Origin of the sequence: Mesorhizobium sp. M1409, assembly GCF_040317535.1 — a bacterium.
Taxonomy (GTDB): Bacteria; Pseudomonadota; Alphaproteobacteria; order Rhizobiales; family Rhizobiaceae; genus Mesorhizobium.
Genome location: NZ_JAMYKV010000004.1, coordinates 1 through 222,636 on the forward strand (window position 1 = coordinate 1; position 222,636 = coordinate 222,636).

A 222,636-nucleotide genomic window follows, 5' to 3' on the forward strand; every position below is an offset into this window, starting at 1 on the left:
CGGTCAATCCGAGCCGACCAAGAGACCGATCCTCCCTCAATCAGATGGCCTTCATATATGAATAGATTTCCCCGGACAGCCCTGCTGTTTTCGGGGAAGAATTTTCTCCCTTCATATCAGAACCGCGGCCACATCGCTGAAGACCATGCGTGCCGACAGTCCGTCGTTGAAAGCTGAACAGCAGCGCCTTGACCAGCACCCTTGCGATGAACGGTCGCCAACCAAGAGCCTGCCGTGGTCTCGGTCTGATGTGGTGAGAAAACGATGCTTTTCCTGCCGGAGGTTCCGGTCGGAACTATTGTCGTGTGCCCTGCCACCCTCCTGACAGACTGCTGTCAGGAGGGGTATGCGATAGTGTCTCCATACACAGAGAGGAGACTAGCCATGAACGGTTTTACCATTCTGCGCGGCATGCAGCACTATGTCGGCAAGATCCGCACGATGCGCAACGAGATCCGCACCCAGCGGTTCATGAACTCGCTGCCGGAGGACATTCGCAAGGATATCGGCTGGCCGGACATGTATGCCGACCGTCGCTTTCGCGGCAATTGAGACGAATTTCGACCCGGCGGCTGGACGTGGGCGCGTCAACGCCCAGATAAAAAGCCCAGCAGCAAGGTTTGGCGCGCGAGGAATGGAGCGAGCTTATGCCTGAACGAAAGACAATCGGCTTTCTTTTCATCGAAGGCTTTGCCGACTGGGAATACGGGCTGCTGGCGGCCTCGGCGGTCGAATGGTTCGGCGCCCGCGCCGTATCGCTGACGCCCGACGGCAAGCCGGTGACCGGGATCAGCGGATTCCGGCTGACGCCCGATCGCTCGGCAGAGGCGGATAAGAATACCGATCTCGACGCCGTCGCCGTCATCGGCTCCGATCAGTGGTTTGGCAAGGCACCGCCGGATGTTACCGACCTGCTCCACGCCGTTGCATCGCGCGACGGCGTGGTCGGCGGTATCTGCGCCGGCACGCTGGCGTTGGCCCGCGCCGGCCTGTTCGAGAAAGCCAGGCACACCAGCAATGGCCGCGACTGGATCTATGGACATGAGGCCGGCTATGCCGGCGACAGCAATTATCAGGATGTGCCGTATGCCGTGGCCGACGGCAAGATTGTTTCCGCGCCCGGTTCGGCGCCAGGCACCTTCGCACTCGCCTTTCTCAACACACTCTATCCGGAAAGAGGCAGCGATCTCGCCCAGATGCGAACGCTGTTCGCCAAGGAGTATGCTGAAGCCTCCTGACAGTATGCTGTCAGGAGGGACGTGCGATGGTGCGAGCCTCAGAGACTGCGCATCGGCGGTCGAAAGGACGATCGATGAAGAGTTGGAGCGACAGGCTGGACACATCAGGCAGCAACGGCGTGAAGCCGACGCCGCCGCGCACGATGGCCGATGTCGTCGAAGGTCAGTCGATGCTGGTGCCGACGCCGCGTCAGGTCGATGATTTCATCCGCTCGATTCCCGAAGGAGTCGAGTTGGACGTGCGTGCGTTGCGCACGGCGCTCGCCATCGAGCATGGTGCCGAAGTGACATGTCCTGTCACCATCGGCTATCATCTGCGCAGGGTTGCGGAGGCCGCCAATGAGGATCTCGAGCGCGGCATGACGCCGAGGGACGTAGCACCCTTCTGGCGCGTGCGTGATGCGAAGACGCCGACAACGAGTAAACTTCCTTCGGCGCGGCATTCGTCGCCACGCAGCGCAAATGCGAAGGGCTGACGCCGTAATGCATGTCGTCTGGAAGTGGACCCGGTCCGGGAGCCACGGCATGCATGGGAACAACACTGGGGAAGCAAACGATGCGCCGCGCCGACAGGCTCTTTCAGATTGTGCAGCATCTGCGTGGTGGCCGTCTGGTCACCGCTCAGAAGCTCGGCACGTGGCTCGAGGTTTCCGAGCGAACCATCTACCGCGATATTGCCGACCTGCAGTCGACCGGCGTGCCGATCGACGGCGAGGCCGGCGTTGGCTACATGATGAGAGAGGGTTTCGACCTTCCGCCGCTGATGTTCACACGTGACGAGATCGTCGCGCTGGTTGCCGGCGCCCGCATGGTGCGTGCCTTTGGCGGCGCCGCCATGGCGCGCGCCGCCGACGAGGCACTGGTCAAGATCGGCGCCGTACTGCCCGACGCCGAAAAGGACCGCATCGCCCGCACCGAGATCCATACGCCGATGTGGGTGGTCAGTGATGCCGCCCGTGAGGCGATCGACCTGATCGAGCGCGCGGTCGAAAAGCGCCAGGTGCTGACCATCGACTACTCGGACGAGGCCGGCCGCGGCACCGCCCGCGATATCCGTCCGCTTGGCTTGTGGTTCTGGGGCAAGGTGTGGACGCTGGTCGCCTGGTGCGAGATGCGCGATGACTTCCGCGCCTTCCGCATCGACCGCATCGCCTCGGTGGTGATCGCCGGCCGCATCTTCAAGCCGGAGCGCGGCAAGCAGCTCGCCGACTTCTACCGGGCCGTGGAGCGCAGCGAGGATTACGGCATGGCGCCGGATCGCGCCGCGCGGACCTGAGACCTGACGCACCCCACAAAAAAGCCCGCTCGAAGCGGGCTTTTTCTTGGAATGTCGGACAATCTTACTCGTCGTCGTCGTTGTCCGTGTTCTTCGACTTCAAGGCCGAGAGCTTGGCGAACACGGCGTTTGCGTCGAGTTCGGCATCCTCGTCCTTCGGCTTCTCGGGAGCCGGCACCAACCGCTCGGTCAGGGCCGCCGGCAGCAGCGTGTCACCGACCGGCTGCGCCTGTTCGCGACCGCGTGAGGCACGGTTGACTTCCATGTCGAGGTCGATCTGCGAGGCAAGGCCCAGCGTCACCGGATCCATCGGCTGCAGATTGGCCGAGTTCCAATGCTTGCGCTCGCGGATCTGCTCGATCGTCGACTTGGTGGTGCCGACGAGGCGCGAGATTTGCGCGTCCTTGAGCTCGGGATGGTTGCGCACCAGCCAGAGAATGGCATTCGGCCGGTCCTGCCGCTTCGACAGCGGCGTGTAGCGCGGACCCTTGCGCTTGGATTCGGGCACCCGCACCTTGGGCTCCGAAAGCTTCAGGCGCTGGTTCGGGTCTTTCTCGGCGCGCGCGATCTCGTCGCGGGTCAGCTGGCCGGTCATGATCGGATCCATGCCCTTGATGCCTTGCGCCGATTCGCCGTCGGCGATCGCCTTGACCTCGAGCGGATGCAGCCCGCAGAACTGCGCGATCTGCTCGAAGGAAAGCGCGGTGTTGTCGACCAGCCAGACGGCGGTCGCCTTGGGCATCAGCAGCGTATTGGCCATTTAAAAATCCTTCTCGTTCGCCCGCGTTCCCGCGCGGGCGGTGGTTTGGAGCCACCAAAATGGGAAATTCGCGGCCTGTATAACCGTTCCATTGTTGTTTCGCAATGTTTTTGGAAGCAATGACTGGATGGCGCTCGCGCCAATGCCGCGAGCGAAACTGCGCCCAAAACGACAAAACCCGCCGGACTGTGTCCAGCGGGCTCGGAACCGCGACGGGAATCCCGTCTGACGCGGCTCTGGCTTGCCAGGCGTGACCTTCGCGGGTCACGCTCGACGGTTAGATGGCCCTGCGGGCGATCTTTTCGATGTCGGCGCGGTTGATGCCGAGGTCGCTGAGCTGACGTGCGTTGAGGCGGTTCAGTTCGCGGACGGTCTCGTTGTACATACGCCAGTTACGGTAAGCGCGGATCGGGTTCATGATAGTCCTCCAAATCGGTGTTCGTTTTCGATGGTGCTCAAATAGGCGTCATCGATGAGGACTTGAATGGCTGATTTTGCATAGCAATGATGCAAATGCTGCATTGCAGCATTAAGCATCTGTTCATCTTGTAGGCAGTGAGGCGCACGCCAGGGACGTATTCGGCTTCAAGTGATGCCGGGTTAGCCGACGTCCAGCACGATCTTGCCGATATTCTCGCCGTCTTCCATGCGCTCATGCGCCCGCCAGGCTTCGCTGAGCGGGAAGATCATGTCCATCACCGGCGCCACCTTGCGCGTGCCGAGCAACGGCCACACCTGCGCTTCCAGCGCCGCCGCGATCGCCGCCTTGAATTCTACGGTGCGCGGCCTCAGCGTCGAACCCGTGTGGACGAGCCGCTTGACCATGATCTTGGAGAAATCGGCGCTCGCCACGGCACCGGCCTGCACGGCAATCTGGACGATACGGCCCTCGACCGCCGCGGCCTCGTAGTTGCGCGCCACATAGTCGCCGCCGACCATGTCGAGGATGACATTGGCGCCCTTGCCGCCCGTTGCCTCCTTCACCGCCGCGACAAAATCCTCCTCGCGATAGTTGATCGCGCGGTCGGCGCCGAGCTTCAGGCAGGCATCGCATTTCTCCTTGCTGCCGGCGGTGGTGATGACATAGGCGCCGAAGGCCGAGGCAAGCTGGATTGCCGTGGTGCCGATGCCGGACGAACCGCCATGGACGAGCAGCATCTCGCCGCGCTTCAGGCCGCCGCGCTCGAACACATTGTGCCAGACGGTGAAGTAGTTTTCCGGCACGGCCGCTGCTTCGGTGTGGGTGAAGCCGGCCGGCAGCGGCAGCACGCTGCCGGCATGAACCTTGACATATTCGGCATAGCCGCCACCGGGTGTGAGCGCGCAGACGCGGTCGCCAATGCGCCAGCGCGATATGTCGTCGCCAACGGCCGCCACTTCGCCCGACGCCTCGAGGCCCGGCAGGTCCGAGGCGCCGGGCGGCGGCGGATAGGCGCCCTTGCGCTGCTGGATATCGGGCCGGTTGACGCCGGCGGCATGCACCTTGATCAGTATCTCGCCGGGGCCGGGCTGCGGCACGTCGCGTGTTTCCGGCTTCAGCACCCTTGGGCCACCCGGCTCCGAGATCGCAATGGCCGTCATTCTTGCCGGAATTTTCTGTCCGCTCGCCATGAGATTTCCCGTCTTTCCTCGCCGTTATCCGATCGGCCGTTTGCATCGACGCCCCTGCCCTATGTATGCTGATTGCCAAATCAGGCAAATGGCCAAATCAGGGAGGAGCGACGATGGCGATCTTCGACGACGAACCCAAGAAGGCGCGCCCGCACGAGATCGGGCAGGACCTGTCGCTGCTTTCCGTCGGTGAATTGTCGGAACGCATCGGCATCCTGCGAGACGAGATCGCCAGGCTGGAGGCCGAGCTCAAGGCCAAGGACACCACCAAATCGGCTGCCGAGGCGCTGTTCCGCCGCGGATAGCAGCGCGGGCGCAAAGGCCCGCCGCCGAAAAGCCCGAATGCGACGGTCTTCAGACCCAGCGCCCCTGTCAAACACGAGCCGGATCAAACAATGTTCGCAACCTACCGCCCGATCCTCTCGCTGCTTCGTGGCACTGCCTTCCTGCTGGCGGCGTCCGGATTGCACGGGCTGCTGCTGCCGCTGCGCGGTCAGTTGGAAGGCTTCTCGACCGCATCGCTCGGCCTGATGGGCACGGCCTGGGCCGGCGGCTTCGTCACCGGCTGCTTCTTCGCGCCGCGCATCGTGCGCCGCGCGGGCCATGTGCGCGCCTTCGGCGCCTTTGCCGCGTCGGGCGCCATCGTGGCGCTGCTCACCGGGCTGATCATCGACGAATATGTCTGGATCCTGCTGCGCGCCTTCACCGGCTTCACCATGGCCGGCGCCTTCATGGTCATCGAAAGCTGGCTGAACGAGAAAGCCACCAACGAGAATCGCGGCACCGTCTTCGGCCTCTACATGATGGTCACCTATGCCTCGATCATGGGCGGGCAGATGATCGTCGCCGGTGGCGATGTGAAATCGGCGTCGCTGTTCATGATCACCGGCATCCTGTTTTGCCTGTCGCTCATTCCGACCGCGGTCTCGAGCGCTTCCCACCCCAAGCCGCTGCAGGATGTCTCGCTCGACGTCAAAGGCCTTTATGCCAATTCGCCGGTGTCGGCGGTCGCTTGCGTGTTGATCGGCATCGCCAACGGCGCCTGGGGCACGCTTGGCGCGGTCTATGGGGCCCGCATCGGCATTTCCACGGCCGAGATCGCCTTGATGATGAGCCTTGTGGTCGTTGCCGGTGCTGCCATGCAGCTTCCGGCCGGGCGTCTGTCCGACAAGACCGACCGGCGTTTCGTGCTGGCGGGGGCGGCTTTCGGCGCGGCCCTGTTCGCGCTCATGATCTTCCTGTTCGAGCCACGCTCCAGCGTCTTCGTCATCGTCTTCACCGCGGCCTATGGCGCCTTCGCCTACACGCTCTATTCGATCGCCGTGGCGCATGCCAACGACCACGCGCGCTCGGAGGATTTCGTCAAGGTGTCGGGCGGCCTGCTGCTGCTCTACGGCTTCGGCACGATGATCGGACCCTTGCTGGCCGCCGCCCTGATGGGCTGGATGCGCCCGGAAGGCCTGTTCCTGGCGACCGCCTTCGCGCATCTCTGCCTGGCCGGCTATACGCTGCTGCGCATCAGCCGCCGCGCGCCGGTGCCGATCGGCGATCGTGACGCCTTCAAGACGCAGCCGGCCGACCGTTCGGTGACGCCGGAAGCATTGCGGCTTGATCCCAGAAGAAAAGCAGAAGCAGACGGTTGAGATTCGAAAGGCTTTGCCCCACAAATAAGGCATGATGTTTTCCGACGCCTTCATGGCGATTGCCGATCCCAACCGGCGCCATCTTCTGGAAGAACTTCGCCGCGGCCCGAAAACCGTCAACGAACTCGCTTCGGGTTTGCCCGTATCGCGGCCAGCCGTTTCGCAGCATTTGAAAGTACTGCTCGATGCCGGGCTGGTCCACGCCAAAGCCGAAGGCACAAGACGCGTCTATACGGTGAGCAATACCGGCTTCCTCAAACTCAACATCTGGCTCGATCAGTTCTGGGAAGCCTGACCCGTTCGGCCGGCCGTGCCGTTGCCCTCGGCCAGCTGGCTGACCGAAGCGGGGCCGCGCGACAGCCGATCAACCATCTGCCGCCGCGCCGGGTCGGCGAGCGCCTGGAACATCCGATCAATCTGGGCAGGATCGTGCAGCATCGCGATCAGCCGTCATTGTAGGGGAAGAACTTGAAGTAGGGCTGCGCCTCCTCGATCACCCTGGCGAAGGGAGGCCGTTGCACCAGCCGGTCGTGATAGCGCTTCACGGCCGGGTGGTTGTCGCCGAACGGTTCGACCTTGTTGGCATAGAACAGCGCGGGGGACGCCGCGCAATCGGCCATGGTGAAGGTGTCGCCCATCGCCCAGGTCTTCGACTGCATATCCTGCTCGATGATGGCGTAGGAATTGCGCAGCTGGCCGCGGGCCTGCTCGACGCCGAACGGATCAGTCTTGTCCTGCGGCCGCAACCGGTCACCGACGATCTTCTGCATCGGCTCCTGCACGTGGAAATCATAGAAGCGATCGGCCTGGCGGACTGCCAGCGCCAGATCGATGTCGGCGGGAACGAGGTCGACCGGTCCTGGATAATGCGCGGCCAGATATTCGACGACGATGGTCGACTCCAGCACCGTGCGGTCGCGCGCATCGTCGCGCAGCGCCGGCATCTTGCCGCTCGGCGAAATCTTCAGGAAGGCCGCGCGCGATTGCTCGTCGCCGAGATCGACGATATCAGGCGTAAACGGCGTGGCGTTCTCATAGAGCGCGATCAACGGCTTCCAGCAGAAGGAGGCCAGCGGATGGAAATGAAGCGTCAGGGACATGTCTTGCTCGTCTGTCTCGTGGTTCGGCGATGGCCGGCGCTGTGCTGCCAAGCAGAGGCAAATACTGAAGCATTAACTTTGCGACAGGCGCTGTCCGTCAAGGCCCGCTTTTGTCGCCCTAAGCGGCTTGGGTGTGGGCGACGATAGCGGCGGATATCTCCGTCCAGTCGTCCGGATGCAGTTCATGGCCGCCGCCTTCGATGCGGATGATTTTCGCGCCGGCGACAGCCTTGGCCAGCGCCTCGCCATGCTCGACCGGGAAGATCGGATCCGCCGTGCCATGGATGACCAGCAACGGCGCCGTCATCTCGCGCAGCCGGCCCTTCCATGCGTCACCGCCCCGAAGCATGAAATGGTTGGTCGCGCTCAGGAAGCCGCCGGAACGATCGTAGTCCTGCTCGACGAACGCCCTCATCCGGGCCTCGTCGAATGGGTGTGCGGTGCTGGCGATCGCCCGCGCGTCCCTGACGATGAAATCGATAACCTGGTCACGGTCCGACCAATCGACCTTGGCTCCCTCGGCTGAATGCCCGGCATAGGCATCACTGGTTTGCGGCAGATGCGACGTGTCGATCCCTATCGGCGAGCTGCTGATCACGGTCAGCGATGCGACACGGGACGGGTGCTTGAGCGCCACAAGCTGCGCGATCATACCGCCCATCGACATGCCGGCGACATGCGCCTTGCCGATGCCGTGGTCGTCGAGGACACGCATCGCATCGTCGGCCATATCATCGAAAGTGTAAGGGGGCTCGCCCGGTCTATATTTGGTCGAACGGCCGGTATCGCGATTGTCATAGCGGATCACGAACAGGCCGGAATCGGCCAACTTCCGGCACAGCGCCTCCGGCCACCACAGCATGGAGGCCATCGCGCCCATGATCAGCAACAGTGGCGGGTTCGCCGGATCACCAAAGGCCTCGGACATGATTACGGGACGTTCGATCGTCGTCATGACGCGGTCTCCCCCGTTGTAATACTGATTGTATTTTGCAATCGGTTGCACGATAATAAAACCGATACGATAATGCAACCGGTTTTGGAGAAAAATCTTATGAGCATGGATCGCCGGTCCGGATGTCCGATCAACCTGTCGCTGGAAGTGTTCGGCGACCGCTGGAGCCTGATCATCCTTCGCGACATGATCTTCGGCGGCAGACGCCATTTTTGCGAGCTGCTCAACGGGTCGATGGAAGGCATCGCCTCCAACATCCTCGCCGACCGGCTGAAGCGCCTGATGGAGCTGGGCATGCTGACCAAGGCCGACGACCCCTCGCACAAGCAGAAGGCGATCTACAGCCTGACCGAGATGGCGATCACGCTGGTGCCGATCCTCGCCCATCTCGGCGCCTGGGGCCGCGTATGGCTGCCGGTCAGCGAAGAACTCTCGATCCGCGCCGAGCTCTTGGAAAAGGGCGGACAGCCGATGTGGGACAAGTTCATGGACGAGTTGCGCCACGAACATCTCGGCGTGCCGCTCGACACAGCTTCTGGTCCTTCTGTCCGCGCGACCCTGCAGGCCGCCTATCAGGCGGTGGTTGCCAGCAAGGCACCCGCCGCCAACCCGGCCGCTTGACCAACTTATTTTCCCGTTTTCGGACCGGCTCTGCTACAAGAGGCGGAAAATCAAGATTCACGGGATTGGATAAAGCTCTTGGTTGAGAACTCTAGGGATGCTGCCCGCGCGCGCGCCGAGCTGCGTTTCAAGAAGCAGGAAGAGGCGGCAACCGTCCGCCAGAAGGCGATGGCCGAATACGTCGCCGAGAGCGACGCCCGCCAGGCCAAGACCAACAAGCTGCGGGCGCTCCGTCTCGCCAAGGAAGCCGAAGATCTTGCCAATGCGCCGGCGGCGCCCGCCAAGAAGCCGGCCCGCGCCAAGAAAAAATAGCCATCCCCAGACACGCAAGCGGTAACGCCGTATCCGGATGGTGTCGGCGAAGGCCGCTCCCATCCCGCCTCTTCACGCGAAGCAATTTCAACCGAAACGGGGATGTTATCTCGCCCGTCGACGGTCAATGATCGACGCGTTTTCAAACAGGAGACCGCCATGACCGCACTGCCACTCGAAAAAGCCAGGCAAATCATCGATGCCGCCTTTGCCAAGGGCGCCGATCTCAAGCTCAAGCCGCTCGGCGTCTCGGTGCTCGATGCCGGCGGGCATCTGGTCGCCTTCCAGCGCCAGGACGGCGCCTCGTTCCTGCGCCCGCAAATGTCGGCCGGCAAGGCTTATGGCGCGCTGGCGATCGGCATGGGCTCGCGTAAGGTCGAGGCTTTCGCCAAAGAGCGTCCGCATCTCGTTGCCGGTATTTCGGACGTCTCCGGCGGACGCGTACTGCCGGTGGTGGGCGGCGTGCTGATCCGCGACAAGGCTGGCGCCATCATCGGCGCCGTCGGCATCTCCGGCGACACGTCGGACAATGACGAGGCCGCGGCCATCGCCGGCATCGAGGCAGCCGGTTTCTCCGCCGATCCGGGCTGAACGTCACTCGGCATCGGAACCAGAGTGTGTCGAGATTTAGGTCAGGCCGGCATCACTTGAATGTCAATGCGGCCTAATTCAAATTGATATCCCGGCTGGCCGATCGCATCGACACCGCGAATCCGGCCAGCACATCGAACAGCGCGATGACCATCAGCGTGAAGAAGACGGAATGGGCGGCGCCCTTCACCAGCAGGAACTCGACCAGGAACGCCACGAAGACCAGCGTCGACAGAAGGTGATCCATGATCGATGCATTGGTCGTGCGCACCGACTTCGCCATTTCGAGGAACAGGAAGATCAGCCCGGTCAGCACCATCAGGTCGCCGAGCGTCATCGAGAACACGCCACCCGACATCATGCTGAATGAAAAGACCTCGCTCGCCCACGGATCGTCACCGCTTCCGAATATTCCCAGCAATCCGAGATTGTAGAGCACGAAAGGCACGATCAGCAGCGGAATGGCACCGAACATCTGGCGTCTCCATGTGGGGCAATCCTTTGTAGAATGCGCCACAGGCACGCCGTCAAGATTTTTCGGTGGCAGCGCTGAACACGGTCGAAGACCGCACGCAACAACCATGTCAGCCGGTTGCCCGCCCAGGGAACTGCGCCGATGCCGCCCACGCTTCGAGACGAGCGCTACCTGGCCCCCAAACACAAAAAGACCGGCCACTGGCCGGTCATTTTGTAATTCAAGCTTTTGGAAAAGCTGGTCTCAGCTTTCCTTGGGCGTCAACACCTGACGACCGCGATACATGCCGGTCTTCAGGTCGATGTGGTGCGGACGGCGCATTTCGCCGGAATTCTTGTCCTCGACATAGGTCGGGGCCTTGAGAGCGTCGGCCGAGCGGCGCATGCCGCGCTTGGACGGAGAGGTTTTTCGTTTCGGAACGGCCATGGATATGCTCCACTACATGGTCAAAAGCCCCGCCCGCCCTCGTGAAAGGGCCATGTCGGGGCCTAAATCTGAGAAAGTCGGGTGCCTATACACGCCCTGTGCCGTTTTGGCCAGCACTGCCGCGAATTTTTTTGAGTTGGCTAGCGGAGGCAACCGACATAGGCGCCGGAGCGGCCGGCGCGCCGCTCGATCAAATTGGCCAGCCGTCTCAGGCCCGGTCCGGGTTTGGCCGGATTGCGGGCGATCGGATTTGGCAAGGAGACGGCAAGCAGGGCGGCCTGCCGTCGCGACAGCTGTTTTGCCGAAACGCCGAAATGATGCCGTGCCGCGGCCTCGATACCGTAGATTCCCGGCCCCCACTCGGCGATGTTGAGATAGATTTCCATGATGCGCCGTTTCGACGTCACCGCATCGAAATAGACGGCCAGCGGCAGTTCGACCACCTTGCGCACCGAACCCAGTGGCCGCGACCATAAGAAGAGGTTCTTCACCGTCTGCATGGTGATGGTCGAGGCGCCGCGCGTTGCTTCACCGGCCAGCGCGTCGTCGACGACGCCCCGCAATTCGCCGAGATCGACGCCACGATGGAAGCAGAACTGCCCGTCCTCCGACATGATGACGGAATTGGCCAGCACCGGCGACACCTCATCGATCGATACCCAGCGGCGGTCATAGCCGGAGAATGTCGCCAGGTCCTTCAGCATCAGCGTCGAGACCGGATGCACGAAGAATGGCAGGTAAAGGAGCGTCAGCACCGTCGGTATAAGCACCAGCACCGCGGCCACGACGATACCGCGCCGGACCCAGCGTTTGAGACCACGGCGGTTCACGCCTCGCGATCTCGTCGCCATGTCCAGCTTTTCGGTTTCATGATCGACGATCGGTTCCGCCAAGCCGCCCAATCCGTGCTCTCCCTGCCCCGGCATAATGGCGCTTGGCTTCTTGCGCAACGTCTGAGTGTCGGCTACCGGTCCCGACCATGACGAATGACGACGAAATGGCGTTCGAAATGGCGCTTATCAGACGGGCAGCCGCCGTCGAGGTGCTGCTGCGGCGGCTGCTCGACGACCGCGCGCTTTCGGGCGAGATCGCCCGGCCTGACCGGCTGATGGCGGCGATGCGCCACGGCGTGCTGAACGGTGGCAAGCGCCTGCGCCCCTTCCTGGTCATGGAAAGTGCGGCAATTTTTTCCGCTGACGGCGAGGCGGCGCTGCGCGTCGCGGCAGCCATTGAATGCGTGCATTGCTATTCGCTGATCCACGACGATCTGCCCGCCATGGACGACGATGATTTGCGTCGTGGCCAGCCGACGGTGCACATGGCCTTCGATGAGGCCACCGCCATCCTGGCCGGCGACGCCTTGCTGACGCTTGCCTTCGACATCATCGCGGGCGAGGCGACGGTGCTGCCGGCGGAGCGGCGGGCGGCATTGGTGCTGGCGCTTGCCCGCGCGGCCGGGGCCGGCGGCATGGTCGGCGGCCAGAAGCTCGACCTCGAAGCCGAACAGGCGCCGCCGGACGAGGCCGGCATCATCCGGCTGCAGGCGATGAAGACCGGCGCGCTGATCCGCTTTGCCTGCGAGGCCGGCGCCCTCATCGCCGGCGCTCCCGCCGAGGACCGTGAACGGCTGGCCGAATTCGGCTCCGCGATCGGCCTGGCCTTTCAGCTTGCCGACGACCTGCTTGACCTGACCGCCGATGCCAGCCAGATGGGCAAGGCGACCGGCAAGGATGCCGCCGCCGGCAAGGCGACGCTGGTGGCGCTGCACGGCGCCAATTGGGCGCGCAGCCAGCTTCACGGCCTCGTCGAACAGGCCCATGCGCTGCTTGAGCCCTATGGCGACGACGCCCAGCTGCTGAAGGAAGCGGCGGCATTCGTCGCGACCCGTACCAGTTGAGGTTGGGACAACCAAGACATCGTCCTGACTAAAGCACATGCGTCCTCCGCCGGCCGCTTCAGAGATTGAACTTGAACGGAAGCCTGCCGAAGCAGAGGATCGACATCGCTTTGCCATCCACACGGCAACCACGCGGTGCGGACAGAGTTGGAGGGATGCCATGTCGACCACCGACAACCTGTTCACCGGTTCCATTCCCGAGGTCTACGACCGGGCGATGGTGCCGCTGATCTTCGAGCCATATGCACGAGATCTGGCGGAGCGGGTGTCTAAGCTCGGGCCGCAATCAGTGCTCGAAGTGGCGGCGGGCACCGGTGTGGTGACACGTGCGCTCGCAGCGAGACTGCCGGCGCAAACACGCATCGTGGCCACCGACCTTAACCAGCCGATGCTCGACCACGCGCGCACGCGGATGGCGGACGATCCTCGTATCACCTGGCAGCAGGCCGACGCCCAGGCGCTGCCCTTCGAGGACGCCCGGTTTGATGCCGTGGTCTGCCAATTTGGCGCGATGTTCTTCCCCGATCGAGTGGCCGCCTACGGGCAAGTCCGGCGGGTGATGCGGCCGGGCGGGCATTTCCTGTTCAATGTCTGGAGTGCCATCGAAGAGAATGAGTTCGCCGAGGAAGTGACGCGGGCGCTCGGCACTCTCTTCCCCGCCGATCCACCTCGCTTCATGGCGAGGACGCCGCACGGCTATCACAATGCGGACACCATCCGCGCCGACCTGCATGCCGCTGGCTTTCGCGACGTCACCGTCGAGCCTCTGGGTGCTGTGAGCGCCGCTCCGTCGCCGTATGATGCGGCCGCGGCCTATTGCCAGGGCACGAACCTGCGTGGCGAAATCGAGGCGCGCGGCGGCTCGCTGGAGGAGGCGACGCGACACGTGGCGCATGCCATGGGGAAGCGGTTCGGGGAAGGGCCGGTAAGTGGCCGCATCCGCGCGCTCGTCGTGGTGGCGGCTTGATGCATGTCGCCCAAAAGCGACCTCGGTTTTGAGAGAACGATATGTATAAAAACAAAGACCTGAAGCGGGTCGCCTGAATCCGTTCGGACGCGACACGCTTAGCGACGAAAGGACGTTCAAAAAGCTGTCATCCATCCGGTGGTCCGCATGGTTCGCTATCCACACGAAATTTTAATGTAAATGAAGCGTAATCCCGACCAATAAAATGGTGCGTATGTGTTGGGGTTGCGCATGCCTGAATATTCGTCCTTCATCCGGTCAGTCCGGATTCGCTATATTTCAGGGTTGCTGATCTTCGCGCTGGCTTCCGTGGCAATCGTGGTTGCGCTCGATCGTGTCAATTCCTTTCGCCGTGACATCGATGCGCTGAGCAGCAACCTCGTCGTCTTCACCCGCGACCTGCGCAACGCGACCAGCTTTGCCGAGACGACCGGCACAGCCTGGCGGGCGGAGACACGCGATGCGCTGACCACATCGGCGCGCGGCCATTCGGAACGCCTGACCGGCGAGATCGAGACGCTGACCGCGCAACTCGCGGCGATCAAGCCGCGCCTGTCGGTCAAGACCGCCAACGAGCTCCAGTCCGCTTCCGTCAACGGCGATCTGTTCTGGTCGCCGCGCGACATGGTGCGCAACTTCAACCTGATGTCGGTGGCGCAGAAGGTCGATGAGTGGAGCTATCGCGAGATCCGCAACCAGAACGACCTCTTCGCCCAGCCGATGCTGGTCCGCGTCCGCACCGCCATGGATGATGAGCGCCATCTGGCGGACGCCTCCGGCGACAGGCTGCTGCTGTGGGCAAGCGGTATCCTGTTCGCCGCCCTTGCCATCGTCGCCTTCTGGATCTTCCGCCCGATGGAAGTGGCAATCCGCCGCGCCTTTGCCGAATCCGCGGAATCCCTGTTCAAGGCCGAGGCCGCCGACCGTGCCAAGTCGGAATTCCTGGCCAATATGAGCCATGAAATCCGCACGCCGATGAACGGTGTGCTCGGCATGGCTGAACTGCTGGCCAAGACCGATCTGACGGCGCGCCAAAAGACCTTCACCGAGGTCATCGTCAAATCCGGCAATGCACTGCTCACCATCATCAACGACATCCTCGATTTCTCGAAGATCAATGCCGGGCAACTCACCCTCGACCCCGCTCCCTTCCGTCTCTCCGAGGCGGTCGAGGACGTGGCGACGCTGGTATCGGCGCGCGTCGCCGAAAAGAACCTCGAACTGATCGTGCGTGTCGACCCGCGCCTGCCGGCCCATGTCGTCGGCGACGCCGGCCGGTTCCGGCAGATCGTCACCAACCTCCTCGGCAACGCGGTGAAGTTCACCGAAAAGGGTCATGTGCTGATCGATGTCGGCGGCGAGATCGTCAACGACGTGGTTCAGCTCAAGGTTCGCGTCGAGGACACCGGCATCGGCATACCGGCCGAGAAGCTGCAGAACGTGTTCGAGAAGTTCGCCCAGGTCGACGGTTCGTCGACCCGCCGCCACGAGGGCACCGGCCTTGGCCTCGCCATCGCCGCCCGCCTCGTCGACCTGATGGCGGGCAAGATCGGCGTCGAGAGCGAGATCGGCCGCGGCTCGGTGTTCTGGTTCGCGGTGCCGCTGCCGGCGCATCAGGCCGCGGCTCGCGACGAGATCGTGCCGGTCGACGTCACCGGCGCGCGTGTGCTGGTCATCGACGACAATCCGGTCAACCGCGAAATCCTGCTCGAACAGCTCAGAAGCTGGAGCTTCGATTGTGCCGCCGCCGAAAGCGGCGCCGTGGGCCTGGCCTTCCTCGATCGCGCCTTTCAGCTCGGCGCCGCCGTCGACTGCATCATCCTCGACTACCAGATGCCGGGCATGAACGGCGCCGACGTCGCCAGGGCCATTGCTTCCGACAGTAGGCTGTCCTCCATCCCGGTCGTGTTGCTGACCTCGGTCGACCAGGTCGATTTCGGTAAGATGATCATCGACTTCGGCATTGCCGCGCATCTGACCAAGCCGGCACGCTCCGCGATCCTGCTCGGCACCGTCATCTCGGTCGTGCAGAAGGCCCGCTCGCAGGTCGGCAAGGCGCAGTTCGTCCGCGAACCGATCGTGCGGGCTCCCCCGGCGGCGGCACCTGCCTTCACCGTCATCCGCGGCCCGGCGATGCCGGTCGCGGTGGTGCCGGAATCGGCCACGCCGAACGGACCGATCGACATTCTCATTGCCGAGGACAATGACGTGAACCAACTGGTGTTCGGCCAGATCCTCAATGGGCTGGGCCTCAGCTACCGCATCGCCGGCAACGGCCGCACGGCGGTCGAGATGTACCGGGCGCTGCGCCCCAAGCTGATCCTGATGGACGTTTCGATGCCGGAGATGAACGGCTACGAAGCAACCCGCGCCATCCGGGCGATGGAGGTCTCGGCGGGCACCCGCATACCGATCATCGGCGTCACCGCGCATGCGCTGAAGGGCGATCGCGACAAGTGCATCGAAGCCGGAATGGACGATTATCTGCCGAAGCCGGTTTCGCCCGATCGCCTCGGCACCAAGATCGGCACCTGGCTCAGCGAGACGGTGGTGGCGAAGACGGCATAGCCCGCATCCGCCCGATGCGTCGGACGGCTGCGTCCAGACGATAGCGGCGCATCCAGTCGAGGCTCGTGTCGTCGGAGAGCTTTGCAACGCCGGGGCTTACATCCTCGGCGTCGGGTGCTCGGACCCCCAGGGCTTCGCAGATGCCTGGCAATGTCGCAGCGGGGTTCGCGGCAAGACGCTCATAGCCGACCCGCAGCGGGGATATGCCTTGCTCCGCGAACCAAATGTTCCAGGCTGCATCATAGGTCTCGAGTTCCGTGACCTCACGTCTGATCCGCTCGAAATCATATTGGGGTTCCTTCGGTGGTGCGACCCTTTCGATCTCGGTTCCGTCAGGGAGCAATATGCCAAAGCCCGGTTTGCTCTGCTTTGATCAGGGAGACAGCCTGCGCGAGCTTGTCCTCCCGGGAGAGGTGTATGCAGAGAATGCGGCCAAAGGCCTTTTCAAGACGCGCTCTGTCGGATGGCAGCTGCGGGAAAATCTGGTCGAGGATAGCCGAGACCAGCTGCGGGAAAATCTGGTCGAGGATAGCCGAGAGTTCATCCAGATTTTCGCGCATCAAACGAAGGCCGAAGATGCCGGTCCCACCCTTGCCGGCAGCGATCGCCGCATTGAGATAGGCGGCATTGAATTCGAGCTCGCTCATCGTGTCGCGGTCAGGCAGCTTCCACTCTTCAGCCCACTCCGACACGTCCTGCCGCCGATAGAATGAGTGGGGCGTGCCGGCCGTCCTCGCGGACTCCAGAAGCTTGCCGAGCAAAGTGCTTCCGGTCCTCGGCGTGCCGCAGATAATGTATCCATTGAACATGTTGCGGCCCATGCTGGTCGTCAAAGGTACGGCTGCCGCCCCCTGGTGAAGATGGCCGCCGCTATAGCTGAAATCCTTGCTGGATGCGACGTCTTGGCGGCCACCTTCAAATGCCTCTCTCAGACAAGACACCTTGTCGGCGGTGGACAAAACTACCGGTTGCGCACCACCACGCACGCTCCGCCGACGCTTTGCAATTTCTGGCAGATGACATTGGCGGCGGCACGGTCGTCGACACCGATCCTGACCGCATAGATACCGCGCCGGCCGATCGGCGTGCGTACCCGGCTGACCACCGGATCGTGCCCGTCGAGCAGGGCCGGGAACCGGCTTCTTACCCGCAGCCATTGGTTGATCGCGGCACTGCAGCGGAAGTTGCCGGCCACCTGGATGCCCCATGGTTTTATGTTGATCGAGGCCATCGCCACGGTCCGCGACATGATCACCGGCAGCCTGCGGCAGGCGTCGGCAAAATCCGCCTTTGAGTCGAGCGGCTCGATCCTTCCGGCATAAGCCCGGTCGGTGAACTTGTCCGCCGGCTCGCCCATGATGTCGAAGACATAGCTTTCGGTCTCCATCGGCAGGAAGCCGCCGGAGCTGAGCCAGCGCGACACCCGGCTTTCGCCGGCATTGTAGGCGGCCGCCGCCAGACCGAGATTGCCGTAGCCGGTTTTCATTTCGGCGAGATACTTCGCCGACGCCGGGATCGCCTGGTTGATGTCGAAGGAATTGGCCAGCCCGCGCATCTTGGCGGTGCCGGGCATGAACTGGGCGATGCCTTCGGCGCCGACCGGGCTGACGGCGTCGGGATCGAAACGGCTTTCTTTCCAGATCAGCCGGGCGAAGTAATCCCTGGGCAGGCCGTTCTTGTCGGCATGCGCCTGGATCAGGTTGCAGACCTTGTCGATCAGCCTTTGCTTGGCGGATTGCGGCGGATCAGCCTGAACCAGCGTCGACCAACCCAGGGCGCAAAACAGAACCAGCGTAGCCCTGAGGAAACGCCGCATCGCGCGCTACTCTGCCGCGGCCTTGCCGCGACCAAACCGTTGCTCGATATAGTCGGCGACCATTTTCTCGAAATCCGCCGCGATCGACGGCCCGCGCAGCGTCGCCGCCTTCTTGCCGTCGACGAAGACAGGCGCCGTCGGCGTCTCGCCGGTGCCGGGCAGCGAAATGCCGATGTCGGCATGCTTGGACTCGCCCGGACCGTTGACGATGCAACCCATCACCGCGACCTTGAGGTTCTCGACGCCGGGATATTTTTCGCGCCACACCGGCATGTTCTTGCGCAGATCCGCCTGGATGTTCTGGGCGAGTTCCTGGAACACGGTGGAGGTCGTGCGGCCGCAGCCAGGACATGCGGCAACGATCGGCACGAACTGCCTGAACCCCATGGTCTGCAGCAATTCCTGCGATACCTGCACCTCACGTGTGCGGTCGCCATTCGGCTCCGGCGTCAGCGAAATGCGAATGGTGTCGCCAATGCCTTGCTGGAGCAGGATGCCCATGGCGGCCGACGAAGCCACGATGCCTTTCGAACCCATGCCGGCCTCGGTGAGACCGAGATGCAGCGCATGGTCGGAGCGGGTGGCGAGTTCGGTATAGACGGCGATCAGATCCTGCACGCCGCTGACCTTGGCCGATAGGATGATTTTCTCGCGACCGAGGCCGATCTCCTCCGCCATCTCGGCCGACAGGATCGCCGACTGCACGATCGCCTCGCGCGTCACTTCCTGCGCCGTCATTGGAAAGCCCTGGGCCTGGTTGTCGTCCATCAGCCGGGTCAGCAGTTCCTGATCGAGCGAGCCCCAGTTGACGCCGATGCGCACCGGCTTGTCGTATCTAATCGCCATCTCGACGATATCAGCGAACTGCCGGTCCTTCTTGTCCTTGAAGCCGACATTGCCCGGGTTGATGCGATATTTGGCCAGCGCCTCGGCGCAGGCCGGATGGTCGGCCAAAAGCTTGTGGCCGATATAGTGGAAATCGCCGACCAGCGGCACGTTGATGCCAAGCCGCTGAAGCCGCTCATGAATGCGCGGCACCGCGGCGGCGCTCTCGTCGCGATCGACGGTGATGCGCACGATCTCGGAGCCGGCCCGGTGGAGTGCCGCGACTTGCGCAACGGTCTGGTCGATATCGGCCGTGTCGGTGTTGGTCATCGACTGCACGACAACGGGCGCACCGCCGCCGACGACCACGCCGCCGACATCGACGCCGACCGAGGTGCGGCGAGGGAAAGGAGAGGAAAAATATCCGGTCATGCCGGCAGCCTTTTGTCTCTGGAGCGCCGAACGTCCCCTTGGACGCACAGAGCGCGCCCCGGGCCGATGCGCTAAAGTCCGGGCATGAGGTGGATGAGCAAAGATGGCTTGTCAATGGCGACAGGTCGCTACTGGCCAGAATCGGCCCGCCGCCAAGGACCAGAAACGATCGATGATCTGGCGAAATCTGGCGACGGCCGAAGCGGAAATTAAGCCGGGTGGAAGTCCAGCTCAGGCCGATGGCCCAGCTCTGGAAATCGAAAACTCCCAGGCCGGCGGCAGTGCCGCCGGGAAAAGAGGCCGCGGATGGTGAGCGGCGATGTCAGGAGGGCATCAATGCGTGGTCGGTTTCCCTCTCAGTTTTTCAATCTCGTCCTTGAGTGCCAGCTTGCGTCGCTTGAGATTCACGATTTCGAGGTCGTCGACCGATGGATGGTTCATCGCGTCATCGATTTCACGTTCGATGTCACCGTGTTTCCGCTGCAACTCATCAAGATGGGATGCAAGAGACATGATTGGTTCTCCCTTTCATGGTTTCCTCGATTGCAGCCGTCATGGCGCGTCCACCGCAGGTTCGCTTCTGTGACGGCATAATGACAGTGTGTCACCTTCCGGCAGCGATGTCGAATGATCCGTGGTAGCATTCCACGACAATGTGAAATGTGATATGGGCTGCGCGCCGGTTGCAAAATCCCACCGGCCCCGCCCAATCAGGCCCATTTTTGGGCGCCGCAGACGTGCAGACGGTAGATAATGTCCGATCAGGAACAGGCTGATATCCGGCTCGAATATTCCCGGCTGAAGCAGGAGCACGCCGATTTCGATGCGGCCATCAACGCGATGATCGCCATGGCCTGCGATCCGCTGCAGATCCAGCGCATGAAGAAGAAAAAACTGTTCCTCAAGGACCGGCTGATGGCGCTGGAAGACAAGATCATTCCCGACATCATTGCCTGAGAGAGCATCCGCTCGTTCGCGTCCTAGGCCGCGGTCGAAAGTCTCGCGGCACGATCACGCAGCAGGCCGATGAGCTCGCCGGTCCGCTCCTCGGACGTATCGATGGGGACCACCAGGCACATCGTAGCCTCGACCTTGCCCGGCGCCGAAAAGACCGGCGCGGCTAGGCATTTCGTATAGGCATCGACCAAGCCCGAGGTGACGCAATAGCCGGCAACTCGCGCCTTTGCGATATCGGTGACAAAATCGTCAAGCCGCAGTTTGCGACCATCGGGCAGCACGAGATCGTCGTCCGACACCATGGCTTCGATTTCAGCCCTCTCCAGCCCCGCCAGAAGCAGCCGTCCCGAGGCCGTCCAGGGCAGCGGTATCTGCAAGCCGGTGGCGGAGCTGATGCGGAAAGGCCTGGTGCCCGGGCTCGCGTGGACGATCGTGTAGCGACCGCTCTGCAGCATGCACAGTTCGGAGGTCTCCCCGGTCTCGCGCGACAGATTGTCGACCTCCTGACGCCCTCGTCTGAGGAGGTCGTTGCCCCGCACATAGTCCATTCCATAGAGATAGAGCTTCTTGCCGAAATAGACGCGATTGCCGTCGCCTCCCATTTCCAGCAGGCCTGCGTCGACCAGCGACCGCACCAGCGTGTAGGTCGTCGAACGGGGCGCATTCACCCCTTTGGCAAGGTCGCCAATGCCGATCGCCCGCTGGGTCGTGTGAAGAAAGTCCAGAATCTCGAGCACTCGGTTGAGCCCCTTTTCACGGGAGCTCGAAATTTTCTCGCCGGCTGAAATCGCGGAAACATTGCCATCTTGCATTGTCGATTCCCGGTGTTAATATCTGTCTTGTACAGGATACACTCGTCCCTTGTAAGAGACAAAATCACGGACGCGTGTCTTGCCTGTGCACAAGGGGAACACAACACGAAAGGAGGTCGCCGTGAACGACACATCCGGAAGACGTGATTTTCTGAAATTGGGAATGGCAGGGCTGGCCACGGCCGGCGTGCTGGCAACCGTCGATGCCCAGAAAGCCGCTGCCCAGGCAGCATCCGACAGCCTGCTGCGCACCGTGCTCGATCGCGGCAAGCTGATCGTCGGCACCGGCAGCACCAATGCACCCTGGCACTTCGAAAACGATGCCGGCGAATTGGTCGGCATGGACATCACCATGGGGCGCATTCTCGCCAAGGGCCTTTTCGACGATCCGACCAAGGTCGAATTCGTCATGCAGGATCCGGCTCAGCGCATTCCGAACGTGACCACCAATAAGGTCGACATCACCATCCAGTTCATGACCATGAGCGCCCAACGCTCGCAGCTGGTCAACTTTTCCCGGCCCTATTATGTCGAGGGCGTTGCCCTGCTGAGCCTGCCGACCGCCGAGAACAAGACTTTCGACAAGCTGCTTGCCGGCGGCGCTGCAACGCGCATCTCGATCCTGCAGAATGTCGATGCCGAGGCGCAGGTGCATTCGGTGCTGCCCGAGTGTCAGGTCATGCAGATCGATACCCAGGCCAACGTGCTGCAAGCGCTGGAATCGAAACGCGTCGACGCCGCCGCAGTCGACCTGTCCACGGTGCGCTGGCTCGCCTCGCGCAATCCGGACAAATACTTCGATGCGGGCAAGAGCTGGCTGAGCATGCTTTATGGCGCGGCTCTGCGGCAAGGCGACCTTGACTGGCTGACCTTCGTCAACTCAACCTTCACCATCGCCATGTTCGGCCACGAGAACGCCCTCTACGATGCCGCGTTCAAGGACTATTTCGGACAGGAGCCGCCGGCGCGCCATCCGGGCTTCCCAGCCATTTGACCTGCATCGGGCGGGAGGGTGTATCCAGCGCCCTTCCGCCTCCCTAGAGCAATTCCAGGAAAAGTGTGAAACGGTTTTCCGTCCGGAATTGCGTCAAAACAAAGAGTTAGAGCGGTTTGCCGTTTCCGTGAAACGGTGAACTGGTCTAAGGCCTGCGGCAACCGAGGCGGACGCATGGGCTATGCCCTCAATTTCAATCTGATCTGGCGGCATTTCGACAAGCTGTGGGGCGGCCTGCTGCTCAGTCTCGAACTCGCCGTCATCTCGATCGCCATCGGCATCGTCATCGGCCTTGTCCTGGCGGTCTGGTACGTGTCTGCCGGGCGTGTGGTGCGCACCATCATCGCCGCCTATGTCGAATTCATCCGCAACGTGCCGCTGATCCTGCTCGTCTATCTCGTCTTCTACGGCCTGCCGACGGTGGTCGATATCGCCTACAGCGCGCCGACCTCGTTTGTCGTCACGCTCTCGCTCTACAGCGGCGCCTATCTGGTCGAAGTGTTCCGCTCCGGGCTCGAGGCGGTTCCGCGCGGACAGCTGGACGCCGGCAAGGCGATCGGCCTAACGCCCTGGCAAAGGCTGCTCAACGTGCGCCTGCCGACGATGCTGCGCATCACGCTGCCGGCATTGTCCAATACCTTCATATCGCTGTTCAAGGACACGTCCGTCGCCTCGGTCATCTCGGTGCCGGAACTGACCTACGGCGCCCAGTGGATCAACTTCAACACGTTCCGGATCGTCGAGGTCTATCTCGTGGTCACGGCGATGTACCTGCTTACCGGCTACATACTGCTTTTCGCGCTTCGGCTTGTCGAACGCCGGTTCAGGGCGGCGCGCTGACATGCTCACCCAGATCGCCTATGCCTTGCCATTCCTTGCCCAGGGCTTTGCCCTGACATTGTGGGTATCCCTGCTGGTCGTGGTGTTCTCCCTGATCGCGGGCGTGATCATGGGCGTCGGTCTCGTCTATGGCCCCGTACCGTTGCGATGGGCGGTGCGCATCTTCAGCGATACCATTCGCGGCATACCGATCCTGGTGCTCATCTTCTTTGTCTATTATGGCCTGCCGGCCGTCGGGCTTCATCTGCCGTCCTTCTGGGCCGCCGTGCTGGCGCTGACCTTGTTCAAGACCGCGCAGGTCGTCGAATATCTCAGGGGTGCGGTCGGATCCATTCCGAAGGGGCAGTCCGAAGCGGCAATGGCGATCGGACTGACCTTTCGCCAGCGCCTGGCCTACGTCATCTTCCCGCAGGCGTTCAGGCGCTTCCTGCCGCCCTGGATCAATGGCGTCACCGACGCGGTCAAGGGCAGCGCGCTGGTGTCGCTGCTCGGCATCACCGATCTGATGCAGGCCATCAACCAGGTCATCGGCCGCACCTATGAGGCGATGCCGCTCTACCTCCTCGGCGCGCTCATCTACTTCGCGATCAACTATGCCCTCTCGCTGGCCAGCCGGCGGCTCGAGCGGCGTTTCTCCTTCATTCGGGATTAGCAATGTCCACAGGTTCGAACGACACCCCGGCGCTTCTCGACATCCGCGACGTCTCCAAAGCCTTTGGAACCGTCCAGGTTCTGCGTTCGGTCAGCCTGCGGGTGGCGCGCGGCGAGGTGGTGACGGTCATCGGCCCCTCCGGCAGCGGCAAGACCACGCTGCTGCGCTGCGTCAACTTCCTCGAAAGCTACGACAGCGGCTCGATCCGCATCGACGGCAAGGAGGTCGGCTTTCGCGAAGCCGGAGCCCGCCAGCGCCGCAGCGAACGCGATCTCGCCGCGATGCGGGCCGAGACCGGCATGGTGTTCCAGAGCTTCAACCTCTTTCCGCACCTGACGGCGGCGGGCAACATCATGCTTGGCCTCACCAAGGTGCGCGGCAAGAGCAGTGCGGAGGCCCGCACCATCGCCGAACACTGGCTCGGCCGGGTCGGCCTTGCCCACAAGGCCGACAGTCTGCCCGCCGAACTGTCCGGCGGCCAGCAGCAGCGTGTCGGCATTGCCCGCGCCGTGGCCATGGGGCCGAAGATCCTGCTTCTCGACGAGATAACCTCCGCGCTCGACCCGGAGTTGGTCGGCGAGGTGCTCGAGGTCGTGCGAAGCCTGGCCGAGGACGGCATGACGATGGTGATGGTCACGCACGAAATGGCCTTTGCACGCGATGCCTCGAGCCGCATCATCTTCATGGCCGATGGCGGCGTCAGCGCGGCGGGTCCACCCGCCGAAATCCTGGCGGCGGACACTGACAATGAGCGTCTGCGCACCTTCCTGGCACGTTTCCGCGCATCGCATTTCTAAACGGGACAGCGAGCGCTGTCGCAAGGAGCCTTCTTTCATGACGCCTTATATCCGGCTCGCCGCGTTGGGCCTGACGCTGCCCGAGCCGCCGACCCCGATCGCCAATTTCGTCACCCATGCCGAAAGCGGCCGGCTGATCTTCCTGTCCGGCCAGGGGCCGCTGCGGACCGACGGCACGCTGTTCACCGGCAAGGTGGGAGATGATGTCACCGTCGAAGAGGCTTATGGCCACGCCCGCCTCACCGGCCTCAACCTGCTCGCCGTGATGCACGCAGCCACTGGCGATCTTGGCCGGATCGTGCGCATCGTCAAGCTGCTCGGCTTCGTCAACGCGATACCGACCTTCAGCGACCACCCGAAAGTGGTCAATGGCTGTTCCGATCTGTTCGCCGATGTGTTCGACACCATTGGCGGCCATGCCCGCTCGGCGATCGGCGTCGGCTCCTTGCCTGGAAACATCACCGTCGAAATCGAGGCGGTCGTCGAGATCGCCGCCTGACCCGTAGAAATGGAATCCGAGAGATGAAAACCACTTCCACCGACGGCTCCAACACCACCATCCGCGAACGGCTCGGCCTTCGCCCGATCATCAACGTCTCCGGCACGATGACGGCGCTCGGCGCGTCTATCATCGTGCCTGAAGCGGTCAGCGCCATGGCGGAAATGGCCTCGCAATGGGTGGAGATGGATGATCTGCAGCGTGCCGCAAGCACGATCGTGGCGCGTCTTACCGGCGGCGAGGCCGGTTTCATCACCGCCTGCTGCGCCAGCGGCATCACCATGGCGATCGCCGGCGCGATGACGGGAACCAACCTGCTCGCCATCGAGCGGCTGCCGGACGACACCGAAGGGCTGAAGTCGGAGGTCATCGTCCAGCTCGGCCACATCGTCAACTACGGCGCGCCAATCGACCAGTCGGTCCGGCTGGCCGGCGCAAAGGTCGTGCCGGCTGGCACCGTCAGCGTTACGCAGGATTACCATGTGCGTGAGGCGATCAACGTTCGCACGGCGGCGGGTCTCTACGTCGTCGCCCATCATACCGTGCAATACGGCATGCTCTCATTGGAGGAATTCTGCGAGATCTGCCACGCCAGGGGCGTCCCGGTGATCGTCGACGCGGCCTCCGAATACGATCTGCGCGGCTTCCTCGCGCGCGGCGCCGACATCGTCATCTACAGCGGACATAAATTCCTGAGCGGGCCGACCAGCGGCATCGTCACCGGGCGCAAGGATCTGGTTCGAACCGCCTACTTGCAGAACCGCGGCGTCGCGCGCGCCATGAAGGTCGGCAAGGAAAGCATCGCCGGCACCATGGCCGCACTGGAAGCCTGGGAAAAGCGCGACCATGCCGGCATCCGCCGGCGCGAAGAAGCGGCACTGAACCTGTGGAAGGACACGTCGCAGGGGCTGCCGGGCATCGTCGCGCAGATCATCCCCGACCCCACCGCCAACCCTCTGGATCGGTTGCAGATCTTTGTGTTGCCTGAAAGCCGGTTCACGGCGGCCGGTCTCGCCTCGGCATTGGCGACAGGTTCGCCGCCGATCATCGTGCGCAACCATGAAGTGGAGCGCGGCCATTTCTTCCTCGACCCCTGCAATCTTCATCCCGGTGAGGCCGAGATCGTCGCCGAACGGCTGCGCGCCATACTGACCGCGGCCGACCGGCCCGCCAATGCCATGAAGCCTGCCCGCAAGGATTCGTCCGGTGTCTTGCGCTGGCCGGATTGAAACGCGAGACGGACCGCTGCTTGAAAATGTGCCGGTCGCGATTAGTGCACGCTATCACGCGACCATCGCCCTGACGGATTCCCAACCTACGGCGTCGGCTAGGAAACTGCCGGCGCGCCTCTACGCGACTTAGCCCAGCCGCAACGGCGGCCTTGCGGCTGTTCACCGTCCCGCAAAACAATAACTTTACAAATATTCGTGTTTATGTGAAGTTATGACTATTGAAGGGTCGATCATGATAGCCAATCGCTTCGCCACGCGCCTGAATTCCTTTGCCTCGCGGCCGCTGGCCGAATGGCCGGACCTTACCGGCAAGCCGTCGCTGCTGCAGATGGCGGCGCGCGCTGCCAAGGTAGCTGGATTGACCGACCTCGATCTGAATTACCCCGACCATGTCGGCGAAAAGCCTGCTGAAATCGCCCGCAGACTCGGCGACCTCGGCCTTTCCATCAATGGCTTTGCCATGCGTTACTACTCCAACCCGGCCTTCAAGCTCGGCGCCTTCACCAATCCGGACCCGGCGGTGCGCCGTGAAGCAATCGACCTGACCAAATCCGGCATCGACGCCGTGCGTGAAGCCGGCGCCAGCCTGATGACGCTTTGGCTCGGCCAGGATGGCTTCGACTACGTCTTCCAGGCCGACTATTCGACGCTCTGGCAACACGAAATCGATGGGATTCGTGAAGTTGCCGCGCATGATCCCGACTGCCAGATCAGCTTGGAATACAAGCCCAACGAGCCGCGCTCCTACAGCCTGATGCCGGACGCGGCGACGACCTTGCTGGCGATCCGCGATGTCGGCCTGCCCAATCTCGGCGTCACGCTTGATTTCGCCCATGTGCTCTATGCCGACGAACAGCCGGCCTTCGCCGCGGCCCTGGTGGCGCGCCACAGCAAGCTGCTCGGCGTGCATCTCAACGACGGCTACGCCAAGCGCGATGATGGCCTGATGGTCGGCGCGGTGCACACGCTGCAGACCATCGAGCTGCTCAGGCAGATCCGCCGCGACGGTTACGCCGGGGCCATCTATTTCGACACGTTCCCCGACATGACCGGGCTCGATCCGGTTCGCGAGTGCGAAGTCAACATCGCCACCGTCAAGCGCATGCTGCGCGTCGTTGACCGGCTGGAGCAGGACAATCGCCTGTCCGCCGCCATGGACAGCCAGGACGCGGTGACATCGCAGGCCATCATCCAGGAAATCATGCTCGGGCCGGATAGCTGAAGCCTCGGCCGGGCCATCACCGTTTTCAACAAGGGAGGAATACAATGAAACTTCTGCTTGCCACCGCTACCGCCGCACTGATGGCGCTGTCCATCGGCTCGGCCTTTTCAACAGATCTCGCGCCGCTGAATTCCGATACGGAAAAGGACCGCATCGATTGGTCGCAGGTCGAGGCCAAGTTCGGCGCTTTCCCCAAACTGCCCGAAGGCACCAAGGCGGGTGCCGTCTCCAAGACGCTAACCAACGAATACTGGCGCTCGCTGGGCGAGGGTTACAAAGCGTTCGGCGACAAAGTCGGCGTTCCCGTCGTCTACCAGGCGGCGCAGAGCGAGGGCGACCAGCTCGGCCAGCTGACCATCGCCGAAGGCCTTGTGACGCAGGGCTACAACGTGCTGCTCGTCTCGCCGCAGACCGACGCCAATCTGCAGCCGATCATGGAGCAGGCCAAGGCCGCCAATGTGCCGGTGGTCAACGTCAACGATGCGGTCATCCCGCAGTCCGAGCACTATGTCGGCAATGTCCAGCGCGACAATGGCGTGCGCGTCGCCAAATGGTTCATCAAGAACCGTCCGGATGGCGGCAAGGTCGCCATCGTCGAAGGCCAGGCCGGCGTCTATGCCGCCGTGCAGCGCACCGACGGCTTCAAGTCCACCATCTCAGAAGGGGGCAAGTTCGAGGTCGTCGCCAGTGTTCCCGGCAACTGGGACCGCCAGACCTCCTATGACGCGGCCACCAACATCCTGCAGCAGCACCCCGACCTGATCGGCTTCTATGCTAACAATGACGGCATGGCGCTGGGCATTGTCGAGGCGGTCAAGGCTGCCGGCCTGCAGGACAAGGTTGCCGTGTTCGGCACTGACGGCATTTCCGACGCCTATGCCTCGATCCGCGCCGGCGAATTGACCGGCACGGTCGATAGCTTCCCAGTGCTGACCGGCGAAGTGGCCCTGGAAACGGCGCTGCGACTGGTGGCCGGACAAAAGCTGCCGCGCGTCGTCGCCACGCCGCAGGCACTGATCACCAAGGACAATGCCGACCGCTATTCCGGCACCGGCGCGCGCAAGGCGCTGCTCGAGGATGCCGCCGCGGGCCAGTAAGGCCATCGACGAGTGCCGGCCAGGGCAATTCGCTCCCGGCCGGCACCATTGCCCGGAAAGAGAACCCAATGTCACCCCGGCTGCAATTCCAGGGAATTTCCAAGCTGTTTCCGGCGGTGCGGGCGCTCAACGACGTGTCGTTCTCGATCAGCGCCGGTGAAATCCACGGTCTGCTCGGCGAGAACGGCGCCGGCAAGTCGACGCTGCTGCGCATCCTGTCGGGCGTCTACAGACCGACGGCGGGAAGCGTCCTTATCGACGGCAAGCCGGTGACGCTTGCCAATCCGGTCGCGGCGCGCGCCGCGGGCATCGCCATGATCCATCAGGAATTGCAGCAGGTGCCGCGGCTCAGCGTCGCGCAGAACATGTTTCTCGGCCATCCGCTGACGCGCGGCGGTATCTTCGTCGCCCGGGGAGAGCAGGAACGCCGCGCTGCCGAGGCTCTTGCAGCCCTTGATCCGTCCATCGACCCAGCCGCTCCTCTCGGAACCCTGAAGGTGGCGCAGCGCCAGATCGTCGAGATCGCCCGCGCGCTGCTCGATCGCGCCCGCATCGTCGCCATGGACGAGCCGACATCGAGCCTGACGCCGAGCGAATTCGAACGGCTGGCGCAAGTCATCACCGGCCTCGCTCGAGACGGCGTCGCCATCGTCTACGTCTCGCACAAGCTGGACGAGGTGTTCGGCATCTGCCGGCGCGCCACCATCATGCGCGACGGCGTGGTCATCGATACCGTCGACCTGAAAGGCCTGTCGGAAAAGGCGGTCGTGGCGATGATGGTCGGCCGCGAACTGGCGCAGGAACAGCATAACTCCCATGCCTCCGACGAGGTCATGCTGAGCGCGCGTGGCCTCTCCTCGGCAACGAAGGTGCGCAACGTGTCGTTCGATCTGCATCGCGGCGAAGTGCTGGGCATCGCCGGCCTCGTCGGTTCCGGCCGCACTGAATTGCTGCGCCTTCTGGCAGGGGCGGATCGAGCCATCGCAGGTACGATCGCAATCGATGGCAAGGCGACCCGATTTTCAAGCCCGCGCGATGCGATTGCCGCCGGCATCGGCCTGGTGCCGGAAGAGCGCAAGCGTGAGGGCATCGTGCCGCTGCGCTCGATCACCAGCAACATGGCGCTGGCCTCGATGGGCGTATTCGCGCCGCGCGGCGTCATCGATCACGCCAGGTTGAAACAGGTGGCGGCCGACAAGATGGGCCGCGTCAACCTGCGCCCATTCCTGCTCGACCGGCCGATCCGCCTGTTCAGCGGCGGCAACCAGCAGAAGGCGATCATCGGCCGCTGGCTGGCAGCGGGAACGCGCATCCTTTTGTTCGACGAGCCGACGCGCGGCATCGATGTCGGCGCCAAGGCGGAGATCTATCATCTGATTGAGGAGCTCGCCGCCGAAGGCCATGCGGTGATCGTCGTCTCCTCCGAGCTGCCCGAGGTGATCCGGCTCGCCGACCGCGTGCTGGTGATGCGCGACGGCACCATCGCGGCCGAACTCCACAGGGACGATATCAGCGAACAGGCGATCGCGGCACACGCCATCCCCCAGACGCAAACGCCGGCCGCACAGCAGGCAAGACAGTAGGTGACGGATATGTCGGATACCATTCTGGTGCGGCCACGGGCCGAATTCCTGCGCGGTGTTTCCATGCGCGATGCCGGCACGCTGATCGGCCTTGTCGTGATTCTCGCTGTCTTCGGCGCGCTGGTGCCGGGCTTCTTTGCCGAGCGCAACCTGATCAACATCCTGCAGCAGTCGAGCATCAATGCCTGCCTGGCGCTGGGCATGACGCTGGTCATCATCTCCGGCGGCATCGACCTGTCTGTCGGACCGACGGCGGCACTCTCGGCCGTCATCTCGGCCTCGATGATGGTCGCCGGCGTGCCGTTTCCGCTCGCCATCGCCGCCGGCTTCGCCATTGGTCTCGCCTGCGGCCTCGTCAACGGCATCCTCGTCGCCTATGTCGGGCTGCAGCCCTTTATCGTCACATTGGGAACGCTCAGCACCTACCGGGCGCTGGCGCTGATCTACACCGGCGGCAATCCGGTGCTCGGCCTGCCGGCAAGCTTTCGCGCCGTCTTCAACGGCTCGCTGTTCGGGCTGCCGCTGGCGGTTATCATCGTGGCCTTCGTGGCTGTCGTCGCCTGGGTCGTCTTGAAGAAGACGCCGTTCGGCGAATATCTGCTCGCCGTCGGCGGCAATGAGGAGGCTGCCTACATTGCCGGCGTGCCGATCGCCCGCACAAAGATCGCCGCCTACATGATCTCCGGCCTGCTGGCAGCCCTTGCCGCGCAGATCCTGATCGGCCGGCTCGGTGCCGCCGAGCCCATCCTCGGCAATCTCTGGGAACTCGACGCTATCGCAGCTGCCGCCATCGGCGGCGCCTCGCTGATGGGCGGCAAGGGCAGTGTCGTCGGCACCATACTGGGCGCCGTCATCCTCGGCGCCATGCGCAACGGTTTGACGCTGATGAACGTGCAGTCCTTCTATCAGCTTCTGGCAACTGGTCTTATAATCCTCGCCGCGATGCTTATCGATCGCGTGACGAGGGGGCGTGGATGACCTTGAGCGGGCTGGACCTGAAGGCGGTAGGACCGCGCATCCGCATGATGATGCCGCATCTCACCCCGCTGGAGGCGAAGGTGGTGGAAACCGTCTTTGGCCGGCGCGGTTTTGACGAGAGCATCCCGCTGAAGCAGATTGCCGAGGAGGCCGGCGTATCCGAGGCGATGGTGGTCAAGATCGCCAAGAAGCTAGGCTTTTCCGGCTATCGCGATTTCCGCACCGCCGTCTATGAATACAGCCGCCTGCCGACCGCCGAGATGCATCAGGAACTATCATCCGACGACAGTTCGGCCGAGATCGTGCAAAAAGTGTTCCGCACTTCCATCCAGGCACTGGAGGAGACACTGGCGATCCTCGACATCGAGGATTTCGACCGCGCCGCCGATCTTCTCTACCGTGCGAAGAACCGGGATTTCTATGGCGTCGGCGGCTCGGCGCAGATCGCGCGCGACGTCTCCCACAAATTCCTGCGCATCGGCATCCGCGCATCCGTCTACGACGATTCGCATATGATGCTGATGTCGGCCTCGCTGCTCGGCGGCGATGATATCGCCGTCGGCTTCTCACATTCGGGCAACACCTCTGCCGTCATCGACGCCATTCAGCTGGCCCGCAAGAACGGTGCGCGCACGCTGGCCATCACCAATTACGACAACTCGCCGCTGGCCGCCGTTGCCGACATCGTGCTGTGCTCGACCGCGCAGGGCTCGCCGCTGATGGGCGAGAACGCGGCGGCGCGCATTGCCCAGCTCAACATCCTCGACGCGCTGTTCGTCGCCGTGGCGCAGCGCGACTACCAGGCGGCGGAGCGCAACCTCGGCCGCACCATGTCGGCGGTGGCATCGAAGCGAAAAGACCGGGGCTCATGACGACACCGCCGCTGGTCACCGTGTTCGGCAGCCTGCACTACGACATCATGGTCGACGCGCCCGACCGCCCGCGCAAGGGCGAGACGGTGACCGGCCATGCCTGGCACCCGAAATGCGGCGGCAAGGGCGGCAACCAGGCCGTCTCTGCGGCAAGGGCCGGTGTGCGCGCGGCGATGATCGGCGCGGTCGGTGACGATGATTTCGGGCGGGCGTTGCTGGCCAATCTCGATCGCGCCAGCGTCGATCGCCGCTTCGTGCGGGTGGCCGCTGGCGCCGGCTCCGGAATGAGCGTGGCGATCTTCGACCAGGGCGGCGACTATGGCGCGGTGATCGTCTCGGGCAGCAATCTCACTCTGGGCGATGCCGACATTGCCGCCGCTTCTGAAATGATGTCCCAAACGGCGGTGCTCCTGCTGCAGAACGAAGTGCCGGAAGCGGCCAACATCGCCGCCGCGCGCGTGGTGAAGGCGCAGGGCGGCCGCGTCGTGCTCAACGCGGCTCCGGCGCGCAAACTCTCCGGCGATTTGATCGCGATGGTCGACATATTGGTGGTCAACGCCATCGAGGCGGAGTTCCTGGCCAGTACGGCGGTGGTCGAGACGCTTGACGGGGCCTCGCAAGCCGCACGGCTGCTGGCCGATCTTTGCTCAGTCGCGATCGTGACGGCGGGCGGCGAAGGCGTCGCCTGTTGCGATCGGGCCGGCGAGGCCTTCGCGCTGCCTGCCATCCCGGTCAAGGTCGTCAGCACGCATGGCGCCGGCGACGAATTCGTCGGTGCGCTGGCTGCGGGGCTTGCCCGTGGACGGACCCCGCGAGCGGCCGTCACCGCCGCCAACGCGGCTTCGGCCTTGCTGGTCTCGACACCCGAGGCCGAGCGCGACGGCATCTGACTGGCTGGTTTCCACCTTGCCGAACCGCCGCGGCGGCCGCCTATCCTTGCGGCTTGGCGCGAATTCCGCTAAGGCGCGCCTTTGTCGCCGGGGAACACGGACTTGGACGATCAACGCGCCGATGTCGCCATCATCATGGGCAGCCAGTCCGACTGGGCGACGATGCGCCTTGCGGCCGAAACGCTGGAAGCCCTGGGCATTTCGCACAAGCGGCTGATCGTCTCCGCGCATCGCACACCCGACCGGCTCTATGATTTCGCCAAGGGCGCCAAGGCGGCCGGCTACAAGGTGATCATCGCCGGCGCCGGCGGTGCCGCGCACCTGCCCGGCATGACGGCGGCGATGACGCCGCTGCCGGTGTTCGGCGTACCGGTGGAATCGAAGGCGCTTTCCGGGCAGGATTCGCTGCTCTCCATCGTCCAGATGCCCGCCGGGATTCCGGTGGGGACGCTGGCCATAGGCAAGGCCGGTGCCACCAACGCAGCCCTTCTGGCCGCTGCCGTGCTGGCGCTGAACGATGACAAGCTCGCCGTCCGTCTGGATGTCTGGCGCGCCGCGCAGACCGCCAAGGTCGCGACCGAACCGACGGACACGCCGTGAGCCTGCCCGCCGGATCGACCATCGGCATCATTGGCGGCGGCCAGCTCGGCCGCATGCTGGCTGTTGCCGCCTCCCGCCTCGGCTACCGCACGGTGGTGCTGGAGACGCAAGCCGATAGCCCGGCGGCGCAGGTCGCCAACCGGCAGATAACAGGTGCCTATGACGACCAGGCTGCACTTGCGGAACTGGCCGCGTCGAGTTCCGTCGTCACCTACGAGTTCGAGAACGTGCCGGTCGCGGCGGCCAGCGCGCTGGCCGCCAAGGTTCCGGTCTATCCGCCGGCGCACGCGCTGGAAGTAGCGCAGGACCGGGTGGGCGAAAAAACATTCCTCAACGGCATCGGCATTGCCACTGCGGATTTTCACGCCGTCGACAATGATGACGAACTGACGGCAGCGCTGAAAGCGTTCGACGGCAGCGGCATCCTGAAGACCCGCCGCATGGGCTATGACGGCAAGGGCCAGCGCGTCTTCCGCAACATGGAAACGGGTGGTTTCGCCGGCACCTGCGAGGCAATGGGCAATGTGCCGCTGATCCTGGAGTCCTTCGTGCCGTTCGAGCGCGAGATTTCGGTGATCGCGGCGCGTGGGCTGGACGGCGAGGTCGTCGCCTACGATCCGGCCGAGAATATCCACCGCAACGGCATTCTCCACACATCGACCTTGCCGGCCGCCATTATGCCCGAAACCGCGGAAGCGGCACGAATGGCGGCATCGAAGATCCTGTCGGCGCTGAACTATGTCGGCGTCATCGGCGTCGAGTTCTTCGTGCTCGCCGACGGCTCGCTGCTGGCCAACGAAATCGCGCCGCGTGTGCACAATTCCGGCCATTGGACGGAAGCAGCCTGCATCGTTTCGCAGTTCGAACAGCACATCCGCGCCGTTGCCGGCCTGCCGCTGGGGAATCCCCACCGTCATTCCGATTGCGTGATGGAGAACCTGATCGGCGACGATGTGCTGCGTGTTCCGGCCCTGCTCGCCGAGCCGGACCTGATGCTGCACCTCTATGGCAAGGCCGAGGCACGCCCCGGCCGCAAGATGGGCCATTTCACCCGGATCAGCCGTCGCGCCTAACTCCCGAAACAGGCCTACTGCACGTCGTCGCTCTCGTCTTCGTCGGGGCTGGCGCAACTGGCATCGCCTTCCTCGCAATTGGCGGCGGCAGCGAACTGCTCGATGCGATCATTGGTCAGCCTGGCCAGGCATTGCGAAACTTCCATCGGATGGATCGAACCGCCCGCGCTGGCCGCGGTGGAATGCGCGCACTCTGCATCGCGAAAAGCGATCCAGGCGCGTTGCGCCACCTGCAGCAGTCTCTTGTCGTCGGCGTCATCCGCGCTGATGAGGTCTTGGTAGGCCTTGTTGAGCCTGGAGTCGGCTTCCTGGTAATCCTCCCCGGCGCAGATGTTCGTCATCTGCTGGCTGTCGTCACCGCGATCGCATTCCTGCGCGCGGGCAACCGAAGCTCCCGCCAGCACGAGAATGCAGGCAGACAGGAAAATTCGGCGCATATCCATCCCCAAATCACTTCATGATGGCCGCATCATCCCAGCCGGCTGGAGCCCGCGCAATGCCGCAAGGCGGACATGGCGGATATTTGATGATATGGAGAGACGGAGCACGCTTGCGGTTGACACGGACAAGGCTCCTCGTTTATGAGCCACCCACAGTTCAAAGGCGCGTCTTCTGGCGCGCCTTAAAATTTCGACCCAGACCGGGTCCACACCGACAGGCAAGACCATGAAGATCAAGAATTCGCTCAAGGCGCTGAAGGCGCGTCACCGCGACAACCAGCTGGTTCGCCGCAAGGGCCGCGTCTACATCATCAACAAGACCGCCCCGCGCTACAAGGCACGCCAGGGCTGAGTTTTCGGGCTGGAGGCATCGCCTCCGCCAGTTGATGCTTGTCGCCGGCCTGCCGGCCTTCTCACGCTAAAATCACTTTGACGTTCCGCCACCCGGGGCTAGAGTCCCGCGATGCGGATTCTTTTTGCATTTTTGACGTCTCTGCTTGTTTCCGGCGCCATTTATGGCCCGGCACGGGCGGATGATGCTGTCGCGCCGCCAGCCACCCAGGACGCGCCGCCGGTCGCAACGACGAAGCAGGCCCGTCTCGACCAGCTGTTCAACGACCTGAAGCGCGAGCGCAACGAAAAGGCGGCCGAGCGCATTGCCGGCGAAATCTGGAATGAGTGGTCGCAATCCGGCAGCGCCTCGATCGATCTGATGATGCAGTGGTCGCAGAAGGCTGTCGAAGGCCAGAAGTTCGACGTCGCGCTCGATTTCCTCGACCAGGTGGTGACCTTGCAGCCGACCTATGCCGAAGGCTGGAACCGGCGCGCCACCGTGCATTTCATGATGAAAAACTACGGCAAGTCGATGTCCGACATCGACCATACGCTGCAGCTCGAGCCGCGCCATTTCGGCGCGCTGTCCGGCTTGGCGCAGATCATGGCGCTGACCGGCCACAAGCAATCGGCACTCGAGGCCTGGCAGAAAGTGCTGGCCATCTATCCGATGATGCGCAGCGCCCAGGACCAGGTCGGCACGCTTTCGGAAGAGCTTGCCGGAGAAGGCATTTAAGGGAGTAGGCAGTAGGGATTAGGCAGTAGGTGAGATCGCGTTGCGTACATTCCTACTGCCTACTGCCTACTGCCTATTCCCTATTCCCTATTTGCTACTCCACAACTTATCCCCCTCCACCCCCGCATCTCCATGAACCTGATCTACGCCGCTCTTGCCTTCCTGATGACGCTTGCCTTCGGCTTTGTCGGCGTCACCCGCGCCGGTTCATGGCTGATCGAACGCGGCAATCCGTCGATTGGTGAATTCGCCGACATCGATGGCGCCCGCATCCACTATGTCCATATTCCAGGGTCCGTGAACGCCGAGTTGCCGCCGATCGTCTTCATCCACGGCGCTAGCGCCAATCTCAGGGATCAGATGCTGCCGCTGCGGCCATTGCTCGAAGGTCGCGCCGAAATGCTGTTCTTCGACCGACCAGGCCACGGCTGGTCGGGTCGTGGTCCCGGCAACAACGAGGACCCGTCGGCTCAGGCCAACACCATCGCCGCGTTGATGGACCGTCTGGGCATCAGGAAGGCTGTTATCGTCGGTCATTCCTTCGGTGGTGTGGTGACATCGACTTTCGGCCGCGAGCATTCCGACAGGACGCTTGGCCTGGTCTTTCTCGCGCCGGCAACTCATCCGTGGCCGGGCGGCGCAACCTCCTGGTACTACCATCTGACGACCATTCCGGTGATCGGCTGGCTGTTTTCCGAGACGCTGACCTATCCGACGGGAAGGCTGCGGATGGAAGACGCCACGACCTGCGTCTTCTCGCCCAACAAGGTGCCGGACAACTATCTCGCCGCGGCCTCTATCCCGTTGGTACTGCGACCATCGGCCTTTCGTGCCAACGCCGCCGATGTCGCCGGGCTCTATCGCTACGCCCTTGGCGCCGCACCGCACTACAACCAGATCAAGGCGCCAACCGTGGTCATTTCGGGCGATCGCGACAAAGTCGTCTATGCGGAGATTCACTCGATCGGCCTCGCCCGCGACATTGCCGGCGCCGAACTCATCTGGGTGCACAATCTCGGCCACAAGCCGGACTGGATCGCGCCCGACCTGGCCGTCGGCGCCATCGAGAAGGTCGCCGGCAAGAACATCGACCTGCAGGCGATTGCGAAGGCTGTGGAAGCGCGCGTCGCCGGCGACGCTTACGGCGCCGGCGGATGTGCTGATATCAAGGCGCCGCAGGCCGAACTCGCGCCGACCTGATCACGCCTAACGGTTCGGACGGTCGATCTAACGGCTCGTCTGCACGTCCGATCCGACATAGGCGATGCGCAGCATATTGGTCGAGCCCGGCGTCCTCAGCGGCACGCCGGCGGTGATGATGACGCGGTCGCCGGGCTTGCCGAAGCCTTCCTCGAAGGCGATGCGACAGGCGCGGTCGACCATGTCGTCAAGATCGATTGCGTCGGGTGAGACGACGCAATGCGTGCCCCATAGCAGCGACAGCCGCCGCGCCGTGTTGACGATCGGCGACAGCGCGATGATCGGCACTTGCGGACGTTCGCGGGCGGCGCGCAGGCCCGTGGTGCCGGACGCCGTGTAGGTGATGATCGCCGACAGTTTCAGCGTCTCGGCGATCTCGCGGGCGGCCAGCGAAATGGCGTCGGCGCCGGTCGCTTCCGGCTCGGAACGCTGGGCGTTGATGATGCCGGCATAGGTCGGATCGGTTTCAACCTTGGTGGCGATACGGTTCATCATCGCCACGGCTTCGACGGGATAGGCGCCCGCCGCCGATTCCGCCGACAGCATGATGGCATCGGCGCCTTCGAAGACGGCGATCGAAACATCCGACACCTCGGCACGGGTCGGCACCGGTGCTGTGATCATAGATTCCAGCATCTGCGTGGCTACCACCACCGGCTTGCCGGCGCGGCGAGCCGCGCGCGTGATCTGCTTCTGGATGCCGGGCACCGCCTCGAGCGGCATCTCGACGCCGAGATCACCGCGGGCGACCATCAGCGCGTCGGACAGCTCGATGATTTCGGCCAGCCGGGCGACGGCTTGCGGCTTTTCGATCTTGGCCATGATCAGCGCCCGGCCGCGCGCGATCTTGCGCGCCTCGGCAAGATCCTCCGGCCGCTGCACGAAGGACAGCGCGACCCAGTCTACGCCCGTGGCCAGCACGGCATCGAGATCCTTGCGGTCCTTCTCGGTGAGCGCGCCGACCGGCAGGTCGGTGTCGGGCAGGCTGACGCCCTTCTTGTCGGAGATCGTGGTGCCGGCGACGACGGTGCAGACGATCGACTTGCCGTCGCTTCTCACCGCCTTCAGCTCGAGCTTGCCGTCGTCGATCAGCAGGCGATGGCCGGCCTCGACCGAGGTCAGGATTTCGGGATGCGGCAGATAGACCCTGGTCGAGGTGCCGGGCTCGGGATTGTCGTCGAGCGTGAAGGTCTGGCCGACAGTCAGCACTTCCTTGCCATTGGCGAACTTGCCGACGCGCAGTTTTGGTCCTTGCAGATCGGCCAGGATGCCGATCGGCCGGCCGACCGCTTCCTCGACAGTGCGGATGCGTCCGACCAGCGTGCGCATCAGCTCGTGATCGGTGTGGCTCATATTGATGCGGAACACATCGGCGCCAGCTTCGAACAGTTTCTTCAGCATCTCCTCCGACGAGGAGGCCGGACCGATAGTGGCTAGGATCTTGACCTTGCGGCTACGTCTCATTGACTGTTTGTTCCCGGGGCGGCTGGAGCGCCTCCCGTTGTGGACTCATCGGTCAGCTGGACCATCCAGCTTGCCTGTTCGCCCGTGTCATATTCCTGGAATCCGGCGCGCTGGAAGCCCCGGGCGACGCAGTCGGTTACGCCGGCGATCTTGAACTCTTTTTCAGCCACGCACATGTTGATCGGGCCGTCCCAGCGTCCGCCGCGCTCGGCGTCTTCTGCATAAAGATAGTAAAACCTTGATGACAGCGGCCCTTCGATCAGCGTCTTGCAGCTCGATCCCTCGATGTGCCACCAGCCCTCGGTGATCCAGCCGGCCTTGGCGCGATAGCCGATACCGACACCGACCAGGTTCTGCGTGGCGTTGCAGACTCGGAAATCGGCACGCGCCGGCGAGGCCATGACCACCGCCGACAGGCCGACGGCAAGGATCAGGAGCGGCATGGCAAAGGCAGAGCGCATGCGCTGCCTGCCAGCGGAACTCATCCGAAAACCCCTCAAGAACCACATCAGCATCTCTCTGCGCCCCTTTTCGGAAAAGTCCGGGCGCATGTCAACGCACCGTTTTGTTCAATTCCAATCGATTTAGAAGGCTCCGGCGCACGATTCGCCGAGCTCCGCCAGATTTCCCGGGAAACCTTGGCCAAACAACGGCATTGCGCAAGCGTCGTCTTCGTGGAATGACGATAGCACCCTCCCCGGAAGCCAGCGAACAGACCATTTCCCGCCAATGACCCGATCCACAGTTTTCGCGCCTTTCGACGTTGTCGAAGGCGACCGCAAGCGAGGCATCGTGCTCTTGTGCGACCATGCCCGCCGCGACCTACCCGACGATTATGGCAGGCTCGGCCTGCCGGCGGCGGAGTTCGACCGCCACATCGCCTACGACATCGGGGTCGAAACGGTAACGCGCGAACTGGCCGCCTTGCTCGGCGTACCGGCGGTGCTCGCCAATTTTTCGCGGCTGCTGATCGATCCCAATCGCGGCGAGGACGATCCGACGCTTATTCGCCAGCTTTATGACGGCACCGTCGTGCCCGGGAATTACCCCATCGCTCCCGAGGAGCGTGAAAGGCGGCTCGATGGCTTCTACCGGCCCTATCACGACGCTGTCGGCGCCATGATAGCCTCGGTCGCACGGGCTTCCGCGTGGACGCCCTTCATCTTCTCCGTGCATTCCTTCACGCCTGTCATGCAAGGCATACAGCGTCCCTGGCATGTTGGTATCCTGTGGGACCGGGACGACCGGGTGGCACGGCCGCTGATCGACATGCTGGCCGAGGACAAGAGCCTGGCCGTCGGCGACAACGAACCTTACGACGGCGCGCTGCGCGGCGACACCATGTACAAGCACGCCATCGTCAACGGTTTTGCTCATGCGCTGATCGAGATCCGCCAGGATCTGATAGCAGACCAGAAAGGCGCTCTGGCATGGGCCGAACGGTTGGCGCCGATCGTTGACGCGATCAACCGTCGTCCCGATATACATGTCGTCAAGCAATTCGGCTCCCGCACCGGGCCGCTGTAAGGAGGTTTCGATGACCGAACTCAGCGACGAACAGCAACGCGATTTCGAGGCCGCCGCCTTTCGCCGGCTGGTCGGGCATCTGCGCGAGCGCAACGACGTGCAGAACATCGACCTGATGAACCTCGCCGGCTTCTGCCGCAACTGCCTGTCGAACTGGTACCGCGAGGCGGCCAATGCGGAGGGCGTCGACCTGAGCAAGGACCAGTCGCGCGAGATCGTCTACGGCATGCCTTACGCGCAATGGCAGGCACTCAACCAGACCGAGGCCTCCGACGCCAAGAAGGCCGAATTCGAGGCAAGGCGTCCCAAGGACCACTAAGCCCGCTTTGGCCCAAGCGCTTTCGAAATAGAGCGCTTGACTGAAAATTGAATCGATCTAATTTGCCGCGCGAAGCCATTTTCTGACCGGATTCGCCTTATGAACGCGTCAAACGCCATGCAGACTGCCATTCGCGGACGATGGGCCGTCGCGGCCATTTTCCTCGCCAACGGCTTTCTGACCGGCAGCTGGGCGCCGCAGATCCCGGTGTTCCTGACCCGGCTCGACATCTCGAAGTTCACGCTCGGCCTGCTGATCCTGCTGTTTGGCGCCGGCGCCGTCACCGCCATGACCTGGTGCGGCCATTTGATCTCCAGGCATGGTTCGCGCACCGTGCTGCGCTGGTTCGGCCTTTGCGGCAGCCTCGGCCTGCTGGTCGTGGCGCTGGCGCCTAATGTGCCGCTGGCGGCCATCGCCATGTTCATCTTCGGCGGCTCGATCGGCGGCATGGATGTCGCCATGAACGCCAATGCGGTGGTGGTCGAACGGCGGCTCTCCCGCGCCATCATGTCGTCCTCGCATGGCTTCTGGAGCCTCGGCGGTTTCGCCGGCGGCGGCCTCGGCGGCTTTGCCATTCAGACCTACGGCCATCTCGCCCACGCGGCGGTGGTCACCGCTCTCGCCCTCGCGGTGATCGCGGTGGCGGTTCGCCATCTGGTCGGCGAGGATAGGCCGCGGGCGGCCGAGCATCACAAATTCACGCTGCCGGCAAACCCGCTGGTTTATCTGGTCGGCCTGATGGCGCTGCTGACGATGATCTCCGAAGGCGCGGTGCTCGACTGGGCGGCGCTGTATCTCAGGCAGGAACTCGGCGCCGACCTTGCCATCGCCGGCCTCGCTTACGCTGCCTTTTCCGGTGTCATGGCGATCATGCGCTTCTTCGGCGACGGCGTCCGCAATCGCTTCGGCGCGGTCGCGACCCTACGCGGCTCGGCGGTTGTCGCGGCCGCCGGCATGCTGATCGCCGGGCTGTCGCCCTCGCCCTGGCTCGCAATCGCCGCCTTTGCCCTGTGCGGCTTCGGCATCGCCAACATGGTGCCGATCATCTTCTCGGCCGGCGGCAACCAGGAAGGCATGTCGTCGGGCATCGGAATGAGCGTCGTCACCACGATGGGCTATTCCGGCATATTGGTGGCGCCCTCGGCGATCGGCTTCGTTGCCGAGCATTCCAGCTTCGGCCCGATCTTCGTCGCCATGTCGGGGTTGCTGATCGTCGTTCTGCTGATGGCCGGCCTTGCTCACCGCGCGGAGTTCGCCGCCGCGCCGGCCGAATAGCGCTGCAGTTCCTCGTAGAGGAAATCCGCGACGCGGCGGATGCGCACGCTGGTGCGCACGTCGCGATGCATGGCCAGCCACACTGGTAAGACAGGCAGTGGCAGGCCAGGCAGCAGCTTCTCCACCGATGGATCACGGTCGACCAGCGGCTCCTGGCCGAGACCGACGCCGTTTCCCGCCCGCACCGCCTCCCACAAAACGATCTGGTTGTCGGCCCTGAAGCGGAAACTGCTCCGGGTGACAGGGATGCCATACTGGGTAAAGCCTCTAATGATGTCGTCGCTGCGGTCGAAGCCGACCAAATCGTGGTCGACAAGGTCGGCAGGCTCCAGCGGCCGGCCGCGCCGGTCGAGATAGGATTTGGCCGCGCAGGCGCAAAGCGGAATATCGCAGACCTTACGCGCCGTCAGCTCGTTCTGCGCCGGCTTGACCATACGGATGGCGATATCGGCATCGCGGCGCAACAGGTTTTCGACTTGATTCGAGGCAACGATCTCGACCTCGATACCCGGCTCCTCGAGCCCAAGCCGCGCCATCATGGCCGGCAGCACATAGGCAGCCACCACTTCGCTGGCGGCGATGCGCACCGTGCCTTCGATTGCCTCGACCGATCCCAGCGCCAGCAGTGAGAAGGCGCTTGCCTGCTCGCTGACCGCCTTGCCGCGTTCGAACAACGTGCTGCCGGCTTCCGTCAGTTCATAGCCGCGCCGCCCGCGCCGGAACAGCGTGACACCCAGCGCCTGTTCGAGCTCGCCGATGTGACGACCGAGCGTCGGCTGACTTGCCGAGAGTTTTCGCGCCGCGGCCGACAAGCTGCCGGTTTCCGCAACGGTGACGAAGCTCTTGATCAGGTTCCAGTCGATTTCAGTCATTCATTTATGAATAACAAAGCTCCAGCGATAGTCAATTTCCATTCGCATTCGAGGCGACCATATTCCGGCTGCAGACACCAACACGGACTGCAAACACCAACCTGGAGAACTCAAATGACCAAGATCGCTCTCACCGCCGCCGCCATCCTCATTTCCGCCAGCGCTGCTTTTGCCGGCAGCGACAAGTTTGGCTCGAACGACGCCAGCCAGCCGACCGTGGCCAGCATCGACAACACGACCACCACGTCGATCGGCAACCCGGACGCGGCCGTCCAGAAGCCGGCGACGCAAGGCAGCAACCGCGAGATCTTCGGCAACCGCTGATCCGATCGCGCTTGTCGCTGATCGCCCCTCCCCAACGACCACGCAAATTCCAAATCAGGAGTATTTCCAATGACCAAGATCGCAATTCTCGGTGCCAATGGCCGGCTCGGCCGCGTGGTCGCCAAGGCCTTCATCGATGCCGGCTACGATGTCCGCGCAATCACCCGCAGCGGCAAGGTGCCGGCCGAGCTCAACGGCGCCACGGCGGTCGCCGGCGACGCGCTCGACCGTGAAGGCTTGATCCGCGCCACGCAAGGCGTCGACATCATCTTCAACGGCCTCAACCCGATCTACACCGACTGGGGCAAGTGCCTGCCGATGGCCGAGAACGTCATGGCCGCCTGCCATGCGAATGGCACGCTGCACCTCTTCCCCGGCACCGTCTACAATTACGGCTCGCCGATGCCGGCGGTGATCACCGAGAACACGCCCTTTCACCCGACGACCGAGAAGGGCCGCATTCGCACCGCGATGGAAGACCTGTTTCGCCGCGAGGCCGACGCCGGCCGGGTGCGTACCATTCTCTTGCGCGCCGGCGACTTCTTCGGCGGCACCGGCAGCGGTTCATGGTTCGACCTGGTCGTCGCCGCCAAGATGGCCAAGGGCATCTACACCGCACCTGGTCCAGTCGATCTGGTGCATGAATGGGCCTACCTGCCGGACTTCGCCAAGGCCTTCGTCGGCCTGGCGGAAAACCTCGATAAGCTCGGCACCTATGAAGCTCTGAACCTTCCCGGCCATGCAATCACCGACCGGCAACTCAAGGCCGCGGCAGAGAAGGCACTCGGTCGCCCGCTCAAACTGACCTCCATGCCGTGGTGGGTGCTGCGCGCCGGCAGCCCGTTCGTGGCGATGTGGCGCGAGATCGTGTCGATGTCCTATCTGCGCTTCGAGCCGCATCAACTGGTTTCGACGCGGCTGGAAGGCATCATCGGTGCGATCCCCCACATGCCGCTGGATCAGGCGGTCACTGAAGCTCTTGAGGACATCGGCATCGCCACCGTGAATGGCGTTGCGAAAGCTGCCTGACAGGCCCGGCGGGCAGCCATGGCGGCCTGCCGATCTCTTTACATCGATAGGTCTCCTGGAAGGGCGGCTAGACCCGCCCCATCAACACCAGCACCAGGAGCACTACCAGCACCACCCCGACAATGCCCGACGGCCCATAGCCCCAGGAGCGCGAATGCGGCCAGGCTGGCACGGCGCCAATGAGGACGAGGACCAGAACGATGATGATAATGGTGGTGATCGGCATGGGAAACTCCCTGCACGGCATTGCTCTTGGAGAGAACAATGCGAAAGGCCGCCCGGTTGTTCCGGGCGGCCTTTGCCGGTCAAATCGGCATTGGGTCTATTCGGCGGCTTTTGGAAAGGCGATCTCCGGCTCCGCTCCGACATCCTGTCCCGGCGCATCGGTCGAAGAAATCTCGCCCTTGCCGCGCCGGAACAGCCGGCTGAACCAGCCGCGCCGCGTGCCGGGCTTGACCTTGGCGCGGGTGAACACCATCAACATCGACGGCGTCACCACCAGCGTCAGCACGGTGGCGAAGGACAGGCCGAAGACGATCGCCGACGACAGCGAAATCCACCATTGCGTCGACGGTGCGTTGATCGTCGTCTCGTGATGGAAGATTTCGAGGCCGAGGCCGAAGGCGATCGGCAGCACGCCGAGAATGGCCGACACCGCCGTCAGCACCACCGGGCGGGCGCGTTCGCGGCAGGTCTGCAGCACCGCCTCGACCTTGTCCCAACCCTCTTCGCGCAGCCTGTCATAGGTGTCGATCAGCACGATGTTGTTGTTCACCACCACGCCGGCCAGCGCGATGACGCCGATGCCCGACATGACGATGCCGAACGTCTCGCCTGTTATCAGCAGTCCGAGGAACACACCGATCGTCGCCATGACCACGCAGGACAGCACCAGCCAGACGCTGGTGAACTTGTTGAACTGCGCCAAAAGCACGAGGAAGATCAGGAAGATCGCCGCTCCGAAGGCCTTGCTGAGAAAGGCGCTGGCTTCGGCGCTGTCCTCGTTCGAGCCAGCCAGCTTCCAGCGGATGCCGCTGCCCAGATCCATATCGGAGACGGCCTTGCTGACCTGCTCCTGCACTGCCGCGACCTGGGCGCCGGCGGCAACGTTGGCCTGGACGACCACCGTACGGGCGCCGTCGATGCGGTTGAGGATACCGACCGTCGGTTCAGGCTTGCGCACGACAAAGTTCGAGATCGGTACCGAGCCTTGCGAGGTCTGCACCCGCAATTCGTCGAGCGTCGACAGCGTGCGCCGGTCTTCGGGCAGGCGAAGCCGGATGTCGACGGCGTCATCGGCGCCGGCCGGACGGTATTCCGAAAGTTTCAACCCGTTGGTCACCAGTTGCACCACGGTGCCGACCGAGGTCGGGCTGATGCCGTACTGCGCCGCCTTGGCGCGGTCGACCTCGAGCGCCCAGTCGACGCCGGGCGGAGGCAAACCATCGGAGATATCTATGACGCCAGGAACCTTGCCGATGCGCGCCGCGACCGCACGGGCTTTGTCGTCGAGCCCCTTGGGGTCGACGGCCGAAAGCCTGATCTGGATCGGCTTGCCGGTCGGTGGGCCGGCCTCCGGCACGCGCACCTCGACATCGACGCCGGGAATGCCGGCCATGACGCCGCGCAAATCGTCCAGGATATGGTTCGCCGACTTGCGCTCGCGCCAGTCGATGAACTCGTACTGGATGACGCCGACGACGTCTTCGGGAATGTCCTGGCCGCCGCCTTGCGTCTTGCCGACGCGGGTGTAGACCGACTTCACACCCGGCCAGCCGAGCAGCCTGTCTTCCGCGATCTTGGTCGCCGTATCCATTTCGGCCAGCGAAAGATTGCCGCGCGCGTGCACGTAAAGCAGGCCGTAATCCGGCTCGACATTCGGGAAGAACTCGACGCCGGCGCCGTATTTCGAATAGGCAAAACCGACGCCGAACAGCAGCGCGACGGTCAGCACCAGCACGGTGATCGGGAAGCGCACCGCTTGCTTGACGATCGCCATGTACCAGCCGTCGCGATTGTCATCCTCGTGATGCGGCGGCGCCTTGGCGAAGATCGCACCCAGCGTCGGCGCGAAGACCAGCGCGTAGAGCATCGAGGCCGACAGCGTGACGATCAGGGTGATCGGCATGTACTTCATGAAGTCGCCGATGATGCCGGGCCAGAACAGCAGCGGCGAGAAGGCGGCGATACGCGTCATCGTCGCCGCGATGACCGGACCGGCCATGCGCTTGGCGGCGAGCGCGAAGGCTTCCTCCTTCGGCATGCCTTCGCTCATCCGTCGCTCGGCGAACTCGGTGACGATGATGGCATCGTCGACCAGCATGCCGACGGCCAGGATGAGGCTGAACAGCACGATCATGTTGATCGTGTAGCCCATCATCGCCAGCAGCAGGATGCCGATCAGGAAGGACGACGGAATGGCCAGGCCAATGAGCAGCGAGGCACGGCCGGACAGCGCATAGAGGATGACGATGAACACCAGGATGACGGCGATCATGACGTGGTTCTGCAGATCGCCCAGCAACTGGTTGACAAAGACGGACTTGTCCTGCGTGTAGGTGACGTTCATGCCCGCGGGCATGGATTTGACGAACTCGTCGGACACCGTCCGCACCTTGGCGATGGTATCGATCAGGTTGGAGCCTATGCGCTTCTTGACTTCGATGGCGATGGCCGGCTTGCCGTTGAGGCGTGTCACCGTTTCCGCATCCTTGAAGGTCGAGCGAATCGTGGCGATGTCCTTGGCCTGCACCACGGCATTGGGGCCGGCGACCACCGGCAGTGCCGCCACATCCTCCGGCGTCTCGATCAGCGAAGGCACTTTGACGGCGTACTTGCCTTCCGAGCCTTCGATGTTGCCGGCGGCGACCAGACTGTTGGAGTTGCCGACCGCACCAATCAGCTGATCGAGCTGCAGCCCGTAGGAAGACAGCTTCATCGGGTCGATGACGACCTCGACCAGGTCGTCGCGCGCACCTTGCAGCGAGCCTTCGAGAACGCCGGGCACTTCTTCGATGCGGTCGCGCAGTTCGCGTGCCGCGGCGGTCAGCACGCGTTCGGGCAATTCGCCCGACAGCGTGACGACGAGCACCGGAAACTCGGAAATGTTGACTTCGTTGACTGTCGGTTCCTCGGCCGCCTGTGGCAGGTCGGCCTTGGCGTCCTGTACCTTGCTGCGCGTGTCCTGCAGCGCGGTGGCCAGATTGGTCTGCGGCTGGAATTCGACCAGCACGTAGCCGCCGCCCTGGAAGGCGGCCGAACGCATTTCCTTGAGGCCCTTCAAGCTTTTCAGCTTGCTTTCCATCGGCCGCAGCAGAAGCCGCTCCGAATCCTCAGGCGAAATGCCCTGATAGATCAGGCTGATATACATCATCGGAATCGGAACGTCGGGCTCCGCTTCCTTCGGCGTCGACTGATAGGCGACCGCCCCGGCAAGGATCAGGAAGACCAGGACCGAGATGGTCAGCCGGGCATTGTTGATTGCGAGTCTGACGATATCCATGGCTAACGCCTGTTTTTGAATTTCAGGAGCTGCGTCGCAGCCGATTGTCCCCGTCCAGGGCTAGTCCATCGCGATATTACTGCGTGCCGGCCGTTGCCTCGCCCAGCAGCTTCTTGATGGTCGCCTGGTCGGCCTCGACCGGATTGACCAGATCGCCTTCCTTCACCAGTTCCTGGCCGGCGACGATGATGCGCGCATCGGCCGGAATGCCGCCGAGCACGAGGCCGGTCGGCGTATCGTCGACGAGGTCGATCGGGAAGAACGCCACCTTGTTGTCCTTGCCGACGGCACGGATGCCGAGGTCGCCCTTGTCGCCCAGCGTCACCACCGAGCGCGGCAGCAGGACCGCGTCGGTCGGTTGTGCGTTGAGCGCGATTTCGGCCGTCATGCCAGCCGGCACGGAGCCGTCGCCGTTGGGGATCGCCACCTCGACGCGGAAGGTGCGGGTCGCCGACGATGCGTCGCGGCTGATGTAGCGCACGGTGCCTTCGACGGTCTGACCGCTGACCAGTCGCACATTGGCCTTGTCGCCCAGCTTGAGGTAGCCGAGGTCGCGCTCGCTGATTTCGCCGCGGGCAATCACCGGATCGAGCTTGAGGATGGTTGCCACCTCGCCGCCCTGCATGATGGAACTGCCGAGCTCCACCGGCACCCGGTCGATGACGCCGTCGAAAGGCGCTTTCACCTCATTGCGGTCGAGTTCGGCCTGTGCGGTTTCCAGCAGCGACTGCGCCGAGGTCAGGTTCGAGCGCGCGGTGTCGAGCTGCAGCTTCGGCAGATTGCCAGTCTTCATCAGCCGCAAACCCGCGTCCAATTCGGCCTGGCGCTGCACCACGAGCTGCCTGGCGTTGTCGACCATGGAGATCTTTTCTTCCGCCGCAAGCATCAGCACCAGATCGCCGGTCTTGACGTGCTGGCCCTGCTTGACCGGCAGCTTGTCGATGACGCCGGCGACGCGCGTCGCCAGCACCGCCCGCTTGTCGGCTTCGGTCAGCCCGGAAACGCGGATGGCGCGTGCATAGGTCTTGCGCGGCGGCGTCACCACCGCCACGGTGCGCAGCGGTGCCTTCGGCTCGGCTTCCGCCGCTCTGGGCTTGTTGGCGTCCGGCGCCTTGGCCTGCTCGACTTCGGCTGCCTTGGCCTTGTTGGCGGCCACGCTGCCGACGGACGAAAACTCGCCTGTCGCCATCCAGGCCGCGAAACCAATGAGCACAACAATGGCTGCAAGCTTGTGAAACCTGATTCTCGGCATCTTCGTTGTTTTCCACTGCGGGTTCGGCCGGCGTCCTCATAACGCGGGCGCGTCGCCGATATGGGTGCGCGCCAAGCCGTGTTCAATTTGCCGTGATCGGCGAAGCGTGCTTCTACATCAAAGTTGTACCGCAATATAGTCCGAAAGTTGCAAGATCATTGCGCCACCGGACAAGATGCGCCCGCCGCTATCCAGTTTTCGATCGCCTCGTATGTCTCTTCCGCCGAGCCTGGCGCCGACTCGCGATCTCCACCGGGGGCCCAGCCCCAGGCAACCAATTTGTCGTCGCGCACATGCAGCGCCACAGCCTGCAGGCTGCGCCCGCCATTGCGGGCGGGATCCTTGATCTGCGTGCAGATTTCCGGCGAGGACTTTCCGAACCAGGCCATCTCGGTCGGTGCCAGATGCCAGTTCTCGGCCCCGGGCGGCCCATGCAAAATACTGGAATTGCTGGAGAAATGGCATGTCGTGCAACGCAAGCCCGGATTGCCGAAGCCAGACCCGTCGGCACCGCGCTGGACATTGAAGGCGTGAACGCGCGTGCCGCCATAATGCGCGCCGGACCAGCGCGGCCGGTCGTCCGCGACATGACAGCCGGCGCAGCGTGGATGCGAGAACACCGCATAGACCTTGTCCCATTCGGCCAGGCTTTTTGCGGCGTCGGCCAACGCCGGCGCCGGCGTCTGGCTCTCTTGCGCGATCGCGAACGGCACCGCCAGGACAAGCATGGCAGCAGGCGTCAGCATGATGAGGAGCTTCTTCATGCGAAGGCCACCGTTTTCGACAGCGGCAGCGTGCGGATGCGTTTGCCGGTCAACGCGAAGATGGCGTTGGCCAAAGCTGGTGCCGCCGGCGGTGTGCCGACCTCGCCGACGCCACCCATCTTGTGAAAGTTTTCCAGGATGGCGACTTCGAAGACCGGGCATTGGAAGATCCGCATGGCATCGAAATCGTGGAAGTTCGACTGTTCGACCATGCCGTCGGCGAAGGTGATCTCCTGGCCCATCGCTGCCGAAAGACCGTAGATGGCGGCGGAAATCAGCTGCGCCTCGATGATGCCAGGATCGAGCGCGGTGCCGACATCGGCGGCGATCCACACCTTCTCGATACGGATGCCGGCTGGCGTATCCGCCACCTGGACGATCTCGCCGACCCAGCTGCCGAAGGACAGCGTGAAGGCCATGCCCTTGGCCTTGCCGGCTGGTAGCGCTTCGCCCCATTTCGCCATCGCGGCGACTTTCTCCACCACCTTCACCGCCGAGGGATAGGCAGCCATCAGTCTCTTGCGCATCTCGACCGGATCGACTTTCCCAGCAGCGGCGATCTCGTCCATGAACCCCTCATGGAAGAAACCGTTGACCGAACTGCCGACCGAGCGCCAGGAACCGACAGGGATGGAGACGGGCGCCGCGATACCGCTGACCCGGTAATTCGGGATGCTGTAGGGCTGGTCATAGGCGCCATCGACAATGGTCTTGTCGGGACCGAGCGGCGATATCGAGGGGAACAGCCGACGCAGCGTGCCGGCAATCACCGATGGCGAGGCCATCCTCATGTCGACGGCGACCGGCGTGCCATCGTCGCCGAGCCGCGCCTGGAACTTGCCGATAGCGGCCGGTCGATAGGCGTCGTGGCGCATGTCTTCTTCACGTGTCCAGGTCACCTTGACTGGACGCCCGCCCGCTTCCTTGGCCATCAGCGCCGCATAGAGCGCATAGTCCATCTCGATGCGCCGGCCGAAGCCGCCGCCGAGGAAGGTGGTGTGCACGGTGACCTTGTCCTGCTCGATGCCGAGTTGATTGGCGCAAAGCTGCCGCACCAGGGTCGGCGCCTGATTGCCGCACCAGATGGCGAGGGCACCATCCTTGAGCTGCGCCGTCGCGTTCATCGGCTCCATCGTCGCGTGCGCCAGATAGGGCACGGCATAGTCGGCCTCGACGATCCTTTCGCGCGGCGCATCGGCAAAGGCGCTGTCGACATCGCCATTGTCGCGCATCACCGAACCCTTGGTGCCAAGCGCCTGCTTCAGCACATCGGATACGGCGGCGCTGCTGATCGGATATTCGGGATCTGACCACTCGGCGTCGATCGCCTCGGCAGCCTTGAACGCCGTCCATGTGTTGTCGGCGATGATGCCGAAGCCATGGCCGTAATTCGTCTCGAGCGGCACGATCTTGATCACGCCGGGCATTTTCTCGGCCCTGGAGAGGTCCGCCTTGACCGACCTCGACCAGAAGCGCGGGCTCATCTTGACCGTGCCGTAGAGCATGTCGGGCAGCCGGATATCGATGCCGAAGATCGGCGCCCCGGTGACCTTGGCCAGCATGTCGATGCGCTTCTGCGGTTTTCCCAGCAGTTTCCAGTCGGCCCGGTCCTTGAGTTTGACTTCGGCCGGCGGCGCCATCGCGGCGGCCGCCGCGGCGACCGCGCCATAGGTCAGAGACTTGCCGGACGCCTTGTGCAGGATCGAACCGTCGGCCGTTTCCAGATCGGCGGCGGCGACACCCAGTTTTTGCGCCGCGGCAGCGATCAGCATCTGCCGGGCGGCGGCACCCGCTTGCCGCATCTTGTCAAAGCCATCCCGTGTCGAAGACGAACCACCCGTGCCCTGCAGGGCAAGGAACTTGCCGACCACGCCGAGGCCCGAGCGCACCGCTTGCGCGGTCATGCTTTCGTCGAAGAAGGCGAACGGGCCGCCCTCTTCGAGGATCGCGGCGTTGTAATAGGCATGGGAGGCCGGCCCGTGTTCGACCTTGACCCGATCGAGGCCGACATCGAGTTCTTCGGCGACCATGACGGCAAGCGTCGTCGAAATGCCTTGCCCCATCTCGGCGCGCGGCGCCACGATGGTGATGGTGTTGTCGGCGCCGATCTTCACATAGGGGTTGAAGGTCGCCTCGCCCTTGCCGAGATCGGCCTCGAGCGGGTTCGCAAAAGGCTTGCGATAATAGTAGTAACCGACGGCAACGCCGCCCGCGACAGCGACCGCGCCCATCAGGAACGTGCGGCGGGCGATCTTTCCGACACTGGCCATGGTCAGAGCCCCGCCGTCTTGAGCGCCGCGGCCTTCTTGATGGCCGAGCGGATCCTCGGATAGGTGCCGCAGCGGCAGAGATTGCCGCCCATGGCGTTGTCGATGTCGGCGTCGCTCGGGTCGGCGACCTCGTCAAGCAGCGCCACCGCGCTCATGATCTGGCCGGCCTGACAATAGCCGCATTGCGCGACCTGTTCCTCCAGCCATGCCTGCTGCACCGGATGCAGTCTGCCCGCCGTGCCGATGCCTTCAATGGTGGTGACAGCGCCGCTGACCTGGCCAACCGGAAGCGAACAGGAACGCACCGGCTGACCGCCGACATGAACCGTGCAGGCGCCGCAGGCGGCAATGCCGCAGCCGAATTTGGGTCCGGTCTTGCCGATGAGATCGCGCAGCGCCCATAGCAGCGGCATGTCCGGATCGGCGTTGATATCGAATGATTGTCCGTCGACGGTGAGGCGCATGGGGATACCCTTTGTTGTCGTCCACTGCCCAAGGGCGAAGCGTCCGCTTCGTCCGATACAGATTGACAAATTACGTCATTTTGTCAATAAAGATCTCGCAGGATAGAATTGCTCCATGAATCAGATCGAAAACATCGCCACCGCCGACCCCAAACGCGTCCGTATCCTGGATGGGGCGATGAAGATGTTTTTGGCTTATGGCTTCTCCCGCACCACCATGGACGACATCGCCCGCGCCGCCGACATGTCGCGGCCGGCGCTCTATCTCCTGTTCAAGAACAAGACCGACATTTTCCGCGCCATCGCCATGATGATCCTGTCGCGCTCGGTCGAGGCGGCAAAGCTGGCTCTGGCCGGCGACGGCGCTTTCACCGAGCGCATGATGCGAGCCATCGACGAGGCATTCATCTCGATGATGGGCGCCGTCGTTGCCTCGCCGCACGGCGCAGAACTGCTGGACATGAAATCGAACCTTGGCGATCTGGTGGGCTGCTGGCGCGGCGGGCTTGGCAAACATATCGCCGCCGCGATCGAGGGCGAAGCAGCCGGGAACGGCGTCGATCTGGCGGCCAGGGGCCTGTCGACGCAACTGCTTGCCGACATGCTGCTCGACGGGCTGGAAGGCATGAAGGCGCGGATCAGCGATCCCCAGGGACAGCGGCAAGCGGCCGCCGCCCTGATCAGGGTGATCGAACTCACTCTGAAAGCATGATCGCGAGCCAATCGATGAACATCGATTGGCCGTTCACGCCCGACGGCGAACCACCTCCGGATTTTTGCGCGCAGCAAGGAATTCCTTGACCCGCCGGCCAGGTGCGGGACCGCGCACCGGCTTGAAGCCGTCATCGAGTTCGCCCGAGAGATCGAGTGTCGGGTGCTTGCCGACGGCGTCGTAATTCTCTTCCAGCCAATCGGTCGCGGCGGTGCGGCCGAGATCGCGCAGATAGGTCAGGAACGCCCATTCGGCATTGACCTTCGATGATGCCGACAGGTCCTTGAACGCCTCGTCGGCATCGATACGGTGCATGCGGATGTCGCGGTATTCGCCATGCGGCAGACGGCCGGCGGCGATCAGTTCCTTGACGAAGGCAATCGAACGGAATTCGCGCAACAGCCCGGCGTTGAAGGTGATCTCGTCGATGCGGTTCTGGATCTCATTGGCGCTCCTTGGTGTTCCCTCCCGCACCACCGGATTGATCTGCACCAGCAGCACGTCCTCGGTCGCCGCCGTCTTGAAGAACGGATAGAGCGCCGGATTGCCGCCATAGCCGCCGTCCCAATAGGGCACGCCCTTGATCTCGACGGCGCGGAACAGTTGGGGCAGGCAGGCCGAAGCCATCACCGTGTCGAGGTCGATCTCGCCGTCGGAAAAGACGCGCAGCTGTCCGGTTTCGACATTGGTCGCCGAAATGAACAGCTCCATCGACTTGCAGGCGCGGACATTCCTAAAATCGATCTCCCGCGCGACGACGTCGCGCAGAGGATTGAGGCCCAGCGGGTTGGCGGCATAGGGCGAGAACACCCGCGACATGGTGTCGAAAAAGACATAGCCCGGCGTGTTCTCGATCGACCAATTGCCCCAGGCGACATCCCACGGCATGCGCTGCACCGGGCTGAACCGGCCCTTCGCCGCCACCGCGCGCCAGAAATCATCGAGCTTCTGGCGTGCGCCATCGACCCCGCCACGGACAAAACCGTCGGCCAGCGCCACCGCGTTCATGGCGCCGGCACTGGTACCTGACACCGCTGATATCTCCAGCCTGCCGTCCTCCAGCAGCCGGTCGAGCACACCCCAGGAAAAGGCCCCGTGCGAGCCGCCGCCCTGAAGTGCGATATTGATCTTCTTCGTCTCCTCCGCCTTGCCGTTTTTGGTCATGGCGTCGTCCTCGGTCTGTCCCGTTTGGTAGATGCGAAAATTCTGGGCCTCACGCGGCGGTCCAGCCGCCGTCGACCGACAGATGCGTGCCGTTAACCTGCGCCGCCGCGTCCGAACACAGGAACACCGCCGCTGCCGCGATCTGCTCGACCGTGACGAATTCCTTCGTCGGCTGCTTGTCCAGCATGACCTCGCGGATGACGGTCGCGCGGTCCATCTCGTGAGCTTTCATCTGGTCGGGGATCTGCGCCTCGACCAGCGGCGTCAGCACGTAGCCGGGGCAGATGGCATTGCAGGTGATCTTGTCACGCGCCAGTTCGAGCGCGACCGTCTTGGTCAGCCCTAATATGCCGTGCTTGGCCGCGACATAGGCCGATTTGAATGGCGACGCGACCAGCCCATGCGCCGAGGCGATGTTGACGATCCGGCCGCCGCCGGCCTTTTTCATCAGCGGAATCGCTGCCGCGATGGTGTGGAACGCCGAAGACAGGTTGATGGCGATAATCGCGTCCCATTTCTCGATTGGAAAGTCTTCCACCGGCGCGACATGCTGGATGCCGGCATTGTTGATCAGAATATCGACCGACCCGAACGTTTCTGCAGCCTTTGAGACCAGCGCCCGGCATTCTGCCGGTTTCGACATGTCGGCCTTGATGTAGGCAGTCTTCACGCCGTGCTGTTTGGCGATCGCATCGGCGATGGCGTGGTCGGCTGCCGTGTCGGAGAAGGAATTGACGACGACGTCATGGCCTTCGGCCGCCAGCGCCTGGGCGATGGCCAGGCCAATGCCGGATGTGGAGCCGGTGACAACTGCGGTTTTCCTGGTGGCCAAGGGCGGAATCCTCTGGTTGCGGCAAAAGCAGGTCTATGTTGCAGTGCAGCATATATGCTCGATGCGACGCAATAACAGCGGCCAGAATTTTCGGCGAGATGAAATTTTCGTCATGAGCGGCGGCACAGCCGCTCACCACGACAACATCGACCGGACCGCCCCGCCCATCGGCGGGCGCAACCTTCCTGCAAAAATCCTGCAGAGCCCAAAAAAGCTTCAGGCAACCAGGTCAGGCACCGGCCCGACATAACGCGACTGCGGCCGGATCAGCCGACCGGTCGTCTGCTGCTCGCGCGCATGCGCGATCCAGCCAGCGACACGCCCGGCGGCAAAGATATTGCTGAAGGCTTGGCTGGGAAAGCCCGCCGCTTCCAGCAGCAGGGCGGTGTAGAACTCGACATTGGTCTGCAGCGAGCGCGACGGCTTGGCAACCCGCAGCACGTCGAGCGCCGCTTGCTCCACCGTCTCCGCGAAGGCCAGCCGGCGGCCGGCTTCGCCCTCGTTGCCGAGTTGCCGCACCACCGCCTTCAGCACATCGGCACGTGGATCGCGCACGCGGTAGATGCGATGCCCGAAGCCCATGATGCGCTTGCCATGCGCGATCTCTGCGCGCAGCCAGCCGGCCGCGTCGCCATGCGCCTGGATTGCATCCAGCATCTCGATGACAGGGCCAGGCGCGCCGCCGTGCAGCGGCCCCTTGAGCGCGCCGAGCCCGGCCAGCACGGACGATGTCAGGCCGGCCTGCGTGGACGCGACCACGCGTGTTGCAAAGGTCGATGCATTGAGACCGTGGTCGCAGACCGTCACCAGATAGGTGTCGAGCGCCTTCGGCAGCCCTGGTGAGGCGACGTTGCCGCTCAGCATCCGCAACATGTCGGCGGCGTGATCGGCCCGGCTGTCCGGCGCGATCGGCTCTTCGCCGCGCCGGAGGCGCAGCAAGGCCGGCGTCAGCACCGCTGGCGCCGCGATCAGCAGCAAGGCGTCCGTCAGCGTGTCGCCGTCCGGCAGCAGCGCCATGCCGGCGCGCATGGCGCTGTAGACATCGAGCGATGCCAGCAAGGGCAGCGAGGGCAAAACCAGCTCGAACACGTCCGCACGCGCCCGGCCCAGAGCCCGCGTCAGTTCCGCATCATCGGGAAGATCGTCGAAAAAGCCGTCCAGCAACAGCCGAACCACCTGGGCATAATTCCAACGGCCGGCCAATTCCGGCAGCGAATGACCACGGATCGTCAGACGGCCGCCAAGACCATCCACATCGGAGAGCACTGTTTCCGCCGCCACAACGTCATCGAGCCCATTCGCCATAGCCTGTCTCCTTGAAGCATTTCGCGATTGGAGATAAGGCTGGGCAACACCGCCATCAATCTTGATCAATAGAATCAATATGAGAGTTCGATATGTCCGAGTGGCTGTCGCGAGAGGAAGCGCTTGAGCGTCTCCAGGTGCGGGCGCAGACGCTGTACGCCTATGTCAGCCGTGGGCGCATCGGCATGCGGCCCGACCGCGCCGATCCGCGCCGCAGCCAGTATCGTGCCGACGACATAGCGGCGCTGGCAACGCGGAGGGCACGTGGAAGAAGTCCCTCGGCAATCGCCGAAAGTTCGATCGCCTGGGGCGAGCCGTCGATCGCTACGGCGATTTCGACCGTCTCGCACGGTCGCCTTGTCTATCGTGGCCAGGACGCCGCCGCGCTTTCCGAGAATGCCACGCTGGAAGAAACAGCCGCGGTGCTCTGGGCTCTGCCCAAACCGGTGGCTTTCGAAGCGCCGTTGCTGGAGGAGCCCTATCAAGCTGGCCGGGCCGCGGCCTTTGCGCGACTTGCGGTGCTTGCCGGCCAAGGGCGCCCGTCGCTCGGGCGCAGCGCCGCGTCGCTGCATGCCGATGCCGCGCACGTGGTCGGCGTGCTGGCCAGTGCCTTGGGCACGTCGGCGGGATTAGAGCCAATCCATCAACGGCTGGCACAGCGCTGGTCGGTGGATGGTGGCGGGGCGGATGCGATCCGCCGAGCGCTTGTCTTGCTTGCCGATCACGAACTGAACGCGTCGACCTTCGCCGCCCGCGTCGCGGCCTCGACCGGCGCGCCGCTGGCCGCCTGCCTGCTCGCTGGGCTTGCGACCCTGTCAGGCCCTCGCCATGGCGGCGCCGGCGAGGCGGTGATGCAACTGGCCGAGGATGCGGCACGGCATGGCGCCGATGCGACGATCCGGCGCTGGCTCAGCCATGACCGACCGTTGCCGGGGTTCGGTCACCAGCTTTATCCCGACGGCGATCCACGGGCGGAGGCGCTGCTGTCGGTGATCGAGGTCGACGGCACACTATCGTCGCTGCGCGACGCTGCCCTTGCCGCGACCGGCGCGCTTCCCAACATAGACTTTGGGCTGGCCGCGCTGACGCGCAACCTTGGCTTGCCGCGCGATGCACCGTTCCGCTTGTTCGCGCTCGCACGCAGCGTCGGCTGGGCCGCGCACACGGTCGAACAGATAACAAGCGGAGGCCTTATCAGGCCGCGCGGCCGTTATGTGGGAGTGCTGCCATAGGGCCGAAAAGGGGTACCGGTCTTCGGAAAAGATGGAACGGGCAGCGACCCGATGCGCCGCAGCTATCGGATCTTTCGATCCGAACGCGTCAAGACATCGTGTCGAGCTTGCGCTGCATGGCCGCGATCTGGTCCTTCAACTCCTGCAGGTCGTCGGGCTTGTCAGGCGTTTCCTTCCTGGCCGGCTCGGGCGTCGGTGCAGCCCCTGGCGCGGTGCCCGCGGGCGGAAACGGCGTGAACAGCCGCATCGCATTCTGGAACATTTCCATGTTGCGGCGCGTCTGCTCCTCCAGTGCCTTGATCGGCGTGGTGATTTTCATCATGTCCAGCGGCGACTTGCCGAGCGCACCCTTCATCTGCTCGCGAAAGCGTTCCTGCTCCTTGGAGAAGGCGAGCATCGACTGCTCGAGGAAGCTCGGCACGATCATCTGCATCTGGTCGCCGTAATAGGCGATCAGCTGGCGCAGGAACGGGATCGGCAGCATGTTCTGCCCATCCTTGTTCTCCAGCTCGAAGATGATCTGGGTCAGCACCGGATGCGTGATGTCGTCACCGGTCTTGGCGTCCTGGACGGTGAACTCCTCGCCCTTCTTGACCATCTCGGCGAGGTCCTCGAGCGTCACATAGGTGCTGGTACCGGTGTTGTAGAGGCGGCGATTGGCATATTTCTTGATGATGATCGGATCGTCTTTAGCGGCCATCTACATCCTCCCGGGGACACCGGCGCGCCTCTGAGTAAGCCGCCGATAGCGATTGTGCCTTTTTTTTGAGGATATGCGCAAAAGCCTCACAATTCCAAGCAGTTTGTGCAGTGCGGGATCATTAAATGCTGCATAGCGGGCAAAAAATATGCTGCGCAGCAATGAGGGAACTGCCGCCCCGGCGAGGCACGACCCGCTTGTGGCGCATGGGCGCCATGCCCATTTCCGGTTTGACTTGGATCATGGAAAGGGCAAGAAAAGTCGCCAACAACGCCCAAAAAAACGACAGCTCGAAGTCCGGAGAAGAAAATGACCTCTGCCAATTCCATCGTTGTCGCCAGCGCCGCACGCACGCCGGTCGGCTCCTTCAACGGCGCCTTCGCCGCCACCCCGGCACATGAGCTCGGTGCCGTCGTCATCAGGGAATTGCTGTCGCGCGCCGGTGTCGAACCAGGCGAGGTCGACGAGGTCATCCTCGGTCAGGTGCTGACCGCGGCGCAGGGTCAGAACCCGGCCCGCCAGGCATCGATCAATGCCGGCCTGCCCAAGGAAACCACCGCCTGGGGCCTGAATCAGGTTTGCGGCTCGGGTCTGCGCGCCATTGCGCTCGGCATGCAGCAGATCGCCACCGGCGACGCTAAGGTGATCATCGCGGGCGGCCAGGAATCGATGTCGCTTTCGACGCATGCCCAGCACCTGCGCGCAGGCGTCAAGATGGGCGACTTCAAGCTGATCGACACTATGATCAAGGACGGACTGTGGGATGCCTTCAACGGCTATCACATGGGCAACACCGCCGAAAACGTCGCGCGCCAGTTCCAGATCACCCGCGACGACCAGGACCAGTTCGCGCTGGCCTCGCAGAACAAGGCCGAGGCCGCGCAGAAGGCCGGCAAATTCAAGGACGAGATCGTCGCCGTCACTATCAAGGGCAAGAAGGGCGACACCATTGTCGACCAGGACGAATACATCCGCCACGGTGCCACGATCGACGCCATGACCAAGCTGAGGCCGGCTTTCGACAAGGACGGCACGGTGACCGCCGCCAACGCCTCCGGCATCAATGACGGCGCCGCGGGTGCTGTGCTGATGAGCGAAGCGGAAGCGGTGAGACGTGGCATCACCCCGCTGGCGCGTATCGTGTCCTGGGCAACCGCCGGCGTCGACCCGCAGATCATGGGCACCGGACCTATTCCTGCCTCGCGCAAGGCATTGGAAAAGGCTGGCTGGTCGGTCGGCGACCTCGACCTGATCGAGGCCAATGAAGCCTTTGCGGCGCAAGCCTGCGCCGTCAACAAGGACATGGGCTGGGATCCCTCGATCGTCAACGTCAATGGCGGCGCCATCGCCATCGGCCACCCGATCGGCGCATCTGGCGCCCGCATCTTCAACACGCTGGTCTTCGAGATGCGCCGCCGTGGCGCCAAGAAGGGCCTCGCTACGCTCTGCATCGGCGGCGGCATGGGCGTCGCCATGTGCGTGGAGGCAATCTGAAGAAAAGCAAATAGCGAGTAGCGAATAGGGAAGAATGGCGTCAGCGCGACGGGACATCAAATCCCTACTCGCTATTAGCCACTCGCTATTCGCTCCCGACCAAAGGGAGGAACATTATGACCAAGGTAGCAATCGTCACGGGCGGATCGCGCGGTATCGGCGCGGCGATCTCGATCGCATTGAAGACCGCCGGCTATTCGGTTGCCGCGAACTACGCCGGCAATGACGACGCGGCGGCGAAATTCAAGGCCGAAACCGGTATCCCGGTCTACAAATGGTCGGTCGCCGACTATGATGCCTGCACCACCGGCATCAAACAGGTCGAGGCCGATCTCGGCCCGGTCTCGGTGCTGGTCAACAATGCCGGCATCACCCGAGACGCCATGTTCCACAAGATCACGCGCGAACAGTGGAAAGAGGTCATCGACACCAACCTGTCCGGCGTCTTCAACATGACGCATCCGCTGTGGAGCGGCATGCGCGACCGCAAGTTCGGCCGCGTCATCACGATCTCCTCGATCAACGGCCAGAAGGGCCAGGCCGGCCAGGTCAACTATTCCGCCGCCAAGGCCGGCGACATCGGTTTCAGCAAAGCTCTGGCTCAAGAGGGGGCGCGCGCGGGCATCACCGTCAACGTCATCTGCCCCGGCTACATCGCCACCGAGATGGTCAAGGCTATCGACGAGAAGGTGCTCAACGAGCGGATCATCCCGCAGATCCCCGTCGGCCGCCTCGGCGAGCCCGAAGAAATCGCGCGCTGCGTCGTTTTCCTCGCTTCCGAGGATGCCGGCTTCATCACCGGCTCGACCATCACGGCCAATGGCGGCCAGTATTTCGTCTGATGACGGGCGGTGCGGGCGGACAGACCGACGGGCCAGCCCGCCGGCCCGTTTTTTCGTTGCCGGGCCTGATCCTTTCGACATGCCCTCGTCGGGTGCTGACCCAATCCGGTACGCAGAGGTTAATAGCGGCTGGCCGCCCTGTGCGAAACCGGTTCCCAAGCCTGTGGATTCTCGGTGGATAAGCTGTTCACAACACAAGATATTGGGGTGAACAAACCAAGAATATTCCGGCATCCTGATTCGTCGCCGATTCGTTCCGGCTTTGACCGGAACGTTAACGGCGACAGCTGGAATCGCCTGCCAATTCCTTAACGCGGATTAGGAAAGATCAACAATTTCATAAGCTTGAGCGAGGCATACCAAGCCATCATGATCGTTTCTCGGCAAAGGTTAACAGCAACGCCCCCTTGCACCCTCTTAGCATAAAACGGGCCAGTTCAGCGATTCAGCATGTGGTGCGACTCCTGGTCGCAAAATCCACATGTAGCCGTGAACAAAAGCTGAATCTGGCCGAGTCACTGATTCGTCGCCGATTCGTTCCAGACTCGTTCTATCCGTTAATCCGCGGCCGATTGAGAGTTTGACAAAAACACCTTCTGGCCGGCGGTGGAACATTCCGCTTTCGCTTCGCGCCCGAAATCCCTATGTGTCGCCTGTCATACGCGCCACGTGAGGCACGCTCCCGACAACCAGAGGCCAGAAAGCCTTATTCCCAGGGTCGATGAACATCCAGCCGAAACACACTGAGCCGCTAATCCTGTCTGGCCGCGACGTGACCGCCGTGCTTGGGCCCACCAACACCGGCAAGACCCATCTCGCCATCGAGCGCATGGTGGCTCATGAGAGTGGCATCATCGGCCTGCCGCTCAGGCTGCTGGCGCGCGAGGTCTATGCCCGCGTCTGCGAAAAGGTTGGCGCTCACAAGGTCGCGCTGATCACCGGCGAGGAAAAGATCCAGCCGGCGGGCGCGAAATATTCGGTCTGCACCGTCGAGGCCATGCCGCGCGAGACCGATGCCGCCTTCGTCGCCATCGACGAGGTGCAGCTTGCCGGCGACCTCGAGCGCGGACACATCTTCACCGACCGTATCCTGCATCTGCGCGGCCGCCAGGAAACGTTGCTGCTCGGTGCCGCCACCATGCACGGCATTTTGCAGCGCCTGCTGAGAGGCGTCTCTGTGGTGACGCGGCCGAGGCTGTCGCATCTTGCCTATGCCGGCCCCAAGAAACTGACACGGCTGCCGCGGCGCACTGCGATCGTCGCCTTCTCGGCCGACGAGGTCTACGCCATAGCCGAACTGATCCGCCGCCAACAGGGCGGTGCCGCCGTCGTGCTCGGCGCGCTAAGCCCGCGCACCCGCAACGCCCAAGTGGCATTGTTTCAGTCCGGCGATGTCGACTATCTCATCGCCACCGACGCCATCGGCATGGGCCTCAACCTCGATCTCGATCACGTCGCCTTCGCCCAGAACCGGAAGTTCGATGGTTATCAGTATCGCAACCTGACGGCGGCCGAGCTTGGCCAGATCGCCGGCCGCGCCGGTCGGCACCTGCGCGACGGCACCTTTGGCGTCACCGGCCAGGTCGACCCGCTGGATGAGGAACTGGTCAAGAAGATCGAAGGCCATGATTTCGATCCGGCGAAGGTGCTGCAATGGCGCACCGCGCGTTTCGACTTCGCCAGCCTCGATGCGCTGAAGCGCTCGATCGAAACCAATGCCCCGGTCGAAGGGCTGACGCGCGCGCTGCCCGCGGTCGACGCGCAGGCGCTTGAATATCTGTCCCGCGATGAAGACATCCGCGCTCTTGCCAGCAATGCCAAACGCGTTGCGCTGCTGTGGGAAGCCTGCGCACTGCCCGATTACCGCAGGATCGCGCCGGCCCAACATGCAGACCTCGTTGCTTCGATCTACACCGACCTTGCACGGCATGGCCATGTCGACGAGAATTACATGGCCGAGCAGGTGCGCCGCGCCGACACCACCGAGGGCGACATCGACACGCTGTCGCATCGCATTGCCCAGATCCGCACCTGGACATTCGTGTCGAACCGGCCCGGTTGGCTGGCCGATCAGGCACACTGGCAGGAAAAGACGCGCGAAATCGAAGACAGATTGTCGGATGCGCTGCATGAGCGGTTGACGAAACGCTTCGTAGACCGCAGGACTTCCGTCCTCATGCGGCGCCTTAGAGAAAATACCATGCCTGAAGCCGAAATTAGTCCTACCGGAACCGTCCTTGTCGAAGGCCACCATGTCGGCGAGTTGCAAGGGTTCCGCTTCACCGCTGATCAAACCGCCGGCGGTGAAGACGCCAAGGCGGTGCGCACCGCCGCCCAGAAGGCGCTGGCCGCCGAGTTCGAGGCGCGCGCCGAACGCTTCGGCGCCTCGGCCAATGGCGACATCGCGCTTGGCTCGGATGGCACGCTGCGCTGGATCGGCGCGCCGATCGGCACACTGGTCGCGGGCGAAGACGCGCTGAAGCCGCGCCTGGTGCTGCTGGCCGACGAACAGCTGACCGGCCCGGCGCGCGACAAGGTCGCCGCGCGTGCCGAGCGGTTCGTCAATTTCCAGATCGAGTCGCTGCTGAAGCCGCTGGTCGACCTGAAGAATGCCGACCAGATTTCTGGCATCGGCCGTGGCATCGCCTTCCAACTGGTCGAGAATTTCGGCCTCATCAACCGCCGCGACATCGCCGAGGAGATGAAGTCGCTCGACCAGGAAGGTCGCGCCGCGCTTCGCCGGCTCGGCGTGCGCTTCGGCGCCTACCATGTTTTCGTGCCGGCGCTGATCAAGCCGGCACCCGCCGGGCTTGTGACGCTGCTGTGGGCGCTGAAGAATGACGGCAAGGACAAGCCCGGCTTTGGCGACGTGGTTCACGCCCTCGCCTCCGGCCGCACCTCCGTGGTCATCGACCCAGCCTTCGACAAGACCTTCTACAAGCTGGCGGGCTACCGCAATCTCGGCCGCCGCGCCGTGCGTATCGACATCCTGGAACGGCTGGCCGACCTGATCCGTCCCGCGACCAACTGGAAGCCCGGCCTCGGCCAGCGTCCGGACGGGGCCTATGATGGCCAGTCCTTCATGGTGACGCCGCCGATGATGTCGATCCTCGGCGCCACCGCCGACGACATGGAAGAAATCCTCAAGGGTCTCGGCTACCGTGCCGAGCCGAAGCCGCCGGCTGAAGTGAAGGCGCGGCTCGAGGCACAGGACATTGCCGCACGCGAGGCCGCGGCGGCGAAGCTTGCAGCTGAAGAGACAGCGCGCGCGGAGCAGGCCAAGACGGCGGAAGCAGCGGCAACCGATGCGGCCGCGGAAGCAGCGGTCGGAGGTTCGGAGCCGGCATCGGACGCAGTGGCCGCTTCGGAAACCGCGGCCGAAAGTCCCGCCGAAATCGTCGCGGACGCCGCGGCGGAACCTGCCGTGCCCGAGGTGGCAGAACAGGCGGATACTCCGGCCGAAACCGAGCAGGACGAAGCGCCGGTAGCCGAGATTGTTGCAGGGAACGCCGAACCCGCGCCGGCTGAGCCGCGGGCAGAGGCTGAAACTCCCGAGATTGAAGCCGCGCCGGCAGAAGAAGCCGCACCGGCCGAGCTGGCGTCGGATGCCGCGCTCGTAACGGACGCCGCGCCAGACGAACCTGCCGCGACGGCAGAAGCAGCGGTCGGCGAACCTGTGCCGGAAGCCGAAGCGCCAAAACCCATCCTGTTGTGGCGTCAGGGTCGTTTCGAACAGCGCCCGCGCAACCGCGACGACAACCGCAGGAACAATCGCCCACGCAACGGACAAGCGCGCGGCCGAAGCGATGCGCCCGCGGATGCCGCCGGCGCATCGGCTACGGCTGCACCCGGAGAACGTCCGGCCCATGAGGGCCGGCGCGACGGTGCCGGCAAGCCGCGCTTCGATCGCTCGAAGTTCAAGCCCAAGCCGCAGGCCGAAGGCGAACAGCGGCGTGACGGCCGGCCGCAAGGCGAGCGCCCCGACCGCCGCGAAGGCCGTCCCGACTGGAAGGGCGGCAGGCCGGATGGCAAGGGTGGTCCGCAAGGCGGCAAGCCCGCTTTCCAGCCGAAGCCGCGCGAGGAGCGCCCGGTGCGCTTCGATCCGGACTCGCCCTTTGCCAAGCTCGCCGCTTTGCGCGACCAGCTGAAGAAGTAGCCTCGGCTCGCCTCGATGGTCGTCGAAGGCCGCCAACGCATCGACAAATGGCTGTTCTTCTCGCGCGCGGTGAAATCACGCTCGCTGGCGGCGAAACTGGTGGTCGCCGGCCGGGTTCGCATCAATCGCGACAAAGCAGCGCAGGCCTCCGATCTGGTCAAGCCCGGCGACGTGCTGACCATCACGCTCGAGCGGCGCATCTTCGTCTGGAAGGTGCTCGGCGCCGGGGTGCGGCGTGGCCCGGCCGAGGAGGCACGCACGCTGTACGAGGATATCTCGCCGCCGCCCGCGCCAAAGGGCGAAGCCCCTGCCGATGCGATACCGGCGCTGCGCGAGGCCGGCAGCGGCCGCCCGACCAAGAAGGAACGCCGCCAGACCGACCGCTTGCTTGGTGAAGACTGATGCCTGTCGCACCTAACACGCGCGGCTGTTTTGGGACAACGACACGCTTGAGGCAAAACTGAACCCAGCAAACAAGACGCTCTACGGGACATGACCGACTTCCGCCGGGCCCGCCGTCTGGAATTCCATTCCGGAAACACCGGCACCGGCCGCAATGGCTGCCCTTGCAAGCGGCCGATAAAGGCGTTACCTGACGGAAAAAGCCCAACAAAATGGGACTCCCGGAGCCGACCGATGACCTATGTCGTGACCGACAATTGCATCAAATGCAAATACATGGACTGCATCGAGGTCTGTCCGGTCGACTGTTTCTACGAAGGCGAGAACATGCTCGTCATCCATCCCGACGAGTGCATCGACTGCGGCGTTTGCGAGCCGGAATGCCCGGCCGACGCGATCAAGCCCGACACCGAGCCGGGGCTCGACAAATGGCTGCGGATCAACACCGAATACGCCGATAAATGGCCCAACATCACCGCAAAGAAGGAGCCTCCGGCAGACGCCAAATCCTTCGACGGCGAGGCCGGCAAGTTCGAGAAATACTTCTCGGCCGAGCCCGGCGAAGGCGATTGACAACACGGCCGCAAAGGCCGGTACTGCGCAGGGTAAGAAGCACGTCACAATAACCGCCTTGACAGGCGGCGCTGACCTGTGGCCTTCGCTTATGCAGCAAAACCTTGATTCTTCCGACTTTTTGTGTTACATCAACCAAACATGCCGGTGACACAACGTCGATTTATGGCGCAGACGCCCCAAATCACTGAAAGGTGAAAATCCCATTCGGACCAGAGCGATCTGGGCCAGGCGGCCGCAATATTGCGTTTGCCGGTCCGGTTTTTCCGATGGGTCATCTGTTGTGCGGCAAACGATCGGCTCCCCCGATCGCGCGAGTTCGGGCCGGCAGGACGCCGGTACCACAACAAGGAGTTCAGGGCGTAATGGCTACGATCACCCCGCAGAAGAAGTCCACCGCTGCGCGTCACGGTTTCAAGACCGGCGAGTACATCGTCTATCCGGCGCACGGGGTCGGCCAGATCGTGTCGATCGACGAGCAGGAAGTTGCTGGACATAAGCTGGAACTATTCGTCATCGACTTCTCGAAGGACAAGATGCGCCTGAAGGTGCCGGTCGCCAAGGCGACCTCCATCGGTATGCGCAAGCTGTCGGAAGAGGATTATGTCGAGCGCGCGCTGAAGGTCGTGCAGGGCCGCGCCCGCGTCAAGCGCACCATGTGGTCGCGCCGCGCCCAGGAATATGATGCGAAGATCAATTCCGGCGACCTGATCTCGATCTCGGAAGTTGTGCGCGACCTCTATCGCGCCGACAACCAGCCGGAGCAGTCCTATTCCGAACGCCAGCTCTACGAGGCGGCGCTCGACCGCATGGCCCGCGAGATCGCGGCCGTCAACCGCATGTCGGAAACCGAAGCCGTGCGCCTGATCGAGGTCAACCTCAACAAGGGCCCTAAGCGTGGCGCCAAGGCCGACAATGAGGAAGCCGAGCAGGAAGAAGCTGCCTGAGCTTTTCCGCCTTTAAATTCATGAAAAACCCGGCCTTGCGCCGGGTTTTTTGCTTTTGGGAGGATAAGGCTGAAGCGAGGACCGCGCTTACGGCTCGCCGCCAGCTTCCTTCATCGCCTCCTGCTTCAGCGTCGCAATGAACCGCTTGGTCCGCTGGTGCTCCGGATTGCCGAACAGCACCTCCGCCGGCCCCTTCTCGACAATGACGCCGGCATCGAGGAACACCACTTCCTGGGCGATCTTGGAGGCGAGGCGCAGGTCATGCGTCGCCATCACCATGGTCGTGCCTTCGCTGGCGAGCTTGCCGAGCACGTCGACCACCTCTTGCGCCAGTTCCGGGTCAAGCGCCGAGGTCGGCTCGTCGCAGAGCAGCACTTTCGGCGACGGCGCCAAGGCACGAGCGATCGCCACGCGCTGCTGCTGGCCGCCCGACAGTGTCGCCGGCCAGGCATCCGCCTTGTGCACCATCCCTACTTTTTCCAGCAGGGCGAGCGCCCGCTGGCGTGCCCTCTCCGGCGGCCATTTCAGCACCGTCACCAGCCCTTCCATGACATTTTCGATCGCGGTGCGATGCGGAAACAGCTGGAAGTTCTGGAACACCATGCCGGTCTGCAGCCGCAGGCGCTGGATATCCCTGGACGGAACCCTGCCGCCGGGGTGGAATTCCAGCGCCTCGTCACCGATGCGCACCGTGCCCGAGGTCGGGATCTCCAAGAGGTTGATGCAGCGCAGAAGAGTGCTTTTTCCCCCGCCCGACGGCCCGACCAGCGCCGTGACGCTGCCTTCGGCAATGGTGACCGTCACGCCCTTCAGCACAAGATTGTCGCCGAAGCGTTTCTCGATGTTGGTGAGGCCGATCATGAGCGCGCCTCCAGGAAGCCGCCATAGCGGTTGAGCCGGGTTTCCAGCCGCGTCTGCAAGGCTGACAGCACCGAACTCATCGCCAGATAGAGGATCGCCGCCTCGACATAGAGGATCAGCGGCTCATAGGTGGTGGCGACGATGCGCTGCGCCGCCTGGAACATTTCCGGCACGGTTATCGCGGCCGCCAGCGACGTATCCTTGACCAGCGAGATGAAAGTATTGGAGAGCGGCGGCACCGCGACGCGGCCCGCTTGTGGGAGAATCGTGCGCCGCATCGCCTGGCTCCAAGTCATGCCGATCGAATGGGCTGCCTCCCACTGGCCCTTCGGCACCGAGCCTATCGCAGCGCGGATGATTTCCGACGTGTAGGCGCCGATGTTGAGCGTGAAGCCGATCAACGCCGCCGTGAAGGCGTCGAGCAGGATGCCGACCGACGGCAGGCCGTAGAAGATCAGGAACAGCTGAACCAGGAGCGGCGTGCCGCGAAAAATCCAGACATAGAAGCGCACCAGCGCGACCAGGGGCTTCGGTCCAAACAGCCGGGCGAGCGCGGCACCCAGGCCGACCGTCAAGCCGAGAGCGAAGGACAACAGCGTCAGCGGCACGGTGAAGATCAGCGCCGCCCACAACAGCGAAGACAGCGACTCCAGCATCAGTTGCAGCCAGTGCGTCACGTAAGATTCTCCAATGGTCGAGGCGGCTCATCGAGGCGTGAATGCGTCGGACATATCACGACAAAAGCGGCGGCCGGTCAAAGACGGTCCGCCGCTTGATATGTCTGGTGGGCCGGGAGACCGGCCCGCCTCACAGGATTACTTCGAAACGTCCTGGCCGAAATAGGTGTCTGCGATCTTCTGATAGGTGCCGTCGGCCTTTATGTCGGCCAGTGCCTTGTTGATCGCCGCAACAAGTTCCGGATCGCCCTTGCGCACGATGACGCCGGAATAGTCGGCGTTTTCTTCTTGCGCGGCAATCTTTACATTGGCGTCGGGCTTGTGCTTCTTGAAGTCGAGGAACGACAGGCTGTCATTGATGGTGGCGTCGGCACGGCCGGTCAAAAGCAGCTGGATCGACTGGTCGAAGCCATCGGTGCCGACCAATTCGGCGCCGTTCGCCTCGGCCAGCTTGCCGAAATTCGAGGTCAGCGACTGCGCCGACTTCTTGCCCTTGAGATCGGCGAACGTCTTGATGTCGGTATTGTCGCCGCGCACGATCAGCACCGCCTTGGAGGCGATGTAGGGATCGGAGAAATCGTACTTGGCCTTGCGGGCGTCGGTGATGCCGACTTCGTTGATCACAGCGTCATAGCGATTGGCGTCGAGGCCGGCGATCAGCCCGTCCCACTTGCCTTCGAGGAACTCCACCTCGACACCGAGCTTGTCGCCGATCGCCTTGGCGATCTCGACATCGAAGCCGACCAGCGCGCCGGAAGTGTCATGATAGGTGAATGGCGCATAGGTGCCTTCCGTACCGACCTTGATCACCCCGGCATGCTTGATCTGGTCGAGATTGGCGCCGGCATGGCCCGCGGTGACGGCCAGAGCCTGCAGCGTTCCGGCGACGATGAGCGACTTGAGCCATTTCATTTTTCTGTGATCCCGTCCTTGGCCTGATATCCGGCACGTTGTGAGAGCTGGAAACTGACAGATGCAACCGGAAAAAATAAGGAACATGATTTCAAAAATGGCACATTTCTGAAATCAGATTCTCGAAATGGCGTTTCTTGGCGGCACTCGAAGTCGTTACCCGCCCGTGCGGACATGGTTCGAGCAACACGATCCGCCTGGCAACAACCAGGGAACCATTCCCGCACACCGCACGTTCTGGCTGTTCTAGGGCACGACGCCGCCATTTCAACCCGGGCGCCAGCCGAGTTTGCAAAGTCATCCGCATCGCCCAGGGAGCGCCTCATGATGGAAGACACGGCAGGACGGATCATGGTCCGCGCGGCAATGAAGGCTCCCTACCTCGAACGTGACGAAGAGCACCGGCTGGCATTGCTCTGGAAAGAGGACAACGACCAGAACGCGTTGCACAGCATCACCGTCGCCCATATGCGGCTGGTCATTTCCATGGCTTCCAAATTCCGCCACTACGGCCTGCCGCTCGGCGATCTGATCCAGGAGGGCCACGTCGGCCTGCTTGAAGCCGCTGCCCGCTTCGAGCCGGAGCGCGAGGTGCGGTTTTCGACCTATGCGACGTGGTGGATCCGCGCCTCGATGCAGGACTACATCCTGCGCAACTGGTCGATCGTGCGCGGCGGCACCAGTTCGGCGCAGAAGGCGCTGTTCTTCAACCTGCGGCGTCTGCGCGCGCGACTGGCGAATGGCACCGAGCCGCTGTCCAACGCAACGCTTTACCGCGAAGTGTCGGAGGCACTCGGCGTCTCCGAAGCCGATGTGGCGATGATGGATTCGCGGCTGTCGGCGCCCGACTCCTCGCTCAACATGCCGGTTGCCGACGATGCGGGTTCGACCGAGCGCATGGATTTCCTGGTCTCGGACGATCCGCTGCCCGACGAGATCGTCGGCGACAAGATCGATGTCGCGCGCCGCTCGCTCTGGCTTAGGGAGGCGCTACGCGCGCTCAACGCGCGGGAGCTCCGGATCATCGAGGAACGTCGGCTGAACGACGAGGGCGCGACACTCGAAGCGCTCGGCGAAACCCTCGGCATCTCCAAGGAACGTGTCCGCCAGATCGAGGCCCGCGCCATGGAAAAGCTCAAGGTCGCGCTGGTGAAACAGAACCCGGAGTTCATGGCGACCGCCGCCTGATCCGCAACAGACGTCCAGCGGATGAATTTCCGGCTGGCTCTTACTTGTCGGTGACGATCTTGACCTTGTCGCCGGCGGAAACCGCGGCACCCGGCGACAGCGCATTTAGCACGCGGAACAGGTCGAGCTTGCGGTCGACGCCAACCATCTGGGCCGAAAGCGAACCCATCGTCTGGCCCGGTTGGACGGTGACGACGCGGATGTGCAGTGGCTTCAAAGCAGCCTTTTCGGCAGCACTGAGGATGCTGAACGAGCCGCTGACCGAACGCGCCACGGTGTCCAACGTGGTGCTGGCCGAAGGTGCCGCGGTCAGCAGCCTGTAGACCTGGCCACCGGCACGGATCACGGCAATGTCGAACTGCCAGCCTTCGGCGCCGGCATGCGCGGTCGCCGCCTCGTTGCCGTTGATCGTCTCCTGCCTCACGCTGCTGTCGTCGAGGCCGGCCACCCAGCCGCTGCGGATATAGTCGGTGAGCGCGCGGTTCTTGTCGATCGAGACGCCGTCGAAGCGGATCGCCATATCGCCGGGGCCGGTTGCGGTCACCGCGGCGGCCGAATTGTCGATGATGAAGCCCTGCGGCACCGAGAAGGATACGCCGAGGCCCGGATGCATGAAGGTTTCGCCGCGCACATAGCCTTCCTCGGGCGTGTCGCCATAGAGCAGGCCGTCTATGCCGGCGAGGAAGGAATCGCGATCGCGCGTACCGACGCCGGGCGCGCCGAATTGGCGGGCAAGGCGCTGCGCCAGATCGATGCGCTGCGGCGTGTTGGGGTGCGTGGCCAGGAAGTCGAGGCTGGCGTCGGTGGCGCCGCTGATCGAACGGAAGTCCGTATAGGCCGACATCGACTGCAGGAAGCGGCCGGCGGCGAAAGGATCGTAACCGGCTTCGCCGATCGATTTGATGCCGATGGCGTCGGCTTCCAGCTCCTGGTTGCGCGAGAACTGCGCCAGCCTCAGCTTGCCCCGAATCAGCGCCGCCTTGGCGGTCGGGCTGCCGCCGAGCACATCGGAAACCACCTTGGTCGCCAGGCCTTCCTCGGCCTCGAGTTGCTGGCGCTGCAGGCCGTGATTGGCGGTGACGTGGCCCATCTCATGCGCGATGACAGCGGCAAGCTCTGCCGAATCATTGGCCAGCGCCAGCAGGCCGCGGGTGATGTAGAGATAGCCGCCCGGCAGCGCGAAGGCGTTGACGTTGGGCGAATTCAGGATGGTGATGCGATAGGTCTGCGTCGGGTTGGCCGACACCACGGTCAAATTGCCGACCACCTTGGCGACCATGCGCTCAAGCTTGGGATCGGAATATTCACCGCCATAAGTCGCCAGAATGCGCGGGTGCTGCGCCTTGGCCAGTTCGGCGAGCTTGTTGTTGGCGCCGACATTGTCGACCGTGATCGGCTTGTCGGAAGGCTGGAAGCCGGACTCCTGTACTTCCGGCGGCATGAACATCTGGCAGCTCGCCAGCGCCACGGCAAAGCCGGCCAACGCAAGAAAACGCGCCAGCGGATTCATTCGTAGTCTATCAACGCCGATCGCCAGAACGGCTTCCTTTCGGGTCCCGGCGCATGACCACGAAAACCGGGGGCGATTTTCGGAACATGTCATGCGCTATCTCAAACGGCTGCAGCATCCGTTGCCCGTCCCTTAGGGCACGAGCGGCGGATGCTGCAGGCAAATCACGGCCTGTGCCGGACCAGTAGGGCGGACCTAGCCACACTCCTCCAGTCATGGCAAGCAAGCGCCACATCGCCTGGAGTCGGTTTGATCGTAAATTATGTCCGCTTCCGGGCAATATCTCGTGATACACCGCCACTCGCGCCCATATAGCGCCGGAACGCTTCCGGACCAGCCCCGGTGAAGAAATCATCCGCTTTGCCGACTGCCGCCACCAACCCGTTGTCGAGAAACACCATGTGTTCGCCGATACGGCGGGCGTCTTCAGGCTGGTGGGTGACAAACAGCACCGTCATGCTCCGCTCGGCATGAACGGCGGCGACCATATCCAGCATATCGTCGCGCAAAGCGGGCCCGAGCGAGGCGAAGGGTTCGTCGAGCAGCAGCACCGGCCGGTCGCGCACCAGAACGCGGGCCAATGCGACGCGCTGGCGCTCCCCGCCTGAAAGTTCGCGCGGCAGGCGCTTTTCCTTGCCCCCAAGGCCGGTTCGCGCAAGCGCCTCGGCGATCGCGGCGCGGTCCGTTTCGGTCAGCCGCAAGGCTGGCGAGCGGCCGAGCCCGACATTCTGCTCGACGGAAAGATGGGCGAAGAGGTTGTTCTCCTGGAACACCATCGATACCGGGCGCACCGAGGCCGGCTCGGCGCTGACATCAGCGCCGCCGATCAGCACGCGGCCCGACTGTGGCATCTCGAAGCCGGCGACCAGATTGAGCAGCGTCGACTTGCCCGACCCGCTCGGCCCCATGATCGCGGTGATCTTCGACGTGGCGAACTCGACATCGAAGACCAGCGGCGTCTCGCCGTAGCTGAACGCCACCTTGTCCAGCCGCACCGGCGCGCCTTTTTCAAGCCCGCTGGCCTTTCCATCAAGCATCCCGGACCCTCTCCCTTCCCAGCGAGTGCGCCGCCACGATCAGGGCGAGGCAGACGAGGCCGAGCAGCAGTGCCAGGCCGGCGGCATCCTCGGTGCGGTAGCTGCCCATGCGCGCCAGGAGAAGGTAGGGCAATGTCTGCACGGAATCACTGCCGAACAAGGCAATGACGCCGAGATCGCCGAGCGACAGGGCCATGGCGAAAGCGAAGGCGGTGGCGAGCGGCCGACGCAGCGACGGCCAGTCGACCAGCACCAACCGGTTCCAGCCCGCAATGCCGAGCTGTGCACAGAGCCGTTCGTGACGCTCGCTCGCCGCATCATAGGTGGGACGGACGGCCCGTAGGGCGAACGGCATCGCCATCACCGCGTTGACGGTGACGACCATGACCGGGGCGATGGCGAAGACATCGCCGACATGGCGCAGCAACAGGAACCAGCCGGCGCCGACGACGATGGGCGGCACGACCAGGACGAAGCCGGCGCCTGTATCGGTGGCATGCTCAAGCATTGTCCGGAGGCCAGCCCGGCGGTTCAACGCCAGCGCCCGGCGCGCCACGGTCAACGCCAGCGATAGCATCACCGAGAGCAGTGCGGACAGGAAGGCCAGCACCGCACTGGTCAGAGCCGCCTGCCGCACGGTGGCCTCGCCGGCCAGCCGGCCGAGATCGGCACCCAACCCGGCCGTCACCGTCGCCGCCATCGGCCCGACGACGAACAGCAGCGCCAAGACGATGACCATGGCGTTCAGCCAGGTCTCGCTCCTCTTGACCGAGAGATAGCGGCGTTGCGCAACCGGCAGGTTGGTGTCGCCGACCACATTGGCGCCCAGCCGCGTCAGGGCCAGCACCACGATAAAGGTCAGGGCGATCTGCAGCAGCGTCAGCGTCACCGCCCGCGCGGGATCGAAATCGAAGCGCAGCGCCTGGTAGATGCCGACCTCCAGCGTCGTCGCTGCTGGCCCGCCACCGAGCGTCAGCACAATGGTGAAGGATGTGATGCAAAGCATGAAGACTAGCCCGGCGACACCCGGCAATGCCGCACGCAGCGTTGGCCATTCGATCAGCCTGAACGCCGGCCGCGCTGCAATGCCGAGCTGGCTCGCCAGCCGCCATTGGTCGGCCGGTATGGTCTGCAGCGACTCGAGGAACAGCCTTGTCGCCAGCGGCAGGTTGAAGAAGACATGGGCGACGAGAATGCCCGACAGGCCGTAGATGCCCGACCAGCTTCCACCGCCGATCACCGTGAACACGCCGGCGAAATAGCCGGCGCGGCCATAAAGCGCCAGCACGCCGAGTGCCGCGACGATGGCCGGCAGCGCCAACGGTATGGCGAACAGTTGCAGGATGAAGGCGCGGCCGAAGAAGCGTGGATGCCGCGACATCGCCCGCGCGACAAACAGCGCCGGCCCGACGGAGAGGAGCGTCGACAATGCCGCTTGCCAGAGCGTGAAGCGCACGACGCGCAGCAGATAGGGATCGAAGGCTGCCCAGGCGCCCGAAAGATCGTGGCCGCCTTCGAAAAGCAGGCCGGCAAACGCGCCGCCGATGAGCAGCGCGATTGCGGCGAGCGCGAGGATGCCGGCGCTGATGCGGGGGTCAGACGCGCGTTGCACGCTGGACCACCTGACTTGAGGTTCTTAGCGAAGGCCGCGTTCCTTCGCGCCCCCCTCTGTCCTGCCGGACATCTCCCCCACAAGGGGGGAGATTGGCAGTTTCCGCGCCTCGCTCATTCCAGCAACGTTGGCGATTGGCGAAATCGCCGACGACAGCCAATCTCCCCCCGTGTGGGGGAGATGTCCGGCAGGACAGAGGGGGGCGCCGTAGGACACTCATCTTTCGATCATAGGACCAAATTACTTGCTCATCACCGCCAGCCACTCATCCACCCAGGCCTTGCGGTTGGCGGCGACCTCTTCGGGGCTGAACAGCAAGGTCTTGGTCGGCTTGACCAGCTTGTCGAAGGCCGGGTTGAGCGGCTTGTCGGTCTTCCCTGCCGGGAACATCCAGTTGGTCTCGGGGATGGCATCCTGGAACTTCGGTCCGGTCATGAAGGCCATGAACTTTTCGGCCAGCGGGTTCTTGGCCCCTGTCGTGGTGATGCCCGCCACCTCGATCTGCAGGTACTCGCCCTCCTCGAAGGAGGCCGCCTGGTAGCGCTCGGTGTTTTCCGCCACCATGTGGTAGGCCGGCGACGTCGTGTAGGACAGCACCATCGGCGCCTCGCCCTTGGTGAACAGGCCGTAGGCCTCGCTCCAGCCCGGCGTCACGGTCAGCACTTTCGCCTTCAGCTTGGCCCAGGCCTCCGGCGCCTTGTCGCCATAGACAGACTTGACCCACAACAGCAGGCCGAGGCCCGGCGTCGAGGTGCGCGGATCCTGGATGACGATCTTGTCGTCGGCGCTGCCTTCTACCAGTTCTTTCAGGCTCTTCGGCGGGCTCTTCAGCTTCTCCGTGTCGTAGACGACAGCGAAGTAGCCGTAGTCAAAGGGGACAAAAGTGTCGTCGCTCCAGCCGCCCGGCACAGTGGCATCCGCCACCGCGCCATGCGGCGCGAACAGGCCGGTGGCCTTGGCATCGGCGGTAAGGTTTGTGTCGAGGCCAAGCACGATATCGGCCTTCGTCGATGCGCCTTCCAGCTTGACGCGGTTGAGCAGCGCGACGCCATCGGCAACCGAGACGAACTCCACATCGCAGCCGCATTCGGCCTCGAATTCCTTCTTCACCACGGGACCCGGACCCCAGTCGGCGGTGAAACTCTCATATGTGTAGACGGTGAGTTTGTCTTTGGCCAAGGCCGGCCCGGACAAGACCACGGTCATGGCTGAGACAAGAGCGTATAAAAGCGTGCGCATCGGCGCCTCCTTCGTTCGAATTGAAGGAATTGAGGCGTCGGACTGTCCGAAACGTCTAATCCCTCCGCCGGTACAAACCGGATCAGGTTCAGCGGGTTGGCGAGACTGCCTCTCAGCCGGTCCGCGAAGATCGCGTTCGGCACCCCGTTAGAGCGTTTCGACACATAGGCCCGGCCGATCCCTCACGCAAGTGGGAGTTTGCCGCCTTCCGTTTCCGGTGCCAGGCTGGTAAGGGCCACACGATATGAGCACATTCACCATCCTGCTTGGCGGCGACCTCATCCGCACGCCACGGCTCGACCGCCAGGTCGAAGGCTCCCGCGTGATTGCCGCCGACGCCGGCATCGGCCATGCGCGGCTGCTCGGCCTAGTCCCGGAACTGTGGGTGGGGGATTTCGATTCCGTGCCGGCCAACCTGCCGGAAAATCTCGCCACTGTCCCCCGCCGGACCTTCTCGGCGGAAAAGGACCAAACCGATGGCGAACTGGCCATCGCAGCCGCACTGGAGCTCGGCGCGACCAGCCTGGTGCTCGCCGGCGCCTTCGGCGGCAAGCGCGCCGACCACGCTTTCCTGCATCTTGCGCTTGCCCTGCGCCTTGCCGAGGCCGGAACGGAGGTGCTGCTGACCAGCGGCGCCCAGGAGGGCGTTCCCCTGCTCCACGGCAGGGCCGGTTTCGACTATGCCGACGGCACGCTGTTTTCGGTGCTCGGCTTTTCCGAACTCGCCGGCCTGACCGTCAATGGCGCCAAATGGCCACTGAATCACGTCAAGGTGGCGTTCGGTTCGTCGCTGACCATTTCCAATGAGGTCAAGGGCCGCCTCGAAATCGCGCTCGGCCACGGCCGCGCGATGCTGCTCGCTCATCCTTTTCCCTTACCTGAAAGCTGACATGGCCCCGCCCCTTCTCAACCTCGACGGGATAAAACTGACCTTCGGTGGCACGCCGCTACTCGATGGCGCCGCCTTGACCGCTTCTGCCGGCGACAAGATCGCGCTGGTCGGCCGCAACGGGTCGGGCAAGTCGACGCTGCTGAAGATCGCCGCCGGCCTGATCGAGCCGCAGGACGGCGAGGTGTTCCGCCAGCCTTCGGCGACCGTCCGCTATTTGCCGCAGATGCCCGACATGGAGGGTTTTGCCAGTGTCCGCGCCTATGTCGAGGCCGGACTCGGACCCGCCGACGACCCGTACCGCGCCAGCTATCTGATGGAGCATCTCGGCCTCTCGGGTGAGGAGCGGCCGAACGACCTGTCCGGCGGCGAGGCAAGGCGCGCGGCCCTTGCCCGCGTCATGGCGCCCGAACCCGACATCCTGCTGCTCGACGAGCCGACCAATCATCTCGACCTCTCGGTGATCGAATGGCTGGAAGAGGAGCTCGTCCGCACCTCATCGGCACTGATCGTCATCTCGCACGACCGCCGCTTTCTCGAGCGTGTATCGCGCGCCACCGTCTGGCTCGATCGCGGCCAGACGCGCAGGCTGGACAAGGGTTTTGGCCATTTCGAGGAATGGCGCGACCTGGTGCTGGAAGAGGAAGAACGCGAGCAGCACAAGCTTGGCCGCCAGATCGTGCGCGAGGAGCACTGGCTGCGCTACGGCGTGACGGCGCGGCGCAAGCGCAACATGCGCCGGCTGGGCGAGTTGCAAACCATGCGCCAGCGTTTTCGCGGACATCGCGGCGCCGAAGGCTCGGCCACCATGGTGGCGAGCGACGCCGCCGAATCCGGCAAGCTGGTGATCGAGGCCAAGAACATCGAGAAGAGTTTCGGCGATCTCACCGTGGTCAAGGGGTTTTCGACCCGCATCCAGCGCGGCGATCGGGTCGGTCTGGTCGGGCCGAACGGCGCCGGCAAGACGACGCTCTTGAAGATGCTGACCGGCGAGATGAAGCCCGACGCCGGTTCGGTGCGGCTCGGCACCAATCTGGAGATCGCCACGCTCGACCAGAAGCGCGAGGCCGTCGACCCGCAGGAGACACTGGCGCAGTATCTCACCGACGGGCGCGGCGAGAACCTGGTCATCAATGGCGAGCAGCGCCATGTCGTCTCCTACATGAAGGATTTCCTGTTCAAGCCGGAACAGGCGCGCACGCCGGTGCGCGAGCTGTCCGGCGGCGAGCGAGCGCGGCTCTTGCTGGCGCGCGTGCTGGCCCGACCGGCAAACCTGCTGGTGCTCGATGAGCCGACCAACGATCTCGACATGGAGACGCTGGAACTGCTGCAAGAACTGGTCGCCGGGTTTGCCGGAACGGTCATCCTGGTCAGCCACGACCGCGATTTCCTCGACCGCACCGTGACCAGCCTGATCGCGCCGGATGGTGACGGCCGCTGGATCGAATATGCCGGCGGTTATTCCGACATGCTGGCGCAACGCGGCGGCACCAGGCTCGACGACCGTAAGGCGCGCGCGAAAGCCGAAAATGGCGAAGCGCCGGCACCGGGCAGGAGCGAGGCAGCCGCGCCAAAGGGGCCGCCGAAGAAACTGTCGTTCAAGCAGAAGTTCGCGCTGGAATCGCTGCCCAAGAAAATCGAAGCGGTGATGGCGTCGATCTCGAGGCTTGAGAACAACATCGCCGATCCGGCCTATTACGAGCGCGATCCGGCCTCGTTCCAGAAAACCATCGCCGCCCTCGACAAGGAGCGCGCGACGCTAGCGGCCCTCGAGGAGGAATGGCTGGAGCTGGAGATGCTGCGCGAGGAAATGGAGGGGTAGTGGTGTGTGCAAGTTTTATGCATCTATATTGGACGCATAAAAGGAGGCGAACTCCATGCTTCAGCCAAAGCCGAAACCTCAGCGAAAATCAGTGAGCATATCCATCAGCTCACAGTTGATCGAAGACGCCAAAGCGTTGGACGTCAACCTCTCCGGCGCCGCAGAGGTGAGTATCGCCAAAGCGATTGCTGCGGAAAAGACGCATCAATGGCAAGAAGAAAACAAGGAAGCCATCGAAAGCTCCAATGCTTATGTCAGGCGCAACGGACTTCCGTTGGCCAAACATCGGCTGTTTTGACGCGGCGCTACCGACCCTATCCAGACTCCTGACAGACTTTTGAGAGGCGCCAACGGCGCCCTTCTCAGCCCGCCGTCTTCGCCTGCCAGGCCTTGATCGCTTCGTCGAAGACCTTCTCGCCGGGAATGCCTTTTTCCATGGTCAGCAATGCCCGCCGCCCGGTCTTGTAGACGACCGGCACGTCGATCCAGTCCTGGCCGCGCAGCAAGGTCATGTTGGCGTCTTCGTCGGCCTTGGTGTCGTTCAGCGCGACCAGGAAGAAGCCGTCGGCGATCTTGGCCGGAATACCGATCAGCGGGCTGCCGGCATCCTGTTCCGAACCCTTCATGGCGACGCGCAGAATGTTGTCGACGCCGCCGCCTTCAAAGCCGTCCGGCGTCAGGAAGATCATCTCGATGATATGGCTGGCCGGCAGCGTCTGGTCGGTGTTGCGGCGGATGGTCATGCGCAACTGGATGTCCTTGCCGGGAATGGTCGCCTCGGCGCGGATCGCCGGCTCCGGCGGCAGGTCGCCACCGGGCGATTCCTGTACCAGCGACCAGACGATGTTGCCCGGCTCCGCCGAGCCCTGGGCGGTGCTGGTGCGCTCCTCGTAGAAGATCGCCTTCTGGCCGACCGGCAGCGCGGTTTCCGCGGGCGCGGTGGCCGGGGCCGCCGGCGCGGCACCCGCCGGTGCTGGCGGAGTGGCGGCGGCATTGGCCGGCGCCGCCGGGGCTCCGTTGGCAGGCGGCGTTGCGGGGGCGGCACCTGCCGCCGGAGGCGTAGCCGCGGGAGGAGTGCCGGCGGTCGGTGCGGAAATCGGCGGCGCGTTGGTCGCCGAGGGCGGCGTGGTCAGCGCGGCGACCGATTCGCCTTCGCCGATGCCGCTTTGTCCGCCGGCCGGGCCGGGGTCGACTTCACTGCCTTGCGGCGTCAGCCGCTGGGTGAATTTCGTGCTTTCGGCTTCCGTGCCGCCAGCTGCGGGCGCCGGCGGCGGCGCAGCGGCATCGGTTGCTGGCTTGGCAGGTGCCGGCTTCACGGGTTCGGTCTTTGTCGCGACCTTGGTGCCGTCGAGCCCGAGCATCTTGTCGAAGGCGTCCTTGTTCAGCCAGATGCCGTAGCCGCCACCGGCGATGACCAGAAGCGCGACGACGGCGGCGATCAGCCCGCCATAGCTGCGCTTGCGCTCCGCCGGGTGCCGGCGCTGGAAAGTGTCCGACACCGGCTCTTCGTTGCTGGAAAAGACATCGACACCGTCGTCCGCCTCCTCGGCGTCCATCGCTGCAAGAGGCGTGTCGGCGCGAGCCGGCTGGGCAGGCGCCGGCGTTGGCCTTTGCCAGCTTGGCTCGACCTTGGCGGCAGGTGTGGGCGCGGATTGATAAGGTTCAGGCTTGGCCGCGGGCGGTGCCGGCCAGGCCGGTTCCGCCTTCGCCGGTTGCCGTGTGTGGCTCGGCTGGTTCTTGTTGCGATCGATCGAGGAAAAGATGTTTTCCAGTTCCGCGAGCGGGTCGGTCTCCGGCTCGCTCCTGGCATAGTCCCGCTCGACACTCGCAATGGCATCTTCCAGACCACGTTTCTGCTTGGCGACATCCTCCGGCGAAAGCGGCGGATCGCGCTGGGCAATCTTCGCTGCGATCGTGGAGCGGGCCTTTTCGTAGACCTTCGCCCGCATCCCTGGCGACTGATCGCCGAGACCGTTTATCGCTTTCTTCAGAACAAAAACGAAATCTGCCATGCTTCAGTCGACCTGTATTTTGTTTCCGCGCCGGCCCCCGCAGATCAGCCGCGATGCCCGGAAAGGCTTCAGAAACTAGTCTTGAAACGGATCGGTCACAAGTATCGTGTCGTCCCGTTCCGGGCTGGTGGAAAGGAGCGCGACCGGGGCACCGATCAGCTCCTCGATGTAGCGAACATATTTGACCGCCTGGGCCGGCAGATCGTTCCAGCTGCGCGCGCCGGCGGTGGTGCCTTTCCAGCCCTCCAGCGTCTCGTAGACCGGTTCGACACGCGCCTGCGCGCCCTGGCTGGCCGGCAGATAGTCGATCATCTCGCCGTCGAGGCGATAGCCGGTGCAGACCTTGATCTCGTCCAGCCCGTCGAGCACGTCGAGCTTGGTCAGCGCGATGCCCTTGATGCCGTTGACGGCGACGGCCTGGCGCACCAGCACGGCGTCGAACCAGCCGCAGCGGCGTTTGCGGCCGGTGACGACGCCGAATTCATGTCCGCGCGTGCCGAGGAATTCGCCGATCTCGTTCTTCTGCTCGGTCGGGAACGGACCTTCGCCGACGCGCGTCGTGTAAGCCTTGGTGATGCCCAACACATAGCCGATGGCGCCCGGGCCGACACCGGAGCCGGCGGCCGCCTGCCCGGCGACCGTGTTCGACGAGGTGACGAACGGATAGGTGCCGTGGTCGATATCGAGCAGCGTGCCTTGCGCGCCCTCGAACAGGATGCGCTCGCCGGCCCGGCGCTTGTCGTCGAGGATTTTCCATACCCGGTCCATATAGGGCAAGATCTCGTGCGCGACCGAAGTCAGCTCCTGCATGATCGCATCATGTGTGACTTCCGCGTGGCCGAGCCCGCGACGCAGCGCATTGTGGTGCGTCAGCAGCCTATCGACCTTCAAGGGCAGCGTTTCCAAATCCGCCAAATCCATCACCCTGACCGCACGCCGGCCCACCTTGTCCTCGTAGGCGGGGCCGATGCCACGACGGGTCGTGCCAATCTTCGTTCCGGAATTGGAAGCTGCGTCCTCGCGGAATCCGTCCAGTTCCCGATGCAGGGACAGGATAAGCGCTGTGTTTTCGGCTATTTTCAGGCGATCCGGCGCCACTTCGACACCTTGAGCCTTGAGCTTGGCCACTTCGGCGACGAAAGCGTGCGGGTCGAAAACGACGCCATTGCCGATGATGGACAGCTTGCCCTGGCGCACGACGCCCGACGGAAGCAAAGACAATTTGTAGACCTTGCCATCGACGACCAGCGTATGGCCGGCATTGTGGCCGCCTTGGAAACGCACCACGACATCGGCGCGCTCCGACAGCCAGTCGACGATCTTGCCCTTGCCTTCATCGCCCCACTGCGAGCCGACGACCACCACATTGGCCATGTTTCTTTTCCCTTGAGACGCCGCCAAGCGGCTTGAATATGGTTCGAAACGACAGGCCTCTATAACGTCAAGACCTCACGAGTGCGACCTTTCTTTGCCGCCGAAAATGCCCTGAGGCACAACAATTTTCGGCTTTGACATCATTTACTTGGACGCACGGGGGCAATAGGCCGACAAACACCGCGGCCCGCGGCCGGAATCCCGCGATGCATCGAAGCGCCTACATAGTCCTGCTGCTCACCACCTTGCTGTGGGGCGGCAACTCGGTGGCCGGCAAGCTGGCGGTCGATCACGTCTCGCCAATGACGCTCGTCTTCCTGCGCTGGGTGCTGGCCGTGGCGATCATGCTGCCGATAGGCTGGAAGACGATACGCAAGGACTGGCCGGTCGTGCGCAAGCACTGGCTCATCCTCTCGGCCCTCGGTGCCAGCGGTTTCACCCTGTTCAACACCATCTTCTACACGGCGCTTAACTATACGACTGCGATCAACGTCTCGATCGAACAGGCGGCGATGCCGATCCTGATCATGACAGCCAATTTCGTCTTCTTCCGCCTGCGCGTGAACTGGGCGCAGATTGTCGGCGTCGTGCTGACCATCGCCGGCGTGATCCTGACCGCCTGCCACGGCGACCCGCGCCGGCTGTTGACGCTGGAGCTCAATTTCGGCGACGCCATAATGCTGGCCGCCGTGTTTCTCTACAGCGGCTATTCGGTCGGGCTGCGGCTGAAACCGATGATGCATTGGCAGAGCCTGATGCTCGCCCTGTCGGTCGCCGCTCTCGTTACCTCGGTGCCTTTCTTCCTGTGGGAGATCGCCGCCGGCACGGTCATCGTGCCCGACGCGCGCGGCTGGGCGGTCATCGTCTATACCGCGATCGGCGCCTCGGTCATCTCGCAGATCTTTTACATCAGGGGCAACGAGCTGATCGGCGCCAACCGCGCCGGCCTGTTCATCAATCTGGTGCCGATCTTCGGCACGCTGCTGTCGGTGCTGATCGTCGGCGAGACGTTCCAGCTCTACCAGGCACTGGCTTTGGTGCTCGTGCTGGGCGGCATCGGGCTTGCCGAATACAGTGGGCGCAAAGCGGCGAACCTGCCATCAGCCAGGACACGCTGAACACAAAAAGCGCGGACCAGGCCGCGCCCTTCGATCTTTCACAGCAACTCCTGGGTCACATCGCGTTGATGTCGAAATGCAGCCTCTTGGCCGAATCGATCGACTTGTGCGCCTTGACCTTTTCCAGCACGGCCTCCGGGAACGGCGCGTCGAGATAGAGCAGCGCGATGGCATCGCCGCCCGGCCGGTTGCGGCCAAGCTGGAAGTTGGCGATGTTGACGCCGTTCTCGCCGCAGACGGTGCCGAGCAGGCCGATGATGCCCGGCGCGTCGGCATTGGTCGTGTAGAGCATGTGCTGGCCGACCTCGGCATCGAGATTGATGCCCTTGATCTGGATGAAGCGCGGCTTGCCATCGGAGAAGCAGGTCCCGGCGATCGAGCGCGTCTTGTGCTCGGTCGTCACCGTCAGCTTGATGTAGCCGTCGAACACGCCCGACTTGTCGCGCTTGACCTCGGCAACGATGATGCCGCGCTCCTTCACCATGATCGGCGCCGACACCATGTTGACGTCGGAGACCTGCGGCCGGATCAGCCCGGCAAGCGCCGCACTGATCAGCGCGCGGGTATTCATTGTCGCCGTCGAGCCATCGAACAGGATCTCGACCTCCTTGATCGGGTCTTCTGTGACCTGGCCGACAAAGGCGCCGAGCACTTCTGCGAGCTTGACGAAGGGCTTCAGCCGCGGGGCTTCCTCGGCGGTGATCGACGGCATGTTGATGGCATTGGAGACGGCACCCTTGATCAGATAGTCGGCCATCTGTTCGGCGACCTGCAGCGCGACATTCTCTTGCGCTTCCGCCGTCGAGGCGCCGAGATGCGGCGTCGCCACCACATTCTCCATGCCGAACAACGCATTCTGCTCGGCCGGCTCGACCTCGAACACGTCGACGCCCGCGCCCGCCACCTTGCCGCTCTTCAGCGCCGCGACCAGATCGGCCTCGACGATCAGCCCGCCGCGGGCGCAGTTGATGATGCGCACACCATTCTTCATCTTGGCGATCGCCGCGGCGTCGATGATGTTGCGCGTCTTGTCGGTCAGCGGCGTGTGCAGCGTGATGAAGTCGGCGCGGGCGAAAAGCTCGTCCAGCTCGACCTTGTCGACGCCGAGTTCCTCGGCGCGTTTGTCCGATAGGAACGGGTCGAAAGCGATGACATGCATCTTCAACCCGACGCCGCGCGTCGCGACGATCGAGCCGATGTTGCCGCAGCCGATCACGCCCAGCGTCTTGCCGGTGATCTCGACGCCCATGAAGCGGTTCTTCTCCCATTTGCCGGCATGGGTCGAAGCGTTGGCTTCCGGGATCTGGCGGGCAAGCGCGAAGATCATCGCCACGGCATGTTCAGCTGTCGTGATCGAATTGCCGAAGGGGGTGTTCATCACGATGATGCCCTTGCGGCTCGCCGCCGGGATGTCGACATTGTCGACGCCGATGCCGGCGCGGCCGACAACTTTGAGTTTCGTGGCGGCGTTGATCAACTTTTCGGTGACCTTGGTCGCCGAGCGGATGGCGAGGCCATCATACTGGCCGATCACTTCGAGCAGCTTTTCCTTGTCCTTGCCGAGATCGGGCAGATAGTCGACCTCGACGCCACGATCCTTGAATATCTGCACGGCGGTGGGAGAAAGTTTGTCCGAGACGAGAACGCGGGGCGCCATAGCGGCCTCCTTGAAATGGATTGTTGGGGATGGGCGGCCGAAGGCCGCCACTGAAAATCTCAGGCCGCCGCTTTCAGCGACGCCTTCTGCGCAGCGAAGGCCCAGTCGAGCCAGGGCAGCAATGCTTCGAGATCCGACGTCTCGACGGTCGCGCCACACCAGATGCGCAGGCCGGGCGGTGCGTCGCGATAGGCGCCGATGTCGTAGGCGACACCTTCCTTGTCGAGCACCGACACCAGTCCCTTGGCGAAAGCCGCTTGCCCATCGGCATCGAGCGCGGACACATCCGGATCGGTGAAGGACAGGCACACGGACGTGTTCGACCGCGTCGCCGGCTGGACGGCGAGATGACCGAGCCATGAGGACTTGGCGACAAAGCGATCGAGGACGGCCGCATTGGCATCCGCCCTGGCGATCAGCCCTGCGAGGCCGCCGATCGACTTCGCCCAGTTGAGCGCATCGAGATAGTCCTCGACGCACAGCATCGACGGCGTGTTGATGGTCTCGCCCTTGAAGATGCCTTCGATCAACTTGCCGCCCGAGGTCAGGCGGAAGATTTTCGGCAGCGGCCATGAAGGCTTATAGATCTCCAGCCGCTCGACCGCGCGGGGTGACAGGATCAGCATGCCGTGCGCGCCCTCGCCGCCCAGCACCTTCTGCCAGGAGAAGGTGACGACATCGAGTTTTTCGAAATCGAGCCTCTGTGCGAAGGCGGCCGAAGTCGCGTCGCAGATGGTCAGGCCCTTGCGATCCGCGGGAATGAAATCGCCATTCGGCACGCGCACGCCGGACGTGGTGCCATTCCAGGTGAAGACCACATCGCGGTCGAAATCGATCTTTGTGAGGACGGGCAGTTCGCCGTAGCCGGCTTCGATCTTGCGCACATCGGCGAGCTTCAATTGCTTGACCACGTCGGTGACCCAGCCGGAGCCAAAGCTCTCCCAGGCGACCATGTCGACGCCGCGCTCGCCGAGCAGCGACCACAGCGCCATCTCGACCGCGCCGGTGTCCGACGCCGGTACGATGCCGATGCGGTAGTCCGCCGGGACCTGGAGAATTTCCCGCGTCAGCTCGATCGCCTGTTCGAGCTTGGCCTTGCCGATCCTGGCGCGGTGGGAACGGCCGAGCGCGGCATTGTTCAGCGCCTCGACCGACCAGCCGGGGCGCTTTGCGCAGGGACCTGAGGAAAAATTGGGGTTTGCCGGACGGAGTCCGGGCTTCGTATGCGTCGTCATCGTGGTCTATCCTTCCAGATAGTGGCCCCTCGTTGGGGAGGGGTGGCCCACGGACGGCGATATGCGTTCAGGCTTCGGGCGTCAAGAGGAAAGTTTTTGTCGCTGGCGGGATACTGGCGATCTGTGATCAGGATGGCGTGACTTCAAACGCAAACGGCGGACCCGAAGATCCGCCGTCCTGATCCTCGTGCTCGCGGCGCCTACCAGAGATCGTAGCGCAGCCCGAGCTTGACCTGGTGGTTGCTGATCCCCTTTTTGATCGGATAGGAGGTCAGGCTTTCGGCTGTCACATATTCGGCATCCGGGGCGGAGAAATACTGATAGCCCAGATCGACGGAAACGTTCTTCGTCACCTGATAGGCAAGGCCGGCATTCAGCGTATAGGCCAGGGAGTACTGGGTCTTGCTGTCATTCAGTACGAAATCATCGCTGGGATCGCTGTTGTCGGTGAAGTAGCTAGCCGAGAGGCTGCGCTTGCTGCGGACGACACCGATACCGGCGCCGAGATAAGGCGTGATCCCGACATAGGTGCCAAGATCGACATAGCCATTGAGCATGCCCGAGAAGGCGTAGTTCTTCAGGGACGCCGATGCCACGGTCGGCTCTGCCGCAGTCGCTGAATCGTCATAGCCGACGCCGATCTTGTTGCCGGGCAGATAGCCCAGATTGAGATCGGCGCGCAGATAGTCGTTGAAATGGTAGCCGAAGCCGATGCTGGCAAAGATGGGGTCTTCCTTGTCGCTGAAGCTTGCCGGCGTGAAGGCGAAATTGTCGTTCCTGAAGCTCTTCTGCGCCAGGTACGAGACATCGCCGCGCAGATACCAGCCGGAGCCGACCTCGACCGGCACATAATCGGGCGCCTGGTCGACATAGATCGGCGGGTCGTAGTCGGCGGCGTGCACGGGCGTCAGCGGCAAGAGGGCTAAGGCGCCAAGTGCCAGCGTCATACGCGAAATGATTTTCATGGTCCCCGACTCCCGAATTTGGCGCCGCCAGGAATAGCAACGGCAGCCATCGTTTCAGGAAGCATTGTTAACCATAGTGGTTAAGTGCCGGTTAAGGCTAACAGAGCGTTAGCGAATTCATTTCCGGCAGGGTCTCATCGGGGCGGTGCAAACGAAAACCGCCCGGCTGATGCCGGGCGGTTCGCGAGAATTTCAGGTAATGCTGGTGTTACTTGGTGTAGATCGGCTCGGGTTCGGGCTGGTAGGCCACGACCGGCGCGGCGCAACCGTTGTTGCCACCGAACTGATAGCGCAGGCCGCCGCGCACTTCGTGTGTGTTGATGCCGCGATCGAAGCCGGGTCCGGAGCTGCTGACATCCCATTCGAACATGCGGCCGCCCTGGATGTGGCTGAAGCGATAGCCCGCGTCGAGGATGATTTTGTCGGTCAGGCAGTAGGAAGCGCCGGCCATCAGAGCGTAGGCGAAGCGCCAGTTGGACGCTCCCGGGTTGGTCTCGGTGGTGTTCGGGTCGTAGACAGTATCCCACTTGACGCGCGCACCGCCGATGCCGGCGCCGACGTAGGGCGTGATGCCACTATAGGTGCCGAGATCGACATAGGCATTGGCAAGCAGCAGCAGGGCGCTCATTTTCGACACTTCGGTCGAAGTCCCGTTGATATCCGACGTGCCGCCGTTGAAGTTCGACTTGAACCAATAGTCGGCGGTCAGATCGGTGCGGAAGTAGTCGTTGATCTTGTAGCCGACGCCGGCGCCGAGCGAGAAGCCGCCCTTGAGCTTACCGAAATCGAAGCTTCTGGTGCCGGGCGTGACCGTACAGTTACAGGGATCAACGGTATAGGTCATATAGTCGATGCCGCGCAGGGTCGACTTGTGATAGTCGATGTCGCCGCGGATATACCAGCCGCCGACTTCGACCGGCTGCTCGTAGACGGCCGGAGGCGGAGCTTCCTCGACCACCGGTTCCGGCAGGTCGGCCGCGAACAGCGGTCCTGCCAGGCCTGCGAACAGTAAGGCGAGCAGGACCTTTCTGGCTGTATTGAACATGCTTGTCACCCCTGAGAAGTTCGGAACGGCTATCGTGTCCGAATGCAATTGCTTTTCAGTCGTGGATAATGAAGTGCAAAGGTTAAAGGGCGTTTAACCCTGTTGCTTAACCACGAATCCCGAAAGTTCGAGGCATGGTGGAGCGGCTTCAGGATGCCGGAATCGACTGCCGGACCGACCAAAAAAGCCCGCCGGAAGGGCGGGCTTGAGCTGGCGAAGATATGTGTGCGGCACCCTCGCGGGCGGGCTTGTGATTAAGCTGCGCTGCGCGTTTCGGAGATAACCTCAACGATCCCATTGACGATGGACTCGACCAGTTGCGGGTCGTCGCCCTCGGCCATGACGCGGATCAGCGGTTCCGTGCCGGAGGGCCGAATAACCAGCCGCCCGGCCTTGCCGAGGCGGTGGCGGGCGTCTTCGATGGCCGCCTTGACTGGCGCTTCCTCGAGCGGCTTGCCGCCGGAAATATGGACGTTCTTCAGGAGCTGTGGCACCGGTTCGAACTTCTTCGACAGTTCGCTGACCGGCCGCCCCTGCCGCTTGATGCAGGCCAGCACCTGCAGCGCCGAAACGAGGCCATCGCCGGTGGTCGAGAAGTCCGACAGCACGATATGGCCGGATTGTTCGCCGCCGACATTCAGCCCATGCGCGCGCATATGCTCGACGACATAACGGTCGCCGACCTTGGTGCGGTGCAATTGCAGCTTCATGTCGCCGAGGAAGCGCTCGAGGCCGAGATTGGACATGACCGTCGAAACGACGCCGCCGCCGGCGAGCCGCCCGCTCTGGTGCCAGGATTCGGCGATCAGCGCCATGATCTGGTCGCCATCGACGATCGCACCGTTCTCATCGACAATGACGACGCGATCGGCATCGCCATCGAGCGCGATACCGATGTCGGCGCGCACTTCGTGCACCTTCTTCTGCAGACCGGCGGGATGGGTCGAGCCGCATTCCTTGTTGATGTTGAAGCCGTTGGGCTCGACATTGATGGCGACGACTTCGGCGCCCAGTTCCCACAGCGCCTCGGGCGCCACCTTGTAGGCCGCGCCATTGGCGCAATCGACGACGATCCTCAAGCCCGAGAGTGACATCGAGCGCGGCAAGGTGCGCTTGGCGAATTCGATGTAGCGGTCATGCACGCCGTCGACGCGCTTGGCGCGGCCAAGCCCGTCGGAATCGGCGAGCGCCAGTTCGATATCCTTGTCGAGCATGCTCTCGATGCGCTCCTCGATCTCGTCGGAGAGCTTGTAGCCGTCGGGTCCGAACAGCTTGATGCCGTTGTCGTAATAGGGATTGTGCGAAGCCGAGATCATGACGCCGATATCGGCGCGCAGCGAACGCACCAGCATGGCGACCGCCGGAGTCGGGATCGGGCCGAGCAGGAACACGTCCATGCCGGCGGCACAAAGACCGGCGACCATGGCATTCTCGATCATATAGCCGGAAAGCCTGGTGTCCTTGCCGAGCACGACACGATGACGGTGGCTGCCGCGCTGGAAGGAGAGGCCGGCGGCCATGCCGACCCGCATCGCGATTTCCGCGGTCATCGGAAACTTGTTGGCGCGCCCGCGAATGCCGTCCGTGCCGAAATAATTCCCTGCCATGCTAGCCCAATTCCTTAACGTTCTTCCCCAGCACGTCATGCCACAATTGGCCGGGGCGCCTTGATCACATTGTGTGATTATATGTTACCAATCCTTAGAAAATCCTTGTTGTGCACTGCACACAACATGACTGCAACCTGGCATGCTGAGACTGCCATGCTGAATATACCAGTCATGCGAGACTTTCAGCGCGGATGCACCTGGAAAATCTTGCTTTGAAGCCGGCAACGAACAACGATTTCATCACCTTATCGGCAAAGCCCCAGCTTTCGCCGATATATACGCTACTTAGCATCTGGCGCAACCGGCCGTTGAGCGTTATTGATTCGTCGGGACGTATCATGGGCTGCCGCAACGGAGAAACGCTATGCTCATCCACCGACTTGCTACTTTGACCGGCCTCGCCGTCGCGACCTTGTTTCTGGCCGCGCCAGCCAACGCACTGACGATGGCCGAGTGCAGCACGAAATACAACGCCGCCAAGGATGCGGGGACACTCGCCGGGGCGACCTGGAACCAGTTCCGCAAGGCCCAGTGCGGCACCGACGCAGCGGCCAAGACCGACACCAAGGCAACCGACACCAAGGCAGCCGACACAAAGGCAGCCGACACAAAGGCAGCCGACACAAAGGCAACCGCCGACACCAAGAAGGCTGCCGAGACGAAGCCGGCCAAGGCGGCCGCTACGGCCGACGACAGCACGGCCAAGGGTCTGACGGCGAAGGAATGCAGCGCCAAGTACCAGGCGGCAAAGGCCGCCGGCACCCTGAACGGCATGAAGTGGAACGACTTCCGCAAGTCCGAATGCGCCGCCGGTGCATCCGCCGCTGCCGCCAAGCCGGCAACCACCAAGGCTGCCGCGGCTCCCGCCGACAGTGGCGGCAAGGGTCTGAGCATGGCCGAATGCAGCACCAAGTATCAGGCTGCCAAGACAGCCGACACGCTGAAAGGCATGAAGTGGAACGACTTCCGCAAGACCGAGTGCGGCGCCAGCGCGTCGGATGACGACACCGTACCAGCCGCCGACGAGGCGAGCTACACCAAGGAGCCGGCGAAACCGACCACGGTTGCACCCAAGGGCGTCACGTTCCCGTCAGCGATCTCGCCGAAATATTCCAGCGAGACCCCTGGCAAGGGCCGCATGCATACTTGCCTCGACCAGTACTATGCCCTCAAGGACGCCAATGCGCTTGGTGGCCTCAAGTGGATCCAGAAGGGCGGCGGCTTCTACAGCCTGTGCAACGCCAAGCTGAAGAGCTGAACGACAACAACATCTGACAAGAAAAAGCCCGCGAGCCCAAGGTTCGCGGGCTTTTTTCTTGTCAAATGCCGGGCGGGCCATTCGCGCTCGATGGCGCCGCCCATTGCCCTGCCGGGCATTCGTCGTTCGAAAAGCCAAGCAATTGGCTTTTCGTCCGCTTCGCGGACCACTCCCTCAACTCCCCGTATAGTGGCGGGGAGAAAGTAGCTGACCGCAACGCCGGCGCCATCCTGGCAACGCAGGTGATTGGCGAAATCGCCGGGAGGCGGCGCACTTCTCTCCGTCACTACACAGTCACTATACGGGGAGAAGATGCCGGCAGGCAGATGAGGGGCAGCGCCGGCTTCAACAATTGGCCCACCTTTAAGCTAGGCAGACGAGCGGCACAGCCTCCAAGCAAAAAAACGCCGCGGACCATGCCGCGGCGTTTCTAAAATCAATTTCTTGTCGAACTCAGCTCGATGGCTGCGGTTCCATGCCGCCTTCCGGCTCCGGTCCCTTCTTGCGCCGGCCGCCGGACTTCGGCACGGCCGAGCCCCGGCTTGGCGGCGTGTCGTCGCCGAGGTCGCGCGCGGGCTTGTGGCCGGCGATCAACTGCTTGATCTCCTCGCCGGACAGCGTCTCGTATTCCAGCAGGCCTTGCGCCAACGCGATCCATTCCTTCTTCTTCTTGGTCAGGATGGACTTCGCCGTCGAATAGGCCTCGTCGATCAGGCGGCGCACTTCGGCGTCGATGATCTGCGCGGTCTCTTCCGAGACGTTCTGCGTGCGCGCCACTGAATGGCCGAGGAACACTTCCTCCTGGTTGTCGCCGTAAGCGACATGGCCAAGCTTGTCGGAAAAACCCCAGCGCGTGACCATGGCGCGGGCCAGCTTGGTCGCCTGCTCGATGTCCGAGGAGGCGCCCGAGGTGATGTTTTCCTTACCGAACTTGAACTCCTCGGCGACACGGCCACCCATCATGATGGCGAGACGCGAGATCATGTATTTGTAGCTCATCGAATAGCGGTCGCCTTCCGGCAACTGCATGACCATGCCGAGCGCCCGGCCACGCGGGATGATGGTGGCCTTGTGCAGCGGGTCGGCCGACGGCACGTTGAGCGCGAGAATGGCATGACCGGCCTCATGGTAGGCGGTGAGCTCCTTCTCGGCCTGCGTCATGGCCGACGAACGACGCTCGGCGCCCATCATGATCTTGTCCTTGGCGTCCTCGAATTCGGCCATGGTGACGAGGCGCTTGTTGCGGCGTGCCGCCATCAGCGCGGACTCGTTGACGAGATTCATCAGGTCGGCACCGGAGAAGCCGGGCGTACCGCGCGCGATCACCTTGAGGTCGACATTGGGTGCCAGCGGCACGTTGCGCACATGCACCTTGAGGATCTTCTCGCGGCCGACGATGTCGGGGTTCGGCACCACGACCTGGCGGTCGAAGCGGCCTGGCCTGAGCAGTGCCGGATCGAGCACGTCGGGACGGTTGGTGGCGGCGATCAGGATGATGCTTTCGTTTGATTCGAAGCCATCCATTTCGACCAGCAGCTGGTTCAGCGTCTGCTCGCGTTCGTCATTGCCGCCGCCGAGGCCAGCGCCGCGATGGCGGCCGACGGCGTCGATTTCGTCGATGAAGATTATGCAGGGCGCATTCTTCTTGGCCTGGTCGAACATGTCGCGGACGCGGCTTGCACCGACGCCGACGAACATCTCGACGAAGTCCGAACCGGAAATTGTGAAGAACGGCACATTGGCTTCGCCGGCGACCGAACGGGCGAGCAGCGTCTTGCCGGTTCCCGGAGGACCGACAAGCAGCACACCGCGCGGAATCTTGCCGCCGAGCCGCTGGAACTTCTGCGGATCGCGCAGGAACTCGACGATCTCTTCCAGATCTTGCTTGGCTTCGTCGACGCCGGCGACATCCTGGAAGGTGACGCGGCCATGCGCTTCGGTGAGCAGCTTGGCCTTCGACTTGCCGAAGCCCATGGCGCGCCCGGAGCCGGACTGCATCTGGCGCATGAAGAATATCCAGACGCCGAGGATGAGGATCATCGGCAGCCATGAGATCAGATAGCCGAACAGCGAATTGGAGCCGTCACTCTCAGGCCGCGCATTGATGGTGACGTTCTTGTCCTGCAGCCGCGAGACCAGCGACGGATCGCCGGGCGAATAGGTCTGGAAGCCGCTGGCATTGTCGGTGTAGGTGCCGGTGATGCGGGCTCCGGCGATGGTCACCGTCTTGACCCGGCCCGCCGCGACGTCCTGCAGGAACTGCGAATACGGCACATCGCTGGAGGCCCCTCGCGTCTGCGGCGTCTGGAACAGATTGAACAGGGCGATGAGCAGGACCGCTATGATCGCCCAGAGCGCGAGGTTGCGATAGTTCGGATTCATCAATTGTCCCGTTGGCGTCCGCGGGGCGGACACGCGTCATGAGAGGAAACTTGCGCCTAACATAGGGAGAGCACCTCCCCTTGCCAAGCATAACAGCACGTCGGGGTTAAGCTTTCGCCCACCATCAACCGGCACTGTGGCCGCGGAAAGGCAAGGGCGGGACCGGGGCAGCGCCAATCAGCCTGGCGACGGCCCGCGCCGGCGCCAGGTCGAAGGACGGCAGAAAGCGGGCGAAGGGCGCAACGACCGGCCGCGCTTCAACCGTCGCGGACACGGTTCCATGCCCGGGCAATCCAAGGCATTCACCGGATCGCCACAATGCCGGCTCGGCGGCGAGTGCGGCGCGCATCAGGCTCGGCGGGATTTTTCCGTCGCCCATTGCCAGCCGCTTCGCCGCCGCCGTACCGAACGGGGCAATCAACAATGCGCCGCTGCTGTCGTTCAATGTGATGTGCCGGCGACCATCCCACAGGGTGCTGTCGGCGGCAGCTGCTGCGGGCAAGCCGCGCGCCTCGCGCCGCAGGAAGATGCCGGCGCGCCGGAAATCGACAACCGTCCGCGACAATGTGGCGCAAAGAAATCCGGCCTTGAGCCGGCCGAACAGCGCCTCGCCGCGGGCCTGATCCGGCAGGAAGGGGATCCCGCCGGTGGTGGCCAGCAGGATGCGCAACGCATAGACGGCTGCCCGATCGTCACCGGTGCTCAAAAAACCCGGATCGAGACGAACGAGCCCCGCCCCAGGCTGAGCCGCGAAACGGCGAATCAAGTCCGCGGCTGCGAGGCCAAGCTGCCGGCGCGCCTTGCCCTCGTGCGCGGCCAGCGCCAGCGCATCATCGATGCGCCGCACGCCGTCCCGGCCGGCGAGCATAGCGCGCATGCGCGGCCGCTCGAAAGCCTCGTCGACATTGGTCGGGTCGTCGGCCCAGTCGACATTTCGACGCCGCAGGACGTCGCGCAGTGTCGAGCGCCGCTCACCGAGGAGCGGCCGCACGATCCAGCTGCGCCAATCATACAAGGTAGCCGGCGCCATGCCGGCAAGTCCACGGCCCGCCATACCGGCAAACTCTCGGCCATCATCCCGTGCTTGCCGCATCAGCACCGTTTCCGCCTGGTCGTCGGCGGTATGGCCGGTCAGGATCAGGCCGATGCCTTCCGCTTGTGCTGCCTCGGCCAGCAGCCGGTAGCGCACTTCGCGCGCCGCTGCAGGCAGGCCGGTCGGCGGCTTGAGGCCCGACCACGTCATGATGCGGTGTGAAATTCCGTATGTCGCGCACAGCTTCGCCACCGCTTGCGCTTCCGCTGCCGAACCGGCTCGCAACCCGTGGTCGATCGTCACCGCCAGCAGCTTGGTTGCCGGCGCCGTGCGGTCGAGATGGTATTTTAGAAGAAGGAGCAGGGCGGTCGAGTCGCTGCCGCCGGACACGGCCGCAACAGCGCCGCTGGTAAAATCGATGTGCGAAAAAATTCTGGTCGAAAATTCAGGCTCGATGTCGAGCATCAATGCGTGTCGCCCAAAAGTGGCCCCGGGACAACGACATGCATCAGAAAGATCAGCACGCAGCCAGGGCCTTCTCCTGCTTGACGCGTTCCTTGAGCGCACTGGAAATATCAGGGTAGCGCTTGCCGACCTCGCTGAAGGTGGCGCAGGCAACGTCGTGCTGCTTGAGGCCGACCAGCGACACGCCGAGCTTCAGCAACATGTCGGGAGCCTTCTTGGCCTTGGGGTAGTCCTTGCTGGCGGCAAGGAAAGTCTCCGCGGCGTCGCGGTATTTCTGCTGGCCGAGCAGCGACTCGCCCAGCCAGTAATGCGCGTCCGCCGTCTTCGCATCCCTGGGGAAGCGGGCGATGTGGTCGCGAAAACCCTGTTCGGCAGTGCCGTAATCACCCGAGAGGATGAACTGATAGGAGTTGCGGTAGAGCTCCTCCGGATCGTTGGTGGCGGGCAACGCGGCGATCACCGTATCGGATTTGCCGGCCTTGGGAGGCGCGCCGGTGGCAGGCGCGGTTTCCTGCGCCGGCGTGGTCGACTGGGTGTTGCCGCCGGCATCGACGACATTGCCGTTCTTGTCGACGGTGATGGTTCCGAAGGTCTTTTCAGGCGCTCCCGTACCGGGAATCATCTTGCCGGGGTCGCCATCGGGCGATTCGACGATGACGTCCTCGACCGTCTTGCCGCCTGCTGACTGGTTGTTGCCGGGCGCGGCGCCGGCATCGGCCGGCGCCTGTGTTGCCGGGGCCGCTGCCACGTTGGTGTCGGTGCCGGTGGTGGCGTCTGATTTCTTCTGTGCCGGCGGCTGTGCTCCTTGCGTGCCGCCTTCAAGCTGCTGGAAGCGGAATTCGTTGTCTTCCTGCTGCTTGCGAATCTGCTCCTGCATCTGCAGGACCTGGAAATTGAGTTCCTCGATCTTGCCGTTCATCTGCCGCAACTGCTCTTCCAGGCTGGTGACGGCGGCAGGATCGGACTGCACCATCTGGACCTGATCCTGTTTTTTCTTTTGACCGAAAATGCTGGGCAATTCGATGCTGGGCAGATGGAAGGAAAAGCCGCTGTCGGTTGATTGCCCTGTGCCGCTAGCCCCCAAGCCGCTAGCCAGGGCGGTGACGCCTGATAGGAGCAGCAGCGCAAGCGTGCCGCTCAGAACCGATCTCAAATGCATGTGCCTCTCGCCGTGATTTCGTTAGCTTGTTCGCGCCTTCCAATCAGAATGGGACCAGCCAAGCGCCCTCGGCTCATAGCAGGAGCCGAGACTTCGGCCAAATTTTGTTTCGGGCATCCGGATATGAAAAAGGCGGCCCGGAGGCCGCCTTTCGCATAGGTATGTTGCATTTTTACCGCTGTACGCCGCGCATTTCTTGAGGCGCGACCGGCCGCGCGACGCCTCAGGAACCGGCGCCGCTGAGCGTGGTGACCGCACGGCGGTTCTGCGACCAGCAGGAGATGTCGTCGCACACCGCGACCGGACGTTCCTTGCCGTATGAGATGGTCTTGAGACGGCTGGCAGAAACACCCTTGGCCACGAGGAAGTCGCGGGTGGCGGCGGCGCGGCGGGCGCCGAGCGCCAGATTGTATTCACGCGTGCCGCGCTCGTCGGCATGGCCTTCGATGACGATGGCATACTGCTTGTACTGGTTCAGCCACTGTGCCTGACGAGCCAGCGTCGTCTGCGCATCGGCACGGATCGAGGTCGAATCCGTATCGAAGAAGATACGGTCGCCGATGTTGACGGTGAAGTCCTGCGCAGATCCGGGCGTTGCCGCGCCGGCGCCGTTGAGGCCAAGATCGGCCGCGTTGTTCGGCGTCTTCTTCGAGGCGCAACCGGCGATGGCGAGCATCGCCACCAGCGCGATCATGACCGGGTTTCTGGTAAGTGCTGCGATACGGCCCATGCCGCCTCTCCTTCGTATTTCGAGTGATCGTATTCGAGTGATTTCGTTGATCACCCAGTAACCACGTTTGGGTTAACCGGCATTCAAGAAACACGGTTAAATTTTGGTATAAGCTGCCCGTCCGCAGCTGTTTGGCCATGAGCCACAGTTGGCGCGGACCCTAGGCGGAAATGCGGCAAAAACGCGACGAGGTGATGGAAAAAGGGGAATTGAAGAGCTGAGGAATTGAAGAAATGAGGAACCCGATGGGACAATTCACTTCAGCTTTTCTCTCAGATTGATCAGCATGCCGTGGACATGCGCATATGCTTGCAGCCACTCGTCGCACTGCGCTCGGCTGATGTATTCCAGATCGAACGCGTAGGATATCCATGTCTCCACGTCGCTGCATGACCCCATCGCCATCGAAATGAAACGTGCGAATTCGGGTTTGGAGTGCGTCTGTTTGGCGAACCCTTCAGCCAGATTGGCGCAGATTCCCTTGCTGGAACGGCGCAACTGGTCAGCCAGTGCGTATTGCTCCATCTTCGGGAAAGCAAGCGTGGCCCTGTGCACCTCAAGAGAAATTGCATAAGCGCGTTTATATACCTCTAAATCCCTCGCGCGCTTGATATAACTTCCCGGTTTCTCCATCTCTTCAATTCTTCATTTCTCCAATTCGTCCCTTACTCCAGCAGCGGCGACCAGGCCGGGTCCGAAGCGAAATTCGCCGTCGGGATCGACTGCTCGTTACGCCCGGTAAGATCGACCGAAATCAGCTTTGGCCCACCGGCGGAGTCGCGGAAGAACATCAGCACGCGGCCGTTCGGCGCCCAGGTCGGCCCCTCCTGCTGGAAGCCTGAGGACAGGATGCGCTCGCCCGAGCCGTCGGTTTTCATGACGCCGATCTGGAATTCGCCGCCAGTCTGCTTGGTGAAGGCGATCAGGTCGCCGCGCGGTGACCACACCGGCGTCGAGTAGACACCGTCGCCGAAGGAGATGCGGGTCTGGCCCGAGCCGTCGGCGCCCATCACGTAGATCTGCGCACGGCCGCCGCGGTCGGAGGTGAACACCACCTTGCTGCCGTCGGGCGAATAGGACGGCGAGGTGTCGATGGCGGTCGAATTGGTCAGCCGCGTCGTTGAACGGCTGCGCAGATCCATGGCGAAGATGTTGGAATTGCCGTCGTCGCGCAGCAGGCTCATGATCACCTTCTGGCCGTCTGGCGAAAAGCGCGGCGCAAAGGTCATCCCGGGGAAATTTCCGACCAGTTCACGCTGGCCGGTCTCGATCTGCAGCAGGTAGACCCGCGGCTGACCGCTCTCATAGGACATGTAGGTGATTTCCTGCCGGTTCGGCGAGAAACGCGGCGTCAGCACGATCGACTTGCCATCCGAGAGATAGCGGATGTTGGCGCCGTCCTGGTCCATGATGGCGAGGCGCTTCTTGCGCGCGTTCTTGGCGCCGGATTCGTCGATGAAGACAACGCGGGTGTCGAAATAGCCTTTTTCGCCGGTCAGCCGCTCATAGATGGCGTCGGCGATGATGTGGGCGACACGCCGCTGATTGGCGTCGTTGGCGAAGAACTGCTCGCCGGACATCTGCTGGCCGGCAAACGTATCCCACAACCGGTACTGGGCGCGGATACGGCCGTCGGCTTCCTTGCTGACGCTGCCGGTGACCAAGGCCTGCGCGTTGATGACCTTCCAGTCGTCGAAGCGCGGCGCTGCATCCGGGTTGGTGATCTTCTCGATAAAGGCGCTCTTGTCGATTGGCGCGAACAGCCCCGAGCGCTTCAGGTCGGCGGTGACGATCTGCGAAATCTGCGCGCCAAGCGCGTCGCCGCCCTGGAAATCGGTGATGGCGATCGGCAGCGGCTCCACATTGCCCTTGTTGACGTTGAGCTCGACGAGCGCCAGCGCCGGCAACGTGCCGACAGCGGTCATGCCCATCGCCATTGCTGCGACCATCAGGAGCGGCTTGAGGATTGATTTCATGTCTTCTCGCTTCTCGTACTGATTTTCGGATACGCGGGCCCTAGAGGCCCAGCATCTCCCTTGGATCGAAGGTGACGCGGACGTCGGCCCAGATATCCTGCTTGCCCGCGGGAACCTGCAGGCCGGTGACATCGCATTTTTGCACCGCGCGAACGGCACTTTCGTCGAACTGACGGTTTCCGCTTGACTTTTCGACCGCCGGTCGCCCGTCCAGCTTGCCGGAGGCATCCAGGTTGAACCGCACCACGACGACGAAGTTCTCGGAACCTTCAAGGCCCGCGGGAAGGGTCCAGCAGCCGCCGAGCTGGCTTTCCAGGGCGCCCATTTCCGACCTGGAAAGCTTCTGGCCCTGATCCTTGTCGCCGCCGAGCGACGCCTGCTGGGTCGAGCGCTTGGCGCCGCCGCCCGAGGGCTTCTGCTTGTCGAGAAGAGCGGAAATCTCGTCGGCGTTGAATTGCTTGTCGTCGGACTTCGGCTTCGACGAGGCTTCCTTGACCGGCTTGTCGGCATCCTTGCGGTCCGGCGCCTTGGCGCTTTCGGCCTGTGCCGGCTGCGGCTTCGGCCGGGCTTCCGGCGCGGGTGCCGAGTCCGGCAGTTGTGTCGCTTCGGTGGGCGGCTCCTGCGCTATGGCTTCGGCGACGGCGTCAGGCTTGACCTCGGGCGTCGGATCTATTGCCGCGGTCTTGTCCTGCGGCGGCGGGGTCGGCGCCGGCTTGGCCGGTGTCGGCTTGGGGTCGACCTGCTTGACCGGCTCGGGCTTGACCTCTTCCTTGGGCGTCGGTGCCGGCGCCACTTCCGTTGCCGGCGTGGGCTTGGGCTTTTCCTGAGGCTTCGGCACGTCCTCGGGCTTCGGCTTTTCGATCGGTGTCGGCGCGGGCGGCGGAGCCGATGTCATGTCGACGGGCTTGGGCTTGGCTTCCGGCGTTATCGGCTTGTCGGTATCGACGCTGTTCTCGCCGACCTTCTGCGCATCCGGCACGATGTCCGGACGCTGCGTCGGCACAGGTGCAGGCTTTTCATGCATCACGGCCTTCTTGTCGCCCTGCAATGTCTGCGCGATGGCTTCCATCGGCACGATATCGACCGCTACCGACTCGACGTCGGAGGACGGAAGCGCGGCCGGCGCCGTCAGCGTGAACAGGCCGAAGGTCAGCGCCGCCGCATGCAAGATCACCGATGTGGTGAGGCCGGTCTTCATCTTCTTGTCTACTGATCCTGTTCCTGCAACGAAACGAGGCCGATATTCTTGTAACCGGCGGCCGAAATGCGGGCCATCACCTTCATCGCCGTGCCATAGTCGGTGGACTTGTCGCCACGGATGAAGATGCGCTCTTCATAACCGGTCTTCGAGATCGCCTGCAGCTTGGCCACCAGTTCCTCGATCGGGATCTCGGTTTCCTGCAGGTAGATCTGGCCGGTGGCGTTGATCGAGACGGTGATCGGCTGCGTGTCGGCATTCATCGCCTTGGCCTGCGTATCCGGCAGGTCGATCGGCACGCCGACCGTCAGCATCGGTGCGGCGACCATGAAGATGATCAGCAGCACAAGCATCACGTCGACCATCGGCGTGACGTTGATCTCCGACATTAGTGCATGGTGACGGCCGCGCCGCCTGTGGCCGCGCCCGCCGCGCCCTCCCATGCCCATGGACATACCCATCTGCTACTCCTCAGGCCTTGGGGGCCACTTTTTCATCGATTTGGCGCGAGAGTATGGCGGAGAACTCGTCGGAGAACCCTTCCATGCGCACCGCTATCTTGCTCGCGTCGGACGACAGCTTGTTGTAGGCGATGACGGCGGGGATGGCGGCGAGCAGGCCGATGGCCGTCGCCAGCAGCGCTTCGGCAATGCCGGGCGCAACCACCGCGAGACTGGTGTTCTTGGAACCGGCAATCGCCTGGAACGAGGTCATGATGCCGATGACGGTGCCGAACAGGCCGATGAAGGGTGCCGCCGAGCCGGTGGTGGCGAGGAAGCCGAGGCGGCCCTCCAGCTTTTCCATTTCGCGGGTCAGCGCTAGGTCCATCGCCTTGTCGATGCGGGTCTGCAGCCCGAGCGGCGACTTGGCGCCCTTCTCGAAGCTCTTCTTCCACTCGCGCATCGCGGCCACGAAAATGGCGCCCATGCCGGTGGTCTTGCGGTCGGCGAGCGTCCGGTAAAGCTCCTCCAGCGACTGCCCCGACCAGAACACCTGCTCGAACCGGTTGAGCGACATTCGCATGCGGGCATAGGAGACCAGCTTGTCGACGATGATCGCCCAGGTCCAGACCGAAGCGCAGAGCAAGCCGATCATGACCAGCTTGACCACCCAGCTGGCCTGACTGAACAGCGCCCAAACCGACAATTGCGCGCCCGGATCGGCGAGTGCGATATTTTCCATCGTTACGTCCTTAAGATTTTTCCGGGCGAAGCTGGCGGCTGGCCCCTGGCATCCCTTGTGGTCGGTCGCACGAAGCTACCGGAACAACCCCAAACTGTGCCGTTAGCGGCCTTTTCGGGGCAAATGTTGGTGAAAGGAAGGCGCACGATCACGCCAATCTTCACCAATCTCTTCATGAACCGTTATGGTTAAGGATGGGTTAGTATATAAGGCGCGGCGCATTGCCACGCCCAGTGGCAAGGCGCAAGCCATCCCTATTGATCACAATGGGGCTAGTCAGCAGCGGCCTTGGGCATGAACGCCGCCACCCATTCCCTCGGAAAGCGCCTTGGGCGGCCATTCTCGCCGATGATCGCCGCCTCGACCTTGGCCTCGACCAGCACCTCGTCGCCGCGCTTGAGCTTTTGCGCCATGAAGATGCGCGCGCCGGAAATATCCTCGGTGCTTGTATCGACCGTCAGGATGTCGTCGATGCGGGCGGGACCGCGAAAATCGATCTCCATGCGCCGCACCACCCAAACAATTTTTTCGCCATGCTTGCCTTCGGCAAGTTCGGTGTGATGCACGCCAGTGAGTCTCAGATAGTCGGAGCGGCCGCGTTCGAAGAATTCGAGATAACGCGCATGATAGACGACACCCGAGAAATCGGTGTCGGCGTAGTAGACCCGCGCCATCAGCCGGTGGCCGAACGCCGTCAGCGCGCCGGAAAGCCCGGCCAGCAGCGTCGCCGATTCACCATGATCGCCCATTGCGCTTCCTTTTTCAGTCCCGACGAGGCACCTGTTTCCCGCGTGGCATAGCATCGGATGGCACTGTTGACGGCGATGATCAAGACCTTGACGGCGGTGTTGTTTGTGCTCACGGCGTTGGTGTGGCCCAGCCATGCGGCGACCTTCTCGATGAAGCGCGGCCTCAATCTGGACCAGTGGGTCACTTGGCCAGGCGAGGACCAGTGGGGCGACGCCAAGGCCATCCTGCCCTACCCCGAATGGCGCAAATTCCTTGGGGAAGACGATCTCAAGGCACTGAAGGACGCGGGCTTCGATTTCCTGCGCATGCCGGTCGATCCATCTCCGTTCCTGTCCGGCCAGACCGTGGCGTTGCGCGACGACCTCTATGCCAGCGTGCTGGACTCGGTGCGGATGATAAACCGCGCCGGGCTGAAGGTGGTCGTCGACATGCACCTGACCTCGGCCGGCGGCAGCCGCAAGATCGGCATGGCGCAAGTGATGGACGACCCGCAAACCTTCGACGACTATGTCGAGATGGTGCGCAGGATGGCCCGCACGCTGGCGAGCGAAGATCCCGCCCATGTCGCTTTCGAACCGATGAACGAACCGATCGTCGATTGCGACAGCGACGGCACCAGCCTGTGGCCGGACCGCCAGCGCAAACTGTTCGCCGCGGCGCGATCCTCGGCGACGAAACTGACCCTGGTGCTGACCGGCGCCTGCTATTCCGCCGCCTCGTCGCTTGAGAAGATCGATCCGAAGGCGATCCGGGACGACAATGTCATCTGGACCTTCCACTCCTACGATCCGTTCCTGCTGACCCATCAGGGTGCGACCTGGGCCGGCGACTTCATCCCGTATGTGACCGGCCTGCCCTATCCGCTGACCGCGGTGCCGCGGGCGCAGCTCGACGTGACACTCGACACCATCCGCGCCAGGATCAAGGCAGAGGCGCCATGGGCTCGGCAGAGCGGCCTGCTTGCCTATCTCGACGAACAGGTCGCCAGCATGGACAGTCCCGACAAGCTGCTCGGCTTGATGGATGCGCCGTTCAAAAAGGTCGAGGCGTGGGCGAAGGCCAACGGCGTCAAGCCCGAAAACATCACGCTGGGCGAATTCGGCATGATCCGCCAGGAATACGGCAACGCCTATGTGATGCCGGCCGAGTACCGGGCCGCCTATGTCAGGGACATGATCGCGCGCGCCGAAGCGCATGGCTTCTCATGGTCGGTGTGGAGCTATGGTGGCGCCTTCGGCATCGTCGATGCCTTCAGCGGCGACAAGGCCGAGCCGGATGTGCTGGACACGATCAAGTCGCTTCACTGAGGCGACTTGGATTTAGCCAAGCTCGATCGACAGGATTTCGGGGCGCATCCCAAAACGCACCGGCAGAATGCTGAAGCCGAGGCCGCCGGAGACGATCAACCTGCCGATCAGCCGCAGGAACCCACATCTGGTTGTCATGGCTCGCCGGCAAGCCGACCAGGACGAGGAGAGTTTGCGCAGACGTAGCGGCGCGTTGGAAAATTACTCTTCCTGGAACAGGTTGATCTGCCGCTGCGCCAGGTCCTTCGGCGCGTCGAGGCCGAGATGGCGCCAGGCATTGGCCGTCAGCATCCGGCCGCGCGGCGTGCGCTGGATGAAACCCTGCTGGATGAGATAGGGCTCGATGATGTCCTCGATGGCGTCGCGCGGCTCGGACAGGCCGGCGGCGATCGTTTCGATGCCGACCGGCCCGCCGCCGAAATTGCGCGCGATCATCGACAGGTACCGGCGGTCGAGCGCGTCGAGGCCGAGCGCGTCGACCTCCAGCCGGGTAAGCGCCTCGTCGGCGATCTTGCGGTCGACATGGCCGTCGCCGGCGACCGAGGCGAAATCGCGCACGCGGCGCAGCAGCCGGCCGGCGATGCGTGGCGTGCCGCGCGCACGCCGCGCGATCTCCAGTGCGCCATCATCGCCGAGCGGCATTTGCAGGATGCGCGCGCCGCGCCGCACGATCTGCTCCAGCTCCTCGACCGTGTAGAAATTGAGCCGCACCGGAATGCCGAAACGGTCGCGCAGCGGGTTGGTGAGCAGGCCAAGTCGCGTTGTGGCGGCGACCAGGGTGAAGCGGGCGAGATCGATCTTGACCGAGCGCGCCGCCGGCCCCTCGCCGATGATCAGGTCGAGCTGGAAATCCTCCATCGCCGGATAGAGGATTTCCTCCACCGCCGGGCTCAGCCGGTGGATCTCGTCGATGAACAGCACGTCGCCTTCTTCGAGATTGGTCAGCAGTGCCGCGAGGTCGCCGGCCTTGGCGATGACCGGGCCGGAGGTCGAGCGGAAATTGACGCCGAGTTCACGTGCCATGATCTGCGCCAGCGTTGTCTTGCCGAGGCCAGGTGGTCCGACGAACAGCACATGGTCGAGCGCCTCGTTGCGGCCCTTGGCGGCCTCGATGAACACTTTGAGATTGGCCCGCACCGCCGCCTGGCCGACGAAATCGTCAAGCGTCTGCGGCCGCAAGGTCTGCTCGGCATCCTCGCCGCGTTTTTCCGGCGCAATCAGGCGGGGCGACAGGCTCATAACGCCTTCCTTGCACACGGCAAGGAGCTGAACAAGCGACTCACCGTGCCAGTTCCTTCAACCCGAAACGGATCAGCTTCGGCGCATCCGCGTCCCCGCCCGCCGTCTTCAGCGCAGCCGCCACTGCATTGGCGGCCGTGTCGCGCGAATAGCCGAGATTGACCAGTGCCGAGACGGCGTCGGTGATCGGCGCGGATGCCACGCCGTCGCCGAGCTCCTGCTTGAGGCCGATGGTGCCCGAAGCGGTCCCGGCATAGGCCGGCGACTTGTTCTTCAACTCGGTGACGATGCGCTCGGCCACCTTCTTGCCGACGCCGGGTGCGCGCGAAACCATGGCGATGTCACGCAGCGCAATGGCATTGGCGAGGTCGGCCGGCGCCAGCGTCGACAGGATGGCCAGCGCCACCTTGGCGCCGACGCCCGGCACGTTGTTCATCAAGAGCCGGAACCACTCGCGCTCGAGCTGCGACTGGAAGCCGTAGAGCCGCAGCATGTCCTCGCGCACATAGGTCTCGATGAACAGCATGACCGCTTCGCCGATCGAAGGCAGCGCCGCCAGCGTACGCGCCGAGCAATAGGCGACATAGCCGACGCCATGGATGTCGACGAGGCAATGATCCTCGTCGATCCCATCCAGCGTGCCCTTGAGCTTGCCGATCATTGGATGCAGCCCTCGTTAAGGGTGGGTATCGGGCGTAATGAGCTCGACATCTGGAAAGTACTTTCTGAAACCTACGGGATCGCGAGTAAGAATGGGGTAGCCTCGGATGGCAGCGTGGGCACCTATCAGGAAGTCGGGCATCACTCTCTCTCGAGGTCCGCCCAGCCGCCGGTAGACCGAAAACGCTCTCGACGCCGCAAAGGCCGCTTCGAATGGGAGCCCTTCGCGCCGAAACTCATCTTGGGGCAAGGCATCATCGACATCATCGATGGCCTCATAGCGCATCGAAAACTCGGCGTAGATAATCTGATTGATGACCAGGCTGCCCTTCTCAAGGGCAGCCGCCATTTTTGACCGCGACCATTTCGACCAGACGGGATCGCGAACGGCGATATCAATAAGCACATTGGTGTCGACAAGTGTCGCCAAGATCAGCGATCCCGAGTCAAAGCCATGACATCGTCAGCATTCATTGTCTGATCGCCGCTGCCTTCAAGCCGATCAAGCGCAGCGAGAAAACGATCGAGTCTTTCGCGATCGGCAAGCCGTCCCCTGTCGTGCTTCGGCGTGATCGTGATCTTGCCCCCCTCAATGCCAAAGATGACTTCGCTGTTGGCGCCAATCCCGAATGTCTCCCGCAGATCCCGTGGAATTGTCACTTGGCCTTTGCTCGTCACGCGCATGGAACATACCTTGTTCTTACAAGTAAGAAATATTCCAACTATGCGAACAAGTCAAGAACATCTCTATCCAGCAAGCGCCATCCTGTAAGCCACGCTCTGCCGGTGATGCGCGTGGCAGATGGCGATGGCCAGCGCATCGGCGGCATGTTCGGTATCGAAAGTGGCTTTCGGCAACAGCACCTTCACCATCATGTGGATCTGCTTCTTGTCGCCATGGCCGACGCCGATCACCGCCTTCTTGACGGCGTTGGGCGCATATTCGGCAACGACGAGGCCCGCACGCGCCGGCACCAGCATGGCAATGCCGCGCGCCTGGCCGAGCTTCAGCGTCGCCACGGCGTCCTTGTTGACGAAGGTCTGTTCGACGGCCGCCTCGTGCGGCATGGCGGTGTGTAGGATCTCGGCGAGCCCGTCATGCAATTGGCACAGCCGCGTCGCCAGAGCCGCCTTGTCGTCGGACTTCACGGTGCCGGAAGCAATGAAGCGCAGCGAATTGCCAAGGCTTTCGACGATGCCCCAGCCGGTGCGCCGAAGCCCCGGATCGATACCGATGATGCGAATCGCTTCCCCCATCCGTCCAGTCTACCTCCGATGGACAGCGATGCCAGCGAAATGTGAACAAACCGGAAACAGAGAAGTACCCGAGGTCTATCCTCTGGCGAAAGCCGTGTTGAGCAGGCTGATCTGGTCGGAAACCGGATTGAGGCGGCGAGCCATCGGCTGCATGTCGGCCAACGCGCCGGAGCCATAGATCTCCTCGTCCATGCGGCGAACCAGTGCCTGCAGGCGCAGCGAGCGGGTGACGAGGTCGAGGAAATCCTCGGGCAGTTCGGCCCAGCCGGCGGCTTCGTCATGGGCGGAAGCGGTATCGAGGCGCACCTTGGACTTTTCAGACGCGACCTGATCGCGGGTCATCTCGCCGGAGTTGGCGGCGCGCTGCAAAAGCAGCCAGGACGCAACCTGCATAAGCCTGGTGGTCAGCCGCATCGATTCGGCCGCATAGAGCGTGGCCGCCAGCCTGGACAGCTTCTTCGCCTCGGCGCGGCCCTTGCCATCGAGATATTCGGCCGCCTGTTCGACCAGGCCCATACCTTCCTGGTAAAGCGGCTTGAAGGATTGCGAGAAAACCCGGCGTTCCGCCAGCTTGACGGTTTTCGCACTGCCCTTCGAAAGCTCGTTCATCGATACGTCCCTGCACTTGCAACCGGCCGATTCGGCTCCCTGCCGATACACCCGGAAACCCGTCTGACTGAAGCTTGAAAATGCGCTTCGTCACCGGTGAAGGCAAGCACATGTTTAACAGAAGGTTAATGGGCGAGCCGATGTCGGGCGCCCCATCTGAAATTCGGGCAAAAGGAAAAATGCGAACAAAAAAAGAGCCGCGGATAAGGCGGCTCTCAGGAGTTTAACAGGGAGGCGTCAAACAAAGTGGCTCCAACCACTCGGTAAGAATCCAGATCACTGGATGAACATAGTAAACACCTGTAAAGCTTAATGAAGCCTTAACAGCGCATATGTTTTTTGACCGAACGCCGCCGTCCTGTGCCGTAACAGCACAGCACGAACCTCACACTCAGTTCAGGCCGTCTTCCAGACGGCCGGCACAGCTTTATCTTGCCTCATGCTCAGTTCAGGCGGTCTTCCAGACCGCCGGCAAGGCGATGAAGGCAAACAGCAGCAGGGCTACGTAGAAGCCCATCGAAGAGGCCGCCACCAGCGGTTCGATCGCGGCATTGCCGGCAAGCAGGAAAAAGAGGCCGATCAGCAGGCCGATGCCGCTGATTGCAGTCAGCCAGAAATGAACGGTGGCGAGCGTCTTTTGCCCGATTGCCGGAAACAGATGGTAGAAGAAGGCGAAGACCGCCGACATCAGCCACCCGGCCACCATCGTGTGGGCATGGGTCGGCATCTGGCCGTGATCCTGGCTGATCGCCATGTACAGGCCGAGCGCCATGCCGCACAGCGCATAGATGATGGCCAACGTGAAGAAATTCCGTGCTACCCCTTGCATAATGGTCCCCCGAATTGCCTTTCCCGTCTGCGGGAATGGGTTGATGGTCAGGCGATCGTTGTCGCCACCGGGCTCCCGGCGTCGGCGCACTAGCATCGGCAATGTTTCCGGACGATGTCGCGCCAACCCCTCCCGACATTTCGTACATTAGCAGAAAATCAGATTGCGCAATCACTATCTCAGCCGCTTCGTTCATTGGCAGGGCGCTGAAACAGAGCCACGTTTTTCGCGACATCGTTTCGAAACAGGCGCCGCGCTAAACGCCCGCTCCTCTGACGGCCGGCGCAAATCAGCGCCGCCGCAAATCCGACCGGAACACCGCAGGAGCAACCCATGGACTGGTACTCGATCGTTAAATTCCTCCACGTCATCACGGCCATTCTGTGGGTCGGTGGCGGCTTCGTGCTGTTCCTGCTCGGCATGCTTGCCGAGCGGGCGGGCAACATCGAGGACAAGCTGCAGGCGATGCGCGCCAGCGGCCAACTGGGCGGCAAGTTCTTTGCGCCGATGTCGATGCTGACGCTGATCTTCGGCCTCATCATGTGCGGTTTCTGGGTCGGCTTCTCCGATCTGTGGGTACTGATCGGCCTTGCCGGCTACGCCACGACCTTTTCGATCGGCATGTTCATCTTCAAGCCGACCGGCGAGCGCATGGGGGCGATGATCGCCAAGGAGGGCGTCACACCGGCTGTTCTTGCCATCGGTGAGCGCATGATGAGCGCGGCACGCTTCGACTATGCGGTAATGCTGGTGATCATTGCCGACATGGTGCTTAAGCCGACCGCGCATGACATCGGCATCCTCGCCGGCATGGTGCTGGCCGTCGTGGTTGGCGCGGCACTGGCCTTCGGCGGCAATCGTCGCCTCGTGCCGAGCGCCGCCTGACCCTCGGTGAAGGCGGCCGCGCGGCCGCCTTTCTACATCAAGCCAACAATGCCGTCCCACAGCAGCTTCAGCGCCACGACCGCGACGGTTGCATAGGTGAAGGGATAGAAGATTTCCGGGCGCATCCGCCGCACCAGCCACGCCCCGGCGATGGTCGACAGCGGCGCCAGCGGCATCAGCACCGCCGACGCCGTCAGATTGGCGGTGTCGAACTGGCCGAGCGCGAAATAGGGCACCAGCTTCAGCGCATTGGTGGCGGCAAAGAAGATCGCCGCCGTGCCCGACAGCACCTTGGGATCGAGCCGGATCGGCAGGGCATAGACCTGGAAGGGCGGGCCGCCGACATGGGCGACGAAGCTGGTGAAGCCGGCGACCGTGCCCCAGACGGCGGCGGCCACACGGTTGGGCGCGACCGCGTGGTCGGCGCCGTGGCGAAACTGCAGATAGAGCCAGCGCAGCACGAAGATGATGGCGACGGCACCAACGATCAGCCGCACCGCCCCTTCGGTGACCAGTGCCGCCGTAAGCCAGCCAAGGCCAATGCCGATGACGGCGCCCGGCATCATGTCGAACAGCATCTTCCGGTCATAGACACCCCACCATGTCCAAACCGAGACGATGTCCATCAGGCACAGGATCGGCAGCAGGATAGCGGCGGCCTGCACCGGCGGCATGGTCAGCGCCATCAGCGGCACGCCGACGAAGCCGACGGCGCCGCCAAACCCGCCCTTGGACAGGCCGACCAGAATGACCGCCGGAATGGCAGCCGCGTAGAACCACGGATCGAGAAGCAGGCCTGACATGGGAGGGGACTGGTCCGGAGGGAAAGCGTGTCGGTGCTTGAATAACCCAGAATCCCGGGCGGAGCGACAGCAAATATGAACGTGGCTCCTGCGCGCCGCCAATGGCAGGCGCTGCCTATCAGCGGGCCGAGACCAGCAGGAACACTGGCCGCTCGAGATCCTTCGATTCAGGCTTCCGAAAGCCGGCCGGGGTTAGTCCGGTTCAAGATGCCTGCAAGACCTTTGCCCTGTCCCGAGACGCGGTTGCATCGAGCGGCGGGGGCCGCCGCCGGATCGGCTGCGCCTTGATGATGGCGGTGCTGGTCTCGGCCTTGTCGGCGATGCGGTCCAAAATCCCGTCAAGATCGCCGATCGAACGCACGAACAGACGGGCGACGAAACAGTCATCGCCCGTCACCTTGTCGCATTCGCCGAATTCGGGGATCTCCTCGATCAGCTTCTGGACGATGTGCAGCTTGCCCGGCAGAGGCCGGATGCGCACGATCGCCTGCAACGTATAGCCGAGCGCCAGCGGATCGATTTCGACGGTGAACGCCCGGATGACGCCGCGTTCCTCGAGCCGCCGAAGCCGCTCCGAAACGCTTGGCGAGGACAGCCCGACCTGGGCGGCCAGCTCCTTCAGCGACGTCCGTGCATCCTTGACCAGGATTTCGAGGAGATTTCGGTCGAGATCGTCCAGCATTTTACATTTCCCGCTGATTTGGAACCAGAGCCTAATATAATTAGGTGTCTTACCCATACCTCCTTTCTCATTCGATAGAAAGCCGCGTTACGGCATGAGATTATAACGGCTTAACCGATACGGAGGTTTGTTATGAACGATACAGTGCGTGGCACGGTCGAAATGTCGGCCGCGATGGCGATCCTGGGAACGATCGGATGGTTCGTCATCCTGTCCGGCCAGCCTATCATGGATGTGGTGTTCTGGCGCTGCGCGTTCGGCGCGCTGACGCTGCTCATCATCTGCACCGTCCTGGGCTTGCTGCGCAACAGGCTGTCGCCGCGCATCATCGGCATCGCCGTGCTCGGCGGGGTCGCCATCGTCGTCAACTGGCTTTTGCTGTTCAGCGCTTTCTCCCGTGCGTCGATCTCGATCGCCACGGCTGTCTACAACACGCAGCCCTTCATGCTGGTCGGCTTCGGCGCGCTCTTCTTCGGCGAGCGGCTGACCCTGACCAAGCTGACCTGGCTGGCCATCGCCTTCGCCGGGATGGTGCTGATCGTACAGTCGGCCCCCGACGCCGGCGCCAATGCCGGCATGCCCGGCACGGACTATTTTACCGGCATCGTCATGGCGTTGGGCGCGGCTTTCTTCTGGGCCGTTGCCGCCATCGTCACCAAGAAGCTCAAGGGCACGCCGCCGCACCTGATCGCACTGATCCAGGTCTGCGTCGGCGTCCTCATGCTGGCGCCGTTCGCCAATTTTTCGCAGCTTCCGGCCGATGCGTGGAGCTGGACCATGCTGGCGACGCTCGGCATCGTCCACACCGGCCTGATGTACATTTTGATGTATGGCGCCATCCAGAAGCTGCCGACGCATCTGCAGGGGTCGCTGTCCTTCATCTACCCGGTGGTCGCCATCCTGGTCGATGTCGTCGCCTTCGGCCATCGGCTGCATCTGAGCCAGGTCGTCGGCGCCACCGCCATCCTGATCGCCGCCGCCGGCATGAATCTCGGCTGGACGCTGTGGAGGTCGAAAACGCCCGTCGCAAGCCCACACCCGATCAGGTAAAGCGGTCCGCCGGCGTCCGGCGGGCCAATATCGCGATCCCGGCTGCCCGCCTGTTCAAAGCGGGCACTTTGCTCTATGCCGCAATCCAACCATCTTCGCCCGGCATAGGCGAAACGCGGGACCCGAAGAACCATGAATGACGCAACGCCCCCCAACCGCTGTCGCATAGTGCTGATCGCGCCGCCCGGCGTGCCGGCGGCCCGTATCGCCGCCGCATTCGAAGGCGGCGACGTCGCTTCGCTGATCCTTCCCGAAAACGGCATGGATGAGGCCTCCTTCCAGGCTTTCGCCGAACAGATCGTGCCGGCAGCGCAAGCCGCCGGCGCGGCCGTTATTATCGCCGGCGACACCCGCATAGCCGGCCGCGTCCAGGCCGACGGCATCCATGTCGAGGTCTCCAAGGCCGAGCTGGCCGAGACGATCGAGCATTTCCAGGCAAGGATGATGGTCGGCACCGGCGGCGCCAAAACGCGTGACAACGCGCTCGAACTCGGCGAGACACGGCCCGACTACATCTTCTTCGGCCGCTTCGGTTACGACAACAAACCCGAACCGCACCCGCGCAACCTGTCGCTCGGCAGATGGTGGGCGGATATGATCCAGATCCCGTGCATCGTCATGGCCGGATCCGACATCGCCTCGGTCGAAGCGGTAGGCGCCACGGGTGCCGAATTCGTGGCGCTGTCGAGCGCTGTGTTCGCCGACGGCACCGATCCCAAGACAGCGGTCGCCAGCGCCAACGCGCTGCTCGACGAGACCGCGCCTCGCTTCGAGGACTGACGTGCCCTCGGCGAGGCTTCCCCTCCAGGCTCTGCTTGCGGCGCTGATGGTCCAGGCAGCGGCCGCGGAGACCATCCCGCGGCCCAAGCCGGAAATCGGCATTCACACCGACAAGCCGATCGACAAGCCGCTGCCGCAGCCCGCCACCACGGCCGAGCCCGCGCCGCTGCCGTCGGCCGACACCATCAACCCTGACCGCTTCGGCGCAAAACCCGCCGACGCGGCCTATGGCGCCTTCCAGCGCGGGCTCTACAAGACGGCCTACAATCTGGCGCTGCTCCGGGCGCAAAACGGCGATCCGGCGGCGCAGACGCTCGTCGCCGAGATCCTGTCGCGCGGGCTTGGTGTGCCGCTCAATTCGGCTGAGGCGGCGAAATGGTACGCGCTGGCCGCCGAGCAGGGCGTGCCCGAAGCGCAGTTCCAGTACGCCCTGATGCTGCTTGACGGCCGCTACGTGAAGAAGGACGAAAAGGAGGCCTATGCGTTGATGCAGGCCGCCGCCGAAGCCGGCAACCGGCTGGCGCAATTCAATTTCGCGCAGATGCTGGTTCAGCAGGACCCCGGCGACGCCGGCATCGCGAAGGCGGTCTCCTACTATGAGCGCGCCGCCGCGACGGGCCTTGCCGACGCGCAGTATGCGATGTCGCAGATCTACGCCAATGGAGTCGGCGGCAGGCCGCGTGACGATGCGCAGGCAAGGCGACTGCTGGCGCAGGCGGCACGACAGAACTACGACACCGCGCAGATCGACCTCGCCGCCTGGATGATCGAAGGCCGCGGCGGTGCGCGCGACCTGAAATCCGCCTTCGGCTGGACGAAACAGGCGGCGGAAGGCGGCAATGTCGCCGCCGAGAACCGCCTGGCAAAACTCTATATGCAAGGCATCGGCACCGATCCGGACCTTGTCCTCGCCGGCGCTTGGTACATCGTTGCCCGCCGCGCCGGCCTCATCGATCCGCAGATGGACGACTTCCTGCAAGGGTTGAGCGACGACGAGACCAAGCAGGCATTGCAGAAGGCGAACCGCCTGCCGTAACCGCCTCTCCGGTTCGTTGCCGACTTGGCGCTCCCTTGCCTCTTCTGACGATTTGTGGTCTTGGGAGCCGAAATCGCTTTCCCAGCGAACACCCCATACCAACAGCCAGGCCGTTGGTATCATTCCGGATCACCTCATCATGGCCAAGATCAATGGCAACGAAATCCGTCCCGGCTATGTCATCGAGCATGATGGCGGCCTTTGGGTGGCGGTCAGGACCAACACCGTCAAGCCCGGCAAGGGCGGCGCCTACAACCAGGTCGAACTGAAGAACCTCATCAACGGCACCAAGCTCAACGAGCGCTTCCGCTCGGCCGAGACGGTCGAGCAGATCCGGCTCGACCTGAAGGATTTTTCCTTTCTCTACGCGCAGGAAGACGCGCTGGTGTTCATGGACACCCAGAGCTACGAGCAGCTCGAATTGAACAAGGACTTCGTCGGCGATCGCGCCGCCTTCCTGCAGGACGGCATGATGGTGACGGTTCAGCTCTACGAAGAGAGGCCGATCGGCATATCGCTGCCCGACTATGTGACGCTGACCATCACCGAGGCCGACCCGGTGGTGAAGGGCCAGACGGCGGCATCGTCCTACAAGCCCGCGATCCTGGAAAACGGCATCCGCGTGCTGGTGCCGCCATTCATCGGCGCCGGCGAGCGCATCATCGTCGACACCAACGAAATCACTTACGTGCGCCGCGCGGACTGACACGCAGCAGCAGGAAGAACCACTATGGCACGCTCAGCCCTTCTCAACGTCATGGTCCAGGCCGCAATGAAAGCCGGCCGCTCGCTATCGCGCGACTTCGGCGAGGTGCAGAACCTGCAGGTCTCGATGAAAGGCCCCGGCGATTACGTCAGCCAGGCCGACCGCAAGGCCGAGGACATCCTCTTTGCCGAGCTGTCCAAGGCACGGCCGGGCTATTCGTTCCTGATGGAAGAGCGCGGCGCGGTCGAGGGTGACGACGCCCAGCATCGCTGGATCGTCGACCCGCTCGACGGCACCACCAATTTCCTGCACGGCATCCCGCTCTTTGCCGTTTCGATCGCGTTGGAACGCCAGGGGCAGATCGTTGCCGGCGTCATCTACAACCCGGCGATGGACGAGCTCTACACCTGCGAACGCGGCGGCGGCGCCTTCATGAACGACCGCCGCTTGCGCGTCGCCGGACGCATCAAACTGGTCGACACGGTGATCGGCTGCGGCATGCCGCATCTCGGCCGTGGTCATCACGGCAATTTCCTCGTCGAGCTGCGCAATGTCATGGCCGAAGTCTCCGGCGTCCGCCGCATGGGCTCCGCCTCGCTCGACCTTGCCTATATCGCCGCCGGCCGCATGGACGGGTTCTGGGAAACGGGCCTGTCCCCCTGGGATATCGCCGCCGGGCTGCTTCTGATCCGCGAGGCGGGCGGCTTTGTCTCCGACATGGATGGCGGCCAGGACATGCTCGACAACGGCTCGGTTGTCGCCGGCAACGAGATCATCCAGCGAGCCCTGCTGAAGGCCGTGAAGAAGCCGCTCTCCTCTCGTTGACAGCCAAGCCGCGTTGAAGGCATGCCGCGCTGAAGCGCCGCAGTCGTAAAACCGCAAACAAGACTTGAAATACTGCCCGGCGAGCGTCCAAATTGGAGCGCTCGGCGCAGGAAACCCGGCAGTGAACGACATCAATCCCACCCCCGACATCCCATTCATCGGACGCTGGCACTATTCGCGCGCCGAGATGATCGCTGACGGCATCGTCCACGCGGTCGGCATCGTGCTGGCGATATCGGTCGGTTCGGCATTGCTGGCGCTGTCGGCCTTTCGTGTCGGGCCGGGCGAATACATTGCCGCCGCCTTCTATGTGGTCTCGCTGCTTACCGTGCTGTCGGTGTCGATGACCTACAATCTGTGGCCAGTGTCGTCGCCGGCGAAATGGGTCTTGCGGCGTTTCGATCACGCCGCGATCTATCTGCTGATCGCCGCGACCTACACGCCTTTCCTGGCCCAGCTCGAAGGCTCGCCGTTGGCGCGCTGGATGATTGTCCTGGTCTGGACCGCGGCGGTGCTGGGCATTGCCGTCAAGGTATTTTTTCCCGGCCGTTTCGACCGGCTGGCCATCGGCTTCTATCTCGCCATCGGCTGGAGCGGCATCATCCTGGTCAAGCCGCTGGTCCAGACGCTGCCGACGACATCGATCGCCCTCATCGTCGCCGGCGGCATCGTCTACTCCTGCGGCGTCGTCTTCTTCGCCTGGAAGGGGCTGCGCTTCCACAATGCGCTGTGGCACGGTTTCGTCGTCACCGGCGCCGGCCTGCATCTGGCCGCCATGGTCGACTGTCTGGTCATCAATCGGCTCTGACACAGAGTCGACGCGTCAATCTTGCCAAGCGCCATTCAATTTGGTCACAATTCCGTTTAGAGTCGCGGTTTACGTGATCGGCGGCGGCATCGGAAACGGGGCACGGATGGCTTTTCTCAAATCCTTCGGCATGGGCAGACGCTCTGACGTCCTGATCTACGACCCGCACAAACTCTCAAGCCCGCAGGTCTTCCTGCTGACCATGATGATCTTCCTGGTCATCGTCGCCTTCATCGCAGCCATCCTGACCCGGCAGATCTCGACCGCCTTTGGCAGCAATCCCGGCCTCAACGGGCTGATCGTGGGCGTCCTGGTGGTCGGCATCCTCTTGGCCTTCGCCCAAGTCGGCCGGCTGTTTCGCGAAGTTCGGTGGGTCAACTCCTTCCGGGCCGGCTCGGAGACCACCGAACCGGTGCTGCTGGCGCCAATGAAGGCGATGATCGGCCGCTCCTCGGCCACGGCATTCTCGACCAGTTCGATGCGCACGATGCTCGATTCCATCGCCACGCGCCTCGACGAAAGCCGCGACACCTCGCGCTACCTCGTCGGCCTGCTGGTGTTCCTAGGCCTGCTCGGCACCTTCTGGGGCCTGTTGAACACCATCGGCTCGATCCGCGAGACCATCGAATCGCTCGACCCGGGCACCGGTGACGCCGCGGCGGTGCTCGATTCGCTGAAGCAAGGGCTGTCCGCGCCGCTGGCCGGCATGGGCACGGCCTTCTCGTCCTCGCTGTTCGGCCTGTCCGGCTCCCTGGTGCTCGGCTTCCTCGACCTGCAGGCCGGCCGTGCCCAGACGCGCTTCTACACCGAACTGGAAAACTGGCTGTCCTCGGTTACGGACCTGTCGTCCGACATTGTCGTCGCCGACCCGGCCAAGACCGAATCCTCGGACGAGATCCGGGTCCTGTCGGAAAGACTGCGCAGCATGCAGGAGAATGGCGGCGGCTCCAATCCGCGCGTCGCCACCGCCATGGCCAATCTCGCCGACGGCATTTCCGGCCTGGTCAAGAACATGCGCTCGGAACAGCAGATCATGCGCGACTGGGTCGAGGCCCAGTCCGACGAGCAGAAGGCGATGCGCAACACGCTGGAAAAGATCGCCGACGCCCTGAAGAAGCCAGGGGTGCATTGACGTGGCACTTGCCAGGGGCCGGCGCACCGATCGCCGCATCGACTATTGGCCGGGCTTCGTCGACGCGCTGTCGACGCTGCTGCTGGCCATCATGTTCCTGCTCACCGTCTTCGTTCTGGCGCAGTTCCTGCTCGGCCGCGAACTCTCAGGCAAGGATACGGCGCTCACGCGCCTCAACTCGCAGATCAACGAATTGACCCAGCTTCTGGCGCTGGAGCGCTCGTCAACGCAGGACAAGGATGACTCGCTGGCCAATCTGCAGGCGTCGCTGTCGGCGGCTGAAGCGGAAAAGAGCCGGCTCGAACAATTGCTGGCGCAAGGTGCGGGTGCCGGCGACGCCGCCAACCAGCGCGCCGCGGCGCTGGGCGGCGAACTCGACAACCAGCGCCAGATCAGTCAGCAGGCGCTGAGCCAGGTCGAGATCCTCAACCAGCAGATCGCGGCTTTGCGCAAGCAGATCGGCGCGCTCGAGGATGCGCTCAACGTCTCCGAAACCCGTGACCGCGATTCCAACACCAAGATAGCCGATCTCGGCCGCCGCCTGAACGTCGCACTGGCGCAGCGCGTGCAGGAATTGAACCGCTACCGCTCCGATTTCTTCGGCCGTTTGCGCGAAATCCTCGCCGACCGCGAGAACATCCGCATCGTCGGCGACCGCTTCGTCTTCCAGTCGGAAGTGCTGTTCCCGACCGGCTCCGAGGTGATCAACGATGCCGGCAAGGTCGAGATGAAGAAGCTCGCCGACGCCATCATCGAGCTGCAGAAGGAAATCCCGCCCGAGATCAACTGGGTGCTGCGCGTCGACGGCCATACCGACAACAAGCCGCTTTCCGGCACCGGCCGCTACCGCGACAATTGGGAGTTGTCGACGGCGCGTTCGACCTCGGTGGTAAAATTCTTGATCGAGAATGGCGTGCCGGCCAACCGGCTCGTCGCCGCCGGTTTCGGCGAGTTCCAGCCGCTCGATCCCGCCGACACCGAAGAGGCGCGCAACAAGAACCGGCGCATTGAACTGAAGCTCACCGAACGTTGATCCATCATCACGGCGGCAACTACCCGAACGGCTGAGGCCACAGCGCCTGAAACGGTCCAAGAGGAAGGGGCCGCCTGACGCCCTCGGGGGGCCAATCCCGCGGGCTTTTTTTACCACCCCAGCTTCCTACCAGCCAAGCCAGACCGCGATCAGGGCAACTACCGCCGGCACGGTCTGGATGAACAGGATCTTGCGGCCGACCGTTGCCGCGCCATAGAGGCCGGCAATGGTTACGCACAACAGGAAGAAAACCTTGACCTGGAGACCGGCCGCACCGAGGTAAAGTCCCCAGATCAGGCCGGCTGCGAGGAAACCATTGTAGAGCCCCTGATTGGCGGCGAGCACCTTCGAGGCGCTGGCGAATTCGGGTGTCAGATTGAAAGCCTTGCGTCCGCGCGGCGTGTCCCACAGCACCATTTCGAGGTAGACGATGTAGATATGGATCAAGGCCACCAGTCCCACCAGGATGTTGCCGATCATGTTGTTCCCCCTCAATTGTTGCCGGCAGCATTTCACGCATGACCGCACCTGCGCAAGACGCGTCCCCCGCACCGTGCCTGAGGGTTGCAAACGTCTTTGTGTTGGTATCTTTTCGCGCCGTCCTCAATCACGGAAGCCGCCATGTCCTTTCAGAAACTCGATGACCTCGGCCACAAGCTCGAAGCGCTCGAGCATGCGCTGGCCATCCTCGGCGCCGACGAAGCCACCCACATGGCTGTCGGCGGTGGCGAGAAGCGCGCCGAGGCGATGTCGGCACTGGCCGGCATGTATCACACCAGGGCAACGGCGCCGGAGATAGCGGACTGGATCGCCGCGGCCGAAGGCGAAGCGCTCGGTGAGGAGCAACGGGCTGCTGTCGCGGAACTGCGGCGGCAATACACCAATCTGACCTGCCTGCCGGTCGAATTCGTCGAACGCCAGACGACCGCGCGCATGCGTTGCGAGCAGCTGTGGCGCGACTTGCGCGCCAAGAACGACTGGGCGGGCTTCCAGCCGGCGCTGGAGGGCGTGGTGACGCTGGTGCGCGAGGAGGCGGCGCTGCGTGCCGACGTGCTCGGCCTTGCCCCCTATGACGCGCTGATGGAGCAATACGATCCCGGCAACCGCACCGCCGACATCACGCCTGTGTTCACCGATCTGAAGGCTTTCCTGAAAAGCTTTGTGCCGGAGGCGCTTGCGATCCAGGAAACGCGGCTGCGTAAGCGCCCGTTGAAGCCGCTGTCGGGCACCTATGCGATCGACCGGCAGCGCGAGCTCGGCCTCGCCATGATGGCGGCGGTCGGCTTCGACCTGACACACGGGTCGCTATCGGTGTCGCACCATCCTTTCTGCGGTGGCGTGCCGAGCGACGTGCGCATCACCACCCGCTACAAGACGTCTGATTTCCTGTCGGCGCTGATGGGCGTGCTGCACGAGACCGGCCATGCGCTCTACGAACAGAACCTGCCGAAGGCATGGTCGCACTGGCCGCTCGGCAAGGCGCGCGGCATGGCCGTGCATGAAAGCCAGAGCCTGTTCGTCGAGAAGCAGCTCGGCCGCAACCCGGCCTTCTGGCGCTGGGCGCTGCCGGTGGTCGAAAAGCATCTCGGCGAAGCCTGGTCGCTCGACGACATCCTGCCGCATGTGCATCGCGTCGAGCGCGGCCTGATCCGTGTCGATGCCGACGAGGTGACCTATCCCCTGCATGTCATCCTGCGCTACGAACTGGAACAGGACCTCGTCTCGGGCCGGCTGGAGGTGGCCGACCTGCCCGAAGCCTGGGACGCCAAGATGCGCGACTATCTTGGTCTCTCCACCATCGACAACCCCGCCGACGGGCCTATGCAGGACGTGCATTGGCCGGGCGCCGCCTTCGGCTACTTCCCCTCCTATACGCTGGGCGCGATGATGGCGGCGCAGCAATGGGCGGCGCTGACGCGGGAACATCCTTTAGCCGACGAGGATCTTGCCAAAGGTAATTTCGAGGCGATCAACGACTGGCGCCGCCAAAAAATCTGGTCGCAGGGATCATGCTGGTCGACGCCGGACCTGCTCGAACGCGCCACCGGCGAAAAGCTCAACGCCACCTATTTCGTGAACCATCTGAAGCAGCGCTATGGAGCCGCGTAGGGCGGCCGCCACTTCAAGATTGCAGACAGCTTGAACTACTCCGCCGCCCCCTTGAAGGCGCTGGCGCCGGTTTCGAACTGCAGCTTGGCCAAGCGCGCATAAATGCCGCCCTTGGCGACAAGGCTCTGATGCGTGCCTTCCTCGACGATCGAGCCACCATCCATGACCAGGATCCTGTCGGCCTTCAACACGGTTGCCAGCCGGTGGGCGATGACGATGGTGGTGCGGCCCTGCATCAGGCGTTCCAGCGCCATCTGCACCAGCGTCTCGCTTTCGGCGTCTAGCGCCGAGGTGGCTTCGTCGAGCAGCAGGATCGGCGCGTCGCGCAGGATGGCGCGGGCGATCGCCACCCGCTGGCGCTGGCCGCCGGACAGCGTCACGCCGCGTTCGCCGACCTGGCTGTCATAGCCTTTTTCCAGCCTGAGGATGAATTCGTCGGCCAGCGCGTCCTTCGCCGCCGTGTCGATCTCGGCCTTGCTGGCGCCCGGCCGGCCGAAGCCGATATTGTCGCGCGCGGTGGCGGCGAAGATGGTGACGTCCTGCGGCACGATGGCGATGCGCTGGCGGACCGAAACGGGATCGGCCTCGCGCACGTCGATGCCATCGATCAGGATCTTGCCTGTTTCGGGATCGTAGAAGCGCAGGATCAGCGAAAACACCGTGCTCTTGCCGGCCCCTGACGGCCCAACGATCGCCACCGTTTCCCCGGGCATGACCTGAAAGCTCAAACCGTGCACGGCGGCGCGATCGGGCCGTGCCGGGTAGGAGAAGGAGACATTGTCGAAGACTATCTCGCCTTTTGCGACCGCGGGCAGTGGCTTCGGATCTGCCGGAGCATGGATCGCCGGTTTCTCGGCCAGGATCTCGGTCAGCCGTTCGGCGGCACCCGCCGCTTGCGCAAGCTCGCCCCACACCTCCGACAGCGCGCCCAGCGCGCCGGCGGCGAACACCGAATAGAGCAGGAACTGACCGAGCGTGCCCGGCGTTATCGAGCCTTCGAGCACGTCGCGCGAGCCGAACCACAGCACCGCCACGACCGACGAGAAGATGGTGAAAATGGCAAAGAAAGTGAGGAAGGAGCGCGCGAAGATCGAGGCGCGCGCCGCCTCGAAAGCGGCTTCCACCGCGGCGGAGAAATGGCCGGTGACCAGCTTCTCGTTGGTGAAGGCCTGCAGCGTGCGCACCGCGCCGATCTGTTCGCTCGCATAGGCTGTGGCATCGGCCAGCGTATCCTGCGCCTGTCGGGACTTGCGTCGCACCGAACGGCCGAAGGCGACCAGCGGCAGCACGATGACGGGAATGACGGCAATGACGAGGCCGGACAGTTTCGGGCTGGTGATTACCATCATCCCCACCGCGCCGAGGCCAAGGATGACGTTGCGCAGCGCGACCGAGGCCGTCGCCCCGACCGCCGACTTGACCTGCGTCGTGTCGGCGGCGAGCCGCGACACGATCTCGCCCGACTGGGCGGTATCGAAGAAGGAAGGGGACAGCGTCGTCACATGAGCAAAGACATCACGGCGGATGTCGGCGACGACGCGTTCGCCGAGCGTGATGACGAAATAGTAGCGGCCGGCCGATGCCGCCGCCAGCAGCGCGGCCATCGCCACCAGCGCGGCGAAATATTCGGCGATGAAAATGGTGTTGGCCGACGAGAACCCATGATCGATCATGCGCCGTACCGCCAGCGGCAGCGCCAAGGTCGTTGTCGCGGCGATGACCAGTGAGATGATGGCGCCGATGACCAGCGTGCGATAGTGCGTGATGTACGGAAACAGGCGCCCGAGCGGCTTGAGCGAGCGCCGGCGCTCGTCTGCGCTGCTGATTTGCGCCATCCCAGTGTTTCCTCTAGCCGCCCTTGAGGCATGCGCTTCAATATGCGCTTGCCGCGGCCTTGTGATTCAATTCCGGCTGATGTATAGGCTCGCCGACCGTTTTAGAAGCCGTGGCTCCTCAATAGCTGCGGCTTCGAGTTTTAAAAAGGGGCGCATCGACGCAGGCTCATGCCCGTCAGCAGCGCCGGCAAGCCAGGAACCGAACCATGAAGACCGACATTCATCCCGATTACCACACCATCAAGGTCGTCATGACCGACGGCACCGAATACACGACCCGTTCGACCTGGGGCAAGGAAGGCGATACGATGAACCTCGATATTGACCCGACCACCCACCCGGCCTGGACCGGCGGCCAGCAGACCCTGCTCGACCGCGGCGGCCGCCTGTCGAAGTTCAAGAAGCGTTTCGAAGGTTTCGGCCTCTAAGCGCGATAATCTTTCTCGGATCGGAAAACCCGCCCTTGTGGCGGGTTTTTTGTTGCAGCATTCATCCTCGCGCTTTTCCGCCTGCTATTCAGCCAGCAATTCCCTGAGCGCCATCCGCTTGTAAGCGGCGACCAGCCTGTCGCCCTCCTGGCGCTCGACCGAGATCGCCAGCCGCATGGCGGCTTCACCCATCTGCCAGACCAGGAACGCCGTCGTTTCCAGCGCCACCGGATCGGCCGTCGGTCGCAGCCGTTTCAGCACCGCGGACAGAAACTCCGCATTGGCCCGGCTGTCGGCGAGTTCGAGCTGTCGCAGCGCCTTGTCGGCCTGCGTACCCGACCAGATGTCGCGCATCACCGGCTCGGCCAGGAACAACCGGTAATAGATATCGACCAGCTCCGAAAACGCTTGGCTCAGGCCTTCGGCATCGCCGACGCCGGCGAGTGCGGCCGAGATGCAGGCCTGGCTCTCTGCGGTGTAGCGCTCGGCCAGTGCCCAGATGATCGCCCGCTTGTCCGGAAAGAACTGGTAGAGTGAGCCGATCGATACCCCTGCCCGCTCCGCCACTTCACCCATGCGCATGGCGTCGCTGCCTTGCTCGGCAATCAGCGCCGAAGCGGCGGCGAGCATGCGCTCGACCCGCTCGCGACTGCGCTGCTGGCTCGGCGCCCGGCGCGGCGAAGCGACCTGCTCCTGAGGGGAAATCCGCGCGGCCGTGTCTTCCATTGCTAACTCCAGTGCCGGAAAAATCGCTTGACTAGGAAAATACGAGTGTTTATCACGTTTTACAAATGTGAGGATTAGTCACATTTTAAATGCCGAAGAACCCGCAACAGGCATCTGGAGCAATGACATGATTGCCAAACTTCTACCCATCCTCGTCTTCGTCGCCGCAATCGGCTCGGGAATCATCGGCGGCGTCTTCTTCGCCTTTTCCAGCTTCGTCGTGCCGGGCCTCGCACGCATGCCGGCCGCCGGCGGCATCGCCGCGATGAATTCGATCAACGTGACGGCTGTGACGCCGCTGTTCATGACAGCGTTGTTCGGCACGGCGCTTGCGTGCCTCATTGTCGGTGCCGGCGCGGTGATGGGCTGGAGCCAGCCGGGTTCGCTCTGGCTGATTGCCGGCAGCCTGGTCTATCTGATCGGCGTCGTGGTGGTGACGATGGTTTTCAACGTCCCGCTCAACGATGCGCTCGCCGCCGTCGATCCGGCAAGCGCCAGCGGCGCAAGCCTGTGGTCGCGCTACCTCAATGAATGGGTGATGTGGAACCATGTCCGCACCATCAGCGGCATAGCCGCATTGGCATCCTTCTGGTTCGCTGTGCGTTGACGACAACGCGCGGAGCCGCCGGTGATCGACAGTGTGTCTCCGCGCTTGAAATTCACGGCGATCGTTTGCGAGATGCGTTTTGAAGGATCAGTACTCAAACATGGCCTTCGGCATGGCAATCGGAGTTGGTGTCGGCACGGCGATCGGTGCCGCTCTGGATGATCTGCCAATCGGCATCGCTATGGGCATTGCCATAGGCGCCGCCTTCGGAGCCTTGCGGCCCAAATGACGGCGGTGCCGGCGACCTTCAGGCCTTTGTTTTCCGATCCGAATGGCCGAGATCGCGATCCGGATCGATGACGTCGCGCACAAGCTGCTTGAGTTTGGCTGCGTCTGGAAAGCCGCCATCGCGCTTGCGGTCCCAGACCAGAGTGTCGTTGCAGGAAATGGTGAAGATGCCGCCGGTGCCGGGCACCAGCGTCACCTCGCCGAGATCGGTGCCGAAGGTCGACAGTAGCTCCTGCGCCATCCAGCTGGCACGCAGCAGCCATTGGCACTGCGTGCAATAGGTGATGCGGATGATGGGAAGCGCTTTTTCGCTCATGCCGCGCTGAGCTTTGCCATGGTCTCGTCATCGACCTCGAAGTTGGCGTAGACGCTTTGCACGTCGTCGTCATCCTCGAGCGTGGCGACCAGCTTCATCAGCGACTGGGCCCGCTCCTCGTCGACCGGAACATTGTTTTGCGGCCGCCAGATCGGCTTCACCGATTCGGCCTCGCCGAGCGCGCCTTCCAGCGCCTTCGATACCTCGCCGAGATTTTCGAAGGCGCAATAGATCGTGTGGCCTTCTTCGTCGGACTCCACATCATCGGCGCCGGCCTCGATCGCCGCATCCATGATCTTGTCGGCGCTGCCGGCCGCTGCCGGATAGTAGATCTCGCCGGCACGGTCCCACATGAACGACACCGAGCCGGTTTCGCCCATCGCTCCGCCGGCCTTGGTGAAGGCGGCGCGCACGTTCGACGCCGAACGGTTGCGGTTGTCGGTCAGGGCCTCGACGATGACGGCGACGCCACCTGGACCATAGCCCTCATAACGCACGGCTTCGTAATTTTCGGCGTCACCCATCGAGGCCTTGTTGACGGCGCGCTGGATGTTGTCTTTCGGCATCGACACCGCCTTTGCGTTCTGGATCGCCAGGCGCAGGCGCGGGTTCATCGATGGATCGGGCGTCCCGCTCTTGGCGGCGACGGTGATTTCGCGCGCCAGCTTGGAGAACATTTTCGACCGCACCGCATCCTGGCGGCCCTTGCGGTGCATGATGTTCTTGAACTGTGAATGGCCAGCCATGGCACCCCTGTCGTCTTCTCGGCTAGAGCATCCCGAAGCGAGGTGATCTCACCTTCGTCTTCCGCAATGCTCGAATTCAAAATTTCAGAGCGTCCCAGGTGCAACTCGTGGAAGCACGGCGTTCTCTGTCGGAATGGCCGGCTTATAGATAAATCGGCTCAATTCGTCCAGCCACACGGCGTAGGGGACGCACGACATGGGTCGCCGCCATCGCTCACGCCTCCAGATCCGACTTCGGTCGATAATGCTGAGCGCGTGGCCTGCATACTGGCTGATCCAGCGGTCGTGGATCTGCTTGATCGGCAGCGCGTTGAGATGGTTCCAGCGCTCGCGTCCGTCGCGCCGCGCGACGATCAGGTCGGCCTCCTCCAGCACCTTGAGATGCAGCATCACGGTGCAGGCGCATCGTGCTGCGCTGGGATGCCACCGACGCCGACGGCAAGCCCGCCTACAAGACCCGCATCGAGATGAATTTCGAGCCGCTCGACGATGGCGGTACCTTCGTCACCATCGCCGAGAGCGGCTGGCGGGAAGGCGCGGTCGGTGGAGCGATCCGCCGACCACGGTGGTCTGGACCTTCACGGAAATGCCAGGCGACGCGACCTTTCTGGAGGTTCGCAATTTCGGCTTCGCCGGCAACGGCGATCAGCAAGTAAAAGAAGCCGTCGATTCAACCGGCGGCTTCACCCTCGTGCTGGCCGGCGCCAAGGCGTGGCTGGAGCAAGGCCTGACGCTCGGCCTGATCGGCGACCGTCACCCGAAGAGTGTGCCGACCAATTAGTTTCCTCAGTGCCCGCCGCCCGACTTCGCCTTCTTGCGCCGCCGCGCCAGCATGTTGAGCCCCTCGACCAGCGCCGAAAAGCCCATCGCCGCGTAAATATAACCCTTCGGCACATGGTAACCCATGCCGTCGGCGATCAGCGTCATGCCGATCATCAAAAGGAAGCCCAGCGCCAGCATGACGATGCTCGGGTTCCTGGCGATGAAATCCGCCAGCGGTCCGGCCGCCAGCATCATCACGCTCACCGCGACGATCACGGCGATGTACATGATGGCAATCTCGTCGGTCATGCCGACGGCGGTGATGATCGAATCGATCGAGAAGACGAGGTCGAGCAGCAATATCTGGAAGATCGCGCCGGCAAGGCTGATCTGCAGCGTCTCGCCCAGCATCGTATCCCTGTGGTCGTCGGGATCGACCGTGTGATGGATCTCCTTGGTCGCCTTCCAGACCAGGAACAGGCCGCCTGCGATCAGGATCAGGTCGCGCCAGGAGAAGCCGTGGCCGAGGGCCGTAAAGACCGGCGTCGTCAGTTGGACGATGATGGAAATGGTGGCCAACAGCACCAGCCGCATGATCAGCGCCGCCGAAATGCCGAGCCGGCGGGCGCGGGCCCTTTGCGCTTGCGGCAGCTTGTTGGTCAGGATCGAGATGAAGATCAGATTGTCGATGCCGAGGACGATCTCGAGCACCACCAGCGTCAGCAGCGCGACCCAGGCTGTTGGATCGGACACGAATTGAAAATGCGGCGCCAGGAATTCGATGAGCTGCATGGAGGTCGTCCCCTCTTTTAACGATCTAGAGCAGTGTCGCCGGCAATTAGGTACTAAGCGCGCCTATATCAATGTCACGACCAGAAGGACGGCGCGGTTTCCTCCAGCCGTGGGCCGCGACGAAACGGCGCGATCCGCTCGGTCAGCCCGGTGCGGTCGGAAATATCGACGCCGACGCCGCACAATGTCGCCGGTCCGGTCGCGGCCTCGAAGCGCCCTTTCGGTACCTTCGACAGGAACCGGTTGAGCGGTTCCTCCTTGTCCATGCCGAGCGAGGAATCATAGTCGCCGCACATGCCGGCGTCGGACATATAGCCAGTGCCGCCATTGAGGATCTGGTGATCGCCGGTCGGCTGGTGGGTGTGGGTCCCGATGACGAGGCTGGCGCGGCCATCGACGAAATGCGCGAAGCACATCTTTTCCGAGGTCGCCTCGGCGTGGAAGTCGATGACCACCGCGTCCGCCTGCTCGCCGAGCGGGCAGGCGGCAAGCTCGCGTTCGCCGGCCTGGAACGGGTCGTCGAGCTCGGGATGCATGAACACGCGGCCCATGATGTTGGCGACCAGCACGCGCGCGCCGCTCCTGGCGATGTAGACGCCGGAGCCGCGTCCGGGCGTGCCCTTGGGAAAGTTGGAGGGGCGCAGGAAGCGCTCTTCGCGCGGCGCGAAGGCCAAAGCGTCGCGCTGGTCCCAGACATGGTTGCCGGTGGTGACGACATCGGCGCCGGCCGCGATCGTCTCGCGAAAGATGTCTTCGGTAATGCCGAAGCCGCCGGCGGCATTCTCGCCGTTGACGATCACGAAATCGAGTTTGAAATCGGAGATCAGCCCCGGCAGTTGTTCCCACACCGCCGTGCGTCCCGTTTTTCCAACCATGTCACCGAGGAAGAGAAGTCTCATAAGATCCCGCACCGAAAGTCAGCAAAGCAAAAGTTGCATGACGCCAGTGGAAGATCATGCGTCCATTTATCTACAATTTTGGCACGAAGCGGCGCAACCCGCTCTCGGTGAGTATTTCCGCGATGATGACGTCATGCTCCTCATCCGGCACCTGCGCCACCTCTTGGCAATCAAAGGCGATGCCGATCAGTCGCGGCGGCTGTCCGTTGTCGATCAGCCTGGCGATAGCGCGGTCGTAGTAGCCGGCGCCATAGCCGATGCGATGGCCGCGCGCATCGAAGGCGGCGAGCGGAACCAGCATCACCGAGGGGTCGAGCACCTCGGCTTCCTCATGCGGGCCGATCGTACCAAAACCCATGTCGACCATCGGCGCGCCGCGCACCAGCTCGCGAAAGACGATGGTGGTCTTGTCGAGAATGGCCGGCAGGCAAAGCCGTGCGCCCTTCTCGCGCAAGGCAAACATCAGCGGCCTGACGTCGACTTCCGAACGCATCGGCCAGAAGCCGGAAACGATCTGGCCCGCCTCGATGTGGAGGTGATCGCGCGCCGTCTCGGCCATTTCGAGCGCGACCTCGACCCGCCAGAACTCATCGAGCGCGTCGCGGCGCCCGAGTGCCTCGCGGCGAAGCTGCTTTTTCAGGTCTCTGGGAGAGGTCATGCGGCCAAGGTAGAAAAGGACAGGGCTGGGTGGAGTGTTGGGAGCGACGGTTTCCACCGCATCATCCACCGAAATGCGTGGACGCGAGGCAATAGTGACGGTCCACACAACCGGTGGAGAGAGCGATCCCGGGAACCTACAAAGTAGGTGGGCGCCGTGTGAGAAAACCCACGGGTCTTCCCAGGGACAGCTCCCTAAGGATCGTTAAGGCCCCGGGGAAAATGTTCTCCTGCCGGGAAGCACAGACCGTCATCTGCAATATAGGCTGCTCATCGGGCAAGCGCCAGAGAGACAGCGTTGCCGGCGACTTTATTCTCTGCGAATCCGTTACCCCTGTTCAGCGCCGTTCGCCGCCGTGCCTTGCACTGGCAAGTCCGCCTCCTTACGGTTGTCATGGCAACCAGGGAGCAAAAATGCGTTTCGAAGGCACGGCGGCCTATGTCGCCGACAAGGATCTGATGGTGGCCGTCAACGCGGCGATCGCGCTGGAACGGCCCTTGCTGGTCAAGGGCGAGCCGGGAACAGGCAAGACGGAACTGGCGCGCCAGGTGGCGGCGGCACTTGGCCTCGACCTGATCGAATGGCACGTCAAGTCGACGACCAGGGCGCAGCAAGGTCTTTACGAGTATGACGCCGTCTCGCGCCTGCGCGACAGCCAGCTTGGCGATATCAGGTTCAACGACATCAGGAACTACATCAAGCGCGGCAAGCTTTGGGAGGCGTTCGCGGCCGGCAAGAAGATCGTGCTCTTGATCGACGAGATCGACAAGGCCGACATCGAATTCCCCAACGATTTGCTGCAGGAACTCGATCGCATGGAGTTCTTCGTCTACGAGACCGGCGAGACGATCCGCGCCGCGGTCCGGCCGATCGTCATCATCACCTCCAACAACGAGAAGGAACTGCCGGACGCCTTCCTGCGCCGCTGCTTCTTCCACTACATTCGCTTTCCTGACGTCGACACGCTGCACAAAATCGTCGATGTCCACTATCCCGGCATCAAGCAGAATCTGGTGCGAGCGGCGCTGACCCAGTTCTACGAGATCCGCGGTGTGCCGGGGCTGAAGAAGAAGCCTTCGACCTCCGAGGCGCTCGACTGGATACGCCTGCTGGTCGCCGACGACATCGCGCCGGAGGATCTGCGCGCCGATCCGAAGAACGCCCTGCCCAAGCTGCATGGCGCGCTGTTGAAGAACGAACAGGACGTGCACCTGTTCGAACGGCTGGCCTTCATGGCGCGAAGGCAGCAATAGGGTAGCAGCAGCAGCGCTTTCCCTTCTGTGGACCGTTGCCGACAGCCGAACAGGCAGGCAGGTTCGGCCAGAACCTTCGGAGGAGATGAAATGTCTGAGATTGTCGTCCGTCCGCTCGCGCGGTCCGACCACGCCGACTGGCGGCGGCTGTGGACCGACTACCTCACCTTCTATGAGACGAAGCTGCCGCAAGAGGTCTACGCCGTCACCTGGAGACGGCTGTTCACGGAAAGTGAGTTCGAACCGAAGGGCTTCATCGCCACCCTCGACGGCAAGGCGGTCGGCCTCACCCACTATCTCTACCACCGCTCCGGCTGGTCGGAAAAAAACAACTGCTATCTGCAGGACCTGTTTGCCGACCCGGATGTGCGCGGCAAAGGCATCGGCGCGGCGCTGATCAAGGCGGTACAACAAGAAGCGGCGAAAATCGGCGTCAAGAACGTCTACTGGATGACGCACGAGACCAACACCACCGCGCGCAAGCTCTACGACCATGTGGCGCGGCGAACTGGCTTCATCGAGTATGATCTATTGTGAAGAAAGTGGGAGATTGAAATGGTCGCCATTGCGCAATATATTGCGCATGATCTGAGTGTGTAATGCCGTTGATCGAGACCAATACGCGCAAAATTGTCATCAGGCTTTTGCGCGATGGCTGGATAAGTGTCGGCGGCGGCAAGCACGACAAGTATGAGCATCCGGAACGGCCAGAGGTGATGATCATCGTACCTAGGCATCGTGAACAATCTCCCGGTGTCGCCCGGTCGATCGCCCGACTGGCTGCATGGATTTGAGGACAGACCGCATGACGCATTATGTCGGAATTCTCGATGGGGCAGAGGACATCTGGGGGGTGCGAGTCCCTGATCTTCCCGGCTGCCACGGCGGCGGCGCAAGCCCCGAAGAAGCCATTGCCGATGCGACTTCCGCCGTGCGCGAATGGGTCGAAGCACGTGCGACGAAACATCTGCAGTTACCGGTCTCGCGTACGGTGGCGCAATTGCTCCTGCAAGACGAACTCGATACTGCCGCCGGCGAATCCGCCGTGATGATCCCGGTGCTGATCGACTCCGGCCGGCCCGTCCGAGCCAATCTGTCGCTCGACGCCGGTCTTCTGGCGGCGATCGACGAAGAAGCAGGCCGACGTGGCCTGACGCGTTCCGCATTCATTGCAAGCGCCGCACGAGAGAAGATCGAAGGCCACAGATAACCGACGATGTTCATCCCCTTCTTCCTCGAACTGAAGGCAGCGCGCGTTCCCGTTTCGCTGCGGGAATATCTGTCGCTGCTGGAGGGGCTGGAAGCCGGGCTGGTCGACTATGACGTCGAAGGCTTTTATTACCTCGCCCGCACCGCACTGGTGAAGGACGAGCGCCATATCGACCGCTTCGACCAGGTGTTTGCGCATGTCTTCAAGGGCATCGAAGCGCTGGGCGGACCGGATGCGGTCGACGTTGCGAACATTCCCGAGGAATGGCTGCGCCGCCTTGCCGAAAAGCACCTGACCGACGAAGAGAAAAAGCTGGTCGAGGCGCTCGGCGGCTTCGAAAAGCTGATGGAGACTTTGAAGCAGCGGCTCGAAGAGCAAAAAGGCCGCCACCAGGGCGGCTCGAAATGGATCGGCACCGGCGGCACCTCGCCTTTCGGCGCCTATGGCTACAATCCCGAAGGCGTGCGCATCGGCCAGCACGAAAGCCGCAACCGCCGCGCGGTCAAAGTCTGGGACAAGCGCGAGTTCAGGAATTTCGACGATGCGGTCGAACTCGGCACCCGCAACATCAAGATCGCGCTGAAGCGCCTGCGCCGCTGGGTGCGCGAGGGCGCCGAGGAGGAGTTCGACCTGCCCGGCACCATCCACGCCACGGCCGAACATGGCTATCTCGACGTGCAGACGCGGCCGGAACGGCGCAACGCCGTGAAGCTGCTGATGTTCTTCGATGTCGGCGGCTCGATGGACGACCACATCAAGAGCGTCGAGGAGCTGTTCTCGGCCGCCCGCGCCGAATTCCGCCAGCTCGAATATTTCTACTTCCACAACTGCCTCTATGAAGGCGTGTGGAAGGACAATCGCCGCAGGCATGCCGAGGTGATTCCGACCTTCGACCTCATCCACAAATACGGGCCGGACTACAAGGTGATCGTCGTCGGCGATGCCTCGATGAGCCCCTACGAGATCGCTCACCCCGGTGGCTCGGTCGAGCACTGGAATCCGGAAGCCGGGGGCATCTGGCTCGGCCGCCTGCTGCAGCAATGGCCGAACGCCGTATGGCTCAATCCTGAAAACCCTGAGAATTGGCGCTTTACCCATTCGATCGCCATGATCCGCGACATCTTCGGCGGCCGCATGTTTCCGTTGACATTGGCCGGGCTCGAAGGCGCGACGAAGCAGCTTTCAAGAAAGCACTGAACCTTGCCCGGCTTCTCGGAACTGGGCAGACGCGTAACAAATGCCTATGTTGGTGCGAATATGAGGTTGCAATCCGCGCATGACCCCGAACCTCCGGTTCGGAAAGGATCATGCGCAAAGCCAAAAGTGCTACAGCGCCCTTTGCGCGTCCGATGGACGCGCGGCGCTGTAGCAGCGAGCCGGTAAGGCTGAGGAGATCGAATGGACACCCGCACCTACCCCGTAACCCGTACCGACGCCGAATGGCGTGCCCGGCTGACGCCGGAGCAATATGCCGTCATGCGCGGCCACGGTACCGAACGGCCGGGAAGCTGCGCTTTGCTCTACGAGAAGCGCGCCGGCACCTTTTCCTGCGTCGGCTGTGACCAGCCGCTTTTTGAATCCAAGCTGAAGTTCGAGAGCGGCACCGGCTGGCCGAGCTTCAACGATCCGGTGCCGGGCTCGGTCGAGAACACTGTCGACCGCAGCTACGGCATGGTCCGCACCGAATGCCACTGCGCCCGCTGCGGCAGCCATCTCGGCCATGTCTTCGAGGACGGCCCGCCGCCGACCGGCCTGCGCTATTGCATCAACGGCGTGGCGCTGAAATTCGAGCCGGCGGCTTGATGCAAGTCGCCCAAAAGTGCGCAGCGGTTTTGGGACAACGACATGCATAGAAACAGTAATTCAAAGCGCGACGCGCTTTGAGCCAAACGATCGCTGGATAAGTGGAAAGGGCGGCTGCGGCCGCCCTTTTCTTTGGGCGGCAGGAACTCCGGCGAACACGACAGGCGCCCGTCTCGCGCTATCAGGCCACGACCGTCAGGATCAGCCACAATGTAGCCCCGAGCGCCATCAACGAGGCCTTGGTGCCACCGGCCCTTTCCGTGGTTCGCCAGACGGCAAAGGTCAGGAAGATGTTGTAGGGCACCAGCGCGAAATGCACCGCCAGAACCAGCACAAGCGGCAGCTTCAGCGCAAGCACGATAATCGCGGTCACCGCGGACGCAACGTTGAGCGCCGTGCCGACAAGGGCAAGGTCGCGCCAGAACAGCCGGTCGAGCGGCACCCGGCCTTGCCAACGTGAGCGGAAGAAGGATCCGACGCCTTCTGGCAACACCTGATATCACCCCTGCCCCAGGACTTCGGTCACCGCATGTTCGATACGCGAACATTCGGTCACCAGCCAGTCGGTCATAGCCGGCCAATTGTCCTCGGCATAACAATTCACCCGCCACATCGAATTGATGCCGAGGCCCTCGCAACTCTGTTCCGGCCTGAGCTTCAGCCTGTCTTCGATCGCCGGCTGGAACGGCTTCAACCGCGACCAGGCTTGCGTGGCGCCGAACTTCTCGTTGCGGCCGAAGAAGACGCCGACATGGTTCTGCGCCGGCGCGACATACATGGAAAGGACCAACGCGAAGTCGGGCAGCCCGCGTTGCCAGAACCAGGGTCCGCGCCTCGCCATCAGAGGCTTTTCTTCCGGATGCCGCTCGGCGAACAGCATCCAGAAGCCGCGTTGGCGGAATTCAGAAGCACGGCGGGCGCCGAAGTCGAATTCGCTCATGGTTCAAACCGTTTCTCCGGCAACCGCATTGGATGCCGGGTCGGTTAGTCTTACACCATGCCGAGCGCGGCCTTGTACAGGTCGAGGATAGTTTCCTCTTCCTGCCGCTCGGCCTGGTCCTTCTTGCGCAGCCGGATGATCGTGCGCATCGCCTTGGTGTCGAAGCCGGTGCCCTTGGCCTCGGCGAACACTTCCTTGATGTCGTCGGAAATGGTCTTCTTCTCTTCCTCGAGCCGCTCTATGCGCTCGATGAAGGCACGCAGCTGGCCGGCGGCAACAGTCTGGCTGGTATCGGTGATATCGTCGGCCATTTTTTCTCCACATCGTTTCCGCGCCGCGACTCGGCGACGACGGCGGCAAATTCGAGCCGGTTCGATGCCCGACCGGCGGCGGCGGGTCAAGCCGTTATCGATGCTGCATGAAGGGTTGGGCACACCCTAAGGTGTGTTGAGATTGAGGTCAGGCCGGCATCATCTGAATATCAATACACCTTATCCGAAGACGATCAGCAGATCCTTGGCATCGATCTGGTCGCCGGCCTTGACCAGCACCTCGGCGACGGTGCCGTCGCGCTCGGCATGCAGCGCCGTTTCCATCTTCATCGCCTCGATGGAAAGCAGCACGTCGCCGGCCTTCACGGCCTGGCCGGCGGCAACCGAAAGTGCGGAGACGACACCCGGCATCGGCGCACCGACATGGGCCTCGTTGCCGGGCTCGGCCTTGCGGCGGGCCTTGGCGGCGGACGCGCCATGCGCCCTGTCGGGCACCTTGACGCGGCGCGGCTGGCCGTTGAGCTCGAAGAACACGGTGACCATGCCCTTTTCGTCGACATCGCCGATGGCAAGGCAGCGCACCACCAGCGTCTTGCCCTTCTCGATATCGACGAATATCTCGTCTTCCGGCTTCATGCCGTAGAAATAGGTCGGCGTCGGCAGGACGCTGACCGGACCGTAGGTTTCCTGCGCGCCGGCGAAATCCGTAAACACCTTCGGGTACATCAGCCACGAGGCGAATTCGAACTCCGAGAGTTTGCGCTCGAGCTTCTCCTCGATCTCCTTGCGGTTGGCCTTGAGGTCCGCGGGCTTCAGTAGCGAGCCAGGCCGCGCCTTTATCGGCTTGTCGCCTTTTAGCACCTTCTTCTGCAGCTTGTCAGGCCAGCCGCCGGACGACTGGCCGAGATCGCCGCGCAGCATCGACACCACGGAGTCCGGAAAGGCGATGTCCTTGCTGGGGTTCTCGACATCGGCGACGGTGAGATCCTGGCTCACCATCATCAGCGCCATGTCGCCGACGACCTTGGACGACGGCGTCACCTTGACGATGTCGCCGAACATCAGATTGACGTCGTGATAGGTCTGCGCCACCTCGTGCCAGCGTGTCTCCAGCCCGAGCGAACGCGCCTGCTCCTTGAGATTGGTGAACTGTCCGCCCGGCATCTCGTGCAGGTAGACTTCGGAGGCCGGTCCCTTGAGGTCGCTTTCGAAGGCCGCATACTGGTTGCGCACCGCTTCCCAGTAGAACGAGATCTTCCTGATCCATTGCGGGTCGAGGCCCGGATCGCGCTCGGTGCCCTTCAGCGCCTCGACGATGGAGCCGAGACATGGCTGCGAGGTGTTGCCCGAGAGCGAATCCATCGCCGCGTCGATAGCATCGACGCCGCTGTCGACCGCCGCCAGCACCGTCGCCGCCGACAGGCCTGACGTGTCGTGGGTGTGGAAATGGATCGGCAAGTCGGTCGCTTCGCGCAGCGCTTTGAACAGCACACGTGCGGCGGAAGGCTTCAGCAGTCCGGCCATGTCCTTGACGGCGATGATGTGGGCGCCGGCCGCCTGCAATTCCCCGGCCAGGCCGACATAGTATTTGAGGTCGTATTTCGCCCGCGCCGGATCGAGGATGTCGCCGGTGTAGCAGATCGCCGCTTCGATCAGCTTGCCCTCGGCGCCGACCGCATCCATGGCGACGCGCATGTTCTCGACCCAGTTCAGGCAGTCGAAGACGCGGAACAGGTCGATGCCGCCGGCGGCCGCCTGCTTGACGAAATGCTGCACGACATTGTCGGGATAGTTGGTGTAGCCAACGCCGTTGGCGCCGCGCAGCAGCATCTGCAGCAGCACATTGGGCGCCGCCTCGCGCACCAGCGACAGCCGCTCCCACGGGTCTTCGGTTAGGAAGCGCATGGCAACGTCGAAGGTGGCGCCGCCCCAGCATTCGAGCGACAGGAGCTGCGGCAGGGCGCGCGCATAAGTGCCGGCAATGCCGGCGATGTCATGCGTGCGCATGCGCGTCGCCAGCAGCGACTGGTGGCCGTCACGCATCGTCGTGTCGGTGACCAGCACCTCTTTCCGGTCGCGCATCCAGCCGGCGAATTTCTCCGGTCCGAGCACGTCGAGCTTCTGCTTGCTGCCATCAGGCACATTGCCGTTGAGATAGGGCACCAATGGTGCGGCCGCGTCGGCCTTCGGCTGCGGCCGGCCGCGCGTCTCGGGATGACCGTTGACCGACACGTCGGCCAGATAGTTGAGCAGCTTGGTGGCGCGGTCCTGCCGCTTGACCTGCTGGAACAGCTCCGGCGTCGTGTCGATGAACTTCGTCGTGTAGGAATTGTCGGCGAAGCTCGGGTGGTTGATGATCGCTTCGAGGAAGGTCAAATTGGTGGCGACGCCGCGGATGCGGAACTCGCGCAGCGCCCGGTTCATGCGGGCGATGGTCTCCGCCGGCGTCGGCGCCCACGCCGTCACCTTCTCCAGCAGCGGATCGTAGAAGCGGGTGATCACCGCCCCGGAATAGGCGGTGCCGCCATCGAGGCGGATGCCGAAACCCGTCGCGCCGCGATAGGCGGTTATGCGACCGTAGTCCGGGATGAAATTATGCTCGGGATCTTCCGTGGTGATGCGGCACTGCAAGGCGTGGCCGTTCAGCCTGATGTCCATCTGCATCGGCACGCCCGATTCCGGCGTGCCGATGGCGAAGCCGTCGAGGATGTGGATCTGCGCCTTGACGATGTCGATGCCGGTCACCTGCTCGGTGACGGTGTGCTCGACCTGGATGCGCGGGTTGACCTCGATGAAGTAGAATTTGCCGGTGTCGGCGTCCTGCAGGAACTCGACCGTGCCGGCGCCGATATAGCTGGTTTCGCGGGCGATCTTCAGCGCATGGCCGCAAAGCTCCTCGCGCTGCGACATTTCGAGGTATGGCGCCGGCGCCCGCTCGACGACCTTCTGGTTGCGGCGCTGGATCGAGCAGTCGCGCTCGAACAGATGCACGGCGTTGCCATGCGTGTCGCCCAGCACCTGCACCTCGACATGGCGGGCGCGCTCTATCAGCTTTTCGAGATAGACCTCGTCCTTTCCGAATGCGGCTTTCGCCTCGCGCTTGCCTTCCGTGACTTCACGGGCAAGGTCGGCTTCGGCGCGGATGGCGCGCATGCCGCGGCCGCCACCGCCCCATGATGCCTTCAGCATCACCGGATAGCCGATCTGCTTGGCCAGTTTCTTGACCGCATCCATGTCGTCCGGCAACGGATCGGTGGCGGGGATCACCGGCACGCCGACCTCGATGGCGAGATTGCGCGCCGCGACCTTGTTGCCGAGCCGGCGCATCGTATCCGGCTTCGGCCCGATGAAGGTGATGCCGGCCTCGGCACAGGCATCGGCGAATTCGGGGCTTTCCGACAACAGGCCGTAGCCGGGATGAATGGCATCGGCGCCCGAGAGCCTGGCGACGCGGATCACCTCCTCGATCGACAGATAGCTTTCGATCGGTCCCATGTCCCGGGTCAGATGCGGCCCGCGTCCGACCTGGTAGCTCTCGTCGGCCTTGAAGCGATGCAGGGAGTATTTGTCCTCCTCGGCCCAGATCGCCACGGTTTTGAGACCGAGTTCGTTGGCCGCGCGAAAGACGCGAATGGCGATTTCGGACCGGTTGGCGACGAGGATCTTCGTGATGGCCAAGGACTGAGGCTCCAGCAACGGAAGGGAAGAGAAATCGGCGCAATGATTAGCGTGAAAATGCTGCAGTGCAAACGAAATTGACAGGCATTTAAACCGATTGAAATGGAATCTTTGCGCCAAGGGCGGTCGCATTCAGTCGAACACGCAGCGAAGCGATGGGCATTGCGGTCAACGCGCGATCGTTTCCGGGCTAAAGGCCCGGGCTGGATTGGTCTGCCGGCCTCGATGGAGAGGCAACGGCCTCAAAAGAAAAATGCCCGGCGCGAAGCACCGGGCATCCGTAAAGTCTGGAGACTGACGAGCTTACATCTTCTGGATGTAGGTGTACTTGCCGTCGGCGCCCTTCTTCCATTCGTACATGACGTAGCCGGGCAGCGTCGGGTCGCCCTTGGCGTCATAGGACAGGTCGCCGAGCACGGTCTTGAACGGGCCGTTTTCATGCAGCGCCTTGGCAACTGCCTGCGGGTCGTTCGACTTGGCAGCGGTCGCTGCTTCGGCGAGCGCCTGTACGGCGGCGTAGGAGTAGAGCGTGTAGGCTTCCGGCTCGAAGCCCTGCGCGCGGAACTTCTCGACGAGTTCCTTGTTGGCGGGGATCAGGCGCGGGTCCGGGCCGAACGTGTTGAGCGTGCCCGCAACCGCGTCACCTGCGATCGAAGCCAGCTCGTTCGACACGATGCCGTCGCCGGAAATCAGTGTCGCCTTGAGGCCCTGGTCAGCCGCCTGGCGGATGATAAGGCCGGCTTCGGTGTGCAGGCCGCCCCAGTAGATGATGGTTACGCCGGCTTCCTTCATCTTGGCGATCAGTGCCGAGAAGTCCTTGTCGCCGACATTGATGCCTTCGTACATGACTTCCGTCAGGCCCTTGGCATTCATCGCCTTCTTGGTTTCGTCGGCAAGGCCCTGACCGTAGGTGGTCTTGTCGTGAACGACGGCGATCTTGGCGTCCTTGAAGTTCGCGGCGAGATAAGCGCCGGCGATGCTACCCTGCTGGTCATCGCGTCCGCAGGTGCGGAACACGTTCCACAGGCCGCGCTCGGTGAGCTTCGGGTTGGTGGCGGCCGGGGTGATCTCGACGATGCCGTTTTCCGCATAGACTTCCGATGCCGGGATCGAGACGCCCGAGTTGAAGTGCCCGACCACGAACTTGACACCGTCGCCGACGAACTTGTTGGCAACCGAGATGCCCTGCTTCGGATCGGAGACGTCGTCGCCGACTTCGAGCTTGATCTGCTCGCCATTGATGCCGCCCTTGGCATTGATGTCGGCCACAGCGGCTTCCGCACCCTTCTGAAGCTGCGCGCCGAAGGCGGCATTCGGACCAGTGATCGGACCGGCTACGCCGAACATGACGTCAGCCCACGCGTTGCCGCCGAACGCGACCAGCGCGGTCAGGGCGACGGCGGACAAAAGTGACTTTTTCATTTAAACGCTCCCATTTACGGAGTGGGCGTGGATGAAGCTTTCATGCGATGCCCACCCTTATCGCAGAAAGCATAGTTTGCCGATTTTCAGGCACTTGTCACGCCGATTCAATTCCGATGCGGCGCTAATGATGAACGTCAACCTTTCGGTTTCCAGCTCAAGATTGAAGCTCTTTCGTAGAGCCAATTATACTGTGTCACCATCTGGTTGGTGCGCGTGTATTGAAAGCCGACAAAACCGAGGATCATCAGCACGATTGTATCGACGACATAGTAGTGCAGCGAGAACATCGTGCCGCCGAACAGCGCGTGATGGATGAAGCGGATGCCGATGCCGAGACCCAGCATGTAGGCGAACAGCTGGATGAAGCTGCGCCAGGTCTGCGCGCTGGCCTTGCCCGTCATCCAGGCCGCCCAGCCGCCGAGCAGACAGGTGACGAAGAAGAACTGCCAGATCGAGGGTTCCTCATAGAGAATGCCCTGCATGATGAAGTCTCCTTAGCATGATCCCGAAAAGTTGCAGACTTTTCGGACAAGGATCATGCGACAAACAAACAATTTGGAGCGGAATATCGAACGCACACATCCGCTCTAAACTCAGTGGTGTCCGCCTTCGAGATAGGCGGCGCGCACTTCCGGATTGGCGAGCAGTTCCTTGCCGGTACCGCTCATCGTCACGTTGCCGTTGACCATGACATAGCCGCGCGTGGCGAGCTTGAGCGCGCCGAAGGCGTTCTGCTCGACCAGGAACACGGTCAGCCCCTGGGTGCGGTTCAGCTCGCGGATGGCGTCGAAGATCTGTTTGACGATCAGCGGCGCGAGACCCAGCGACGGTTCGTCGAGCAAAAGCAGCTTTGGCCGCGCCATCAGCGCGCGTCCGATCGACAGCATCTGTTGCTCGCCGCCCGACAGCGTGCCGCCGCGCTGGGCGATGCGCTCCTTCAGCCGCGGGAACAGCGTGAACACCTTCTCGACGTCCTCGTCATAGTGATTGAGGTTGTCGAGGCTGGCGCCCATTTGCAGGTTTTCCATCACCGTCATGCGCGGGAAGATGCGCCGGCCCTCGGGCGATTGGGCAATGCGCATGCGCGCGATCTCATGCGTCGGCATCTGGGTGATGTCGGTGCCGGCGAATGTGATGGTGCCGGCGCGGGCGCGCGGCGCGCCGAAGATAGTCATCATCAGCGTCGACTTGCCGGCGCCGTTGGCGCCGATCAGCGCCACGATCTCACCTTCCTTCACGGTGACATCGACGCCGTTCAGCGCCCGGATGTTGCCGTAATAGGTCTGCACACCCTTGATATCGAGCAGCGTTGTCCCGGCCATCACTTGCCCCCTCCGCGCTTGCCCGCCACGGGCTTGGCGGCAGTCTTCCCGGAAGTATGGCTGGTCGCAACCTTGCCCGCATCGACCCGGCGCGAAAATTCCGTGTCCTTGCCCTGGCCGAGCAGCCTGGCCTGCTTGACCCACTCCTCACGAGCGATGCGCCCATCGAAGGCAAGATAGGCTTCGGCGGCTTCGACGTCGGCCTTTTTCCAGGCGCCGATCTGGTCGAAGTGGAAGATGCCGTGATCGTTGAGCTTCTTCTCGTTGACCGAACCGATGCCCTTGATGCGGGTCAAATTATCGGCCTTGCCGCCGCGAGGCGCTGGCAGCCGGTTGGAGATTCCCCCAGCCGTCGCCGCAGGGGCCTTCGCGGCAGGAGCCTTGGCTGCCGGCTTGGCCGGCGCAGTCGACTTCACCGCCGTTCCGGTTGCCGCCTTTGACGCCGCTTTCGGAGCAGGCTTTGCCCTCCCCGCCGGAGCGCGCGGCGTAGGCGGCACAGCCGCCAGCGAGGCCGCCTTGTTTGCCGCGGCGAGCGATTTTGCGTCGACCTGACCGGCCTTTGACGCGCCCTTGGCCACCGTGACCCGCTCGCCCGAACTGTGGCCGACCGTGTCGGTCACCGGCCCGGCGAGATAAGACGACGATGTTCCCGGGCCGTGTGCTGCATCCGGTCCCGTATCGAGCTGTTCGATGACGTCTTCGTCGCCGACTTCTGTCAGCACCGACTCGACTTCCTCGTCGTCGACGCCGAGATAGGCTGCGATGACGCGCGGATCGGTACGCACCGATTGCGGGCTGCCGTCGGAGATCTTGCGGCCATATTCCAGCACCACGACATGGTCTGAGATCTGCATGACCACCGACATGTCATGCTCGATCAACAGGATCGAGGCGCCTGATGTGTTCTTGATGTCGATCAACAGCTCGTTGAGCGCTGCGGATTCCTTTGGATTGAGGCCAGCGGCCGGCTCGTCCAGGCACAAAAGCTCCGGACCGGTGCACATGGCGCGGGCGATCTCGAGGCGGCGCTGCGCGCCATAGGGCAGGTCGCCGGCCGGATCGTCGGCGCGGTCGACGAGATCGGCCTTCTCCAGCCAGTGCCTGGCAAGTTCGACCGATTCGGCGGAGGCCTTGCGGTAGCCGCTGAAGCCGAACAGGCCAAGGACCGTATAGCCCGAGGCCTTCATCAGCTTGTTGTGCTGGGCAACCAAAAGGTTCTCCAGCAGCGTCATGCCCGAGAACAGGCGGATGTTCTGGAACGTACGCGCCACCTTGGCGCGCGCCGGGATCTCGTGGTTGGGCAGACGTTCGAGCAAATAGCTCGAGCCGTCGTTCCGGTTGAGCGTGATCATGCCTTCCGACGGCTTGTAGAAGCCGGTGATGCAGTTGAACACGGTGGTCTTGCCGGCACCGTTGGGTCCGATCAGCGCGGTGATCTCACCGCGCTTGGCGGTGAAGGACAGGTCGCCGATGGCGACCAGGCCGCCGAACTTCATCGACAGATGCTCGACCCGCAGGATGGCGTCGTTCATGGATGTGCTCGCATTCATCAGCCGTGGCCTTCCTTGGTGAAGGAACCGGAGACCGCTCTTCGCACCTTGAGGAAGGCGGTCGGCTCGCGACTGCCGACGAAGCCGCGCGGCTTCCACAGCATGACGATGACCATGGCCATGCCGAACAGAAGCATGCGGTAGAGCTCCGGTGTGAAGTCCGGCCCGAATATCTGCTTGAGGAAGTCGAGTTCGCGCAGCGCCTCGGTGCCGCCGATCATCACCATCGCGGCAACCGCGATGCCGACCAGCGAGCCCATGCCGCCGAGAACGACGATGGCCAGGATGATGGCCGATTCCAGGAAGACGAAGGATTCCGGGCTGACGAAACCTTGCCGCGCGGCGAAGAACGAGCCGGCGAAGCCGCCGAACATGGCGCCCGTGGCAAAAGCCGTGAGCTTGGTCGTCGTCGTGTTGATGCCCAGAGACCGGCAGGCGATCTCATCCTCACGCAGCGCTTCCCAGGCGCGGCCGACCGGCAGACGCCGCAGCCTGATGGTGACGAAGGCGGTGAGCAGGCACAGGCCCAGGATCAGATAATAGAGGAAAATCTTGTAGTAGGCGCCTGACTGGGCGATGCCCAGCACCTTGGCGATGTAGTTCGAGTCAGACACGTTGAACGACATCAGGCCGAAGAAGCTGACCTTGGGAATGCCGGAAATGCCGGCCGAACCGTTGGTCACGTCGCGCCAGTTGATCAGCACCAGGCGGATGATCTCGCCGAAAGCCAGCGTCACGATAGCCAGATAGTCGCCACGCAGGCGCAGCACGGGGAAGCCGAGCAGCACGCCCCAGAGGGCGGCCATGGCGCCGGCGGCCGGCAACAGGATCCAGAACGACAGGCCGAAGTGCGTGGCGAGAAGCGCATAGGAATAGGCGCCAAGCGCATAAAAGGCGACGTAGCCGAGGTCGAGCAGGCCGGCGAGGCCGACAACGATGTTCAGGCCCCAGGCCAGCATCACATAGATCAGGATCTGGATGCCGAAATTGTCGACCCATTTCAGCGAACCCTGCAGCCCGCTGGCGATCGACCAGGCGTTCAGCGACAGCACCGCCACCACGAGGATCGGATACAGCACCAGAGCCGTGACGCCCAATTTGTTGAAGTTGGCATGGATGAAGGCGCGGAAGTAATAGATCACGCAAGCCAGCAGATAGATGACCGCGAGCGCGCGCAGGAATTGCAGATAGCCGGCGGGTTCTGCTCCGACCCATCCGGGGAGAGAATTGCTGAAAACGAACAGCAGCACCGCGGCGATGACGGCCGCGATGAAGGCCGGCAACTGGAAGAAGCGTGATGCGACGCTGGCCGGCAACAGGCCGGTGGCAACATCGGCGATCTTCTGGTTGGCCAAGAAGGGCTGGCCATAGGCGACATAAAGAAACCGCCCGACCGCCGTGGCGATCACCACTGCGGCAAGCAGGCCCCAGCGCGCGGTCAGGACCAGTTCATTGGAGATGTTCTGACCGGTCTTCAGCCCGATGAACAGCACGAACAGGCCAAGCGCGATGGCGCCGGCATAGAAGGCTTCCTTGAGAGCGCGTTGGACAGGGGTGGCGACGACGTCGCGCTCCGGAGATACGGTGACGGCCATGGTCTCAGACCTTTTCGACTTCTGGCCGGCCCAATATGCCGGAAGGCAGGAAGATCAGCACGATCGCCAGGATCGAGAACGCCGCGACGTCCTTGTAGTCGATCGAGAAATAGGCCGACCACATGCTCTCGATGAAGCCGATCATCAGCCCGCCGAGCACCGCGCCCGGAAGCGAACCGATGCCGCCCAGCACCGCTGCGGTAAAGGCTTTCACGCCGGGCGTGAAGCCGTCCGAGAAGGCGATGACACCGTAATACATCAGGAACAAGGTGCCGGCGACGGCGGCAAGCGCCGCGCCCATTATGAAGGTGATCGATATGGTACGGTCGACATCGATGCCGAGCAGCGCCGCCATTTTGCGGTCCTGCTCGCAGGCGCGTTGCGCTCGGCCAAGCGAAGTCCTGTTGACCAGGTACCAGAACAGCGCCAGCAGCAGCGCCGTGACGATGACGATGATGATCTGCTTCAGCGACACGCTGATGCCGTTGATGTTGTAGACTTGGCTGACCATCGGCGGGATCGGCTTGTTGCGCGGCCCCTGCGTCACTTGGACGAAGTTCGACAGCGCGATCGACATGCCGATCGCTGTGATCAGCGGCGCCAGCCGGAACGAGCCGCGCAATGGCCGGTAGGCAACCTTCTCGATCGTCCAATTGTAGAGGCTGGTGAGCAGCATAGCCACGATCATCATGAGCAGCAGCGCCAGCACCACGGGCACCGAATAGAACAGCGCGCCTAGAGCGAGGAAGACGATCAGGGCCGTGAAGGCACCCACCATGAAAATGTCGCCATGAGCGAAGTTGATCATGCCGATAATGCCGTAGACCATCGTGTAGCCGATTGCGATCAGCCCATAGATCGATCCCAGCGTCAGCCCGTTGATAAGCTGCTGGACAAAGTACTGCATGTGTACGTGGCTCCCCTGGAATGTCGCCCATGCAGACGCATTCCTTTTCGTATTTCCCCTAGTCGTAAAGTTTCGAGCCCGGATTGCAACGTCATTTTTCAATCGTCATGCGCGTTTTGCCGACACGCCGTCTGATTGCCCGTTTTTTCCCACCCGGCCCCTGGACTATCGCGGACCCTACCATTGGCATAACGCAATGTCTTTGACGATTCGACCGCATCATGCACCTCGTTTCGAAGAAATCGCCGTCAAAATTAGGTGATGAGAAGAATCGTTGCGTTACTGACATAGTCCGTTTTTCGTTCCGCTCCTTGCCGTAGGGTCAGCTTTCCCTTCACTTGACCACAAAACCATGCGCGAACGGATCGCGGTCGTCGATGAAAATGGTGTTCAATCCGGTCATCCGCGCCCAGCCACCGATCGAGGGAACAATGGCCGGTTTGCCCGCGACGGTGACATCCTTTTCGACCTTGCCCTTGAAAAGCGAACCGATGATCGATTCATGGACGAAGCTGTCGCCGGCCTTGAGTCTGCCCTTGGCATGAAGCTGCGCCATGCGCGCCGAGGTGCCGGTGCCACAGGGTGAGCGGTCGATCGCCTTGTCGCCGTAGAAAACGGCATTGCGGGCGTCGGCCTCGGGGTTGGTCGGCTTGCCGGTCCACAGCATGTGCGACAGCCGGTTGATGCCTGGGTTCTCGGGATGCACGAAGGAATATTTCTCATTGAGCCGCTGCCGCACCACCGGGCTCCAGGCAATGAAGTCGCCCGCCGAATAGTCGGCCATGTCGCGATAGTTCTTCTGCGGCTCGACGATGGCGTAGAAATTGCCGCCATAGGCGACGTCGACGGTGATTTCGCCGAGCTGCGGGCATTCGACCGTCAGCCCCTCCGCATGGAGGAAAGACGGTACATTGGTGATGCGCACCTCCTCGACATAGTCGCCGACCTGCTTGTACTCGGCGATGACCAGGCCGGCCGGCGTGTCGAGCCTGAGCACGCCCGGCGTCCTCGGCTTGATCAGCCCATGCTCGATCGCCATCGTCACCGTGCCTATCGTGCCGTGGCCGCACATCGGCAGGCAGCCGGAGGTTTCGATGAACAGGATGGCGATGTCGCAATCCTCGCGCGTCGGCGGATAGAGGATCGAGCCGGACATCACGTCATGGCCGCGCGGCTCGAACATCAGCCCGGTGCGGATCCAGTCATATTCGGCCAGAAAATGCGCCCGCCGTTCCATCATCGTCGAACCCTGCAGCAGCGGGCCGCCACCGGCGACCAGACGGACCGGGTTGCCGCAGGTGTGGCCGTCTATGCAGAAGAAGGATTTCTTGGCCATGACGCTCCTCGAAAAATCAAAACCCACGAAAATCAAAAACGATGTGGACTGAAGGGGGCCAGATCGATCGACGGAGTCTGCCCCAGGACGAGTTCCCGGATCAACCGTCCGGTGGCCGCCGCCTGGGTCAAGCCGAGATGGCCGTGGCCGAAAGCATAAACCGCCGATCGGCTTCCCGATGCATGACCGATGACGGGCACTGAATCCGGCAGCGAGGGACGGAACCCCATCCATTCGCGCCCGCCCGAGGGATCGAGCCCCGGCAGGAATTTCTGCGCCTTCCGTAGCAGCGCTTTCGACCTGGCATAATTGGGCGGTCGCTCGATACCGCCGAGTTCGACGGCGCCGCCGACGCGCAGCCCCGTTTCGAGCGGCGTGATGACGAAGCCATGGCCGGAGAAGATCAGCATCCGCTTCACGTCGAAGGCGCTCGGCGGCAACGTCGTGTTGTAGCCGCGCTCGGTTTCGAGCGGGATGCGATCGCCGAGTTGCCTCGCCAGCAGATGCGACCAGGCGCCGGCGGCGACGACAAGGTGCCTGGCTTGCCTCGTCGTGCCGTCGGCCAATGTCAGCGCGGCGCCGTCATGATCCGCCGCGACGCGCTCGATCCGAGCCATCTCAAAGCGTGCCCCCTTGGTCTGCGCGTAGGCCCACACCGCCTTGCCGAGCAGTTTCGGGTCGGCGACCGTCATCCATCCCGGGACGAACGTGCCCTTGACGAAGCGCGGCGAAAGCCCCGGCTGCAAGGCAGCCAGGTCCTCGCCCTCGACATGGCGGAAACCGATGCCGAAACGCCCGCGCGCCGCCCAGCCAGGCAGCCCAGCCTGAAACTCGGCCTCGCTTTCGTAGAGTTCGAGCGAACCATCCTCGCGCAGCATCGATCGTGTACCGGACCGATCGAGCAGGCCCATCCATTCCGCTTCGGCGAGCTTCATCATGCCCGCCTGAGCGGCGAGGCTCGCCTCGTATTTTCCCGGCGCGCCGGCGCGCCAGAAGCGGATCAGCCAGGGCAGAAGTTTTGGCAGATAGGCCGGCGGAATGCTGAGCGGGCCGAGCGGATCGGCCAGCCATTTCGGCAGCTGCCGCATCATGCCCTTATGCGCCATCGGCATCACGTCGGAGAAGGCAAAGGCGGCGGCATTGCCGGAGCTCGTCTCCTCGCAAATGCCCGTCCGATCGAAGATCGTGACATCGCGTCCCGCCTCAGCGAGAGCGGCGGCGGCGCAGATGCCGATGATGCCGCCACCGATGATGGCGATGTCGATTGCAACGTTGCTATTCATCGTTGCACGCCAAGCCGCATGTCCAGTCTCCGCCCCGCTTCACCCTGCGGTCAGCCTCAGAACGACGGCAGCGTCGGCCGCACCGCCAGCGCATCCTTGACGATTTTCTCGACTGCCTTGCGGCGCTCGCCCGACAATGGCTGGCGCGGCATGCGCACGCGATCATTGGTGTTGATCGCGAACACTTCGGCAAGCTTGATGTTCTGTACGAGATAGGTCGAGACGTCGAGATCGAGCAGCGGCCGGAACCAGCGGTAGATGGCAAGCGCCTCTTCGCGGCGGCCCTGCTTCATCAGCTGATAGATGGCGACCGTCTCGCGGGGGAACGCGGTGACCAACCCGGCCACCCAGCCGATGGCGCCGACCGACAGCGCCTCGAAGGCGAGATTGTCGACGCCGGTGAACAGGTCGTAGCGAGTGCCGAGGCGATTGATGATCTCGGTCGAGCGGCGGATGTCGTCGGATGATTCCTTGATGGCGACGAAGCGCTTGTCCGACGCCAACTCCTCCATCTGGTCCACAGTGACGTCGACGCGGTAGGCAAGCCGGTTGGAGTAGATCATGACCGGCAGGTCGCCGGCCTCGGCTACGGCACGAAGTGCGGCGACCGTCTCTTCCGCATTGGTGTGGTAGATCGGGCTCGGCACGACCATCAGGCCGTTGGCGCCTTCTTTCGCCGCACGCTTGGCAATGCTGGCCGCCTCGCGTGTGCCGGCCTCGTTGACCGTCAGCAGCACCGGCTTCTTGCCGGCGACCTTCTGCGCGGTCTTCAGCACCTCGATCTTCTCGTCGGGCGACAGCATCGGCCCTTCGCCGAGCGATCCGCAAACGATGATACCGTCGCAGCCAGCCTCCATCTGCAGGTTGAAGCAGCGCTCCATCTCGGCATGATCGAGACGATCATCCGCGGTGAATTTGGTCGTGACGGCTGGAAAAACTCCGCTCCACATGATCATCTCTCCATCTGATATATCAGCCGTATATCTGTTAAGAAACGGCCTGTCAACACGGATTCCGTTATGATATATGCAAGATATATCAGGAGAGCGCCTTTGATATCCATGGAAGCCAGCACCGTGACCGAGCCAGCCGCGACCAAGGCCTATCACGTGCTCGAGCACATGATCGTCACGCTTGAACTGGCCCCTGCGAGCTTCGTCACCGAGGGCGCCCTGATCGAAAGGCTCGGGCTCGGGCGGACACCGGTGCGCGAGGCGATCCAGCGGCTAGCCTGGGAAGGGTTGCTCGACGTGCGGCCGCGCGCGGGCATCGCGATCGCTCCGCTCCATCCCGGCGACTGGCTGCGCGTGCTTGATGCGCGCCGCGGTGTCGAGGTGGTCCTGGCCCGCTCGGCCGCCCGCTTCGTCACCCGCGAAGCCGCCGACCTGTTTCACGAAGCAGCCCTTGCCATGCAGAAAGCAGTGATCGCGGGCAATGTGCTTGCCTTCATCCAGGCCGACAAGGCACTCGACGAGGCGCTGGCCCTGGCCGCCGACAATCCGTTCGCCGCTCGGCTGGCCGCCCCCTTGCAGACCCACAGCCGCCGCTTCTGGTTCCGCTACAAGGCCGACACCGGCTTGGCGGAATCGGCAGAACACCATGTCGCTCTGATCCGCTCGATCCTCGACGGCGACGAGGAGGCCGCGGCCAAGGACGCCAAGCGGCTGATGGCGCTGCTGCGCGGCCACGCCGAGGTGGCGGCGACACGCTGAGCGCCGTTAGGTCCGCCGGGCGTTCGGTGTCTTTCCAACGCTTCGGTCTAGGTGCCTGGCAAGGCAGCCTCCACCAAAGGACCGTCCCAACCTTCACCTGCCGTGATGACGCAGCTCTGACCCTGCGTATCGGTGGCCAGGATAGTCCAGGTGCCTTGGTCGGAAACGAAGATCTCGAGAATCACGCTCGGGTTGACCACGCCGCGCGCCGCCTCGCTTTCGTGGAACTTCTCGCCGAGCGCCTTGATCATGTCCGCTCGGGCCGCGCATTGTCCGGCCGCCAAGGCCGGGACGGCAAAAGACGAAGACGCAGCACAAAGTATCATTGCCATGAGACGTGTCATCAGACACCTCCTTGCGCCACGCGGTACCCCCGAAGCTGTCGCCAGCGCCGTTGGTTGATCTGCCGCACCTCCTTCGCGGCAGGATTGAAACTTAAGACTACAAACGCCCGTCCGGTTCCATCACATTAACGTTTAGGCCGATACGGCCCGCGACCGGATTGCAAAAGGCCCGGGCGCAGCGCGCCCGGGCCTTGAGTTCAAAATCGATTGTCGTTCGGCCAGTTCATCGTCGGGATAACGAATTCCGCACTGTTCTTGATGCCTGCCCGCCCGCGGCAGTAGGTAGGCGAGGACGCGCAAGCAAGAAATCGTCCGTCTAGTTCATGGTCGGGATGACGAACTCCGCACCGTCCTTGATGCCGGACGGCCAGCGCGAGGTGACCGTCTTGGTCTTGGTGTAGAAGCGGAACGCGTCCGGACCGTGCTGGTTGAGGTCGCCGAAGGAAGATGCCTTCCAGCCGCCGAACGTGTAGTAGGCGATCGGCACCGGGATCGGCACGTTGATGCCGACCATGCCGACCTGGACACGCGAGGCAAAATCGCGCGCCGCGTCACCGTCGCGGGTGAAGATGGCGACGCCATTGCCCATCTCGTGGTCGTTGGCGAGCTTGATCGCGCTCTCATAGGTCGGCGCGCGCACCACCGAGAGCACCGGCCCAAAGATCTCTTCCTTGTAGATGCGCATGTCCGACGTGACGTTGTCGAACAGGCAGCCACCCATGTAGTAGCCGTCTTCATAACCCTGCATGGAGAAGCCGCGGCCATCGACGACCAGCTTGGCGCCTTCCTTGACGCCGGTGTCGACATAACCCTTGACCCGCTCCAGCGCCTGCGCCGTCACCAGCGGGCCGAAGTCGGCGGAAGAGTCGGTCGAAGGTCCGACCTTCAGGCTCTCGACGCGCGGGATCAGCTTTTCCATCAGCCGGTTGGCGGTGTCGTTGCCGACCGGAACGGCCACCGAGATCGCCATGCAGCGTTCGCCGGCCGAGCCGTAGCCGGCGCCGATCAGGGCGTCGACGGTCTGGTCCATGTCGGCGTCGGGCATGATGATCATGTGGTTCTTGGCGCCGCCGAAGCACTGCACGCGCTTGCCGGCGGCGGTGCCGCGCGAATAGATGTAGTGGGCGATCGGCGTCGAGCCGACAAAGCCGATGGCCTTGATGTCGGGATCGTCGAGGATGGCGTCGACCACGTCCTTGTCGCCATTGACGACGTTGAGGATGCCGGCAGGCAGGCCGGCTTCGAGGAACAGTTCGGCAATGCGCATCGGCACGCCCGGGTCGCGCTCCGACGGCTTCAGGATGAAGGCGTTGCCGCAGGCGATGGCAGGCGCGATCTTCCACAGCGGGATCATCGCCGGGAAGTTGAACGGCGTGATGCCGGCGACGACGCCGAGCGGCTGGCGCATCGAATAGACGTCAATGCCGGGGCCGGCGCCGTCGGTGAATTCACCCTTCATCATATGCGGCGCGCCGATGCAGACTTCGACCACTTCGAGGCCGCGCTGGATGTCGCCCTTGGCGTCGGCGATCGTCTTGCCGTGCTCGCGTGCCAGGATGTCGGCCAATTCGTCATAGTCGCGGGCGACGAGTTCGAGGAACTTCATCAGCACGCGCACGCGGCGCTGCGGGTTCGTTGCCGCCCACTTCGGCTGCGCTGCCTTGGCATTCTCCACCGCCGCGCGCAGTTCCGCCTGCGAAGCCAGCGCCACCGTGCCGCGCACGGAGCCGTCCATCGGCTGCATGACATCCTGCTTGCGGCCGCTGGTCCCGGCGACATGCTTGCCGCCGATGAAATGACCGTAGTCGATCATGATTTCTCTCCCTTTGTTTATGATGGCGTATTGTCCGCCTTTGCAGCGGCGATGGCAACGCGAGGGAGAACGCAACCGTTGTGCGGAAAGTAGATAACGATTGACGGGCGAGCATCAATTCCCGCAAATGATGAGACCGCAACATACATTTCAAGGATCGCCATGAACTGGGATGACGTCCGCATCTTCCTGGCCGTGGCCCGCGCCGGCCAGATCCTTGGCGCGGCCAAACGGCTGGAGCTCAACCACGCCACCGTCTCGCGCCGCATCGCCGCACTCGAGGATGCGCTGCGCACAAAACTGTTTCGCCGGCTGACCACCGGCAGCGAACTGACGCCGGCCGGCGAGCGCTTCCTCGACATTGCCGAGCGTATGGAGGGCGACATGATCGCCGCGCGCTCGACCATTGCCGGCGAAGGCGACGACGTCTCCGGCACGGTGCGCATCGGCGCGCCGGACGGCTTTGGCGTCGCCTTCCTGGCCAAGCGCCTCGGCGAACTGACCGCGCTGCACCGCGAACTGACGATCCAGCTTGTGCCGGTGCCGCGTTCCTTCTCCCTGTCGCGCCGCGAGGCCGATATCGCCATCACCGTCGAGCGGCCGACCGAAGGCCGGCTGGTGGCGGGAAAGCTGGTCGACTATTCGCTCGGCCTGTTTGCCTCGCGCGCCTATGTCGAGGCGCATGGCTTGCCCAAAACTGCCGCCGAGCTTGGCCAGCACACCCTCATCGGCTACGTGCCGGACCTCATCGTCAGTCCCTCGCTCGACTACGCGGCCGAGTTCAGCGCCGACTGGCGCACCAGCTTCGCCATCTCCTCCGCACTCGGCCAGGCCGAGGCGGTGCGCTCGGGCGCCGGCATCGGCATCCTGCACACCTTCGTCGCCCGCTCGATGCCGGAATTGGTGCCGGTCGATGTGGTCGCACCCATCCGTCGCGCCTACTGGCTGGTCTATCACGAATCGGTCAGGCCGCTGCGCCGCGTCCAGATCGTCGCCAGCTTCATCACTAAGATGGTGGAGCGGGAGCGGGGCCTCTTCACCTGATTTCGCAAATCCGGCAAAATAAATCCGCCATCTGGGGCGGGTCGAGCACAAACGAATTCACCACACGCTCAACCCTTGTCCGCCAATGGCGCCCATTCTACGAAGACTGGGTCCGGCAGTCGTTCCGACCTTTTATCGCAGATAGCGCTCCTGTGCGAGGTCGCGGACATCGATGTCCGGCACCCGGCTGGAGATGATATCGGCCAGAACCTTGCCCGAGCCGCAGGCCATGGTCCAGCCGAGCGTGCCGTGGCCGGTGTTGAGGTAGAGATTGGAAAGCTCGGTGCGGCCGATCAGCGGCGGGCCGTCCGGCGTCATCGGCCGCAGCCCGCACCAGAAGGTCGCGTCCCGCATCGCGCCGGCGCCCGGAAACAGATCGCCGACCGAGTGCTCCAGCGTGCGCCGTCGCGATTCATGCAGCCTGAGGTCGAAGCCGGAAATCTCCGCCGTACCGCCAACCCGAATGCGGTTCCCTAGCCGGGTGATCGCCACCTTGTAGGTCTCGTCCATCACCGTCGACACCGGTGCCGCCGCGGCATCCTTGATCGGCACGGTGATCGAATAGCCCTTGACCGGATAGACCGGGATCGGCCGCTTCACCCGGCGCATGAAACCCGCCGAATAACTGCCCATCGCCATCACATAGGCGTCGGCGGCCTTCCAGCCCTTGCTGGTGCTGAGATTTGCGATGCGGTTTCGGCTGCGGATGACACGCCAGATCGTCACGTCGTATTCGAACTTGATGCCGCGCGCCACGCAGAGTTCGGCCAGCCTGTCGGTGAACAGCTTGCAGTCGCCGGTCTCGTCATGCGGCAGCCTGAGGCCGCCGACGAACTTTTCGCGCACCCCGGCCAGGCCAGGCTCGGCCGCGATGCAGCCGTCCTGGTCGAGGATCTCGTAGGGCACGCCATACTTCTTCAGCACCTCGACATCGCCGCCGGTGCCGTCGAGCTGTTTTTGCGTGCGAAACAGCTGCAGCGTGCCCTGGGTCCGCTCGTCATAGGCGATGCCGGTCGCTTCGCGCAGCGCCTTCAGCGTGTCGCGGCTGTATTCGGCCAGCGGCACCATGCGCGCCTTGTTGATCGCGTATCGCTCGGCCGTGCAGTTGCGCAGCATCTTGATCAGCCAGGTCCACATATGCGGATCGAAGGCCGGCCGCACCACCAGCGGGCCATGCTTCATCAGCAGCCATTTGATCGCCTTCAGCGGAATGCCGGGTCCGGCCCAGGGCGAGGCGTAGCCGGGCGATATCTCGCCGGCATTTGCAAAGCTGGTTTCCAGCGCCGGGCCTTTCTGGCGGTCGAGAACCGTCACCTCGTGACCGGCTTCGGCGAGATAATACGCCGTGGTCACCCCGATGACGCCACCGCCCAGCACCATGATCTTCATCGTACAACACTCCCACGGCGACGCCCAAACCGGCCATCTTCTGTCTGCCGGATTCTGTGGCGCCCGCCAAGGGGCTACACGCTAAGCGTTAGCTATCGACATAGCGCCGATGGAAGCGCGGGCCGAGGCTGGTCAGGATCTCGTAGCCGATGGTGCCGGCATGACCGGCAGCCACATCGACGCTTTGTGAGGGACCGAGCAGTTCGACGAGATCACCCTCGCGTAGCCTGCCGGACGGCAGAGCGGAGATGTCGAGAATGATCGAATCCATCGACACCCGCCCGAGGAAGGGCAGGCGCGCGCCCTCGAACCAGGCTGCGGACGCCGCCCGCCGGTGCCAGCCATCGGCATAGCCCAGCGAGATCGTCGCGGCAGCGAGCGGAGCCGTCGTTTGGAACATGTGGCCATAGCCGACACCGGCGCCGGCCTCCAGCATGCGTGTCTGCACGACCTTGGCCTCCAGCCGTACCACCGGCAGCATCGGGTTCGGCCTGGCCGGTGTCGGATTGATGCCGTAGAGCGCGGCACCGGGGCGGGCGAGATCGTAGTGGAAGCGCTGCCCCAGAAAGATGCCGGACGAATTGGCGAGCGAGGCCGGCGCCTTCGGCAATAGTGCGCGCAGCCGCTCGAACGCCAGCCGCTGCCGCCCATTGGCCGGATGCTCCGGCTCGTCGGCGCAGGCCAGATGGCTCATCACGAAGTGGATGTCGATGCCGTCGAAGGCATGCGGATCGGCGGCAACGCGCTCCACGTCCAGGGGCGCCATGCCAAGCCGCGACATGCCACTGTCGACCTGGATCGCGGCCGGCAGTTTTCGGCCGGCGCGCCGAGCCGCCACGCGCCATGCCGCCAATTGTTCCGGGCTGTTGATCACGGCGCAAAGATCTGCCGCCACCGCGTCCGGTTCGGCACCAGGCGGAATGCCGTTCAAGACGAAAATGGCGGGATCCGGCCCAAGCGAGCGGCGCAAGGTGACGCCTTCGGCCAGAAGCGCGACGAAGAAGGTATCGCAGCCTTCGCGCAGCAGCGCCGCCGCGACCTGGCTGGCACCAACACCGTAGCCGTCGGCCTTGAGCACACCAGCGCAGCCGACATCGCCCAATCGCGATTTCAGCCGCCTGTAGTTTTCACGGATCGCGCCGAGATCGATGGTGAGGACGGCGCCGGCCGCCACTTCGCTTGTGGCGGTGACCTCTTCGGGCAGCGACCTTTTGGGGGCGTCGTTCATGGCGACCCTTTGCGCAGTGGATACATACATCAATAGGACCGCCGGGCCGGCGCGGCAACCAGGGTCGTTGTGTTGAGCCTATTGCACCAGATGCCGAAATGCCGCCACCACATCCTCATAGACATGGCGCTTGAACGGCACGATCAGGTCGGGCAGATCCTGCATCGGCCGCCATGCCCATTTGTCGAACTCGGCGGTGTGGCCGCCCGGCGGCGGATTGATCTGGATCTCGCTGACATCGCCGTGGAAGCGAAACGCGAACCATTTCTGCGTCTGGCCGCGATACCGCCCCTTGAAGGCGATGCCGACGAGATGGTCCGGCAAATCATAGTTGATCCAGTCCGGCGCCTCGGCCAGCAAAGAGATGCCGCGCATGCCGGTCTCTTCGTAGAGTTCGCGCTCGGCCGCCTGCAACGGCTCCTCGCCCTTGTCGATGCCGCCTTGCGGCATCTGCCAAAGCTGAGTCGTGCCGGCGAATTCGCTGTCCGGCTCGGCAATGCGATGCCCGACCCAGACCAGGCCCTCGGCATTGAGGATCATCAATCCGACGCAGGGGCGATAAGGCAGCGTTTCGCGGTCAATCTTTTTAGCCATGCGTGATGGGCTCCAGCCGTTTTGAGAATTCGCTCCGGTGAGGCAGGTGGCGAGCGGTTTCGAGAACCGGAGCGGAGCGTACTTAAAGTACGTGAGCACCGGAAGCGCAGAAAACGTCGCCAGATGCCCGCCGGAGTAGAATTATCAAGACGGCTGTTAGCCTTTTTGCGGATCAATCGCCACCGCTGAAATCGGCACGATCTCGATGCCGCGCTTCTTTGCCTCGACCACCCACGACGACACGGTGTCGACCGTCAGGTCGAAGGCCGAGCCGATGCCGACGGCAGTGCCTTTGGCCCGCGCGGTCGCTTCGAGACTGTCCAGTTTCTTGAGGATTTCGCCGCGATCCTGCACCGCATCGATCGCCATGTCGCCGGAAACGAAGGGCACGCCATCCCTGAGCGCGAGGTCGGGCGCCAGGCTGCGCGCCGACGATCCGTCATCGATATAAGCGAGGCCGCGTTTGCCGAGTTCGGCCATGAACGGCTCCATCGCCGCCGCGTCGGCGGAAAAGCGCGCGCCCATATAGTTCATGACGCCGGTGTAGTTGGTCGTCCGCGACAGCGCCCAATGCAGGTTCTTCAAATTCTCGTCCGCGCTCGCCGCCACCGTCAGCGTGTTACGGCCGGGATTGATGTTCGGATAGTCGAACGGTTCGAGCGGCACCTGCATGACGATCTCGTGGCCGCTTTGCCGGGCGGCCTGCATCCAGCGGCCGATGCTGTTGCCTTGCGGCGCGAAGGCCAGTGTCACTTCCGCCGGCAGCTTGGCGATGGCCGCCTGGGTGCCTGTCTGCGAAACGGAAAGCCCGCCGATGACGATCGCCACCCGCGCGCCGCGCCCGCCCGACCAGGGCCGCGCATAGACGTCGAACGGCCGCCTTCCATCGGCGGCGCGCACAGGCAAGGGTCCGGTATCGCTGGCTTCGATCAGCGCCCTGTCGGGAATATGCGCGATCTTCAGGTTCTGGCCGATGGTCGACGGGTCGCGAATGACGATCGCCGCCTTGGGCGGGCCATCGCCCTCTTCCGTCTGCACGTGGATGATCCGCGGCCCGCCTGTCTTTGTCGGCGTCTCCGTCTTCGGTGCCGTCACTGGGGCCAATGCGGCAGCGGGTTCGGCCGCCGCTGTTACTTTCGGCGTCGAAACGGCAACCTCTCGCGGCTTTCGGAACGGCTTTTCCCGGAGCGCGATCGCGCCGGAGACGCCGACCACCGCCAACACGGCCACGGTCGCCATGATCGCACCGCCGCTGACCTTGCTGCCGGCAGCGCGCGGCGACCTGACAGCCTGTCCGAGCGGGCGTTCGATGTCCTTGCCTATATCAGCCAAGCCTAATCCCCGGGGCGCATCAGCTTCGAAGACGAAACCGCTTCGAAAGGACATGCGCGAATTCATCAATCCTGGCGCACCCCTGGCGCCGTGTTTGGGGCTTTGCCTTGCCCCCGAATCAAACTGCCGGAACCTTTCGGTCCCGGCAGCATCGCATTGCTTCCATCGGGCGGCCAGACCTACTTGTCCGGCCCCACCGCTACTGGTTGAGAACGGCCTTCTGCGGATTGGGCGGGAAGGACGGATCGGTCTTCTGGCCGCGCAGCAGCTGCTCGGCATAGATGAGCTGCAGATCGTCCTTCGGATCCGGCGGCACATAGGCCGCCGAGCCCGAACCGGTCGTGCTCTCGTCGGCGCCCTTGATATGGCCCTTGAGGTCGGATTCGCCGCGCGTCAGGTCCCTGCCCTGCAGTTCCGGCGGCAGCGGCTGGTCGACCTTGATGTCGGGCGTGATGCCCTTGCCCTGGATCGACTTGCCGGACGGCGTGTAATAGAGCGCCGTCGTCAGCCTGAGCGCGCCATTCTCGCCGAGCGGAATGATGGTCTGCACCGAACCCTTGCCGAAGGACTGCGTGCCGACCACCGTGACACGGCGCAGATCCTGCAGCGCGCCGGCGACGATTTCCGACGCGCTGGCCGAACCGCCATTGACCAGAACGATCATCGGCTTGCCGTTGATGTCGTCGACCTGCTTGGGCTTGGCGTCGAAGCGAGTGACGTCCTTGGGATCGCGGCCGCGCGTCGAGACGATCTCGCCACGGTTGAGGAACGCATCGGACACGCTCACCGCCTGGTCGAGCAGGCCACCAGGATTGAGGCGCAGATCGAGCACATAGCCCTTGAGCTTGTCGTCCGGCACCTGCTTCTTGATGGTATCGATGGCGTTCTCGAGGTCGTCATAGGTCTTTTCGGTGAAGGAGGTGATCTTCATGTAGCCGATGTCGTTCTCGACCCGGAACTTGACCGCCTTGACCTTGATGATGTCGCGCACGACCGTCAGTTCGATCGGCTTGTCGGCGCCCTGGCGCAGGATGGTAAGCTTGATCGGTGTGTTGACCAGGCCGCGCATCTTGTCGACCGCGTCGTTGAGGGTGAGGCCGCGAACCTCTTCGCCATCGATCTTGGCGATATAGTCGCCGGCCAGCACGCCTGCCTTGGCGGCCGGTGTGTCGTCGATCGGCGTGATCACCTTGACCAGATCGTTCTCCATGGTGACCTCGATGCCGAGGCCGCCGAACTCGCCCTTCGTCTGGACGCGCATATCCTGCGCCTGCTCGGCGTTCATGTAGGAGGAGTGCGGGTCAAGCGAGGCGAGCATGCCGTTGATGGCGTTCTCGACCAGCGACTTGTCGTCGGGCGGCGTCACATACTGTGCCCGCACCCGCTCGAAGATATCGCCGAAGATCGCCAATTGCTTGTAGGTCTCCGACCCTGCGGCGTTCGCCGCCGAGCCGGGCGTACCATAAACAAGGCTCATGGCGGACGCGCCCATCAGCGCACCGGCAAACAGAAGCGACAGTTTCCGCATTATTCACGTCCTTCCAGAAAAACGGTCCGCCCACCATGGGGCCGGATCGACGGGTTTTCCATCCTTGCGGAACTCGACATAGAGCTCCGGCGTGGCATTTCCATTCTTCGAAACCGAGGTGCTCGCCACCCTGGCCTCTCCCATCGCGCCGATCGGCTCTCCTGCGAGCACTGATTGACCGGTCGCGACGCTGATTCTGCTCATCCCCGCCAAAACGACATGATAGCCGTCGCCTGCGTTAAGGATCAAGAGTTGACCATAAGAGCGAAACGGCCCCGCATAAAGCACATTCCCATCCGCCGGCGCGGTAACGATGGCTCCTGATTGTGTCGCAACCATGTCGCCAAGCATCATCGCGCCGTTACCATCATCGGCGCCGAATCGCCGTTTGATGCGGCCGGTCACCGGCAGCGCGATCTGTCCCTGCAACGCTGAAAAAGGTGCCGCGGCGGCAAGCCGATTGCCTTCCGGCACCGGCAGCGACGCCAGTTCCGCCGGCGTTGATGGCTTGTCGCCGTCCGCCGTCTTCTGCTCGGCGGCTTTGGCCGCATCGGCTGCCTTGCGGGTCTTGTCGGCCTGCGCTTCGAGCGATGCGATCAATTCCTTCAAGCTGCCGGCCTTGGCCGCCAGCGCCTCGGATCGCTGCTTTTCAGCGGCCATTTGGGATTGCGTGTCGGCTTCGAGCTTCTGCTTGGCCTCCAGCAACATGCTCAGACGCCTTTTTTCCGTCGTCTGATCGCCGACCGCCGCCGTCAGCCGCGCTCGTTCGGCCTCGATCGAGGCCGTGACCCGCGACTGCTCCTTGAGATCGGCCAACAGGCCCTCGGTCTGCTGACGCAGTTCCGGCACGACGGCGCCGAGCAGGATGGCGCTGCGCACCGACGACAGCGCGTCCTCTGGCTTGACCAGGATCGCCGGCGGCGGGTTCAGCCCCATGCGCTGCAGCGCGCCCAGCACTTCGGCCAGCACGTCACGTCGAGACGCAAGCGAGACGCGGATCTTCTGTTCCTGGCCCTTCAGCCCTTCGAGCCTTGCGCCGATGTCCTCTATGTCCTGGCCGAGCTTCTGCTCGGTCATCGCCGACTGGATCAGGGCTGCGGTGATCGAAGCGTGATCCTTCTTGATGGTCGCGATGTCGGCGGAGAGCTTGGCCAACCGTTCCGACGACAGCGTGATCTCCTTCGAGACCTGCTCGTATTCCGCCCTGCTCTGGTCCGGATCGGGAGCCATGTCGAGCGTGTTCTCGGCCCGCCCCGCATGCAGCGACAGGACAAGCACCGCCGCCGCGATGCCGCAGCGCGCGCGCCATGAGCCCGTTCTCGATTTCCAACCTTCAGACATTCGGTGTCGACTCTATCCGCGGCTTCGTTAACGAACCATCAACCATGTTTGAGAGGCCCGTTTCCGAATGCATGTCGCCCAAAAGTGGTAGGTTTGGGAAAAACGAATGCAAGACCAAAGGTCCAATCTTGCGCGGCATTGGGGCGGAAATCCGGGCGGGTCGCGCCAATTCACCAGTTTATGAGCGATGATAGGGATGTCCCGAAAGGATGGTGGCCACCCGATAAAGCTGCTCTCCCAGCATCACGCGCACCAGTTGGTGCGGCCAGGTCAGCAATCCGAACGACATCACCAGGTCGGCCTGATCGCGCAGCGACTGGTCGTGGCCGTCGGCGCCGCCGATGGCGATGATCAGCGCCTTGCGGCCACCGTCACGCAACAGGCCGAGGCGCCCGGCGAAATCTTCCGAGGAAAAACTCTTGCCGCGTTCGTCGAGCAGGATCAGCGCTGTGCCGGGTTGCAACTGCGCCTGCAGCTTCTGACCTTCCTCGCGCCGCCGCTCGTTGGCGGTCTGACCACGACCTTCGGCGATCTCGGCAATGCCGGCGAATTCAAGCCCCACCGCCGGGCCGCTCTTGGCGAAGCGCTCGAAATAGCGGTCGGCGAGCAGCTTCTCGGGGCCGGCTTTCATCCGGCCCACGGCATGAACTGATATCTTCATCCTTGCCCCTATAAGCCGCCGATGCACGCGATGACATGCATCAAAACAAAGGCGGCTTAGTGGAGGGTCTCTTCCTCGAGATCCGGCGCCTGCCACATCTTTTCAAGATTGTAGAATTCGCGGACCTCGGGGCGGAAGACATGGACGATGATGTCGCCCGAATCGATCAGGACCCAGTCGGCACCTGCCAACCCCTCGACGCGCGCCATGCCGAGCCCGGCATCCTTGAGCGCTTTGAGAAGGTGATCGGCGACAGCCGAGACATGACGGTGCGATCGACCCGAAGCGACGACCATGTAGTCGCCGAGGCTCGATTTTCCCTGGATGTCGATGGAGACAATGTTTTCGGCCTTGGAGTCTTCCAGACTGGCAAGGACTGTCTTGATGGCGCGGGACACGGCGTCGTCTACGCTGATCCTGGCCGGCGAAGGCATGATATCGGCCTTCTTCCGCAGTGCTGTTCTCAGTGTATTTCCTTTCGCAGCAAGAACAACCAAATCACCCTTGAAAGCAGGTGACGCCACTTAGATAGGCAGAGTTCCCTTACAGTTTCAAGACGGGACCTGCCTGGCACGAACGTATTCTCGTTCCTGTGGTTCCCCCGCACGCCGGAAAAGATCGGAACCCTCGCTCCCCGCATGGGTTATCGGCTCACCGACCAACCGGATTTTCACCATGCCGATCGACCCACAAAACACCCTTGCCACCGTCCAGGCCGGCCTCGCGCAACTGAGCACGCTGATCATTTCATACTCTTTCTCGGCCATCGGCGCCGTCATCCTTTTGGTTGTCGGCTACATCATCGCTGGGCTTGCCGAACGTTCGATCTTCGCCGGACTCGGCCATATCCATGGCTTCGACCAAACGCTGCGGCATTTCTTCTCCAAGATCGTCCGCTATGCCATCCTGATCCTCGTCACCATCATGGTGCTTGGCCAATTCGGCGTGCAGACGGCGTCGATCATCGCCGCCATCGGCGCCATAGGCCTGGCCATCGGCCTGGCGTTGCAAGGCACGCTGCAGAACATCGCCGCCGGCATCATGCTTCTGGCGCTGCGGCCGTTCCGCATCGGCGAATCCGTCGAGGTCGGCTCGATTGCCGGCACGATCGAGGAGATCGGCCTGTTCGCGACCAAGCTCAGGACCGCCGAAGGCGTCTATATCCTGGCGCCCAATTCGACGCTGTGGAATCAGCCGGTGCGCAACTTCACCCGCAACGGTGTGCGCCGCAGCGACATCACACTCTCCATCGGCTCCTGGAACGACATCGACCGCGCCCAGAAGACCTTGCTCGCCATTGCCGCCGCCGACCGGCGGGTGAAACGTGAGCCGGCGCCGATCGCTTTCGTCGCGACATTGGGCGACAGCACCGTGTCGATCGCCTTGCGCTACTGGACATCTTCGGCGGACTTCTTCGCCACCCAGACCGACCTCACCAAACGTGCCAAGCAGCAATTCGACTCGGAAGGCATATCGATTCCGCTGCCGCCACCGGAAGCGCCAGCGCCGGAGGCCCGCCGGCAATGATCGGTTAGCCGTTGCGCCGGTCTTGCTCGTCCGGCGCGAACGCAAGTTCGACCGGCAAAGGCGCCTGCGCGGTCATCGGTGCGAAACTGCCGGTTTCACCGGCGGGAACCGGACGCGTCGTGAACACACGCAGAAGCACGAACAGGCAGAAGGCTGCCGCGATGAGGATCGCTACATAGATGAAGGTCCGCGTCCCGAAGACGGCCGAAAGCGCCGTTACGATGCCCGGCACGATGAAGCCCGAAAGCGACCAGGCAAACAACAGCGTACTGGACATCGCCACCATATCCTCCTTGCCGGCACGGTCGGAGGCATGCGCGCTGGAAAGCGAATAGATCGATTCCGAGGCGCCATCCCAGATGATGTAAATCACCACCAGCGCCGCCAGCGCGCCGCCGTCGAACCCAAGCGCGAACAGGCCGGCGACCATGGCGAGTGCGGATGCGGCGACCAGCACATAGCGGCGGTCGGTGCGGTCGGAAATCCAGCCAAGCGGGATCTGCAGGATCAGCGTGCCGACCGGCATCGCCGAAAGCAGCAGCGCCACATCGGCTTGGCTGTAGCCCTTGGCCGTGGCGTGGATCGGCGCGAAGCCCGCGATCGACATCGACAGGCCGCCGACCGCCAGCATGCCGGCGACGCCGACCGGCGAAATCCGCCAGGCCCGTCCGAGCGCCACCGAGGCCGCCCGCGGTGCCGGCGGCTGGGCCAGCCTGGTCATCCCGACGGGGAGGATCGACAAAGCGGTGAAGGCGATACCGATCAGCGGCGCATCCGCGGTCCTGATATCGATCAGCGCCAGCGTCGCGTAGCCGACGCCGAGCCCGGCGACATAGGCAACGTAGAAGAAAGCCATCACCCTGCCGCGGATGGCATTGGCAATGGCATCGTTCAGCCAGCTCTGCGCGACGATGAACAGACCGCATATGGCAAAGCCGTAGAGCGCGCGGGCGGCGATCCACAGCAGCGGATGCGGGCCGGCGCCGACAGCGGCGTTGGCCAGCGCGATCAGCGCCGACAGCACCATGAAGGCGCGGGCATGGCCAACCCTTCTGACCAGCGGTCCCGTCAGGATGCAGCCGGCGAGGCCGCCGGCCGAAAGTCCGGTGATGATCAGCCCGGCCCAGGTCGGATCGAAGCCCTCGGCGCCGAGCCGGACCGGGATATAGGCAAACATCAGCCCATTGCCCACGGCTATCAGCGCCATCGACGCGATGACGCTGGCAATCGCGATCAGCGGCGTGGGCTCCGTGCCTTGCCCGACTTCGCTGCGGTTTTTCCTGGGAATCGACATGCCTGCTCATGATTGCCCACGAAACGGGCAAAGGGAGCGATAAAAGCGACATGGCCGGGCGAGCGGGCTCACCCCTGTGCCAGTTTGCGGATCGCGCTCGACGACAGCGACGAACGCGGGCCGTGGATGAACGTCCAGGCCGGCGCCTTCATGCGGGCAAGCCGTGGCGCATCGCCTTCGTCGACGCGGGCATAGTCGAAGGTCTTGGCGACAACCGATGACAGGAACGACAGCGTCGCTCCCGGCCGGTCGATCACCGCGATCGGGAAGGTCATGACGATCTCGCGCCAGCGCTGCCAGCGATGGAAATCGCGCAAACTGTCCGCACCCATGATCCAGACGAAGTCGACGCCGGGATTGCGCGCCTTGACCAGCGCCAGCGTGTCGGCGGTGTAGCGGACATGATGGGCCCCCTCGACGGCGGTGACCTTGATCTTCGGGTTCTTGGCGATCTGCTCGGACAGTTGCAGCCGTTCGCTGAGCGGCGCCAGCTCGCCTGTGCTCTTCAGCGGGTTGCCGGGCGTCACCATCCACCAGAGCTGGTCGAGCGCCAGGCGTCGCAGCGCAATCTCGGCGACCAGCGCATGGCCGGCATGCGGCGGATTGAATGAACCGCCGAACAGGCCGACGGCCAGCCCCTTCTCGGCATGCGGCATCTTGAGATAGTGGGAGGGGATTGCGGGTGGGGAAGGGGATAGCATCGCGCTAGGCACCCCCCTCTGCCCTACCGGGCATCTCCCCCACAAGGGGGGAGATCAGCAGTTTCGGCGTAGGCGTAAATCTTGCAGCGTTGAAGACTGGCGAAATCAGAAATGTCAGCCAATCTCCCCCCTTGCGGGGGAGATGTCCGTCAGGACAGAGGGGGGTGGCTGGGCGCAAGCTTCAGGCCCTTCGGGCAAAAGACGTCAAGGCCTCACCTGTCCGGACCCGCGCACGCGGTATTTGAACGAAGTCAGCTGCTCGACGCCGACCGGTCCGCGCGCATGCATCTTGCCGGTGGCGATGCCGATCTCTGCGCCCATGCCGAACTCGCCGCCATCGGCGAACTGGGTCGAGGCGTTGTGCAGCAGGATCGCCGAATCGATCTCGTTGAAGAACCGCTCGACCGCTTGCGCGTCCTCGGCGACGATCGCCTCGGTGTGATGCGAGGAAAAGGTTTCGATGTGCTCGATTGCGCCAGCGATACCGTCGACCAGCTTCACCGCGATGATGGCATCGAGATATTCGGCCACCCAGTCGAGATCGGTGGCCGGCTTGGCGTCGAAAAATACTTTCAGCACTTCGGCGTCGGCATGGATTTCGCAACCCGCGGTGCGAAGTGCGTCGAGGATCGGCACCAGATGTGTGGAGGCAACCGCACGGTCGATCAGCAGCGTCTCGGCGGCACCGCAGACGCCGGTACGCCGCATCTTGGCGTTGACGGCGATCCGCACCGCCATGTCGAGCTCGGCTGAGCGGTCGATGTAGAGATGGCAGATGCCTTCGAGATGCGCGAAGACCGGCACCCGTGCCTCGGTCTGCACCCGCCCGACGAGGCTTTTGCCACCGCGCGGGATGATGACGTCGAGCGTACCGTCCAGTCCTTTCAGCATCTCGCCGACGGCGGCGCGGTCGGTGGTCGGCACCAGCTGGATGGCGTCTTCCGGCAGGCCGGCTTCCTTCAGCCCGTCGACCAGGCAGGCATGGATGGCGGCCGACGAATTGAGCGAATCCGAGCCGCCGCGCAGGATCACCGGATTGCCGGCCTTGAGGCAGAGCGCGCCGGCATCCGCCGTAACGTTCGGCCGGCTCTCGTAGATGACGCCGACGACGCCGAGCGGCGTGCGCACGCGCTCGATATGCAGGCCGTTCGGCCTGTCCCATTGCGCGATCACGTCGCCGACCGGATCGCGCAGCGCGGCGATCTCCCTGATGCCTTCGGCCATGGCCAGAATGCGCGCCGGATCGAGCTTCAGTCGGTCCATGAAGGAGACGGAAAGCCCGGATTCCTGACCATTCGAGACATCGATGGCGTTGGCGTCGAGGATGTCCTGCCCACGCGCGACGATCGCCTCGGCCATGGCGAGGAGTGCGGCGTTCTTGGCGGCGGTCGTGGCAATGGCCAGCGGTCGGGCGGCGGCGCGGGCGCGGCGGCCGATATCGGCCATCAGCGCGACGGTGTCGTCCCCGGATTTTTCATGCAATTTCAGCATGCTCATCCTCCGCTTACATCGCCACCGGCCAGCACTTGGTTACCGGCTCCTACTTGGTCACTGGAATGGCTCACCACAAGGTCGTCGCGGTGGATCATCGCCGAACGCGCCTCGTAGCCGAGCACGGTTTCGATCTCGGCCGTCTTCAGACCAGCGATCCTTACGGCATCGGCGGCATCATAGGCAACCAGCCCACGGGCGATCTCGCGGCCCTCGGGCGACAGGATCGCCACCGTGTCGCCGCGCGAGAAATTGCCACTGACCAGCTTGACGCCGGCCGGCAGCAACGACTTGCCCGACAGAAGCGCACCAATGGCGCCGGCATCGACCGTCAGCCGGCCAGCCGGTTCGAGCTGGCCGGCGATCCAGGTCTTGTAGCCCTTGACCGGGTTGCTGCTCGGCCGGAAGAAGGTGGCGCGCTCGCCGCGTTCGATCGCCATCAGCGGCGACAGCCGCGTGCCGGACGTGATGATCATCGCCGTGCCGGCGGCGGTCGCGATCTTGCCGGCATCGAGTTTCGTGCGCATGCCGCCGCGCGACAGCTCGGAAGCGGCGGCTCCCGCCATCGCCTCGATGTCCGATGTGATCCGGTCGACCACCGGAATGAACTTTGCATTGGGGTCCCGCGCCGGAGGCGCCGTGTAGAGCCCGTCTATGTCGGAAAGCAGCACCAAAAGGTCGGCGCCCATCATGGTGGCGACGCGAGCCGCCAGCCGGTCATTGTCGCCGTAGCGGATTTCGGAGGTGGCAACCGTGTCGTTCTCGTTGATGACCGGCACCGCCTTCATCTTCAGGAGCGTCGAGATCGTGGCCCGCGCGTTGAGGTAACGGCGGCGCTCCTCGGTGTCGCCGAGTGTCAGCAGGATCTGGCCCGATTTCAGGCTGCCCTTGCCGAGCGCATCCGACCAGGCGCCGGCCAGTGCGATCTGCCCGACGGCTGCCGCGGCTTGGCTCTCCTCGAGCTTCAAGGCGCGCTTGCCGAGGCCAAGGATGGTGCGGCCGAGCGCGATGGCGCCGGACGACACGACGAGGATTTCAGCACCGCCCTGGGCAAGCACGGCAATGTCGTCGGCGAGCGAATCCAGCCAGTCGCGCTTCAGGCCCGTCGCGCGGTCGACGAGCAGCGCCGAGCCGATCTTGACGGTGATGCGCCGATATTTTTTCAGCGACTGCATAGTCCTATCTGTCCCAGCGCGTCTCGACCGGTGCAGCGATCCGCGCGCGTGCCTCGGCCACCACCGACATCAGCGCCCGCAGCACCGCCTCGACACCCTCGCCGGTGACCGCCGACAACAGCATCGGCGCGCGGCCGGCGGCACGCTTCAGCGAGGCGACCTTCTTCTTGCGAGCCTCGGCGTCGAGCGTGTCGACCTGGGAAAGCGCCACGATCTCGACCTTGTCGGTCAGGCCGTTGCCATAGGCCTCGAGCTCGGCGCGCACGGTCTTGTAGGCCTTGCCCGGATTTTCCTCCTGCGCCGAAACCAGATGCAGCAGCACGCGCGTGCGCTCGACATGGCCAAGGAAGCGGTCGCCGATGCCGACGCCCTCATGCGCGCCTTCGATGAGACCCGGAATGTCGGCGATGACGAATTCGCGCGCGTCGATGCGGGCAACGCCGAGGCCGGGATGCAGCGTCGTGAACGGATAATCGGCGATCTTCGGCTTGGCGGCGGTGACCGCGGCCAGGAATGTCGACTTGCCGGCATTCGGCAGCCCGACCAGCCCGGCATCGGCGATCAGCTTCAGCCGCAGCCAGATGTTGAGCTCTTCGCCCGGCAGGCCGGGATTGGCGCGGCGCGGCGCCTGATTGGTCGAGGTCTTGAAATGCTGGTTGCCGAAGCCGCCATTGCCGCCCTTGGCCAAGAGAAAGCGCTGGCCGACCACGGTCAGGTCGCAGATCAGCGTCTCGTTGTCCTCTTCGAACACCTGCGTTCCCGCCGGCACTTTCAGCGTGACATCGGCGCCCTTGGCGCCGGTCATGTTGCGGCCCATGCCATGGACTCCGGTCTTGGCCTTGAAATGCTGCTGGTAGCGATAGTCGATCAGCGTATTCAGCCCGTCGACGGCCTCCACCCAGACATCGCCGCCACGACCGCCGTCGCCGCCGTCCGGCCCTCCGAATTCGATGAATTTTTCGCGCCGGAACGACACCGAACCGGCGCCGCCGTCACCGGAGCGGATGTAGACTTTGGCTTGATCGAGAAATTTCATGGGATTTCGCAGTTTCTACTAGTGGCTTTGCGGCATTGCTCTAAACCTTGGGCCTTGCTCTAAACCAAGGCGCGGCGAAGGGCGAGGCCGTTTTGTGACAATGGCCGCATGGATCGGCCGGAGAGATGTTGGATGAAGCTTGTAACTTACAACATCCAGTACGGTATCGGTCTCGACGGGCAGTACGATGTCGGGCGCGTCGCTGACGCCGTGCGCGGCGCCGATGTGATCGCACTGCAGGAGGTTACCCGCAACAACCCCAGGAACGGCGGCCGCGACATGGTCGCCGAGATCGGCGAGGCATTGCCCGATTACTTCGCCGTCTATGGCAGCAATTTCGAAGCCAACATCGGCTCCCACCTCGAGAACGGCCGCGCCATCACGAAAACCTTCCAGCTCGGCAATATGATGCTGTCGAAGACGCCTATTCATCTGTCGCGCAACCTGCTTTTGCCGCGCAGCCGCAGTTTCGAGATGATGAACTTCCAGCGTGGCGCGCTGGAAGCGCTGATCGAGACACCGCTGGGTTTCATCCGCTTCTATTCCATCCATCTCGATCACCGCAGTCCTGTCGAACGCGCCAGTCAAATCCAGTTCCTGCGCCGGCGCCTGTTGAACTATGCGCTCGAAGGCGGCGCGCTGTCCGGCGTCGCCGAGATCGGCCTGCCGGAATTGCCGCATCCCGAAGCCTTTGTCGGCATGGGCGATTTCAACATGCTGGCCGGCTCACCGGAATATGTCGAACTCGCCGGCCGGCCGGACCACGAATTCGGCATGCCGCTGACCGCCGATTTCGCCGTCGATGCCGCCTTGCGCCTGAACGCCACCGGCGACGATCTCGTCAGCTGGGTCGACCCCAAACAACCCGCCAATCCCAACCGCCACAAACGCATCGACTACATCTTCACCAGCGCTTCGCTTGCCAAATCCCTGAAGCGCCTGTGGGTCGACCGAAAGGCCGTCGGTTCGGACCACCTGCCGGTGTGGGTCGAACTAGGCTGATTCCATGTCCGAACCCTTGGTTTCAACGCGACGCGCCGAGATGTGTTGAGATTCAGGTCAGGCCGAGCCGAAAACGCTGGTTTTCGAGAACCGGAGCGGAGCGTACTTAAGTACGCGAGCACCGGAAGCGCAGAAAACCAACGTTTGCAGGCCGGCCTCACCTGAATATCAACATATCTAAAAGTGCACCCAGTTCCGGAGACTCGTCCAGGTCTTGCGGTCGAGTCGGTAGCGCTCGACCGGCACCTGGCCGGCGACGATCGAGTTCAGCATGCCTTGGCCGGCATACTGGAACCCGCACTTGTGGATGACGCGGCGCGAGGCTGGATTGATGACCCGCGTCGAGGCATGCAGCACCTGGATCGACGTCCTCTGGAAGGCGAGATCGACCAGCGCATGCGCTGCTTCGGTCGCATAGCCCTTCTTCCAATAGGGCTCGCCGATCCAGTAGCCAAGCTCCAGTCCGCGATCGGTGGTGTTGAGACCCGCGCAACCGACGAAAGTGTCGGTGCCGGCCAGCGTCAGGGCGTAGGCGATGCCCGCCCGGCGCGACTTGGTCATGGCGAGGAAGGCGCGCGCCTCGGCCTCGCCATAGGGGTGCGGCATGCGGGCCAGCATTTCGGCGACATGACGGTTGTCGGCAAGCTCGACCAGTTGCGCGATATCGCCTTCGTGCGGCGCCCGCATCACCAGTCGCTCGGTGACCAGCACCGGGCAGTCTATCGCGTAACTTTCGTCTTCTGAGTCTTCCGCTTCGGCAACCATTTGAAGTCCTCCAGGCACAAGAAAAAGGGGAGATGGAAACCCATCTCCCCTGATCCATTTCCTGGTTTTGCCAGACACCGGTCCCGAGATGGGCGCCGGTGTTCTAGTGCGGAACCGGCTACTCCGCGGCTTTGGTAATCGGGTTGACCGATACGTAGGTTCGGCCGTTGGCTTTTTTGTTGAACGTCACGGCGCCGGTCTCGAGCGCAAAAAGCGTGTGGTCCGTGCCCATGCCGACATTGACGCCGGGATGCCACGTGGTGCCGCGTTGACGAATGATGATGTTGCCCGGGATGACGGCTTCGCCGCCGAACTTCTTCACGCCCAGACGCTTGGAATGCGAGTCGCGACCGTTGCGCGACGAGCCGCCAGCTTTCTTGTGTGCCATCTAACTAACTCCGTTGCGCCGCAAGGCGCCTAAAAGGCGTTATGAACGCGTTCGCGTTCCGTTTCAAGTCCGATCCGGCGACCTAAACGCCAGAAAAATTACTTCGCCGCCAATTCCTTGGCCTGCTCGCGCCAGTCCTTGATCTGGTCGGCGCTGAAGGGCATGTGCTCGTCGATCTTGGCGACATCCTTGTCGGTCAGCTTGGCGAGCTGAGCGAAGGTGATGATGCCCTGCTCGTTCAGATCCTTGGCTGCGACCGGGCCGATTCCCTTGATCACGGTCAGATCGTCCGGCTCGCCCTTCGGCGCCTTGAACAACGGCGCTGACGCGGTCTCGGCTGCCTTTGTCTCGGCTGCCTTGGCCTTGGGCTCCTTCTTCGGCGCGGCTTCCGCCTTCGCTTCCGTGGCTGCCTCTGCCTTGGCTTCCTTCTTCGGCGCCTTGACCGCTGCCGTCTTCGTCGGCTTGGCACCACCCAGCAGGATCTCGGAGATCCGCACGGTGGTCAGAAGCTGACGATGGCCGATCTTGCGGCGCGAATTCTGCCGGCGGCGCTTCTTGAAGGCGATGACCGTGCGGTTCTTGCCCTGCTCGACGACTTCGGCGGTGACCACCGCGCCATCGACGAACGGCGCGCCGAACGTGACATTTTCGCCTTCGCCATGCGCGAGAACGTGGCCGATCTCGACCATATCGCCGACATTGGCTTCGACTTTTTCGATCTTCAGGAGATCGTTGGCGGCAACGCGATACTGCTTGCCACCCGTTTTAATGACTGCGAACATTTTTTGCCTTTCGCTGTTCGGTCGGCCTTGATGAACCGCCTCTGGCGGTTCAGCCGTCTTTTTGTCAGTCTGCGGGTTCAAAAAACAAGCGGCGCGGAAGAACCCTCCACGCCGATTGCGCGCTGTCCCTAACCGAAGGTTGAGTGTGAGTCAAGGCAGACAGCCGCGCCGGGTTATTGGCGGCAGGCACTGGCCGTGTCGACAGCACCGCGCCGCGCTGCCGTCGTGGAAGCAAGGATGCGTGACTGGTCGGCAACCTGCCTCGGTCTCCCTGCACCGGACCCGCCGCGAATCCGCCGCTTGTCCGGCAAGCCAAATAACTGACGGATTTGGCCTTGTAACCTGCCCGTTCAGCCGTTATCTAGTGCGCCGCGCCGGCAACGGCCGACCATGACCGCGGAGAGGTGGCAGAGTGGTCGAATGCACCGCACTCGAAATGCGGCATGGGTGCAAGCCCATCGGGGGTTCGAATCCCTCCCTCTCCGCCACTCTGCTTCGGTCCATTCCGCTGCCGAAAATCACCGAGTATCTGGAAGGATACGGCAGTTTTTGGCCCTAATCCAATCTAGAAAGGGTCGCCCGCCCAATCCTCATGTCCGTGGCGGATTCGGACAATGAGGATGTCGCCGTCCGCTTCGATCCGGTACACGACAAGATGGGCCTTGCACGGGTGGATGCGCATTGGCGGCGAGATCTCCCGGCGCTCCCGCGCCATGCGCGGATTGGCGGCGATCAACTCAAAGACCGCAAACAACCCCTCATGATACTGTCTAGCCTGCACCGCGCCGAACAGACGCACTCCCTGCTCGGCAATAGCGACAACGTCTTCTTCCGCCGCCAGGGAAAGGCGGAACCCCATTACCCGTTGCCGCGCGTCGCATCGGCCCGCGTCAACGCGGCTGCAAAAAGTGCGTCTTTGGAACGACCCCCGATGCCACTTTTCAGCCCGTCATCGACATAGCGCTGCATGGCCGCAATCTTGTCATTGCGCTCCTGATCCCGGCGGATCAGATCACGCACATAGTCGCTGGCATTTGCATAGCGACCTGTTCTAGTTTGCGCCTCGACCCAGTCTTTCATGGGGTCGGGCAAGGATACGTTCATAGTCGCCATATCGGCCTCCATTGATTGCCATTATGGGGTATTTTGGCAAACTTTGTCAAAAACCTTTGCTGTTCCGCCACATCGCCAGGACGAGACGGACACACGAACTCGGGAAATAGCGTTTGATTTCAACTCCTGGCAGAGCCTGCTCGTCACGCTTACCGGCCTGGCGCCGATCACGCTGATCAGCATCGGCATCGCCTGCTGATAGTGTTCACGAATCTACAGCGCCGCGAGCGCATGGACTGCCGGATCAACGAGCGCCCACGCACCTGATCGCTGCCGACAGGGCACTGGATGGATCATTCACCGGAACATGGCTGTCGATCCTATCCATCTGCGCGACTTCGCGAGCGGGAATCGTGGAGGACGATACGACCGTCGACCTCAAGGTCGAATGCGTCGGGGATCGGACCACGCTCGCAGCATCCGCAATGCGGTCGAAGCATGCCTGTCCGACATCCTGCTGCTCGGCACCGAAGGCGTCCAGCCACGGCCGGGGCCATCCGCGAGTTCGTGGTCGCACATCTCCGCCCCTCCGATGCAGAAGAGTAATAACCGGGTATACCTCTCGCGGTGACCCGGATATACTTTGCGATCCGCGCCGACGAGAATTTGCTGAAATAACTGCCGTCTCTTGCGGAAATATTCGCTTTAGGAGATGCTGATCCCTGGCCTTGGGAGGGCTTGGGGATGAAAAGAAGAACATTGATGGCACTCACTGCCATTGTGCTGCTCGGTGGCTGCCAAACAAGCAATCAAGCCGACTACATGCAAATCGGATATGGACCCAGTTTCGAGGTTGCGCATGCTCAGTGTGAGATGCGGAAAGGGTCGGTGGACCAAGGTTATCTTGCCATCGGATCGCCGGCCTTTGTTGCCGGCGCTGGCCTTGGCAACGCACTCGGCAATGCGATAGCCGAAGATCAATACATGAAGAACTGTCTGATCATCAGCGGCTGGAAACGGGCACCTCAAGGAAAGGCGTCGGCCGCAGTTGCCAATCCGGCCACTCCGGCCGGTGGCTTTGGCCAGCAGCGCGCACCTGGCAGCTGGATAAATACCGCCCTTCTGGATTGGTCGTCAGCCAATAATCAGTGCATTGCCGGCAACAAGTCCGCCTGTGCTACCCGGACCAAACTGGGGGCTCAGCTAAGGGCTGCGGGCGTCAATCCGGCGCCGATCTGAGTTCCTCAAGATCGGACCGGAAGTCGTAGCCAGAAGGGGTTTAGGTATTCTCTGCAGGGGGAGGGCCTGACGTCAGCCCACGCCATCCGCCCGATGCCCCTCGATCGCGCTCAGAAAAACCTCGCCGAACTCCTTGAGCTTCGCCGCCCCCACACCATTCACTTCGGCGAAGGCGTCGAGGTCGCGAGGGCAGCGTTCGGCCATGTCGATCAGCGTGCGATCGGAGAACACCACATAGGCCGGCACTTGGCGCTCCTTGGCAAGCCGCAGGCGCAAGGATTTGAGCGCGGCCAGCAGAGATGCGTCCACGCCTTCGGCGTTCATACCCTCGGTCGCTCGCATCTTGCGCAAGGCGCGGGTGCGGACTTCGACCCGATAGTGGAAGGGCATCTCGCCACGGCCGAGCGCATGGCCTTTTTCGGCGATGGCGAGACCGCCATGTCCGCTCGGATCCGGTTCCAGGAACCCGCCAGCGGCGAGCTGCCGGATCAGCGACAGCCAGAAATCCTTCTTGTGCGCCAGCCCACTGCCGAAGCTGGCGAGCCTCTGGTGGTTCCTGGCCAGCACCTTCTCGGTTTCATGACCGAGCAGAATGTCGATGACATGACCGGCGCCGAAGCGTTCTCCGCTCTGCGCGATGGCCGCCAGGATGACCCGCGCCTCCGCCCCGCCATCGGCGCGCGGCGCCTGGTCGAGGCAGGTGTCGCAATTGCCGCAGGGCGAAGCCTCTTCACCGAAATAGCCAAGCAGCACCTGGCGGCGGCACTGCGACGTCTCGCAATAGCCGATCAGCGTGTCGAGCCGGCGATGCGAGCGCCTTTTGTGCTCCACGGCAGCGTCCTCATCGTCGATGAAAAGCCGCCGCATGCGGATGTCGCCAAGGCCGAACAGCATATGCGCTTCCGCATCCCGCCCATCGCGGCCGGCACGGCCGATCTCCTGATAGTAGGCCTCCAGGCTGCCCGGCATATCGGTGTGGAAGACATAGGCGACATCGGGCTTGTCGATGCCCATGCCGAAGGCGATGGTCGCCACCATGACAACGCCGGAGAGCGTCATGAAGGCGTTTTGATTCGCATCACGTGCCTCCTTGCTCATGCCGGCATGATAGGCGAGCGCGGTGACGCCGTTCTTTTCGAGGAAGGCCGCCATCTCTTCCGTCTTCTTGCGCGACAGGCAATAGACGATGCCGCTGCGGCCGGGATGACGCTCGACGAAGCGCAGCAACTGGCGCTTGCTGTCCTGCTTGGCCTCGATCGCAAGCTTGATGTTCGGCCGGTCGAAGCCAAGCACCAGGGTTTCGACACGCTCGCCGAACAGCCGGGCTTCGATATCCGTGCGCGTGCTCTCGTCTGCTGTCGCCGTCAGCGCGATGATCGGCACGTTGGGGAAAATGCCGCGCAGCCGCGACAGGTCCTCATACTCGCGCCGGAACGCCGGGCCCCATTGCGAGATGCAATGCGCCTCGTCGACGGCAATCAGGCTGATATCGAGCCTGGCCAGCGCGTCGAGCATCCGCTCGGTCATCAGCCGCTCCGGCGCGAGGTAGAGCAGGCGCGTCTGGCCCGAAGCGACGCGCCGCCAGGCGGCGATATTGGCATCGCGGTCGATCGAGGAATTGATCGTGTCGGCCGCCACGCCGGCAAGGCGCAAGGCGGCGACCTGATCCTGCATCAGCGCGACCAGCGGCGAGACGACAATGGTGAGCCCGCCCAGAACCAACGCCGGAACCTGGTAGCAAAGCGATTTGCCCGCGCCCGTCGGCATGACAGCCAGCACATGGCGCCCGGCCAGCAGCGCGTCCATGACATCGGCCTGGCCGGGACGAAAATCATCGAAGCCGAACACGTCCTTCAGGACGCGCCGTTTGGGATCCGCGGCTGGGACGCTCATTGCCGATGCCTGCATCAGGCAGACACCGGGCTGGAATTTCGTGGACTGGAGAGGATGTGGAAACCGGTCAAAACGACTCTCTGCATGGGCGCCTTGGCTTAGCGCAGCTGTTATCGCACCACAACAGGAACAAGCCGGTATAAGGGATGGTCGGACTTCGGGGGCGCCGAAGGAGGCCAACCGATCGACGGCATTGAGCAAGGGCAGGCCTTCCCTGGGAACACCTCCAGCCCCGCTGGTTCCCTCACGCACCACGATGTAAGCTTGGCCCGACAAGCCAAGGCATCCGCCACGCGCTGTCCCATCTCAGGGGCTGGATGCGCGAGCGTCGTGTCGCCACCGCCATGCCGTTCCTGCCGGGCAGAAATCGCCTCGTCGCGCAGCCGCTCGGTGTCGTCGGGCGCCCTGGAATTATCCTTTCCAGCTCGCCGTCGCGCCGGTCACGGCGGCGCTCGCCGCCGGCAACCGCGTGCTCAATCCCGCCTGAGCGCCGGGGCCTTGCTGCGCCCGCCTTACGGCAAGACGTTCGAGCGGCTTTTCAGCCTGCTACGGCACATCACCCGACCGAACGCGGCCATCAGCCATCGTCACCACTCGGAACCGGCGCGTTAAGACTATCTTCACCATCATGCGGCAGCTTCCGCATCCTGCGGTCATGTCTTGAGTACCGCGGCGCCACAAGCGCCCAGGCAACAACCCGCGCCTCCTTTGGGGCGCGGGTCTTCCCTGCTCGATCTCTTCGGCTAGGCGAGAAAATCGGCCCGGTGCGGCGTAAAGCTGTCGACCAGCCGCCCCGCTTCCAGTGCCTTGACGCCGTGAACCAGACCGGACGGCACGATGAAGCTGCCGCCGGCCGCGAGGATTTCGGTCCGGCCGTCGATGGTCACCTCGAAGCGACCCTCGGCGACGTAGCTCGCCTGGACATGTGGGTGCGAATGCAAGGCGCCGACCCCACCCTTGTCGAAGCCGAACTCGACCATCATCAATTCGTCCGTGTGCAGGAGAACGCGTCGCCTGTTGCCGTCCGGCGTCGCCGTCCAAGCGCCCTCGCCGTCATGCGCGAAAATCTTTGCGGTCATCGTCATCTCCTCAGAGCAATTCCAGGAAAAGTGTGAAACGGTCTTCCGTCCGGAATTGCGTCAAAACAAAGAGGTAGCGCAGTTCGGCGCTTCCGTGAAACGATGAACCGTGCTAGCGCGCCAGCCAGCCGCCATCCACCGGCACCACCGCGCCATGCATGTAGTTCGACGCCGGCGCCAGCAGGAAGACGGCGGCGTCACCAATATCACCCGCCTCGCCCCACCGGCCGGCCGGGATGCGCGCCAGGATGGCGGCGCTGCGATCGGGATCGGCACGCAGCGCCTGCGTGTTGTTGGTCTCGATATAGCCGGGCGCGATGGCGTTGACGTTGATGCCCTTTTGCGCCCATTCGCAGGCGAGCAGTCGAGTAATGCCGAGCACGCCATGCTTCGAGGCGGTGTAGGACGCAACGCGGATGCCGCCCTGGAAACTCAGCACCGAGGCGATGTTGACGATCTTACCCTGACGCCCGCCGGCCAGGACACGCCTGGCAAAGGACTGGCAGAGCAAAAAAGCCGTCTTCAGGTTGACGTCCATGACGTCGTCCCAATCGGTCTCGCTGAGATCGACGGCATCGGCGCGCCGGATGATGCCGGCATTGTTGACCAGCCCGTCGAGCGGACCGCTTCCGTCCCAGATACGGTCGAGCATCGGGCCGGCGGCAGCCGTGTCGGCAAGGTCGGCGCTCACCGCCTCGAATTCCTCGCCCAACGCGGCGACCCTGCTTGCCGTTTCGTCCATCGACGAGCGGCCGACGCCGATCACCACGCCGCCGGCGCGTGCGATCGACACCGCGATGCCCTGGCCGATGCCGGTGTTGGCGCCGGTGACGAGGATGCGCTTTCCGGCCAGGCTGAAGGCGGAGAGGTCGCTCACCGCAATTCGTCCAAGGCCACCGGGTCAACGTCGGTATAGTCGACATTGTCCCCGGCCATCGCCCAGATGAAAGCGTAGTTGGATGTGCCGGCGCCCGAATGGATCGACCAGCCCGGCGACAGCACCGCTTCCTCGTTGCGCATCACCAGATGGCGCGTCTCGTCCGGCTCGCCCATGAAGTGGAAGACGCGCGCCGTCTCGGCCAGGTCGAAATAGAGATAGGCTTCCATGCGCCGGTCATGCACATGGCACGGCATGGTGTTCCACACCGAGCCAGGAGCGAGCTGCGTCATGCCGACCACCAACTGGCAGGTCTTTGCGCCCTCGGCATGGATGAACTGGAAGATCGAGCGTTCGTTGCAGGCATCCTTGCTGCCGAGGTCGAGGCGTTTGGCATCGCCGATGCGGATCAGCCGGCTGGGATGAGCCTGATGCGCCGGCGCGCTGAGCAGGTAGAATTTGGCCGGCGCGCTCTTCTCCGCCGACGCGAACGACACGTCGGCTGTCCCCATGCCGAGATAGAGCATGTCGCGCGCCTGCAATTCAAAGGACTGGCCGCCGGCCTCGATGACGCCTGCCCCACCGATGTTGACTGCGATCAGCTCGCGGCGGTCGAGGAAGTTCTTGGTGCCGGTCGGCTTGATCGCCTCCAGTTGAAGCGGCGAACCGGTCGGCACGGCGCCGCCGACGATCATGCGGTCGTAATGGGTATAGGTCAGGCTGACGCGGCCGGGCTGGAACAGGTCTTCGATGTGGAAATTGTGGCGCAGCTCGTCGGTTCCCATCGCCGCGGCGGCGACCGGATCGATGGCAAAGCGGGAGGTGAAGTCGATATGGCTCTGGCTCATTGTTGTCCTGACTTGAGATAATTATTCGCCGGTAGCGGCGGCTTTGACCGAGTCGGTGTAAAAAGCCTGACGCGCATGCAGGCGCTCGCGGTAGCGCTGCTGGCTGGCGGTGAGATGCGTCCGCATCGCTTCACGCGCGGCCTCGGCATCGCCCGATGAAATGGCGTTGAGGATCACCAGATGCTCGCGCTGCAGCCCGCGCTGGTAGCTGTCGGATTGCACCAGCTCTGTCGACCAGGGCGAGGTCACGTCGCACGGAATGGCGCGCCGGCCGAGCACGTCGAGCATCTCGACATAGAACGGGTTGTTGGTGGCGCTGGCGATCGCGCGGTGGAAGGCGAGATCGGCCGGACCGGTCGGCTCGCTGGCAAGCAGCAGCCGCTCGAACTCGAAGAAAGCTTCCTGGATTGCCGCTTCCTGCGCGGCGTTGCGACGGATGGCGGCAATCCCCGCAGATTCGATCTCGATCGCAAGCCGCACTTCGAGCACGTTGAGCGCGATCGAATCCTTGCTGCCCATGTCGGCGGCCAGCGCGCCGAACATCGTCGAGATGTGCTCGGTGACGAAGACGCCGGCGCCCTGGCGCGGCTCGACCAGCCCGTCGGCGGCAAGCTTGGCCAACGCCTCGCGGACGACGGTGCGGCTGACGCCGAAGGTCTCGGTCAGCTGGCCCTCGGTCGGCAATTTGTGGCCAGGCTGAATCTCGCCCGCCTGCAGCTGCCTGCGGATCGCCGCGACGACGGTTTCCGACAGCTTGGGTTTTCTCTCGACCTTGAGGTCGGCGGATGCAGCGGACACTTGATGGTCTCCTTAAGCAATTCCAGGAAAAGTGTGAAACGGTTTTCCGTCCGGAATTGCGTCAAAACTCTAGTGGAACAGGCTCGGCAGCCACAATGAGATTTCCGGTATGTAGGTGACAAGCATCAACACGACGAAAGCGGCGCCGTAGAACGGCCAGATCGAGCGCATCGCCGTCCAGATCGGGATGCGCCCGATGGCGCAGCTGACGAACAGCACCGCCCCCACCGGTGGCGTGCACAGGCCAATGCCGAGATTGAGGATCAGGATGACGCCGAAATGCACGGGGTCGACCCCGTAGGCCATCACCACGGGCAGGAAGATCGGCGTGGTGATGATGATCAGCGGCGACATATCCATGAACGTGCCGAGGATAAGCAAGACGACATTGATCATCAGCAGGATGACCAGCTTGTTGTCGGACACGGACTGCAGGAAGGCGACGAGCGCGGCGGGGACCCTGAGATAGGCCAGCAGCCAGCCAAAGGCAGCAGCACAGCCGATGATCATCAGCACCATTGCCGTCGTGCGCACGGCAGCCGTTGTGGCGGCGACGAAGTCGTTCCAGCTCATCGAGCGGTATATGAAAAGCGTCACCAGGAAGGCGTAGACGATGGCGATGCATGAGCTTTCAGTGGCCGTGAAGATGCCGGAGCGGACGCCGCCGAAGATGATGCCGATCAGGACCAGGCCTGGAATCGCGGCGACAAGCAGTTGCAATGCGCGGCCGAAGCCCGCGAAAGGCTCGGTCGGATAGCCGCGACGGCTGGCGACCCAATAAGCCGTGATCATGAGAGACAGCGCCAACAGCAAGCCGGGTATGACGCCCGCGGTGAACAGGTCGGCGATCGAGATGCGGCCGCCGGCCGAGATCGAATAGATGATCATGTTGTGCGAGGGCGGGATCAGCAGCGCAATGATGGCGCCGACGGAGGTGATGTTGACGGCATAGTCGACGCCATAGCCGCGCGCCTTCATCTGCGGGATCATCAGCCCGCCGACCGCCGAGGCATCGGCCACCGCCGAGCCGGAAATGCCGCCGAACATGGTCGAGGCAGCGATGTTGACCTGACCTAAGCCGCCGCGCAGATGGCCGACCAGTGACCCTGCAAGCGCCACCAGCCGGGCGGCAATGCCGCCGCGCACCATCAGGTCGCCGGCGAAGATGAAGAACGGGATTGCCATCAACGAGAACACGGAAACGCCCGAGTTGAGGCGCTGGAACACCACAAGCGGGGGCAGACCCAGCACCAGAACCGTCGCGAAGCTGGCGACGCCGAGGCAGAACGCGATAGGCGTGCCGATGATCAGCAGGAAGACGAAGGTGCCGAACAGAACCGTCAGTGCCATCACAGACCCTCCTCGCCCGTGGCGTACTGATCGGCATCGACCGGCAATCCGGCAAACCGTCCGGCCAGCCGCTCAAGCGAAAACAGGCAGACAAGCGCGCCGCCCAGGATGACCGGCAGGAAGCCGATGCCGCCCGGGAAAGCCAGAGACGGCATCACCGTGTTCCAGGTCAGCCTGGCAAGCTGGACGCCGTAGACGATCATGCCGGCACCGAAGGCGAGCACGACGATATCCGAAATGCTGCGCAGCACCGCCTTGGCGGCGGACGGCAGGAAATAGAGCAACACATCGAAACCCAGATGGGTGCGCTCGCGAACACCGACTGCTGCGCCCAGGAAGATGAACCAACCCATCAAGAGCACCGAGAAGGGTTCCGTCCAGCTTGGCGAACTGTTGAGCACATAACGCGAAAATACCTGCCAGAAGATGATCACCGTCATCAGGGTCAGCCCGATGCCGCTGACCCATAGCGCAAGCCTCGCCAATCCTGACAGCAGCCGCTCTATTGCGAGCCAAAATGATTTCATATGCACACCTCCCCCGGATGATGGCGCGGACAATCGCGCCATCATTTGCCACGAACGGATTACTTGGTTGCCTGGATACGCGACGCGAGGTCTTTCAACTCGGGCGTCGACAGATACTTGTCGTAGACCGGCTTCATCGCATCGATCAGCGGCTGTTTGTCGATCTCGCTGACCTTGACGCCGGCCTTCTCGACGATGTCGCGCGACTTCTTCTCCTGCGCGTCCCACAATTCGCGCATCTTGACGACGCTGTCTTTTGCCGCTTGCCGGACGATCGCCTGGTCTTCCGGCGCGAGCTTATCCCAGCTCGCCTTCGACATCACCAGCACTTCCGGAACGATCTGGTGCTGGTCCATGGTGTAATGCTTGGCGACCTCATAGTGCTTGGCGGATTCGAAGCTCGGCCAGTTGTTCTCGGCGCCGTCGATGACACCGGTCTGCAGAGCCGAATAGACCTCGCCATAGGCCATCGGCGTGGCATTGGCACCCAACGCATTGACCATGTCGACGAACACGTCCGACTGGATGACGCGGAACTTCATCCCTTTCATATCGGCCATCGAGGTGACGTCCTTCTTGGTGTTGTAGAAGGAGCGCGCCCCGGAATCGTAGAAGGCGAGGCCGACGAGATCGTGAGTCTCAAAGGCTTTCAGGATTTCGTCCCCGATCGGGCCGTCCATGACATGGCGCATATGCTCGACCGAGCGGAACATGTACGGCAGGGACGGAACCGCCGTTTCCGGCACGACGCCGTTGAACGGTCCCATCGAGACGCGGTTGAGGTCGATGACACCGGCCTGGGTCTGCTCGATCGTGTCCTTTTCCTCTCCGAGCTGCGCCGAATGGTAGACCTCGATCGAGTAGCGGCCATTGGTGCGCTGCTTGATCAGGTCGCCCATGTATTTGACCGCCTCGACGGTCGGATAGCCGTCGGGATGGGTATCCGATGACCTCAGCACGGTGTCGGCATTGGCAATGCCGACCAGCAGTGAGCCGAAGGCAAACGTGGCTGCCGTCAATTTCGAAAAATGCAACATGACTTCCTCCCTTTTAAAAATCGGAGCGCCCGGCTCAGAGCCGGTACGCCTTCTTGGCAAGCGTGTAGGCGAGCTCCCGCGCAAGCTCATGCGCCTCGTCCTCGCGCAGCCTGTGCTCGGCGACGAGACGCGCGAGGAACGCGCAGTCGACCCGGCGCGCCACATCGTGACGCGCCGGAATGGATGGAAAGGCGCGGGTGTCGTCGTTGAAGCCGACGGTGTTGTAGAAGCCGGCCGTCTCGGTGGTCATCTCGCGGAAGCGCCGCATGCCTTCCGGGCTGTCGTGAAACCACCAGGCCGGCCCGAGTTTCAGCGCCGGGTAGACGCCGGCGAGCGGCGCCAGTTCGCGCGCATAGCTGGTCTCGTCGAGCGTGAAGAGTATGATGGTGAGATCACGCTCCAGCCCGACGCAATCGAGCAGCGGTTTCAGCGCCGTCACATAGTCGGTCCGGGTTGGGATATCGAAGCCCTTGTCGCGGCCGAACTTCTGGAAGATTGCCGGCGAATGGTTGCGCCAGGAGCCGGGATGGATCTGCAGCACCAGCCCGTCGTCGAGGCTCATCTTGGCCATCTCGGTCAGCATCTGCGCGCGGAACAGTTTGCGCTCGCGCTCGTCGTCGGAACCACGGCGAATCCGATTGAACAGCTCCTCGGCCGCCGCATCCGAGAGATTGGCGGTCTCCGCCGTCGGATGGCCATGATCGGACGAGGTCGCGCCAAAACTCTTGAAGAAGGCGCGCCGCCGGCGATGCGCATCGAGATAGCCGGCCCAGCTGCCGGTGTCGCAGCCGGTGATTTCGCCGAGCCGGTCGAGATTGGCCGAGAATCCTTCGAAGTCGGGATCGACGACCGCGTCCGGCCGGTAGGCGGTGATAACGCGGCCCTCCCAGCCGCTGTCGCGGATCATCTGGTGCCATTTGAGATCGTCGAGCGCGCCTTCGGTCGTCGCGATGACCTCGATGTTGAAGCGCTCGAACAGCGCGCGCGGGCGGAAATTCTCCCACTGCAGCAGCGTCGCGATGGTGTCGTAGTGGCTGTCGGCGGTCGCGGCGGTCAACGGTTCGTCGATGCCGAACAGATGCGCCAGCACATGGTCGAACCACAGCCGGGTCGGCGTGCCGCGAAACAGAAAATAGTGCTCGGCAAAGCGCCGCCAGATCGTCCTGCCGTCGGTCTCGACAGGCGCGCCGTCCAGCGTCGCCACGCCGAGATCCTCGAGGCGGACGCCCTGGCTGAACAGCATGCGGAAAATGTAGTGGTCCGGGACGATGAGCAGTTGCGCCGGATCCGGGAACGGCTCGTTCAGCGCATACCAGCGCGGGTCGGTGTGACCGTGCGGGCTGACCAGGGGCAGATCCTTGATCCCGGCATAAAGATCGCGGGCGACCGAGCGCGAATGCGCCTCGGCGGGAAACAGCAAATCCGCATCGGTCAGTGCCACGATCATCCTCCCAGAGCGGCTATCGGTAGGGTCGGCAAGAAATAATGTCAACATACAAAAATTAGATTGTTGTATGATGACTTTTCGGCCCATTGTGTGGCAGGAAATCGAATGTTACGCCGCTTGCCGACCACTCCCTGAGGCTTTTTTCATGCCATCCGACCGAACCAGCCGCGCCACAACGACCAAACGCCTTTCCTCGATAACGGCGCGGGCATTGCCGGCTTCGATCGCGACACCTTTGTACGATCGCAGCCGCGTCGTCCCGGGCATCGTGCATCTCGGCGTCGGCGCCTTCCATCGCGCCCATCAGGCGGCCTATGTCGACGACTGCCTGGCTGCTGGCGAGACAGGCTGGGGCATAACAGGCGTGTCGCTGCGCAGCGCCGACACACGCGACGCGCTCACGCCGCAGGACGGCCTCTATACGCTGGCGATCAGAAGCAGCGGCGAGGAAAAGCTTCGCGTCATCGGTTCGATCGCCTCGATGCTGGTGGCGCCGGAAGACCCAAGCGCGGTGCTGGCCGCGCTGACCGATCCGCGCACCCGCATCGTCACGCTGACGATCACCGAAAAGGCGTATCTGCGGGCAGCGGGCGGTGGACTGGATACCGCTCATCTCGATATCGTCCACGACCTGGCAGAGCCGCAGACGCCGAAGACGGCGCATGGTTTTCTGACCGAGGCGCTTGCCCGGCGACGCGCCGCCGGCACGGCGCCCTTCACCGTGCTGTGCTGCGACAACCTGCCGGCCAACGGCGCCACGCTGCACCGGCTGCTGATCGAATTCGCCGAATTGCGGGATGCCAAGCTCGATGCGAAGGGCGATGCCGGGCTCGCCAAACACATCGCCGATGCGGTCGCCTTTCCGTCGAGCATGGTCGATCGCATCGTACCGGCAACCACCGATGCCGACCGGGTGCGGATCGCAGAAGAACTCGGCGTCGAGGACGCCTGGCCTGTGATGACCGAGCCGTTCTGCCAATGGGTGGTCGAGGACAATTTCCCGGGGGGCCGCCCGGCCTGGGAACAGTTCGGCGTCACCATGGTCGACGACGTCAGGCCGTTCGAGGACATGAAGCTCAGGCTGCTCAATGGCTCGCATTCGGGCATCGCCTATCTCGGCCTGCTCAGCGGTCACGCCACCGTCGACCGCGCCTTCGCCGATCCGGCGATACGGGCCTTTGTCGATACACTCTGGGCCGAGGCCATTCCGACGCTACCGAGGAATGCCGGGCTGGATACGGCAAGCTATACGGCTGAACTGGCCGAGCGTTTTTCGAACACCGCTCTCGCCCACCGCACAGCGCAGATCGCCAATGACGGCAGCCAGAAACTGCCGCAACGCATCGTCGCTTCCGCCTTGGAGAGCATCGAGGCCGGCGCTGTGCCCGAACATCTGACGCTGGTGATCGCCGCCTGGATCGCGGCCTGCGAGGCGCGCGGCAAGACCTTGCCGGAGGGCCATTTCACTGATCCGCTTGACTCAGCACTGGCCACGCTTTTCGGTCGGAATCTGCCGACGGAAGAGACGGTAGCGGCTGTATTCGACCTCGCCGGCTTCGCCAAGGACCACGCCTCGCGTCAGACGCTGATCGAGTTCGTGGCCACCCACATCGTCCATCTCAAGCAGGGCGGGCCAGCCCTTGCGAGCAATCCTGAGCTATGACTTGATGGTTGTGATGGGCGCAGACCGTTGACGTCGGCGGGACAGCGCCCCCCTCTGTCCTGCCGGACATCTCCCCCACGAGGGCCCTCGAGGGGGAGATTGGCAGCTCGGATGCCGGCGCCAACCCTACAACGCTGGAGATTTGCGAAAGCCGCGATGACGGCCGATCTCCCCACTTGTGGGGGAGATGTCCGGCAGGACAGAGGGGGGCGTGAAGGATCGCTACAGAACGCTCCTTTGCGCTACTGCGCTCCGCCTCGCGTTCGCTCTACCCGGATGGCGAGGAGATAGCCGGCCCTTACGCCGGCAGGATGGCAGCTTCCAGCGTCGTGAGCTGGCTAAGGAACTGTTCGGCCTTGCTTCTCGCTTGGTCGTCCTTGGCGTCGGCGGCGTCTTCCCTGGCTTCCTGGATGCGGCGCGCGAGATCGGCGCGGTCGACATCCTTCACCGCGACAGCCGATTCCGCCAGCAGCGTGCAGCCGGCCGGAACGATGTCGGCGAAGCCGCCGAACACCACATAGCGTTCTTCGCCGCCCGACACGGTCTTCACCGTGACGACGCCGGGCTTGATCGTGGTCATGACCGGCGCGTGATGCGCCATCACGGTCATCTCGCCTTCGGCGCCCGGAATGACGACGGATTCGACCTGCTCGGAAACCAGCAGGCGCTCCGGCGAGACCAGTTCGAACTTGAAAGCTTCAGCCATGTCAATCTAGCGAATAGCGAATAGCGACCAGCGAATAGTCAGAAGAAGAATTCGCCGGCCCATATTCCCTATTCGCTACTCCCTATTCGCTATTCGCTTTTTATGCTGCTTCAGCCGCCAGGCGCTGTGCCTTCTCGACTGCTTCCTCGATGCCGCCAACCATGTAGAAGGCAGCTTCCGGAAGGTGATCGTAGTCGCCATTGCAGAGGCCCTTGAAGCCCTTGATGGTGTCGGCGAGGTCGACCAGCTTGCCCGGCGCGCCGGTGAACACTTCGGCGACGAAGAACGGCTGCGACAGGAAGCGCTCGATCTTGCGGGCGCGGGCCACGGTCTGCTTGTCCTCTTCCGACAGCTCGTCCATGCCCAGGATGGCGATGATGTCCTGCAGCGACTTGTAGCGCTGGAGGATCGACTGCACCTGGCGCGCGACGCCATAGTGCTCGTCTCCGACGACCAGCGGGTCGAGCATGCGCGAGGTCGAATCCAGCGGGTCAACCGCCGGGTAGATGCCCTTTTCGGCGATGGCGCGGTTCAGCGTCGTCGTCGCGTCAAGGTGGGCGAACGAGGTCGCCGGTGCCGGATCGGTCAAGTCGTCGGCAGGCACGTAGATGGCCTGCACGGACGTGATCGAGCCCTTGGTGGTGGTGGTGATGCGTTCCTGCAGCGCGCCCATGTCGGTGGCTAGCGTCGGCTGATAGCCGACGGCCGACGGGATACGGCCGAGCAGAGCCGACACTTCCGAGCCCGCCTGCGTGAAGCGGAAGATGTTGTCGACGAAGAACAGCACGTCCTGGCCCTGGTCGCGGAAATATTCGGCGACCGTCAGGCCGGTCAGGCCGACGCGGGCGCGCGCGCCCGGCGGCTCGTTCATCTGGCCATAGACGAGTGCCGCCTTGGAGCCTTCGCCACCGCCCTTCTTGTTGACGCCGGACTCGATGAACTCGTGATAGAGATCGTTGCCTTCGCGGGTGCGCTCGCCGACGCCGGCGAACACCGAATAGCCGCCATGCGCCTTGGCGATGTTGTTGATCAGTTCCTGGATCAGCACGGTCTTGCCGACGCCGGCGCCGCCGAACAGGCCGATCTTGCCGCCCTTGGCGTAGGGAGCCAGTAGGTCGAGCACCTTGATGCCGGTGATCAGGATCTGCGCTTCCGTCGACTGCTCGACATAGGTCGGAGCTGGCTGGTGGATGGAGCGCATTTCGATCGCGTCGACCGGACCTTCTTCGTCGACCGGCTCGCCGATGACGTTGATGATGCGGCCGAGCATGCCCGGACCGACCGGCACGGTGATCGGCGCACCGGTGTCACGCACGTCCTGGCCGCGAACCAGACCTTCGGTCGAGTCCATGGCGATGCAGCGGACGGTGTTTTCACCCAGATGCTGGGCAACTTCGAGCACCAGGCGGTTGCCGACATTGGTCGTCTCGAGCGCGTTCAGGATCGCCGGCAGGTGATCGCCGAACTGGACGTCGACGACGGCGCCGATGACCTGGCGGACCTTACCGACAGCGCCGGTTGCCTTGCTGGCCACTGCCGATGTCTTGGCCGCGGCGGCCTTCACCGGTGCTGCGGCCGTCTTGGGCGGAGCCGCCTTCGCTGCTGGAGCCTTGGCCGCCGCTTTCGCGGGGGCCGCGGTCTTCGCGGCTGCCGCCTTGGGGGCCGCCTTCTGGGGGGTCGCTGCTTTCGCCATCGTCTTTACCCTTTTTCGTCCTTTGTTTCACGCGGTCCGGTCGCGGGTCGATGACCCGCGGACCGCGCCTAGAGCGCCTCGGCGCCCGAAATGATTTCGATCAGTTCCTTGGTGATCTGCGCCTGCCGCTGGCGGTTGTAGGTGATCGACAGCTTGTTGATCATCTCGCCGGCGTTGCGCGTCGCATTGTCCATGGCGCTCATCTTGGCGCCCATTTCGCCGGCCGCGTTTTCGAGCAGCGCCCGGAAAACCTGCACCGAGATGTTGCGCGGAATGAGGTCGGAGAGGATTTCGCCTGGCTCCGGTTCGTACTCGTAGACGGCGTTGCCGCCATCCGTCACTTCCGCCGGAGCCGAAGCAATGCCGGCCGGGATGATCTGCTGCGCGGTCGGAATCTGGCTGATCACCGACTTGAACTGCGAATAGAACAGCGTGCAGATGTCGAAGCCGCCCTCGTTGAAGAGCTGGATGACCTTCTTGGCGATGGCGTCGGCATTGACGAAGCCGAGCGTCTTGACCTCGCGCAGATCGACACGGTCGATGATCAGCGATGCATAGTCGCGGCGCAGGATGTCGAAACCCTTCTTGCCGACGCAGATGATCTTGACCTGCTTGCCGTCGGCCAGCAGCTTGCGGATGTGGTCGCGGGCGACGCGGGCGATCTGCGAATTGAAGCCACCGCACAGGCCGCGCTCGGCTGTGCAGACCACGAGCAGATGCACGTCGTCCTTGCCGGTGCCGGTCATCAGCGCCGGGGCATCGCCGCCGCCACCGATCGCCTGGGTGATGTTGGCCAGCACGGAACCCATGCGCTCCGAATAGGGGCGCGCTGCTTCAGCGGCCTCTTGCGCACGGCGCAGCTTCGCCGCGGCGACCATCTGCATCGCCTTGGTGATCTTCTGCGTCGCCTTGACCGAGGCGATACGGTTACGAAGGTCTTTTAATGAAGGCATGCTTCAAACCTGATCCCGTCTTGCGCTTCGCTCAGGCGAAGGTCTTGGCGAAAGCGTCGATCTCGGCCTTCAGCTTGGCGCGCAGATCATCCGACAGCGCCTTTTCGTTGCGGATGGCTTCGAGAACGTCCTTGCCGGCCGCACGCATGTGGCTGAGCAGGCCATGCTCGAACTTGCCGACCTGGTTGACCGGCAGCTTGTCGAGATAGCCGTTGACGCCGGCGAAGATCACCGCGACCTGCTCTTCCGTCTTCAGCGGCGAGAACTGCGGCTGCTTCAGAAGTTCGGTCAGGCGCGAACCGCGGTTGAGCAGGCGCTGCGTGGCGGCGTCGAGATCCGAGCCGAACTGCGCGAAAGCCGCCATTTCGCGGTACTGCGCGAGCTCGCCCTTGATCGAGCCGGCGACCTGCTTCATTGCCTTGATCTGCGCGGCGGAGCCGACGCGGCTGACCGACAGACCGACATTCACCGCGGGACGGATGCCCTGGAAGAACAGGTTGGTTTCGAGGAAGATCTGACCGTCGGTGATCGAGATCACGTTGGTCGGGATGTAGGCCGACACGTCGTTGGCCTGCGTTTCGATGATCGGCAAAGCGGTCAATGAACCACCGCCCAGATCGTCGTTGAGCTTGGCTGCGCGCTCAAGCAGGCGCGAGTGCAGGTAGAAGACGTCGCCGGGATACGCTTCGCGGCCCGGCGGGCGGCGCAGCAGCAGCGACATCTGGCGATAGGCGACGGCCTGCTTCGACAGATCGTCATAGCTGATCAGCGCATGCATGCCGTTGTCGCGGAAGTACTCGCCCATGGTGGCGCCGGCGAACGGCGCCAGGAACTGCATCGGCGCCGGGTCGGAAGCGGTGGCGGCGATGATGATCGAGTATTCGAGCGCGCCGCGCTCTTCCAGCACCTTGACGAACTGCGCGACGGTCGAGCGCTTCTGGCCGACGGCGACGTAGACGCAGTAGAGCTTTTCCTTTTCGGGGCCGTTGTCGTGCACCGACTTCTGGTTGAGCATCGTGTCGAGGATGATGGCGGTCTTGCCGGTCTGGCGATCGCCGATGACCAGCTCGCGCTGGCCGCGGCCGACCGGGATCAGCGCATCGATGGCCTTGAGGCCGGTCGACATCGGCTCGTTCACCGATTTGCGCGGAATGATGCCGGGCGCCTTGACGTCGACGCGCTTGCGCTCGACTGCCTTGATCGGGCCCTTGCCGTCGATCGGATTGCCGAGCGCGTCGACGACGCGGCCGAGCAGGCCGGGACCGACGGGAACGTCGACGATGGCGCCGGTGCGCTTGACGATGTCGCCTTCCTTGATGTCGCGGTCGGCGCCGAAGATGACGACGCCGACATTGTCGGCTTCGAGGTTGAGCGCCATGCCGCGGATGCCGCCGGGGAATTCGACCATTTCGCCGGCCTGGACATTGTCGAGGCCGTAGACGCGGGCGATGCCGTCACCGACGGACAGCACCTGTCCAACTTCGGAGACCTCGGCCTCCTTGCCGAAATTCTTGATCTGGTCTTTCAGAATTGCGGAAATTTCCGCGGCGCGGATGTCCATCAGCCGACCTCTTTCAGTGCAAGCTTGAGCGAATTGAGTTTGGTTTTGAGCGACGTATCGATCTGGCGCGAGCCCATCTTGACCACCAGCCCGCCGAGCAGCGACGGATCGACGGTGACGGAGATGGCCACGTCCTTGCCGGCAACGCTCTTCAGCGCGGCCTTGAGTTCGGTCTGCTGGGCAGCCGTCAGCTCGTGAGCCGACGTCACTTCAGCAGCGGTTTCGCCACGATGTTCGGCGGCGATCTGGCGGAACGCCCTGATCATGCCGGGAATGGCGAACAGCCGGCGGTTTCTGGCGACGACGCGCAGAAAATTGCCGGTGAGCCCGGTGATCCCGGCCTTGTCGGCGATCGCCGCGATGGCTTTGGCCTGGTCCTCGCTGGAGAACACCGGGCTGTTGATCAGCCGGGTAAGGTCCGCGCTGCCCGCGAGCATGGCTTCGAAGCTGTTGAGATCGGCTTCGACCTTGGCGACGGAATTTGCCTGCAGGGCGAGTTCGAACAGCGAACCCGCATAGCGTTCTGCGACACCTGAGATTGGCGATGACGATTGAGCCACGGACCGTCTTTTCTCTTGTCTGACAGGCCGTAGATTGTTGGCGCGAGCAAAAACTCTGGCTAAATCTTTGACCTTACTGCATTTTTTCGAGCACGGAGGCGCGGCTTCCGCTATCCCCGGCCGAAAGTCGATTGCCGTCTAGCACAGGCATTTTAAGACCGCAATGCGTCGTTCCGCATGGTTTTCAGGCACTATTGTCGCATCCGGCGAAAGTCACCCGTCTTCCATCGCGGAATACCCAACGATTCAAGGCAGAAAGCCGAAGGCAAAGGCGAGCGGCAACGCCGCCAGCACCAATTCCACCACGATGGAAACCCAATTGAAAGGCGTGTTGGCGCCATCCGACATCATCGACAGCAGCCGGCCAAAAGCGGTGAACAGCCAGGAGAAGCCGAGCGCCATGTAGATCAGCGGCTGCGCCAGCAGGATACAGCACAGGCCGACACCCAGATAGAAGCCCGACATCCTGCCGCGCCCCTCGGCGATCGCCGCCGCCTTCTCGGGCTTGACCTGCAAGCGCAGGGCACGGAAGGCGAGGCTGGGTGCCAGAAAGAACAAAAGCCCGAGCAACACGGTGACGACGGCGCTCGACCATGCCAGCCATTCGCCCTGGCTCGTCGGCCACGGAAGCGCAAAATCCATCTTGTCCCCTCGAATGCCTGTTTTGAAATTCCGGGCATTCTAGCGAAGGAAAGAAACGACGCCAGATGGAGTCCGGCAATTTGCGGAAGCCTGTCAGCCCAGCGCGAATTCGACCGCCGCCTCGGCATGGATGCGCGTCGTATCGAAGACCGGGATGTCGAAGTCCTGCTGACCGATCAGCATGGTGATCTCGGTGCAGCCCATGATGACGCTGTCGGCGGCCTCTTCGCGGCGCAGGCGTTCGGTCTCGGCGATATAGGCAACCTTGGAGGCTTCGGTGACGATACCCTGGCACAATTCCTCGTAGATGACGCGATGGACCATGTCGCGCCCGGTAGCATTGGGGACGACGGGCCGCAGGCCGTATTTGTCGGCGAGCCGGCTCTTGTAGAAATCCTGCTCCATGGTGAACCGCGTCGCCAGCAGTGCCGGGCGCTGCATGCCGGCGCGCTTGACCGCGACCGCCGTGGCGTCGGCGATGTGGATCAGCGGGATCGACACCGACGCCTGCACCTGGTCGGCCAGTTTGTGCATGGTGTTGGTGCACAGAAGCAAGCCTTCCGCGCCGCCCGCCTCGAGCTTGCGCGCCGCTTCGACAAGAAGCACGCCGGCGCCGTCCCAGTCGCCACGATGCTGCCGCTCGGCGATTTCGGTGAAGTCGAACGACCACAGCAGCAATTTGGCCGAATGCAGCCCGCCCAGCCGCTCGCGCACGACCTCATTCAGCAGGCGATAGTAGATGGCGGTCGATTCCCAGCTCATGCCGCCCAGAAGGCCAAGGGTTTTCATAAGGGCTGTTCCTTTGCTGGGTAATCCCGATATCATAAACACACGAGACTATAAGGGAGGTCGTCGTGAAAACTATTGAGCTTCGGCAGGCCAAGGCGAGACTCTCGGCAATCGTCGAGGCCGCAGGAAACGACGAGCCAACCATTGTCACGAGAAACGGCAGGCCGACCACCATGGTCATTCCGGTTGCTGAAGGGCGAAAGCTTTATCCGCAAGACAGCCAGGAAAATTTCGGGGACTTTTTGCTTCGGTATCCGGGCGGCATCGAACTTGAGCGAAATGAATCGCCATTGAGGGACGTCGAATTTTGATCCGCTCTCGATGAACCCATTTGCCGAGAGTGGCCGACGGCGTTCAACTTACAAAAAGCTCTGCGGGTCGATGTCGACCTGCACCCTGACCGAGCCGCGCTGCTTCGGCCCGTTGGCCAGCATGGTGCGGATAAAGCCTTGCATGTCGGCGCGCCGCTCGCCCTGGATCAGCAGGCGGAAGCGGTGACGGCCGCCAAGCAGGGACAGCGGCGCCTCGGCCGGGCCGAGCACGAACACGTCGGTGGCCTCGGGCGCGGCGCGGCGCAGGCCGCGCGCATGGCCCTCGGCTTCGGCCCGCGTCACCGCGCTGACGATGACACCGGCCAGCCGGCCGAAGGGCGGCAGGGCGGCCCGCTCGCGCTCGGCGATCTCGCGCTCGTAAAACGCCTCGGCGTCGCCGGAGACGATCGCCCGCATCACCGGATGCTCGGGCTGGAAGGTCTGCAGCAGGCCAAGGCTCTTCTTGCCGGTGCGGCCGGCGCGGCCGGTCACCTGGCTGAGCAGCTGGAAGGTGCGCTCGGCGGCGCGCGGATCGCCATTGGCAAGACCGAGATCGGCGTCGACGACGCCCACCAGCGTCATGTTGGGGAAATTGTGGCCCTTGGCGACGAGCTGTGTGCCGATGACGATGTCGGCCTCGCCATTGGCGATCGCCTCCAGCTCCAGCCGCAGCCGCCGCACGCCGCCCATCAGGTCGGACGACAAAACGATGGTGCGCGCGTCGGGAAAATGCGCGACGACCTCTTCGGCGATGCGCTCGACACCTGGCCCGCAGGCGACCAGATGATCGAGCGTGCCGCATTCCGGGCAGGCTTCGGGGCGGCGCTCATTGTGCCCGCAATGATGGCAGACGAGCTGGCCGCGAAACCGGTGCTCGACCAGCCAGGCCGAGCAGACCGGGCAGCCGAAGCGGTGTCCACAGACCCGGCACAGCGTCAGCGGGGCATAGCCGCGCCGGTTGAGGAACAGCAGCGACTGCTCCTTCCTCTCCAGCGTCTGGCGCATCTGGTCGAGCAGCACCGGTGACAGGAAGCCGCCGCGCGCCGGGGGTGCCCGGCGCATATCGACTGCCTTGAGATGGGGAAGCGCCGCCTCGGCGAAACGGGCAGAGAGGACGGCTCTGTTGTATTTGCCTTGGCTCGCATTGACGCGGCTTTCAACCGATGGCGTCGCCGATGCCAGCACCACCGGAAAACTGCCGATATGACCGCGCACCACTGCCATGTCGCGCGCATTGTAGAAAACACGGTCTTCCTGCTTGTAGGCAGGGTCGTGCTCCTCGTCGACGACGATCAGGCCGAGCTCCTTGAACGGCAGGAACAGCGCCGAGCGCGCGCCGGCGACGACCCGCACGCCGCCTTCCGCCACTTGCCGCCAGACTTTTTCGCGCATCCTGGGCGGCAGGTCGGAATGCCATTCGCCCGGCTTGGCACCGAAGCGCTGCTGGAAGCGCTCGAGAAAGGCATGCGTCAGCGCGATTTCCGGCAGCAGGATCAACACCTGCTTGCCCTGGTCGAGCGCGGCCGCCACCGCCTCGAAATAAACCTCCGTCTTGCCCGATCCGGTGACGCCGTCGAGCAGCGCGACGTTGAACACGCCGGCTGCGACATTGGAGCGCAGCATCAGCGCGGCGTCGCGCTGGTCCGGCATCAATTCCGGTATGGCGTAGCTGGAATCGGGTGCCGCCACGACCGGGCGCGGCGGGATCATCACCGTCTCGAACACGCCTTGCGCCCTCAGGCCGTCGATCACCGTCGACGACACGCCGGCAGCATGGGCGAGGCCGGACCGCGTCCAGGCCAGCCCGCCTTCAGCCGTCTCCAGCACACGCTCTCGGGCAGCCGTCATCCGATCGGGTGCGAGAAGCGTGCGCTGCAGCCCCTCGATCCATGGTTCGGGATCGAATGCTTCGGGTGCCCTGAGCAGCATGCGCGCCACCATGCCCGGTGGCGACAGCGTGTACTGCGCCACCCAGTCGACGAAGCGGCGCATCGCGCGATCGATCGGCGGGCAGTCGAAGACCTGTTCGATGGGGCGCAGCTTTTTCGCGTCGACCTTCTCGACGGCGCCATCCCAGACGATGCCGGCGACCTGGCGAGGGCCGAGCGGCACGCGCACGATCGAGCCCGGCACCACGCGCATGCCGGCGGGCACGGCATAGGTGTAGGGGCGTTCGGCGGGCATCGGCACCAGCACCGGTGCGGCCGCGACAAAGGGCGAATCTTCGATCATGAGGCGTGACCTTGCCCTGACTTTGGTCTAGATCAAAGGCCGACCCCGAATGTGCATGGCATGCACATAAAAATCTTCAGGAGACCCGCCATGAAATTTTTTGTCGACACCGCCGACATCAAGGATATCCGTGAGCTGAACGATCTGGGACTGCTCGACGGCGTCACCACCAACCCGTCGCTGATCCTCAAATCGGGCGGCAAGATCGCCGACGTCACCAGGCAGATCTGCGATATCATCGAGGGTCCGGTCTCGGCGGAGGTCGTGGCGACCGAATTCAAGGACATGATGGCGGAGGCCGAGGTGCTGGCCAAGATCGCGCCCAATGTCTGCATCAAGGTACCGTTGACGCTCGACGGACTGAAGGCCTGCAAGACGATCCGCACCCAGATGAACCGTATGGTCAACGTCACGCTGTGCTTTTCGGCCAACCAGGCGCTGCTGGCGGCCAAGGCCGGCGCGTCGTTCATCTCGCCCTTCGTCGGCCGCGTCGATGACACCGGCTCGGACGGTATGGAGCTGATCCAGGAAATCCGGCAGATCTACGACAATTACGATTTCCAGACCGAGATCCTCGTCGCTTCGGTTCGCACCGTGAACCATATCAAGCAGGCCGCCCTGATCGGCGCCGATGTCGTTACCGCGCCGCCGGCGACCCTGAAGGCGCTGGTCAACCATCCGCTGACCGACAAGGGCCTCGCCGCTTTCCTCGCCGACTGGGCAAAGACCGGCCAGAAGATCGGCTGAGGTCACACCGTTTTCAACAGCAAAAAGGCCGGGCAACCGGCCTTTTTTCATATGCGCTTCAAACGACCTGCCTATCAATCCGTGCCATCGTCGACAGGCGTGCTCGCCTGCTGGCGCCGGCCCATGATGATTTCGCGTTTGCCGACATGGTTGGGGGCGCCGACCAGCCCTTCCTTTTCCATCCGCTCGACCAGGGATGCGGCGCGGTTGTAGCCGACGCCGAGGCGGCGCTGGATGTACGACGTCGAACACTTCTTGTCGCGCACCACCACCTTGACCGCCTCGTCGTAGATTGCATCACTGTCCTCGGCTGCAACCGATCCCTTGTCGAACACCGCGCCCTGGTCGGCTTCGGCTTCTTCCTCATCCTCTTCGGCTGTCACGGTTTCCAGATATTCAGGCCGGCCCTGAGCCTTCAGATGCGCCACGACGTGCTCGACCTCCGCATCTGAAACGAAGGGACCATGCACGCGGGAAATGCGCCCCCCACCCATCATGTGCAGCATGTCGCCCTGGCCGAGCAGCTGTTCGGCGCCCTGCTCGCCAAGGATGGTGCGGCTGTCGATCTTTGATGTTACCTGGAAGGAAATCCGGGTCGGGAAGTTGGCCTTTATCGTACCCGTGATGACGTCGACCGAGGGGCGCTGCGTTGCCATGATCAGGTGAATGCCGGCAGCGCGCGCCATCTGTGCCAGACGCTGGATCGCGCCTTCGATCTCCTTGCCGGCGACCATCATCAGGTCGGCCATCTCGTCGACGATGACGACGATGTACGGCATCGGCGCAAGGTCGATTTCCTGCTGTTCGAAAAGCGGCTCGCCGGTGCCCTTTTCGAAGCCGGTCTGCACGGTCATGACGACCGTCTCGCCCTTGTCGCGGGCAGCGGCTGCGCGCTCATTGTAGCCATCGATGTTGCGCACGCCGAGCCGCGCCATCTTGCGGTAGCGGTCCTCCATCTCGCGCACCGCCCATTTCAGCGCGGTGACGGCTTTTTTGGGGTCCGTGACGACGGGCGTCAGAAGATGCGGGATGCCGTCATAGACGGAGAGCTCGAGCATCTTGGGATCGACCATGATCAGCCGGCATTCTTCCGGCTTCAGCCGGTAGAGCAACGACAGGATCATGGTGTTGATGGCAACCGACTTGCCGGAGCCGGTGGTTCCGGCCACGAGCAGGTGAGGCATCTTCGCCAGCTCGGCGATAACAGGCTCACCGCCGATCGTCTTGCCCAGACAAAGCGCCAACTTGCAGCTGGTCTTGCGGAAGCCCTCCGATTCGATCAGCTCGCGGAAATAGACGGTTTCGCGCGTCTCGTTCGGAAGCTCGATGCCGATGACGTTGCGGCCAGGCACGACCGCGACGCGCGCCGAAATCGCTGACATGGAGCGGGCGATATCATCGGCAAGCCCGATGACCCGAGAGGATTTGACGCCCGGCGCCGGCTCGAACTCATAGAGCGTGACGACCGGGCCGGGGCGAACATGAATGATCTCGCCGCGCACACCGAAATCCTCGAGCACGCTTTCCAGCAAATCGGCGTTCTGCTCGAGCCGCTCCTGCGACATATAGAAGCCTTGTCCCTCCGGTGGCTGTTGCAACAGGTCTTCCGGGGGAAGCTCATAGGGATCGCCCGATTTTGATGGCACAGTTTTGCCGGTCCGAGGCAAGCGTGAAGAAGGACGCGCGGTCGCCACCCTGATAGTGGCGTCTCCACTTGCGAGGGCGGGCACGGGAACGGCATCGCGCGCCGCAGCGGGGATTGCAGCGGGCTGGGCCTTCAGTGACGCGTTGCTCGCTGGCACTTCAGCCTGGGCGAGAGCCTCGTTCGAGGTTGCCGGCCAAACATCCGGCAACGGCTTCGAGGCTTGGCCTGGAAGACATTCGATGACGCGAAACAGCGAGGTGGCATCGGTCACTATCGGCGGGCGGATGCCGACCCACGCAGCGGCGACAGGCACCGCGGCGACCGGTGCAGGCGAGGCTGGGCTGGCCTGCCGGGCCTGTGACGAAACATCGACCAGATAGGGTGCCATGGCCTCGAAGAAGGCGTGATCCGAAAGATAGGGCCAGCGCGGCTTTTCGGCAGTGGCCGGTTTGATCGGCGCGCCCGGAGCGGCAATCCCGCGCGCGGAAGCTCGTCCCGTTGCGGCCGTCACCGGCGGCACCGGAGCAACGACGCGCGCGTTCTCCCTGGCGCGCCCCGGGGGAACGAAAGCCGCGGTCCGCGGTGACGGCCTTTGCGCGGCTCCTCGGTCGGCCAGCGGCTGGGAGGCGTGGCTTTTCACCGACGCCGGCAATGCCAGGAGCGAGGGCGCGGAGGATGCCTCGTCGACCATGGGTTGCACGACTGCCTGCTGCGTTGGGAGCGCGTCTGCATCGCCTTGCTCGACAACACGCTCGTGCCGCGGGCGATGCTTCTTGGCCTCATAGTCTGGTGTGCGGGTAAAACGCACGTTGGGCGCGAGGAAGAAATATTCTTGCCAGGCAGGACTTTCGATATCGCCGACTTTCGAAGGCGCCTCCTTCGAGCTACCCCTCGGCTCCATATAGGGCCGCTTGTTGCCGCCGAGATCGACAACCGGCGCGGAATAGCCGGCCTGGTGTGTGCCGGGCCGCCGGCCGTCCAGTCCCGTGTGAGCCGGACGATCAAGATTGCCTGCCGCAGCTGAAGACGTTCGCTGCCCGCCCTTGTCGCCGATGCCGTCGTAACGCTTCACCTCGGGATCATCGGGCGACGCTGCCTTCAGTAAATTGACCCGGGAAAAACGCCTGGCTTCCATTCTCAAGACTCACTCTGAAATGTCTGCCGAGCAATAGGGAGCGAGTGGTTAACAGTTGCTTCCCGGATGGATCGGCAACGATCCTTGGGCAGCGAAATCGTCGTGACAAACCTTTGCGGACGACGCCGCCGGATCGTCATCTCACAGCGCACGCCGGTGGCGCGATCTGCTCGCTGTGCCGTGGGGAGTTTGATGATGCTTGGGCGCTAGACCGATAAGCCGCGCTAGCCGGCCTTCGCGTGCCTGACCAGATCCTGGGCGATGGACAGTTGCAGCGCTTCGGCCAGTTCGCGCGCGGCGCGATTCTCGGCATCGATCTGCGCCCGGTACGCGGCGAACTCCTGACGCGGCCTGTCGAACGACGAGGTGATCGAACGCTTGCCGGATGCGATGACCACACCGGACTTCGCGTCGGACAGCGTATAGTTGCCAGTCAGCGTCACGGAACCGGCGGTCGGTTCGTCCTCGTTGGTTCCCACCTGCACAAGCGCCGCTGATTCGACGGCTTCGGTCACGCCGAGATTGAGCGAATAGGCCGGTGAGGCCGGCTCGCCGGCACCTCGTCCAAACCCGAAAATCAGATTGTTGCGCACCTGCTGGGCATAACGCGAGCCGACCGGCTTGATGGCGATCGAAGCCAGTTCGGCGCTGGCGCTCGCCTGCGAACCCGACAGCGCCGCGCTCGAATAGAGCGGCCGCACCGTGCAGGCCGAGACAAGCGCGAGCGAGCCGACCAGGCCGGCGAACGCGATATGGCGCAGCACACGGCTCAGCCCTGTCTTTTCCTGATCAGGCAACGACATTGACGATCCTCTGCGGCACGATGATCACCTTGCGCGGAGCCTTTCCTTCGAGCGCTTTCTGCACGAAGTCGAGAGCCAATACCGCTTTTTCGACAGCACCTTGGTCCGCGTCGCGGGCAATTGTCAAATCTCCCCGCTTCTTGCCGTTGACCTGCACCGGATAGGTGACTTCGTTGTCGACGACCAGCGCCGGATCGAACACCGGCCACGGCCGTTCGGCAACCAGATCGGTGCCGCCGAGCGTTTCCCAGCACTCCTCGGCCAGATGCGGCATGACCGGTGCGATCAGATGCACCAGAACCTCCACGGCCTGCCGGCAGGCGCCTTTCAGCACCGCTTCGGCCTTGCCTTCGGCCACCTCATTGAGCGGCGTGGTCAGCGCGTTGGCCAGTTCGTAGATACGGGCGATGGCGCGGTTGAAAGCGAGCTTCTCGATATCCTCGCCGACCGCCTTCAGGATCTTGTGCGCGGCCTTGGAAACCACAACGGCCTCGCCGCTGTCAGCCGCCGTTGGCTCGATGCCGGCCAGCGTCTCGGCCGCCGTCGACACCAGGCGCCAGATGCGCTGGATGAAGCGATGCGCGCCGGCGGCGCCTTCGTCGGTCCACTCGACGTCGCGCTCTGGCGGTGAATCCGACAGCATGAACCAGCGCGCCGTGTCGGCGCCGTAGCCATCGGTGATGTCTTCCGGACTGACCGTGTTCTTCTTCGACTTCGACATCTTTTCGAGCGGACCGATCGTCGCCGTCTCGCCCGTAGAGATCTCGATGGCGCGGCGCTTGCCGTCGACGTCCTCCAGCCGAACCTCGGTGGGCGCCAGCCAGCGGCCATTCGATGCCGAGCCGACGCGGTAGGTCTCGTGCACCACCATGCCTTGCGTGAACAGGCCCTTGAACGGCTCGGCCAGATCGACATGGCCGGCCTCACGCATGGCGCGGGTGAAGAAGCGCGAATAGAGCAGATGCAGGATCGCGTGCTCGATGCCACCAATATACTGGTCGACCGGCAGCCATTCATTGGCCGCCATGGGATCCGTCGGCTCATGCGCCCAGGGTGCGGTGAAGCGGGCAAAATACCAGGACGAATCGACGAACGTATCCATCGTGTCGGTTTCGCGCCGCGCATCCTTGCCGCAGCGCGGACATTTCACATGGCGCCATGTCGGATGCCGGTCGAGCGGATTGCCCGGCCGGTCGAAATCGACATCGTCGGGCAGCTTGACCGGCAGGTCGGCCTTCGGCACCGGCACCACGCCGCAATCCTCGCAATGGATCATCGGAATCGGGCAGCCCCAGTAGCGCTGGCGCGAAATGCCCCAGTCGCGCAGGCGGAAATTCACCTTGCGCTCGGCCATCGGCCGGTTGCCGATGGTCTTCCGTTCCAGCAGTTTCGCCACCTCGTCGAAAGCCTGATCCGGCTTCATGCCGTCGAGGAAGCGCGAATTGATCATCACGCCGTCGTCGACATAGGCTTCATCGATGATCTGGAAACTCGCCGGATTCTCACCCTCCGGCATCACCACCGGGATCATCGGCAGGCCGTATTTGTTGGCGAAGTCGAGGTCGCGCTGGTCACCGGACGGACAGCCGAAAATGGCGCCGGTGCCGTATTCCATCAGCACGAAATTGGCGACGTAGACAGGCAGCGTCCATGTGTCGTCAAACGGGTGAACAACCCGGACGCCGGTATCAAAACCCTTCTTCTCAGCCGTCTCCAGCGCCGCCGCGGAGGTGCCCACATGGCTGATATCCTCGATGAACTTGGCCAGCGCCGGATTGCTCTCGGCGGCCTTCTTGGCCAGCGGATGATCGGCGGCGACGGCCATGAAGGAAGCGCCGAAAATGGTGTCGGGCCGTGTCGTATAGACTTCCAGCTCATGCTCGCCACCGGCAGCATCCGCCAGCGGCCAGCGGATCAGCAGGCCTTCCGAGCGGCCGATCCAGTTCTGTTGCATCAGCTTCACTTTTTCCGGCCATTCGTCGAGGCCCTCAAGCGAATCCAGCAGGTCCTGCGCGAAGTCGGTGATCTTGAAGAACCACTGCGTCAGTTCGCGCTGTTCGACCAGCGCGCCCGAGCGCCAGCCGCGTCCGTCGATGACCTGCTCGTTGGCGAGCACGGTCATGTCCTCCGGGTCCCAATTGACCTTGGAGGATTTGCGCGTCACCAGCCCCTTCTCGACGAAATCGAGGAACAACATCTGCTGGCGGTGGTAGTAGTCGACGTCGCAGGTGGCGAATTCGCGCGCCCAGTCCAGCGACAGGCCCATGACCTTGAGCTGCTCGCGCATGGTGGCGATGTTCTGGTAGGTCCATTGCTTGGGATGGACCTTATTCTGCATCGCCGCGTTCTCGGCCGGCATGCCGAAGGCGTCCCAGCCCATCGGGTGCAGCACGTTGAAGCCCTTGGCCCGCTTGTAGCGCGCCACGACGTCGCCCATCGTGTAGTTACGGGTATGGCCGATATGGATGCGCCCCGACGGATAGGGGAACATCTCCAGCACGTAGTATTTCGGGCGCGGATCGTCATTGTGCGCTTCGAACAGCTTCTTGGCGTCCCAGGCCTTCTGCCATTTGGGCTCTGACGCGCGCGGATTGTATCGTTCGGTTGCCATGGGATTATTTTCACTTAAAAGCATGCGCGAACCGCGGGCGACGGCTCGGCAGTTCAGGGAATGTGGTCCGGGTGTTCACCATGGTTTGGCAAACCCGTCAACCATATGGGTATCGCGTCTGACAAAAACGCGGGCCAAAACAGCGGGATTTACATATGGGCGACGCCGTTCAGCGGTTTTTCACGGTCAAGGCCAAGATTGCTGCGGCAGAACACGAGGCTGGCCGCCAAGCTGGCGCGGTGACGCTGGTCGCGGTTTCCAAGACTTTTGACACCGCCGATATACGCCCGGTCATCGAGGCCGGTCAGCGCGTCTTCGGCGAAAACCGGGTGCAGGAAGCGCAAGGCAAATGGCCGGCGCTGAAGGAGGCTTTCCCGGATATCGAACTGCATCTGATCGGTCCGCTGCAATCCAACAAGGCCAAGGAAGCGGTGACGTTGTTCGATGTCATCGAGACGGTCGATCGCGAGAAGATCGCCGCCGAACTGGCCAAGGAGATTGCCAGGCAACGCCTGGCACCAAAACTCTACGTCCAGGTCAACACCGGTTCCGAGCCGCAGAAGGCCGGCATCGAGCCGCGCGAGGCCGTCGCCTTCGTCGCCCGCTGCCGCGATGTGCATGGCCTCGCCATCGAAGGCCTGATGTGCATCCCGCCGGCCGACGAAAATCCCGGTCCGCACTTTGCCCTGCTGGAGAAGCTTGGCCAAGAGGCCGGCGTCGCCAAACTGTCGATGGGCATGTCCGGCGACTACGAGACGGCGATCGCCTTCGGCGCCACCAGTGTCCGGGTTGGTTCGGCGATCTTCGGAGCTAGGTAGCCGCGTCATGGCACCGCATTGCGAAGTCGGTGGCGTTCCCTAATTCCAGCAGGGAACCCGAGCGACCATCATGGCCGTTCCTTTGCAATGTCGAAGGAGGCATCATGAGCAACCAACACGCCCACCAAGGGCAGCAGCCCAGTGACCGGCCTCACAACAGGCATGTCTCCGACAGCTGCATTCAGACGTCTATCTTGCGATGGCCGGGCTTGCCGGATGGTATGCGCTGTCTGCCTGGGTGGGTTTCGGCGGCAGCAGCTACGCCGACTACCTGTCGTCATGACAGGATTCCTCGTCATCGCGGTGGCGCTGCCGGCGATCGCCGGACATATTCGGCATCGGCGCCGGCTTTGGACACCCTCGAACGTCGGCAGTTTCGAGGATTGGATCGCTGGCGAATTCGATCTCGGCCAGGGCAACCGCGTCACCACCAAGCGAGCGCTGCTTGAAATTCTGCTGCCGCTCGCCGCCGTCGCTTTCGGCATGACGGCTTTCGCGATCGTGGCGCTGCTGGCCGGCTGAACGCCGGCAGGCACTATCGACGCCCGGCCAGATGAGGAATTTTTTGAGCAAGGGCTGGAAACGAAACGTTCCGTTCCTATTTACTCGGATGTTACAGCACTCTCTGGAGCTCGACCATGCATTACAACCAGCTTGGAAATACGGGGATGTTCGTCTCCGAACTATGCCTCGGCACCATGACGTTCGGTGCCGCCGGTGAAAATGCCCAATGGGGCCTGATCGCCAGCCTCGACCAGAAGGGCGTCAACGAGATCGTCGCCCGCTCGCTCGCCGCCGGAGTCAATTTCTTCGATACCGCCGACGTCTACTCCTTCGGCCAGTCCGAACGGCTGCTCGGCCAGTCGCTCAGGGATCTCGGCGTCGACAGACAGAACGTGGTCATCGCCACGAAGGTCCACGGCGCCATGGGTGACGGCCCCAACCAGCGCGGCTCGTCGCGCGGCCACATCATGGACTCGGTCGACGCCAGCTTGGAGCGGCTGCAGCTCGACCATATCGATCTCTATCAATTGCACGGCACCGACACGGTGACGCCGATCGACGAGACGCTGCGGGCGCTCGACGACCTCGTTGCCAGCGGCAAGGTCCGCTATGTCGGTGTCTCCAACTGGCAGGCCTGGCGCATCGCTAAGGCGCTCGGCATCGCCGACCGTAAGGGTTTTGCTCGTTTCGAGACCGTCCAGTCGTATTATTCGATCGCCGGTCGCGACCTTGAACGCGAAATCGTGCCGCTGCTCAATGAGGAGAAGCTCGGCCTGATGGTGTGGTCGCCGATGGCCGGCGGACTGCTGTCGGGCAAATACGGCCCCGGTGCACCGGGCAATGGCGAAGGACGCCGCGCTTCCTTCAACTTCCCACCGGTCAACGAGGACCGTGCCTGGGCGGCTGTCGCCGTCATGCGCGAGATCGCCAAAAAGCATGACGTGAGTGTCGCCACCGTGGCGCTCGGCTATGTCCTGGCCAAGCCTTTTGTGATGAGCGTCATCATCGGTGCGAGCCGCATGGAGCAGCTGGAGCAGAATCTTGCGGCGACACGGCTGGAGCTCGACACCGATGATCTCGTCCGCCTCGATGAGATCAGCGCCTTGCCGGCCGAATATCCCGGCTGGATGCTGGAGCGTCAGGCCGCGGGCCGACGCCCGGCCCCGTTCTCGCCGAAAGCATAACGCGGCCAACGCCGACATCTCGGGAGCCCATGGGCTCCCGAGTACCAGTCAGCTCAGCCGAACGTTTTCCCCGAGAAAATCGAGAAAGGCGCGCACCCGCGCTGGCAGATGCCGGCCTTGGCCGACATAGACGGCGTGGGTGGCCTCCTCGTCGCCTGGATTGAAATCCTCGAGCATCGGCACCAGCCGTCCGACAGCTATATCGGCCGCCACATGCCAGCGGGCCAGCCGGGCGATGCCCGCGCCCGCCAGCGCCATCAGCCGCATCGCCTCGCCATCGCTCACCAGCGTGTTGCCGATGATTGGAACCATGATGGAATTGCCGGCCGCATCGAGAAAAGGCCAGCCGTCGAGGTGCCGCACGAAACCGAAGCCCATGCGGTTGCGGCTGTCGAGATCGGCCGGTGTCGGCGGCGTGCCGTGCGTTTCGAGGTATGAGGGCGCCGCGACGACGACCACCGGACTTTGCCCAAGCTTGCGCGCCATCAGCCGTGATTCGCTGAGCGGCCCGGCACGAATGGCGACATCGGCACGTTCCGCCATCAGGTCGATGACGCTGTCGCTCAGCACCAGATCGACCGAAATCTCGGGGTAGCGCTCGAGGAAGCGCGGCAGAAGCGGGATCAGCCGGTGCACTCCGAAGGGCACATAGCTGTTGACGCGCAGCCGTCCGCGCGGTGCCGCACCCGCCGCGGCCTCCTGCTCGGCCGCCGCCATGTCGGCGAGAATGCGCAGGCCGCTTTCGTAGAACGCGGTGCCTTCCGGCGTCAGCTGCAGTTTTCGCGTCGAACGGCTGACCAGCCGCGCGCCCAACCGGGCCTCCAGCCGCGCGATCAGTTTGCTGACCGCCGACGGCGTCATCCGCAATGCGCGTGCGGCGGAGGAAAAACTACCTTCCTCGACGACACGCACGAACACTTCGATCTCGCCGGAGCGATTGACGTCGGGTCTAGCCATCTGTGAATCTATTTCACAGAAAATGTGCCCGAGGCAAGTCTGGTTCACAATGCATGGCAACACGATCTTTCGGGTCGGGGCGCGGGACGGCGCTCGTCGCCATCGAAATGGAAACCGCCATGCCTCTTGCTCTCTACGCGCTCGCCGCCGGTGCCTTCGGCATCGGTGTCACCGAATTTGTCATCATGGGTCTGCTGCTCGATGTCAGCAAGGATCTCGGCGTCTCGATCTCGGCCGCCGGCCAGCTCATTTCGGGCTACGCGCTCGGCGTCGTCATCGGCGCGCCCTTGCTGACCATCGCCACCGGCAACTGGCCGCGCAAGACCGTGCTTCTGGCGCTGATGGCGATCTTCACGCTCGGCAATCTCGCCTGTGCGCTGGCGCCGGACTACTGGACGCTGATGGGCGCCCGCGTCATCACCGCCTTTGCCCATGGCACCTTCTTTGGCGTCGGCTCCGTGGTCGCCACCGGGCTGGTCGCGCCTAACAAGAAGGCCTCGGCGATCGCGCTCATGTTCACCGGCCTGACCATCGCCAACATCCTCGGCGTGCCCTTCGGCACGTGGCTCGGCCAAGCCTTTGGCTGGCGGGCGACCTTCTGGGCGGTGACATTGGTCGGCCTGGCGGCCTTCGCCGTCATCCTGGCTCTGGTGCCGCGCAGCCGGACGGCGCCCGAAAAGAGCGATTTGCGCGCCGATCTCGCCGTCCTGCGCCGCGCGCCCGTCCTGCTCGGCCTCGCCACCACCGTGCTCGGCTATGCCGGTGTCTTCGCCGTCTTCACGTACATCGCCCCGTTGCTGACCGAGATAAGCGGCTTCAAGGAAGCGGCGGTATCGCCGATCCTGCTCGTCTTCGGCGGCGGTCTCATCGCCGGCAATCTCGCCGGCGGCAAGGTCGCCGACCGCTGGCTGGTGCCCGCCGTGCTGGGCAGTCTCGTGGTGCTGGCGATGGTGCTCGCAACCATGACCTTCGCCATCCACAGCCAGGTGATGGCCGTCATCTATGTCGGGTTGCTGGGTGCTGCCGCCTTCGGCACCGTGGCGCCGCTGCAAATGTGGGTGCTGGACAGGGCGCAAGGTGCCGGCCAGAGTCTCGCCTCGTCCTTCAACATCGCCGCCTTCAATCTCGGCAACGCCGCGGGCGCCTGGCTTGGTGGTGCGGTGATTGCGCATGGCCTTGGCCTTGGTTCGCTGACCTGGGTCGCCGCCCTGCTGCCGCTCGCGGCGCTCGCCGTGGCGGGCTTGGCATTGCGTCTCGATCGCATCGCCACGCTCGGCGCGCCTGCCTCCGTCCGGTCGTGAATACCTAAACCGGATCGCTTTCGACACCCTTTTTTCCACACCACCAGGAGCAAGAAAATGGACTATCGACGCCTCGGTGCATCGGGCCTGAAAGTGCCCGCACTCTCATTTGGCGCGGGAACCTTTGGCGGTTCCGGCCCGCTGTTCGGCGCCTGGGGCAACAGCGATGCCAGGGAAGCGCGGCGGCTGATCGACATTTGCCTCGAGGCCGGCGTCAACCTGTTCGACACCGCCGACGTCTATTCGAACGGCGCTTCGGAAGAGGTCCTTGGCGAAGCGATAAAAGGCCGCCGCGATGCAGTGCTGATCTCGACCAAGACTTCGCTGCCGATGGGCGACGGTCCGGCCGATTACGGCTCGTCGCGTTCGCGGCTGATCAAATCCGTGGACGATGCGCTCAGGCGCCTCGGCATCGAATACATCGACCTTTTGCAGCTGCACGCCTTCGATGCCGGCACGCCGATCGAGGAGGTGCTGTCGACGCTGGACGAACTCGTGCGCGCCGGCAAGCTGCGCTATGTCGGCGTCTCCAATTTCTCCGGCTGGCAAGTGATGAAGTCGCTGGGAGAAGCCGACAAGCACGGCTACCCGCGTTATGTCGCGCATCAGGTCTACTATTCACTGGTCGGCCGCGATTACGAATGGGAACTGATGCCGCTTGGCCTCGACCAGGGCGTCGGCGCGCTGGTGTGGAGCCCGCTCGGCTGGGGCCGCCTGACCGGCAAGATCCGCCGTGGCCAGGCTTTGCCGGAAAAGAGCCGGCTGCACGACACAGCAAGCTTCGGGCCACCGGTCGAGGACGAGCATCTCTACCGGATCATGGATGCCCTTGACGCGGTGGCCGAAGAAACCGGCAAGACCGTGCCGCAGATCGCCATCAACTGGCTGCTGCAGCGCCCGACCGTGTCATCCGTCATCATCGGCGCCCGCAACGAGGAACAGTTGCGCCAGAATCTCGGCTCCGTCGGCTGGAGTTTGACGCCGGATCAGATGAAGAAGCTCGACGCGGCGAGCGAAGTCACCGCGCCCTACCCGTATTTTCCCTATCGCCGCCAGGAAGGTTTCGCCCGGCTCAACCCGCCGGCGGTTTGATATCGTGATCGTTCGTGTCGGCGGAACGTTCGAGATTGGCCGATGCTTCCCCAACTTCGTCATCCCTGAGCGAAGCAGGAGCGAAGCTCCGTCGCGGAGACCCTGGGATCCATTCCGTGACGGCTGTCGAGGAATGCGACGGAGCAGATTCTGGACCGCAGCAACGCTCTGAAATCGCGGCATGGATCCTCGGGTCTGCGCTGCGTCGCTACGCTCCTTGCTCCGCCCGTGGATGACGAAGATGATGGGCGTTTCCGCCAATCGCCAAGGTATGCGGTTCGCTGGCGTCAAACTTCTGCGCCAAGAAACTAATGCAGCACGAACTCGCCGTCGACCTTCCGCCATTCGTTCGGTGCGATCAGCTTCTGGTGTGTGTAGCTGATCGAATGCAGCGGCCCGTCCAGCTCGGCCTTCCAGAATTCGATGAACTTGATCAGCACCGGAAACTTCGGCGCCAGATCGTAGTCTTGCCAGATGAAGCTCTGTAGCAGATGCGGGTGGTCGGGAAAATGATAGAGAATCTTGGCCGTGGTCAGGCCATAGCCTTTGAACATCAGATCCATTTCGGAATGGTCGCGCATGGCGGTCCCCTTGGGCGGTCTCTGGTTGAGTCTCCTTTCCTCCCAACGTCAGATTGTGCGCGCCGTTGCTTAACTGTCTATTGATTTTTCCTGATCGAAAACGGGTTTTCCGCGCGAAAACATGCAGTTAGCAGCGAGCCGAACTGAGTGCTGACAGCCCTGGAGAAAGTCCCTGCGGCATCCCGCCACGCGAATCCAACGTCTAATATTGCGATGGCGGACGAACTGGTAATAATGCCGCCGAATTCGCGGCGGCTTTGCCGCGATCCCGCCGGCGTTTCAAGTCGGCGGATCGGTTTGGGAGGAAAGTCAGGAATGTCCGAGGCTCATGTCCATCGCGTCCAGCCGGCGTGGAAGAAAAACGCGCTGATCGACAATGACACCTACCTGAAATGGTATGCCGACAGCGTCAAGAACCCGGACAAGTTCTGGGGCAAGCACGGCAAGCGCATCGACTGGTTCAAGCCCTACGGCAAAGTCAAGAACACCTCCTTCGATGGCAAGGTCTCGATCAAATGGTTCGAGGATGGGCTGACCAACGTCTCGGTCAACTGCATCGACCGGCACCTGAAGAAGCGCGGCAACCAGACCGCCATCATCTGGGAAGGCGACAATCCCTACGACGACAAGAAGATCACCTACAACGAGCTTTACGAGCACGTCTGCCGGCTTGCCAATGTGATGAAGAAGCACGGCGTCAAGAAGGGCGACCGCGTCACCATCTACATGCCGATGATCCCGGAAGCCGCCTATGCGATGCTGGCCTGCACGCGCATCGGCGCCATCCACTCCATCGTCTTCGGCGGCTTTTCGCCGGATGCACTGGCTGGCCGCATCGACGATTGCAAGTCGACCTTCGTTATCACCGCGGACGAGGGCCTGCGTGGAGGCAAGCCGATCCCGTTGAAGGACAACACCGACAAGGCGATCGAGATCGCCGCGAAGGCCGGAACGAAAGTCGAAAAGGTGGTGGTCGTGCGCCGCACCGGCGGCAAGACCGGCTGGGTGGCCGGACGCGACGTCTGGTACCATGACGAGGTCGCGACGGTTAAGGCCGAGTGCAAGCCCGAGAAGATGAAGGCCGAGGATCCGCTGTTCATCCTCTACACCTCGGGCTCGACCGGCAAGCCGAAGGGCGTGCTGCATACCACTGCCGGCTACCTCGTCTACGTCTCGATGACGCACCAATATGTCTTCGATTACCATGACGGCGACATCTACTGGTGCACCGCCGATGTCGGCTGGGTGACCGGCCACAGCTACATCGTCTACGGCCCGCTCGCCAACGGCGCCACCACGCTGATGTTCGAAGGCGTACCGAACTATCCGTCGCAGTCGCGCTTCTGGAACGTCATCGACAAACACAAGGTCAACATCTTCTATACCGCGCCGACGGCGCTGCGCGCGCTGATGGGCGCCGGCGATGCACATGTCACCAAGACGTCGCGCAAGTCGCTGCGCGTGCTGGGTTCGGTCGGCGAGCCGATCAACCCGGAAGCCTGGGAGTGGTATTTCAACGTCGTCGGCAACGGCAAGGTGCCGATCGTCGACACCTGGTGGCAGACCGAGACCGGCGGCATCCTGATCACGCCGCTGCCTGGCGCCACCGATCTCAAGGCAGGTTCGGCGACGCGGCCGTTCTTCGGCGTCAAGCCGCAGTTGGTCGACGGCGAAGGTAAGGTGCTGGAGGGTGCCGCCGACGGCAATCTCTGCATCTCCGATTCCTGGCCTGGCCAGATGCGCACCGTCTATGGCGACCACGACCGCTTCATCCAGACCTATTTCTCGACCTACAAGGGCAAGTACTTCACCGGCGACGGCTGCCGCCGTGACGCCGACGGCTATTACTGGATCACCGGCCGCGTCGATGATGTCATCAACGTCTCCGGCCATCGCATGGGCACGGCGGAAGTCGAATCCGCGCTTGTCAGTCACGACAAGGTTTCGGAAGCCGCCGTCGTAGGCTATCCGCACGATATCAAGGGCCAGGGCATTTACTGCTACGTCACGCTGATGGCCGGCGAGCAGCCGAGCGAGGAATTGCGCAAGGAGCTGATCGCCCATGTCCGCAAGGAGATCGGTGCCATCGCTTCGCCCGACAAGATCCAGTTCGCGCCCGGCCTGCCGAAGACCCGCTCGGGCAAGATCATGCGCCGCATCCTGCGCAAGATCGCCGAGGATGATTTTTCGGCACTCGGCGACACCTCGACGCTGGCCGATCCGGCCGTCGTCGACGACCTGATCGCCAACCGGCAAAACAAGAAGGCTTGATGCAAACCAGGACCGCACTGGGTTCCGTCACCGAGCTTTGGCGTTATCCGGCGAGTTCGCTCGCCGGCGAGCGGCTCGACGCGATCCTTGTCGGCTCGGAAAGCATCGACGGCGACCGCTTGTTCGGCCTTGTCGACGCGTCCGACAACGAGATCGCACGACCGGACCGCGAGGCGAAGTGGCACAAGGTGCCGCGCATCCGGACCCGATTGTCGCCTGGCCGCGAACTCGAGATCGCCGTTCCGAACGGCGACTGGCTGGCTGCGCCGGGTATCGAGAGCGACCGCGCGGTATCGGCCTATCTTGGCTTCGAGGCCTCGATCCGGCCGTTTCGCCGGGAGAACGCCGCCTCGGGCTATTCCGGCCCGCTGACGGCGGAACGCTATCGCAAGGCCCCGATCCATCTTCTGACCACGGCTTCACTGGCCCGCTTGAAGGCGCTGCATCCGGAAGGGGCCACCGACCCACGCCGCTTCCGCCCCAACATCGTCGTCGACATGGCGGCAATCGAAGGGTCGTTTCCCGAGACGGAATGGATCGGCCGCAAGCTTGCCATCGGTGATCTCCTGCTAACCATCTCGGAACCGTGCCGCCGCTGCGGTTTCACCATCATCGCCCAGGATGGCTTCGACAACGATCCGGCGATCCTGCGCAATCTGGTTCGCCACAACGCGCACAATCTCGGCGTCTATTGCACGGTCGACCGGCCGGCCAGCATCGAGATCGGCGACATGATGCGCTTCCGGTAAGCTACCGATACAGATCCGCCCGCGTCGGCGGCAAGCCGCTCGGGCCACGCGCGCGCTTGGTGGCAACGGTCTGGAAAATCTGCGCCGAGGCGCGCTCGAAGGTGATCGAACAGCCGGTCAGGTAGAGCAGCCACAGGCGTGCCTTCGGCTCGCCCACCTCGGCGATTGCCTCACCGAAGCGTGCGTGCAGGCGCTCGGCCCACAGCCTGCAGGTGCGGGCGTAGTGCTCGCGCAGGTTCTCGACATCGTAGACGAGAAAACCATGGGCCTCGAGATTGCCGAGCGTCATGCCGATGGTGTCGAGTTCGCCGCCGGGGAAGATGTATTTGATCAGCGCCTTGTATTCCGGTCCTTTGCGCAAGGTCTTTTTCATATCGCCCTTGCTGCGCCTGGTGATGGCGTGATGCAGGTAGATGCCACCCGGATTGAGCAGGCGATGAACGGTCGAGAAATAGGCCGCATGATTGGCAAGGCCGAGATGCTCGAACATGCCGATTGACGATATCTTGTCGAACGAGCCGGAGAGTTCGGCATAGGATTTTATCTCGATGGTGATGCGGTCCTCCAGCCCTTCTGCGCGGATGCGCTCACGGGCAAGATTGGTCTGCGCCTCCGACAGCGAGACACCGTGGCCGATGACGCCATAGTTCTTCGCGGCATGGATGAGCATCGCTCCCCAGCCGCAGCCGATGTCGAGCAGCCTTTCGCCGGGCTTCAGCCGGAGCTTGCGACAGATATGGTCGAGCTTGTCGATCTGGGCTTGATCGATGCTGTTGGCGAAATCCTTGAAGTAGCCGCAGCTGTAGACCATGCGCTCGTCGAGGAAGAGCCGATAGAAAGCGTTCGAGATGTCATAGTGATGCTGGATCGCTTCCTGGCTTGAACCGCTGACGAAGGGATTGCGTCCCGAAAGATCGGTCCGCGCCGTCATCTGCTTTCGCGAAAACAGAACTGCCGGCAGGTCTCGCAGGATCGCCAGCTTCGGCAGCGATTTGAGCTTCGTCCTCAACTTGCCCTGCGAAGGCAGCGCGTAGAAGTCGAATAGCGATCCCTCTTCGATGTCGACGGTCTTGGAAATCCACATTTCGATCAGCGTCGACAAGGTGGGGTGGCGGACCATCTGCCAGACGATGTCCTGGTCGTTGATGGTGAGCACGGGGCCGGTGACGGGGCCGATCCGTTCGCCGGTCCACAATCTGACCGCGAAGCCTGGCTTCAACGTCTCGATGATCGTTCGAACGATCCGAGCTGCCCTCTCGGCTGCCTCCATGCCGCTTTCCTCCCAGACCATGGCGTGGTCCGGCAGTTTGCCCGTCAGCTCGGCTGGTCGCAACCCACCTCGGGCTCGGGAGCTGCCTGGATGGCTTTTTCAAACCGACGCCTTGTCTTTTGCTGCAACGCACCCCATCATGAGGGCGTGTTCAACAAATCGAAAGGAGGTGATCCGATGTCGAGTGATTTCGTTTTCCAGAACGTGGCCTCAGCGGATTGCACTTTCGGGAAGCAGTCTTCCCGTTAAGGCGCGAGATGCGCGGCGGGTGACCTGTGTCATCGCCATAGGGCCGCGCCACGGACGGAAACACGGAAGGCCGCCAGCTTCGCGAGAAGCGGCGGCCTTTTCCGTTTGGGCGATCACGACTGAACCGCAGTTCTTGAGAGCTTATTTGGCAACGGTGACCTTCTCGATGTTCCGGACGATGTCATCGAACGCCTGCTTCAGTTCCGCACCGGTTGCGGCCTCGTAATAATGCTTCAGCGAGGATGTGTCCGCCGTGGAGCAATCCTGGAGCACGCTTTTCGCCTGGTCCCGTTCGGTCGCCGTCATGGTCGGATCGTTCAGGTCGAAGCCTATCGTGAAGATTTCGATGCCGTCGCGCTTCATGGCATCGCAGATACCTTCGGCATTGCCACGCGACATCTGGCCCGCGTTCTGTGATTTTGACGCCCCGCTACCGCCGGCGAACGCTGTATTGAACTGGCCGTCCGTCATCAGGATGGCGACCTTGGCGACCTTCCTCTTGTCGAAATTGGCGGGACCCGCACCGAGCCCGGCATTGACGATCGTCGGGCGCCACGACGGCGAAAGCATGTAGTAGCCCCACTGCACGGCGATGCCGCCGGCGGTCACGCCTGCCGCGCTGAAATCGTCGATCGTGTCGAGCAGTTTCTCCTCGTCGGCCGACAACGGGATGAGCTCCGGCGTCGGGCACGTTCTCATGCGATCATCCCGATTGATTCTAGCCAGATACTCTTTGCCGTTGTTGTCCCACCGCGACGTGTAAGGCCCGTCGGATGACGTGTCGGCATAGCCATCCTTGTCCTTGCGCTCGTTGGCACATTTGTCCGGCGCGGGTGTCACCGACGCCGAAACGGGAGCATCCACAGGCGGCGGCAGATTCGGCCCGCCTCTCGTCTCGACGAAGACGCTGTCAGCGAGACCACCGGTATTCACCGCCTCGGCATAGGGAACAATCGCCACGCGCACACGTGGGTTTTTCGCATCGATGTTGTTGTCCAGCAGATCACTGACAGCTCCAGAAGCGGCACTTTGCAGATCTGCGATCTTGTTGGTCTTGGCCCATGCGTTCGGCCCCATCGAACCGGTCACATCGAGCATCATCGCCACTTCGATGGTCTTGTCCGAATAAAGTGCCGTCGTGGAAGCGGTGACGCGCTTCATGTCGCCCACGCCAAGAATCGGGAAATACAGGGCGACATCGGCATGCACGTCCGCCTCGACCGTCTTGGCCGTCCTGTCGACAATCAGCCTGTCCAGCACGATCTGGCCGGCCTGCAGGATGCCCGCCGCGCTGTTGGCGTCAAGAAAGGCCTGCACCGACCTGTTGGCGTCGCCTTCCCCGATGACGCCAGTCGTCAGATCACGTGCCGTCGACGTAACCGCGGCGTCGAGCACGCCCTGCAGGCTGGATCTGGCATTGTACAGCTGAGAGACGTTGACGGAAAAGCCAACGCCCAGCGCCAGGACCGATGTAGCAAGCCCGAACAGGACTGCGAAATTTCCACCGCGATCCCTGGCGAACCCGCCGACCGCGTGAACAAGATCCCCGTAATTCCGCATCCTACAGCCTCCGCTTGCCTCGGCCTCGTCGCCGCGGACAAGGCAATGCAGGATTCCCGCCGGACGACGCCGCTCGGCCTCCGAAAGCACGCCGCCCTTCAGCAACACATTGTTTTTGCTTGATTTCGACCTTTGCGAAGGTGAATGACTGGTAAACAGAACAACGCGGGCCGCGGCAGCGTTTACGAGCTGGTTACCATCCTCAAGACGAAGCGATCGAAGAAAGCTCAACGACGTCCTGTTGCGGCACAGGGCCTCTGTGCCGAAGCGGACCAGCTGTCTCGAAACCACAGAACGCGAAATGGTCTGATCGGACGCCTTACGACTACTAGGCCAGCATCCGCGCGCTGACCGTCCTGTCGATGCCGTGATAGGGCGGGTTGAACAGATTGCCTTCCTGTTCGTAGGTCCACACCTTGAACAGGCTGAGCCGGTGCGGACCGAAGCTGTGCAGGAGCGGCACGTCGGTGGCGTCGCGGCCGCGCGCGATGACGACGCGGCCGATCCTCGGCATGTTGTGGCGGGGATCGAACGTGTACCACTTGCCGTCGAGGAACACTTCCAGCCATGCCGAGAAATCCATCGGCGCCGGATCGATCGGCACGCCGATGTCGCCGAGATAGCCGTTCACATAGCGCGCCGGAATGTTCATGCAGCGGCACAGCGTGATCGCCAGGTGGGCGTAATCGCGGCAGACGCCGACGCGCTCCTCATGCGCCTGGGCCGCGGTGCGGGTCGAGCGCGCATAGCCATAGCCGAACGACAACCGGTTGTGGACATAGTCGACGATGGCTTGCACGCGCGCCCAACCAGGCGGGATGTCGCCGAAGAGCTGCCAAGCTAGGTCACTCAGATGATCCGTCTCGCAATAGCGGCTGCCCAGGAGATAACCGAGCACCTCGTCGGGCAGGTCCGCCACCGGCACCTCCCTGGCCAGCGTGTTGACCTCGTCGGTCTCGCCGCTGTCCTCGACGACCGCGTCGTAAAGAATGCGAAAGCCGCCAGCGGGCGCGGTGAACCGGCGGCAGGCATTGCCGTATGGATCGTGGTAGAGCCTGGTCGGCACGGCAGGCGATGTCAGCACCCGCGTCTGCCGCTTGATGTCGGCCTGTCTTTCCTCGTGGACTTCGAGCAGCGAAATCACCGGGGTGGCCGCGTTACATTCGATGGCGATTTCGTAGCCGAGCCGGATCAGCATCGCGGTCCCCCTTCGATCGTCGTGGAAAGCAGTCTTGTTCAAACGCCGGGGGGGTTGCCGTGGTTCCCTGGCCGATTGAAAAGCCCGACCCGTGTCTTCCCCTGCCGTGAGCGAGGCGTTAGGTTCGGGATCGCCACAAGCGCTCCCCCAAAAACTCAAGGAAAATCATGTACTCAGGCAGAAAATTCGCGGCCTTCCTCTTCGATATGGATGGCACGCTCATCAATTCCATCGCCTCGGCGGAACGGGTGTGGAGCGAATGGGCACGCCGTCAGGGCCTGGACGTCGCCGCCTTCCTGCCGACGATCCATGGCGTGCGGGCGATCGAGACCATCACCAGCCTGGCACTCCCTGGCGTCGACCCGGCGCACGAGGCTGATCTGCTGCTGAAGGCCGAGGCGGCCGATCTGGATGGTATTCTCCAGATCGCCGGCGCCGTGGCGTTTCTCGACGCGCTGCCGCCCGAGCGCTGGGCGATCGTGACCTCAGCGCCACGCGAGCTGGCGCTGTTGCGCATGAAGGCCGCCGGCATCCCTGTCCCGGCCGTCATCGTCGCGGCGGAAGATGTTTCCCGCGGCAAGCCGGCGCCCGATTGCTTCCGGCTTGGCGCTGAACGGCTCGGCTTCGATGCGCGCGACTGCCTTGTGTTCGAGGATGCTCCGGCTGGCATCGCGGCCGCCGAGGCGGCGGGGTCTGCGGTCATGGTCGTCAACGCCACGCACCAGCATCCATTGCCAACGCAGCATGCCGCGATCGCCGGCTATGAGATGATCGGCGTCACCGTCCACGAAGATGGCTGGATCGCGCTCGAGCCGCAGCGCAGCGCCGCCTAGATATCTAGCGCAACGCCGTCTAAAGGTGTGTTGAGATTCAGGTCAGGCTTGCAGACCAGCATCACCTGAATATCAACATACCTTAGAAGTCGCTGGTCAGGCCCTTGACCTCCCAATCGCCATAGCGACCAGGCTCCTTGCCGCCGCGGCCGCCGATTTCCTTCGGCGCCGCTGCTTCCTTCTCCAGATATCTTATGCGTCTTGCTTCGGCTTCCGCGAGCGCACGTCTGGCTTCCGGCGTCAGTGCCTTTGGCCCAACGTCACGACCAGGGTCGGCATCGGTTTTACTGGTTTCGTCGTTCATGCGATATTTCCGGCGGATTGAAACAGGAACTGGCGTTTCCCATCATATAGCGATGAACCCACAACGATCGACCCTTTTTCGCTACCATCTGGACAGGAGCAGACGATGAACACACTTCGCACCGCCATGCTTCTTGCGGCGATGACGGCACTGTTCATGGGCGTCGGCTTTTTGATCGGCGGAACCGGCGGCATGATGATCGCTCTGCTGATCGCCGCCGGCACCAATCTGTTCAGCTATTGGAACGCCGACAAGATGGTGCTGTCGATGAACCGCGCCGTCGAGGTCGACGAAAGGACCGCCCCCGAATATTACGCCATCGTCCAGTCGCTGGCCAAACAGGCCGGCCTGCCGATGCCGAAGACCTATCTGATCGACAACCCACAGCCGAATGCCTTCGCCACCGGTCGCAATCCGCAGAACGCGGCGGTCGCCGCCTCCACCGGTCTTTTGCAGGCACTGACGCACGAAGAGGTCGCGGCTGTCATGGCGCACGAACTCGCCCATGTGCAGCACCGCGACACGCTGACCATGACGATCGTCGCCACCTTCGCCGGCGCCATCTCGATGCTCGGCAATTTCGCCTTCTTTTTTGGCGGCAATCGCGACAACAACAACCCGTTCGGCTTTGTTGGCGTGCTGGCGGCGATGATCGTGGCGCCCTTTGCCGCGATGATCGTGCAGATGGCGGTCAGCCGCACCCGCGAATACGAGGCCGACCGGCGCGGCGCCGAAATCTGTGGACACCCGCTCTGGCTGGCATCGGCCCTTGACAAGATCGCCCGCGGCGCCGAACGCATCCGCAACCCCGATGCCGAGCGCAACCCGGCGACCGCGCATCTCTTCATCATCAATCCTCTTTCCGGCGAGCATATGGACAGTCTGTTTTCCACCCACCCGAACACAGAAAACCGCATCGCTGCTCTCCAGGCGATGGCGCGGCAGATGCAAGGCGGCGGCGCTCAGGTTCCGCGCCGGGCCCAGACGCCGCGAGCAGACGAACAGCGGCCATCGGGGCCATGGGACGAGGTCGCACAGCCCGAGATGCCGGCGGAACCCGCCAAGCCGAAATCCAACCCGTGGGGTCGCAACCCGACCGGACCCAAGGGCCGGTGGTCGTGAGCGTGGCGGACAGAGGACCTCGACGTACGGTTTCAGGTGACCAGGAACACAGGGACGGCGGCGACCTCGTTGCCGGCCTCGCCGCCCGCAAGGCAGCGGCGCGCCTGCTTGCCGCCGTCATCGATGCCAGGACCCCGCTTGACGGGCTGACCGACCACGAGAACGGCCATCCGCAATACAAGGCGCTCGATTTGCGTGATCGTGGCCTGGTCCGCGCCATTCTGGTCACCGCGCTGCGCTATCGCATGACCATTTCAGGGCTGCTGGCGCGGCGCCTGGAGAAGCCGCTGCCGCCCAACGCGACCGCACTGTCGCACATATTGCATGTGGCGGCCGCGCAGATCCTGTTCCTCGATATCCCCGACAGCGCAGCAGTCGACCTGGCCGTGACCCATGCAAAGTCCGATCCGCGCACGGTGCGATTCTCCGGCCTGGTCAACGGCGTGCTGCGCACGTTGGCGCGGGCCAAGGAAACGGAACTTCCTGCCGCTCTCGCCGCTACCGACGAAGCGCCCAAATGGTTTTCCGACCGGCTGAAGGCCACTTACGGCAATGACAAGGCCCGAAAGATCCTGGCAGCCCACCGCGTGGAGGCGCCGGTCGACTTTTCGGTCAAGGCCGATCCCGAGCTGTGGGCCGAAAAGCTCGGCGGCATCGTCCTGCCGACCGGCACAATTCGGGTGGAGAATCTCGTTGGCCCCGTCACCGAACTGCCAGGCTTCGCCGAAGGCGCCTGGTGGGTCCAGGACGCCGCGGCCAGTCTGCCGGCCCGGCTGTTCGGCGATGTCAGGGGACTTCGCGTCGCCGATCTCTGCGCAGCCCCCGGCGGCAAGACCGCGCAGCTCATTCTCGCCGGCGCCAGGGTCACCGCCGTCGACACCTCGAAAAACCGGCTGGTGCGGCTGACGCAGAACCTCGACCGTCTCGGTCTGTCCGCCGAGATCGTCCAGGCCGACCTGCTCAAATACGAGCCGAAGGAATTGTTCGACGCCGTTCTCCTCGACGCGCCCTGCTCGTCCACCGGAACGGTGCGGCGGCATCCCGACGTGCCATGGACCAAGACGGCGGCCGATGTCGAGAAACTCGCCGACCTGCAACGCAGGCTTCTCGCCCGCGCCGTCACGCTGGTGAAACCCGGCGGCAGGATCGTCTTTTCCAACTGTTCGCTCGACCCGCTCGAAGGCGAGGACCTCTATCGCGCCTTTCTGGCCGGCACGGCCGACATAGCCAACGATCCGCTGCGGCAAGGCGAGATCGCCGGCATCGATCCATTCCTGACGCCGCAGGGCACGCTGCGCACCACGCCCGCCGACCTCGACCTTGGTTCGCCCGGGATCTCCGGCCTCGACGGCTTCTTCGCGGCTCGCATCCGCCGAGCCGGCTAATGCATGTCGCCCAAAAGTGTGCAGCGGTTTTGGGACAACGACATGCATAAACAGAAGACCAAAGCGCGTTGCATTCAACCGGTCGGGCGCGACGCGCTTTGATTTAACTGCCCCCGGATTTACTGGCTTTTTAGCGATGATCGGGGGCAAAACCGGGTGAACCGGCGGCGTCCCATGGAATTCGCCTTCGCACGAGTCCTGCAATCATGTAAACTCGGCGTCGGGGTAATGGACGATCAGGAGGGGTTTTGGCACTTGCTGCCAGCAGCACGACGCGTCTGTGGACGCTTGTCGCGAAGGAGTTCTGGCGCAAAACGCGCCGGCGCCTGCGTGCCGGGCCGGTCTACCGCTGGCGCTATTCCGGCCGCACGCCGGAACGTGTGCTGATCGCACCGCCGGACCTGCGCCTCGCCGACCCACAGATCGCACTCGAAATCTACTACGGTCGCTATCCCCTGTCTGGGCATCTGGTCGAAACCGGCGGCAAGTCACCTTTCCAGATCAACGTGCCCAATCATGGCTGGCAGAAAACGCTGCACGGGTTTCGCTGGCTGCGCCACATGCGCGCCGCCGGTACGGAGCTTGCCGCCGCCAATGCCCGCGCCCTGGTTTCCGACTGGATCGTCATGCATGGTAGCCACATTTCCGGCGTCGCCTGGGAGCCCGGCACCGCCGCCAAGCGCATCATCGCCTGGCTGCAGCACTCCCCCGTCGTGCTGCAGGGGGCCGAGTTCCCCTTCTACCGCGCCTTCCTGAAATCGCTCGCCGTCCAGATCCGCTACCTCAGGTCGATGGCGCGTGAGATGCCGGACGGCAAGGACAGGCTGCGCGCCCGCATCGCGCTCGCCTTCGCCGCTTTGTCCCTGCCGGCACCGGCATCGGCGCTGCGCGGCGCGACCCGCAACCTTGCCGCGGAACTCGACCGCCAGATCCTCGCCGACGGCGGGCATATTTCGCGCAATCCGATGGTCGTCCTGGAAATCCTCGCCGACCTTCTGCCGCTGCGGCAAACCTATGCCAACCAGGCGGAAACGCCGCCGCAGGCGCTGATCGGCGCCATCGACCGCATGCTGCCGGCGCTGCGCTTCTTCCGCCATCAGGACGGCAGCCTCGCTCGCTTCAACGGCATGGGCGCCACCATCCACGACCGCATCGCCACCATCCTTCGCCACGACGACACCGCCGGCGCGCCACTGCTGCATGCGCCGCATTCCGGCTATGAGCGCCTGTCGATGGGGGGCGTGACGGTTATCGCCGACACCGGCCTGCCGCCGCCGATCGACGTGTCCAACGCCGCACATGCCAGCTGCCTCGCCTTCGAACTGTCGTCCGGGCGCCAGCACTATATCGTCAATGCCGGCATCGACACCTATGGCGCGGCTGAATTCCGGCCGCTGGCGCGCGCCACGGCCGCGCACTCGACCGCCACCATCAACGACACCTCGTCGGCACGCTTCAGCCATTCGCTGCGCGTCAACGACCTGCTCGGTTCGCCGCTGATCGGCGGCCCCCAGCATGTGCAGTGCAAGCGCATCGATCAGAAGGGCGTTCAGGGGTTCATCGCCCGCCATGACGGTTATGTCCCGCGCTTCGGCTTCCTGCATGAGCGCGAACTGAAGCTGTCCTCGAACGGCAATGTGCTGGCCGGCAGGGACCGCTTCCAGCGGCCCGGCAATGCGGCGATCCGCAACAACGGCCGCGACTTCGTCACCGTCCGCTTCCACGTCCACCCCGACATCAACCTGCTGCAGGACGAGCATGATCGCCTGGTGATGACCGTCGATCAGGCCGACACCTGGGTATTTACGTGCACCGAGGTGGTGCCGGAGGTCGAGGAATCGATCTATTTCGCCGGTCTTGGCGGCCCGCGCCGCAGCCGCCAGATCGTGCTTGCCTTCAAGGCCTCGGAAGTCGCCGAAGTCCACTGGCAACTGACGCGCACCAGCATCGCCGGTTACCCGGAAATCAACTGATCGTGTCGAGCATGATGCCGAAAGTTGCGGACCTTTCGGACAAACACCATGCGGCAAAACAAAGAGACAGGCGCCGCTTCCGGTTTGATTTCCCGATGGCATGTGCTACGGGCGCGGCATCCATCACACCAGCCGTGAAAGGCCGCCAGCCCATGGCCGTCGCCGCCAAGAACATTCCAGCACCTGACCTCGTTCCGGTGCGTCGCGCCCTGCTCTCCGTCTTCGACAAGACCGGCCTCATCGATTTCGCCAAGGCGCTGGCGGCGGCCGGCGTCGAGCTGGTCTCGACCGGCGGCACGGCAAAGGCAATCGCCGAAGCCGGCCTTGCTGTGCGCGACGTCTCCGAGCTCACCGGTTTTCCCGAGATCATGGATGGACGGGTCAAGACCTTGCATCCCAACGTGCATGGCGCGCTGCTTGGCGTGCGCGACGACCCGGATCATGCGGCTGCAATGCGCAAACACGGCATCGAGCCGATCGATCTCGTGGTCTCCAATCTCTATCCGTTCGAGGAGGTCCGCCGCTCCGGCGCCGATTACGCATCGATCGTCGAGAACATCGACATTGGCGGACCGGCAATGATCCGCGCCTCGGCCAAGAACCACGCCTATGTCGCCATCGTCACCGATCCCGGCGACTACGCCTCGGTGCTGAACGCGCTGGAGCTGAACATCGGCTCGCTGTCGCTGGATTTCCGCAAGAAACTGGCGGCCAAAGCCTTTGCCCGCACCGCCACCTATGACGCGGCGATCTCCGGCTGGTTTGCCGAAGCGCTCGAGATCGAGCACCCGACTTGGCGCGCCTTTGGCGGCAAGCTGGTCGAGGTAATGCGCTACGGTGAGAACCCGCATCAGAGCGCCGGCTTCTACCTCAATGGCGACAAGCGGCCCGGCGTCGCCACGGCACGCCAGCTGCAGGGCAAGCAGCTCTCCTACAACAACATCAACGACACCGACGCCGCCTTCGAACTGGCCGGCGAATTCGATCCCGACCGTTCCGCCGCGGTTGCCATCATCAAGCACGCCAACCCGTGCGGCGTCGCCGAAGGCACCTCGCTGAAGGCGGCCTACGCCAAGGCGCTGGCCTGCGATCCGGTCTCGGCCTTCGGCGGCATCGTCGCTGTGAATCGCATTCTCGACGCCGACGCCGCCGGAGAAATCGTCAAGACCTTCACCGAGGTGATCATCGCGCCCGGCGCGACCGACGAGGCAGCGGCAATCGTGGCGGCAAAGAAAAACCTGCGCCTGCTGGTCACCGGTGGCCTGCCGGACCCGCGCACGCCTGGTACGACGGTCAAATCCGTCGCCGGCGGCCTGCTGGTCCAGGGCCGCGACAATGCCGTCGTCGACGACCTTGAGTTGAAGGTGGTGACCAAGCGCGCGCCGACATCGGCCGAAATGGACGACCTCAAATTCGCCTTCCGCGTCGCCAAGCACGTCAAGTCCAACGCCATCGTTTACGTCGAGGATGGCGCCACCGTCGGCATCGGCGCCGGCCAGATGAGCCGGGTCGATTCCTCACGCATCGCCGCGCGCAAGGCGCTCGACGCCGCCGAGGCTGCGGGCCTTGCCGAACCGCTGACCAAGGGCTCGGTCGTCGCTTCCGACGCCTTCTTCCCCTTCGCCGACGGACTGCTGGCCGCCATCGCCGCGGGCGCCACTGCCGTAATCCAGCCTGGCGGCTCGATGAACGACAAGGACGTCATCGCCGCCGCCGACGAGCATGGCATCGCCATGGTCTTTACGGGCGTGAGGCATTTCCGGCATTGAGTACCTTACCCTCCCCCTTGTGGGGAGGGTCGGTGAACGATTTTTGCGAAGCAAAATTCGTGAGACGGGGTGGGGGCGGCGCCGCGGGCGGGGGGCGCCGCCCCCGCCCCCCCCCCCGGCTCGGCTGGGCGTTTGTACCGTCCCCACATGGGGGAGGGTAAACTCACTCCGCCGGTCGATCCGCCGGATAGGGCGTCTTGACCAGGATCGCCATGCCGAGCCCAAGGAACAGCACGATCACCGCCATTCCGAGGCGCGCCGAGCCACTGGCCAAGGTGACGGACGCGACCATGAACGGCGCCAGGAAACTGGTCGCCCGCCCGGCAAGCGCATAAATTCCGAAATAGCGGCCGGATTCGGCGGCGGTAACGCTGCGCGCCATGTAGGAACGCGACGACGCCTGCACCGGCCCGAAAGCCACGCCAATCAACAGGCCGAAGAAGATGTAGGCCTTTTCCGCCGTCGTACCGAACAGGCCGCCGCTGTCTGGTCCGGGCATCATCCAGAGGCCGAACAAAGTGTAACCCGGTCCGGTCGAGACGATGCCGATCGTGGCGATGCCGAGCAGGACCAGTGAGATCATCACGATGGTTTTTGAACCAAGCGCCGTGTCGAGACGGGCTGCAACCAGGCAGCCGAAGATGGCGACGACATTGAGAATGATGCCGAAAATGCCGATCTCGGTGATCGACCAATGGAACATTGCAGCCGCAAACGTACCACCCAGCGCCAGCAGCGCGTTGACGCCGTCCTGATAGATCATGCGGGCGACAAGGAAGCGGAAGATACCGCTGCGCTTGCGCACCTCACCCAGTGTTACTTTCAGCTCAGCCAACCCCTCTCGCACCGCCGGGCCGATCGGCAGGCCCTTGAGGGCGTCGGGCGTGAAAAAGAACATCGGCAGGATGAACAGGAAGTACCAGCCGGCCGACAGCGGCCCGGTGGCGCGGGCGTCCTCGCCGAGTTTCGGGTCGAGCCCGAACAGCGGGTCGATGCCGATGATCGTCTTGCCCGTCTCCGGCGAACCGGCCATGCAGGCGACCACGAAGATCAGCGCGATCATGCCGCCGAGATATCCAAGGCCCCACGCCATGTTGGAAATCCGTCCGATCTCGCTCTTCGGCACCAGGCGCGGCATCATCGAATCGTTGAACACGGTCGAAAACTCGGCCGCGACCGACGCCAGCGAGAACAAGAACACGACCAGGAAAAGGTTCGAACCGGGAGCCGCGAACCAAAGCAGGCTAAGGCTGGTGACCTTGACCGCGGCGAAGAACGCAATCCACGGCTTGCGTGGGCCGGTCTGATCGGCGATCGAGCCCAGGATCGGCGACAGCACGGCGATGACCAGGCCCGCCGCGGCAATGCCGTAACCCCAGGCCGCCTGGCCGGTTTCCGGATCGCTCGCCATGCGTGAGACGAAGTACGGCCCGAAGATGAAGGTGGTGATGACCGTGAAGAACGGCTGCGCGGCCCAGTCGAACAGCATCCATCCCCAGATACCACGTCCAGACGCGCGCTGCACCGCCTCTACCGCCATGATGATTCCCCCGGCCGTGCCCGTATCGGGCGCCATGTCTGCATTTTTCCAGCATTCATGCAAATATCAAGCATTGCGCCGCCCTCATGGCTCTGTCGGGCATTTCTCCCGGTATAGCGACGGAGAGAAAGACGTCGTCATTGACGGTTTCGCCAATCATCGGCGTCGCGAGAAAGCCAGCATTGCGGCCGAATCCCTTCCCTCGTCGCTATGCGGGGAAAAGGTGGCGACAGCCGGGTGAAAACAAACCAACTCACATCCCCGTCAAGTCGCTCATCAACCCGGAAGCGACCGACAGCCGCGACACGGTGATGTCGCCGCCTTCGGTCAGCGCCTGCAGCCGCTCGCGGATGCGCGCCACCCGCTCGCCGCCAGCTTCCAGCCAGGCCGCCACCGGATCGGCCGTCTTGGCATGACCGGTGAGTGCCGCCACCGCGATGCCGCGCCGCGCGGCGCCGATCATGTCGGTGGCGCGCGAAAGCGCCAGCTGGTCGTAATAGTCCGACGGCGTGATCGAGCGTGCCGCGTCCTCGACACGCGGGATGCGGAAGGCATCGCTCACGGCGAAGAATGCTGTGGCCGCCGCGACGATGTCGGCGCCGGCGGTGCGCGCCGTCAGCGCGATGTCGGGGATGAGTTCCGCCACCTCGCTCAGCGCCAGCTGCTCGGCCA

The 222,636-nt window shown here is 63.4% G+C and carries 221 protein-coding genes, 1 tRNA gene, 1 other RNA gene, 5 pseudogenes and 1 riboswitch (1 of these 229 only partly in view); of the genes and pseudogenes, 94 read left to right on the top strand and 134 right to left on the bottom strand.

The window, feature by feature from the left end; all coding sequences use genetic code 11:
* The first annotated feature begins 384 nt into the window (after positions 1 to 384).
* The 4 genes from NKG99_RS04580 to NKG99_RS04595 all read left to right on the top strand — a co-directional run bounded on the left by NKG99_RS04580 (position 385) and on the right by NKG99_RS04595 (position 2,514).
* Positions 385 to 552 (top strand): hypothetical protein, encoded by a 168-nt coding sequence (locus NKG99_RS04580; protein WP_352864666.1) that lies wholly within the window; start codon positions 385 to 387, stop codon positions 550 to 552.
* A gap of 95 nt (positions 553 to 647) precedes the next feature.
* Entirely contained in the window at positions 648 to 1,238 is a 591-nt protein-coding gene (locus NKG99_RS04585) for a DJ-1/PfpI family protein (RefSeq protein WP_352864669.1), read from the top strand.
* 74 nt (positions 1,239 to 1,312) lie between these two features.
* On the top strand, positions 1,313 to 1,714 hold the full coding sequence (locus NKG99_RS04590) for a hypothetical protein (RefSeq protein WP_352864672.1): 402 nt from the start codon (positions 1,313 to 1,315) through the stop codon (positions 1,712 to 1,714).
* An 80-nt stretch (positions 1,715 to 1,794) separates the two neighbouring features.
* Entirely contained in the window at positions 1,795 to 2,514 is a 720-nt protein-coding gene (locus tag NKG99_RS04595) for a helix-turn-helix transcriptional regulator (protein ID WP_091578656.1), read from the top strand.
* A gap of 64 nt (positions 2,515 to 2,578) precedes the next feature.
* Here NKG99_RS04595 and NKG99_RS04600 read toward each other — a convergent pair whose 3' ends face one another.
* The 3 genes from NKG99_RS04600 to NKG99_RS04610 form a co-directional block, all read right to left on the bottom strand.
* Positions 2,579 to 3,274: a DUF1013 domain-containing protein gene (locus NKG99_RS04600; RefSeq protein ID WP_352864675.1), complete on the bottom strand. Its 696-nt coding sequence runs from the start codon at positions 3,272 to 3,274 to the stop codon at positions 2,579 to 2,581.
* A 277-nt stretch (positions 3,275 to 3,551) separates the two neighbouring features.
* Positions 3,552 to 3,692, bottom strand: a complete 141-nt coding sequence (locus tag NKG99_RS04605) for a DUF1127 domain-containing protein (RefSeq protein ID WP_352864678.1) — start codon at positions 3,690 to 3,692, stop codon at positions 3,552 to 3,554.
* Between the two features lie 182 nt (positions 3,693 to 3,874).
* The gene (locus NKG99_RS04610; protein WP_352864680.1) at positions 3,875 to 4,885 is read right to left on the bottom strand and encodes an NAD(P)H-quinone oxidoreductase; all 1,011 of its coding nucleotides are present in this window, start codon (positions 4,883 to 4,885) and stop codon (positions 3,875 to 3,877) included.
* 113 nt (positions 4,886 to 4,998) lie between these two features.
* On the opposite strand from NKG99_RS04610, the gene NKG99_RS04615 reads away from it, so the two are divergent.
* The 3 genes from NKG99_RS04615 (at position 4,999) to NKG99_RS04625 (ending at position 6,823) form a co-directional block, all read left to right on the top strand.
* Entirely contained in the window at positions 4,999 to 5,190 is a 192-nt protein-coding gene (locus NKG99_RS04615) for a DUF1192 domain-containing protein (protein ID WP_023757432.1), read from the top strand.
* Between the two features lie 90 nt (positions 5,191 to 5,280).
* Positions 5,281 to 6,528 (top strand): MFS transporter, encoded by a 1,248-nt coding sequence (locus NKG99_RS04620; RefSeq protein WP_136618343.1) that lies wholly within the window; start codon positions 5,281 to 5,283, stop codon positions 6,526 to 6,528.
* Positions 6,529 to 6,559: 31 nt separating this feature from the next.
* Positions 6,560 to 6,823: an ArsR/SmtB family transcription factor gene (locus NKG99_RS04625; RefSeq protein ID WP_352864683.1), complete on the top strand. Its 264-nt coding sequence runs from the start codon at positions 6,560 to 6,562 to the stop codon at positions 6,821 to 6,823.
* Positions 6,824 to 6,849: 26 nt separating this feature from the next.
* On the opposite strand, the pseudogene NKG99_RS04630 reads toward NKG99_RS04625, so the two are convergent.
* The 3 genes and pseudogenes from NKG99_RS04630 to NKG99_RS04640 all read right to left on the bottom strand — a co-directional run.
* Positions 6,850 to 6,966 (bottom strand): annotated as a pseudogene (locus tag NKG99_RS04630) (transcriptional regulator); the annotation flags it as partial.
* A gap of 5 nt (positions 6,967 to 6,971) precedes the next feature.
* Complete coding sequence (locus NKG99_RS04635) at positions 6,972 to 7,628, bottom strand: glutathione S-transferase family protein (RefSeq protein WP_352864685.1); 657 nt, start codon at positions 7,626 to 7,628, stop codon at positions 6,972 to 6,974.
* 118 nt (positions 7,629 to 7,746) lie between these two features.
* Entirely contained in the window at positions 7,747 to 8,583 is an 837-nt protein-coding gene (locus NKG99_RS04640) for an alpha/beta fold hydrolase (protein WP_352864688.1), read from the bottom strand.
* A gap of 99 nt (positions 8,584 to 8,682) precedes the next feature.
* Between NKG99_RS04640 and NKG99_RS04645 the strand changes: the two genes are divergently transcribed.
* The 3 genes from NKG99_RS04645 to NKG99_RS04655 all read left to right on the top strand — a co-directional run bounded on the left by NKG99_RS04645 (position 8,683) and on the right by NKG99_RS04655 (position 10,107).
* Positions 8,683 to 9,204 (top strand): winged helix-turn-helix transcriptional regulator, encoded by a 522-nt coding sequence (locus NKG99_RS04645; protein WP_352864691.1) that lies wholly within the window; start codon positions 8,683 to 8,685, stop codon positions 9,202 to 9,204.
* A 78-nt stretch (positions 9,205 to 9,282) separates the two neighbouring features.
* On the top strand, positions 9,283 to 9,516 hold the full coding sequence (locus tag NKG99_RS04650; RefSeq protein WP_352864693.1) for a hypothetical protein: 234 nt from the start codon (positions 9,283 to 9,285) through the stop codon (positions 9,514 to 9,516).
* A gap of 159 nt (positions 9,517 to 9,675) precedes the next feature.
* A complete protein-coding gene (locus tag NKG99_RS04655; protein WP_352864695.1) occupies positions 9,676 to 10,107 on the top strand; it encodes a GlcG/HbpS family heme-binding protein in 432 nt (143 codons plus the stop codon).
* Between the two features lie 73 nt (positions 10,108 to 10,180).
* Here the strand turns inward: NKG99_RS04655 and NKG99_RS04660 are convergent, their stop codons facing one another.
* From NKG99_RS04660 to NKG99_RS04670, 3 genes are all read right to left on the bottom strand, one after another.
* Complete coding sequence (locus NKG99_RS04660; protein ID WP_352864698.1) at positions 10,181 to 10,582, bottom strand: hypothetical protein; 402 nt, start codon at positions 10,580 to 10,582, stop codon at positions 10,181 to 10,183.
* 243 nt (positions 10,583 to 10,825) lie between these two features.
* Positions 10,826 to 11,008 (bottom strand): 50S ribosomal protein L32, encoded by a 183-nt coding sequence (rpmF, locus tag NKG99_RS04665; RefSeq protein ID WP_008834724.1) that lies wholly within the window; start codon positions 11,006 to 11,008, stop codon positions 10,826 to 10,828.
* 140 nt (positions 11,009 to 11,148) lie between these two features.
* The gene (locus NKG99_RS04670; protein WP_352864701.1) at positions 11,149 to 11,910 is read right to left on the bottom strand and encodes a transglycosylase domain-containing protein; all 762 of its coding nucleotides are present in this window, start codon (positions 11,908 to 11,910) and stop codon (positions 11,149 to 11,151) included.
* Between the two features lie 77 nt (positions 11,911 to 11,987).
* Between NKG99_RS04670 and NKG99_RS04675 the strand changes: the two genes are divergently transcribed.
* From NKG99_RS04675 to NKG99_RS04685, 3 genes are all read left to right on the top strand, one after another.
* Positions 11,988 to 12,905: a polyprenyl synthetase family protein gene (locus tag NKG99_RS04675; protein ID WP_352864703.1), complete on the top strand. Its 918-nt coding sequence runs from the start codon at positions 11,988 to 11,990 to the stop codon at positions 12,903 to 12,905.
* A 160-nt stretch (positions 12,906 to 13,065) separates the two neighbouring features.
* Positions 13,066 to 13,872: a class I SAM-dependent methyltransferase gene (locus NKG99_RS04680; protein ID WP_352864705.1), complete on the top strand. Its 807-nt coding sequence runs from the start codon at positions 13,066 to 13,068 to the stop codon at positions 13,870 to 13,872.
* A 231-nt stretch (positions 13,873 to 14,103) separates the two neighbouring features.
* Positions 14,104 to 16,440, top strand: a complete 2,337-nt coding sequence (locus NKG99_RS04685; protein ID WP_352864708.1) for a response regulator — start codon at positions 14,104 to 14,106, stop codon at positions 16,438 to 16,440.
* Here the strand turns inward: NKG99_RS04685 and NKG99_RS04690 are convergent.
* From NKG99_RS04690 to NKG99_RS04710, 5 genes are all read right to left on the bottom strand, one after another.
* Positions 16,409 to 16,783 (bottom strand): Stf0 family sulfotransferase, encoded by a 375-nt coding sequence (locus tag NKG99_RS04690; protein WP_352864710.1) that lies wholly within the window; start codon positions 16,781 to 16,783, stop codon positions 16,409 to 16,411. The genes NKG99_RS04685 and NKG99_RS04690 overlap by 32 nt on opposite strands.
* Positions 16,773 to 17,399 carry a Stf0 family sulfotransferase gene (locus tag NKG99_RS04695; protein WP_352864713.1) on the bottom strand — a complete coding sequence of 209 codons (627 nt, stop codon included), beginning with the start codon at positions 17,397 to 17,399 and terminating at the stop codon, positions 16,773 to 16,775. The genes NKG99_RS04690 and NKG99_RS04695 overlap by 11 nt, the downstream gene beginning before the upstream one ends.
* Before the next feature lie 2 nt (positions 17,400 to 17,401).
* Complete coding sequence (locus NKG99_RS04700; protein WP_352864716.1) at positions 17,402 to 18,256, bottom strand: lytic transglycosylase domain-containing protein; 855 nt, start codon at positions 18,254 to 18,256, stop codon at positions 17,402 to 17,404.
* 6 nt (positions 18,257 to 18,262) lie between these two features.
* A complete protein-coding gene (ispG, locus tag NKG99_RS04705; protein WP_352864718.1) occupies positions 18,263 to 19,513 on the bottom strand; it encodes a flavodoxin-dependent (E)-4-hydroxy-3-methylbut-2-enyl-diphosphate synthase in 1,251 nt (416 codons plus the stop codon).
* 333 nt (positions 19,514 to 19,846) lie between these two features.
* Positions 19,847 to 20,026 carry a YdcH family protein gene (locus NKG99_RS04710; protein ID WP_013529217.1) on the bottom strand — a complete coding sequence of 60 codons (180 nt, stop codon included), beginning with the start codon at positions 20,024 to 20,026 and terminating at the stop codon, positions 19,847 to 19,849.
* Positions 20,027 to 20,266: 240 nt separating this feature from the next.
* On the opposite strand from NKG99_RS04710, the gene NKG99_RS04715 reads away from it, so the two are divergent.
* A complete protein-coding gene (locus NKG99_RS04715; protein WP_023757446.1) occupies positions 20,267 to 20,470 on the top strand; it encodes a YdcH family protein in 204 nt (67 codons plus the stop codon).
* Positions 20,471 to 20,493: 23 nt separating this feature from the next.
* Here NKG99_RS04715 and NKG99_RS04720 read toward each other — a convergent pair whose 3' ends face one another.
* Entirely contained in the window at positions 20,494 to 21,282 is a 789-nt protein-coding gene (locus NKG99_RS04720; protein WP_352864721.1) for an IclR family transcriptional regulator, read from the bottom strand.
* A gap of 121 nt (positions 21,283 to 21,403) precedes the next feature.
* On the opposite strand from NKG99_RS04720, the gene NKG99_RS04725 reads away from it, so the two are divergent.
* From NKG99_RS04725 to NKG99_RS04790, 14 genes are all read left to right on the top strand, one after another.
* Complete coding sequence (locus NKG99_RS04725) at positions 21,404 to 22,276, top strand: transporter substrate-binding protein (protein WP_292643047.1); 873 nt, start codon at positions 21,404 to 21,406, stop codon at positions 22,274 to 22,276.
* Positions 22,277 to 22,450: 174 nt separating this feature from the next.
* Positions 22,451 to 23,116 carry an amino acid ABC transporter permease gene (locus NKG99_RS04730; protein ID WP_352864724.1) on the top strand — a complete coding sequence of 222 codons (666 nt, stop codon included), beginning with the start codon at positions 22,451 to 22,453 and terminating at the stop codon, positions 23,114 to 23,116.
* Between the two features lies 1 nt (position 23,117).
* A complete protein-coding gene (locus tag NKG99_RS04735; protein WP_352864726.1) occupies positions 23,118 to 23,768 on the top strand; it encodes an amino acid ABC transporter permease in 651 nt (216 codons plus the stop codon).
* A 2-nt stretch (positions 23,769 to 23,770) separates the two neighbouring features.
* Positions 23,771 to 24,565 (top strand): amino acid ABC transporter ATP-binding protein, encoded by a 795-nt coding sequence (locus NKG99_RS04740; protein WP_352864728.1) that lies wholly within the window; start codon positions 23,771 to 23,773, stop codon positions 24,563 to 24,565.
* Positions 24,566 to 24,602: 37 nt separating this feature from the next.
* On the top strand, positions 24,603 to 25,064 hold the full coding sequence (locus NKG99_RS04745) for a RidA family protein (RefSeq protein WP_352605817.1): 462 nt from the start codon (positions 24,603 to 24,605) through the stop codon (positions 25,062 to 25,064).
* Positions 25,065 to 25,087: 23 nt separating this feature from the next.
* Positions 25,088 to 26,293 carry an aminotransferase class V-fold PLP-dependent enzyme gene (locus tag NKG99_RS04750; protein ID WP_352864731.1) on the top strand — a complete coding sequence of 402 codons (1,206 nt, stop codon included), beginning with the start codon at positions 25,088 to 25,090 and terminating at the stop codon, positions 26,291 to 26,293.
* Between the two features lie 235 nt (positions 26,294 to 26,528).
* Positions 26,529 to 27,518: a sugar phosphate isomerase/epimerase family protein gene (locus NKG99_RS04755; protein ID WP_352864733.1), complete on the top strand. Its 990-nt coding sequence runs from the start codon at positions 26,529 to 26,531 to the stop codon at positions 27,516 to 27,518.
* A gap of 44 nt (positions 27,519 to 27,562) precedes the next feature.
* Positions 27,563 to 28,615, top strand: a complete 1,053-nt coding sequence (locus NKG99_RS04760; RefSeq protein WP_352864736.1) for a sugar ABC transporter substrate-binding protein — start codon at positions 27,563 to 27,565, stop codon at positions 28,613 to 28,615.
* A gap of 68 nt (positions 28,616 to 28,683) precedes the next feature.
* On the top strand, positions 28,684 to 30,198 hold the full coding sequence (locus tag NKG99_RS04765) for a sugar ABC transporter ATP-binding protein (protein ID WP_352864739.1): 1,515 nt from the start codon (positions 28,684 to 28,686) through the stop codon (positions 30,196 to 30,198).
* A 9-nt stretch (positions 30,199 to 30,207) separates the two neighbouring features.
* Entirely contained in the window at positions 30,208 to 31,176 is a 969-nt protein-coding gene (locus NKG99_RS04770; RefSeq protein WP_352864741.1) for an ABC transporter permease, read from the top strand.
* Positions 31,173 to 32,048 carry a MurR/RpiR family transcriptional regulator gene (locus NKG99_RS04775; RefSeq protein ID WP_352864744.1) on the top strand — a complete coding sequence of 292 codons (876 nt, stop codon included), beginning with the start codon at positions 31,173 to 31,175 and terminating at the stop codon, positions 32,046 to 32,048. Before NKG99_RS04770 ends, NKG99_RS04775 begins: the two co-directional genes overlap by 4 nt.
* Positions 32,045 to 32,938: a ribokinase gene (locus NKG99_RS04780; protein WP_352864748.1), complete on the top strand. Its 894-nt coding sequence runs from the start codon at positions 32,045 to 32,047 to the stop codon at positions 32,936 to 32,938. Before NKG99_RS04775 ends, NKG99_RS04780 begins: the two co-directional genes overlap by 4 nt.
* 102 nt (positions 32,939 to 33,040) lie before the next feature.
* A complete protein-coding gene (gene purE, locus NKG99_RS04785; protein WP_352864750.1) occupies positions 33,041 to 33,538 on the top strand; it encodes a 5-(carboxyamino)imidazole ribonucleotide mutase in 498 nt (165 codons plus the stop codon).
* On the top strand, positions 33,535 to 34,611 hold the full coding sequence (locus tag NKG99_RS04790) for a 5-(carboxyamino)imidazole ribonucleotide synthase (RefSeq protein WP_352864753.1): 1,077 nt from the start codon (positions 33,535 to 33,537) through the stop codon (positions 34,609 to 34,611). The genes purE and NKG99_RS04790 overlap by 4 nt, the downstream gene beginning before the upstream one ends.
* A gap of 14 nt (positions 34,612 to 34,625) precedes the next feature.
* Here the strand turns inward: NKG99_RS04790 and NKG99_RS04795 are convergent, their stop codons facing one another.
* Positions 34,626 to 35,048, bottom strand: coding sequence for a lysozyme inhibitor LprI family protein (locus NKG99_RS04795; protein WP_352864755.1), 423 nt, complete (start codon positions 35,046 to 35,048; stop codon positions 34,626 to 34,628).
* A gap of 229 nt (positions 35,049 to 35,277) precedes the next feature.
* Between NKG99_RS04795 and ykgO the strand changes: the two genes are divergently transcribed.
* From ykgO to NKG99_RS04810, 3 genes are all read left to right on the top strand, one after another.
* On the top strand, positions 35,278 to 35,403 hold the full coding sequence (ykgO, locus tag NKG99_RS04800; RefSeq protein ID WP_006327841.1) for a type B 50S ribosomal protein L36: 126 nt from the start codon (positions 35,278 to 35,280) through the stop codon (positions 35,401 to 35,403).
* A 111-nt stretch (positions 35,404 to 35,514) separates the two neighbouring features.
* On the top strand, positions 35,515 to 36,120 hold the full coding sequence (locus NKG99_RS04805) for a tetratricopeptide repeat protein (protein ID WP_352864759.1): 606 nt from the start codon (positions 35,515 to 35,517) through the stop codon (positions 36,118 to 36,120).
* A gap of 132 nt (positions 36,121 to 36,252) precedes the next feature.
* Complete coding sequence (locus NKG99_RS04810; RefSeq protein ID WP_352864761.1) at positions 36,253 to 37,320, top strand: alpha/beta fold hydrolase; 1,068 nt, start codon at positions 36,253 to 36,255, stop codon at positions 37,318 to 37,320.
* A 27-nt stretch (positions 37,321 to 37,347) separates the two neighbouring features.
* On the opposite strand, the gene pyk is transcribed toward NKG99_RS04810, so the two are convergent.
* A complete protein-coding gene (pyk, locus tag NKG99_RS04815; RefSeq protein WP_352864763.1) occupies positions 37,348 to 38,784 on the bottom strand; it encodes a pyruvate kinase in 1,437 nt (478 codons plus the stop codon).
* Complete coding sequence (locus NKG99_RS04820; RefSeq protein ID WP_352865123.1) at positions 38,781 to 39,227, bottom strand: DUF1036 domain-containing protein; 447 nt, start codon at positions 39,225 to 39,227, stop codon at positions 38,781 to 38,783. Before NKG99_RS04820 ends, pyk begins: the two co-directional genes overlap by 4 nt.
* 286 nt (positions 39,228 to 39,513) lie before the next feature.
* Here NKG99_RS04820 and NKG99_RS04825 point away from each other — a divergent pair, with 286 nt between their 5' ends.
* From NKG99_RS04825 to NKG99_RS04835, 3 genes are all read left to right on the top strand, one after another.
* Entirely contained in the window at positions 39,514 to 40,311 is a 798-nt protein-coding gene (locus NKG99_RS04825) for an N-formylglutamate amidohydrolase (RefSeq protein WP_352864765.1), read from the top strand.
* A gap of 10 nt (positions 40,312 to 40,321) precedes the next feature.
* A complete protein-coding gene (locus NKG99_RS04830; RefSeq protein ID WP_352864767.1) occupies positions 40,322 to 40,630 on the top strand; it encodes a DUF1244 domain-containing protein in 309 nt (102 codons plus the stop codon).
* Between the two features lie 99 nt (positions 40,631 to 40,729).
* A complete protein-coding gene (locus NKG99_RS04835; protein WP_352864769.1) occupies positions 40,730 to 41,905 on the top strand; it encodes an MFS transporter in 1,176 nt (391 codons plus the stop codon).
* Here the strand turns inward: NKG99_RS04835 and NKG99_RS04840 are convergent.
* The gene (locus NKG99_RS04840; RefSeq protein ID WP_352864771.1) at positions 41,869 to 42,777 is read right to left on the bottom strand and encodes a LysR family transcriptional regulator; all 909 of its coding nucleotides are present in this window, start codon (positions 42,775 to 42,777) and stop codon (positions 41,869 to 41,871) included. The genes NKG99_RS04835 and NKG99_RS04840 overlap by 37 nt on opposite strands.
* Before the next feature lie 114 nt (positions 42,778 to 42,891).
* On the opposite strand from NKG99_RS04840, the gene NKG99_RS04845 reads away from it, so the two are divergent.
* The gene (locus NKG99_RS04845; RefSeq protein ID WP_352864773.1) at positions 42,892 to 43,101 is read left to right on the top strand and encodes a DUF680 domain-containing protein; all 210 of its coding nucleotides are present in this window, start codon (positions 42,892 to 42,894) and stop codon (positions 43,099 to 43,101) included.
* Between the two features lie 69 nt (positions 43,102 to 43,170).
* A complete protein-coding gene (locus NKG99_RS04850) occupies positions 43,171 to 44,130 on the top strand; it encodes an SDR family oxidoreductase (RefSeq protein ID WP_352864775.1) in 960 nt (319 codons plus the stop codon).
* A 67-nt stretch (positions 44,131 to 44,197) separates the two neighbouring features.
* Here NKG99_RS04850 and NKG99_RS04855 read toward each other — a convergent pair whose 3' ends face one another.
* The 6 genes from NKG99_RS04855 to NKG99_RS04880 all read right to left on the bottom strand — a co-directional run bounded on the left by NKG99_RS04855 (position 44,198) and on the right by NKG99_RS04880 (position 52,382).
* Positions 44,198 to 44,356, bottom strand: a complete 159-nt coding sequence (locus tag NKG99_RS04855; RefSeq protein ID WP_032908138.1) for a DUF3309 family protein — start codon at positions 44,354 to 44,356, stop codon at positions 44,198 to 44,200.
* A gap of 96 nt (positions 44,357 to 44,452) precedes the next feature.
* Positions 44,453 to 47,632 (bottom strand): efflux RND transporter permease subunit, encoded by a 3,180-nt coding sequence (locus tag NKG99_RS04860; RefSeq protein WP_352864778.1) that lies wholly within the window; start codon positions 47,630 to 47,632, stop codon positions 44,453 to 44,455.
* A gap of 76 nt (positions 47,633 to 47,708) precedes the next feature.
* Positions 47,709 to 48,884 (bottom strand): efflux RND transporter periplasmic adaptor subunit, encoded by a 1,176-nt coding sequence (locus NKG99_RS04865; protein WP_352864780.1) that lies wholly within the window; start codon positions 48,882 to 48,884, stop codon positions 47,709 to 47,711.
* 155 nt (positions 48,885 to 49,039) lie between these two features.
* Positions 49,040 to 49,648 carry a hypothetical protein gene (locus NKG99_RS04870; RefSeq protein ID WP_352864783.1) on the bottom strand — a complete coding sequence of 203 codons (609 nt, stop codon included), beginning with the start codon at positions 49,646 to 49,648 and terminating at the stop codon, positions 49,040 to 49,042.
* On the bottom strand, positions 49,645 to 51,918 hold the full coding sequence (locus NKG99_RS04875; RefSeq protein ID WP_352864786.1) for a xanthine dehydrogenase family protein molybdopterin-binding subunit: 2,274 nt from the start codon (positions 51,916 to 51,918) through the stop codon (positions 49,645 to 49,647). The genes NKG99_RS04870 and NKG99_RS04875 overlap by 4 nt, the downstream gene beginning before the upstream one ends.
* Before the next feature lie 2 nt (positions 51,919 to 51,920).
* Positions 51,921 to 52,382 (bottom strand): (2Fe-2S)-binding protein, encoded by a 462-nt coding sequence (locus NKG99_RS04880; protein ID WP_352864788.1) that lies wholly within the window; start codon positions 52,380 to 52,382, stop codon positions 51,921 to 51,923.
* A gap of 115 nt (positions 52,383 to 52,497) precedes the next feature.
* Between NKG99_RS04880 and NKG99_RS04885 the strand changes: the two genes are divergently transcribed.
* Entirely contained in the window at positions 52,498 to 53,094 is a 597-nt protein-coding gene (locus NKG99_RS04885; protein WP_352864791.1) for a helix-turn-helix domain-containing protein, read from the top strand.
* Positions 53,095 to 53,127: 33 nt separating this feature from the next.
* Here the strand turns inward: NKG99_RS04885 and NKG99_RS04890 are convergent, their stop codons facing one another.
* From NKG99_RS04890 to NKG99_RS04900, 3 genes are all read right to left on the bottom strand, one after another.
* Positions 53,128 to 54,258, bottom strand: a complete 1,131-nt coding sequence (locus tag NKG99_RS04890; RefSeq protein WP_352864794.1) for a patatin-like phospholipase family protein — start codon at positions 54,256 to 54,258, stop codon at positions 53,128 to 53,130.
* A gap of 49 nt (positions 54,259 to 54,307) precedes the next feature.
* The gene (locus NKG99_RS04895) at positions 54,308 to 55,090 is read right to left on the bottom strand and encodes a 3-hydroxybutyrate dehydrogenase (protein WP_502910879.1); all 783 of its coding nucleotides are present in this window, start codon (positions 55,088 to 55,090) and stop codon (positions 54,308 to 54,310) included.
* Positions 55,091 to 55,306: 216 nt separating this feature from the next.
* Positions 55,307 to 56,395, bottom strand: a complete 1,089-nt coding sequence (locus NKG99_RS04900; RefSeq protein ID WP_352864797.1) for a citrate synthase/methylcitrate synthase — start codon at positions 56,393 to 56,395, stop codon at positions 55,307 to 55,309.
* A gap of 92 nt (positions 56,396 to 56,487) precedes the next feature.
* On the opposite strand from NKG99_RS04900, the gene NKG99_RS04905 reads away from it, so the two are divergent.
* The gene (locus NKG99_RS04905) at positions 56,488 to 57,627 is read left to right on the top strand and encodes a citrate/2-methylcitrate synthase (RefSeq protein ID WP_352864799.1); all 1,140 of its coding nucleotides are present in this window, start codon (positions 56,488 to 56,490) and stop codon (positions 57,625 to 57,627) included.
* Positions 57,628 to 57,715: 88 nt separating this feature from the next.
* Here the strand turns inward: NKG99_RS04905 and phaR are convergent, their stop codons facing one another.
* The gene (phaR, locus tag NKG99_RS04910; RefSeq protein ID WP_352864801.1) at positions 57,716 to 58,327 is read right to left on the bottom strand and encodes a polyhydroxyalkanoate synthesis repressor PhaR; all 612 of its coding nucleotides are present in this window, start codon (positions 58,325 to 58,327) and stop codon (positions 57,716 to 57,718) included.
* A gap of 309 nt (positions 58,328 to 58,636) precedes the next feature.
* Here phaR and NKG99_RS04915 point away from each other — a divergent pair, with 309 nt between their 5' ends.
* The 6 genes from NKG99_RS04915 (at position 58,637) to NKG99_RS04940 (ending at position 66,741) form a co-directional block, all read left to right on the top strand.
* Entirely contained in the window at positions 58,637 to 59,821 is a 1,185-nt protein-coding gene (locus tag NKG99_RS04915) for an acetyl-CoA C-acetyltransferase (protein WP_352864803.1), read from the top strand.
* 116 nt (positions 59,822 to 59,937) lie between these two features.
* The gene (gene phbB / locus NKG99_RS04920; RefSeq protein ID WP_352864805.1) at positions 59,938 to 60,663 is read left to right on the top strand and encodes an acetoacetyl-CoA reductase; all 726 of its coding nucleotides are present in this window, start codon (positions 59,938 to 59,940) and stop codon (positions 60,661 to 60,663) included.
* 721 nt (positions 60,664 to 61,384) lie between these two features.
* A complete protein-coding gene (locus NKG99_RS04925; protein ID WP_352864807.1) occupies positions 61,385 to 64,819 on the top strand; it encodes a helicase-related protein in 3,435 nt (1,144 codons plus the stop codon).
* 15 nt (positions 64,820 to 64,834) lie between these two features.
* Positions 64,835 to 65,221, top strand: coding sequence for an RNA-binding S4 domain-containing protein (locus NKG99_RS04930; protein WP_352864810.1), 387 nt, complete (start codon positions 64,835 to 64,837; stop codon positions 65,219 to 65,221).
* A gap of 234 nt (positions 65,222 to 65,455) precedes the next feature.
* Entirely contained in the window at positions 65,456 to 65,794 is a 339-nt protein-coding gene (fdxA, locus tag NKG99_RS04935; protein WP_352864812.1) for a ferredoxin FdxA, read from the top strand.
* Positions 65,795 to 66,159: 365 nt separating this feature from the next.
* Positions 66,160 to 66,741, top strand: a complete 582-nt coding sequence (locus NKG99_RS04940; RefSeq protein WP_013529179.1) for a CarD family transcriptional regulator — start codon at positions 66,160 to 66,162, stop codon at positions 66,739 to 66,741.
* 87 nt (positions 66,742 to 66,828) lie between these two features.
* On the opposite strand, the gene NKG99_RS04945 is transcribed toward NKG99_RS04940, so the two are convergent.
* The 3 genes from NKG99_RS04945 to NKG99_RS04955 all read right to left on the bottom strand — a co-directional run bounded on the left by NKG99_RS04945 (position 66,829) and on the right by NKG99_RS04955 (position 69,191).
* Positions 66,829 to 67,602 (bottom strand): amino acid ABC transporter ATP-binding protein, encoded by a 774-nt coding sequence (locus NKG99_RS04945; protein ID WP_352864815.1) that lies wholly within the window; start codon positions 67,600 to 67,602, stop codon positions 66,829 to 66,831.
* Positions 67,599 to 68,279: an amino acid ABC transporter permease gene (locus tag NKG99_RS04950; protein ID WP_352864818.1), complete on the bottom strand. Its 681-nt coding sequence runs from the start codon at positions 68,277 to 68,279 to the stop codon at positions 67,599 to 67,601. The genes NKG99_RS04945 and NKG99_RS04950 overlap by 4 nt, the downstream gene beginning before the upstream one ends.
* 138 nt (positions 68,280 to 68,417) lie before the next feature.
* Positions 68,418 to 69,191, bottom strand: a complete 774-nt coding sequence (locus NKG99_RS04955) for an amino acid ABC transporter substrate-binding protein (RefSeq protein WP_352864821.1) — start codon at positions 69,189 to 69,191, stop codon at positions 68,418 to 68,420.
* 324 nt (positions 69,192 to 69,515) lie between these two features.
* Between NKG99_RS04955 and NKG99_RS04960 the strand changes: the two genes are divergently transcribed.
* A complete protein-coding gene (locus NKG99_RS04960) occupies positions 69,516 to 70,379 on the top strand; it encodes an RNA polymerase factor sigma-32 (protein WP_352864824.1) in 864 nt (287 codons plus the stop codon).
* Positions 70,380 to 70,419: 40 nt separating this feature from the next.
* On the opposite strand, the gene NKG99_RS04965 is transcribed toward NKG99_RS04960, so the two are convergent.
* From NKG99_RS04965 to thiB, 4 genes are all read right to left on the bottom strand, one after another.
* Entirely contained in the window at positions 70,420 to 71,889 is a 1,470-nt protein-coding gene (locus NKG99_RS04965) for a M48 family metalloprotease (protein WP_352864827.1), read from the bottom strand.
* Positions 71,890 to 72,149: 260 nt separating this feature from the next.
* The gene (thiQ, locus tag NKG99_RS04970; protein ID WP_352864830.1) at positions 72,150 to 72,926 is read right to left on the bottom strand and encodes a thiamine ABC transporter ATP-binding protein; all 777 of its coding nucleotides are present in this window, start codon (positions 72,924 to 72,926) and stop codon (positions 72,150 to 72,152) included.
* Complete coding sequence (thiP, locus tag NKG99_RS04975; protein WP_352864832.1) at positions 72,919 to 74,538, bottom strand: thiamine/thiamine pyrophosphate ABC transporter permease; 1,620 nt, start codon at positions 74,536 to 74,538, stop codon at positions 72,919 to 72,921. The genes thiQ and thiP overlap by 8 nt, the downstream gene beginning before the upstream one ends.
* A 240-nt stretch (positions 74,539 to 74,778) precedes the next feature.
* A complete protein-coding gene (gene thiB, locus NKG99_RS04980) occupies positions 74,779 to 75,777 on the bottom strand; it encodes a thiamine ABC transporter substrate binding subunit (protein WP_352864834.1) in 999 nt (332 codons plus the stop codon).
* Between the two features lie 42 nt (positions 75,778 to 75,819).
* Positions 75,820 to 75,934: riboswitch (TPP riboswitch) on the bottom strand.
* 87 nt (positions 75,935 to 76,021) lie between these two features.
* On the opposite strand from thiB, the gene NKG99_RS04985 reads away from it, so the two are divergent.
* The 3 genes from NKG99_RS04985 to NKG99_RS04995 are packed head-to-tail and all read left to right on the top strand — an operon-like array spanning position 76,022 to position 78,786.
* Complete coding sequence (locus NKG99_RS04985; protein ID WP_352864835.1) at positions 76,022 to 76,666, top strand: thiamine diphosphokinase; 645 nt, start codon at positions 76,022 to 76,024, stop codon at positions 76,664 to 76,666.
* Position 76,667: 1 nt separating this feature from the next.
* Positions 76,668 to 78,488 carry an ABC-F family ATP-binding cassette domain-containing protein gene (locus NKG99_RS04990; protein WP_352864837.1) on the top strand — a complete coding sequence of 607 codons (1,821 nt, stop codon included), beginning with the start codon at positions 76,668 to 76,670 and terminating at the stop codon, positions 78,486 to 78,488.
* A 55-nt stretch (positions 78,489 to 78,543) separates the two neighbouring features.
* A complete protein-coding gene (locus NKG99_RS04995; protein ID WP_352864839.1) occupies positions 78,544 to 78,786 on the top strand; it encodes a type II toxin-antitoxin system CcdA family antitoxin in 243 nt (80 codons plus the stop codon).
* A 64-nt stretch (positions 78,787 to 78,850) separates the two neighbouring features.
* Here the strand turns inward: NKG99_RS04995 and NKG99_RS05000 are convergent, their stop codons facing one another.
* A complete protein-coding gene (locus NKG99_RS05000) occupies positions 78,851 to 80,500 on the bottom strand; it encodes a hypothetical protein (RefSeq protein WP_352864842.1) in 1,650 nt (549 codons plus the stop codon).
* A gap of 75 nt (positions 80,501 to 80,575) precedes the next feature.
* On the bottom strand, positions 80,576 to 81,874 hold the full coding sequence (locus tag NKG99_RS05005; RefSeq protein ID WP_352864843.1) for an adenylosuccinate synthase: 1,299 nt from the start codon (positions 81,872 to 81,874) through the stop codon (positions 80,576 to 80,578).
* Positions 81,875 to 82,080: 206 nt separating this feature from the next.
* Here NKG99_RS05005 and NKG99_RS05010 point away from each other — a divergent pair, with 206 nt between their 5' ends.
* Positions 82,081 to 82,992 (top strand): DMT family transporter, encoded by a 912-nt coding sequence (locus NKG99_RS05010; protein ID WP_352864845.1) that lies wholly within the window; start codon positions 82,081 to 82,083, stop codon positions 82,990 to 82,992.
* Between the two features lie 55 nt (positions 82,993 to 83,047).
* On the opposite strand, the gene serA is transcribed toward NKG99_RS05010, so the two are convergent.
* The 5 genes from serA to glmM all read right to left on the bottom strand — a co-directional run bounded on the left by serA (position 83,048) and on the right by glmM (position 89,501).
* Positions 83,048 to 84,649: a phosphoglycerate dehydrogenase gene (gene serA, locus NKG99_RS05015; RefSeq protein ID WP_352864848.1), complete on the bottom strand. Its 1,602-nt coding sequence runs from the start codon at positions 84,647 to 84,649 to the stop codon at positions 83,048 to 83,050.
* 59 nt (positions 84,650 to 84,708) lie between these two features.
* Positions 84,709 to 85,884, bottom strand: a complete 1,176-nt coding sequence (locus NKG99_RS05020) for a phosphoserine transaminase (RefSeq protein WP_352864850.1) — start codon at positions 85,882 to 85,884, stop codon at positions 84,709 to 84,711.
* 200 nt (positions 85,885 to 86,084) lie between these two features.
* The gene (locus NKG99_RS05025) at positions 86,085 to 86,849 is read right to left on the bottom strand and encodes an outer membrane protein (RefSeq protein ID WP_352864852.1); all 765 of its coding nucleotides are present in this window, start codon (positions 86,847 to 86,849) and stop codon (positions 86,085 to 86,087) included.
* A 208-nt stretch (positions 86,850 to 87,057) separates the two neighbouring features.
* Positions 87,058 to 87,894 (bottom strand): outer membrane protein, encoded by an 837-nt coding sequence (locus NKG99_RS05030; protein ID WP_352864854.1) that lies wholly within the window; start codon positions 87,892 to 87,894, stop codon positions 87,058 to 87,060.
* Between the two features lie 254 nt (positions 87,895 to 88,148).
* Entirely contained in the window at positions 88,149 to 89,501 is a 1,353-nt protein-coding gene (glmM, locus tag NKG99_RS05035; protein WP_352864855.1) for a phosphoglucosamine mutase, read from the bottom strand.
* Positions 89,502 to 89,868: 367 nt separating this feature from the next.
* Here glmM and NKG99_RS05040 point away from each other — a divergent pair, with 367 nt between their 5' ends.
* Positions 89,869 to 90,762 (top strand): hypothetical protein, encoded by an 894-nt coding sequence (locus NKG99_RS05040; RefSeq protein WP_352864857.1) that lies wholly within the window; start codon positions 89,869 to 89,871, stop codon positions 90,760 to 90,762.
* Positions 90,763 to 91,215: 453 nt separating this feature from the next.
* Here NKG99_RS05040 and ftsH read toward each other — a convergent pair whose 3' ends face one another.
* The 10 genes from ftsH to ybgC form a co-directional block, all read right to left on the bottom strand.
* Positions 91,216 to 93,144, bottom strand: a complete 1,929-nt coding sequence (gene ftsH, locus NKG99_RS05045) for an ATP-dependent zinc metalloprotease FtsH (protein WP_352864859.1) — start codon at positions 93,142 to 93,144, stop codon at positions 91,216 to 91,218.
* A gap of 124 nt (positions 93,145 to 93,268) precedes the next feature.
* Positions 93,269 to 94,642 carry a tRNA lysidine(34) synthetase TilS gene (gene tilS, locus NKG99_RS05050; protein WP_352864862.1) on the bottom strand — a complete coding sequence of 458 codons (1,374 nt, stop codon included), beginning with the start codon at positions 94,640 to 94,642 and terminating at the stop codon, positions 93,269 to 93,271.
* Between the two features lie 52 nt (positions 94,643 to 94,694).
* Positions 94,695 to 95,801 (bottom strand): tol-pal system protein YbgF, encoded by a 1,107-nt coding sequence (gene ybgF, locus NKG99_RS05055; protein WP_352864864.1) that lies wholly within the window; start codon positions 95,799 to 95,801, stop codon positions 94,695 to 94,697.
* Between the two features lie 223 nt (positions 95,802 to 96,024).
* A complete protein-coding gene (gene pal / locus NKG99_RS05060; RefSeq protein WP_056586484.1) occupies positions 96,025 to 96,531 on the bottom strand; it encodes a peptidoglycan-associated lipoprotein Pal in 507 nt (168 codons plus the stop codon).
* 255 nt (positions 96,532 to 96,786) lie between these two features.
* Positions 96,787 to 97,164, bottom strand: a complete 378-nt coding sequence (locus NKG99_RS05065) for a four helix bundle protein (RefSeq protein ID WP_352864867.1) — start codon at positions 97,162 to 97,164, stop codon at positions 96,787 to 96,789.
* 32 nt (positions 97,165 to 97,196) lie between these two features.
* Positions 97,197 to 98,507, bottom strand: a complete 1,311-nt coding sequence (tolB, locus tag NKG99_RS05070; RefSeq protein ID WP_352864870.1) for a Tol-Pal system beta propeller repeat protein TolB — start codon at positions 98,505 to 98,507, stop codon at positions 97,197 to 97,199.
* 40 nt (positions 98,508 to 98,547) lie between these two features.
* On the bottom strand, positions 98,548 to 99,705 hold the full coding sequence (tolA, locus tag NKG99_RS05075) for a cell envelope integrity protein TolA (RefSeq protein ID WP_352864872.1): 1,158 nt from the start codon (positions 99,703 to 99,705) through the stop codon (positions 98,548 to 98,550).
* 8 nt (positions 99,706 to 99,713) lie between these two features.
* Entirely contained in the window at positions 99,714 to 100,166 is a 453-nt protein-coding gene (gene tolR, locus NKG99_RS05080; RefSeq protein WP_352864875.1) for a protein TolR, read from the bottom strand.
* 10 nt (positions 100,167 to 100,176) lie between these two features.
* Entirely contained in the window at positions 100,177 to 100,887 is a 711-nt protein-coding gene (tolQ, locus tag NKG99_RS05085) for a protein TolQ (RefSeq protein WP_352864877.1), read from the bottom strand.
* A 272-nt stretch (positions 100,888 to 101,159) separates the two neighbouring features.
* Entirely contained in the window at positions 101,160 to 101,636 is a 477-nt protein-coding gene (ybgC, locus tag NKG99_RS05090; protein ID WP_352864879.1) for a tol-pal system-associated acyl-CoA thioesterase, read from the bottom strand.
* Positions 101,637 to 101,693: 57 nt separating this feature from the next.
* Between ybgC and NKG99_RS05095 the strand changes: the two genes are divergently transcribed.
* Positions 101,694 to 102,944, top strand: coding sequence for a glycoside hydrolase family 5 protein (locus NKG99_RS05095; protein ID WP_352864881.1), 1,251 nt, complete (start codon positions 101,694 to 101,696; stop codon positions 102,942 to 102,944).
* A 12-nt stretch (positions 102,945 to 102,956) separates the two neighbouring features.
* Here the strand turns inward: NKG99_RS05095 and NKG99_RS05100 are convergent, their stop codons facing one another.
* The 8 genes from NKG99_RS05100 to NKG99_RS05135 form a co-directional block, all read right to left on the bottom strand.
* Positions 102,957 to 103,082 (bottom strand): hypothetical protein, encoded by a 126-nt coding sequence (locus tag NKG99_RS05100; protein WP_352865140.1) that lies wholly within the window; start codon positions 103,080 to 103,082, stop codon positions 102,957 to 102,959.
* 63 nt (positions 103,083 to 103,145) lie between these two features.
* The gene (gene ruvB, locus NKG99_RS05105; RefSeq protein WP_352864883.1) at positions 103,146 to 104,183 is read right to left on the bottom strand and encodes a Holliday junction branch migration DNA helicase RuvB; all 1,038 of its coding nucleotides are present in this window, start codon (positions 104,181 to 104,183) and stop codon (positions 103,146 to 103,148) included.
* 40 nt (positions 104,184 to 104,223) lie between these two features.
* Positions 104,224 to 104,844 carry a Holliday junction branch migration protein RuvA gene (ruvA, locus tag NKG99_RS05110; RefSeq protein WP_352864885.1) on the bottom strand — a complete coding sequence of 207 codons (621 nt, stop codon included), beginning with the start codon at positions 104,842 to 104,844 and terminating at the stop codon, positions 104,224 to 104,226.
* 15 nt (positions 104,845 to 104,859) lie between these two features.
* Positions 104,860 to 105,273 (bottom strand): type II toxin-antitoxin system VapC family toxin, encoded by a 414-nt coding sequence (locus NKG99_RS05115; RefSeq protein ID WP_352864888.1) that lies wholly within the window; start codon positions 105,271 to 105,273, stop codon positions 104,860 to 104,862.
* Positions 105,274 to 105,275: 2 nt separating this feature from the next.
* On the bottom strand, positions 105,276 to 105,527 hold the full coding sequence (locus tag NKG99_RS05120) for an AbrB/MazE/SpoVT family DNA-binding domain-containing protein (protein WP_224700539.1): 252 nt from the start codon (positions 105,525 to 105,527) through the stop codon (positions 105,276 to 105,278).
* Between the two features lie 63 nt (positions 105,528 to 105,590).
* On the bottom strand, positions 105,591 to 106,100 hold the full coding sequence (gene ruvC / locus NKG99_RS05125; protein ID WP_352864890.1) for a crossover junction endodeoxyribonuclease RuvC: 510 nt from the start codon (positions 106,098 to 106,100) through the stop codon (positions 105,591 to 105,593).
* A gap of 75 nt (positions 106,101 to 106,175) precedes the next feature.
* Positions 106,176 to 106,709: a protease adaptor protein RcdA gene (gene rcdA, locus NKG99_RS05130; RefSeq protein WP_352864892.1), complete on the bottom strand. Its 534-nt coding sequence runs from the start codon at positions 106,707 to 106,709 to the stop codon at positions 106,176 to 106,178.
* Between the two features lie 448 nt (positions 106,710 to 107,157).
* Entirely contained in the window at positions 107,158 to 107,538 is a 381-nt protein-coding gene (locus tag NKG99_RS05135) for a hypothetical protein (RefSeq protein ID WP_352864895.1), read from the bottom strand.
* Positions 107,539 to 107,871: 333 nt separating this feature from the next.
* Here NKG99_RS05135 and NKG99_RS05140 point away from each other — a divergent pair, with 333 nt between their 5' ends.
* Complete coding sequence (locus NKG99_RS05140; protein ID WP_352864897.1) at positions 107,872 to 108,423, top strand: DUF2269 family protein; 552 nt, start codon at positions 107,872 to 107,874, stop codon at positions 108,421 to 108,423.
* Positions 108,424 to 108,455: 32 nt separating this feature from the next.
* Here the strand turns inward: NKG99_RS05140 and NKG99_RS05145 are convergent, their stop codons facing one another.
* On the bottom strand, positions 108,456 to 109,226 hold the full coding sequence (locus tag NKG99_RS05145) for a sulfite exporter TauE/SafE family protein (RefSeq protein ID WP_352864900.1): 771 nt from the start codon (positions 109,224 to 109,226) through the stop codon (positions 108,456 to 108,458).
* 202 nt (positions 109,227 to 109,428) lie between these two features.
* On the bottom strand, positions 109,429 to 109,908 hold the full coding sequence (locus NKG99_RS05150; protein ID WP_127268483.1) for an Lrp/AsnC family transcriptional regulator: 480 nt from the start codon (positions 109,906 to 109,908) through the stop codon (positions 109,429 to 109,431).
* 132 nt (positions 109,909 to 110,040) lie between these two features.
* Between NKG99_RS05150 and NKG99_RS05155 the strand changes: the two genes are divergently transcribed.
* The 8 genes from NKG99_RS05155 (at position 110,041) to NKG99_RS05190 (ending at position 117,278) form a co-directional block, all read left to right on the top strand.
* Complete coding sequence (locus tag NKG99_RS05155; protein WP_352864903.1) at positions 110,041 to 110,958, top strand: DMT family transporter; 918 nt, start codon at positions 110,041 to 110,043, stop codon at positions 110,956 to 110,958.
* A gap of 132 nt (positions 110,959 to 111,090) precedes the next feature.
* Positions 111,091 to 111,738: a thiamine phosphate synthase gene (locus tag NKG99_RS05160; protein ID WP_352864906.1), complete on the top strand. Its 648-nt coding sequence runs from the start codon at positions 111,091 to 111,093 to the stop codon at positions 111,736 to 111,738.
* A gap of 1 nt (position 111,739) precedes the next feature.
* A complete protein-coding gene (locus NKG99_RS05165) occupies positions 111,740 to 112,774 on the top strand; it encodes a tetratricopeptide repeat protein (RefSeq protein ID WP_352864908.1) in 1,035 nt (344 codons plus the stop codon).
* A gap of 139 nt (positions 112,775 to 112,913) precedes the next feature.
* On the top strand, positions 112,914 to 113,480 hold the full coding sequence (efp, locus tag NKG99_RS05170; RefSeq protein ID WP_013529127.1) for an elongation factor P: 567 nt from the start codon (positions 112,914 to 112,916) through the stop codon (positions 113,478 to 113,480).
* Between the two features lie 24 nt (positions 113,481 to 113,504).
* Positions 113,505 to 114,305: an inositol monophosphatase family protein gene (locus tag NKG99_RS05175; RefSeq protein WP_352864910.1), complete on the top strand. Its 801-nt coding sequence runs from the start codon at positions 113,505 to 113,507 to the stop codon at positions 114,303 to 114,305.
* 121 nt (positions 114,306 to 114,426) lie between these two features.
* Positions 114,427 to 115,113 carry a PAQR family membrane homeostasis protein TrhA gene (gene trhA, locus NKG99_RS05180; RefSeq protein WP_352864912.1) on the top strand — a complete coding sequence of 229 codons (687 nt, stop codon included), beginning with the start codon at positions 114,427 to 114,429 and terminating at the stop codon, positions 115,111 to 115,113.
* A 106-nt stretch (positions 115,114 to 115,219) separates the two neighbouring features.
* Positions 115,220 to 116,245 (top strand): MotA/TolQ/ExbB proton channel family protein, encoded by a 1,026-nt coding sequence (locus NKG99_RS05185; protein WP_352864914.1) that lies wholly within the window; start codon positions 115,220 to 115,222, stop codon positions 116,243 to 116,245.
* Position 116,246: 1 nt separating this feature from the next.
* Positions 116,247 to 117,278 (top strand): peptidoglycan -binding protein, encoded by a 1,032-nt coding sequence (locus NKG99_RS05190; RefSeq protein ID WP_352864916.1) that lies wholly within the window; start codon positions 116,247 to 116,249, stop codon positions 117,276 to 117,278.
* 126 nt (positions 117,279 to 117,404) lie between these two features.
* Here NKG99_RS05190 and NKG99_RS05195 read toward each other — a convergent pair whose 3' ends face one another.
* Positions 117,405 to 117,758, bottom strand: coding sequence for a DUF1304 domain-containing protein (locus tag NKG99_RS05195; protein ID WP_352864918.1), 354 nt, complete (start codon positions 117,756 to 117,758; stop codon positions 117,405 to 117,407).
* A gap of 141 nt (positions 117,759 to 117,899) precedes the next feature.
* Between NKG99_RS05195 and NKG99_RS05200 the strand changes: the two genes are divergently transcribed.
* On the top strand, positions 117,900 to 119,387 hold the full coding sequence (locus NKG99_RS05200) for a carboxypeptidase M32 (RefSeq protein ID WP_352864920.1): 1,488 nt from the start codon (positions 117,900 to 117,902) through the stop codon (positions 119,385 to 119,387).
* 35 nt (positions 119,388 to 119,422) lie between these two features.
* On the opposite strand, the gene NKG99_RS05205 is transcribed toward NKG99_RS05200, so the two are convergent.
* On the bottom strand, positions 119,423 to 121,222 hold the full coding sequence (locus NKG99_RS05205) for an ABC transporter transmembrane domain-containing protein (protein WP_352864922.1): 1,800 nt from the start codon (positions 121,220 to 121,222) through the stop codon (positions 119,423 to 119,425).
* A gap of 206 nt (positions 121,223 to 121,428) precedes the next feature.
* Here NKG99_RS05205 and rpmE point away from each other — a divergent pair, with 206 nt between their 5' ends.
* Positions 121,429 to 121,650: a 50S ribosomal protein L31 gene (rpmE, locus tag NKG99_RS05210; protein WP_023800009.1), complete on the top strand. Its 222-nt coding sequence runs from the start codon at positions 121,429 to 121,431 to the stop codon at positions 121,648 to 121,650.
* Between the two features lie 84 nt (positions 121,651 to 121,734).
* Here the strand turns inward: rpmE and NKG99_RS05215 are convergent, their stop codons facing one another.
* On the bottom strand, positions 121,735 to 122,376 hold the full coding sequence (locus NKG99_RS05215; protein WP_352864924.1) for a TetR family transcriptional regulator: 642 nt from the start codon (positions 122,374 to 122,376) through the stop codon (positions 121,735 to 121,737).
* A 127-nt stretch (positions 122,377 to 122,503) separates the two neighbouring features.
* Between NKG99_RS05215 and NKG99_RS05220 the strand changes: the two genes are divergently transcribed.
* Both NKG99_RS05220 and NKG99_RS35920 read left to right on the top strand, forming a co-directional pair.
* Complete coding sequence (locus tag NKG99_RS05220; protein ID WP_352864926.1) at positions 122,504 to 122,983, top strand: anthrone oxygenase family protein; 480 nt, start codon at positions 122,504 to 122,506, stop codon at positions 122,981 to 122,983.
* Between the two features lie 79 nt (positions 122,984 to 123,062).
* Entirely contained in the window at positions 123,063 to 123,212 is a 150-nt protein-coding gene (locus NKG99_RS35920) for a glycine zipper domain-containing protein (protein ID WP_502910880.1), read from the top strand.
* 18 nt (positions 123,213 to 123,230) lie between these two features.
* Here the strand turns inward: NKG99_RS35920 and NKG99_RS05225 are convergent, their stop codons facing one another.
* From NKG99_RS05225 to NKG99_RS05235, 3 genes and pseudogenes are all read right to left on the bottom strand, one after another.
* Positions 123,231 to 123,527 carry an Rdx family protein gene (locus NKG99_RS05225; protein WP_352864928.1) on the bottom strand — a complete coding sequence of 99 codons (297 nt, stop codon included), beginning with the start codon at positions 123,525 to 123,527 and terminating at the stop codon, positions 123,231 to 123,233.
* Entirely contained in the window at positions 123,524 to 124,273 is a 750-nt protein-coding gene (locus tag NKG99_RS05230) for a YebC/PmpR family DNA-binding transcriptional regulator (protein WP_352864930.1), read from the bottom strand. The genes NKG99_RS05225 and NKG99_RS05230 overlap by 4 nt, the downstream gene beginning before the upstream one ends.
* A gap of 234 nt (positions 124,274 to 124,507) precedes the next feature.
* Positions 124,508 to 124,672, bottom strand: a pseudogene (locus NKG99_RS05235) (ArsR/SmtB family transcription factor); the annotation flags it as partial.
* Here NKG99_RS05235 and NKG99_RS05240 point away from each other — a divergent pair.
* Both NKG99_RS05240 and NKG99_RS05245 read left to right on the top strand, forming a co-directional pair.
* A pseudogene (locus NKG99_RS05240) lies at positions 124,672 to 124,818 on the top strand (SRPBCC domain-containing protein); the annotation flags it as partial. The pseudogenes NKG99_RS05235 and NKG99_RS05240 overlap by 1 nt on opposite strands.
* Positions 124,815 to 125,054, top strand: a pseudogene (locus NKG99_RS05245) (SRPBCC family protein); the annotation flags it as partial. The pseudogenes NKG99_RS05240 and NKG99_RS05245, both read left to right, overlap by 4 nt.
* A 5-nt stretch (positions 125,055 to 125,059) precedes the next feature.
* Here the strand turns inward: NKG99_RS05245 and NKG99_RS05250 are convergent.
* From NKG99_RS05250 to ssrS, 4 genes are all read right to left on the bottom strand, one after another.
* Positions 125,060 to 125,827, bottom strand: a complete 768-nt coding sequence (locus tag NKG99_RS05250; RefSeq protein ID WP_352864933.1) for a TerC family protein — start codon at positions 125,825 to 125,827, stop codon at positions 125,060 to 125,062.
* A gap of 74 nt (positions 125,828 to 125,901) precedes the next feature.
* A complete protein-coding gene (locus NKG99_RS05255; protein WP_352631978.1) occupies positions 125,902 to 126,726 on the bottom strand; it encodes a TIGR00282 family metallophosphoesterase in 825 nt (274 codons plus the stop codon).
* Between the two features lie 70 nt (positions 126,727 to 126,796).
* Positions 126,797 to 127,384 carry a 5-formyltetrahydrofolate cyclo-ligase gene (locus NKG99_RS05260; RefSeq protein ID WP_352865129.1) on the bottom strand — a complete coding sequence of 196 codons (588 nt, stop codon included), beginning with the start codon at positions 127,382 to 127,384 and terminating at the stop codon, positions 126,797 to 126,799.
* A 95-nt stretch (positions 127,385 to 127,479) separates the two neighbouring features.
* Positions 127,480 to 127,635, bottom strand: a non-coding RNA gene (gene ssrS, locus NKG99_RS05265) — 6S RNA.
* Positions 127,636 to 127,797: 162 nt separating this feature from the next.
* Between ssrS and NKG99_RS05270 the strand changes: the two genes are divergently transcribed.
* The 6 genes from NKG99_RS05270 (at position 127,798) to msrB (ending at position 131,650) form a co-directional block, all read left to right on the top strand.
* Positions 127,798 to 128,637 (top strand): AAA family ATPase, encoded by an 840-nt coding sequence (locus NKG99_RS05270; RefSeq protein ID WP_352864935.1) that lies wholly within the window; start codon positions 127,798 to 127,800, stop codon positions 128,635 to 128,637.
* 90 nt (positions 128,638 to 128,727) lie between these two features.
* Positions 128,728 to 129,174 (top strand): GNAT family N-acetyltransferase, encoded by a 447-nt coding sequence (locus NKG99_RS05275; protein ID WP_352864937.1) that lies wholly within the window; start codon positions 128,728 to 128,730, stop codon positions 129,172 to 129,174.
* A gap of 62 nt (positions 129,175 to 129,236) precedes the next feature.
* Positions 129,237 to 129,431, top strand: coding sequence for a type II toxin-antitoxin system HicA family toxin (locus tag NKG99_RS05280; protein WP_352864939.1), 195 nt, complete (start codon positions 129,237 to 129,239; stop codon positions 129,429 to 129,431).
* An 11-nt stretch (positions 129,432 to 129,442) separates the two neighbouring features.
* The gene (locus NKG99_RS05285) at positions 129,443 to 129,847 is read left to right on the top strand and encodes a type II toxin-antitoxin system HicB family antitoxin (protein ID WP_023758609.1); all 405 of its coding nucleotides are present in this window, start codon (positions 129,443 to 129,445) and stop codon (positions 129,845 to 129,847) included.
* Positions 129,848 to 129,853: 6 nt separating this feature from the next.
* On the top strand, positions 129,854 to 131,044 hold the full coding sequence (locus tag NKG99_RS05290; protein WP_352864942.1) for a vWA domain-containing protein: 1,191 nt from the start codon (positions 129,854 to 129,856) through the stop codon (positions 131,042 to 131,044).
* 201 nt (positions 131,045 to 131,245) lie between these two features.
* A complete protein-coding gene (msrB, locus tag NKG99_RS05295; RefSeq protein ID WP_352864945.1) occupies positions 131,246 to 131,650 on the top strand; it encodes a peptide-methionine (R)-S-oxide reductase MsrB in 405 nt (134 codons plus the stop codon).
* Between the two features lie 181 nt (positions 131,651 to 131,831).
* On the opposite strand, the gene NKG99_RS05300 is transcribed toward msrB, so the two are convergent.
* The 13 genes from NKG99_RS05300 to NKG99_RS05360 form a co-directional block, all read right to left on the bottom strand.
* Complete coding sequence (locus NKG99_RS05300) at positions 131,832 to 132,143, bottom strand: hypothetical protein (RefSeq protein ID WP_352864947.1); 312 nt, start codon at positions 132,141 to 132,143, stop codon at positions 131,832 to 131,834.
* 6 nt (positions 132,144 to 132,149) lie between these two features.
* The gene (locus tag NKG99_RS05305; protein WP_352864949.1) at positions 132,150 to 132,590 is read right to left on the bottom strand and encodes a hypothetical protein; all 441 of its coding nucleotides are present in this window, start codon (positions 132,588 to 132,590) and stop codon (positions 132,150 to 132,152) included.
* 50 nt (positions 132,591 to 132,640) lie between these two features.
* Positions 132,641 to 132,901 (bottom strand): DUF2312 domain-containing protein, encoded by a 261-nt coding sequence (locus NKG99_RS05310; RefSeq protein ID WP_013529099.1) that lies wholly within the window; start codon positions 132,899 to 132,901, stop codon positions 132,641 to 132,643.
* 180 nt (positions 132,902 to 133,081) lie between these two features.
* On the bottom strand, positions 133,082 to 136,540 hold the full coding sequence (gene pyc / locus NKG99_RS05315) for a pyruvate carboxylase (RefSeq protein WP_352864951.1): 3,459 nt from the start codon (positions 136,538 to 136,540) through the stop codon (positions 133,082 to 133,084).
* A 303-nt stretch (positions 136,541 to 136,843) separates the two neighbouring features.
* On the bottom strand, positions 136,844 to 137,962 hold the full coding sequence (locus tag NKG99_RS05320) for a branched-chain amino acid ABC transporter substrate-binding protein (protein WP_352864953.1): 1,119 nt from the start codon (positions 137,960 to 137,962) through the stop codon (positions 136,844 to 136,846).
* Between the two features lie 137 nt (positions 137,963 to 138,099).
* Positions 138,100 to 138,447: a DUF6867 family protein gene (locus NKG99_RS05325; RefSeq protein ID WP_352864956.1), complete on the bottom strand. Its 348-nt coding sequence runs from the start codon at positions 138,445 to 138,447 to the stop codon at positions 138,100 to 138,102.
* Positions 138,448 to 138,558: 111 nt separating this feature from the next.
* Positions 138,559 to 139,287 carry an ABC transporter ATP-binding protein gene (locus NKG99_RS05330; RefSeq protein WP_352864958.1) on the bottom strand — a complete coding sequence of 243 codons (729 nt, stop codon included), beginning with the start codon at positions 139,285 to 139,287 and terminating at the stop codon, positions 138,559 to 138,561.
* Positions 139,287 to 140,837 (bottom strand): ATP-binding cassette domain-containing protein, encoded by a 1,551-nt coding sequence (locus NKG99_RS05335; protein WP_352864959.1) that lies wholly within the window; start codon positions 140,835 to 140,837, stop codon positions 139,287 to 139,289. The genes NKG99_RS05330 and NKG99_RS05335 overlap by 1 nt, the downstream gene beginning before the upstream one ends.
* Entirely contained in the window at positions 140,837 to 142,432 is a 1,596-nt protein-coding gene (gene livM, locus NKG99_RS05340; protein WP_352864961.1) for a high-affinity branched-chain amino acid ABC transporter permease LivM, read from the bottom strand. The genes NKG99_RS05335 and livM overlap by 1 nt, the downstream gene beginning before the upstream one ends.
* 4 nt (positions 142,433 to 142,436) lie before the next feature.
* Complete coding sequence (locus tag NKG99_RS05345; RefSeq protein ID WP_352631950.1) at positions 142,437 to 143,339, bottom strand: branched-chain amino acid ABC transporter permease; 903 nt, start codon at positions 143,337 to 143,339, stop codon at positions 142,437 to 142,439.
* Positions 143,340 to 143,673: 334 nt separating this feature from the next.
* Positions 143,674 to 144,675 (bottom strand): 4-hydroxyproline epimerase, encoded by a 1,002-nt coding sequence (locus NKG99_RS05350; protein WP_352864963.1) that lies wholly within the window; start codon positions 144,673 to 144,675, stop codon positions 143,674 to 143,676.
* 32 nt (positions 144,676 to 144,707) lie between these two features.
* The gene (locus tag NKG99_RS05355; protein WP_352864965.1) at positions 144,708 to 145,958 is read right to left on the bottom strand and encodes an NAD(P)/FAD-dependent oxidoreductase; all 1,251 of its coding nucleotides are present in this window, start codon (positions 145,956 to 145,958) and stop codon (positions 144,708 to 144,710) included.
* A 56-nt stretch (positions 145,959 to 146,014) separates the two neighbouring features.
* Positions 146,015 to 146,908, bottom strand: a complete 894-nt coding sequence (locus NKG99_RS05360; protein ID WP_352864967.1) for a dihydrodipicolinate synthase family protein — start codon at positions 146,906 to 146,908, stop codon at positions 146,015 to 146,017.
* A 69-nt stretch (positions 146,909 to 146,977) separates the two neighbouring features.
* On the opposite strand from NKG99_RS05360, the gene NKG99_RS05365 reads away from it, so the two are divergent.
* Complete coding sequence (locus NKG99_RS05365) at positions 146,978 to 147,670, top strand: GntR family transcriptional regulator (RefSeq protein WP_352864969.1); 693 nt, start codon at positions 146,978 to 146,980, stop codon at positions 147,668 to 147,670.
* A 47-nt stretch (positions 147,671 to 147,717) separates the two neighbouring features.
* On the opposite strand, the gene NKG99_RS05370 is transcribed toward NKG99_RS05365, so the two are convergent.
* Complete coding sequence (locus NKG99_RS05370) at positions 147,718 to 147,921, bottom strand: hypothetical protein (protein ID WP_352864970.1); 204 nt, start codon at positions 147,919 to 147,921, stop codon at positions 147,718 to 147,720.
* 409 nt (positions 147,922 to 148,330) lie between these two features.
* Complete coding sequence (locus tag NKG99_RS05375; protein ID WP_352864972.1) at positions 148,331 to 149,827, bottom strand: CoA-acylating methylmalonate-semialdehyde dehydrogenase; 1,497 nt, start codon at positions 149,825 to 149,827, stop codon at positions 148,331 to 148,333.
* A 162-nt stretch (positions 149,828 to 149,989) separates the two neighbouring features.
* Here NKG99_RS05375 and NKG99_RS05380 point away from each other — a divergent pair, with 162 nt between their 5' ends.
* Positions 149,990 to 150,871 carry a LysR family transcriptional regulator gene (locus NKG99_RS05380; protein ID WP_352864974.1) on the top strand — a complete coding sequence of 294 codons (882 nt, stop codon included), beginning with the start codon at positions 149,990 to 149,992 and terminating at the stop codon, positions 150,869 to 150,871.
* Positions 150,872 to 151,003: 132 nt separating this feature from the next.
* Here NKG99_RS05380 and NKG99_RS05385 read toward each other — a convergent pair whose 3' ends face one another.
* The 8 genes from NKG99_RS05385 to rsfS all read right to left on the bottom strand — a co-directional run bounded on the left by NKG99_RS05385 (position 151,004) and on the right by rsfS (position 159,378).
* A complete protein-coding gene (locus NKG99_RS05385; protein WP_352864975.1) occupies positions 151,004 to 152,260 on the bottom strand; it encodes a D-amino acid dehydrogenase in 1,257 nt (418 codons plus the stop codon).
* 88 nt (positions 152,261 to 152,348) lie between these two features.
* The gene (gene alr, locus NKG99_RS05390) at positions 152,349 to 153,488 is read right to left on the bottom strand and encodes an alanine racemase (RefSeq protein ID WP_352864978.1); all 1,140 of its coding nucleotides are present in this window, start codon (positions 153,486 to 153,488) and stop codon (positions 152,349 to 152,351) included.
* Positions 153,489 to 153,566: 78 nt separating this feature from the next.
* Positions 153,567 to 154,082, bottom strand: coding sequence for an RNA pyrophosphohydrolase (locus NKG99_RS05395; protein WP_352864980.1), 516 nt, complete (start codon positions 154,080 to 154,082; stop codon positions 153,567 to 153,569).
* 156 nt (positions 154,083 to 154,238) lie between these two features.
* The gene (locus tag NKG99_RS05400) at positions 154,239 to 155,414 is read right to left on the bottom strand and encodes a divergent polysaccharide deacetylase family protein (RefSeq protein ID WP_352864982.1); all 1,176 of its coding nucleotides are present in this window, start codon (positions 155,412 to 155,414) and stop codon (positions 154,239 to 154,241) included.
* 199 nt (positions 155,415 to 155,613) lie between these two features.
* Positions 155,614 to 156,945, bottom strand: a complete 1,332-nt coding sequence (locus NKG99_RS05405) for a S41 family peptidase (protein ID WP_056586250.1) — start codon at positions 156,943 to 156,945, stop codon at positions 155,614 to 155,616.
* A complete protein-coding gene (locus NKG99_RS05410; protein ID WP_352864983.1) occupies positions 156,946 to 158,283 on the bottom strand; it encodes a murein hydrolase activator EnvC family protein in 1,338 nt (445 codons plus the stop codon).
* 178 nt (positions 158,284 to 158,461) lie between these two features.
* Positions 158,462 to 158,944 (bottom strand): 23S rRNA (pseudouridine(1915)-N(3))-methyltransferase RlmH, encoded by a 483-nt coding sequence (gene rlmH, locus NKG99_RS05415; RefSeq protein ID WP_352864985.1) that lies wholly within the window; start codon positions 158,942 to 158,944, stop codon positions 158,462 to 158,464.
* Between the two features lie 56 nt (positions 158,945 to 159,000).
* Positions 159,001 to 159,378: a ribosome silencing factor gene (gene rsfS / locus NKG99_RS05420; protein WP_023758584.1), complete on the bottom strand. Its 378-nt coding sequence runs from the start codon at positions 159,376 to 159,378 to the stop codon at positions 159,001 to 159,003.
* 241 nt (positions 159,379 to 159,619) lie between these two features.
* Here rsfS and NKG99_RS05425 point away from each other — a divergent pair, with 241 nt between their 5' ends.
* Entirely contained in the window at positions 159,620 to 160,471 is an 852-nt protein-coding gene (locus tag NKG99_RS05425) for a mechanosensitive ion channel family protein (RefSeq protein WP_352864986.1), read from the top strand.
* Between the two features lie 4 nt (positions 160,472 to 160,475).
* Here the strand turns inward: NKG99_RS05425 and NKG99_RS05430 are convergent, their stop codons facing one another.
* From NKG99_RS05430 to obgE, 5 genes are all read right to left on the bottom strand, one after another.
* Positions 160,476 to 161,765 (bottom strand): MFS transporter, encoded by a 1,290-nt coding sequence (locus tag NKG99_RS05430; protein ID WP_352864987.1) that lies wholly within the window; start codon positions 161,763 to 161,765, stop codon positions 160,476 to 160,478.
* Between the two features lie 68 nt (positions 161,766 to 161,833).
* Entirely contained in the window at positions 161,834 to 162,466 is a 633-nt protein-coding gene (locus NKG99_RS05435; protein WP_352864989.1) for a nicotinate-nucleotide adenylyltransferase, read from the bottom strand.
* Between the two features lie 204 nt (positions 162,467 to 162,670).
* Entirely contained in the window at positions 162,671 to 163,957 is a 1,287-nt protein-coding gene (locus NKG99_RS05440; RefSeq protein WP_352864990.1) for a glutamate-5-semialdehyde dehydrogenase, read from the bottom strand.
* Positions 163,958 to 163,959: 2 nt separating this feature from the next.
* The gene (gene proB / locus NKG99_RS05445) at positions 163,960 to 165,132 is read right to left on the bottom strand and encodes a glutamate 5-kinase (RefSeq protein WP_352864991.1); all 1,173 of its coding nucleotides are present in this window, start codon (positions 165,130 to 165,132) and stop codon (positions 163,960 to 163,962) included.
* 4 nt (positions 165,133 to 165,136) lie between these two features.
* Positions 165,137 to 166,168: a GTPase ObgE gene (obgE, locus tag NKG99_RS05450; protein WP_352864992.1), complete on the bottom strand. Its 1,032-nt coding sequence runs from the start codon at positions 166,166 to 166,168 to the stop codon at positions 165,137 to 165,139.
* Between the two features lie 132 nt (positions 166,169 to 166,300).
* Here obgE and NKG99_RS05455 point away from each other — a divergent pair, with 132 nt between their 5' ends.
* Positions 166,301 to 167,170, top strand: coding sequence for an endonuclease/exonuclease/phosphatase family protein (locus tag NKG99_RS05455; RefSeq protein ID WP_352864993.1), 870 nt, complete (start codon positions 166,301 to 166,303; stop codon positions 167,168 to 167,170).
* 177 nt (positions 167,171 to 167,347) lie between these two features.
* Here the strand turns inward: NKG99_RS05455 and NKG99_RS05460 are convergent, their stop codons facing one another.
* The 3 genes from NKG99_RS05460 to NKG99_RS05470 form a co-directional block, all read right to left on the bottom strand.
* Positions 167,348 to 167,935, bottom strand: a complete 588-nt coding sequence (locus NKG99_RS05460; RefSeq protein WP_023758577.1) for a GNAT family N-acetyltransferase — start codon at positions 167,933 to 167,935, stop codon at positions 167,348 to 167,350.
* Positions 167,936 to 168,053: 118 nt separating this feature from the next.
* The gene (gene rpmA, locus NKG99_RS05465; RefSeq protein WP_015315190.1) at positions 168,054 to 168,323 is read right to left on the bottom strand and encodes a 50S ribosomal protein L27; all 270 of its coding nucleotides are present in this window, start codon (positions 168,321 to 168,323) and stop codon (positions 168,054 to 168,056) included.
* 98 nt (positions 168,324 to 168,421) lie between these two features.
* Positions 168,422 to 169,105 carry a 50S ribosomal protein L21 gene (locus NKG99_RS05470; RefSeq protein ID WP_352864996.1) on the bottom strand — a complete coding sequence of 228 codons (684 nt, stop codon included), beginning with the start codon at positions 169,103 to 169,105 and terminating at the stop codon, positions 168,422 to 168,424.
* 398 nt (positions 169,106 to 169,503) lie between these two features.
* Here NKG99_RS05470 and NKG99_RS05475 point away from each other — a divergent pair.
* A tRNA-Ser gene (locus NKG99_RS05475) sits at positions 169,504 to 169,593 on the top strand.
* Positions 169,594 to 169,670: 77 nt separating this feature from the next.
* Here the strand turns inward: NKG99_RS05475 and NKG99_RS05480 are convergent.
* Positions 169,671 to 169,964, bottom strand: a complete 294-nt coding sequence (locus NKG99_RS05480; protein ID WP_352864998.1) for a type II toxin-antitoxin system RelE/ParE family toxin — start codon at positions 169,962 to 169,964, stop codon at positions 169,671 to 169,673.
* Positions 169,964 to 170,218 (bottom strand): type II toxin-antitoxin system ParD family antitoxin, encoded by a 255-nt coding sequence (locus NKG99_RS05485; protein WP_352865000.1) that lies wholly within the window; start codon positions 170,216 to 170,218, stop codon positions 169,964 to 169,966. The genes NKG99_RS05480 and NKG99_RS05485 overlap by 1 nt, the downstream gene beginning before the upstream one ends.
* A 702-nt stretch (positions 170,219 to 170,920) precedes the next feature.
* Here NKG99_RS05485 and NKG99_RS05490 point away from each other — a divergent pair.
* Positions 170,921 to 171,397 (top strand): hypothetical protein, encoded by a 477-nt coding sequence (locus tag NKG99_RS05490; RefSeq protein WP_352865003.1) that lies wholly within the window; start codon positions 170,921 to 170,923, stop codon positions 171,395 to 171,397.
* A 72-nt stretch (positions 171,398 to 171,469) separates the two neighbouring features.
* On the opposite strand, the gene recQ is transcribed toward NKG99_RS05490, so the two are convergent.
* Complete coding sequence (gene recQ / locus NKG99_RS05495; RefSeq protein ID WP_352865006.1) at positions 171,470 to 173,305, bottom strand: DNA helicase RecQ; 1,836 nt, start codon at positions 173,303 to 173,305, stop codon at positions 171,470 to 171,472.
* 266 nt (positions 173,306 to 173,571) lie between these two features.
* Here recQ and NKG99_RS05500 point away from each other — a divergent pair.
* A pseudogene (locus NKG99_RS05500) lies at positions 173,572 to 173,765 on the top strand (aldehyde dehydrogenase family protein); the annotation flags it as partial.
* A gap of 268 nt (positions 173,766 to 174,033) precedes the next feature.
* Here the strand turns inward: NKG99_RS05500 and NKG99_RS05505 are convergent.
* The 8 genes from NKG99_RS05505 to uxaC all read right to left on the bottom strand — a co-directional run bounded on the left by NKG99_RS05505 (position 174,034) and on the right by uxaC (position 181,253).
* Positions 174,034 to 174,369, bottom strand: a complete 336-nt coding sequence (locus tag NKG99_RS05505; protein ID WP_352865008.1) for a cupin domain-containing protein — start codon at positions 174,367 to 174,369, stop codon at positions 174,034 to 174,036.
* A gap of 112 nt (positions 174,370 to 174,481) precedes the next feature.
* On the bottom strand, positions 174,482 to 175,246 hold the full coding sequence (kduD, locus tag NKG99_RS05510; protein ID WP_352865011.1) for a 2-dehydro-3-deoxy-D-gluconate 5-dehydrogenase KduD: 765 nt from the start codon (positions 175,244 to 175,246) through the stop codon (positions 174,482 to 174,484).
* A complete protein-coding gene (gene kduI / locus NKG99_RS05515) occupies positions 175,243 to 176,094 on the bottom strand; it encodes a 5-dehydro-4-deoxy-D-glucuronate isomerase (protein ID WP_352865013.1) in 852 nt (283 codons plus the stop codon). The genes kduD and kduI overlap by 4 nt, the downstream gene beginning before the upstream one ends.
* Positions 176,095 to 176,115: 21 nt before the next feature.
* Positions 176,116 to 176,892 (bottom strand): FadR/GntR family transcriptional regulator, encoded by a 777-nt coding sequence (locus NKG99_RS05520; RefSeq protein ID WP_352865016.1) that lies wholly within the window; start codon positions 176,890 to 176,892, stop codon positions 176,116 to 176,118.
* Positions 176,893 to 176,961: 69 nt separating this feature from the next.
* Positions 176,962 to 178,242, bottom strand: a complete 1,281-nt coding sequence (locus NKG99_RS05525) for a TRAP transporter large permease (RefSeq protein WP_352865019.1) — start codon at positions 178,240 to 178,242, stop codon at positions 176,962 to 176,964.
* Positions 178,242 to 178,769, bottom strand: a complete 528-nt coding sequence (locus NKG99_RS05530) for a TRAP transporter small permease (RefSeq protein ID WP_352865021.1) — start codon at positions 178,767 to 178,769, stop codon at positions 178,242 to 178,244. Before NKG99_RS05530 ends, NKG99_RS05525 begins: the two co-directional genes overlap by 1 nt.
* Before the next feature lie 59 nt (positions 178,770 to 178,828).
* Positions 178,829 to 179,806 carry a TRAP transporter substrate-binding protein gene (locus NKG99_RS05535; RefSeq protein WP_352865023.1) on the bottom strand — a complete coding sequence of 326 codons (978 nt, stop codon included), beginning with the start codon at positions 179,804 to 179,806 and terminating at the stop codon, positions 178,829 to 178,831.
* Positions 179,807 to 179,840: 34 nt separating this feature from the next.
* Complete coding sequence (uxaC, locus tag NKG99_RS05540; protein WP_502910881.1) at positions 179,841 to 181,253, bottom strand: glucuronate isomerase; 1,413 nt, start codon at positions 181,251 to 181,253, stop codon at positions 179,841 to 179,843.
* Positions 181,254 to 181,398: 145 nt separating this feature from the next.
* Here uxaC and NKG99_RS05545 point away from each other — a divergent pair, with 145 nt between their 5' ends.
* Positions 181,399 to 182,916: a mannitol dehydrogenase family protein gene (locus NKG99_RS05545; protein WP_352865026.1), complete on the top strand. Its 1,518-nt coding sequence runs from the start codon at positions 181,399 to 181,401 to the stop codon at positions 182,914 to 182,916.
* A 298-nt stretch (positions 182,917 to 183,214) separates the two neighbouring features.
* On the opposite strand, the gene NKG99_RS05550 is transcribed toward NKG99_RS05545, so the two are convergent.
* The 7 genes from NKG99_RS05550 to NKG99_RS05580 all read right to left on the bottom strand — a co-directional run bounded on the left by NKG99_RS05550 (position 183,215) and on the right by NKG99_RS05580 (position 189,820).
* Positions 183,215 to 183,622 (bottom strand): F0F1 ATP synthase subunit epsilon, encoded by a 408-nt coding sequence (locus NKG99_RS05550; protein ID WP_352865027.1) that lies wholly within the window; start codon positions 183,620 to 183,622, stop codon positions 183,215 to 183,217.
* A gap of 100 nt (positions 183,623 to 183,722) precedes the next feature.
* Positions 183,723 to 185,315 carry a F0F1 ATP synthase subunit beta gene (gene atpD, locus NKG99_RS05555; protein ID WP_352865030.1) on the bottom strand — a complete coding sequence of 531 codons (1,593 nt, stop codon included), beginning with the start codon at positions 185,313 to 185,315 and terminating at the stop codon, positions 183,723 to 183,725.
* A gap of 68 nt (positions 185,316 to 185,383) precedes the next feature.
* Positions 185,384 to 186,268 carry a F0F1 ATP synthase subunit gamma gene (locus NKG99_RS05560; protein ID WP_352865032.1) on the bottom strand — a complete coding sequence of 295 codons (885 nt, stop codon included), beginning with the start codon at positions 186,266 to 186,268 and terminating at the stop codon, positions 185,384 to 185,386.
* Positions 186,269 to 186,299: 31 nt separating this feature from the next.
* On the bottom strand, positions 186,300 to 187,829 hold the full coding sequence (atpA, locus tag NKG99_RS05565; RefSeq protein ID WP_352865033.1) for a F0F1 ATP synthase subunit alpha: 1,530 nt from the start codon (positions 187,827 to 187,829) through the stop codon (positions 186,300 to 186,302).
* Positions 187,829 to 188,389, bottom strand: a complete 561-nt coding sequence (locus tag NKG99_RS05570) for a F0F1 ATP synthase subunit delta (RefSeq protein ID WP_109664418.1) — start codon at positions 188,387 to 188,389, stop codon at positions 187,829 to 187,831. Before NKG99_RS05570 ends, atpA begins: the two co-directional genes overlap by 1 nt.
* A gap of 246 nt (positions 188,390 to 188,635) precedes the next feature.
* The gene (locus NKG99_RS05575) at positions 188,636 to 189,031 is read right to left on the bottom strand and encodes an AGROH133_08824 family phage infection protein (RefSeq protein ID WP_109664413.1); all 396 of its coding nucleotides are present in this window, start codon (positions 189,029 to 189,031) and stop codon (positions 188,636 to 188,638) included.
* Positions 189,032 to 189,124: 93 nt separating this feature from the next.
* Positions 189,125 to 189,820 (bottom strand): aspartate/glutamate racemase family protein, encoded by a 696-nt coding sequence (locus tag NKG99_RS05580; protein WP_352865034.1) that lies wholly within the window; start codon positions 189,818 to 189,820, stop codon positions 189,125 to 189,127.
* 65 nt (positions 189,821 to 189,885) lie between these two features.
* Here NKG99_RS05580 and NKG99_RS05585 point away from each other — a divergent pair, with 65 nt between their 5' ends.
* Positions 189,886 to 190,131 carry a type II toxin-antitoxin system Phd/YefM family antitoxin gene (locus NKG99_RS05585; protein ID WP_352865035.1) on the top strand — a complete coding sequence of 82 codons (246 nt, stop codon included), beginning with the start codon at positions 189,886 to 189,888 and terminating at the stop codon, positions 190,129 to 190,131.
* 48 nt (positions 190,132 to 190,179) lie between these two features.
* Here NKG99_RS05585 and NKG99_RS05590 read toward each other — a convergent pair whose 3' ends face one another.
* Positions 190,180 to 192,363 (bottom strand): primosomal protein N', encoded by a 2,184-nt coding sequence (locus NKG99_RS05590; protein ID WP_352865037.1) that lies wholly within the window; start codon positions 192,361 to 192,363, stop codon positions 190,180 to 190,182.
* Positions 192,364 to 192,453: 90 nt separating this feature from the next.
* Here NKG99_RS05590 and fsa point away from each other — a divergent pair, with 90 nt between their 5' ends.
* The gene (gene fsa, locus NKG99_RS05595; RefSeq protein WP_352865039.1) at positions 192,454 to 193,110 is read left to right on the top strand and encodes a fructose-6-phosphate aldolase; all 657 of its coding nucleotides are present in this window, start codon (positions 192,454 to 192,456) and stop codon (positions 193,108 to 193,110) included.
* A 74-nt stretch (positions 193,111 to 193,184) separates the two neighbouring features.
* Here the strand turns inward: fsa and NKG99_RS05600 are convergent, their stop codons facing one another.
* The 3 genes from NKG99_RS05600 to leuS form a co-directional block, all read right to left on the bottom strand.
* Complete coding sequence (locus NKG99_RS05600; protein WP_352865041.1) at positions 193,185 to 195,890, bottom strand: DNA translocase FtsK; 2,706 nt, start codon at positions 195,888 to 195,890, stop codon at positions 193,185 to 193,187.
* Between the two features lie 224 nt (positions 195,891 to 196,114).
* Complete coding sequence (locus NKG99_RS05605; protein WP_352865043.1) at positions 196,115 to 196,693, bottom strand: LPS assembly lipoprotein LptE; 579 nt, start codon at positions 196,691 to 196,693, stop codon at positions 196,115 to 196,117.
* On the bottom strand, positions 196,680 to 199,304 hold the full coding sequence (gene leuS, locus NKG99_RS05610) for a leucine--tRNA ligase (protein ID WP_352865045.1): 2,625 nt from the start codon (positions 199,302 to 199,304) through the stop codon (positions 196,680 to 196,682). Before leuS ends, NKG99_RS05605 begins: the two co-directional genes overlap by 14 nt.
* A gap of 155 nt (positions 199,305 to 199,459) precedes the next feature.
* On the opposite strand from leuS, the gene NKG99_RS05615 reads away from it, so the two are divergent.
* The 3 genes from NKG99_RS05615 to NKG99_RS05625 all read left to right on the top strand — a co-directional run bounded on the left by NKG99_RS05615 (position 199,460) and on the right by NKG99_RS05625 (position 201,810).
* Positions 199,460 to 200,122 (top strand): YggS family pyridoxal phosphate-dependent enzyme, encoded by a 663-nt coding sequence (locus tag NKG99_RS05615; RefSeq protein ID WP_352865048.1) that lies wholly within the window; start codon positions 199,460 to 199,462, stop codon positions 200,120 to 200,122.
* A 279-nt stretch (positions 200,123 to 200,401) separates the two neighbouring features.
* Positions 200,402 to 200,644 carry a hypothetical protein gene (locus NKG99_RS05620; protein ID WP_352865051.1) on the top strand — a complete coding sequence of 81 codons (243 nt, stop codon included), beginning with the start codon at positions 200,402 to 200,404 and terminating at the stop codon, positions 200,642 to 200,644.
* A gap of 116 nt (positions 200,645 to 200,760) precedes the next feature.
* Positions 200,761 to 201,810 (top strand): aldo/keto reductase, encoded by a 1,050-nt coding sequence (locus NKG99_RS05625; protein WP_352865053.1) that lies wholly within the window; start codon positions 200,761 to 200,763, stop codon positions 201,808 to 201,810.
* Between the two features lie 48 nt (positions 201,811 to 201,858).
* Here the strand turns inward: NKG99_RS05625 and NKG99_RS05630 are convergent, their stop codons facing one another.
* Positions 201,859 to 202,767, bottom strand: coding sequence for a LysR family transcriptional regulator (locus NKG99_RS05630; RefSeq protein WP_352865056.1), 909 nt, complete (start codon positions 202,765 to 202,767; stop codon positions 201,859 to 201,861).
* A 119-nt stretch (positions 202,768 to 202,886) separates the two neighbouring features.
* Here NKG99_RS05630 and NKG99_RS05635 point away from each other — a divergent pair, with 119 nt between their 5' ends.
* Both NKG99_RS05635 and NKG99_RS05640 read left to right on the top strand, forming a co-directional pair.
* The gene (locus tag NKG99_RS05635) at positions 202,887 to 204,068 is read left to right on the top strand and encodes an MFS transporter (RefSeq protein WP_352865134.1); all 1,182 of its coding nucleotides are present in this window, start codon (positions 202,887 to 202,889) and stop codon (positions 204,066 to 204,068) included.
* 57 nt (positions 204,069 to 204,125) lie between these two features.
* Entirely contained in the window at positions 204,126 to 205,160 is a 1,035-nt protein-coding gene (locus NKG99_RS05640; RefSeq protein WP_352865060.1) for an aldo/keto reductase, read from the top strand.
* 308 nt (positions 205,161 to 205,468) lie between these two features.
* Here the strand turns inward: NKG99_RS05640 and NKG99_RS05645 are convergent, their stop codons facing one another.
* On the bottom strand, positions 205,469 to 205,741 hold the full coding sequence (locus NKG99_RS05645; protein WP_352865063.1) for an usg protein: 273 nt from the start codon (positions 205,739 to 205,741) through the stop codon (positions 205,469 to 205,471).
* 315 nt (positions 205,742 to 206,056) lie between these two features.
* Between NKG99_RS05645 and acs the strand changes: the two genes are divergently transcribed.
* On the top strand, positions 206,057 to 208,012 hold the full coding sequence (gene acs / locus NKG99_RS05650) for an acetate--CoA ligase (RefSeq protein ID WP_352865065.1): 1,956 nt from the start codon (positions 206,057 to 206,059) through the stop codon (positions 208,010 to 208,012).
* Positions 208,012 to 208,761 carry an MOSC domain-containing protein gene (locus tag NKG99_RS05655; RefSeq protein WP_352865067.1) on the top strand — a complete coding sequence of 250 codons (750 nt, stop codon included), beginning with the start codon at positions 208,012 to 208,014 and terminating at the stop codon, positions 208,759 to 208,761. The genes acs and NKG99_RS05655 overlap by 1 nt, the downstream gene beginning before the upstream one ends.
* 1 nt (position 208,762) lies before the next feature.
* On the opposite strand, the gene NKG99_RS05660 is transcribed toward NKG99_RS05655, so the two are convergent.
* The 3 genes from NKG99_RS05660 to NKG99_RS05670 all read right to left on the bottom strand — a co-directional run bounded on the left by NKG99_RS05660 (position 208,763) and on the right by NKG99_RS05670 (position 213,038).
* Positions 208,763 to 210,031, bottom strand: a complete 1,269-nt coding sequence (locus NKG99_RS05660; RefSeq protein ID WP_352865136.1) for a class I SAM-dependent methyltransferase — start codon at positions 210,029 to 210,031, stop codon at positions 208,763 to 208,765.
* A 390-nt stretch (positions 210,032 to 210,421) separates the two neighbouring features.
* Positions 210,422 to 211,840: a pilus assembly protein TadG-related protein gene (locus tag NKG99_RS05665; protein ID WP_352865069.1), complete on the bottom strand. Its 1,419-nt coding sequence runs from the start codon at positions 211,838 to 211,840 to the stop codon at positions 210,422 to 210,424.
* A gap of 328 nt (positions 211,841 to 212,168) precedes the next feature.
* Entirely contained in the window at positions 212,169 to 213,038 is an 870-nt protein-coding gene (locus NKG99_RS05670) for a transglutaminase-like domain-containing protein (protein ID WP_352865071.1), read from the bottom strand.
* 167 nt (positions 213,039 to 213,205) lie between these two features.
* Between NKG99_RS05670 and NKG99_RS05675 the strand changes: the two genes are divergently transcribed.
* Entirely contained in the window at positions 213,206 to 213,871 is a 666-nt protein-coding gene (locus NKG99_RS05675; protein ID WP_352865074.1) for an HAD-IA family hydrolase, read from the top strand.
* Between the two features lie 82 nt (positions 213,872 to 213,953).
* Here the strand turns inward: NKG99_RS05675 and NKG99_RS05680 are convergent, their stop codons facing one another.
* Entirely contained in the window at positions 213,954 to 214,175 is a 222-nt protein-coding gene (locus tag NKG99_RS05680) for a DUF1674 domain-containing protein (protein WP_352865076.1), read from the bottom strand.
* Between the two features lie 105 nt (positions 214,176 to 214,280).
* Between NKG99_RS05680 and htpX the strand changes: the two genes are divergently transcribed.
* From htpX to purH, 4 genes are all read left to right on the top strand, one after another.
* Positions 214,281 to 215,297 carry a zinc metalloprotease HtpX gene (gene htpX, locus NKG99_RS05685; RefSeq protein WP_352865078.1) on the top strand — a complete coding sequence of 339 codons (1,017 nt, stop codon included), beginning with the start codon at positions 214,281 to 214,283 and terminating at the stop codon, positions 215,295 to 215,297.
* Positions 215,294 to 216,682, top strand: a complete 1,389-nt coding sequence (locus tag NKG99_RS05690; RefSeq protein ID WP_352865081.1) for an RsmB/NOP family class I SAM-dependent RNA methyltransferase — start codon at positions 215,294 to 215,296, stop codon at positions 216,680 to 216,682. Before htpX ends, NKG99_RS05690 begins: the two co-directional genes overlap by 4 nt.
* Before the next feature lie 248 nt (positions 216,683 to 216,930).
* The gene (locus NKG99_RS05695; protein ID WP_352865083.1) at positions 216,931 to 218,655 is read left to right on the top strand and encodes a heparinase II/III family protein; all 1,725 of its coding nucleotides are present in this window, start codon (positions 216,931 to 216,933) and stop codon (positions 218,653 to 218,655) included.
* A gap of 152 nt (positions 218,656 to 218,807) precedes the next feature.
* Complete coding sequence (purH, locus tag NKG99_RS05700) at positions 218,808 to 220,424, top strand: bifunctional phosphoribosylaminoimidazolecarboxamide formyltransferase/IMP cyclohydrolase (protein WP_352865086.1); 1,617 nt, start codon at positions 218,808 to 218,810, stop codon at positions 220,422 to 220,424.
* A gap of 163 nt (positions 220,425 to 220,587) precedes the next feature.
* On the opposite strand, the gene NKG99_RS05705 is transcribed toward purH, so the two are convergent.
* Both NKG99_RS05705 and NKG99_RS05710 read right to left on the bottom strand, forming a co-directional pair.
* On the bottom strand, positions 220,588 to 221,964 hold the full coding sequence (locus NKG99_RS05705) for an MFS transporter (RefSeq protein ID WP_352865138.1): 1,377 nt from the start codon (positions 221,962 to 221,964) through the stop codon (positions 220,588 to 220,590).
* A 253-nt stretch (positions 221,965 to 222,217) separates the two neighbouring features.
* A protein-coding gene (locus tag NKG99_RS05710) for an NAD-glutamate dehydrogenase (protein WP_352865089.1) crosses the window boundary here: on the bottom strand, positions 222,218 to 222,636 show its 3' end. 4,444 nt of this gene lie beyond the right edge of the window; the window shows 419 of its 4,863 coding nt (coding positions 4,445–4,863); its start codon lies beyond the right edge, outside the window; the stop codon is at positions 222,218 to 222,220.

Excerpts from the sequence above, each read along its gene's own strand:
- NKG99_RS04580 (WP_352864666.1), top strand. The coding sequence starts at position 385 with ATGAACGGTTTTACCATTCTGCGCGGCATGCAGCACTATGTCGGCAAG.
- NKG99_RS04585 (WP_352864669.1), top strand. The coding sequence starts at position 648 with ATGCCTGAACGAAAGACAATCGGCTTTCTTTTCATCGAAGGCTTTGCC.
- NKG99_RS04590 (WP_352864672.1), top strand. The coding sequence starts at position 1,313 with ATGAAGAGTTGGAGCGACAGGCTGGACACATCAGGCAGCAACGGCGTG.
- NKG99_RS04595 (WP_091578656.1), top strand. The coding sequence starts at position 1,795 with ATGCGCCGCGCCGACAGGCTCTTTCAGATTGTGCAGCATCTGCGTGGT.
- NKG99_RS04600 (WP_352864675.1), bottom strand. The coding sequence starts at position 3,274 with ATGGCCAATACGCTGCTGATGCCCAAGGCGACCGCCGTCTGGCTGGTC.
- NKG99_RS04605 (WP_352864678.1), bottom strand. The coding sequence starts at position 3,692 with ATGAACCCGATCCGCGCTTACCGTAACTGGCGTATGTACAACGAGACC.
- NKG99_RS04610 (WP_352864680.1), bottom strand. The coding sequence starts at position 4,885 with ATGGCGAGCGGACAGAAAATTCCGGCAAGAATGACGGCCATTGCGATC.
- NKG99_RS04615 (WP_023757432.1), top strand. The coding sequence starts at position 4,999 with ATGGCGATCTTCGACGACGAACCCAAGAAGGCGCGCCCGCACGAGATC.
- NKG99_RS04620 (WP_136618343.1), top strand. The coding sequence starts at position 5,281 with ATGTTCGCAACCTACCGCCCGATCCTCTCGCTGCTTCGTGGCACTGCC.
- NKG99_RS04625 (WP_352864683.1), top strand. The coding sequence starts at position 6,560 with ATGATGTTTTCCGACGCCTTCATGGCGATTGCCGATCCCAACCGGCGC.
- NKG99_RS04635 (WP_352864685.1), bottom strand. The coding sequence starts at position 7,628 with ATGTCCCTGACGCTTCATTTCCATCCGCTGGCCTCCTTCTGCTGGAAG.
- NKG99_RS04640 (WP_352864688.1), bottom strand. The coding sequence starts at position 8,583 with ATGACGACGATCGAACGTCCCGTAATCATGTCCGAGGCCTTTGGTGAT.
- NKG99_RS04645 (WP_352864691.1), top strand. The coding sequence starts at position 8,683 with ATGAGCATGGATCGCCGGTCCGGATGTCCGATCAACCTGTCGCTGGAA.
- NKG99_RS04655 (WP_352864695.1), top strand. The coding sequence starts at position 9,676 with ATGACCGCACTGCCACTCGAAAAAGCCAGGCAAATCATCGATGCCGCC.
- NKG99_RS04660 (WP_352864698.1), bottom strand. The coding sequence starts at position 10,582 with ATGTTCGGTGCCATTCCGCTGCTGATCGTGCCTTTCGTGCTCTACAAT.
- rpmF (WP_008834724.1), bottom strand. The coding sequence starts at position 11,008 with ATGGCCGTTCCGAAACGAAAAACCTCTCCGTCCAAGCGCGGCATGCGC.
- NKG99_RS04675 (WP_352864703.1), top strand. The coding sequence starts at position 11,988 with ATGACGAATGACGACGAAATGGCGTTCGAAATGGCGCTTATCAGACGG.
- NKG99_RS04680 (WP_352864705.1), top strand. The coding sequence starts at position 13,066 with ATGTCGACCACCGACAACCTGTTCACCGGTTCCATTCCCGAGGTCTAC.
- NKG99_RS04685 (WP_352864708.1), top strand. The coding sequence starts at position 14,104 with ATGCCTGAATATTCGTCCTTCATCCGGTCAGTCCGGATTCGCTATATT.
- NKG99_RS04700 (WP_352864716.1), bottom strand. The coding sequence starts at position 18,256 with ATGCGGCGTTTCCTCAGGGCTACGCTGGTTCTGTTTTGCGCCCTGGGT.
- ispG (WP_352864718.1), bottom strand. The coding sequence starts at position 19,513 with ATGACCGGATATTTTTCCTCTCCTTTCCCTCGCCGCACCTCGGTCGGC.
- NKG99_RS04710 (WP_013529217.1), bottom strand. The coding sequence starts at position 20,026 with ATGTCTCTTGCATCCCATCTTGATGAGTTGCAGCGGAAACACGGTGAC.
- NKG99_RS04715 (WP_023757446.1), top strand. The coding sequence starts at position 20,267 with ATGTCCGATCAGGAACAGGCTGATATCCGGCTCGAATATTCCCGGCTG.
- NKG99_RS04720 (WP_352864721.1), bottom strand. The coding sequence starts at position 21,282 with ATGCAAGATGGCAATGTTTCCGCGATTTCAGCCGGCGAGAAAATTTCG.
- NKG99_RS04730 (WP_352864724.1), top strand. The coding sequence starts at position 22,451 with ATGGGCTATGCCCTCAATTTCAATCTGATCTGGCGGCATTTCGACAAG.
- NKG99_RS04735 (WP_352864726.1), top strand. The coding sequence starts at position 23,118 with ATGCTCACCCAGATCGCCTATGCCTTGCCATTCCTTGCCCAGGGCTTT.
- NKG99_RS04740 (WP_352864728.1), top strand. The coding sequence starts at position 23,771 with ATGTCCACAGGTTCGAACGACACCCCGGCGCTTCTCGACATCCGCGAC.
- NKG99_RS04745 (WP_352605817.1), top strand. The coding sequence starts at position 24,603 with ATGACGCCTTATATCCGGCTCGCCGCGTTGGGCCTGACGCTGCCCGAG.
- NKG99_RS04750 (WP_352864731.1), top strand. The coding sequence starts at position 25,088 with ATGAAAACCACTTCCACCGACGGCTCCAACACCACCATCCGCGAACGG.
- NKG99_RS04755 (WP_352864733.1), top strand. The coding sequence starts at position 26,529 with ATGATAGCCAATCGCTTCGCCACGCGCCTGAATTCCTTTGCCTCGCGG.
- NKG99_RS04760 (WP_352864736.1), top strand. The coding sequence starts at position 27,563 with ATGAAACTTCTGCTTGCCACCGCTACCGCCGCACTGATGGCGCTGTCC.
- NKG99_RS04765 (WP_352864739.1), top strand. The coding sequence starts at position 28,684 with ATGTCACCCCGGCTGCAATTCCAGGGAATTTCCAAGCTGTTTCCGGCG.
- NKG99_RS04770 (WP_352864741.1), top strand. The coding sequence starts at position 30,208 with ATGTCGGATACCATTCTGGTGCGGCCACGGGCCGAATTCCTGCGCGGT.
- NKG99_RS04775 (WP_352864744.1), top strand. The coding sequence starts at position 31,173 with ATGACCTTGAGCGGGCTGGACCTGAAGGCGGTAGGACCGCGCATCCGC.
- NKG99_RS04780 (WP_352864748.1), top strand. The coding sequence starts at position 32,045 with ATGACGACACCGCCGCTGGTCACCGTGTTCGGCAGCCTGCACTACGAC.
- NKG99_RS04795 (WP_352864755.1), bottom strand. The coding sequence starts at position 35,048 with ATGCGCCGAATTTTCCTGTCTGCCTGCATTCTCGTGCTGGCGGGAGCT.
- ykgO (WP_006327841.1), top strand. The coding sequence starts at position 35,278 with ATGAAGATCAAGAATTCGCTCAAGGCGCTGAAGGCGCGTCACCGCGAC.
- NKG99_RS04805 (WP_352864759.1), top strand. The coding sequence starts at position 35,515 with ATGCGGATTCTTTTTGCATTTTTGACGTCTCTGCTTGTTTCCGGCGCC.
- NKG99_RS04810 (WP_352864761.1), top strand. The coding sequence starts at position 36,253 with ATGAACCTGATCTACGCCGCTCTTGCCTTCCTGATGACGCTTGCCTTC.
- pyk (WP_352864763.1), bottom strand. The coding sequence starts at position 38,784 with ATGAGACGTAGCCGCAAGGTCAAGATCCTAGCCACTATCGGTCCGGCC.
- NKG99_RS04820 (WP_352865123.1), bottom strand. The coding sequence starts at position 39,227 with ATGCCGCTCCTGATCCTTGCCGTCGGCCTGTCGGCGGTGGTCATGGCC.
- NKG99_RS04825 (WP_352864765.1), top strand. The coding sequence starts at position 39,514 with ATGACCCGATCCACAGTTTTCGCGCCTTTCGACGTTGTCGAAGGCGAC.
- NKG99_RS04830 (WP_352864767.1), top strand. The coding sequence starts at position 40,322 with ATGACCGAACTCAGCGACGAACAGCAACGCGATTTCGAGGCCGCCGCC.
- NKG99_RS04835 (WP_352864769.1), top strand. The coding sequence starts at position 40,730 with ATGAACGCGTCAAACGCCATGCAGACTGCCATTCGCGGACGATGGGCC.
- NKG99_RS04840 (WP_352864771.1), bottom strand. The coding sequence starts at position 42,777 with ATGACTGAAATCGACTGGAACCTGATCAAGAGCTTCGTCACCGTTGCG.
- NKG99_RS04845 (WP_352864773.1), top strand. The coding sequence starts at position 42,892 with ATGACCAAGATCGCTCTCACCGCCGCCGCCATCCTCATTTCCGCCAGC.
- NKG99_RS04850 (WP_352864775.1), top strand. The coding sequence starts at position 43,171 with ATGACCAAGATCGCAATTCTCGGTGCCAATGGCCGGCTCGGCCGCGTG.
- NKG99_RS04855 (WP_032908138.1), bottom strand. The coding sequence starts at position 44,356 with ATGCCGATCACCACCATTATCATCATCGTTCTGGTCCTCGTCCTCATT.
- NKG99_RS04860 (WP_352864778.1), bottom strand. The coding sequence starts at position 47,632 with ATGGATATCGTCAGACTCGCAATCAACAATGCCCGGCTGACCATCTCG.
- NKG99_RS04865 (WP_352864780.1), bottom strand. The coding sequence starts at position 48,884 with ATGCCGAGAATCAGGTTTCACAAGCTTGCAGCCATTGTTGTGCTCATT.
- NKG99_RS04870 (WP_352864783.1), bottom strand. The coding sequence starts at position 49,648 with ATGAAGAAGCTCCTCATCATGCTGACGCCTGCTGCCATGCTTGTCCTG.
- NKG99_RS04875 (WP_352864786.1), bottom strand. The coding sequence starts at position 51,918 with ATGGCCAGTGTCGGAAAGATCGCCCGCCGCACGTTCCTGATGGGCGCG.
- NKG99_RS04880 (WP_352864788.1), bottom strand. The coding sequence starts at position 52,382 with ATGCGCCTCACCGTCGACGGACAATCATTCGATATCAACGCCGATCCG.
- NKG99_RS04885 (WP_352864791.1), top strand. The coding sequence starts at position 52,498 with ATGAATCAGATCGAAAACATCGCCACCGCCGACCCCAAACGCGTCCGT.
- NKG99_RS04890 (WP_352864794.1), bottom strand. The coding sequence starts at position 54,258 with ATGACCAAAAACGGCAAGGCGGAGGAGACGAAGAAGATCAATATCGCA.
- NKG99_RS04900 (WP_352864797.1), bottom strand. The coding sequence starts at position 56,395 with ATGGCGAATGGGCTCGATGACGTTGTGGCGGCGGAAACAGTGCTCTCC.
- NKG99_RS04905 (WP_352864799.1), top strand. The coding sequence starts at position 56,488 with ATGTCCGAGTGGCTGTCGCGAGAGGAAGCGCTTGAGCGTCTCCAGGTG.
- phaR (WP_352864801.1), bottom strand. The coding sequence starts at position 58,327 with ATGGCCGCTAAAGACGATCCGATCATCATCAAGAAATATGCCAATCGC.
- NKG99_RS04915 (WP_352864803.1), top strand. The coding sequence starts at position 58,637 with ATGACCTCTGCCAATTCCATCGTTGTCGCCAGCGCCGCACGCACGCCG.
- phbB (WP_352864805.1), top strand. The coding sequence starts at position 59,938 with ATGACCAAGGTAGCAATCGTCACGGGCGGATCGCGCGGTATCGGCGCG.
- NKG99_RS04925 (WP_352864807.1), top strand. The coding sequence starts at position 61,385 with ATGAACATCCAGCCGAAACACACTGAGCCGCTAATCCTGTCTGGCCGC.
- NKG99_RS04930 (WP_352864810.1), top strand. The coding sequence starts at position 64,835 with ATGGTCGTCGAAGGCCGCCAACGCATCGACAAATGGCTGTTCTTCTCG.
- fdxA (WP_352864812.1), top strand. The coding sequence starts at position 65,456 with ATGACCTATGTCGTGACCGACAATTGCATCAAATGCAAATACATGGAC.
- NKG99_RS04940 (WP_013529179.1), top strand. The coding sequence starts at position 66,160 with ATGGCTACGATCACCCCGCAGAAGAAGTCCACCGCTGCGCGTCACGGT.
- NKG99_RS04945 (WP_352864815.1), bottom strand. The coding sequence starts at position 67,602 with ATGATCGGCCTCACCAACATCGAGAAACGCTTCGGCGACAATCTTGTG.
- NKG99_RS04955 (WP_352864821.1), bottom strand. The coding sequence starts at position 69,191 with ATGAAATGGCTCAAGTCGCTCATCGTCGCCGGAACGCTGCAGGCTCTG.
- NKG99_RS04960 (WP_352864824.1), top strand. The coding sequence starts at position 69,516 with ATGATGGAAGACACGGCAGGACGGATCATGGTCCGCGCGGCAATGAAG.
- NKG99_RS04965 (WP_352864827.1), bottom strand. The coding sequence starts at position 71,889 with ATGAATCCGCTGGCGCGTTTTCTTGCGTTGGCCGGCTTTGCCGTGGCG.
- thiQ (WP_352864830.1), bottom strand. The coding sequence starts at position 72,926 with ATGCTTGATGGAAAGGCCAGCGGGCTTGAAAAAGGCGCGCCGGTGCGG.
- thiB (WP_352864834.1), bottom strand. The coding sequence starts at position 75,777 with ATGCGCACGCTTTTATACGCTCTTGTCTCAGCCATGACCGTGGTCTTG.
- NKG99_RS04985 (WP_352864835.1), top strand. The coding sequence starts at position 76,022 with ATGAGCACATTCACCATCCTGCTTGGCGGCGACCTCATCCGCACGCCA.
- NKG99_RS04990 (WP_352864837.1), top strand. The coding sequence starts at position 76,668 with ATGGCCCCGCCCCTTCTCAACCTCGACGGGATAAAACTGACCTTCGGT.
- NKG99_RS04995 (WP_352864839.1), top strand. The coding sequence starts at position 78,544 with ATGCTTCAGCCAAAGCCGAAACCTCAGCGAAAATCAGTGAGCATATCC.
- NKG99_RS05000 (WP_352864842.1), bottom strand. The coding sequence starts at position 80,500 with ATGGCAGATTTCGTTTTTGTTCTGAAGAAAGCGATAAACGGTCTCGGC.
- NKG99_RS05005 (WP_352864843.1), bottom strand. The coding sequence starts at position 81,874 with ATGGCCAATGTGGTGGTCGTCGGCTCGCAGTGGGGCGATGAAGGCAAG.
- NKG99_RS05010 (WP_352864845.1), top strand. The coding sequence starts at position 82,081 with ATGCATCGAAGCGCCTACATAGTCCTGCTGCTCACCACCTTGCTGTGG.
- serA (WP_352864848.1), bottom strand. The coding sequence starts at position 84,649 with ATGGCGCCCCGCGTTCTCGTCTCGGACAAACTTTCTCCCACCGCCGTG.
- NKG99_RS05020 (WP_352864850.1), bottom strand. The coding sequence starts at position 85,884 with ATGACGACGCATACGAAGCCCGGACTCCGTCCGGCAAACCCCAATTTT.
- NKG99_RS05025 (WP_352864852.1), bottom strand. The coding sequence starts at position 86,849 with ATGAAAATCATTTCGCGTATGACGCTGGCACTTGGCGCCTTAGCCCTC.
- NKG99_RS05030 (WP_352864854.1), bottom strand. The coding sequence starts at position 87,894 with ATGTTCAATACAGCCAGAAAGGTCCTGCTCGCCTTACTGTTCGCAGGC.
- glmM (WP_352864855.1), bottom strand. The coding sequence starts at position 89,501 with ATGGCAGGGAATTATTTCGGCACGGACGGCATTCGCGGGCGCGCCAAC.
- NKG99_RS05040 (WP_352864857.1), top strand. The coding sequence starts at position 89,869 with ATGCTCATCCACCGACTTGCTACTTTGACCGGCCTCGCCGTCGCGACC.
- ftsH (WP_352864859.1), bottom strand. The coding sequence starts at position 93,144 with ATGAATCCGAACTATCGCAACCTCGCGCTCTGGGCGATCATAGCGGTC.
- tilS (WP_352864862.1), bottom strand. The coding sequence starts at position 94,642 with ATGCTCGACATCGAGCCTGAATTTTCGACCAGAATTTTTTCGCACATC.
- ybgF (WP_352864864.1), bottom strand. The coding sequence starts at position 95,801 with ATGCATTTGAGATCGGTTCTGAGCGGCACGCTTGCGCTGCTGCTCCTA.
- pal (WP_056586484.1), bottom strand. The coding sequence starts at position 96,531 with ATGGGCCGTATCGCAGCACTTACCAGAAACCCGGTCATGATCGCGCTG.
- NKG99_RS05065 (WP_352864867.1), bottom strand. The coding sequence starts at position 97,164 with ATGGAGAAACCGGGAAGTTATATCAAGCGCGCGAGGGATTTAGAGGTA.
- tolB (WP_352864870.1), bottom strand. The coding sequence starts at position 98,507 with ATGAAATCAATCCTCAAGCCGCTCCTGATGGTCGCAGCAATGGCGATG.
- tolA (WP_352864872.1), bottom strand. The coding sequence starts at position 99,705 with ATGAAGACCGGCCTCACCACATCGGTGATCTTGCATGCGGCGGCGCTG.
- tolR (WP_352864875.1), bottom strand. The coding sequence starts at position 100,166 with ATGGGTATGTCCATGGGCATGGGAGGGCGCGGCGGGCGCGGCCACAGG.
- tolQ (WP_352864877.1), bottom strand. The coding sequence starts at position 100,887 with ATGGAAAATATCGCACTCGCCGATCCGGGCGCGCAATTGTCGGTTTGG.
- ybgC (WP_352864879.1), bottom strand. The coding sequence starts at position 101,636 with ATGGGCGATCATGGTGAATCGGCGACGCTGCTGGCCGGGCTTTCCGGC.
- NKG99_RS05095 (WP_352864881.1), top strand. The coding sequence starts at position 101,694 with ATGGCACTGTTGACGGCGATGATCAAGACCTTGACGGCGGTGTTGTTT.
- NKG99_RS05100 (WP_352865140.1), bottom strand. The coding sequence starts at position 103,082 with ATGACAACCAGATGTGGGTTCCTGCGGCTGATCGGCAGGTTGATCGTC.
- ruvB (WP_352864883.1), bottom strand. The coding sequence starts at position 104,183 with ATGAGCCTGTCGCCCCGCCTGATTGCGCCGGAAAAACGCGGCGAGGAT.
- ruvA (WP_352864885.1), bottom strand. The coding sequence starts at position 104,844 with ATGATCGGCAAGCTCAAGGGCACGCTGGATGGGATCGACGAGGATCAT.
- NKG99_RS05120 (WP_224700539.1), bottom strand. The coding sequence starts at position 105,527 with ATGCGCGTGACGAGCAAAGGCCAAGTGACAATTCCACGGGATCTGCGG.
- ruvC (WP_352864890.1), bottom strand. The coding sequence starts at position 106,100 with ATGGGGGAAGCGATTCGCATCATCGGTATCGATCCGGGGCTTCGGCGC.
- rcdA (WP_352864892.1), bottom strand. The coding sequence starts at position 106,709 with ATGAACGAGCTTTCGAAGGGCAGTGCGAAAACCGTCAAGCTGGCGGAA.
- NKG99_RS05135 (WP_352864895.1), bottom strand. The coding sequence starts at position 107,538 with ATGCAAGGGGTAGCACGGAATTTCTTCACGTTGGCCATCATCTATGCG.
- NKG99_RS05140 (WP_352864897.1), top strand. The coding sequence starts at position 107,872 with ATGGACTGGTACTCGATCGTTAAATTCCTCCACGTCATCACGGCCATT.
- NKG99_RS05145 (WP_352864900.1), bottom strand. The coding sequence starts at position 109,226 with ATGTCAGGCCTGCTTCTCGATCCGTGGTTCTACGCGGCTGCCATTCCG.
- NKG99_RS05150 (WP_127268483.1), bottom strand. The coding sequence starts at position 109,908 with ATGCTGGACGATCTCGACCGAAATCTCCTCGAAATCCTGGTCAAGGAT.
- NKG99_RS05155 (WP_352864903.1), top strand. The coding sequence starts at position 110,041 with ATGAACGATACAGTGCGTGGCACGGTCGAAATGTCGGCCGCGATGGCG.
- NKG99_RS05160 (WP_352864906.1), top strand. The coding sequence starts at position 111,091 with ATGAATGACGCAACGCCCCCCAACCGCTGTCGCATAGTGCTGATCGCG.
- efp (WP_013529127.1), top strand. The coding sequence starts at position 112,914 with ATGGCCAAGATCAATGGCAACGAAATCCGTCCCGGCTATGTCATCGAG.
- NKG99_RS05175 (WP_352864910.1), top strand. The coding sequence starts at position 113,505 with ATGGCACGCTCAGCCCTTCTCAACGTCATGGTCCAGGCCGCAATGAAA.
- NKG99_RS05185 (WP_352864914.1), top strand. The coding sequence starts at position 115,220 with ATGGCTTTTCTCAAATCCTTCGGCATGGGCAGACGCTCTGACGTCCTG.
- NKG99_RS05195 (WP_352864918.1), bottom strand. The coding sequence starts at position 117,758 with ATGATCGGCAACATCCTGGTGGGACTGGTGGCCTTGATCCATATCTAC.
- NKG99_RS05200 (WP_352864920.1), top strand. The coding sequence starts at position 117,900 with ATGTCCTTTCAGAAACTCGATGACCTCGGCCACAAGCTCGAAGCGCTC.
- NKG99_RS05205 (WP_352864922.1), bottom strand. The coding sequence starts at position 121,222 with ATGGCGCAAATCAGCAGCGCAGACGAGCGCCGGCGCTCGCTCAAGCCG.
- rpmE (WP_023800009.1), top strand. The coding sequence starts at position 121,429 with ATGAAGACCGACATTCATCCCGATTACCACACCATCAAGGTCGTCATG.
- NKG99_RS05215 (WP_352864924.1), bottom strand. The coding sequence starts at position 122,376 with ATGGAAGACACGGCCGCGCGGATTTCCCCTCAGGAGCAGGTCGCTTCG.
- NKG99_RS05220 (WP_352864926.1), top strand. The coding sequence starts at position 122,504 with ATGATTGCCAAACTTCTACCCATCCTCGTCTTCGTCGCCGCAATCGGC.
- NKG99_RS05225 (WP_352864928.1), bottom strand. The coding sequence starts at position 123,527 with ATGAGCGAAAAAGCGCTTCCCATCATCCGCATCACCTATTGCACGCAG.
- NKG99_RS05230 (WP_352864930.1), bottom strand. The coding sequence starts at position 124,273 with ATGGCTGGCCATTCACAGTTCAAGAACATCATGCACCGCAAGGGCCGC.
- NKG99_RS05250 (WP_352864933.1), bottom strand. The coding sequence starts at position 125,827 with ATGCAGCTCATCGAATTCCTGGCGCCGCATTTTCAATTCGTGTCCGAT.
- NKG99_RS05255 (WP_352631978.1), bottom strand. The coding sequence starts at position 126,726 with ATGAGACTTCTCTTCCTCGGTGACATGGTTGGAAAAACGGGACGCACG.
- NKG99_RS05260 (WP_352865129.1), bottom strand. The coding sequence starts at position 127,384 with ATGACCTCTCCCAGAGACCTGAAAAAGCAGCTTCGCCGCGAGGCACTC.
- NKG99_RS05270 (WP_352864935.1), top strand. The coding sequence starts at position 127,798 with ATGCGTTTCGAAGGCACGGCGGCCTATGTCGCCGACAAGGATCTGATG.
- NKG99_RS05275 (WP_352864937.1), top strand. The coding sequence starts at position 128,728 with ATGTCTGAGATTGTCGTCCGTCCGCTCGCGCGGTCCGACCACGCCGAC.
- NKG99_RS05280 (WP_352864939.1), top strand. The coding sequence starts at position 129,237 with ATGCCGTTGATCGAGACCAATACGCGCAAAATTGTCATCAGGCTTTTG.
- NKG99_RS05285 (WP_023758609.1), top strand. The coding sequence starts at position 129,443 with ATGACGCATTATGTCGGAATTCTCGATGGGGCAGAGGACATCTGGGGG.
- NKG99_RS05290 (WP_352864942.1), top strand. The coding sequence starts at position 129,854 with ATGTTCATCCCCTTCTTCCTCGAACTGAAGGCAGCGCGCGTTCCCGTT.
- msrB (WP_352864945.1), top strand. The coding sequence starts at position 131,246 with ATGGACACCCGCACCTACCCCGTAACCCGTACCGACGCCGAATGGCGT.
- NKG99_RS05305 (WP_352864949.1), bottom strand. The coding sequence starts at position 132,590 with ATGAGCGAATTCGACTTCGGCGCCCGCCGTGCTTCTGAATTCCGCCAA.
- NKG99_RS05310 (WP_013529099.1), bottom strand. The coding sequence starts at position 132,901 with ATGGCCGACGATATCACCGATACCAGCCAGACTGTTGCCGCCGGCCAG.
- NKG99_RS05320 (WP_352864953.1), bottom strand. The coding sequence starts at position 137,962 with ATGAAAAAGTCACTTTTGTCCGCCGTCGCCCTGACCGCGCTGGTCGCG.
- NKG99_RS05325 (WP_352864956.1), bottom strand. The coding sequence starts at position 138,447 with ATGCAGGGCATTCTCTATGAGGAACCCTCGATCTGGCAGTTCTTCTTC.
- NKG99_RS05330 (WP_352864958.1), bottom strand. The coding sequence starts at position 139,287 with ATGGCCGGGACAACGCTGCTCGATATCAAGGGTGTGCAGACCTATTAC.
- NKG99_RS05335 (WP_352864959.1), bottom strand. The coding sequence starts at position 140,837 with ATGAATGCGAGCACATCCATGAACGACGCCATCCTGCGGGTCGAGCAT.
- livM (WP_352864961.1), bottom strand. The coding sequence starts at position 142,432 with ATGGCCGTCACCGTATCTCCGGAGCGCGACGTCGTCGCCACCCCTGTC.
- NKG99_RS05345 (WP_352631950.1), bottom strand. The coding sequence starts at position 143,339 with ATGCAGTACTTTGTCCAGCAGCTTATCAACGGGCTGACGCTGGGATCG.
- NKG99_RS05350 (WP_352864963.1), bottom strand. The coding sequence starts at position 144,675 with ATGGCCAAGAAATCCTTCTTCTGCATAGACGGCCACACCTGCGGCAAC.
- NKG99_RS05355 (WP_352864965.1), bottom strand. The coding sequence starts at position 145,958 with ATGAATAGCAACGTTGCAATCGACATCGCCATCATCGGTGGCGGCATC.
- NKG99_RS05360 (WP_352864967.1), bottom strand. The coding sequence starts at position 146,908 with ATGTGGAGCGGAGTTTTTCCAGCCGTCACGACCAAATTCACCGCGGAT.
- NKG99_RS05365 (WP_352864969.1), top strand. The coding sequence starts at position 146,978 with ATGATATATGCAAGATATATCAGGAGAGCGCCTTTGATATCCATGGAA.
- NKG99_RS05370 (WP_352864970.1), bottom strand. The coding sequence starts at position 147,921 with ATGATCAAGGCGCTCGGCGAGAAGTTCCACGAAAGCGAGGCGGCGCGC.
- NKG99_RS05375 (WP_352864972.1), bottom strand. The coding sequence starts at position 149,827 with ATGATCGACTACGGTCATTTCATCGGCGGCAAGCATGTCGCCGGGACC.
- NKG99_RS05380 (WP_352864974.1), top strand. The coding sequence starts at position 149,990 with ATGAACTGGGATGACGTCCGCATCTTCCTGGCCGTGGCCCGCGCCGGC.
- NKG99_RS05385 (WP_352864975.1), bottom strand. The coding sequence starts at position 152,260 with ATGAAGATCATGGTGCTGGGCGGTGGCGTCATCGGGGTGACCACGGCG.
- alr (WP_352864978.1), bottom strand. The coding sequence starts at position 153,488 with ATGAACGACGCCCCCAAAAGGTCGCTGCCCGAAGAGGTCACCGCCACA.
- NKG99_RS05395 (WP_352864980.1), bottom strand. The coding sequence starts at position 154,082 with ATGGCTAAAAAGATTGACCGCGAAACGCTGCCTTATCGCCCCTGCGTC.
- NKG99_RS05410 (WP_352864983.1), bottom strand. The coding sequence starts at position 158,283 with ATGTCTGAAGGTTGGAAATCGAGAACGGGCTCATGGCGCGCGCGCTGC.
- rlmH (WP_352864985.1), bottom strand. The coding sequence starts at position 158,944 with ATGAAGATATCAGTTCATGCCGTGGGCCGGATGAAAGCCGGCCCCGAG.
- rsfS (WP_023758584.1), bottom strand. The coding sequence starts at position 159,378 with ATGCCTTCGCCGGCCAGGATCAGCGTAGACGACGCCGTGTCCCGCGCC.
- NKG99_RS05425 (WP_352864986.1), top strand. The coding sequence starts at position 159,620 with ATGCCGATCGACCCACAAAACACCCTTGCCACCGTCCAGGCCGGCCTC.
- NKG99_RS05430 (WP_352864987.1), bottom strand. The coding sequence starts at position 161,765 with ATGTCGATTCCCAGGAAAAACCGCAGCGAAGTCGGGCAAGGCACGGAG.
- NKG99_RS05435 (WP_352864989.1), bottom strand. The coding sequence starts at position 162,466 with ATGCTATCCCCTTCCCCACCCGCAATCCCCTCCCACTATCTCAAGATG.
- NKG99_RS05440 (WP_352864990.1), bottom strand. The coding sequence starts at position 163,957 with ATGCTGAAATTGCATGAAAAATCCGGGGACGACACCGTCGCGCTGATG.
- proB (WP_352864991.1), bottom strand. The coding sequence starts at position 165,132 with ATGCAGTCGCTGAAAAAATATCGGCGCATCACCGTCAAGATCGGCTCG.
- obgE (WP_352864992.1), bottom strand. The coding sequence starts at position 166,168 with ATGAAATTTCTCGATCAAGCCAAAGTCTACATCCGCTCCGGTGACGGC.
- NKG99_RS05455 (WP_352864993.1), top strand. The coding sequence starts at position 166,301 with ATGAAGCTTGTAACTTACAACATCCAGTACGGTATCGGTCTCGACGGG.
- NKG99_RS05460 (WP_023758577.1), bottom strand. The coding sequence starts at position 167,935 with ATGGTTGCCGAAGCGGAAGACTCAGAAGACGAAAGTTACGCGATAGAC.
- rpmA (WP_015315190.1), bottom strand. The coding sequence starts at position 168,323 with ATGGCACACAAGAAAGCTGGCGGCTCGTCGCGCAACGGTCGCGACTCG.
- NKG99_RS05470 (WP_352864996.1), bottom strand. The coding sequence starts at position 169,105 with ATGTTCGCAGTCATTAAAACGGGTGGCAAGCAGTATCGCGTTGCCGCC.
- NKG99_RS05480 (WP_352864998.1), bottom strand. The coding sequence starts at position 169,964 with ATGGGGTTCCGCCTTTCCCTGGCGGCGGAAGAAGACGTTGTCGCTATT.
- NKG99_RS05485 (WP_352865000.1), bottom strand. The coding sequence starts at position 170,218 with ATGGCGACTATGAACGTATCCTTGCCCGACCCCATGAAAGACTGGGTC.
- NKG99_RS05490 (WP_352865003.1), top strand. The coding sequence starts at position 170,921 with ATGGCACTCACTGCCATTGTGCTGCTCGGTGGCTGCCAAACAAGCAAT.
- recQ (WP_352865006.1), bottom strand. The coding sequence starts at position 173,305 with ATGCAGGCATCGGCAATGAGCGTCCCAGCCGCGGATCCCAAACGGCGC.
- NKG99_RS05505 (WP_352865008.1), bottom strand. The coding sequence starts at position 174,369 with ATGACCGCAAAGATTTTCGCGCATGACGGCGAGGGCGCTTGGACGGCG.
- kduI (WP_352865013.1), bottom strand. The coding sequence starts at position 176,094 with ATGAGCCAGAGCCATATCGACTTCACCTCCCGCTTTGCCATCGATCCG.
- NKG99_RS05525 (WP_352865019.1), bottom strand. The coding sequence starts at position 178,242 with ATGGCACTGACGGTTCTGTTCGGCACCTTCGTCTTCCTGCTGATCATC.
- NKG99_RS05530 (WP_352865021.1), bottom strand. The coding sequence starts at position 178,769 with ATGAAATCATTTTGGCTCGCAATAGAGCGGCTGCTGTCAGGATTGGCG.
- NKG99_RS05535 (WP_352865023.1), bottom strand. The coding sequence starts at position 179,806 with ATGTTGCATTTTTCGAAATTGACGGCAGCCACGTTTGCCTTCGGCTCA.
- uxaC (WP_502910881.1), bottom strand. The coding sequence starts at position 181,253 with ATGATCGTGGCACTGACCGATGCGGATTTGCTGTTTCCCGCCGAGGCG.
- NKG99_RS05545 (WP_352865026.1), top strand. The coding sequence starts at position 181,399 with ATGCCATCCGACCGAACCAGCCGCGCCACAACGACCAAACGCCTTTCC.
- NKG99_RS05550 (WP_352865027.1), bottom strand. The coding sequence starts at position 183,622 with ATGGCTGAAGCTTTCAAGTTCGAACTGGTCTCGCCGGAGCGCCTGCTG.
- atpD (WP_352865030.1), bottom strand. The coding sequence starts at position 185,315 with ATGGCGAAAGCAGCGACCCCCCAGAAGGCGGCCCCCAAGGCGGCAGCC.
- NKG99_RS05560 (WP_352865032.1), bottom strand. The coding sequence starts at position 186,268 with ATGCCTTCATTAAAAGACCTTCGTAACCGTATCGCCTCGGTCAAGGCG.
- atpA (WP_352865033.1), bottom strand. The coding sequence starts at position 187,829 with ATGGACATCCGCGCCGCGGAAATTTCCGCAATTCTGAAAGACCAGATC.
- NKG99_RS05575 (WP_109664413.1), bottom strand. The coding sequence starts at position 189,031 with ATGGATTTTGCGCTTCCGTGGCCGACGAGCCAGGGCGAATGGCTGGCA.
- NKG99_RS05580 (WP_352865034.1), bottom strand. The coding sequence starts at position 189,820 with ATGAAAACCCTTGGCCTTCTGGGCGGCATGAGCTGGGAATCGACCGCC.
- NKG99_RS05590 (WP_352865037.1), bottom strand. The coding sequence starts at position 192,363 with ATGATCGAAGATTCGCCCTTTGTCGCGGCCGCACCGGTGCTGGTGCCG.
- fsa (WP_352865039.1), top strand. The coding sequence starts at position 192,454 with ATGAAATTTTTTGTCGACACCGCCGACATCAAGGATATCCGTGAGCTG.
- NKG99_RS05600 (WP_352865041.1), bottom strand. The coding sequence starts at position 195,890 with ATGGAAGCCAGGCGTTTTTCCCGGGTCAATTTACTGAAGGCAGCGTCG.
- NKG99_RS05605 (WP_352865043.1), bottom strand. The coding sequence starts at position 196,693 with ATGTCGTTGCCTGATCAGGAAAAGACAGGGCTGAGCCGTGTGCTGCGC.
- leuS (WP_352865045.1), bottom strand. The coding sequence starts at position 199,304 with ATGGCAACCGAACGATACAATCCGCGCGCGTCAGAGCCCAAATGGCAG.
- NKG99_RS05615 (WP_352865048.1), top strand. The coding sequence starts at position 199,460 with ATGGGCGACGCCGTTCAGCGGTTTTTCACGGTCAAGGCCAAGATTGCT.
- NKG99_RS05620 (WP_352865051.1), top strand. The coding sequence starts at position 200,402 with ATGACAGGATTCCTCGTCATCGCGGTGGCGCTGCCGGCGATCGCCGGA.
- NKG99_RS05625 (WP_352865053.1), top strand. The coding sequence starts at position 200,761 with ATGCATTACAACCAGCTTGGAAATACGGGGATGTTCGTCTCCGAACTA.
- NKG99_RS05630 (WP_352865056.1), bottom strand. The coding sequence starts at position 202,767 with ATGGCTAGACCCGACGTCAATCGCTCCGGCGAGATCGAAGTGTTCGTG.
- NKG99_RS05635 (WP_352865134.1), top strand. The coding sequence starts at position 202,887 with ATGCCTCTTGCTCTCTACGCGCTCGCCGCCGGTGCCTTCGGCATCGGT.
- NKG99_RS05640 (WP_352865060.1), top strand. The coding sequence starts at position 204,126 with ATGGACTATCGACGCCTCGGTGCATCGGGCCTGAAAGTGCCCGCACTC.
- NKG99_RS05645 (WP_352865063.1), bottom strand. The coding sequence starts at position 205,741 with ATGCGCGACCATTCCGAAATGGATCTGATGTTCAAAGGCTATGGCCTG.
- acs (WP_352865065.1), top strand. The coding sequence starts at position 206,057 with ATGTCCGAGGCTCATGTCCATCGCGTCCAGCCGGCGTGGAAGAAAAAC.
- NKG99_RS05655 (WP_352865067.1), top strand. The coding sequence starts at position 208,012 with ATGCAAACCAGGACCGCACTGGGTTCCGTCACCGAGCTTTGGCGTTAT.
- NKG99_RS05660 (WP_352865136.1), bottom strand. The coding sequence starts at position 210,031 with ATGGAGGCAGCCGAGAGGGCAGCTCGGATCGTTCGAACGATCATCGAG.
- NKG99_RS05665 (WP_352865069.1), bottom strand. The coding sequence starts at position 211,840 with ATGCGGAATTACGGGGATCTTGTTCACGCGGTCGGCGGGTTCGCCAGG.
- NKG99_RS05670 (WP_352865071.1), bottom strand. The coding sequence starts at position 213,038 with ATGCTGATCCGGCTCGGCTACGAAATCGCCATCGAATGTAACGCGGCC.
- NKG99_RS05675 (WP_352865074.1), top strand. The coding sequence starts at position 213,206 with ATGTACTCAGGCAGAAAATTCGCGGCCTTCCTCTTCGATATGGATGGC.
- NKG99_RS05680 (WP_352865076.1), bottom strand. The coding sequence starts at position 214,175 with ATGAACGACGAAACCAGTAAAACCGATGCCGACCCTGGTCGTGACGTT.
- htpX (WP_352865078.1), top strand. The coding sequence starts at position 214,281 with ATGAACACACTTCGCACCGCCATGCTTCTTGCGGCGATGACGGCACTG.
- purH (WP_352865086.1), top strand. The coding sequence starts at position 218,808 with ATGGCCGTCGCCGCCAAGAACATTCCAGCACCTGACCTCGTTCCGGTG.
- NKG99_RS05705 (WP_352865138.1), bottom strand. The coding sequence starts at position 221,964 with ATGGCGGTAGAGGCGGTGCAGCGCGCGTCTGGACGTGGTATCTGGGGA.